This window comes from Brucella sp. NBRC 12953 (assembly GCF_040369775.1).
GTDB lineage: Bacteria > Pseudomonadota > Alphaproteobacteria > Rhizobiales > Rhizobiaceae > Brucella > Brucella pseudogrignonensis.
Map to the genome: position 1 here is coordinate 575928 of NZ_BAABSV010000002.1, position 190438 is coordinate 766365.

A 190438-nucleotide genomic window follows, 5' to 3' on the forward strand; every position below is an offset into this window, starting at 1 on the left:
GTGAGATCGGTGTTCTGGCAACGCTGGGTCTTGTCATCCTGAGTGCTATGCTCGGCTTTTTTCTGCTGCGCGTGCAGGGCTTCGGGCTTTTGCAGCGCATCCGCATGGAAAGTGCCGCAGGACGCGTACCAGATCGCGAAATGATGCATGGCGCGATGATCGTGGTCGCAGCCATCATGCTGATCGTGCCCGGCTTTGTCACAAGCGCGATCGGCCTTCTGCTTTTTGTGCCCTTCATCCGTGATCTTGTCTGGAACCGCTTTGTGCGCAATCGCCTGGTGGTAGCCACAGCATCGACACGCTATTCGGAAGCCTATCGTCCATATGAGCGGAAAGAAAATAATGTGATTGATCTGGACCCGGAAGATTACTCGACAAAGCCGGATGAAAACTCGCCGTGGAATCCGGACCGCAAAGATCACTAATCGCTCAAATGCTAACGTAAAAACGGTTTCTTGCCTCATCTACGCACACATGCTAGCCAAGCATCACTGCTTTTTGGGCAACAAGATAAATCATTAAAGAGAAGGCATACCGATAATGAGCGATAAGGCCGCTGCGGGCGAAGTAAAGAACGGCAATGGCGCAACCGCCCAGCCGTCCCTCAACATTCTGGCCCAGTACATCAAGGATCTTTCCTTTGAAAGCCCAGGCGCGCCTCTGTCGCTGCGCCCGCGCGAAAAGGCTCCTTCGATCAACATCAATGTCAACGTAAACGCCAATCCGCTTTCCGAAACGGATTTCGACGTTGTTCTGACGCTCGAAGCCAAGGCTGTCGACGGCAAGGACGTTCTGTTCAATACGGAACTGGTCTATGGCGGCGTATTCCGCATTCAGGGTATCGCGCAGGAGCATATGCTTCCGCTGCTGTTCGTCGAATGCCCACGTCTTCTGTTCCCATTTGCCCGTCAGATCATCGCTGACGCAACGCGCAATGGTGGCTACCCACCTCTGATGATCGATCCAATCGATTTCGCGCAGATGTTCCAGAGCCGTATGGCCGAAGAACAGGCAAAGAGCGCTGTAAAGAGCTAATCTCTACAACGACCTAAAAAGAAAACCCCGCTCTCGCGGGGTTTTTTATTTCGACGTCAGCTAACGTATTTTTTCCAGATTGCCTTGTCGCCCATTTTTGCAACAAGGGCATCATGGGCTGCGCGCTCCTTATCGCTGATACGCGGCGCCAAAGGTGCCGGGCGCTGGCGCAAGACAATATTGCCGCCATTCCCCGAGCGATCATCATTACCGGAACTACCGGATGAGCTAAGGCCGAGTGCGGTCTGCTTGCCGCCAATCAGCTCAATATAGACTTCGGCCAGAATTTCAGAATCGAGCAATGCGCCGTGCAACGTACGGTGCGAATTATCGATGCCATAGCGCTTGCAGAGCGCGTCGAGCGAATTCGGCCCCATTGGATGTTTTCGGCGCGCCAGAGCGAGCGTATCGACGATACGTTCAACGGCGATTTCCGGCTTCCCCAGACGGTCCAGCTCGGCATTGATGAAGCCAAGATCGAACATGGCATTGTGCGCCACGAGCTTCGCACCATCGAAAAATTCCATGAACTCATCGACGATATCAGCAAAGGTCGGCTCTTTAAGCAGCTGTTCGTCGGTGATGCCGTGCACCGCGAGCGCTTCGACATGAACCTTTCGCCCTTGCGGGTTGATGAATTTATGGAAGGTTCGGCCGGTGGGAAAGCGGTTGATCATTTCCACGCCGCCGATTTCGATGACGCGATCCTCCAGCCGTTCAAGGCCAGTGGTTTCCGTATCGAAAACGATCTCACGCATGGCAACCTCTTAAATGATTTGATGCTTTATAGCACGGCCAAGCCGAAGCTCAGGATGGATTGACAAGCTTTCCACGCAATTCAGCGATGATGGCTTTGATCTGTGCTCGCGTTTCCTCAAAGTCGCCTGAAGAATCGATGACGAAATCAGCACGCGCACGCTTATCAACATCCGGCATCTGCCGGGCCAGAATGGCCTCGAACTTCGCTTCCGTCATGCCTGCGCGGGAAAGAACACGCTCACGCTGAATGTCGGCAGGAGCGGAAACAACAGCCACTTTGTCCACACGGTTTTGGCCACCCGTTTCAAACAGCAGCGGAATATCAATCAGCGCGATATCGGCGCCATCCGCACGCGCGCGTGCAAGAAAAGCGGCTTCCTCTTCGTGCACGAGTGGATGAATGATGGATTCGAGCTTTTTAAGCGCTTCTGGTTTGCCGAGGACAGCGCTCGAAAGCTTTGTCCGGTCAACAGTTCCATCCACAACCGTTCCGGGGAAGGCGGCTTCGATCAGGGGGGCCGCCCGACCCGAATAAAGCTGATGCACGGCATCGTCAGCGCTATAGACCGGCACACCATTGTCGGCAAACATGTTTGCCGCAGTGGTTTTTCCCATGCCTATAGAGCCGGTCAGTCCGAGGATGATCATAAAGCACCAGCCTTTTTCATATCATCCAGAATATAATTACGAAGTGCTTCTGTCACTTCTGGTCTTTTGCCAAACCAGCGTTCAAAACCCGGAACCGCCTGATGCAGCAACATGCCAAGCCCATCGACGGTTTTAAGACCCGCTGCTTCAGCGCTGGCCAAAAACGGCGTCTTGAGCGGAATATAAACAATATCGGTCGCAACAGCTGATTTCTGCGCCTCGCTCAGATCAAGCGGAAACTCTGTCGGCTCACCATGTCCGCTCATGCCCAGCGATGTCGTGTTGACGATCAGACCTGCATCTTTGACCAAAGCCTGCGCCGCATCCCATCCATGAGCAGAAACCCCTTCGCCGAAATGGCTTGCCAGTTCTTCAGCGCGGCTTAACGTGCGGTTGACGATGGCAATGCGCGAAAACCCGCGTGTCTGCAAAGCGTGTACAATCGCGCGTCCCGCACCACCTGCGCCAAGCACCAGAGCGGTATCGGCATTGTCCCATCCTGGAGCCAGCGCATCGAGATTGGCAGCAAAGCCATAGGCATCAGTGTTGCCGCCGCAAAGCCTGCCATCTTCGAACCAGAGCGTGTTCACCGCGCCAATTGCCGCCGCTGCCGCATCATGGCTGTCAACGGCTGCGAAAGCCACTTCCTTATGCGGGATCGTGACATTGCCGCCGGCAAAGCCGTTTTTTGCGAGCGAAGCAGCAAATTCGGCAAAATTTTCAGGAAGCACTTCAATGGCTTCATAAGAGCCTTCGATGCCGTGCTCTTTCAGCCAGAAGCCGTGAATGAGCGGCGACCGCGAATGCTTTATCGGAAAGCCCGTGACAAATGCCTTATTAGCCATCGATCAGATTTTCCTTCCTCAGTTCATCAAGCAGGGGCAGAAGCGGCAGTCCGACGATGGTGAAATAATCGCCGTCGATTTTTTCGAAAAGCTGAATGCCCGGACCTTCGACCTGATAAGCGCCAACACTGGAAAGAGCAACGTCGCCAACCCGACCGAGATAACGACCGACAAAACCCGGATCGAGATCGCGCATCGTCATTCGTGCCACTGAAACATGACGCCACAGCGTCTCGCCGTTTTTAACCAGAACCACGCCGCTGTTGAGCTGGTGTGTCTTGCCCGAAAACTGCAGCAACTGGCGCCGCGCTGCTTCCATATCCACAGGCTTGTGGAAAATCTCATCCCCCAGCGAAAGCGTCTGATCGCAACCGATCACCACCGCATCGGGATTGTTTTCGCTGACCGACAAAGCTTTTGCTTCAGCCAGAACCTGTGCGACTTCTTCCGGCGTAGCGCCCGACTTATAAAGCGGCGCTTCAACCGAGCGCTCATCTATATCGGCGCTTTCGGCGACAAATTCGATGCCGGCATTTTTCAGCAGTGCCGACCGAAACGGACTTTTGGATGCGAGAATAAGCTTTGTCGTCATGTCAGGTCTTCCTTCCTGCCTTCGCGCAGCAGAGATTGAATAGCAGCCGCCGTTTCTTCAATTGACCGGCGCGACACATCAATGATCGGCCAGCCGTGCCGGTTACAGAGATTGCGGGCATAAGCCAGTTCTTCGGAAATTGAAACGCGGTCTGTATAAAGTCCGGTATCAAGCGACGGCACATTGCCGAGTGGACGGTTTTGTCTGATCTGCGAAATGCGCTCAGCCGTAGCAACAAGCCCCACGATCATCGGACGCTTTGCAGTAAAAAGCTGATCGGGGAGGGGGATGCCAAGCACAATCGGCACATTGGTCGCCTTGATACCGCGATTGGCGAGATAAATGCTTGTGGGCGTTTTCGAGGTTCGCGAAATGCCGACAAGAATGACGTCCGCTTCCTCTATATCCGGCGGCAATTGCCCATCATCATGTTCCATCGTGAAATTGAGCGCATCGATCCGGCGGAAATAATCTGCATTAAGCACATGCTGCGCACTGGCGCGGCGGTGCGCTGGCGCGCCCAGATAAGATTGAAACGTATTGAGCACCGGTTCGAGCACCGAAACGCTCGGTACGCCCATTTCGGCGCAGGTTTCATCAATGATGGCCGCGAGCTTCTGATCGACAATTGTATAGAGAACAATGCCCGGTTCAGCGTCGATATTCTCCAGAACTTTGCGCAGCTGCTTCTCTGTTCGGATGAGCGGATAGATATGCTCAATCGCGCGCGCATTGGCATATTGAGCCGCCGCAGCACGCCCTGCAGCGAGGAGAGTCTCTCCTGTCGCATCAGAAATCAGATGAAGATGAAAGTAAGAAAGCGGTCTGGTCACAGTTTTCTCCCCTCCCTGTTGACGACTGTGCGTAAATTGGAGGCTCCATCCACAAGCCATGGCAGGCGGTGGGAAACTTGGCAAGTCATCCACAGCGAGCCAACATGTGTGAAGCTTTCAAAAGCGATTGTGGACAAGACTCGTAACATTTGGAAAACCTTGCGATATACCCAGCCTATCCACAAATTGTGCAAAGCTGCGGCAATTGGTAACTCCTTATATTCAATGAAAGATTTGAGTTTTCATTGCTTTTGTTCAGACTATCGGTGAATGTTCGCACAGGCATAGATGGCCCGAGAGGAACTGTGGGGAAAAGACGGACAAACCTTAATCCCCGATTCCAACAGACTCTAAGAATCAAAAGATTCCTGAATCATCCTTTCTTTATGAAAGCCAGACGGGAAAACTTTCAGACGAGATAACGAAAACCGATCGAACAGGGTGGAATGCAATGAAGCGCAAGGTCTTGAAAGTGATGGATGGTGAGGCAGTCTTTCCACCACCGATCTGGATGATGCGTCAGGCCGGACGCTACCTTCCTGAATATCGCGAAGTGCGCAAACAAGCCGGAAGCTTTCTCGACCTTTGCTATTCGCCCGATCTGGCTGTCGAAGTGACGCTTCAGCCTATCCGCCGTTTTGGCTTTGATGCAGCCATTCTGTTTTCAGATATTCTGGTTGTCCCTCACGCCCTTGGACGAGACCTTCGCTTTGAAGAAGGAAGAGGGCCTTTGATGACACCGATTGATGCGGATGAAATCTTCTGGCTTGAGACAGAAGGTGTCGCAAAACGCCTTGAGCCGGTCTATGAGACGGTTCGGCTGCTCCGCGAGCAGTTACCCGAGGAAACAACGCTGTTGGGCTTCTGTGGCGCTCCCTGGACCGTTGCGACCTATATGATCGCCGGTCATGGCACTCCAGATCAGGCTCCCGCCCGCCTGTTTGCCTATCGCTTCCCGGAAGCCTTTGAAAAGCTTTTGAATGATCTGGCAGATGTTTCAGCCGAATATCTCATTGAACAGCTCGATGCAGGTGCGGATGCCGTGCAGATTTTCGATTCCTGGTCCGGCGTTCTGGATGAAGATTGCTTTGAACGCTTCTGTGTTCGTCCGGTGGCCCGCATTGTGCAAAAGGTGAGGGCGGTTTATCCCGAAGCCCGCATCATCGGTTTCCCGAAAGGTGCCGGAATGCTTTACGCGGGCTATCGTGAAAAAACCGGCGTTGACGTTCTGGGCCTCGACTGGTCTGTGCCGAATTCCTTTGCGCGTGAACTTCAGACCGAAGGCGCTATCCAGGGAAATCTTGATCCCTTGCGCGTTGTGGCCGGTGGCGAAGCTTTGGACGAAGGCGTTGATGCGATCCTCAAAAATCTCGGGCAGGGTCCACTGATCTTCAATCTGGGCCATGGAATTACGCCACAGGCACCGATTGAGAATGTTCAGCGCATGATTGATCGAGTTCGTGGAGGCTACTGATGGTGGCTTCTGACAAAACAAACAGCGGTAAGGCCGCTCTGATCCGAACCATCGTCGCTCTGGTGGTTGTGATACTCGGTTTATGGGGATTGTTTCACGTGAATCCAGCTGATGCTTATCTTTGGGTCAAGGCGATCCACGTCATTGCCGTTATCGCCTGGATGGCGGGAATGCTCTATCTGCCGCGGCTCTTCGTCTATCATTGCGCCGCAGCACCCGGCTCTGAAACGTCCGAAACCTTCAAGATTATGGAGCGCAGGTTGCTGCGTTTCATCATAAATCCCGCTATGATTGTAACGTGGATTGCCGGTCTCTGGATGGCCTGGGAAATTTTCGGTTTTCAGGGTGGCTGGCTGCACGCAAAGCTTCTGCTCGTGGTGCTGCTGTCGGGCCTGCATGGCTATCTTTCCAAAGCCACGCGCCTTTTTGCGCAGGATAAGAACACAAAATCGGCCAAACATTGGCGAATCATCAATGAAGTACCGACAATCCTGATGATACTCATCGTCATTCTAGTGATCGTGAAACCATTCTGATTTCCAATTTTCCTGCTTTAAAGAATGAAAGCCCGGAGAAAAACCGGGCTTTTTTATTTGACCTAGACAAGTTCTGGTCGACATGATTATTGCCTCGGGCAGATAACAGGCTGATCATGGGGGTATCTTGGATTCAGTATCAAAGCCACAACCGGCAACATGGCGTATAGTTTTAGCGGCTATATTTGATTTTTTATCGATTTTTTTTGTTGGCGGCTATGTTATTGGGGCATTGCTCGGTGGTTTGACCGAGAATGGATTCCAGCTCTCTGGGGGTCCGGCGGTTCTGTTGATTGTCGTGATCGTCGCTTACTTTATTCTATTCAATAAGTTTCTTGGCGGAACTGTTTGGAAACACATTCTTCGCGCGAGGCGATAGGAAAGCTATATCTTTGAGCCTCGCTTCGGCGAGGTTTTTTGACTAGTTTAAACTTTAGACAGTGGTATTTTTATTTGGCTCCGGGTATTTTCGGCAAAGCCACTTTCCATTTTCTGAGACTCGCACTAGCTTTTACCTATTGAACAAAAGACCGACACACCTTATGTGACACTTGCTCTTCATGCTGCAAACCGGTATGGATGAGTCCTCTTCCCACCATGACAGCAGGCCTTCGATGCCGGTCACAACTCAAGTGACCCACCTTTCCGAACAACTGCATTTTCTCCTTAAATTTCAAAAGAGTTCCTCACACATGCAGGAAATGAAACTACAAGAACTTAAAAATAAGACCCCGGTTGAGCTGCTGGCATTTGCCGAAACGCTTGAGGTCGAAAATGCGAGCGCGATGCGCAAGCAGGAACTGATGTTCGCGATCCTCAAAAGCCTTGCTGCTCAAGACGTCGAAATTATCGGCGAGGGCGTTGTTGAAGTGCTGCAGGACGGATTTGGCTTCCTGCGCTCTGCCGACGCCAATTATCTCCCGGGTCCTGACGATATTTATATTTCTCCTTCCCAGCTTCGCCGCTTCTCGCTGAAGACCGGCGATACGGTAGAAGGTCCGATCCGTGGCCCCAAGGAAGGCGAACGTTATTTCGCGCTTCTCAAGGTCAACACAATCAACTTTGAAGATCCTGAAAAGATCCGTCATAAGGTCCATTTCGACAACTTGACGCCGCTCTACCCAAATGAGCGCTTCAAGATGGAACTTGAAGTTCCGACCAACAAAGATCTGTCTTCTCGCGTTATCGATCTCGTGGCACCACTCGGCAAGGGCCAGCGCGGTCTGATCGTCGCTCCGCCACGTACCGGTAAAACGGTCCTGTTGCAGAACATCGCTCATTCGATCACTGCAAATCATCCTGAATGTTATCTGATCGTTCTTCTCATCGACGAACGTCCGGAAGAAGTGACCGACATGCAGCGTTCGGTGAAGGGTGAAGTTGTTTCTTCGACCTTCGATGAACCGGCATCGCGCCACGTCCAGGTTGCTGAAATGGTTATCGAAAAGGCCAAGCGTCTGGTCGAACATGGCCGTGACGTTGTGATCCTTCTCGACTCCATCACCCGTCTGGGACGCGCCTACAATACCGTTGTGCCGTCATCGGGTAAGGTTCTGACCGGTGGTGTGGATGCAAATGCATTGCAGCGTCCGAAGCGCTTCTTCGGTGCAGCCCGTAACATCGAAGAAGGTGGCTCGCTCACCATCATCGCAACGGCGCTGATCGACACCGGCTCGCGCATGGACGAAGTGATCTTTGAAGAATTCAAAGGCACGGGTAACTCGGAAATCGTTCTCGACCGCAAGGTTGCAGACAAGCGTATCTTCCCGGCCATGGATATTCTCAAGTCCGGTACGCGTAAGGAAGACCTGCTCGTCCCACGCGCCGATCTTCAGAAGATTTTCGTTCTGCGCCGTATCCTTGCACCGATGGGAACAACCGACGCGATCGAATTCCTCATCGACAAGCTCAAGCAGACAAAGAGCAATGGCGATTTCTTCGATTCAATGAACACGTAAACCAAAGATTGCAATTAATAGAAAACGCCGCGTTGATAAATCAGCGCGGCGTTTTTGTTTAATCAATACAGCGGTTCCAGTTAGGATTGAATCGTTGGAACCGCTGCAACTATCTGTTTTTACGCATTATCCGACGCAAAACCGCTTCGCACTTTTGCTGGAAATGCTATAATACCTCAAGAATGGCCTCTGAGGAGGATTTCGAGTGCAGCCTGGGTCTCTACCGGTGCAAGGCACACTTGCCCCTTACAGAGCCACGCTGAAGGTTTATCAGCATGTGCGGTGCCGCCTGTTGGAAGTTCAATCGCTTTACCGGCTTCAAACGGAACGAACTTATCGACCCGCCGCGGATCAGGATTGTGTTGAGCGATCAAGCTTAGTTCGCCCTCACTGCTTTCCTCGGCAATGACCAAAGATAATGGTTCGGCTGCAAAGCGGGCAGCGTTCAAAATACCGATCTGACCATATTGCTGTACCAGAGCGCGGCCCATGGCTTGTTCAACCAGACGCTCATTCTGATTATAAAGATGCAGATCACCCGTCACGAGAAACAGGCGCGTGAAAGCTTCAATGATCTGGCTTGTAGCACTGGGGATTGCTTCGTCATAATCGCCATAGGCATGGAGAATGACATCTTCCGCATCAAGCGCAGAAAGCCGATAGTTGCCTGATGCATCGCGATTGGCCGCATCAAGTGCATCTTTAAGTGCCACAGCATCAACGATGAATGTTCGATCTCCTGTCGCTTCAAAAAGTGACAGGGCAGCATTGATCATCGCTGCGTAATCGGTGGAGAGGGCAGGGTAGAGTAACACGTCATCCATCCGGCAATGCGCCATGCGACCATCCTGAAAAGATGACCCTATCGAACGATAAGCGTTGACGGCATATTCGATCCAGTCCTGCCTTTGAAAACTGCGCCCCGCTTCAGCCAGTGCGCGAATTGCCAGTGCGTTCCAGTCTGTCAGTGCCTTTTCGTCACGTCCGGGGCGGATGCGTTGGCTGCGATAAGCCAACAACTTCTGTCTCGAAGCTTCTATATCCGGCGGGAGCATTGCCGGTTCGCCGACAGCGTGAAGACGATTGAGAATGTTGCTGCCTTCGAAATTGCCTGCGGGCTTCACGCCATACCAGGATTTGAAGCTTTCAGCCTGATCACCGAGGACGGCATCAATCTCGCTACCGGTGAAGATATAAAATTTGCCTTCCTCACCCTCACTATCAGCATCGAGACTGGATGCAAAACTTCCGTCGGGCAGGCGCATTTCAAGCATCAGCCAATCGATAACCTCTTCGATTCGGATGCGGAACAAATCATCTTGCGTTTCCGCATAGGCGTAGGTCGCATGGCGAATGACCTGCGCATTGTCATACAGCATCTTTTCGAAATGCGGCACCAGCCAATCGGCATCGACGCTATAGCGGCAAAGCCCGCCGCCCAGATGATCGTAAATGCCACCTTGCAACATTGTTCTGAGAGAAAGCAGAAACGCGTCGCGATGTGAAACCTCGCGATTATAGAGCCAGGACAGCCATAAGGCATCCATGAAGGGTGCATTGGGGAACTTGGGCGCATTATCTATGCCGCCACGTACCGGATCAAACATGGCATAGATACGGTCTGCGACTTCGTTAAAGCGTGTCACTTCATTGGCGCGCGCTTCGCTTTGAGCAGCCAACTGGGTTTCCAGATGGTTGAATACAGCCTCGGCATTATGGTTAATTTTTTCTTTATTTCCCTGCCAGAGATTGTTGACGGCGTTGAGCACATCAACGAAGCCGGGCATGTTATGCCGGGCCTTCGGCGGGAAATAAGTTCCACCCCAGAAAGGCTTACCGTCGGGGCGCAGGAACATGGTGAGCGGCCAGCCACCCTGCTGCCCCATGGCGCTTAAAGCGGCCATATAAATTTGGTCGATATCCGGTCGTTCTTCGCGGTCGACTTTTACATTTACGAAAAGCGCGTTCATGACTTCCGCGATTTCCGGGTTCTCGAAAGACTCATGCGCCATTACATGGCACCAGTGACATGCCGCATAACCGACGGAAAGCAGGATAGGGCGGTTCAGTTCGCGTGCAGCATCCAGCGCTTGCTTGCCCCATGGCTGCCAGTGAACCGGATTATCGGCATGTTGACGAAGATAAGCGCTTGGCTCCCTGCCGAGCCTGTTGCTGCTGATATCAGTCATAAGCCTTTTCTTTCCTGACACGAATGAATATCACGTAGTCATCTATATAGAACGGGAAATCAAATGAGCGAGCCGCAACATCTTCAGGACACGATTTTCGCCTTGTCGAGTGGACGCCTGCCTTCCGGTGTGGCGGTGGTACGCATATCCGGCCCAGAAGTTCGATTCGTTATCGAAACGATTCTTGGAAAGGCCATTGAACCGAGATACGCTGCGTATAAGACTTTTCTAACGCGTAATGGCGACGCGATCGATAAGGGCTTGGCACTTTTCTTTCCGGGCCCGAACAGCTTTACCGGCGAGGATTGCGCGGAGTTTCATCTGCATGGCGGCATTGCAGTGGTCGAAAAGCTCTTGGAAGAACTCAGCACTTTCCCGAATTCCCGAATTGCGGAAGCGGGTGAATTTACCCGTCGCGCATTCACTAATGGCAAGATGGATCTGACGATTGCTGAAGGTTTGGCCGATCTGATTGCGGCGGAGACGGAAGGCCAGCGTCGCCTTGCATTGCAAGTCGCGTCTGGAGCGCAGCGTCAGCTTTATACAGAGTGGCGTCAGAAGCTTATTCGCTCCCGCGCATTGATTGAGGCTGAACTCGACTTCTCAGATGAAAGTGATGTGCCTGGTTCTGTTTCGGGGCAAGTATGGGAACAACTCAAGTCTCTGCAAAGTGAAATTACCCGCCACATTGAAAGCGGCAAACGAGCTGCGATGTTGCGGGATGGTTTGCATGTCGTCATAGCTGGCGCACCCAACGCTGGCAAGTCGAGCCTGCTCAACTTCCTTGCCGGTAGGGAGATAGCAATTATCTCGGAAGAGGCGGGTACAACACGCGATCTGCTTGAAGTTAAACTCAATCTCGGTGGCATCCCGGTCTATGTGACGGACACAGCCGGATTGCGCGAGACGACCAGTCAGGTTGAGCGTATCGGGATTGAACGAACCCGCGAACGCGCGGCCGAGGCTGATCTGGTTCTGCTGCTTGAGGATATGCAGAATCCGATTGCAGTAACTTTGGAAGAGGGCAGTGCGGATATCTGGACCGTAGGAACCAAGGCTGATCTTGGCAATGCTGCTGGTTCTGCGGACTGGCAGTTTGAAATTTCCACCAAGACGGCTGATGGCCTCGATCAATTACTGAACGCCCTGCAATACTTTGCCGAGGAACGGATAGGCTTGATCAATGACGCAGTACCAACGCGCCAGAGACACATCAATCTGCTGCAATCAACAATCTCTGAAATCTCAATAGCGGCAGAGCGAGATGATCTACCGCTGGAACTGCGCGCTGAAAACATGCGCCGCGCATCGCAATATCTCGGACGCATTACAGGCGATGTCGACGTTGAGGAAATATTGGATGTTATTTTCTCGCAATTCTGCATCGGAAAATGAGTGATTCACGTGAAACAGTGAGAGCTGCGTTTGCGACCCAAAGAAATGTTTCACGTGAAACATCTGTGGAATCTGCATAGGCTTATTGACTCCCGTTCGCATCCGTGAGTCGAGTTTCGTATCAAATTTATCAAAGAGTTGATCGCACCTCGGTCGGGTTACCCCTTCCGTTGAAAGCATAATCATGTCAAAGAGACTGCTTTCCAGAGCGATTCCGATTGGCGACATTTTCTGATACGCTCTCCCTCTTTGCCTTACGCATTATCCAACGCAAAGCTGCATGGCACTTTTGCTGGGAATGCCTAGATTGGATTCGGAAGCATCAGTATGAACAACATAGGTTCTGCCGAAGCGACAGCTTTTGATGTTATCGTCATTGGTGGTGGACATGCAGGCTGCGAAGCTGCGGCAGCTTCCGCTCGCGCTGGCGCGCGCACTGCACTCGTCACGCATCGCTTCGATACGATTGGCGTGATGTCCTGCAATCCTGCGATTGGGGGTCTGGGCAAAGGCCATCTTGTTCGCGAGATCGACGCGCTTGATGGCTTGATGGGTCGTGTTGCAGATAAGGCAGGCATCCAGTTCCGTTTGCTCAATCGTCGTAAAGGTCCAGCCGTTCGTGGTCCGCGCACACAGGCTGACCGCAAGCTTTATCGGCTTGCGATGCAGGAGCTTATTTCGGCGCAGGATAATCTGACGGTTGTTGAGGGCGGCGCTTCAGATATTCGCGTAACAGACGGAGCTATCACCGGGGTTATTCTCGGTGACGGTCGCGCGCTGACTTGTGCGGCTGTGGTCCTGACAACCGGGACATTCCTGAACGGCCTTATTCATATTGGTGAGAAGAAAATCCCGGCCGGTCGTATGGGTGAGAACCCGGCGCTTGGATTGTCGGATACTTTGCGCGGTTTAGGTTTTGCTGTCGGTCGCCTGAAGACGGGGACGCCACCGCGTCTCGATGGTCGAACGATTGACTGGCAGAGCCTTGATATGCAATCGGCAGATGAAGACCCGGTTCCATTCTCATTGATGACTGACAAGATCACCACCCCACAGATTGATTGCGGTATCACACGCACGACACCTGAAACGCATGCAATTATTCGTGCCAATCTTCATCGGTCTGCAATGTATTCAGGTTCTATCGAAGGGGTCGGTCCGCGCTATTGCCCATCCGTTGAGGACAAGATCGTCAAATTTGGTGATCGCGATGGGCACCAGATATTTCTGGAGCCGGAAGGGCTGGACGATCATACCGTCTATCCAAATGGCATTTCGACCTCTCTGCCGGAGGAAGTACAGCTTGCTTATCTCAAGACTATTCCCGGTCTTGAGAAGGCAATTATGTTGCAGCCTGGCTACGCAATTGAATATGACTTCATCGATCCGCGCGAATTGAAGCGCAGTCTGGAAACGCGCCGCGTGACTGGTCTGTTCCTTGCAGGCCAGATTAATGGCACGACCGGTTATGAAGAAGCAGGCGCACAAGGTCTCCTTGCTGGTCTTAATGCTGCAAAGCGGGCAGAGGGCAGCGAGCCAGTTATCATTCAGCGCACCGAAGCCTATATTGGTGTTATGGTCGACGATCTGACATCGCGTGGTGTAAGCGAGCCTTATCGCATGTTCACCTCACGCGCCGAATTCCGCCTGTCTTTGCGTGCTGACAATGCTGATCAAAGGCTCACACCTCTGGCCGATCAGCTCGGCATTCTTGGGTCGGAGCGCCGCGAGAAGTTTGCAGCACGGCAAGACGCATTGTCGGCAGCGCGCGATTTGACGAAGGAACTCACGATTACCCCGAACCAGGCAAGTCGTTATGAGCTCCATCTTAATCAGGATGGTGTGCGTCGCTCGGCTTATGATCTTCTGTCCTATCCGGATATTGATCTACAGAAGCTGCAGGCTATCTGGCCAGAGCTGAACACGATTGATTCGATCACGCGGGAAGCGCTGGAAATCGAAGCTCAATACTCGGTCTATATGGATCGCCAGCAAAGCGATATTGCTGTGATGGAGCGGGAAGAGCGTCTCTTCATACCTGCGTCGTTGGACTTTGATGCGATTTCCGGTCTTTCTAACGAGCTCAAGTTTAAGCTCAAACAGCGTATGCCGGAGACAATTGCAGAAGCGCAGCGCGTTGAAGGTATTACACCTGCAGCCCTTGCTCTGCTTATCACGCATATTAAGAAGCATAGCGCGCGTGAGCGTGCTGCTGCTGAACTAAACGCCGGGAAAAGCGTAGCATGACTGTGGATAGCCGTTATTCAAGCTTGAAAACTATTGTTCCCGGTGTTTCACGTGAAACAAATGAGCGGCTGATTGCCTTTGAAGAGCTGTTTCGCAAGTGGTCTTCGGCCATTAATCTGGCGTCACCTTCTACCCTTGCGGACCTGTGGAGCCGCCATATTCTCGACAGTTCGCAGATATTTCCGCTCGCTCCCGACGCTAAGCGATGGCTTGATCTCGGATCTGGCGGCGGCTTTCCCGGTATCGTAACCGCCTGCTTTCTGAAGGAAGTTCAGGGTGCTTCGATTGATCTGGTCGAAAGCGCGGGAAAAAAAGCTGCATTTCTTCGTACAGCTGCAGGCCATCTGGCTGTGCCAGCACGTATTCACTCTGCCCGCATTGAAGCAATGTGGGATAAAATCGACGTGCCGGATGTCGTAACCGCCCGCGCACTCGCCTCGTTGAACGATCTTTTCAAGCTGGCTGAACCTTGGCTTACCAAGGGTTCAAAGGCTCTTTTTCAAAAAGGTCGGGATTACCAGAGAGAAATCGATGAAAGCCGTGTCGGCTGGCGTTTCGATCTGGTACAACATGAAAGTGCTATCGATAAAGCTTCGGTGATACTCGAAATCAGCAATCTTCGACGCATTGCAGACTAATTCGTTATCTCAGAGCAGAAAGCAGCAGGGCGACGGTATGAACAAGAGATCCAGGATCATAACCATTGCGAACCAGAAGGGCGGCGTTGGCAAGACAACGACGGCCATTAATCTGGCTACCGCATTGGCCGCCATTGGCGAAACTGTGCTGATTGTCGATCTCGATCCGCAGGGTAACGCGAGTACCGGGCTTGGCATTGATCGCCAGAACCGCCCATTATCGTCGTATGATGTACTGACGCAGGAAGCTTCCGTGAATGAAGCCGCCATGCAGAGCGATGTTCCAAATCTATATATCGTTCCGTCAACACTCGATTTGCTCGGTATCGAAATGGAAATCGCGCAGGCGCCGGATCGTACGCGCCGCTTGCGTGATGCGCTGCGTTTTGATTCAGCTGTTGCAGAAAAGTTTTCTTATGTGCTGGTGGATTGCCCGCCATCGCTCAATCTTCTTACGCTCAATGCGATGGCAGCAGCAGATTCTGTCATGGTTCCGCTGCAGTGTGAGTTCTTCGCGCTCGAAGGTCTCAGCCAGTTGCTCCAGACGGTCAATCAGGTTCGGTCGACGATTAATCCTGAACTGACTATTCAGGGCATCGTGCTCACCATGTTCGATAGCCGCAACAACCTCGCTTCGCAGGTTGTCGAAGACGTTCGCGCTTTCATGGGTGAGAAGGTCTATCGTACTGTTATTCCACGCAATGTGCGTGTTTCGGAAGCGCCATCGCATGGCAAGCCAGCTATTCTGTATGATCTGAAATGTGCAGGCAGCCAGGCCTATCTACAGCTTGCTTCCGAAGTTATTCAGCGTGAGCGGCAGCTTCAGGCCGCATAATAATAAGCGAGTATCGGTTAACGGTACTTTATAGATTCGACTACGTAACAATTGCAGGAACTGCCGACGATGAACGACGATCCTTCAAAAAAGCGCCTTGGCCGCGGCTTGGCCGCCCTGATCGGTGAAATCGACCGCCCGGCGGAAGAACGCAAGGTGCCGATTTCAAGCGAGCGTAATGTTCCGATTGAGTTCGTAACACGCAATCCGCGCAATCCGCGTCGCATGTTTTCGGAAGTCGAACTCGAAGATCTGGCGCAGTCGATCAAGGAACACGGTGTCGTTCAGCCAATCGTGGTTCGTCCGGCACCGGGCGAGCCGGATCGCTTTGAGCTGATTGCTGGTGAACGTCGCTGGCGCGCATCGCAGCGCGCGGGCGTCGACAGCATCCCGGTGATCATCCGCGATGTTGATGATCGCGTGGCGCTTGAGATTGCAATCGTTGAAAACGTACAGCGTGCTGACCTCAACGCGGTCGAAGAAGCTATGGGATATCAACAGCTTATCGACAATCACGATTATACGCAGAACGATCTGGCCCAGGTTATCGGCAAAAGCCGCAGCCATGTGGCCAATACGCTGCGTCTTTTAAAACTGCCACAACGCGTACAGGATTTTATCTCTGATGGCGCTTTGTCGGCTGGTCATGCCCGTAGCCTGATCACGATGGAAGATCCGACCGCTCTGGCTGAGCGGGTTGTGAAAGAGGGCCTGTCTGTGCGTCAGGTTGAGGCCTTGTCTCAGGCACGCAACGGTACCGAGCCAAAGCCGGGCAAGAGTGTGCCCATCGAGAAAGATGCTGACACTAAAGCGCTTGAAAAGCTGCTGTCCGATGTCACTGGAATGAAGGTTGAGATCAATCATCGCGAACGTGGTGGCGATGTCAAAATTCGCTACAGCTCGCTCGAGCAGCTGGACGAGATTTGCCGTCGTCTGCAGAGCTGATCCTATTTCGTCAGACAATTGGTATTTGAGACCGTGGAACATCATCTGTTTCACGGTTTTTTTCGTTAAAGCGTGTCGCGATTAATTGTGTCCACACAGCTCGTTCCATCTCTTTGTTTTTGGCACTTCGTTGTCGGATCGTAGCGAGTACAAAAAACCGCCGAGTGTATAGAAATCCCGGCGAAGACGGCCTCAACTTTTCCAGCACATGCTTCAGCGACCTCGGGCTTTGATGAGCGAAAAGACAATGATAATCATCAGGACGATGCCGATGATCACGCCGATTGAGCTTCCCCAGACCGCACCATAATTGCCGCCGATCAGCCAGCCAAGCATGGCGCCGAGCATGAGCAGAAGAATCGGGGGAATGCAGCCAATCATTGTTTTATTCCAATAGGTTATAACTATATGTAGGGACCGGAATCTTGCGATTTCGTTTCTTCGAATAAAGCTAATATTGTTGAGCAGTGTGATGAACTCAAGATTGGGTGAGGGTACTCACAGGCTGTTGATTATAGAATTTCCAGCAAAAGTGCGAAGCGGTTTTGCGTCGGATAATGCGTAAAAACAAATAGTTACAGTGGTTCAACGATTCATTTCTAACTGGAACCGCTGTAAGTCCCGAAATGTCATCAATGGGTCCGTGTACCCGGTTTCTATCGAAGCGCTTGTAAGTCGTGTAGTATTAAGACGCTGCTTGTTTATTGCCGGGCTTGGGAGATACTGCATCTATGGAAATGTTGACGCAAATTATCATTCACACGCCTGTCTATGTTTGGGGCCTGCTTGCTTATCTCATCATAACGGGGATCAAAGGGCGTGAAACACGAACGGTGACCGTTTGGCGAATGCTGTTTGTGCCGGTGATTTTCATCGCTGTTGGCTTTTTGCATTTCGACAGCAATTCAGATCAGTTCAGCACGTTTCTGATGGCCTGGTTTGTGGGCCTGTTTGTGCTGGCACCTGTCGGATATTTCACGGGACCGCGCATTCTGGCGGTTGATCGTGAGAACAAAACTATCGAGCGTGCAGGCACGATTTTGCCGCTGATCAGAAATCTGATTTTCTTCTGCTCTCAATATGTGCTGGCAGTGCTGAACGCGTTTTATCCGGGAGAGCACGCATCCCTTACATTGATTACAGCCGTCGTATCTGGCGCGTCAGCGGGTTATTTTGGCGGCTGGTTGGTCTCGCTGTGGCGCAAGTATCAGGAAAGCCCGCAGCTTACAGCGGTTCCAGTTAAGAAAGAATCGTTGGAACCGCTGTAACTGTTTGTTTTTACGCATTATCCGACGCAAAACCGCTTCGCACTTTTGCTGGAAATGCTATAAGCTTGGTTAGAATTCTATCGGCGCGAGAGTTTCACGGCTTCTACCGAAATCGCCAGCAAGCATTGGCGGATGATCGGCACAGCCAATGCCGCATTCTGACGGCTTTCCAAAACCGCGCGTTGCAGACGCTCCATCACACGGGAAAGACTGTCGGCATTCCAGCGACCGACGGCGTTTTCAATCAGCTTTTTGCGGTTGAAGAAGATCGGAGGCCGTGCCGATGCAACAACAACTGAGGCACTTTTGCGCTCAGTGTCTGCTATATGGCGCAGGGTCTGTATCTGTTGGAACTGACGAGCCGCTGTGTTGAGCACCAAAAAGGGTGCTGTGCCTGATTTTACGACGCGGTCAAATGTCATCTCAAAACGTGACAGATCGCCGTTTAGGACAGCATCCACCACTTCGTCGGTCGAAAGCCCGGCCACATCGCCAACGGCTTCCCGCACATCATCTATGTCAATGCGTTCCTTGCCGCGCGCATAAAGGCAAAGCTTTTCCAGCTCGCCACGCGTGGCAAGACGATCGCCGCCAAGGCTCGCCCGCAACAGCTGGCGCCCGTCCATGGTGATCTGCATTTTCCATTCGGCTAGAACGTCGTCAATCACCCCATCTATGCCGCGCGCATCGTCTGAATAGCAGGGCAACGCCATACCAGCAGAACCGTTCTCTACAGCACTGCGAAGGCCTGCGCCTTTCTTGAGATCGCCTGCTTCAACCAGAATATAGGTTTCACGCGGCGGCTCGCTCACCAGAAGTTTCACGGCATCCGCGAGCTTCTTTTGCCCGGCTGCATTCTTGATCCAGATGAGCCGCTCGCCGCCGAACATCGAAATTGTCCGCGCTTCGTCTGCAAGCTTTGAAGGATCGGCATCGATTTCATCGGCTTCCATGCGGATGACGGCAAAGGGATCATCGAGCGGAAACTTGGTCGCCTGCGCGTATCGACGCGCACGTTCGCTCACCAGCCCCTTATCAGGGCCGTAGAGCAGCACAACCGGAAACGAGCTGCTCGGCTTTCCAATAAACTGATCGACTTCGTGTGCTTTCTTTTGCGCCATTAGGATTAAGTAGCGCAATTCGTTTTCAAACGAAACAGCCGCCGGTCAAACTGAACGGCGGCTGTGAAACAAAGCTGTTTGTAATATTATTCGATCAGCAAAGCATCGTCATCGAGTGTCTGTCCGCGCACTTTGCGGAACATTTCGATGAGGTCTTCAACGCCGAGCGTCTTGCGTTTGTCACCGGTTACGTCGAGCAGAATCTTGCCGCCATGCAGCATGATGGTGCGGTCGCCATAATCGAGCGCCTGACGCATGGAATGCGTGACCATCAGTGCTGTCAGCTTGTTTTCAGCAATCAGCGTGCGGGTCAGTTCCATGACGAATTCAGCCATGCCGGGATCAAGTGCTGCCGTATGCTCATCAAGCAGCAACACTTCTGAACCCGCCAATGTTGCCATGATTAACGAGAGCGCCTGACGCTGACCGCCGGAGAGAAGCTCCATGCGATCCTGCATGCGGTTTTCGAGGCCGAGATTGAGGCTTGCCACGCGTTCGCGAAACCATTCACGGCGCTTGGAATTGAGCGCGTGGGTGAGGCCACGGCGTGTTCCACGCGATGCAGCCAGTGCCAGGTTTTCTTCAATCGTCAGCGTGCCGCAGCTGCCCGCAAGCGGGTCCTGAAACACGCGTGCCACAAGACCAGCACGCTCGGCAGTGGACTTGCGGGTCACATCCTGTCCGCTGATCACAACCTTGCCAGCGGTCGGGATGACATCGCCTGCAAGCACGCCCAGCATTGTCGATTTGCCAGCGCCGTTGGAACCGATCACGGTGACGAACGAGCCTTGCTCCATCGTCAGATTGATCTTGTTGAGCACCTGCTTTTCCAGCGGTGTTCCACGACCGAAGATGACCTCAAGGTTGGATACTTCGATCATGATGATGCTCCTCCGCGGCGCAGGCGCGGCAATATCAGCGCGAAGGTAACAAGAAGTGCCGTCGCAATGTTGAGGTCAGAAGCCTGAAGCCCGACAATGCTGCCATTGGAAAGCGCGAGCTGGATAGCGATGCGGTAGATGATCGAACCGGCAACACAGCCAATGAGAATGACGAGGATGAGACGTGAGCGCAGCAATGTTTCGCCGATGATCACAGCAGCAAGGCCGACAACGATTGTACCCACGCCGGAGGTCACGTCTGCAAAGCCGTTTGTCTGGGCGAAAAGCGAGCCACCAAGCGCTACGAGAGCATTGGAGAGTGCCATACCAAGGTAAATCTGGCGATCAGTGCGTACGCCCTGTGCGCGGGCCATTTTCGGATTGGCGCCAGTTGCACGCATCGCAAGGCCCATGTCGCTTTCGAGGAAGCGCCAGACCAGGAATACCGTGATGGCAACCAGCACAAACAGGAAGGCCGGACGCACATAATATTCAGGAATGCCGTGACCGAAGAACGGAGACAGCATCGTATCCTGATTAATCAGTGCGATATTCGGACGACCCATGACGCGCAGATTGACCGAGAACAGTGCAATCATCGTCAGAATGGAAGCCAGCAGGTTGAGGATCTTGAAGCGCACGTTGAGTGTCGCTGTCACCAGACCGGCAATCGAGCCTGCAATCATCGCAACACCGGCGGAAAGCCATGGATTCCAGCCAGCAAGGATCAGAACGCCTGTTACGGCCGCACCAAGCGGAAACGAGCCATCCACGGTCAGATCGGGGAAATCGAGCACGCGGAAAGCCAGATAGACGCCGATGGCGACAAAAGAGAAGACGAGGCCCAATTCGACCGCACCCCAGAAGGCGATCTGACTCACATTGAGATTCCTTGTTCTTTGCCGTCATTGAAAATGAAAACGCACCATTCAAGGCACATAGATTCACTGGCTTTCGCACATTCAGGCATTTGCCTTCTTATGTCCGAAAGACCTGTTTCAATCACGACCGGTTTTGATTTGAGTTTGTTCCAAACACATTTGCCTTTGGAACCATTCCCCGGTTTTTCATGCGCAATTTTATTGCTTGCGATTGTTCTGGCTCTGTCTTTTTCCCGATACAACCCAAAAGCTCCAATAAGCAAGCATTATCGCTGCAAATGCGCCAAAAAGCACCAGTCTGTGCGCCTGTTACAACATTCAGCTCACTCGGTTTCGCTCATACTTCGCCGCGTGCCCGCCATAGCTCCCAGGCAAATCGTGCGCGGACGCCAATGTCGAGGAATGGTCGTGGTGGCAGTTCGGTCGGGCTGCCGAGCTTCAGCATGTCGTCGATCAGTGGATTGTCGATATCGCAGGCCATGTCGGCTGCAAGAATGCCGCCAATCGTGCCTTTGGTGATGCCGACGCCGTTCTGGCAAAGCGAGGTGTAAACATTCTTGGCGATCTGCCCAAAACCAGGAGCGCCATTGCGTGACAGGCAGATGAAGCCGGTCCATGTGTGTTCCATATCGACGTTTGAAAGCATCGGGAAACGCTCGTCGAACAGCCGTTTGTGCTCACGCTTGATTGTTTGGCGCCGTGCATCCGACTGGCGCAGCGACGGGCAGAAATGCACATTCTGCCGTACCAGTATGCGCCGATCAGAGGTGAGGCGCATGGTGATGCCAGCAAAGGAATTGGCAGGTGTCAGTCCCCAAGGAGCGACTTCGCCGATGGCTTTGTATTCCTGATCGTCAAGCTTGCGGCTGAGGCTCGCATGGGCTGCGAAATTCAGAAGCTTGCGCCTGAAAAAGCCGAACTGCTCACCAAAGCCGTTGACAGTCAGGATCATGGCGGGTGCCTGAACCTGACCCTTTGCCGTGCTTATGAGGATATGGTCGCCATAATCGATTTTGGTTACGGCAGAGTTTTCATAAAGCGTGACATTTGCGGGCAGATTGTCGGCAAGGCCACGCACCAGAGCAGCAGGGTTCAGCAGTGATGTGCCATAGGTGAAGATCGCTGCTTTGAAATGGCTGGTACCGAGTCGCTTGGTAAGAGCATCGCCTTCAAGCCAGTCGAAGGGTTCTTTAAGGCGCTCCAGCTCTTTGACGGTTGGCTCAAGAACCTCACGCATCCCCTGATCGGAAACAGCTGCGTGAAACTTTCCATCCTGCCGCCAGTCGCAGTCGATGCCATGCTGGTCAATCTGCTGTTTCAGATGGTCGATGGCTGCACGCGCCAGCGCACGGTAGCTGTGCGACTTGGCCAGCTCCTCCATCGATGAGCTGACATTGTGCGGCAGATCAATGACAAAGCCTGCAGCGCGTCCGGATGTGCCTTTTCCGACTTCCTGCGCATCGATGAGTGCAATCTGGTCATTGGGCCGGTTTTCGGCCAGCCTCCGGGCGGCGGCTAAGCCTGCATATCCAGCGCCCAGCACAATCCAGTCGGCTTTGATATCGCCTTTAAGTGCAGCTCGTGGCGCACGGGCAGGTAATATCCTGCTCCAGCCATTGGTGTTGTCATCAGCAGGAAGGATACGAATGGCAGGCATTTTGGAAACTCGACAGTTTTAAAAGAAAAGGGCGGGAAATCGTCCCGCCCTTTTCTTTAGGATATAAATCGCAATTATTCGACTTTGCTGGTTGCGCGGTCGATAACGGCCTGAGGGAACTCGACGCCCATCTTCTTTGCAGCAGCAAGATTGATGACGAGGTCGGTGCCCTTGGCGATGTCGACAGCGATATCGCCTGGCTTTTCACCGTTAAGGATTTTCACAACGACAGCGCCGGTCTGCTTGCCAACGTCGTAATAGTTGAAGCCGAGAGCGGCAAGCGCACCACGCTTGACGGAATCCGTATCAGCGGTGAAGAGCGGCAGCTTGCTTTCTTCGGCAACACCGACGGCGCTTTCAAGCGCTGAAACGATGGTGTTGTCGGTCGGCACATACATCGCATCTGCACGGCCAACGAGGGCACGGGCGGCGCCCTGAACTTCTGCCGATTTGGTTGCAGCCGATTCAACGATCTCGATGCCTTCAGCAGAAGCGGCTTCCTTCAGTGCTGCCAGAAGCGACACGGAGTTGGTTTCGCCGGAATTGTAGAGATAGCCGAGCTTCTTGATGTTCGGCATCACTTCCTTGATGAGCTTGATGTGCTCAGCCACTGGCGACATGTCGGAGAGGCCGGTTACATTGCCGCCCGGCTTTGCCATGTCCTTGACGAGCTGTGCGCCAACTGGATCGGAAACAGCGGTGAAGACAATCGGAATATCACGCGTTGCGGAAACAACGGCCTGTGCCGATGGCGTGGAAATCGGAACGATCACGTCTGGAGCTTCGCCAACGAACTGGCGTGCGATCTGCGCAGCGGTTGCTGGATTGCCCTGAGCGGACTGGTAAACGAACTTCAAGTTTTCGCCTTCCTTGAAGCCAGCAGCAGCCAGCGCGTCTTTCACGCCGTCGCGCGCAGCATCAAGTGCCGGATGTTCAACGATAGCAGTAACGGCAACCGTTACATCCTTGGCCTGAGCCGTCGTTACAAGTGCTGTTGCGGCCAGCAAGGCCAGAAGCATAGAACGCATGAAAATCTCCCCTGTTTTGGTGCGTTGCCCATTTGGGCATTTTGTCGGCATACACCTTATATCCAATACCATTTTTTCCAGAATGGGATTGAAGATCTATCCGCCTGAGATTGAGGCTTAATCGGGTCCGTTTGGGCTGTCAACGTGTCGTCATCGCAGGCGCTTTCCAGCCCGCTATATTCTGTTTCATGAACACAGTGTTCAGTGCCCTTTCAATGGCTATCGCCCACCGCCATATTCTGACAAAACAGATGAAAAGTGCCCCTGCACAAAGTTTGAAGCATTGTTCTGCCGCGTCCTGTTTCACGCTGGCCGGATCATGCTCTGAGGAACATAGTCATGAAAAATATCGGCTTTCTCTCATTCGGCCATTGGTCGCCTTCGCCACAGTCGGGCACGCGTTCTGCAAGCGATGCGCTTTTGCAGTCGATAGACCTTGCTGTCGCTGCTGAAGAGCTTGGTGCGGATGGTGCATATTTCCGTGTGCATCATTTTGCCCGCCAGCTTGCTTCGCCATTTCCGCTGCTTGCAGCTGTGGGTGCCCGGACCAGCAAGATCGAGATCGGTACTGCCGTTATCGATATGCGCTATGAAAACCCGCTTTACATGGTCGAAGATGCAGGCGCTGCTGATCTGATCTCCAAAGGCCGCCTGCAACTCGGGATCAGCCGTGGTTCGCCCGAACAGGTGATCGATGGCTGGCGTTATTTCGGCTATGAGCCGGAAGAAGGCATGACCGATGCCGATATGGGCCGCAAGCATGGCGAGGTGTTCTTTGAGGCGCTGAAAGGTGAAGGCTTTGCACAGCCAAATCCTCGGCCAATGTTCCCAAACCCTCCGGGGCTTCTGAAGATCGAACCACATTCGGAAGGTCTCAGAGATCGTATCTGGTGGGGGGCTGCTTCTGACGCAACCGCAATCTGGGCCGCAAAGCTTGGTATGAACCTGCAAAGCTCGACCTTGAAGAAGGACGAAAGCGGCGAGCCTCTGCATATTCAGCAGGCCAAGCAGATTCGCGCTTATCGCGAAGCCTGGAAAGAAGCCGGACATACGCGCACGCCGCGCGTTTCAGTCAGCCGCAGCATTTTTGCGCTGGTGAATGATCGTGACCGTGCCTATTTCGGCAATGGTGGCAAAGAGCAGGATCAGATCGGCTATATCGAGGAAAATCTGCGTGCGGTCTTTGGCCGGTCCTATGCAGCTGAACCAGATCAGCTGATCAAGGAACTTGCCAAGGATGAGGCGGTTGCTGAAGCTGATACGCTGCTTCTGACCGTGCCAAACCAGCTTGGTGTCGAGTACAACGCGCATGTGATCGAGTCGATCCTCAAGCATGTTGCACCGGGACTTGGCTGGCGCTGAGATCATTTCACTTCAAAAAAAAGCCCTGCAGCATTCACTTGCTGCGGGGCTTTTTTTTTGGTCAGAATTTCCCTGAAAGCCGGACCATGGCACCAAACGCATTGTCCCGCAATGCGGTGCGGGTCACATAGGGCGTCAGTGAAAGTTCAACTGCGTCGCTGACGGCATAACTCACACTTGTCCAGGCGGAGCCTCGGGTATGTGAGAAGTCGGAATCGAGCGTCAATACGCCGATATAATCAGCTCTGGCGTCAAATTCGGGATCCTTGTGCGCTACATCCTGCTCGATTTCGAGATTGATCGACCATCGGATTCTGTCGGTCAGCGGCATAGTGAAATTTGCACCCGCATAAGCCGTTGTCAGCTCATATTTCATGTCGCCATAGGTGAACGGAAACAGCGCATTGCTTTCCGTATAGCCATCCATGGACAGATTGCTGTAGCGCAGACCGCCATAATAGCCGAGACGGGCATTATGGAAATCGAGATTGTCCGTCCGCCCCAGTTCCAGCGCCGTGCTCCAGCCTTGCAGCCTGCTTTCGCCGGTTCCAGCTTCTGTATAGGCGAGCTTTGGCCGCGTGATGTCGGTATCATAGCGATTGGTTGCCAGGCTCGCCCGCATGTACCAGTCGCCTATAGCCGTCTTGTCTTTCCATTGCGCAAAGATGCCACCGCCAAAATTATCGCTTCCTGTATCAACGCCGTCCGGCTGATCACGCCAGAAAGAATGGGCGAGGGTGACACCTGCCGAAAAATTGTCGGTGAAGCCGTGACCAAGCGTGAAACCTGTCAGCAAATCCTTCTGACCGCCAAAGCCGCTGATATCGGTAAAAAGCGAATAGCAGGTTTGACCGGCTCTTTCGATGTCGCAGAAGTTTTGCAGCTTGTTCAATGTAAGGCGCTGGGCTTCCATGGCCGAAAAGCTGTTATTTGCCTGTGTGAAGACCGTCGTAACCGTATGATCAAGGTCAATGATTGTTGGAGACGTGACAGGTTTTTCAGCAGAAGGGTTTTCCGTTGGACCGGAGCCCGGATTTGTCGGCGTGGTACCCGGGTTGCCTTCAGGATCAGTTGGAGTGGTTCCCGGATTGGTTTCGGGATCAGTTGGTATCGTTCCCGGATCGGGCTTTGGAAATTTCCACAGCGTGGCGTGAAGCGCTCCTTCAGCTGTTTCAGCTGTTCCGGCGATCACGCTGCCATCCCCTGATACATCCCAGGCAATCGCGTTGTTGCCGCCAATTGTTCCCAAATCGATTATGCCGTCACTGGCTGTCCAGCGAAATGCACGGAGCGCCATCGTATCGGTATAGCTATAGCCGACGATCGCTGTGCCATCGTCGCTGAGGCTGAGAGCGTGAGACAGGCCGCCGCCTAGCGAGCCCAGACTGATCATGCCAGCTTCCTGGGTCCAGCGAAAAGCCTGGTTGAACCCATTGTCAAATGAGGCTGTCCCCACCACAACTTTGCCATCGTTTGAAACCAGATCGGCAATACTATACAGCGCATTTCCGTGAATATTGATATCGACCATGCCGGTCGCAGCAGTCCAGCGGAATGCGTGCTGGGAACTATCGGCGGTGTCGCTGGTGCCAACAACGACACTCCCATCAGCGGAAACGGCACGCGCTGTCGACGTGTTCCCACCCAAAGTTTGAAGACTTACAATGCCACTGGCTTCGGTCCATCGGAAGGCGTGGACATCGGACGATGCCGTCAAACTGTAACCTACGATCGTACTGCCATCAGCCGAGATCGCATGGGTAAATGACGATGACCCGCCAAGTGTACCGATGCTGGTAATGCCATCCTGAAGTGTCCAGCGAAATGCATTGGTTATGGTGTCGCCTGCGAGGTAGCTATCTCCAGTAACAACAGTTCCGTTGGCCGAAACTCCTCTGGAATATGAATTCGTTCCGCCCAGTGTTCCGATATCTCTTATTCCGGTTTCGCGTGACCACCAGAAAGCATGTGATTCATTTTGATTGACAAATGCGCTGCCTATTGCGGCAAGACCATTGGATGAAACTGCCAGAAGTGCTGTTCGTTCTGAACCGCTTAACGAGCCGATATCGGTTATACCGGCCGGCGTCACGATAAAGGATTTATCGTAAGCACCGCCCGCAGATGATCGGCGTATGCCAATTGTTTTGCCATCCGCTGATATGCCAGCCGCATCAGCACGTTCACCGCCAAATGAACCATGAACCTCGAAAGTGGGTACATCAGCCCATGCTTGAGAAGTGAAAAAACTAAGTATTATAGACTTTATAAATATCTTATATTTTTTCATTAAAGTAATAACTCTCTATTAGAGTCTTATAAATTTATTATATTTAATAGGTAGTCAATATATATTGATTCTACTTAAACGTGTATTTAAATTTTACAACTATGATAATTTGGTGATGTTGAGCTACTCGATTGATGAGTGATAAAGCAGAGCCGTGTAATATTACTCCGCACCCGAAAGGGGCGTAGCTTGCTTAGGGTTAAGAGCTGCCATTTTTCTTTTTCGGCGGTCAGTTTAAGCCGTAAACCGCCAGAAGAGTTTTCATGCGGGTAAGGGCAATTTCCCGATGATCGAGAACATTTGCCTGATCCGCGAGGCGGAAGATATCGGCGTAATGCAGGATACTGCGTGCCGATTGCATTCCGGCGGGCATGGTGAAATGGCTTTGATGTCCATTGAGCCAGGCCAGAAACACGACGCCTGCTTTGTAATACTGCGTCGGTGCTTCAAAGATTTTGCGCGATAGTGGCACGGTTGGCTCGATGATCGCGCGGAAGCGGGCATTGTCACCGTCGGCAAGGGCGGCGAGCGCGCTTGAAGCCTGTGGTGCCACTGCATCGAAAATGCCCAGCAGCGCATGGCTATGCTTGTCGCCGTCGCCTTCGATGAGTGGTGCATAGTTGAAATCATCGCCCGTGAAACAGAGAACGCCGTCCGGCAGGCGATTGCGCAGCGCGATCTCGTAGCGCTCTTCGAGCAGCGAAATCTTGATGCCTTCAACCTTGTCGCGATTGGCCTCTATAATGCCGATGACCGTATCAAGCGCGTCTTCAAACTTGTCTGAACCCCAATAGCCTTTTAGTTGTGGGTCGAACATGTCGCCCAGCCAGTGCAGCACGACCTTGTCGCGGGCATGGGTGAGAATATGGCCATAAACCCTGGCATAATCCTCTGGCGAGTGGGCGATGCGGGCGAGTGCGCGGCTGGCCATCAGAATGAAACGACCGCCGTGTTTTTCGATGAATTCAGCCTGGGTTTCATAGGCCTTAATCACGTCGTCAAGGCTTTTTGCTTCCGACGGATCGAGATGGTCGGTGCCAGCGCCAGAGGCCAGATCAGCACCTGCTACGGTGTTGCTTTCTGCCAGCGAGCGGCGGATCAGCTCCTGCGCTCCCGCCCAGTTGAGACCCATGCCGCGTTGCGAGGTGTCCATCGCTTCCGCGATCTGAAAGCCGAGGCTCCAGAGGTGGTGGCGGAAAGCCATTGTCGCATCCCAATCAATCGCCGGATTGTTCCACGGATTGCTGTCTCTCAGCGGGTCTGAAACAACATGCGCTGCGGCATAGGCAATGCGGTTGAATTTCGGAGGAAAGGCGGGGCGCGGTGTCGGGGTGCCGATCAGTCGATATGGTTTTACACTGCCGTCAGCGAATGGCAGGGTCAGCACGTTTTCTGATGATGCGCTCATGTCAGTCCTCCAACTCCACGACGACATGAATAATTTAGATCGTTCCAAATTTCAATATGGTGCTTAAAAAATGCGATTTCAGGCTCTGATTTTGCATTTAGCGTTGCGAAATGCTTCAAAAATTAAGGAAAACCGATGTCAAGAATATGGCAATTCCGTGTTTATTAAAAAAGTTGACAAATTTGGATCGTTCCAATTAACTTAAGGGAACAGGAGACGGATATGAGCAAGAGCAGCATCACGGTCATCGATATCGCACGCGAAGCAGGCGTGTCGAAGTCGACTGTATCGCTTGTTCTGCGTGATAGTCCTCTGGTTCATGCCGAGACCCGGGCTAAGGTTCAGGAAGCGATTGAGAAGCTCGGCTATGTCTATAATCGCTCGGCCGCCAATCTCCGGCAGTCGAAATCGAAGATTATCGGGCTTGTGGTCAATGATCTGACCAACAGCTTCTTTGCTGAGCTTGCCGTTGGTGTTGATCGTGTCATGCAATCGGCAGGTTATGTGCAGTTTCTCGCCAATACAGCGGAAAGCATTGATCGCCAGCGTGAGGTGATTGCTTCGATGCGTGAGCATGGCATTGCCGGGCTGATCGTTTCGCCCGCGCGTGGCACGGAGGCTAGTGATCTGAAACCGTTGGCAAAAAGCGGCCTGCCGGTTGTGCAGATGGTGCGCGATGTGCCGGGATCGGGTGTGTCGTCGATTGTTTCGGACAATCGCGGCGGCGTGGCAAAGGCAGTCGAGCATTTGGTGTCGCTGGGGCATCGCGTAATCGCTTTCATGGGCGGCTATGCGGATACCGCTGTGTTTGCTGAAAGAGTTGCGGGCTATCGTGCGGGGCTTGAGCAGGCGGACATCGTGTTTGATGATGCGCTGGTCTTCACCTCTGCGCCGTCGCGTGCTGGCGGTGTTGAAGCAGTTGAGCGCATGTTGCGGCACGGCATGAAGCCGACGGCAGCGGTGTGCTTCAATGATGCTGTGGCTTTTGGGGTCTGCGATGGTTTGCGCGCTGCAAATCTGGAGCCGGGCCGGGATTTCGGAGTGGTTGGTTTTGATGATGTGATCGAAGCAAAGACCGCTGTTCCGGCACTGACAACTGTAGCTGTTGATCCGCAAGGTTTGGGAGAACGTGCGGCGCAGCTTTTGCTGAAGCAGATCAATTCGGAACGGGTGGAGGCGGAGGCGCAGCGTTTGGCGGTGCGTCTTGCGGTGCGTGCAAGTTGCGGTACGCAATCTAAAAAGGAGGAGAAATTCGCATGGCAAAGTGGGGCCTTATAGGCGCAAGCACCATTGCAAAGGAATGGGTCATCGGTGCCATTCGCGCGACCGGTGGCGAAGTTGCGTCCGTTTACAGCACCAATGCTGAACGTGGCGAAATCTATGCCCGCGAGAACGGGATTGCCCGCTCGGTGACAAGTCTTGATGCGCTGTTGTCCGACCCGGAAATCGATGCTGTCTATATCTCCACCACCAATGAACTGCATCGCGATCAGGCGATTGCCGCCGCCAAAGCAGGCAAGCATATTCTGTGCGAAAAGCCGCTGGCGCTGACGATTGGCGATGCCCACGAAATGCTGAAAGCCGTGCGTGAAGCGGGCGTTGTGGCTGGCACCAACCATCATTTGCGCAATGCTGCAAGCCACCGCGCCATGCGTGATGCGATCGCTCAAGGCAAGATCGGCAAGGTGCTGGGCGCGCGGGTTTTTCATGCAGTTTATCTGCCGCCGCATTTGCAAGGATGGCGCATTGAGCGCCCCGATGCTGGCGGCGGTGTGATCCTCGATATTACCGTGCATGATGCCGATACATTGCGCTTTGTGCTGGGTGAAGACCCGGTCGAAGCTGTGGCATTCAGCCAGCAGGGTGGCTTAAGCGGCGCAGGGCTGGAAGACGGTGTGATGGGTGTGCTGCGCTTCTCCTCCGGCGCGATTGCCCAATTCCACGATGCGTTCACCACCAAATATGCGGAAACCGGCTTTGAAGTGCATGGCAGCGAAGGCTCGCTCATTGCACGCAATGTCATGACGCAGAAGCCGGTGGGGACCGTCATTCTGCGTGACAAGGATGGCGAGCACGAATTGCAGCTCGACCAGAAGAATCTCTACGAAACCGCCTTGCAGGCTTTCCATAATGCCATCGCAGGTAAAGGCCAGCCTTCCGCAACTCTGGAGGATGGGGTCTGGTCGCTTGCGACCGGGCTTGCCGTGCTTGAGGCTGCAAAGACCGGTAAGGCAACCGCTGTTCATTCAGGACTTTGAAAATTATGAGCAAACATATTTCATTTGCGGAAGCAGCATCACTTATTCCCGACAACGCTGTCGTTTCGGTTTCTTCATCGAGCGGCCTCGGCTGCCCGGATATGATGCTGAAAGCGATTGGCGAGCGGTTTGATGAAACCGGCCATCCCCAGAATATCACCACGCTGCACCCGATCGCTGCTGGCGATATGAGTGGCATCAAGGGTGTCGATTACATCGCCAAAAAGGGGCTTCTTAAAAAGATCATCGGTGGTTCTTATCCGTCAGGGCCGTCAAGTTCTGAGCCGCCGCTGATCTGGCAGATGATCACCAGTAACGAGATTCCGGCCTATAATATCCCGTCGGGCATTCTGTTCGATATGCATCGTGAGGCAGCTGCCAAGCGTCCCGGTGTACTGACCAAAGTGGGGCTTGATACGTTTGTTGATCCCAAGCGTCAGGGCACGGCAATGAACGACAAGGCGCGTGAGGAGCCGGTCGTCAGGCAGGTCAGTTTTGAAGGTGAGGACTGGCTCTATTTCCCTAATATCGTGCCGCATGTGACGATCATCCGCGCCACCACTGCCGATGAACGCGGCAATCTCACCTATGAACATGAGGGCGCATATCTTGGTGGGCTGGATCAGGCGCTGGCTGCGCGCAACAATGGCGGCATCGTCATTGCGCAGGTGAAGCGCATTGCCAAGGAAGGCACGCTGAAACCACATGATGTGCGCGTGCCGGGCGTTCTGGTCGATTATATCGTCGTTGATCCCGACCAGAAGCAGACAACGCAGACACTTTACGATCCGGCAATTTCCGGCGAGATTTTCCGTCCGCTCGATACATTCCGCTTGCCTGAATTCAACATTCAGAAGGCGATTGCGCGGCGTGTCGCACAGGAGTTGCAGGCAGGAAGTGCGGTTAATCTTGGCTTCGGCATTTCCGCCAATGTGCCGCGCATTCTGCTGGAAGAGGGCCTGCATGGCGCAGTCACCTGGGTGATTGAGCAGGGGGCTGTTGGGGGCGTGCCGCTCCTCGATTTTGCCTTTGGCTGTGCGTCCAATGCAGACGCCTATATGCCGTCACCCTATCAGTTCACTTATTTTCAGGGCGCAGGCTTCGACGCCTCGCTTCTGTCCTTCCTTGAGATCGGACGCGACGGCTCCGTCAATGTGTCGAAGCTGTCATTCCGTCCGCATGTGACTGCTGGTGCTGGCGGTTTTGTCGATATTACTGCAAGGGCCAAGAAGATTGTCTTCTCCGGCATGTTCAATGCAGGGGCGAAATTGTCGGTCGCTGACGGCAAGCTGGTGATTGAGAAGGAAGGTAAGCTCAAAAAGCTCGTTAATGAGGTTGAGCATGTTACTTTCTCAGGTCCGCGTGGTGTCGAGCAGGGGCAGGACATTACCTATGTCACCGAACGCGCGGTTTTGAAGCTCACGCCGGAAGGGATTGTGCTCACCGAGATTGCGCCGGGTGTGGATTTGCAGACGCATATTCTGGACCAAGCTGAGTTTCCGCTGATTGTTTCGGATCAGCTTAAACTCATGGATGAGGCACTGTTCCGTGACGAGCCGATAGGCCTTGAATTGCCGCAAAAGCCTGCGCGGAAGCTGGAGGCTTAAATGGCTCAACGGATAGACATCTCGATTGAGAACCACATCGCCGTCATGACCATCAAGCGGCCCGAAAAGCTCAATGCGTTTGATATCGAGCTTCTGCAGGAATTGTCTGCGGCCTGTGATCGGGTGGAAGCGGAGTGCACCGTGCGCGTTGCGATCCTGACGGGCGAAGGCAAGGCCTTTTCCGCAGGTGGTGACATCAAGGCTTGGGGCGGCATGGAACCGGCGGAATTCGGCCATGCCTGGGTGCGCTACGGTCATCGTGTGTTCGAGCGGCTTGCGACTTTGCGTGTGCCGCTGATCGCAGCAATGAATGGTCATGCTTTGGGTGGTGGTCTGGAACTGGCAGGTGCTGCCGATATCCGCATTGTCGAGCGGCAGGCAAAAATCGGCCTGCCGGAAACATCGCTTGGTATGATCCCCGGCTGGTCGGGCACGCAGCGTCTTGTGCGCCGTTTCGGTGCGCAGATCGTGCGCCGCATGGTGCTGGGGGGCGAAATGTTCACGGCCGAGGAAGCGCTGTCGCATGGTCTGGTCGATCATGTGGTGGAGACGGGTGCAGCTCTGCAGGCAGCACAAGACTATGCGACGCGGGTGGCCAAGCGCGGACCGGCTGCGTTGGAAATTTCCAAACTGATGCTGTCGATCGCCAATGGCGAGGATAATGGCACGGCAGTTGAGGCGCTGGGTTCCATTCTGGTTGCCAAGACCGGCGATCTGAAAGAAGGCGTGCGCTCGTTTACCGAAAAGCGCGAAGCAAATTTTGAAGGAAAATGGTGATGAGCGTAGTCGTAAAACCGCAGCCGCTAAACGGGCTTGAAGTTCGTGAATTCTCGATGCTGATCGATGGTAAATGGGTTGGCAGTCAAAGCGGCGAGACTATTGAACGCGTAGCGCCCGGCCATGGCGTCACGGTAAGCCGCTATCCTGCTGGCAACAAGGCCGATGTGGAACGCGCGGTTGCGAGCGCGCGTAAGGCTTTCGACGACGGGCGCTGGTCGTCTAAAACCGCATCGCAGCGTTCGCTGATTTTGCTGAAAGCCGCCGATCTGATTGAAGCGCGGGCCGAAGAGCTTGCTTATCTTGATGCAATTGAAGCCGGCAAACCAATTTCTCAGGTGCGCGGTGAAATTGCCGGTTCCGTGGATATCTGGCGCTATGCGGCAGCGCTTGCGCGTGATCTGCATGGTGAAAGCTATAATACGCTGGGCGATGGCACTTTGGGCGTCGTGTTGCGCGAGGCAATTGGCGTTGTTTCTATCATTACGCCGTGGAATTTCCCGTTCCTGATCGTCGGCCAGAAGCTGCCATTTGCTTTGGCCGCGGGCTGCACGGCAGTCGTAAAGCCTTCGGAGCTGACTTCCGGATCAACATTGTTACTCGGCGAAATTCTGACTGAGGCAGGCGTCCCTGACGGTGTCGTCAACATCATCACCGGAACGGGCGCTGATGTCGGCCAGCATATGAGCACGCATCCGGATGTGGACATGGTGTCGTTCACCGGTTCCACAGGTGTGGGCAAGCTGACAATGGCCAATGCGGCGCAGACGCTGAAAAAAGTATCGCTGGAGCTTGGTGGCAAGAATCCGCAAATCCTGTTCCCGGATGCGGATATGAATGCCTTTATCGATGCGGCCGTGTTCGGCGCATGGTTCAATGCAGGCGAGTGCTGCAATGCCGGTTCGCGGCTGATCGTGCATCGCTCGATTGTCGATGAGATTGTTGGGCGCGTTGCTGATCTGTCGAAGAAAGTGATCGTCGGCGATCCGCTCGATGTCAGCACGCAAGTGGGCGCGATCATCACGCCACAACATCTGAGCAAGGTTGGCACCTATGTCGATCAGGCCAAAAAGCAGGGTGCTACAATTGCCCATGGCGGCGATGTGCTGGATCTCGGCCTTGGCCAATATATGGGACCGACCATTATTGCAGGTGTGAAAGCAGACATGGCTGTTGCGCGTGAAGAAGTATTCGGGCCGGTTCTGTCGGTGCTGTCTTTTGATACGGTGGATGAGGCAATTTCAATTGCTAATGCGGTTGATTATGGCTTGTCAGCTGGCGTGTGGAGCCGCGATTTCGATACTTGCATGAACATTGGCCGCAAGGTGCGGGCTGGTACGGTCTGGATGAACACCTTCATGGACGGCACGCCGGAGCTGCCTTTTGGCGGTTATCGCCAGTCGGGTCTGGGTCGCGAGCTGGGCCGTCATGCGGTGGAGGATTATACCGAAACGAAGACGCTCAACATGCATATCGGTGCGCGCACCGGCTGGTGGATGCCGCAGGCTAAGTAAGGAGTGACGGCTTTGGGAGGACAGCCGGATATCGTCATTATCGGATCGGGTATCGGCGGCGCGACGATGGCCGCCGGCTTGAGCGCATCGGGTGCAGACATTCTCATTCTGGAGGCAGGGGAGCATTTGCCGGACAGACCGGAAAACCGCGACCCACGCGCCATTTTCCAGCGTGGTTTCTTTCGCCCGAAAGAGTTCTGGTATGAGACGGATGGTACACCGTTCAATCCCGGAAATTATTACAATGTCGGCGGCAATTCCAAATTCTATGGCGCCGTGCTGGTGCGTTATCGGCGCGAGGATTTTGAGGAGCTTGCGCATCTTGAAGGCGTGTCTCCGGCGTGGCCTTTTGGCTATGATGAGCTTGAGCCCTGGTATTGCAAGGCGGAAGAGCTTTTTCAGGTGCGCGGTGAATTGGGCGATGACCCGACCGAACCCTATCATTCAAAGCCCTATTCCTATCCGGCCATCCGTGATGAAAGCCCGATTGCCGATCTGCGTGCACGGCTGAAGAAAGCAGGGTTGCATCCGGCTTCCTTGCCATTGGGTGTTGATATTGAGCGCTGGCTGGCGAAGGCCAAAACGCCGTGGGACGCGCATCCCAACAGCAATGACGGCAAGATGGATGCTGAGACTTGTCCGTTAGCACTTGCGCTCAAACATCCAAATGTCGGGCTTGAAACCTCCGCGCGGGTAACGAAGCTGGAAACCGGCCCCGATGGTAAAACCATTACAGCCGTTCATTATGTGAAGAACGGCGAAGCGCTGGTCCTTCGGCCCAAACTGGTCATTCTTTCAGCGGGAGCGGTGCAGTCGGCAGCACTTTTGCTGCGTTCGGGACTGGCGAACCGTTCCGATCAGGTCGGTCGCAATTTTATGAACCACAATGCCAGTGCGGTGATCGGATTTGATCCGCGCTATCGCAATGACAGCGTTTACCAGAAGACCTTTGGCTTTAACGATTACTATCTCAGCGATGGGGCTGGCGGGCCGCCGCTTGGCAATGTGCAATTGCTGGGGCGTGTGTCGGGCGCGATCCTGAAATCCAATATGCGTAAGGTGCCGGAATGGTTATTAAACCGCATTGCCGGACATACAATCGATTTCTACGCGATGAGCGAAGATCTGCCATCGCCGGAAAGTCGCGTGAGCGTGGATGGTGATCGCATCATTCTGCATTGGGTGCGTTCCAACTGGAAGGCGCATCTGATGCTGGTTGATAAGCTCAAATCTGCGCTGCGAGCAGCAGGATTTCCAATCGTGCTGTCGCGGGCGTTCGACAGGCGAACACCATCGCATCAATGCGGCACGGTACGTATCGGCGATAATCCAGCAACAGCGCCGCTTGATCCTTATTGCCGTGCTTATGACCACCCCAATCTCTATGTGGTCGATGCGTCGTTTCTGCCGACATCGGCTGCGGTCAATCCCGCGCTGACCATCGCCGCGCAGGCTCTGCGCGTTGCCGACCAGATTAAAACGGAGGTGCTCGCATGAACCGTCAAAGATCTGTGGCATTGGTGACTGGCGGGCGGCGTGGTATCGGGCTTGGCATAGCGCGTGCTTTGGCCGCCAAAGGGTTTGATCTGGCGATTACCGACCGTGAACGTGATGAGGCGGTCATCCATGAATTGCGCGGGCTTGGGGGAAGGGTGGCTTTCTTTGAAAGCGATTTGGCATCCATCGAAACGCACGAAGCGACGGTTGCAGCCGTTGTGAATGAGCTTGGAGGCATCGATTGTCTGGTCAACAATGCAGGTATGGGCTCGGTTGAGCGCGGTGATTTTCTCGGGCTGAAACCTGAGAATTTCGACACGATTATTGATGTGAACCTTCGCGGCACGGTGTTTTTTACGCAAGCGGTGGTGAAATCCATGCTGGCGGTGACGGATGTGCGTTTTCCGCGCAGTATTGTGACGATCAGTTCGGTTTCGTCAGTGATGACTTCGCCCGAAAGGCTTGATTACTGCATCAGCAAAGCAGGTCTGACGGCCTTCGTGCAGGGGCTTGCGCTTCGGCTGGCCGAAGCACGGATCGGCGTGTTCGAAGTGCGCCCCGGTATCATCCGCACCGATATGACAGCGCGTGTTGCCGAGCGTTATGACGGACTGATCAAAGGTGGTCTGGTGCCGATGAAACGCTGGGGCGAGGCAGGCGATGTCGGCGCTATTGTGGCTGGGCTTGCAGGCGGCGATTTCATTTTTGCGACGGGCTCGGCGATCAATGCCGATGGTGGCCTGTCGATTGCGAAGCTTTAGTTTCTCGGGAGGAGAAACGCATGAAGTATGACTATATCATTGTTGGCGGCGGTCCTGCCGGTTGCGTTCTCGCCAATCGTCTGAGCGAAGATGCAGCGATAAAAGTGCTGCTGCTGGAAGCAGGCGGAAGCGACTGGAATCCGCTGTTTCACATGCCTGCCGGTTTTGCAAAGATGACCAAGGGTGTGGCGAGCTGGGGCTGGGAAACTGTTCCGCAGAAGCACCTCAAAAACCGTGTGTTGCGCTATACGCAGGCAAAAGTCATTGGCGGCGGCTCCAGCATTAATGCGCAGATTTATACACGCGGCAATGCAGCCGATTATGATCTATGGGCTAATGAGGACGGCTGTACCGGCTGGGACTATCGCCATGTGCTGCCCTATTTCAAACGCGCTGAAGACAATCAGCGTTTCAACGATGATTTTCACTCCTATGGCGGGCCGCTTGGCGTTTCGATGCCGTCTGCACCATTGCCGATTTGCGACGCCTATATCCGCGCGGGTCAAGAACTCGGCATTCCGTATAACCCGGATTTCAATGGTCGTGAGCAGGCAGGTGTCGGCTTTTATCAGCTCACCCAGCGCAATCGCCGCCGCTCGTCAGCATCCCTTGCCTATCTCGCGACGATCAGGGATCGCAAGAACCTTACCGTGCGGATGAATGCGCCGGTGCGCAGTATCGATCTGGAAAAGACCCTAGTCACCGGCGTAACACTGATGAACGGCGAGGTTTTGCGCGCAAACCGTGAGGTGATTGTCTCGTCCGGCGCTATCGGCTCACCGAAGCTTCTGCTGCAATCGGGCATCGGCCCTGCTGACCATCTTAAAAAGGCTGGCGTTAATGTGAAGCATGATCTGCCGGGTGTGGGTGAGAACATGCAGGATCACCTCGATCTGTTTGTCATTGCCGAATGTACGGGCGATCACACCTATGATGGCGTGGCAAAGCTGCATCGGACGCTGGGCGCGGGCCTGCAATATATCTTTCTGCGCTCTGGCCCGGTGGCGTCCAGCCTCTTTGAGACCGGCGGCTTCTGGTATGCTGATCCGGATGCCCGCTCACCGGATATTCAGTTTCATCTGGGGCTTGGTTCGGGCATTGAAGCTGGCGTTGAGAAGCTCAAGAATGCAGGCGTGACGCTTAATTCTGCTTATCTGCATCCGCGTTCGCGTGGAACCGTGCGGCTGGCTTCCAATGATCCGGCTGCAGCACCCCTGATCGATCCGAATTACTGGAGTGATCCGCATGATCGGAAGATGTCGCTTGAAGGTCTGAAGATCGCGCGCGAAATTTTGCAGCAAGACGCACTAAAGCCCTATGTCATGGCCGAACGTCTGCCGGGGCCAAAGGTCGTCAGTGACGATGATCTGTTCGATTATGCCTGCGCCAATGCCAAGACCGATCATCATCCGGTCGGCACCTGCAGGATGGGGACAGATGCGATGGCCGTTGTCGATCTGGAACTTAAAGTGCGCGGTCTTGAAGGTCTGCGGGTTTGCGACAGCTCGATCATGCCGCGCGTTCCCTCGTGCAACACCAATGCGCCGACCATTATGGTCGGCGAAAAGGGTGCGGATATTATTCGCGGTCTCGACCCGCTGCCGCCTGTTGTGTTTTCATGGGAGAAAAACGAACACAAGCGGCGCGCGCGGGGTTAGTCTTCGTTCACCTCAAAACGCAGATAACCCGCGATGCCGGAGCCTTTGTAGTTCGGATTGTCGGACGGGTGGTTCACGCCGTCATTGACCGGAATGACCTTGAAGTCGAAAGGTGAGACGCCTTCGAGACAGGCGGCATTGACACCGAATTGTTGAGGGTTGGATCGGCGCTGGTGGAAGGTGTAGATCCCGCATTTCGAGCAGAAATAATGCTTGGCCGCGCCCGTATTGAATGTGTAGAGCGTCAGCGCATCTTCGCCTTCCAGAACTTCAACGCCATTCAGATCTGCGGAAACGGCGACAGCTCCACGCATTCGGCAATAGGAACAGGTGCAGCGGCGCGCCGTGTTAAGGCCATCTGATAGTTTGACACGAAAGCGAACGGTTCCGCAGTGGCAGGCACCATTGGCAACTTCAATATTGGGGTTCATTCGGATCTCCTCTTTCGCCAGAATTTTATTTCAGTCTTTCCGGCTTTACCATTGGAAAAACTCAACTAAAGTCTCACTCACAAGATTTCGGGAGGGAATTTTATGAGTGGATTTGCGGTCGTCACCGGTGGCAGCACAGGCATTGGCAGGCATCTGGTCTCGGCATTTGCCGAAGCAGGTTACACTGTGGCTTTCAGCTATCTTGGCGATGAAGACACTGCAGAGACACTCATGGAAGAGATTGAGCTTTCAGGCGGTCAGGCGCTGGGTGTCGCTTGTGATGTCGGCGTTGGAAGTGACGTTGACGCATTTTTCGATGAAGTCTGCAGCTGGTATGGCGATGCGCCTGACGTGCTCGTCAATAATGCCGGTATTCAGACCTGGGGGCCGTTGCTGGAGCTTTCGGAAGACGATTGGGACGATGTCATTCGCACCAATATGAAGGGCTGCTTTCTCAACACACAGGCTGCAGCCCGGCGCATGGTCGAGGTCGGCAAAGGCGGTGCGATTATCAATATAGGCTCGGGCTGCAACAAGCTCGCTTTTCCCAGCCTCGTTTCTTATACGGCATCAAAAGGCGGTATCGAGCAGTTTACCAAAGTCTCTGCCGTTGAGCTTGGGCCGAATGGTATCAGGGTCAATTGTGTTGCGCCGGGCGCCATTCTCAACGAACGGACGATGCAGGAACAGCCCGACTATGCAGACACCTGGAGCCGGATCACGCCGCTGCGTCGCGTTGGTTCTGCAGAGGATATATCAGGGCCGGTGCTGTTTCTGGCGTCCGACGCTGCGCGCTTTGTGACAGGGCAGACGCTCTGGGTTGATGGTGGTGTATTCTCGCAGGCCAACTGGCCTTATGGGGGGTAAGCCCCCATTCCTCATCTTCCGCGCATCTGTTCGCCTGCGTGTTTTGCAAAGCGCAGGTTCCAGAAAGTTGCTGTCAGCGATATGCCGGTGACGATAAAGAAGGCGATCGAGAAATCCGAGGTCAGTGGCACGTCTCGGTCGTGCCAGGCCATGGATGAATGAAGGGCCAGCGCGCCGATACACACACCAAAGGACAGCATGAGCTGCTGGAAGGTTGAGTAAAAGCTGTTGGCCGAACTCATCCGCTTTTCATCAACCTTGTCATAGGCCACCGTATTATAGGCGGTGAACTGGAACGACATTGAAAAGCCGGACATGAACAGCACGGCAAAAATCAGCCAGTGTGGCCATTCAGGGCCGAAGAAGCCACAAATCGCATAGCTGCATGATGAGAATATGCCGTTCACCACCAGTGACGAGCGGAAACCGAACCGGCGGATGATCTTGGGCGCGAAGGCTTTCATGGCCATGGAACCGAGCGCTGTGGCCAGTACCATATTGCCAGCAGAAACCGCTGAAATGCCAAAGGCGACCTGCAGCATCAAGGGCAACAGGAAGGGATGCGCCCCTTGCGTGATGCGGGTGATCGATCCGGCAATCATCGAGGTGCCGAAGCTCTCAATCCGCATCAGCGAAAAATCGAGAAGCGGGGCGGGATGGCGGCGCGAGTGGATGACGGTGGCAATTGCAAACACGATGCCGACCACAAAGAACTTGGCTGCCAGACCGCTGGTCGCGCTTGCACTTTCAAGGCCGAAAAGCAGCGCGCCAAGTGCTATACCGGACAGGATCAAGCCGACGAAATCAAACGGCTCTCTGGTGTCGCTTTTATATTCGCCAATATAGAGCGAGACGAAAATCATGCCCAGAATGCCAATCGGCACATTGATGTAGAAAATCCAGCGCCAATCGAGCCAGGTCACGAACAGACCACCGATGGGAGGGCCGAGGATTGGGCCCATCAGGGCAGGGACCAGCATCCATGACATTGCCGAGATGAGATCCTTGCGCTCGACCGAGCGGATCAGAACCAGACGTCCGACAGGCAGCATCATGGCTCCGCCGGCACCTTGCAACAGACGGGCAAAGACCAGAAAGGGCAGATTTGGTGCCTGTGCGCAAAGGATCGAGCCGAGTATGAAAATGCCGATGGCAAAGCGGAACACAGTTCGGGTGCCAAAGCGATCGGCGATTTTGCCGCTTGCGGGAATGAAAATCGCAAGGCTGAGCAGATAGGAGGTGAGCGCCACGCTCATCGAAGGGGCGGCGACATCGAAATCCCGGGCCATTGTCGGCAGTGCAGTCGCAAGGATGGTAGCGTCGAGCTGTTCCATCAGCATCGCGCTTGCAACGATCAGGGCAATAATCCGGAAATTGCTTTTCGCTTCCAGTGACGCGGTTGGTTCACTGGTCGAAGTCTGGGCTTCCGGCATAACACTCATGGTAGTTTCAGCTTTGCGAAGGCGCGGGTCTGCCCGTCAAAGCAGCCAGCATTACGGTCGATCGTCTCGGACGATCCTGGGGGATGTGTTCACGGTCAGGCTTTTGGTTCCAGGAACAGTTCTGCGCCTTGTCGCAAGACGAGCGCACGGCAAAAAAACATGCCAACCAGTTAGAGGGACTAAGAAGCCCACCGCAAGACCGTGAGCGGGTATAGCACAGGTTACGGAAAATCACAGGACTTCAAGATAATTTGAGCGCGAAGGGATTTGCCTGCCCGGACGATGAATGGTGATCCCGACTGGATTCGAACCAGTGGCCTCAAGATTAGGAATCTTGCGCTCTATCCTACTGAGCTACGGGACCAGTCATCAAAAACGCTCGTATTTGCCATTGATTCCAATGGTTCGAGCATTTTTCGACACATACTGTTTTTCATGGCTTTCGCCAACCCCGCAAAAAGCGGGGCAGGCGCATTTCTTTTGAACTCTGGATCAGGCAGCGAGTGCTGTTTCGATCACCGACACGAAATAGCTCACGCCATATGGAATTGCTTCATCGTTGAAGTCATAGGCCGGATGATGCAGGCCGGGCGTGTCGCCATTGCCCAGGAAGATATAGGCGCCCGGGCGCGATTCCAGCATGTAGGAGAAATCTTCCGCGGCCATCATCGGAGCCACATCGGTTTTCACCTTGCCTTCGCCTGCTACATTTTTTGCAACGCGGGCTGCAAAATCGGTCTGGTCATCGTGGTTGTAGGTCACAGGATAGTTGTTCTTGTAGCGAACGGTAATTTCTGCACCGCTCACAGATGCAATGCCTGCTGCTGCTTCACGAATACGCTTTTCGGCATAGGCGCGGGTTTCCTTGCTGAGCGTGCGCACTGTGCCTGAAAGCTTGGCCGTTTCAGGAATGACGTTATAAGCCTCGCCTGCGTGAAACTTTGTGATCGAGATCACGAGGGAATCGAGCGGATCGATATTGCGCGCCACAATGCCCTGAATGGCGAGATGCAGCTGTGAACCAGCAAGGATCGGATCAATCGTGCGGTGCGGCTGGGCAGCATGGCCACCGCGTCCCTTGATCGAAAGGTCGAATTCATCGGTCGCAGCCATGATCGGGCCTTTGCACATGGCAAACTGGCCGACGGGAAGGCTTGGCAGATTGTGAACGCCATAGACTTCCGAAATGCCGAAGCGATCCATGACACCGTCCTGAACCATGGCAAGCGCGCCAGCGCCGCCTTCTTCAGCCGGCTGAAACAGCAAAACGGCAGAGCCGCGGAAGTTGCGGGTCTCAGCGAGATATTGAGCGGCACCCAGCAGCATTGCCGTGTGACCGTCATGGCCGCAGGAATGTGCCTTGCCCGGATTTTTCGATGCCCATTCAACGCCGCTGGTTTCAGTGATTGGCAGCGCATCCATATCGGCGCGCAGGCCAATGGCCGGACCATCACCGTGACGACCCTTGATGACCGCAACGACGCCGCTGCGTCCGACACCGGTTTCGACCAAATCGCAGCCGAAAGATTTCAGCTTTTCTTCGACAAAGCGTGCCGTTTCGTGAACGTCATAAAGCAGTTCAGGGTTCTGATGCAGATGGCGGCGCCATGCGGCGATCTCGCTTGCAGTTTCGACGACACGATTAAGCACTGGCATTTCGGAAATATCCTGAGATTCTCAATAAGCAGAAGTAGTGAGGATATGACGTTTCAGTGAAAGCGGGCAATCCCTATTTGCCTTTTGATTGCCATATGGCTTAGATAGAAGCAGTGTAAATCTTCCTTTTTGAATGACGTATTCGCACGCCGTTGTCACTTTAGCAGGTTGATACAACAGGAAGCGGAATCGATCGCCCGCAGACATTGCGGCTCTTGCTGATTGGAACTACGAATGATCTCGAAGTCGTTGAAAATCCTGTGCACAGCAGCGGCTCTTTCGGTCCTGACCTTGCCTGCCGCTCTGGCTAATCCATCGATTGCTGTCGATGTTGCAACCGGTAAGGTTTATTCCGCGCAGGACCCTTTCCAGCGCTGGTATCCGGCTTCGCTGACCAAGATGATGACCGCTTATGTCACGTTCCGCGCACTTCAGTCCGGTCAGATGACGCTTGAATCGCCAGTGAAAATGACCGTCAATGCCTCGAAAGAGCCGCCGAGCAAGATGGGCTATCGTCCGGGCTCCGTGATGACGCTCGATACTGCGCTCAAGATCATGCTGGTAAAGTCCGCTAATGACGTGGCGGTTGCTGTTGCTGAATCCGTTGGCGGTTCGGAATCGGCTTTCGTGCAGCGCATGAATGCAGAAGCGCAGCGCATCGGTATGAGCGGTTCGCATTTTGCCAACCCGAATGGCCTGCATGATCCGAACAATTATTCGACCGCGCATGATTTGGCCGTTCTGGGCGTGCAGCTGCGTCGTGAGTTCCCGCAATATGCCCATTACTTTGGAACCGAAGCCATCGATACGGGTGACGGCAAGAAGCCTCAGGCCAACTACAATATTCTGCTTGGCCGTTTCGATGGTGCTGATGGCATGAAGACCGGCTTCGTTTGTGCTTCCGGCTTCAATCTGGCCAGCTCTGCAACCCGTCAGGGCCGCACCATTCTGGCTGTGGTTCTGGGTGCTGATCGTCAGGAAACGCGTGCGGTTCAGGCAGCACAGCTGATGACCGATGCTTTCCGCAACAATGGTGCCGGAGTGCCAACGCTTGGCAGCATGGTGCCGCCAGCAAACAGCGCCGCCTATCAGGCTGTTGATATGCGCAAGGCCATCTGCAGCCAGCAGGCCATGGCCGATCGCTGGGACGGTCGCGATGTCGAGGGCCGTTTGCAGCTCAACTCGCCCTATATTCATGCGATGACCCGCGAGCCGGTTCCCGTTGAAGTCGGCCTTGTTTCGGCTCCACCTGCAAAGGTGACGAAAGTCGGTCAGCTTGATATTTCGCAGGTTCCTGTGCCGATGCCACGCCCGCAGCGCGCAGCTGCCGGTGTGAATGCAGCCACAATCAACTAAGTCTGAGATCATGCCACAACCAATTCCTGTTTCTGTACTGACCGGCTTTCTCGGCTCGGGCAAGACGACACTGCTTAACCGGCTGCTGAAAGATCCAGAGCTGACCGATACGGCAGTCATCATCAATGAATTTGGTGAAGTGAGCATCGATCACCTGCTGGTGGAAAAGGCCAGTGAAGGTGTGATCGAGCTTGCCGACGGCTGTCTGTGCTGCACCGTGCGTGGTGAACTGGTCGATACGCTGGCTGACCTGATCGACCGCCTCCAGACCGGGCGCATCAAGGCATTGAAGCGGATTATCATTGAGACGACAGGCCTTGCAGATCCGGCACCTGTGCTGCACTCAATCATGGGCCATCCGGTTCTCATGCAGGTTCTGCGCCTTGATGGCGTGCTGACAACGGTTGACGCCGTCAACGGTATGGCAACCCTCAACAATCATGAGGAAGCTGTTCGTCAGGCAGCGATGGCTGATCGCATCATCATTACCAAAGCTGATCTGCCGGAGGCGCAGGCCGGACTTGCAGAGCTCAAGGCACGGCTCGAACAGCTTAATCCGGGTGCCGATATTCTTGAAGCATCCGATGGCCGCACCGGCTATGCGGCGTTGTTTGAATGTGGGCTTTATAATCCGGAAACAAAGACGGCGGATGTTCAGCGCTGGCTTCGTGCAGAAGCCTATGAGGATGATGATCATCACCATCATCATGATGACCACGATCATTCGCACCATCATCACGATATGCATTCCGGGCATGGCCATGTCTGCGGACCGGATTGTGATCACGATCATGACCACGGCCATCACCACCATCATCATCATCATCATGATGATGCCATTCGTTCCTTCTCTCTGCGTCACAAGGAACCGATCCCGTTCTCGACATTCGAGATGTTTCTCGATCTGCTGCGCTCGACCCATGGCGAAAAGCTTTTGCGCGTGAAGGGCATTGTTCAGATCGCCGAAGATCCGGATCGCCCGCTGGTCATACATGGTGTGCAGAAAATCTTTCATCCGCCAGCACGCCTGCCGAAATGGCCGAAGGATGAGCATGAAACGCTGCTGGTGATGATTGTGAAGGATTTGCCAGAAACCTACGTGCGCGAGCTTTTCGACGCGTTTCTCGGCAAGGCAGGCATTGATCGTCCCGACCGCGCTGCGATGATGGACAATCCGCTGGCTATTCCGGGCTATTCAACACGCTAGAGCTTTTCGCGGTTAGTGTATCCGCTGCGCTCGCTCTATCTCTTTGTTTTTTATGCGCATCTTGTTCCGAAAACCGCTTCGCACTTTTCTGCGATATGCTTTAGAGCGCGTTTCGATCTGATTGTATCAGATCGGCGCTCTAAGCCTTTTATTTGAAGCATAATCTTATCGACCCTCGTTTCACTTCGATAGGACTTATGCCTCAGACATTATTTCTTCTGAATAAGAAAACGGTGAAGGTTTTCGTCGCGCTCCTGCTTGAGCAGGGCGTGGCCTTCCTGCGTGCAGAAATGCGGAAGGTCGATACCGGATAAAGGATCGGTTGCTTCGACCCAGAGAAGCGCGCCGCTCGGCAAATCCTGCAGGCGATTGCGCGTCTTTAAAACGGGAAGAGGGCACTTAAGCCCTCTCAGATCATAGACGGGAGCGTCTTTATCCATCTGGTATTAGTTACCACCCAGCTTCCACCAGGCCTTCTTCTTTTCCGGTGCAGGTGCTGCAACAGCATCTGGGACCGTGCTTGCGGTGGTCATCGGTGAAACCGCTGCCGGATTTTCCTGCGGAACAGGGACTGCCGCAGTCTGAGCCGGAGTAGCAACTGCTGGCGTTGCCGCAATGGCTGTCGCAGGCTGTGCCGAGATCGGCGTTGCCGCAGGCTGGATATCCGGTGCATTTGGCGTTTCAGCCGATGCTGGCGAAAGCGACGGCGGTTCGCGCGTTACCTTCTCGCCGCGTGCACGCGCTGCACTCCATGCGGAGACCAGCTTGGCTTCTGCGATGCCCTGAATGGACGGCGAAGGCTTCTTCTGTGCTGCGCTGAATGCGGACTGGAACGTCTTTTCATAAGAAGACGTGTAAGCCATGGATTCCGAGCCGACCGAAGGTGGGCAGGCATCGGTCGCTGAAAGCGGCTGACCATCTGGCGTTGGCACGTTGAAGACATAACGCTTTTCGCAGACATCAACCTTTGGCGGAACCTTGGTTGTTTCAAAAGCGTCATAGCCCTGCTTGAGCATCTTCCAGAATGCGTAGTTCTGGTCGCTCTTGTAACGTGCCATGTTGGCTGCGGTCATGCGGAACGGGAAAGCCTGAATCTGGAAGTCGCGCTGACCGCCCTTGAAGGCATCGCGGCCAAAGGCATAAATCTCGCTGACGCTTTCGTCGGTCATCGAATAGCAACCCGATGACGAGCAAGCGCCATGCACCATCAGATTCTGTCCGGTACGGTTGTGCGCGCGGTCATAGGCGTTCGGGAAGCCAATGTTGAAGGCAAGGTGATATTGCGAATTCGGGTTCATCTGTGCCGGGCGAACATTATAGAAGCCCTCTGGCGCCTGGCGATCACCCTCTACGAATTTCGGACCAAGCTTGCCTGACCATTTGCAGATCTCATAAGAGGCAATCTGGTCGTATTTGCCGTTGTTCTTCTGTTTCCAGACTTCGAGGACGCCTTCTTCCTTGAAAATACGAACCATCACCGGCGAAGTGCGCGTCATGCCCTTCGATTTCATCTTGGCGACGATTTTCTCGGAAAGAGGTTTTTCAGCGCGTAAGCTGAGATCGGAAACGGACGAGCCCTGACAACCGGCAAGCAGAGCGGATGCCAAGAGTGTTCCAAGAAGTGCGGTTCTGATCTTCATATCGCATCGAGCCTGTTAGAGCATTTCCAGCAAAGTGCGAAGCGGTTTTGCATAGGATAATGCGTAAAAACAAATAGGTAGAACAACCAGTATTCAACTTTCATCAGAATCTGATCGAAGCTGCGTCACTGACGCATTTAAGCAAATCTGACTTTTCGGTGCCCGGATATTAACAACTAAACCTTTCGGTATCGTTGATAAACCGTTGCTCAAATACCTAAAAAACAGAATGTCCGCAATATGGCGGAAATAATGGCACGATGCAAATCCGGCGCACCAAGGGCGCGCCGGAGCCAGTTTTTGCAATTGTTGGTAAATTAAAGGTTACGACCGATGTCGAGGAACTTCTGACGACGCTCCTGCTTGAGCGTTTCGCCATAGACATCCTTCATCGAACGCAGCGAGGCGGTGATGATGTCGCCCGCAGCCGCAATAACGGCATCCTTGCCGCGATGTGCGCCGCCAAGCGGTTCCGGGATGATGCCGTCGATGACCTTGAGATCGAACAGATCCTGCGCAGTGATGCGCATGTTGGAAGCTGCATCCTTTGCACGCGTGGAATCGTGCCAGAGGATCGAAGCTGCACCTTCAGGTGAAATCACCGAATAGATCGAATGTTCGAGCATATAGACGCGGTTTGCGACAGCAATCGCGATCGCGCCGCCCGAACCGCCTTCACCGATGATGATCGAGATGACAGGCACGCGCAGCTTGAGGCATTCGGCAGTGGAGCGCGCAATGGCTTCCGCCTGACCGCGTTCTTCAGCGCTCACGCCTGGATAGGCACCGGCAGTGTCGACGAAGGTGATCAGCGGCAGCTGGAAACGGTCAGCCATTTCCATGATGCGGACAGCCTTGCGGTAGCCTTCCGGACGGGCCGAGCCGAAATTGTGCTTGAGGCGCGTCTTGGTATCCGAGCCTTTTTCCTGGCCCAGAATGGCAACGGCCTGACCATTGAAGCGGGCAAAGCCGCCTTGAATGGCTTCGTCATTGGCAAACTGACGGTCGCCTGCCAGTGGCGTGAATTCCGTGAACAGCTTGTCGATATATTCCAGGCAATGCGGACGATCCGGATGGCGGGCGATCTGCGCCTTCTGCCATGGGGTCAGTTTGCGGTAGATATCTTTAAGCGCATCGGCCGAGCGTTTCTCGAGACGGCTGATCTCGTCGCTCATCTCGACACTGCCCTGTTCCTGAGCGAGTTTCTTCAGCTCAAGGATCTGGCCTTCGAGGTCGGCGACGGGTTTTTCAAAATCGAGATAGTTATACATCGGGCCTGACTATTGTGCGTTTCCAGAGATGTTGGCCATAAAACACGCTAGAAAACGGCTGTTTTACGACGCCTTACATATTTACTTCATGCGCATCTTGCAAATTTTTCTGAAATTCTCTTACCCGCAGAGCGCTTAATCGGCAAGCGGGTGATGCTCACTTACCAGCTTATGCAGTCTTTCTTCCAGAACATGTGTATAGATTTGGGTGGTAGAAATATCCGAATGGCCGAGCAATTGCTGCACGGTTCTCAGATCAGCGCCGTTTTGCAAAAGATGGCTGGCAAAAGCGTGGCGCAGCACATGCGGAGAGATCGAGGCGCTGGACAGGCCGGTTCGTGCTGCAAGCCCTTTCAATTCGCGCGCAAAGACCTGTCGCGCCAGATGACCGCTTTCGGAGAAAGCCGGAAACAGCCAGGGATTGTCGTCATAGCCGGGCAATGAATCGCGCAGAGAGAGAAAGTTCTGCAGTGCTTCACGCGCTTTTTGCGACAGTGGGACCATGCGTTCTTTCGAGCCTTTGCCGCGAACGATCAGAAAACGATGATCGGTGCGTGCCACACTGACTGGCAGCGTGACCAGCTCCGAGACACGCAGGCCCGTTGCATAAAGTGTTTCAAGTAGTACGTGCAAACGCAGCGCCTTGATACGTTCAGCCGGTTCCGGCGCTTCCCTTGCCTCAAGATCGGCGCGATCAAGAAGACGGCCGACATTTTCGACGCTCATGATCTTTGGCAGCGGTTTCTGCTTTTTAGGGGCATCGATAACGCCGGTCGGATCGTCCTGCCGGAAGCCTTCGGAATAGAGAAAACGGAAGAATTGCCTAAGTGCCGAAAGACGCCGTGCCTGCGAGGTGGCGGCAAAGCCTTCGTTAGACATGCCATCGAGAACATGGCGGACATCTTCGGTCTTTGCTTCTGCCAGATTGACGCCACGCGTCTGCATCACATCGGCCGCAGCTTCAAGATCGCGGCGATAGGATTCAAGCGTGTTGCCAGCAGCTCCACGTTCAGCGCTCATCATTTCAAGAAAGTTTTCGATGGCCAGTGAAGCGCGCATATTACTCCTGTCCCGTTTCGCTTGTTACCGGTTCATTGTCCGATACGGCGGGCGGCGGCGGTGCCACGACGGTCTGCTTCAGTTTTGATGAGGGAATCTCGACCGTAATTTCGTGGGTCGTCGGTTTCACAAAGTTGGCAAGTGAGAACATTGCGCCATAGACTATGGCGGCAATAACAGCGAGCAAGGCAATGATGCGCGTCAGCGTGGGCATGAAGCGTTTATGCTGTGCTATTGAGACGAAAGCAAGGACGGGCAGTTCTGGCGCATAAAAACCCATGCCCGGTTCACTTTAGCCGATGAAAGCGATTGACGCCGCACGGTTTTTCATGTGGAACCGGAGGAAATGGATGAGGTCAATGAGCAGCACAACAAAACAGACAAATCTTAACGAGCAAGCGGATGCCGTCCGTCAGCTTCTTGGTGCGAAAGTCGTTGTTCTTGTTGGGCTGATGGGCGCAGGAAAATCGACCGTCGGCCGCAAGGTCGCGACCATGCTCGGACTGCCGTTTAAAGATGCGGATAATGAGATTGAATCTGCAGCCCGTATGACCGTGCCTGAACTTTTCGATGCCTATGGCGAAGCCGAGTTTCGGGATCTGGAGCGCCGGGTTATCCTGCGGCTGCTTGAAGATGGTCCGATGGTGCTTGCCACCGGTGGCGGTGCCTATATGAATGCCGAAACTCGTGAGGCGATTGCTGCCAATGGCGTGTCCATCTGGCTGAATGCCGAGCTTGATGTGCTGATGGATCGTGTTTCGCGCCGTCAGAACCGCCCACTTCTCAAGAATGACGATCCGCGCGGCGTGATGCAGCGGTTGATGGACGTGCGCTATCCGGTTTATGCGCTCGCTGATCTGCATGTGATGACGCGGGACGACAAGAAGGAAGTGATTGCCGGTGAACTGATCGACGTTCTCACCGCGCATCTCACCAAGGGCGAAGCCTGATAATAGAGCGTGTCGCGCTTAAATTTAAACGCCACGCTCGCTCTATTTTGTTGTTTTTACGCATGTCGTTATCGGAAAGCCGCTTCTAAATTTTCCGCAACATGCATCAGGAGACTATCTGCATGAATACCCCTTTGAGCGCCGACAGTGTGACAGTTCCGGTTTCGCTGGGGGACCGATCCTATGAAATTCTGATCGGAAAAGGCCTGATCGCGCGCGCTGGCGAAGAAGTCGCAAAGCGTCTGCCGGGGATTCGTGTGGCAATCGTCACCGACGAAAATGTTGCCAAGGCTCACCTCGAAGCTCTGACGGCCAGTTTTGCCCGTGCAGGTATCGAATCCACGCCGGTTATTGTGGCGCCCGGTGAGAAGTCAAAGTCCTTCTCGACACTGGAAACTGTGACCAATGCCGTGCTGGCTGCTCGTCTTGAACGTGGTGATGCGGTTGTGGCTTTTGGCGGCGGTGTCGTGGGTGATCTGTCCGGCTTTGTTGCCGGTATCGTGCGTCGCGGCATGAATTTCGTTCAGATGCCAACCTCGTTGCTTGCACAGGTGGATTCGTCCGTTGGCGGCAAGACCGGCATCAACACCCAGTTTGGCAAGAACCTTGTCGGCGTGTTTTATCAGCCGCAGCTTGTGCTGGCCGATACGGAGGTGCTTGATACACTGAGTGAGCGTGAATTCCGGGCAGGCTATGCAGAAGTGGCCAAATACGGCCTGATTGACCGTCCGGATTTCTTCGCCTGGCTTGAAAAGAACTGGGGTGAAGTCTTTGCAGGTGGTGCTGCACGCACACAAGCAATTGCCGAATCCTGCCGTTCGAAGGCCGCGGTTGTGGCGCGCGATGAGCGTGAGAATGGCGACCGTGCTTTGCTCAATCTCGGACACACATTCGGTCATGCGCTTGAAACCGCGACCGGCTATGATTCAAGCCGTCTGGTGCATGGCGAAGGCGTTGCCATCGGCATGGCCTTAGCGCATCGCTTTTCGGTCAAGATGAACCTTTGTGGCGTCGAGGCTGCCGAACGCGTTGAAGCGCATCTGAAAGCTGTCGGGCTGCCGACATCGTTGCATGAAGTGCCGGGTGGCCTGCCGGATGCAGAAAAGCTGATGGATTATATTGCACAGGACAAGAAAGTGGCGCGTGGTGCGCTGACATTCATTCTGACGCACGGCATCGGTCAATCCTTCATTGCCAAGGACGTACCGCCTGCAGCAGTATTGGAATTTTTGAAGGAACGCCTCTCCGTCTGACCCCGAAAGGAATACGAGAATGATTTTCGAGCTATGGATCATGTGTGGCATCATCCTGCTCTGCATCATTCTGTCGGGCTTTTTTTCGGGCGCGGAGACGGCACTGACCGCCGCATCCCGCGCCCGAATGCTCACTTACGCGCATAATGGCGATGAACGCGCAACAGTGGTTCAATATCTCATTGGAAGGCGCGACCGGCTGATCGGTGTGCTTCTGATTGGCAACAACCTCGCCAATATTCTTGCCTCGTCGATTGCTGCCAATATCTTCCTGCACCTGTTTGGTGATGCAGGGGTGGCTTATTCGACGCTGGCGATGACAATCATTCTGGTCATTTTTGCTGAAGTGCTGCCCAAATCCTGGGCCATTTCCAGCCCTGACCGCTTTTCGTTGAATGTTGCACGCCCTGTTTCAGCAGTTGTAACTTTTCTCGGCCCGGTTTCGGGGCTGGTGAACTGGATTGTTCGCAAAATTCTCCGATTGTTCGGTGTTAATCTCGCATCCGGCCGTTCGATGCTTTCCGCACAGGAAGAATTGCGCGGTGCGGTCGAAGTGCTGCATCGCGATAAATCGCTGATTAAGGAAGATCGTGATCAGCTCGGCGGTCTATTGGATCTTAAAGAACTGGAAGTCAGCGATGTCATGGTGCATCGCACATCCATGGGCACGATCAATGCTGATGCGCCTGCTGATCAGATTGTCGGTGATATTCTTGCAAGCCCGCACACGCGTATGCCGGTCTGGCGGGATGAGATCGATAATATCGTCGGCATCATCCATACCAAGGATCTGCTGCGCGCACTTTACGATGTCGATAATGATTTTTCCCGCATCGACATCATGAAAGTGGCGCGCAAACCGTGGTTTGTGCCTGATACAACCACACTTCAGGACCAGCTTGACGCGTTTCTTCGCCGCAAGGCGCATATTGCCGTCGTTGTTGACGAATATGGTGATGTGCAGGGATTGGTAACGCTGGAAGACATTCTCGAAGAGATCGTCGGCGACATTTCCGATGAACACGATATCGACATGCAGGGTCTGCGGTTGCAGCCGGATGGTTCCATTCTGGTCGATGGCTCTTTGCCGATCCGTGATCTCAATCGCGCGCTCGGCTGGAAGCTCCCAGATGAGGAAGCGACCACCGTTGCCGGTCTGGTGATTCATGAAACGCAGACCATACCGGAAGTGAAGCAGGCATTTACCTTCCACGGAAAGCGCTTTTCGGTGCTGAAAAAGGAAAAGAACCGCCTCACGCGTTTGCGCATCGTGCCGCTGGATGCCGATGGCAAACCGCTTTCTGGTGTCGTTGTTGCGAAGGTTTCATCCTGATGGCTGTGCCATCCAGCAAACAGGAACTGCTTGAGGCAATTGAAACAACTTATGCACGGCTCGTGCTTGATCTGTCACGCGTTAAGCCGGAGCAGGCCAAATCCAGAACGATGGAAGGTCATGCAAAGGGCACGCTGATGAGCGTGCATGATCTCGTCGCCTATCTGACCGGATGGAACGAGCTGGTGCTCAAATGGTGCGAACGGCGCGATCAGGGGCTTACAGTCGATTTTCCGGAAACAGGTTTCAAATGGAATGAACTTGGTGCTTTAGCGGCCAAGTTTTACCGGGATTACGAAACGCTATCCTTTGAAGCGCTTTTATCGCGATTTGAAACGGCAAAGAATGCGCTGCTGACCTTAATCGAGGCGCGCGCGGACACTGAGCTTTACGGCGTCCTCTGGTATGAAAAATATACGCTGGGCCGCATGATCCAGTTCAACACGTCATCGCCCTATGCCAATGCGCGTGGTCGTCTGCGCAAATGGCTTAAGGCGTCAGCATAAAACATCAGCGGCGCGTCGCTTCACCGGGTGCGGTAGGTTCCAGTGCGAGTGCGTGAACGCCGGTTTCCAGCTCTTCTTTGAGAAGATCGTTGATGGCGCGATGGCGAGCGATACGACTCATACCCTCAAACTTGGCAGATACGATGCGCACGCGAAAATGTGTTTCGCCGGTACCATCATAGACCTCATGATGGCCACGATCTTCGTGATGATGGCCTGCATGGAGGTGGCTTTCATTTATGATTTCAAGCCGTTCCGGAGAGAAAGCTGCATTAAGCTTGGCTTCCATTGAAGATTGTTTGCTATTGTGAATGGACATTTTGGCCAGTTCTCCCCATATAGACGTTGTGCCTCATATAGACGTCGCCTCGGCGGCAACCCGTGGGGCAAATCCGCACAGGAATTGCAATCTGCATCAAAATTTCGCCCTGAATTCATGGCCAAAACCATTCAGGATGAAATGTCAATTCTTGTTTAGTCACTCTTAATTCGCATAATCCGATTCGATGACAACGCACTCAAAACTTTTCGACAGCATCCGCATCCGTCCCAAGAAGGAAGCGGAAAAGAAGTCCAGCGGTCCCTGCTGCCAGTGGGACGGTTGCGATAAGCCGGGCACGCATCGTGCGCCGGTCGGGCGCATGCGCGAGGGTGAATACCTTCATTTCTGCGTGGATCATGTCCGGGAATATAATAAGAATTTCAATTATTTCTCCGGTTTGTCCGACGGCGAAATCTCGAAATTCCAGAAGGATGCGATCACTGGCAATCGCCCGACTTGGTCGACGGCATCCAACTCCACCGCTTCCGCACGCACGTCGCCGGATATGGCGACCCGTCGTTCGGGTTCGGCTGCCTATCACAATCGTCTGCGCGATCCGTTCAATTTCGTCAAAGATGCGAAAAGCAATCCCGGCACTGCCAAAGCTGTGCAGCGCAAACCGCGCACTTTGGAAGTAAAGGCGCTTGCGACGCTCGGTCTTGATGCAAATTCGACTAGCGATATGATCAAGTCGCGCTATAAAGAACTTGTGAAGCAACACCATCCCGATGCAAATGGTGGTGACCGCGGGTCTGAAGAAAGATTTCGCGAGGTCATTCAGGCTTATCAATTGCTCAAGACAGCAGGTTTTTGCTAAAGCCTCTGTGGGCTTTATGAGGCCGAGTATCAGGGCATGTTCAATGCCCTGACGGACATTCATCTACTGCGCTTGCGCGCAGATGCGATTACGGATGCCCGCAACTGAACAGAAGGGCGTCATCCGGTTCACCGAAAGGCTCCCTGATCGAATTTGAATGTCGCGGCCGGACAGTCCTGCCGCTCTGGAGGCATGATGAACAAGGTTGAGCGGGATATAGCCAATTTGCCGGATACAACGGTTTCGGTGCGCGAAGTGTTCGGAATTGATTCCGACATGCGGGTGCCGGCCTATGCGGCAGGCGATTCCTATGTGCCGGAACGCGATCCGGATTATCTTTTCGACCGTCAGACGACGCTCGCGATCCTCGCAGGTTTTGCATTTAACCGCCGCGTGATGGTTTCAGGCTATCACGGCACCGGTAAGTCGACCCATATCGAACAGGTCGCTGCACGCCTCAACTGGCCTTGCGTTCGCGTCAACCTCGACAGCCATGTCAGCCGTATCGATCTCGTCGGTAAGGATGCAATCGTCGTAAAAGACGGTATGCAGGTTACTGAATTCAAGGACGGCATTCTGCCTTGGGCCTATCAGCACAATGTTGCGCTGGTTTTCGACGAGTATGATGCGGGTCGCCCGGACGTCATGTTCGTGATCCAGCGCGTTCTGGAAACTTCGGGCCGTCTGACCTTGCTCGACCAGAGCCGCGTTATCCACCCGCACCCGGCTTTCCGTCTGTTTGCGACCGCCAACACCGTTGGTTTGGGCGACACGACCGGCCTTTATCACGGCACGCAGCAGATCAACCAGGCCCAAATGGACCGCTGGTCGATCGTCACCACGCTCAACTATCTGCCACACGACAACGAAGTGAACATCGTTCTCGCCAAGGCCAAGCATTACCAGAATGCGGAAGGCCGTGAGATCGTGAACAAGATGGTTCGCGTTGCCGACATGACCCGTCAGGCTTTCATCAACGGCGATCTTTCGACCGTGATGAGCCCGCGTACCGTCATTACATGGTCTGAAAATGCCGCGATCTTCAATGATGTCGGCTTTGCATTCCGCCTGACCTTCCTCAACAAGTGCGATGAGCTTGAGCGCCAGACGGTGGCTGAGTTCTATCAGCGTGCTTTCGGTGAGGAACTTCCAGAATCTGCTGCCAATATCGTATTGGCATAAGGCTGGATGAAACCTGCCGCCCATAACGGGCGGCGGTGCTTTGTATAAAGTCAGGATAGGCAGATGTCGGGCCAGAAGTCAGCAATAGGCGATAATTCGCGCGAGCGTAAAAACGGGCCGGTTGATTCCGAACCGTTCAAGCGGGCAATGACCGCGACCATGCGCGCTATTTCCGGCGAGAATGAGCTGGAAGTGGCTTTCAGCAATGATCGTCCGGCGCTGACCGCCAATCGTGCCCGCCTGCCTGATCTGCCAAAACGTCCGACGGCGCATGATGTTGCCGTTACGCGCGGTCTGGGTGATTCCATGGCGCTGCGACAGGCGCGCCATAATGCCCGTATTCACGCAAGCCTAGCGCCGGAAGGCAAACAGGCGCGCGCAATCTATGATGCGGTCGAGCAAGCGCGTGTGGAATCCATTGGTGCCCGCGCAATGGCCGGTGTTGCCGATAATCTTGCGACTATGCTCGCAGATAAATATGCCCGCGCCAATTTCTCCGATGTGACCGACAAGGAAGATGCGCCGCTTGAAGAAGCGATCTCGCTTCTGTTGCGCGAAAAACTGACAGGTCGCAAAGCTCCTGTCGAAGCTGGCCCTGTGCTAGATCTCTGGCGCGAGTGGATCGAACAAAAGGCCGGTGCAGAGCTTGCCCGTCTTGGCGAAAATCTGGAAGATCAGCAGGCTTTTGCACGCACCGTGCGCGATATGCTCGCTTCCATGGATATGGCCGAGGAGCTTTCTCAGGAAGAGCAAAGCGACGAGCAGGACGAAGATAACGAACAGACGCCCGACTCAGACGAAAATGAGGAAGGCGGCGAAGAAAGCCAGGAAGGCTCTGATTCGGCTGAAAGCGAAGAATCGGATAGTTCCAGCGAAGAAGGTGAGCAGGGCGAAATGGATGCCGCCGATGCGGCTTCCGACGATATGGACGACAGCGAAGATGTCGATGCGGAAACGCCGGGCGACACGCGCCGTCAGAACCAGCCTTTTGCCAATTTCGCAGAGCATGTCGATTACAATGTTTTCACGCGCGAATTCGATGAGGAAGTAGAAGCCACCGATCTGTGTGATGAGGCTGAGCTTGATCGTCTGCGCGGCTTCCTCGACAAGCAGCTGGCCAATCTGCAGGGCGTTGTTGGACGTCTCGCAAATCGTCTGCAGCGCCGTCTGATGGCGCAGCAGAGCCGTTCCTGGGATTTTGATCTGGAAGAGGGCTATCTCGATAGTGCACGTCTCGTGCGTATCGTTATCGACCCAACACAGCCGCTTTCCTACAAGATGGAACGCGATACGGATTTCCGTGATACGGTCGTAACGCTGGTTATCGATAATTCCGGTTCGATGCGTGGTCGTCCGATCACGGTTGCAGCGACCTGCGCCGATATTCTTGCCCGCACGCTGGAGCGTTGCGGCGTGAAGGTCGAAATTCTCGGCTTCACCACCAAGGCTTGGAAGGGCGGTCAGTCGCGCGAAGCATGGCTGGGTCGTGGCAAGCCGTCCAATCCGGGCCGCCTCAACGATTTGCGCCATATCATCTATAAGAGGGCAGACGCGCCATGGCGCCGCGCACGACGCAATCTCGGCCTGATGATGCGCGAAGGCCTGCTCAAGGAAAATATCGACGGTGAAGCGCTGATCTGGGCGCATCAGCGCCTGTTGGCTCGTCCTGAACAGCGCAAGATCCTGATGATGATTTCCGACGGTGCGCCGGTGGATGATTCAACGCTTTCGGTCAATCCGGGCAATTATCTTGAGCGCCACTTACGCGCGGTCATCGAAGAGATCGAAACCCGTTCGCCGGTTGAGCTGATCGCTATTGGTATCGGTCATGACGTCACCCGCTATTATCAGCGTGCCGTGACCATCGTGGACGCGGAAGAGCTAGCCGGTGCAATGACCGAGCAGCTTGCATCCCTGTTCGAAGAACGGGGCGCAGAAGGCAAAGGCCGCGGACGCCGTCGCGCAGGCGGACGATAATACCAAGGCGCCGAGACGCTGGCGCATCGCGCCTTGAAAAAGACCACTGCCCACTCGAGCTTAACCAAAACTCCATGAATCATACTCATGGAGTTTTGGCATAAGATAGAGGGGCATTTTGAGCGCGCATTTTATCCGAAAAACGGTTTATCCTTTTTGGACCAAGCTTTAGGGTCTCTTTTAAGCCTGCTGGCGGGTTGCCGCGAGCACGATTTCGCGAATGCAGACGCCCTGTGGCTGGTCATAGGCGTAGACAATGGCACGGGCAACGTCGTCCGCTGAAAGCACAGGCGCGCCCATATCCTTCTTCCACGCTTCATAGCCTGCCTTGATGCCTGCGTCGTTAGTGTGGCTGAGAAGTTCGGTCTCGACGGCACCTGGAGCTATCGTCACAACGCGAACGTCATACGGCGAGAGTTCCTCACGCAGATTCTCAGAAAGCCCGTGTACGGCGAATTTCGTGGCCGTATAGGCCACATGATTAGCGAATGTCTTGCGACCTGCCACCGAGCTGATGTTGATGATGGTGCCATGTTTGCGTGCCACCATGCCTGCCGAGACGGCATGGATGCCATTGAGAAGGCCTTTGACATTGACCTCAAGCATCCGGTCCCATTCATCCGGGTTCTGCTTCGTTGCATCGCCCAGCAACATGACACCGGCATTGTTGACGATGACATCCGCAGGGCCGAACTTGGCTTCGGCTTCCTGAACTGCCGTTACAAGCGCCTTTCGGTCGGTTACGTCGACCGACTTGCAGAGCGTGTTTGGCAGATTGAGCTTTTCCATGACGTCCAGTCGACGTGCAAGAAGCAGCAACGGATGGCCACGATCAGCGAACATCTTCGCAGCAGCCAGGCCAATGCCAGAACTTGCGCCGGTAATAATGACGAGTGGAAGTTCTTCCTTATTAAAGGACATCTAATTCATCCTTATCTAAATATAAATATCTCAACGAAGAAGCATTAAGACCGCTAAAGAAATAAATCTTTGCGGATCATGCTTCTTGTGAACAATATAGAAAATGGCTCCGATAAAGAAAGACGGAAGGTCATCCGTCTTTTTATCGAAGCGCGGTTCTTATAGGCTTTACTCGCTGAGAAAAACCAATTTCTTTTCAGATAAACGGATCGTGACTTCTAAAGATTAGTGTTTTTCGCGGCGTTGGCTCGGTCTGGCGCATAGAGTGCCGGTGCGAAAATCGCCAGAATGGCACCATAAGGCACCAGCATCAGCGTTCCCATCACGACCTTTACGAAGAAGTCACCGAAAGCCAGCGAAGCCCAGAGGGGTACGCCAAGGCCAAGGAACGAGGCGGGTTCTGCCAGCGACGAATCGGGCATTCCGGTCATCGCGTCGATCCACGCAAAGCTTGCAGCAAAGGCGATGGAGAAGAACAGGATCGTATCAACGACCGAGCCGAACATTGCAGCTGCGAAGGGCGCCTTCCACCAGGTCTTCTGACGAAGGCTGTTGAAGACTGTAATGTCCATGAGCTGTGCGATCAGGAATGCCGAGCCGGATGCAATGGCAATACGCGGGGTTGCAAGCCAGATCGACATGAGGACGCCCAGCACAAACCCGGCATAGACGACCTTGCGCGCGGCTGAAGGACCGAAGCGGCGATTCGTCAGATCATTGACGAGGAATGCGACCGGATAGGTGAAAGCACCATAGGTGAGCAGTTCACCAAGGCCAAAATGCTGGAAAGGATATTGGACAAGGATGTTCGATGCAGCCACAGCTGCACACATCGCTATCACCGCCGGCAATAGCCGGGCAAAAGAAGGACCTGTCATAGGCATTTTTTTATCCTGGGTGATGGAACCAGCAAAAAAGGCTGACGCGAGTCAGCCTTTTTTGTCAAACTTTAAAAAGCTGATTGCTTATGCAGCAGCTTCAGCCTGCTTCTTAGCGATCTGACGCTTCAGCAGGCGAGCGCGCTGCGAAAGTTCCTTGTCGTCAGACTTGACGAGGAATGCATCAAGACCACCGCGATGCTCAACCGAACGCAGAGCAGAAGCGGAGATGCGCAGACGATAGCTCTGGCCGAGAACTTCGGACATCAGCGTAACGTTGCAGAGGTTCGGCAGAAAGCGACGACGCGTACGGTTGTTCGCGTGGCTTACATTGTTGCCGTACTGGACCGAGGTGCCGGTCAATTCACAAGCGCGGGACATTTTGGTCTCACCTTCAAATTTTTGTTTCTCAGGCCCCGACTCGAATGTCCGAATTCAACGCAATCATAGCAGTATTTCTGCTGCTGGCGCGCGATCTCGGACAGGCGGCCTATTGGGAAAGTCGCGTTTCTATAGTGAGAGTAGCGATTACAGTCAAGATAGATTCCGTCATGATGGCCCAAAGGCGCGCATTTACGGCCTTTTGCGGTATCGGAAGACCCTCCCGATCATAACTTCGCCGATTTTTGCTGTTCGACAGTTAATGCTGAAAGAGAATTCTACGCAGATTTGGAGCCATTTATAGTCAAAAGCGCAAAGACAAACTACAGCATGGGTCGGAAAAACAGAATCGGTTTTGCTGACGCGATGCGTGGATTTGGATTGCTGGGGCACTGTTCGTGCGGGTGCACGGTGCTTCACGGGGCGAATATCGTGAAAGGAAAATCTGGCATGATCGAGCAATCGCATTTCTTCAAGCCGGTGAAAAGCGAGTGGATGCAGAATGGGGCAGCGCGGCGGGGTGTTGCATTGCTAACCGGATTGGCGATTGCGAGTGTGGCTGCAATAAGCAGCGCTCAGGCAGACGCTCTCTACCGAACAGAGTATGAAATCTCGATGTTCGGCCTCTCGATCGCGCGTTCCGCGATTGAAACCACCGTCAAAGGTTCAAGTTACGGTGTGAATGGCCGCTTCAAGACATCAGGCATCGCGCGCGTTTTCGATGATACGGACGGCACCGTCTATGTTGGCGGCAACTCGGTTCAGGGTAAAGTTATTCCATCCGCTTTCGATCTTGCTTACAAGCATGGGCGAAAGAACAAGAGTACCAAGATACGTTTTTCGAGTGGCAATGTGACCGAATCGGAAAATCTGCCGCCGGTTAAAAAGCGCGATCCTTGGGTGGAAACAGCCCCCAATGATCTGGTCAATGTGAGTGACCCGCTCAGTGCGCTGATGATTCCCACCAAAGATCCAAAAGCCGTGTGCAATCGCACGCTTCAAGTTTTCGATGGTCAGACCCGTGCCGATATTCGATTGGCGTTCAACGGCACAGAATCTTTCACGACGGAAGGTTTTACGGGCGAATCGGTGATCTGCTCGGCCAAGTTCGTGCCGATCTCAGGCTACCAGAAGGGCAAGAAGGCCATCGACTATCTGAGCACGCGCAGCAAGATGACGATCTCTTTCGCTTCATTAGGCAATTCCGGCATCTATGCGCCGGTTGTTGCCCGCATAGGCACGCAGCTCGGGACGCTGAAAATCGAGGCGACCCGATTCGAGAAGATTCAGTAAGGCTATGGCTGCGTATTGATGGTTGCGTCTGAAGTTTAGTGCTTCGGATGCACGCATTCATCGTGATTGCCCAGGATTTCGATAACGCGGCACTGGTCGATACGGCCATGTGCCGTGCAATCCAGCATCCGCAAAAGCTCAGTTTTCAAAGACAATAGTTTGGTGATGCGATGCTCGACATCGATCAGGCGCGCGCGTGCAATAGAATCAGCTGCAGCACATGATTGGTCGGGATTGTCCTGAAGGTCTAAAAGCGTGCGGATCGCATCCACTTCAAAGCCCAGATCACGCGCATGACGGATGAATAACAGCCGCTGAATATCGGCATTGTCATAAAGGCGGCGATTTCCTTCCGTGCGCGGAGGCACCGGGAGAAGCCCGATTTGCTCGTAATAACGGATAGTTGGCACTTTCACACCGCTGGCTTTCGATGCTTCGCCAATCGGAACATTGGTAATCATTTTTTCTCTTGCTCCTCTAGTCACTAGAGGATGTAGACCTTGTTTCAGACAATTCAAGAGTGGTCTCGATAGGGGCAGGTCATGAACGAGATTTTGAAACAAAACCACTTTCGCGTTGAAGGCATGGATTGCGCATCCTGCGCGACGAAAATCGATACGGCTGTGCGCCGAGTTTCGGGCGTGGAAGATGTTTCCGTGTCCGTGACGACGGGCATGATGACGGTGCGCCATGATGGCAGCAGCGATCTGGAAAGTGTTGCCAGAAAGGTTCGCAGCCTTGGCTATGGCATCGAACCATTGGCTGACGAAAAAGCGCCTGCCAAGCATGAGCATCACGACCATGACCATGACCATGCAGGCTGTAGCGGCCATGATCATGACCACAAGCACGACCACGCTCATCATGATCACGCTCATGACGAACCCGAAGCAAAGCAGATTACAGCGGGCGCCGACAGTTTACGCTTCAGCGTGGAGGGTATGGATTGTGCTTCCTGTGCCGCCAAGATCGACACGGCTGTTCGTCGTGTCGGCGGGGTGCAGGATGTGTCTGTTTCCGTCACAAATGGCACCATGACCGTCAATCATGACGGCTCGGCCAGTGTTGACGAGATTGCCGCGAAGGTTACGGCACTTGGCTACAAAGCCAGCGCGCAATCGACAGGGGCGCTCAAAATCCAGCCAAAGGTGCCTGCAAAACCGAAGCGCTGGTGGCAGAGCGGCAAGGGCCAGATGATGCTCGCCTGTGGCGGTGGTCTGGTGGTTGCCTATATTGTTGGCCATCTTTATCCGCCGATTGAATTATGGGCCTTTACGGCTGCAATGCTGATCGGCCTCATACCGATTGCAAAGCGTGCTTATTCCGCAGCCATCAATGGCACGCCGTTTTCGATTGAAATGCTGATGACTATTGCGGCCATTGGCGCTGTCATCATCGGTGCGACCGAAGAAGCTGCCGCTGTCGTCTTCCTGTTTCTGGTTGGTGAATTGCTGGAAGGTGTGGCCGCAGGCAAGGCGCGCGCAAGCATTCAGTCGCTGACGGCATTGGTGCCGAAGACCGCCTTTTTGGAAAGCAATGGCTCCACAAAAGAAGTACCAGCGGAAGAGCTGAGCGTGGGCGATGTGATTGCGGTGCGTCCCGGTGATCGTATGCCTGCTGATGGCGAGATCATTTCGGGTGAAAGTGCAATCGATGAAGCACCAGTCACGGGTGAAAGCACGCCTGTCGGCAAGGCAGTCGGCGATAGCGTCTTTGCAGGCACCATCAATGGCGACGGGCTGTTGCGGGTCAAAGTGACAGCCGCAGCGCAGGACAACACGATTGCGCGTGTTGTGCGGCTGGTTGAGGAAGCACAGGAAGCCAAAGCACCCACAGAGCGTTTCATCAATCGCTTCTCGACTTACTATACGCCGGGCGTAGTTGTCGTGGCGGCTCTGGTTGCCATTCTGCTGCCGCTGGTCGCGGGTGCTGAATGGGGTGAGTGGATTTATAAAGGTCTGGCCATTCTGCTGATCGGTTGCCCCTGTGCGCTGGTTATTTCGACGCCTGCAGCCATTGCCGCCTCGCTTTCGGCCGGTGCGAGGCGTGGGCTGTTGCTGAAGGGGGGCGCAGTTCTTGAAACGATAGGCAAGATTACGACCGCCTGTTTCGACAAAACCGGCACGCTGACTGAAGGCAAGCCGCAGGTAACGGATGTTCTGTCTGGTGCTCTTTCGGAAGAAGAAGTCTTGCGTCTGGCTGCATCACTTGATGCAGGTTCAAGCCATCCGTTAGCGTTAGCGATTGTCGGTGCATCAGATACGCGTGGCCTGAAACTCTCAGCCGTTTCGGCAGGTAAGGCACATGGCGGCAAGGGTGTGTCAGGTAAAGCTGATGGCATTGAGCTGTTCTTGGGTTCGCGCAAGGCTGCCAATGAAATCTCTGCCATTCCGGACGATCTGGCGGCGCGGATCGCTGCCTGCAATGATGAAGGTAAGACGGTTTCTGTTCTGGTTGCAGACGGAAAAATTGCAGGTGCCATAGCCATGCGTGATGAGCCGCGCGCGGATGCGATTGCTGGGCTTAAGACGCTGAAGGATGCCGGTATTCGGACCGTTATGCTGACCGGCGATAATCGTCGCACGGCAGAAGCTATCGGCAAGGATCTGGGCATCGAAGTGCGCGCCGAACTCCTGCCGGAAGACAAGCAGCGGATAGTTGGCGAGTTTCGCAATGCGGGTCAGGTTGTTGCGAAGGTTGGCGATGGTATCAATGACGCGCCAGCGCTTGCTGCAGCCGATGTTGGCATCGCCATGGGTGGCGGTACGGATGTGGCGCTGGAAACGGCAGATGCAGCGGTGCTGCATGGTCGCGTGGGTGATGTGGCTGCAATGGTCGATCTGTCGAAGCGGACCATGCGTAATATTCATCAGAACATTACAATCGCACTTGGTCTTAAAGCGGTATTCCTTGTGACCACGGTGCTGGGGATCACTGGCCTCTGGCCAGCAATTCTGGCCGATACCGGCGCGACCGTTCTGGTGACAATCAACGCACTACGGCTGCTAAGGCAATCATCTTGAAAGAAAAACCGGCGAAGGAAACTTCGCCGGTTTTTCATTGATGCTCTATTCGCCGATCAGTTCGCGAATGCGGTCGCCATATTGTTTGCCAAAGGCGAGGTGCTCGGGATTGATCTGCTTCACTTCATCGACAAGCTGATCTTCTTCTTCGGCATCGGCTGCTGCAAGCGCGCTCATCATGGCGAAATAGGCGAGAAGATAATCGCGTGGCTCGATATTTTCCGCCTTCATCACCTCAACCACTTGTGGGCGCGATTCGATGCTCTTGACCATGGAATCCATCGACGGCTGCGCGTCCTGACCTTCTTCGGCAGTCGGTGAAAGCTGCATATCCTCAAGCTGCTTATGGATTTTTTCCATACGCGTCAGGAGGTCTTCGGTCAGCTTGAAATTGTTGATGTCAGCTGGTGTCTGCGGTGGCGTTGCAATTGCCAGAATGTCTTCGGCAAAGGCCATGTTCGCTGACTGCGGAAGGATCGCAAGAGAAAGGCCGAGCAGAGCTGCTGCATGAAACTGTTTGAAGCGAGAAATCGTCATCATGGTAATGTCCTAGAATAAATCCTTACGCTTACGGATTTCCGCGAAAACCGCTTCATCAGTTGCGCCCTGCATTCCAAGCCGCGTGCGAATGCGGCCATCGTGCCAGCGAAGAAATGGATTGGTTGCCATTTCAAGCGCTATGCTTGTGGGCAGGGTCATCTTATCAGCTGTACGGAGCCGCGCAATCTCGGCTGCACGTTCCTTCAATGCCGAATTGTCGGGATCGATGGTGAGGGCAAAGCGTGCATTGCTCTGCGTATATTCGTGGCCGCAATAAACAGCAGTATCGCCCGGCAGCGCCACAAGCTTTTGCAGCGACTGGAACATGATATCCGGTGTTCCTTCAAACAGTCGACCGCAGCCCAGTGCAAAAAGCGTGTCGCCTGTAAACACGACTTTTGCTTCCGGCAGATAAAAGGAAATCTCGCCAGCCGTGTGACCGGGCGTGGAAATCACTTTGACCTTGAAAAGTCCGAAGGTGAACTCGTCGCCGTCCTGAACGGTACGGTCAAGTGTCGGGATTTTGCTTTGCTCAGCCTTTGGTCCGATGATGCTGACGCCGAATTTGGCTTTCAGCGCCTCGTTGCCTTCGACGTGATCAAGGTGATGATGCGTCGTGAAAATGAAGTCGAGCGTCCAGCCACGGCGCTTGAGCGCCGCTTCGATTGCGTGCGCATCCGGCGCGTCGATTGCCGCGGTCAGCTCACTTTCAGGATCATGGATGAGAACGCCATAATTATCGCTGCGGCAGATGAACTGTTCGATATCGAGTCTTTTGTCGATCTGGGGCATGGCGTCCTCCATTTTCATGCGTTTGTTATTCGGCTTTCGCCGAACTCTTATTCATTCGGCTTTCGCCACGTTCTTATTCATTCGGCTTTCGCCGCCTTCTTATTTATTCGGCTTTCGCCTCTGGCAAAGTGTGCTTCTGGATAAGCGGCATTTGTGAAAGCGTGAAGACAATGGTGATCGGCATGATGCCCCAGACCTTGAAGGAAACCCAGGCATCGGTCGAAAAATTGCGCCACACCACTTCATTGGCAATTGCCAGGAAGATGAAGAACAGGCCCCAGCGGAAGGTCAGCTTGCGCCAGCCCTCTGCATCCAGCTTGAAAGCCGAATCAAACACATAACCAAGCAGGGATTTGCCGAACAAAAGCCCGCCGAGCAGGATCGCGCCAAACAGCGTGTTTACGATGGTCGGCTTCATCTTGATGAAGGTGTCGTTGTGCAGCCAGAGCGTCAGCGCACCAAACACCAGAACCACGATGCCGGAAATGAGCGGCATCATCGGCAGGGTGCGTGTCATCGACCATGAAATGGCAAGCGCAATCACGGTTGCAACCATGAAGAGTGCGGTTGCCAGAAAGATCGGTTCGCCAATCTGGCCAAGCACTGGAAAGCGCTCGATCAGGCTTTCACCACGCGCATTGGCAAAAAAGAACACCAGCAGCGGTCCAAGTTCCAGCGCAAGCTTGAGCAGCGGCGGGACTTCCTTGCGTTCTGCTTCGGTCTTTTGCGACGGATCGCGTTCGAAAACGGGATGCTCCATCAGGCAACTCCTGCGATGGCGCGGGCAAAATCCTTGGCCGCAAATGGTTCAAGATCGTCGACGCCTTCGCCGACGCCGATGAAATAGATCGGAAGCTTATGCTTGGCCGAAATGGCCACCAGAATGCCGCCGCGTGCCGTGCCGTCAAGCTTGGTCATGACGAGGCCGTTGACGCCAGCGATATTCTTGAAAATCTCGACCTGATTGAGCGCATTCTGGCCGGTGGTGGCATCCAAGGTCTGGAGAACCGTGTGCGGGGCTTCCGGATCGTGTTTGCCAAGAACGCGAACGATCTTGGCGAGTTCGTCCATCAGTTCGGCCTTGTTCTGCAAACGGCCTGCAGTGTCGATGATAAGAACATCGCTGCCCGCATCTTTTGCCTGTTTCCATGCGTCATAGGCAAGGCCTGCTGCATCGGCGCCAAGCTTGCTTGAGACAACGGGGGAACCGGTGCGCTCGCCCCAGATATGGAGCTGTTCGATGGCGGCGGCGCGGAAAGTATCACCTGCCGCAAGCATGACCTTGAGGCCGCCAGCGGTGAGCTTTGCAGCAAGCTTGCCGATGGTCGTGGTCTTGCCGGTGCCATTGACGCCGACAACCAGAATGACATGCGGCTTATGCGAGAGATCAAGCTCCAAAGGCTTTGCGACGGGCCCAAGCACCTTTTCGATTTCCGCGCCCATGATGTTGCGCACTTCTTCGCCAGTCACGTCCTTGCCATAACGGCCGGACGACAGCGCATCGGTCACACGCATGGCCGTTTCAAGGCCGAGATCGGCCTGAATGAGCACGTCTTCAAGATCCTGCAACGTGTCTTCATCGAGCTTGCGCTTGGTGAAGATACCGCTGATGGAGTCGCTCAATGAATTCGATGAACGCAGCAGGCCGCGACGCAGGCGCTCAAACCAGGAAAGCTTTGGCTCCGGCGCTGCCTCGACCGGCGCTTCTTCCTGATGTTCTTCAACGGCCTTTGCGACCTTGACCTTTTTGGGCTTCGCTGCCTCTGGCTGAGTTGCGGGCTCGACTATTTCCTCAACAACGGGTGCCTCTGAAACTTCAGGAGCTTTCGCGATTTCAACCTGTTCGGGTTCAGCAACAGGCTCTGGCTCGACGACGGGCGCAACAATGGGCTCTGGCACAGGTGCTTCAACCACGATCGGTTCCATCACCGGTGGCTGTTCAATCGGGATTTCGATCTCGGCAACCGGATGCTCCGGTTCTGCCTTTTCTTCCTCAACCGGTTCAGCGGCAGGCTCTTCAATCTGTTCAGGCTCAGGCTCACTGGCGATCACTGGTGCTTCCGGTTCGGAAATAACCACTTCAACGACGGTGTTTTCGGTTTCGCTAGGCGCTTCGACGGTTTCAGGAAGCTGTGTTTCTAAAGCCGCTTCCACGGCATCAGGAGCGGGCTGTTCGACCGGCTTTTCTTCAACCTCCTTCTTGCCGAAGGAGAACATTTTCTTGATGAAACCCATTGCCATGAAATCTGATGCCCTTAAGCTTTAAGCCGCTTGCGGCTCTGTCTGACGGGTGAGGAGTTTTTCACCGTCATGCCCCGTCACAATTCGTTCGATAATTTCGCCAGCGTTACCCTGATCAACAGCGGCCAGCGTAAAGCCTTCCGTGCGGGCAATGCCTTCCTTCTCGATCAACAGGCGCTGCACAGTGCCATTGAGAGAAGCGAGGTGTTTTTCATAAGCCCGGTCGCCAACGGCACGTAAACGCGCTGCACGTTCCTTGACGATTTCGCGCCTGACCTGCGGCATACGCGCAGCCGGTGTGCCTTCGCGTGCGCTGTATGGGAAGACGTGCAGATGCGTCAGCCCGCATTCCTCGACGATCTTCATCGAGTTTGCAAACATCTCTTCGGTCTCGGTCGGGAAACCTGCAATGATGTCGGCACCGAACACGATGTCAGGGCGAAGTGCGCGTACATCTGCGCAGAATCGGATGGAATCATCACGCAGATGGCGACGCTTCATGCGTTTTAAAATCATGTCGTCGCCTGCCTGAAGCGACAGATGCAGATGGGGCATCAGGCGCTTTTCGTTGGCGATTGCTTCCATCAGGTCTTCGTCGGCCTCGATGGAATCAATGGATGACAGGCGCAGGCGCTGCAAATCCGGCACCTGACTGAGGACGGTCTTCACCAGCTTGCCGAGACGCAGGCTTCCTGGCAGATCGGGACCGTAAGAGGTCATGTCCACGCCGGTCAGAACCACTTCGCGATAACCGTTATCGACGAGGCGCTTGACCTGATCGACCACGCCGCCCATCGGCACCGAGCGTGAATTGCCGCGACCATAAGGGATAATGCAGAAGGTGCAGCGATGATCGCAGCCATTCTGCACCTGCACAAATGCGCGCGCGCGGCCTTCAATCGCATCGACCATATGGCTCGCGGTTTCGCGTACTTCCATAATGTCGTTGACGCGCACCTTTTCGAACTGGTTCACGCCGAAGTCGGGCAACATACGATAGGAGTTGGCCTTGAGCTTTTCCTCATTACCCAGAATGAGGTCGACTTCATCCATGGCCTCGAATTTGGCCGATTCCGTCTGCGCAGCACAACCGGTGACGATAATGCGGGCTTCCGGGTTGTCGCGGCGTGCCTTGCGGATGGCCTGACGTGCCTGACGCACGGCTTCTGCCGTAACGGCGCAGGTGTTGAAGATGATCGCGCCATCTTTGAGTTCGCCAAGGCCGGCGCTGTCTGCCTCGCGCTTCATCACCTCGGATTCATAGGTGTTGAGGCGGCATCCGAAAGTTACGACTTCAACGGCCATCAGGCAGCACCTCTGCTCTGATTAGGGGCGTACTCCCATTCGCCGGTTGCGGGATCGAATGTGCCATCAAATTCCCATTCAGCGGGACCGGTCATCATGACGTGATCGTCTTCGCGCCATTCAATCTTGAGCGGGCCGCCTGGGACATTGACGGTGACATTGCGTTCGGTACGGCCAGTACGTGCGCCTGAGACGGCGGCAGCGCAGGCGGCAGAACCACATGCGAGGGTAAGGCCCGCACCACGTTCCCATGTGCGCAGGTTCATGCTGTCGCGCGATGTGACCTGAGCGATGGAAATATTGGCGCGTTCCGGGAAAATCGGATCATGTTCCAGCCCGGGCCCATATTGATCGAGCGCATAGGACCAGACATCGTTTTCGACCCAGAAGATCGCGTGCGGATTGCCCATGGATGCAATCGACGGCGCTTGCAGAACAGGCGCATCTGCAGGGCCAGCAGACAGATCAATGGCGCGGGTGTCGTCCACTTCATGGGCGAGGGGGATTTCCTTCCAGTCGAAATGCGGCTTGCCCATATCGACCGTAATCAGCCCGTCTTCGTGCTCATTGGCGGTCAGGATGCCAGCCAGTGTCTGGAAAGTGTAATCCTGTTTTCCGCTTTCATTGGAAAGCCACTGCACCACGCAGCGTGTGCCGTTGCCACAGGCTTGCGCCTGTGTGCCGTCACAATTGATGATCTCAATATAATGATCGGTGCCGGGTGTTTTTGGATCATGGATCGCCATGATCTGGTCAAAGGAGGTTGCCTCTTCTCCGGCCAGACGGATGGCAGCAGTCGGAGCGATACGATCGCTGCGTCCGCGCATATCGGCAACAATGATCTTGTTGCCCAGTCCGTTCATCTTGGCGAAGATGGCCTTACTCATTGCTGGTTCCGGGTCCTGTCTATATCGGAAAGGCTCTGGAGCGTGTTTCGTTCTGACTGGATCAGATCGGCGTTCCGAGCATTTGTTTTAATGCGCATCTTGTCCGAAAACCGTTTCACACTTTTCGGGATGCGCTCTATATGGCGGAAAAGCCTACAAATTGCCAGTACCGGCGCGTTATTGGCTCAAGCCCGGTCTGATTACTGAATTTGTGGATCGGTGTTTACCTAAAAACTGTGTCCTTCCTGCGCCATTTTGAAAATTTCTAAGCTATTTCAAGCCTTCTATGGATGCTTTTGCATAAATTCACGGTAGCTTGCTGTTGATTTTTTAACCATATCGCCATTTTATCGGTGCAATATTGTTTTTAGGTCGAGCTTTCAAACTCGACGGTGCGAGGGGCACTCCCCCGAATAGTCAGCCCCACGAACATGCCAGGACTTTTGGCGAAATTGGAGAACCAGATGGGAATTTCAAAAGCAAGTTTGCTCAGCATTGCTGCGGCGGGCGTCATTTTGGCCGGTTGCCAAAGCTCCCGAGTCGGAGGTTTTGACAACAATGCATCGCCACCGCCACCAGCACCGCTGCGTTCTGCTCCCGTCAGTTCCGTACAGTCTGGTAATCTGAACGCTCCTAACTCGTTTCCGACGGCGCCGACGACCGACATGTCGCAGCCAGCGGCCGGAACGCAGGTTGCAAGCCTGCCGCCCGAATCGGCACCTGATCTGACGCCGGGCACAGTCGCAGGCGTATGGAATGCATCGCTTGCCGGTCAGAATTGTAAGATCGCAACGCCACAGACCAAGTATGGTCAGGGCTATCGCGCTGGTCCGCTGCGCTGCCCGGGTGAACTCGGAAGCCTCGCTTCCTGGTCGGTCAATGGCAAGCAGCTTTCGCTCTATGATGCGAATGGCGGCACGGTCGCTACGCTTTATTCTTCCGGTCAGGGCCGATTCGACGGCCAGACCACAAGCGGTCAGGCAGTTTCGCTGTCGCGTTGATAAGCCTATTGAGTTAAAGACAGGCGGGGCAGTCGTGAGACGCTCCGCCTTTTTCGTAATTGAGCGGTGGGACAGGCAATCATGTCTTTCGACGGTAATTTGAAGGCGTTCCCCTCGGTTCGCGAGCATTATGACGCGCTGGTCAAGGCAGGGGAGGTCGAAGCCGATCCCGCACAGCTTGAACTGACTGCACGCTATGACCGGCTGATCGAGGAAGTTTGCACCAAACGTCTTTCGCGCAAATCGAGTGCGCTTGGCTGGTTGTTTGGCAAGCGCAAGGAAGTTGCCACCGTCAAAGGACTTTATGTTCATGGCGAAGTTGGTCGCGGCAAGACCATGCTGATGGATATGTTCTTCCAGCTTTTGCCGGTCGAACGCAAACGCCGTGCGCATTTCAATGATTTTATGGCTGATGCGCATGAGCGCATCAATGCGCATCGTCAGGCATTGAAGCGAGGCGAAACCAAGCAGGAAGATCCGATCCCGCCGGTAGCTGAAGCTTTGGCCGAACAGGCGTGGGTGCTTTGCTTCGACGAATTTACTGTGACCGACATTGCCGACGCGATGATCCTGTCGCGCCTGTTCAATGCATTGTTTGCGCGCGGCGTGGTGCTGATCGCGACATCCAACGTGGCACCTGACAATCTTTATCGCGACGGACTGAACCGTCAGCTGTTTTTGCCCTTTGTCGATATCCTCAAGCAGCATGTTGATGTGATCAATCTCGATTCACGCACCGATTACCGACTGGAAAAGCTCGACCGTCAGCCGGTTTATCTGACGCCGCTTGGTTCCGAGACGACCAAGCGCATGGATGCCGCCTGGACCGCGCATAAGGATGGTCAGCAAGAAAAGCCAGACGTGGTGCATATCAAGGGACGCGATATTCCCGTACGTCATGCAGTGCCGGGGGCCGCACGCTTCACCTTCGATGAACTGTGCGCGCAGCCGCTTGCAGCCAACGATTATATCGCCATCGTCACACGCTATCAGACGCTGTTTGTTGATGATGTACCGGTGCTTGATTATTCGCGTCGCAATGAGGCCAAGCGCTTCATTCTGCTGATCGACGTGCTTTACGATCATCACGCGCGGCTTTTCATCTCTGCCGAAGCACAGCCTGAAAAGCTTTATCAAGCAAGCAAAGGCGTAGAAGCTTTTGAGTTTGACCGCACGGCTTCCCGCCTGTTTGAAATGCAGAGCGCGGAATATCTGGAAGCATTTGCAGAAAAATCAGCAGGCTGAGACGGTTCGCATTCCTCTGCTTTTGGGATGCGCTCCATCATCGAACTGCCACAGACTCGACTTATAGCATTCGAGGGCTATGTTGCTTTGGCAAGAGCTTGGGTTGAATGCGGTTGTTTGCTGATCGTGTTTCCTCCTGTAGACGTGAATGGCCTTTAAAAATGAATGACGGCCCGGCTGGCGTGTTCTGAGCAATGCGTAACAGCCGGACGATAAGACTCAGTTGCCTCCATCTTGCCAAATTATCTTACGTTTACGTAAGAACATATAAATCTAACCGATTGAAAACATTGGTCGCAAAATAATGAGTTGAGTTTTTTTGCAAAGAGTCCTATCGAACCCTCGCAGCGCAGACGCGTTTTCCGGGAGGAAACCGGATAGCTTCATGCGTTTCTGGATCAAACTTGAGGAAAGAAACAATCATGGCACGCAACAAGATTGCCCTCATCGGCTCCGGCATGATCGGCGGCACGCTCGCTCATCTTGCTGGTCTGAAGGAACTCGGCGACGTCGTCCTTTTCGACATTGCGGAAGGTACTCCGCAGGGTAAGGGACTGGATATTGCAGAATCTTCACCGGTTGACGGTTTTGATGCGAAGTTCACCGGTGCAAACGACTATGCCGCAATCGAAGGCGCAGACGTTGTCATCGTAACCGCAGGCGTGCCGCGTAAGCCAGGCATGAGCCGCGACGATCTTCTGGGTATCAACCTGAAGGTCGTGGAACAGGTCGGCGCAGGCATCAAGAAATATGCGCCTGAAGCTTTCGTCATCTGCATCACCAACCCGCTTGATGCGATGGTCTGGGCTTTGCAGAAGTTCTCCGGTCTGCCAGCACACAAGGTTGTCGGCATGGCTGGCGTTTTGGACAGCGCCCGTTTCCGCTACTTCCTGTCGGAAGAATTCAACGTGTCGGTCGAAGACGTCACTGCATTCGTACTTGGTGGCCACGGCGACAGCATGGTTCCGCTCGCTCGTTACTCGACCGTTGCCGGTATCCCGCTTCCAGACCTCGTCAAGATGGGCTGGACCAGCCAGGAAAAGCTCGACAAGATCATTCAGCGCACCCGTGATGGCGGCGCAGAAATCGTCGGCCTGCTCAAGACCGGTTCTGCTTTCTATGCACCGGCTGCTTCTGCAATCCAGATGGCTGAATCCTACCTCAAGGACAAGAAGCGCGTTCTGCCAGTCGCAGCACAGCTTTCCGGTCAGTATGGCGTCAAGGACATGTATGTCGGCGTTCCAACTGTGATCGGTGCCAACGGCGTTGAACGTATTATCGAGATCGATCTCGATAAGGACGAAAAGGCCGAGTTCGAAAAGTCGGTCGCATCTGTTGCCGGTCTTTGTGAAGCTTGCGTCGGTATCGCTCCGTCACTGAAATAAGTTCCAGACAAGGCCGGATCGCTCTTGAGAGCAGCCCGGCCTTTTCCGGCTGTTAATCCGCAGAGGACAACCAGATGAATATTCACGAATATCAGGCCAAGCGCCTGCTTCACACTTTCGGCGCCCCAATCGCCAATGGTGTGGCTGTTTATTCCGTCGAACAGGCGGAAGAATGGGCAAAGACGCTTCCAGGCCCGCTTTATGTCGTCAAGAGCCAGATCCATGCTGGTGGACGCGGCAAGGGCAAATTCAAGGAACTCGGTCCTGATGCAAAGGGCGGCGTTCGCCTTGCAAAGTCGATCGAAGAAGTTGTTTCCCATGCAAAGGAAATGCTCGGCAACACGCTCGTGACCAAGCAGACCGGTGAAGCTGGTAAGCAGGTCAACCGTCTTTACATCGAAGATGGCGCAGACATCGAGCGCGAGCTTTATCTCTCGATCCTCATCGACCGCACCGTTGGCCGTCCTGCTTTCGTCGTTTCGACCGAAGGCGGCATGGACATTGAAGCTGTTGCTGAAGAAACGCCAGAAAAGATCATCACCGTTGCTATCGATCCTGCCAAGGGCGTGACCGATGAAGACGCCAACAAGCTCGCCGATGCGTTAGAGCTTAAGGATGCAGCGCGTGAAGACGGCCTCAAGCTGTTCCCGATCCTCTACAAGGCATTCTCCGAAAAGGACATGAGCCTTCTGGAAATCAACCCGCTGATCGTCATGACCGATGGCCGCGTGCGCGTTCTCGATGCCAAGGTATCGTTCGACGGCAATGCACTGTTCCGTCATCCTGACATTCAGGAACTGCGCGATCTGTCGGAAGAAGACGAAAAGGAAATCGAAGCTTCCAAGCACGATCTCGCTTACGTCGCTCTTGATGGCAACATCGGCTGCATGGTCAACGGCGCAGGCCTTGCCATGGCAACCATGGACATCATCAAGCTCTACGGTGCTGAGCCAGCTAACTTCCTCGACGTTGGTGGCGGCGCTACCAAGGAGAAAGTCACGTCTGCGTTCAAGATCATCACCGCTGATCCGGCTGTTCAGGGCATTCTGGTCAACATCTTCGGCGGCATCATGAAGTGCGACGTTATCGCTGAAGGCGTTATCGCTGCGGTCAAGGAAGTCGGTCTCAAGGTTCCTTTGGTTGTCCGTCTTGAAGGCACCAATGTTGAGCTTGGCAAGAAGATCATCAACGAGAGCGGCCTGAATGTTATTTCGGCTGACGATCTCGACGATGCGGCGCAGAAAATCGTCGCTGCAGTGAAGGGAAACTAAGGCATGTCCATTCTCGTTAACAAGGACACCAAGGTTCTCGTACAGGGCCTGACCGGCAAGACCGGTACTTTCCACACCGAACAGGCGCTTGCTTATTACGGCACGCAGATGGTCGGTGGTATCCACCCGAAAAAGGGTGGCGAAACCTGGGAAGGCTCGAGGGGCGAAAAGCTTCCGATCTTCGCAACTGTTGCAGAAGCCAAGGAACGCACAGGTGCAGACGCATCGGTGATCTACGTTCCGCCAGCAGGTGCAGCAGATGCAATCATCGAAGCGATCGAAGCTGAAGTCGGCTTCATCGTCTGCATCACCGAAGGCATTCCAGTCATGGACATGGTTCGCGTCAAGGAGCGTCTGGAACGCTCGAAGTCGCGCCTGCTCGGACCAAACTGCCCAGGCATCCTGACCCCTGAAGAATGCAAGATCGGCATCATGCCGGGCAATATCTTCAAGAAGGGTTCGGTGGGTGTTGTTTCCCGCTCTGGCACACTTACTTATGAGGCAGTGTTCCAGACTTCGAACGAAGGTCTCGGCCAGACCACTGCTGTCGGTATCGGCGGCGATCCGGTCAAGGGCACCGAATTCATCGACGTGCTGGAAATGTTCCTAGCCGACGATGAAACCAAGTCGATCGTCATGATCGGTGAAATCGGCGGTTCGGCTGAAGAAGATGCGGCTCAGTTCCTCAAGGACGAAGCCAAGCGCGGTCGCAAGAAGCCAATGGTTGGCTTCATCGCTGGCCGTACGGCTCCTGCCGGACGCACCATGGGCCATGCCGGCGCCGTGATTTCGGGCGGCAAGGGCGGCGCAGAAGACAAGATTGCAGCCATGGAATCGGCTGGCATTCGCGTGTCTCCTTCGCCAGCACAGCTCGGCAAGACGCTGGTTGAAGTCCTCAAGGGCTGAGACTACGTAGCTGATTGAAATGAACCGGCAGTGGCGAAAGCTGCTGCCGGGGCAAGCGCATCCCGAAAAGTGTGAAGCGGTTTTCGGACAAGATGCGCGCAAAAATACCGGGGCGGCCGGTTTAAGAGAATGTCAGGCTTTGGCCATCATTCTTCCGCAAGAATTGAATTTGCGATCGAGTTATGCCGGGGTCTGTTGTGGTTCCTCCCCGGCGGCGTGAGGGATGAAGGTCAAAAGCTTCCGGCCCGCGCATGATGAGCTACTACAAGGAGACGGAGCGGAGGCTCCGGATTAGGTTATGGCAAGGCAAGAACAAGCCAACGACGTTTTCGCCCTTACCTCTTTCCTCTATGGCGGCAATGCCGACTATATCGAGGAGCTGTATGCCAAGTACGAGGATGATCCCACTTCGGTTGATCAGGAATGGCGCGATTTCTTCGCACAGCTGAAAGACAATGCCGACGATGTGCGTAAGAACGCACAGGGCGCAAGCTGGACTCGCAAGAACTGGCCAATTCAGGCCAATGGCGAGTTAATCTCGGCACTCGACGGCAATTGGGCCGAAGTCGAAAAGCATGTGACCGACAAGCTCAAGGGCAAGTCTGCAAAAGGTGATGCCAAGTCCGCTTCTGCTGCCGCACTGACTTCGGAAGAGATTGCACAGGCTGCACGCGACAGCGTTCGCGCCATCATGATGATCCGCGCATTCCGTATGCGTGGCCATCTTCATGCCAATCTCGATCCGCTTGGCCTTGCTGAAAAGCCAAACGATTTTAGCGAACTTGATCCGGCAACCTATGGCTTCACGCCTGCCGATTACGATCGCAAGATCTTCATCGATAACGTTCTCGGTCTTGAATACGCGACTGTTCCGCAGATGCTTGAAATTCTCAAGCGCACCTATTGCGGCAATATCGGCGTAGAATTCATGCACATCTCTGATCCGGTCGAAAAGGCCTGGATTCAGGAACGCATCGAAGGTCCGGACAAAGGCTATGCTTTCACTGCTGAAGGCAAGAAGGCCATTCTGTCGAAGCTGATCGAAGCTGAAGGTTTCGAACAGTTCATCGACGTGAAGTACAAGGGCACCAAGCGTTTCGGTCTTGATGGCGGTGAATCGCTGATCCCGGCGCTGGAGCAGATCGTCAAGCGTGGCGGTCAGATGGGCCTCAAGGAAGTCGTGCTCGGCATGGCACACCGCGGTCGTCTGAACGTGCTTTCCCAGGTTATGGGCAAGCCGCATCGCGCAATCTTCCACGAGTTCAAGGGCGGTTCCTATGCGCCTGACGATGTGGAAGGTTCGGGCGACGTGAAGTACCATCTTGGTGCATCGTCGGACCGCGAGTTCGATGGCAACAAGGTTCACCTTTCGCTAACTGCAAACCCGTCACATCTTGAAATCGTCAACCCGGTTGTCATGGGCAAGGCACGCGCCAAGCAGGACCTGCTTGTTGGCCGTACCCGCGACGACATGGTGCCGCTGACGGAACGCGCCAAGGTTCTGCCGCTGCTTCTGCACGGCGATGCCGCTTTCGCAGGTCAGGGTGTTGTTGCCGAGTGTCTCGGTCTTTCGGGTCTGAAAGGCCACCGCGTTGGCGGTACTCTGCACTTCATCATCAACAACCAGATCGGCTTCACCACCAATCCGGCCTTCTCGCGTTCTTCGCCTTATCCATCGGATGTGGCAAAGATGGTTGAAGCGCCTGTTTTCCACGTCAATGGTGACGATCCGGAAGCTGTTGTCTTCGCAGCCAAGGTTGCGATGGAATTCCGCATGACCTTCCATAAGCCGGTGGTCATCGACATGTTCTGCTACCGCCGCTTCGGCCACAATGAAGGTGATGAGCCTTCATTCACCCAGCCGTTGATGTATAAGGAAATCCGCGCGCACAAGACAACTGTTCAGCTTTACAGCGACAAGCTGATTGCTGAAGGTCTTCTCGCTCAGGCTGACATCGACAAGATGAAGGCTGAATGGCGCGAAAAGCTTGAACAGGAATTTGAAGCCGGTCAGAGCTACAAGCCGAACAAGGCTGACTGGCTGGACGGTGCCTGGGCTGGCCTGCGCACGGCAGACAATGCCGACGAACAGCGCCGTGGCAAAACCGGTGTTCCGATCAAGACGCTGAAAGAAATCGGCAAGAAGCTCGTTGAAGTGCCAAAGGACTTCAATGTTCATCGCACCATTCAGCGCTTCCTCGACAACCGCGCCAAGATGATCGAAACCGGTGAAGGCCTCGATTGGGCAACGGCTGAATCGCTGGCATTCGGTTCGCTGGTTTCCGAAGGCAGCCCGATCCGTCTGTCCGGTCAGGACGTGGAGCGCGGCACCTTCTCGCAGCGTCATACGGTTCTCTATGATCAGGAAACCCAGAACCGCTATATCCCTCTGAACAACATTCAGAAGGGTCAGGCGATCTACGAAGCCATCAACTCGATGCTTTCGGAAGAAGCGGTACTTGGCTACGAATACGGTTATTCGCTGTCCGATCCGCGTGCTCTGGTTCTCTGGGAAGCCCAGTTCGGTGACTTCGCCAACGGTGCTCAGGTCGTCTTCGATCAGTTCATCTCATCTGGTGAACGCAAGTGGCTGCGTATGTCGGGTCTTGTCTGCCTTCTGCCGCATGGCTTTGAAGGTCAGGGTCCTGAACATTCCTCGGCTCGTCTGGAACGCTGGTTGCAGATGTGTGCGGAAGACAACATGCAGGTCGCAAACGTCACGACGCCGGCTAACTACTTCCACATTCTGCGCCGTCAGATGAAGCGTGACTTCCGTAAGCCGCTCATCATGATGACGCCGAAGTCGCTGCTGCGCCACAAGCGTGCTGTTTCGAGCCTCAACGAACTGTCGGGCGATTCATCGTTCCACCGTCTGCTTTGGGATGACGCACAGTACAACAAGGGCGATGGTATCAAGCTTCAGAAGGATGCCAAGATCCGCCGCGTCGTTCTGTGCTCGGGTAAGGTCTATTACGATCTTTACGAAGAGCGCGAAAAGCGTGGCATCGACGATGTCTACCTGCTGCGCGTGGAACAGCTTTATCCGTTCCCTGCCAAGGCGCTCATCAACGAGCTCTCGCGCTTCCGTCATGCGGAAATCGTCTGGTGTCAGGAAGAGCCGAAGAACATGGGTGCGTGGTCGTTCATCGATCCGTATCTCGAATGGGTTCTCGCTCATATCGACGCCAAGCATCAGCGCGTTCGCTACACCGGTCGTCCGGCTGCGGCATCGCCTGCAACCGGCCTGATGTCGAAGCACCTTGCACAGCTCGAGGCTTTCCTCGAGGATGCGCTGGGAAACTAATTTAATTTTCGGCGGGGAGCGGTTTGGAAAAGCTGCTTCCAGCTTGAATTGAAATCAAATCTAAAGATCGAAGATCAACGGAAGAAGAAACCATGGCTACCGAAATTCGCGTTCCCACGCTTGGGGAGTCCGTTACTGAGGCAACCATCGGAAAGTGGTTCAAGAAGGTCGGCGATGCTATCGCTGTCGATGAACCTCTGGTGGAACTGGAAACCGACAAGGTAACAGTGGAAGTTCCAGCTGCGGCTGCGGGCGTACTGGCCGAAATCGTGGCACAGGAAGGCGACACGGTTGAAGTGAACGCACTGCTTGGCCAGATTTCTGGCGCAGGTGCTGCACCTGCTCCCAAGAAGGAAGAAGCCAAGCCAGCAGCAGCTGCTGCTCCGGCTGCGGCAGCTCCTGTTGCGTCGACATCGTCGGGTCCGGCAATGCAGCCTGCGCCTGCTGCCTCCAAGCTTCTTTCTGAAAACGGCCTTTCCGCTGATCAGGTTGAAGGTTCGGGCAAGCGCGGTCAGGTTCTCAAGGGTGACGTTCTTGACGCTATCGCAAAAGGCGTTTCGGCAACACCTGCAGCAGCTGCTCCTGTTGCTGCACGTCCTGCTTCGTCGGCTGACGATGCACCACGCGAAGAACGCGTGAAGATGACCCGTCTGCGCCAGACCATTGCCAAGCGCCTCAAGGACGCTCAGAACACTGCTGCGATGCTGACGACTTACAACGAAGTCGACATGTCTGCGGTGATGGAACTGCGTTCGCGTTACAAGGACATTTTTGAGAAGAAGCATGGCGTCAAGCTCGGCTTCATGGGCTTCTTCACGAAGGCCGTGACCCATGCGCTGAAGGAAATCCCGGCTGTTAACGCCGAGATCGACGGCACTGACATCATCTACAAGAACTTTGCTCACGTCGGCATGGCTGTCGGCACCGACAAGGGCCTTGTTGTTCCTGTCATCCGCGATGCCGATCAGCGTTCGATCGCTGGCGTTGAAAAGGAACTGGGTCGTCTTGCCAAGGCTGCACGCGACGGTTCGCTCTCGATGGCTGATATGCAAGGCGGCACCTTCACCATCACCAATGGTGGTGTGTACGGCTCGCTGATGTCTTCGCCGATCCTCAACTCGCCGCAGTCGGGTATTCTCGGCATGCACAAGATCCAGGATCGTCCGGTTGTCGTCGGCGGTCAGATCGTCATCCGTCCGATGATGTATCTGGCTCTCAGCTATGATCACCGCATTGTTGACGGCAAGGAAGCAGTGACCTTCCTCGTTCGCGTCAAGGAAAGCCTGGAAGATCCAGAGCGTCTGGTTCTTGACCTGTAAGGAATAGAGCTATGGAGCCGGGTATCTTTTCCGCGTCGCCTTTTCTCCCGCTGATCGGCTGGAGTGTGGTTCTGCTGGTGGTTCATATCCTCCTGCAGGGCTGGACGGCGACGAAGGAACTCGGCTCCCAATGGAATGCGGGTCCGCGTGATGAAGGGCGTAAGCCCTCCGGCCATCTGGCTGGTCGCGCGGAACGTGCTTCCGCCAATTTCCGCGAGACCTACCCTGCATTTATAGCACTTGCGCTTGCACTTGTGTTCAAGGGCGATACAGCAGGTTTCGGACTTTATGGTGCTTGGGTCTGGTTTGCCTGCCGCATCATCTATGTGCCGCTTTATCTGGCGGGTATTCCATATATCCGCTCGCTCGTCTGGATCGGTTCGCTGGCTGGGCTTGCACTCATGTTTTTCAATCTGGTTTTTTGACGGTTGCCTGCATCCCTGAGATGCGGGGCGAGGAAAAGTGATGCATCCCTATCTGTTTGAACTTGCATCCCTGATGGCGATCTTCGTCTTTGCCATTGTTTCGCCGGGCGCTGATCTCGCCATGGTTATCCGCCAGTCGTTGATGCAGGGGCGTCGCGAGGCAATCATTACCAGCTTTGGTATTGGTGCAGCCTTCATGATGCATGTCACCTATACGGTGCTTGGTCTCGGGCTGATTATTTCCCAGTCGATCTATCTCTTCAATATCGTGAAATGGTGCGGTGTGGCCTATCTGGTCTATATCGGCATCGAGGCACTGCGTGCTGGTACGACGAAGATCGATATCGATATGAGCGCACAGGACCAGCAGCGCAAGCAGAGCGCTCTCAAGGCTTTCAGTCTGGGCTTTGCCGCCAATGCGCTTAACCCCAAGGCCGTATTCTTCTTCCTTTCGATTTTCTCGACGGTTGTGAGCCTTCATACTCCGACTGAAGTGAAGCTTGGCTATGGCGTGGTAATGGCCACGGCATTGATTTCATGGTTTATCGGTGTCAGCCTTTTTATGACGACGCCAAAGATGCGCGCGGTTTTCTCGCGCGCCTCCAAATGGATCGACAGAACAAGTGGTGTGGTTTTCATTGCACTGGGTCTGAAACTTGCCATTGCAAAAGCACAGTAACAGAGCGAAAGCGCAGTAATCACTGCCGGGAATACGAGGAGAACCGACAGATGCATGACGTTAAGAAGCTCTTCAAAGTGGTGGCGGCATCAGCTCTTGCCGTGACGGTTTTCTCAAGCGCCGTTCAGGCCGCCTGTACGCAGAACCGTGCAGTCTATCGCGATCAGGGCGATGCATACACGCTGACTTTCCATGCCGTGCAGTCCAATGCGCTCAAGATGACACCGGCACCGACCAATGAGTTCACGATTACCGCTGATGACAAGCCGGAGTTCAAACTTTCAGGTCTCGTCATTTGGCCGGAAGAAGGGGTTGCACGCCCCTATGCGCTCATTACCTATAACTGCAAGAATGGTGGCACCGAACCGGAAGACCTCGATGATTGCAGCCTCTGGCAGAGCGTTGTCTATGCGCTGAAGGAAGGCGCGGAAGCAGATGTGCTGCCAAAGGCCGATGAGCCGGCCGCGCAGGCAATCCTGTTTCCCGATCTGGCAACAGCGCTTGACGGATATGATTTTGGCGCAGCGAAACCAGAAAAGGCGCTTCAGTTTGAAAGCTTCCGTTTCAAGTCGTGCTCGCCTGAAGAAGAATGATCGGATCGCCGATCTTATGAAAGTTTAATGGCCATTGCTGGTCATTCTGGATCAGACTGAAGAAGGATAGTTCAATGTCTTATGATGTGGTTGTCATTGGTACCGGCCCCGGCGGTTATGTAGCCGCAATCAAGGCCGCACAGCTTGGCCTTTCAGTGGCCGTAGTCGAAAAGCGCAAGACCTTTGGCGGCACCTGTCTCAATGTTGGCTGCATTCCTTCCAAGGCGCTGCTTCATGCGTCTGAAGTGTTTGCCGAAGCCGGTCACTCTTTCGATACGCTGGGCGTTGAAATCAGCAAGCCAAAGCTCAATCTCGAAAAGATGCTGGCTCACAAGGACGCGACCGTTAAGTCGAACACGTCTGGCGTTGAGTTCCTGTTCAAGAAGAACAAGATCACGCCTTACATCGGCACCGGCAAGATCGTCGCCAAGGGCAAGGTTTCCGTGACTGCCGAAGACGGTAGCGTTCAGGAAATCGAAGGTAAGAACATCATCATCGCAACTGGTTCTGATGTTGCCGGCATTCCAGGTGTTAAGGTCGACATCGACGAGAAGGTCATCGTGTCGTCAACCGGTGCGATTGCTTTCGACAAGGTGCCGGGTCATCTGGTTGTTGTTGGCGGTGGTGTGATTGGTCTGGAGCTTGGTTCCGTCTGGGCACGTCTTGGCGCGAAAGTGACCGTTGTTGAGTATCTCGACAAGGTTCTGGGTGCGATGGACGGCGAAGTATCCAAGCAGTTCCAGCGTCTTCTCGAAAAGCAGGGCATTGCCTTCAAGCTGAGCGCAAAGGTTACTGGTGTTGAAAAGGCTGGAAAGGGCGCGAAAGTGACTTTTGAGCCGGTCAAGGGTGGCGATGCTGAAACCATTGATGCCGATGCGGTTTTGATTTCGACGGGTCGTCGTCCTTACACGGATGGTCTTGGTCTGCAGGAAGCTGGCGTGAATGTCGATGACCGCGGTCGCGTTGCAATCGATGGTCACTGGCGCACCAATGTCGAAGGCATCTATGCCATCGGTGACGTGGTTCAGGGCCCGATGCTCGCACACAAGGCCGAAGATGAAGGCATTGCCGTTGCTGAAATCATCGCTGGTCAGGCAGGACATGTAAACTTCGACGTCATTCCAAGCGTTGTTTACACGCAGCCGGAAGTAGCCTCCGTCGGCAAGACCGAAGAAGAGCTGAAAGCCGCTGGCGTTGAATACAAGATCGGCAAGTTCCCGTTCACTGCAAACGGTCGCGCACGCGCCATGCAGCACACGGACGGCTTTGTGAAGATCCTCGCCGACAAGGCAACGGATCGCGTTCTGGGCGCTCATATCCTCGGCTACAATGCCGGTGAAATGATCCATGAGCTGGCCGTACTGATGGAGTTTGGTGGTTCGTCCGAAGATCTCGCACGCACCTGCCACGCGCATCCAACCATGTCGGAAGCGGTTCGCGAATCTGCCTTGGCAACCTTTGCCAAGCCAATTCACATGTAATCGTGGTCACACGTAATTTCCGGGTTTATCCGGATGCAGAAAGGCCCGCGAAAGCGGGCCTTTTTCATAGGGTTAGTTCTGTGCCGGTGGTGTTGCAGGCGGTGCTGCTGGTGGCGTTGTTGTTTCGCCCTGTGCCGCGGGTGGTGGTGGCGGTGCAGCCGTATCTGTGGAGCCGCCGCCTCGATAGAAGAAATAGCCCAGGATCAGAATTGCAGCGATCAGGATGACCGCAAGCAAAATACCGCTGCTGCCTCTGGGTTGTGGCGGTCTGGCAACCGGGTCGGCCATTGGATCAGCGTGACGCGGATTGTTTAGTGGATCGTTGCGTGGATCGAGTGGGTCAACCATTTGCTCTCCTCCAGTTGGTTGCAACCATTGGAAAGTCTAACGCGAGCAGGCCGGGATGGTTCCACTTCTGGACATGCGCTTACATTGCTGTGAGCCTATAGCCCTGCGCACGCAGCAGTTCTACCAGTCCTTCCTTGCCGGGCAGATGCAGGGCGCCGACGGCGATAAAGGCGTCACCAGTGGCAAGGACGGGGGCCACGCGTTGCGCCATGATGTGGTTGCGGTCTGTGAGCAAGACTTTCTGGAAAAGGTCGTAGTCTTCCTTGGACAGACTGTCGGGCACGATTTTCCGCAATGCGGGCATGATCATGCCGATTTCACCCTGAAGATAGAGCGCAATCGTGGTTTCCATGGCGTCTTCGATGTTGTCGCCATATTGGGCGGCGGAAATCAGGTTGCGAATATGGAAATCAAGCGGAAGCCGGTTCATCGCCTCAAGCTGTTCAACTGCACTTTCAAGACCGATGACGGTTCGGCCTTGATCCTGCGCTTCGGTAATCAGATAGCCGTCGAGGAAGTCTGCCCCTTCCAGCTTTCTTTGCCGTTCGCATTTGGGCAGGGCCAACAGGCTGGTGATGATCCACGGCTTCATCTTGCCGACGGCACCCAGAATGATGCCGCGCGCTTCGAGCTTCTTGTCGATCTCCTCCAGCCGATCCTGTGGCAGATGCGATTGCAACGTTGAGCCATCGGTGAACTGGATCAGCTCAGGCTGTTCAACTTTAACCCGCAGAAAGGCTTTCTGATCGACAATGTCGGTTGCTTCGACCACGATCTTGTCGGCGTCGTCATAGGCTTTGGTCACAGCGCCGGGCAGGGCCATTACGCGCGGATCACTCAGGTGGATGGTTCCGAACAGATAGGACGGTTCGAGGCCGTCTTTCTCGATTTTCCAGAAGATACCCTTATGATTAGGCATTTCTTCCGCTTCGGCCTGAAGCTCGGACCAGAGCTTGGGGTCCTTTTTGTCCAGACCATCAATCAGATTGACCCCATGCGGGGAGCAGGCGGCGTCAGTGCTTTGCGCACGCGCATTGGCTGAACTGACGATGAGGGCACAGGCAAAAAGGAAGAACAGCTTTTTCATGAAGTGAATATAGGATGGTTAGGGTTGGATGACACCCCCGATTAAGCGCGAGGATGCGCTTTGTCATAAACATCAAGCAGCCGAGCCGTATCGACGCCGGTATAGACCTGTGTGGTCGAGAGGCTCGCATGGCCAAGCAGTTCCTGAATGGTGCGCAGATCACCGCCGCGGCCAAGCAGATGCGTTGCAAAGGAATGGCGAAGCGCGTGCGGGGTGGCAGTGTCGGGAAGGCCGAGACCGGCGCGCAATTTCTGCATTTCGCGCTGGATGATGGCAGCGTGAAGTTCTCCGCCCTTGGCACCTCTGAACAATGTTTTGTCGGCAGAGAGATCAAATGGGCACAACGCGCGATACTGGGCGACAGCGCGATGCACAGCTGGCAGCAGCGGGACCATGCGGGATTTGCCGCCCTTACCGGTGATTGTGATCGAAAGCACAGATGCGTCGTTTAACGCATCGCCTGCAAGGCCGAGTGCTTCTGAAATGCGAAGGCCGCAACCATAAAGTAGTGTGAGAACGGCAGCATTGCGCGCTGCGATCCATGGCTCCTCCGCCATCTGGCCATCGGCAGCGACGACGCGACGGGCATCTTCTGCCGTTAACGGCTTTGGCAGCGATTTTGGCTGACGCGGCGCACGCATGGCACTCGCGCCTGCGGCATTGACCAGTCCGAGCTTTTCCAGATGCCGCAGCAGTGAGCGAATGCCAGCAAGTCCGCGTCCGAGTGTGCGAGCACCGGCACCGTCATTCCGGCGGTTGGCCAGATACGAACGCAAATCAGCGACGCGCAGGTTGCCGATGTCGTTGATCGAAGGCGGTTCGCCGAGATGACCGGTCAAAAATTGCAGAAACTGGCGGGTATCGCGCTCATAGGCTTCAACAGTGTTTTCCGACAGACGGCGCATGTCTTTGAGCGATTTCAGCCATTCCTCGCGCGCTGCCGCAAGATCGGCGCGGGCAGGGATAAGGAATTCGGCTTTGCTCGTCATGGTCGGGATTCGCTGTTTGAGTTGCGGTTGTTACAGTCTGACAGTGATAGGTTGCCGGGCAGTAAAGAAGCCGCTTTTCGTTTTTCTTGGCGTTTTTACAGGAAATTGGGTAAGCGATTAGAAATTGTATCTAATCACGGAATTATTCATGCCGCGTCCAGAAAACCCAATCCAGCTTGCCGTTATCGGAGCCGCCCATGGCATACGTGGCGAAGTCAGGGTCAAGACATTTACCGACGATCCGCTAGCAGTTGCTGATTACGGCCAGCTCTATGATGCGCAGGGTAAGGCTTACGAAGTGCTGGAAGCCCGCTCTGCGAAGAATGTGATCGTTGTACGCTTCAAGGGCATCAATGATCGCAACGCTGCCGAAGCACTGAACGGTACCGAGCTTTTCATCGACCGTTCGCAGCTGCCTGATGACGAGCTTGATGAAGACGAATTCTTTCAAACCGATCTGATTGGCCTTGAAGCGCTTGATGCTGACGGCAAATCTTACGGGGTTGTGAGTGCCGTTTTCGATTTCGGCGGTGGCGATCTGATCGAGCTGAGTCTCAAGGGCAAGCGTCCGATGCTGATCCCGTTCACCGAAGCTGCAGTTCCTGAGATCGATTTCGAGGCAGGCACAATTCGGGTTGAGCCTTATGCGGCCGGACTTATCGCGGATGATGACGACAATCCGTTAAATGAGCGCGGCAAGCCACAGAACGATAAGAAGAATGAACAGAAGCGACCAAAGAAGCCATGAGTGAACAGTCTGATACGGATAAGGTTGTGCCGGGTTTTCATGCCTCGGTGCTGACGCTTTATCCCGAGATGTTTCCTGGCCCTTTGGGCGTCTCGCTTGCGGGCAAGGCACTCGCAGAAAACACATGGTCTCTCGATACCGTGCAGATTCGTGACTTTGCCGAAGGCAAGCATCGCATGGTGGATGACACGCCATCGGGCGGCGGCGCAGGCATGGTGATGAAGCCGGATGTGGTGGCACGGGCGCTCGATTCGGTGGCTGATGATCGCCCGATGCTACTGATGAGCCCACGCGGCGCGCCGCTCACCCAAAAGCGTGTGCGCGAGCTTGCTGACGGTCCGGGTGCGATTATTCTGTGTGGCCGTTTTGAAGGCGTCGATGAACGGGTGATCGAAGGACGTGCGCTCGAAGAGATTTCCATCGGCGATTATATCTTATCGGGTGGTGAGACTGCGGCTATCGTTCTGCTGGATGCGATTGTGCGGCTTCTGCCAGGCGTGATGGGTAATCGGGATTCCGGCGAAACAGAAAGCTTCGAAACCGGGCTTCTTGAACATCCGCATTATACCCGACCGCAGGTATGGGAAGATCGCTCGATCCCTGAAATTCTCACCTCCGGCAATCATGGTGCGATTGATAAGTGGCGTCACGCTGAGGCGGAACGCATCACAAAGCAACGGCGCCCTGATCTTTGGGAAGCCTATCGCGAGGGAAAACGCAAATGAACCTGATCCAGCGGCTCGAAAGTCTTTCCCTCGCGCTGCTGGCGCTGGGTGCATATTGGGTGAGCGGTGCAAGCTGGTGGCTTTTTGCGATTCTTATCCTTGCGCCTGACCTGTCGTTCTTTGCCTATCTCAAAGGTCCGCGCACCGGCGCTGTTGTCTATAACATCGCGCATAGCTGGATTGGTGTCGTGCTTGTGGCGGTGCTTGGCTGGGCCATGAGCTGGCCGCTTTGCTTTGCGGTTGCGCTCATCTGGGCGGTTCATATCGGCGTTGATCGTGCGCTTGGCTTTGGTTTGAAGTATGGAACCGGTTTTCAGGATACGCATCTTGGGCGGATTGGCGGGAAATAGCGATTTCGCAGCGCTGATATTGATTCATTTGCAGCAATGGTGTATTGCCGCGCCAGTTCGGGAAAACCCGACATCTTTAAACCAATAGATGGTGTACCGCTCCTGCCTGATTTTTCGGGCATACCCACAAGGCCTTAAGTGCTTGGTGGCAAGTGCAGAGCGCTCTGACTGTTTGAGAAGAATTCGTAAAGGAGTCAGATGATGACCGACATTATTCGTCAGCTTGAAGCCGAACAGGCAGCAAAGATCGAAGAAAAGCGCAAGCTTCCAGATTTCCAGCCAGGTGACACCGTTCGCGTTCAGGTTCGCGTTACCGAAGGTACGCGTACCCGCGTGCAGGCCTATGAAGGCGTCTGCATCGCCCGCTCCGGCGCTGGCATCAACGAAAACTTCACCGTTCGCAAGATTTCTTACGGCGAAGGCGTAGAGCGCGTATTCCCAGTTTACTCGCCAATCGTTGAAGGCGTTGAACTCGTTCGCCGCGGTAAGGTCCGTCGCGCGAAGCTTTACTACCTTCGTGGCCTCACCGGTAAGGCTGCTCGTATTGCTGAGAAGAAAGACAACCGCACCAAGGCAGAACGCGAAGCCGATAAGGTCGCTGCTGCTAAGGCAGAAGCTGCAAAGACTGCTGCTGAATAAGCACCTCTCTGCAAGAATCTGAAAAAGGCGGTCTTTAGACCGCCTTTTTTATTTGCAAAAGCCAAAAGGCTGCGTAACATATCGCATAATTTCGCCAACATTGCGCAAGATTGTTACTGCGACACCCTGTTGCGGTTTGTGTTTCTTGACGAAATGAAGCGGCGGGTGCATATGACAGCCTAATTAAGAACCGTTCAAAGGAACCTCGCAATGAGCGCGCCGCGTACACTTTATGACAAGATCTGGGACGACCATGTAGTGGATCAGCAGGACGATGGTACCTGCCTCCTTTATATTGATCGCCATCTTGTGCACGAAGTGACAAGCCCGCAGGCTTTTGAAGGTCTGCGTATGGCAGGTCGTCAGGTGCGTCATCCTGAAAAGACGCTGGCTGTTGTCGATCACAACGTTCCAACGTCGAAAGACCGCGTGAACGGCATCAAGAACGAAGAAAGCCGCATTCAGGTTGAGGCTCTGGCCAAAAACGCTGCTGACTTCAACGTTGAATATTACTCCGAGCGTGACCGCCGTCAGGGCGTTGTGCACATTGTTGGTCCGGAACAGGGCTTCACGCTACCGGGCATGACGATTGTTTGCGGCGACAGCCACACGTCGACTCACGGTGCTTTCGGCTCGCTGGCGCATGGTATTGGTACGTCGGAAGTCGAGCATGTGCTTGCGACTCAGACGCTGATCCAGAAGAAAGCCAAGAACATGCTGGTGCGTGTTGAAGGTGAACTGGCCTCGGGCGTCACCGCCAAGGACATCACGCTCGCCATTATCGGTGAAATCGGCACCGCAGGTGGTACCGGCTATGTAATCGAATATGCAGGCAGCGCCATTCGCTCGCTGTCGATGGAAGGTCGCATGACCGTCTGCAATATGTCGATTGAAGGCGGCGCACGCGCTGGTCTGATCGCGCCGGACGAAACAACCTTCGCTTATGTGCAGGATAAGCCGCGCGCACCGAAGGGCGAAGCGCTGGAACAGGCTATCGGCTACTGGAAGACGCTGCATTCTGACGAAGGCGCGCATTTCGACAAGATCGTTGAGCTGGACGCTGCCAAGATTTCACCGGTTGTATCCTGGGGCTCGTCGCCTGAAGACGTCGTCTTCGTTACCGACATCGTTCCTAATCCGGATGAGATCAAGGACGAAACCAAGCGTGCATCCAAGTGGCGTGCGCTCGATTATATGGGCCTGAAGCCAGGCACCAAGATGACCGACATCAAGATTGATCGCGTGTTCATCGGGTCATGCACCAACGGTCGTATCGAAGATCTTCGTGACGCTGCCCGTATGGCCGCTGGCAAGAAGGTTGCTAATGGCGTTAACGCGATGATCGTTCCGGGTTCGGGTCTTGTGAAGGAGCAGGCGGAAGCTGAAGGCCTCGACAAGATTTTCATCGAAGCAGGTTTTGACTGGCGCGAGCCGGGCTGCTCGATGTGCCTTGCTATGAACGATGACCGCCTGAAGCCGGGTGAACGTTGCGCTTCGACCTCGAACCGCAACTTCGAAGGCCGTCAGGGCTTCAAGGGCCGCACGCATCTGGTATCGCCTGCCATGGCAGCGGCTGCAGCCATCGCCGGTCACTTCGTCGATATTCGCGACTGGAACTAAGCTCTTTCGTGAGCAAGTTTTAAAAAGCCGCCGGAGTGATCCGGCGGCTTTTGTCATATGTGCGAGAGGCTCATCGCAGACCGGTTTGTTTACTAAATTAGCTGCTTTTTCATGCTTTGGATGTATAAGGGCTATAAGGTGAAAATCATTCTTCTGTTTCGCTGAAAACGGCGGAATTTGCGGGGCTTAGAATTGGGGAATGCGGGCCGCATTGGCTTCGCAGGCAGGGGCCGGAAAGCACGGATGGACGGAGCAGAGTTTATACTGCTGATCAATATGACCGTTTCCGGTCTGTTTGCGTTTACCTTTCTGGGTATCGCGGCTTTTGCACGCGATAACACAGCGGCGCCGATTTTCGCATTGGGCTTCGTTTTCGCGATGCTCTACTTTTTGACAGAACTGCTGATCCCCTCGATACCAAGTGCCAAGCTTGGTTACATGCTGGGTTTTGCCACCTATTTCATGACGCTTGCCTGTCTGGTAATCGGCCTTGCGCGGATGTATTCGTCACCCGTTCCATGGTTTCCATTGGGGTTGCTGCTCGTCGGTTCGCTGTCGCTGGTCTATGGCATTTACGACATTGCGCGCAGCGAAATGCTGGGTCGCATTCTTTATCAGTCGCCTTACTTCCTCACATTGATGCTGGCTGTCTGGGTCATCATGCGAGGGCGATTGAGTGCTCGCGCTAAAAGCCGTCCATTCGGTCGGTCGTGGGGTACGCTTGATGGGCTGATGGCAGGTTTGTTTACGATCAGTGCCATTCATTTTCTTATCAAGCCCGTACTGGCTTCGCTGGTTGGCGGCGTGGGTGTTGATCCTGACGACTATGTCAGAACAGATTATGCGTTGCTGGTTCAGTCGATTGGTGCCGGTCTTTCGGTAGCGGCAGGACTTCTCTTGCTGCTCTGCCTGATGGGTGAGCTGATTTCCGATGTGACGCTTCGCTCGGAAACGGATCAGCTTTCCGGTCTCCTCAATCGCCGTGGTTTTGAATTCAGAGCCGAGGCTGCAATCGAAAAATCCAAGCGGATGCGGCAGGCTCTTTCGCTGATCGTCTGCGATATTGATTATTTCAAATTGATCAACGACACGCACGGTCATGCTCTCGGTGATCGCGTGATTGCAGCTTTTGCTGATGAACTTCGCAGGTCGGCGGCGTCCAAGGGCGGTATTGCTGCGCGAATGGGTGGTGAGGAGTTTGCCGTGCTGCTTCCCGGACACACGATCCAGTCGGCATGGCGCTTTGCAGAGCGGGCGCGATTGGCCTGTGCCGATATCACGCTGCCCGGCGCTTCAGGGGATGTGGCATTTGCGGTCAGCTTCGGGGTCACGGAAATGGAGTTCGACGACTTCTTTTCCGATGTCTACAAGCGGGCAGACGGAGCGCTTTACGAGGCCAAGAAGAATGGTCGAAACTGCGTTCGCACGGCGTTGCCGATGATGCTGGACGACAATGTCGTGGAGTTCCGGGGAACCGGCAATGGTCGCAAGCTGATCTGATTTCGCAAGCAATGCGCTTTACCATTGGGCGGGCTCTTGTCTACACCCAGCTCTCGTCTACAATTGAGATGTTTCCGATTTCTGGAAATATGTTTGAGGGAAAGATTGCTCATGACCACAGATCATGCCGTCGATATTGCGCTTCTTCACCTGCGAGATGCCCATGAGTTCTCGGCACTGCTCGCAAGCTACGCGCAGGCATTGAAGCGTGGCGCGCCGCGTCGTCCGGATGAATTCTATGCCGAGCATCTCCTGCAGGATCGCGCTACCGAGATTCTGGGTGCGCGGGTTGATGGCAATCTGGTCGGCTTCGTGATCTTCTACGATCTTCCGGAGCCGGTCTCAGGTCTGCGCGCCGGTCAGGTTGACCATATTTATGTACACCACGATCATCGCGGCAAAGGCATCGCAAAGGCGTTGATTGATCTGCTTGCTGACAAGGCAGAAGAACGCAGCTGGTCCAAGCTTGTCCTTAATGCGCCCCGTGTACCGGAGGATGGTCGCAAGCTCTACGAACAGATTGCAGCTGCTGCCGATTGGTCCAGTTACGTGATTCGCTTCGGGAACTAGGCTTATCCGCAAAAGTGGATGAAATTACACATGTTTTTCGAGATTTCGGACTTCAATCGTTTAAAATCCGAAATCACGCGAAAGTGTCGTCGAGGTGCGACCAATTGTTAGTCTTTTCGTGAAAAAGCTTCTTTGACGTGGTGGTAAAAGCGCAGTAGAAAGCGCCACATAGGGTCGTGTAGCACGATCCAGCCACATTTTCTGGGTCGTGCCGGCGCAGGATCGAAAATTCTGTTTCCTGCGTTGTGCGCGACATCGAACTCGGTTTTACAGCATCGGCCCAAAAATCGTTTCTGATTTTTGGAAAGCACGATGCGTAGATTCAAGAAGTTGGAGCGTCCTTTGTACGTCTATCCGGACGCACGACGATCCAAATGAACCGGCCATTCATTTCATTGTGCCAGCAAGAGCTGGGCAAGATGAAATGGGTAGAAACGTCAGGGAAGCCCACGAGAGCCATGACACAACCGACCGCTACGCGTCAGCGTCCTTTGTCGCCGCATTTGTCGATCTATCGACCAAAGATCACGATGACGATGTCCATCATCCATCGTATTACCGGCGGCGCACTTTATTTCGGAACCCTTCTTCTCGCCGCATGGCTGATTGCCGCTGCAATCGGCGAAGATGCGTTCAACATGGTGAGCTGGGTCTATAGTTCATGGATCGGCTATCTGGTTCTGTTCGGCTATACCTGGGCGCTTCTGCACCATCTGGCCGGCGGCGTACGCCATTTCATCTGGGACATGGGTGCCGGACTTGAAAAGCACACGGCCAGCAAAATTGCCTGGCTGACGCTGGCCTTCTCGCTGCCCGCAACGATCCTTGTCTGGGTTGTTGCTTTCGCAGTGCGCTGAAAGGAGTTCTGACATGAACGATATGCGTACACCTCTCGGCAAGGTTCGCGGTCTGGGCTCGGCCAAAGAAGGCACCGGCCATTTCTGGTTTCAGCGTATGAGTGCTGTGGCACTTGTCCCGCTGGTTCTGTTTTTCATCGGTCTGGTTATTTCGCTCCATGGCGCAAGCTATGCGGAAGTGAAATCCGTTCTGGCGCATCCGTTCACCGCTCTGGTGATGGCGCTGTTCGTGCTGACCGGCGTTTACCACATGCGTCTTGGCATGCAGGTTATTATTGAAGATTACATTCACGGCGAAGGCCTGAAGGTCCTGCTTGTCATGCTCAACACCTTCTTCACGGTTGTTGTTGGCGTGGCTTGCGTCTATGCGATCCTCAAGCTGAGCTTCGGAGGTTGATAGCCCGATGGCTAGTGCAGAAAAAAACGCGGCCAGTGCTGCGGGCGAAAAGAACTACAAGTTTGTAGATCACAAGTTCGACGTTGTTGTCGTTGGTGCCGGTGGCGCAGGTCTGCGTGCAACGCTCGGCATGGCTGAGCAGGGCTTCAAGACCGCTTGCATCACCAAGGTTTTCCCAACCCGTTCGCATACGGTTGCAGCACAGGGCGGCATCGCCGCTTCGCTCAAGAACATGGGCCCGGATAGCTGGCAGTGGCATATGTACGATACCGTCAAGGGATCGGACTGGCTGGGCGACACGGACGCCATGGAATATCTGGCGCGTGAAGCGCCTGCTGCGGTTTACGAACTGGAGCATTACGGTGTGCCTTTCTCGCGTACCGAAGAAGGCAAAATCTATCAGCGCCCGTTCGGTGGCCACATGCAGAACTTCGGCGACGGCCCTCCGGTTCAGCGCACCTGTGCTGCTGCTGACCGTACTGGCCACGCGATCCTGCATACGCTTTACGGCCAGTCGCTGAGAAACAACGCGCAGTTCTTCATCGAATATTTCGCGCTTGATCTCATCATGACTGATGGCGTCTGCACGGGCGTTGTCGCCTGGAACCTCGATGACGGTACAATCCATCGCTTTGCCGCCAAGATGGTGGTTTTGGCGACGGGCGGTTATGGCCGTTCCTATTTCTCGGCAACCTCGGCCCATACCTGCACCGGCGACGGCGGCGGCATGGCGGCACGTGCCGGTCTTCCGCTTCAGGACATGGAATTCGTACAGTTCCACCCAACCGGCATTTACGGCGCAGGCTGCCTGATTACCGAAGGCGCACGCGGTGAAGGCGGCTATCTGGTCAATTCCGAAGGCGAACGCTTCATGGAGCGTTACGCGCCTTCTGCCAAGGATCTTGCTTCGCGTGACGTTGTCTCGCGCTGCATGACCATGGAAATCCGCGCTGGTCGCGGCGTTGGCAAGAACAAGGACCACATCTACCTGCATCTCGACCATCTTGATCCGGCTGTTCTGCATGAACGTCTGCCGGGCATTTCCGAGTCGGCCAAGATTTTCGCAGGCGTCGATGTGACCAAGGAACCGATCCCGGTTCTGCCAACTGTTCACTACAATATGGGCGGCATTCCAACCAACTATTGGGGCGAAGTGCTTAACCCGACGCAAGAAGATCCTGACCGCGTTCAGCCGGGCCTGATGGCCGTGGGTGAAGCAGGTTGCGCTTCCGTGCACGGTGCAAACCGTCTCGGCTCCAACTCGCTGATCGACCTTGTGGTGTTTGGCCGTGCGGCTGCAATCCGCGCTGGCGAAGTCATCGACCGCGCTGCAAAGATTCCAGACATCAACGAAGCAGCGGTCGAAACGATCATGGATCGCTTCCATCGTCTTCGTTATGCCAACGGTTCGACGCCAACCGCAGAACTGCGTGAAAAGATGCAGCGCACCATGCAGGAAGACGCTGCCGTGTTCCGTACGGACGAGTCGCTCAAACAGGGCGTCGCACGTATGGCGGAGATCTGGAAAGAACTGCCGGACATCAAGGTCTCTGACCGTTCGATGATCTGGAATTCTGATCTGGTTGAGACGCTGGAACTGGAAAACCTGATGGCTAACGCGATGGTGACAGTCGTTTCGGCTGAAGCCCGTCACGAAAGCCGCGGCGCACATGCGCATGAGGATTTCCCGGACCGTAACGACGCCGAATGGCGTAAACACACCCTTTCCTGGCTGTCGCCAAATGGCGACGTGAAGCTTGATTACCGCCCTGTTCATCTCGATCCGCTGACGACCGAGGAAGAAGGCGGCATCAGCCTGGCCAAGATCGCGCCTAAGAAGCGCGTTTACTGATCGAGGGAATGAGCAATGGTTGAACTCGCACTTCCCAAGAACTCCCGTATGCAGGAAGGCAAAACCTGGCCGCGTCCAGATGGTGCCAAGAATGTAACGGAGTTCCGTATTTATCGCTGGTCACCGGATGACGACGCAAATCCAAGCATCGATACCTATTATATCGATCGCGATGATTGCGGCCCGATGGTGCTCGACGGTCTTCTCTACATCAAGAACAAGATCGATCCGACGTTGACGCTGCGCCGTTCGTGCCGTGAGGGCATTTGTGGCTCCTGCGCAATGAACATCGATGGCGCCAACACGCTCGCCTGCACCAAGGGCATGGACGAGATCAAGGGTTCCATCAAGGTCTACCCGCTGCCGCATATGCCGGTGGTGAAGGATCTGGTGCCTGATCTCAGCAACTTCTATGCTCAGCACCGTTCGATTGAGCCTTGGCTCAAGACGGTTTCGCCAGAGCCGCAGAAGGAATGGCTGCAGAGCCACGAAGATCGTCAGAAACTCGATGGTCTTTACGAGTGCATTCTCTGCGCCTGCTGTTCGACCTCGTGCCCAAGCTACTGGTGGAATGGCGACCGTTACCTCGGACCAGCTGTTCTGCTTCAGGCCTATCGCTGGTTGATCGACAGCCGCGACGAAGCCAAGGGCGAACGTCTCGATAATCTCGAAGATCCGTTCCGCCTGTATCGCTGCCATACGATCATGAACTGCGCGCAAACCTGCCCGAAGGGTCTCAACCCTGCCAAGGCGATTGCCGAAATCAAGAAGATGATGGTCGAGCGCCGCGTGTAAAACGTGTTTTTATAATCGACGGAAAGGGAGGCTCATGCCTCCCTTTTCTTTTATATGTAGCGCAACCGATCCTTGATCTTTGCTGTTTCGCCGATATCTGATCTAATCAATGCAGTGTTTCGGCTTTAAAGGTCTTTCATGCTTGATCATATCGGTTTCAACATTTCCAGTATGCCAAAATCCCGTGCTTTCTATGATGCGGCTTTAGCGCCGCTGGGTATCACGCGAGCGATGGAATTCGGAGATTGGGTCGGCTATGGCCGCAACGGAAAGCCGGAATTCTGGATCGGCAAGCAGAAAGGTTCAAAGCTGGAAGGCGTTCTTCATGTCGCTTTCTCGGCAGGAACCCGCTCTGAGGTAGATCGCTTTTATGAAGCGGCACTCGCTGCAGGGGGGAGTGACAACGGCAAGCCCGGTTTGCGGGAACATTATCATCCCGATTATTATGCAGCCTTTGTAACCGATCCTGACGGCCATAATATCGAAGCCGTCTGCCATCTTCCGGAATAAAAAAGCGGGCTAGGCCCGCTTTTGTTGATCAAACCAGCTTGGCGTCCAGTGTTACTTCGATTGCACCCAGTGCTTTCGAAAGCGGGCAGGATTCTTTTGCTTTCTTGGCAAGGCTTGCAAAATCTTCCTCAGATATGCCGGGAATGCTTGCACTGAGCGTCAATGCACTGCGGGAGATTGCAAAGCCACCACCTGATGCGGGACCAACTGTGACGGCTGCTGTCGCGTCGAGTTTTTCTGGTGGCGTGCCGTGTTCGGTAAGCAGGGCTGACAGCTGCATGGCGAAGCAACCTGCGTGGGCGGCGCCGAGAAGCTCTTCAGGGTTGGTGCCTGCGCGGCCGCTTTCATCTTCAAAGCGCGCCTTGAAATCATAGGGCAGGTCTTTCAGCGCACCGCTCTGGGTATTGAGCGTGCCTTTGCCGTCTTTGAGTGTACCTTTCCAGACTGCGGTTGCTTTTCTGTCCATGGGGAAGCTCCTCTCGATTGGTTTCTTCCAACCAGATAGGGCGGCTTCCCATGGCTTCCAGTGTCAGTTTTGGGCAAACTTACGGTTTGTATCGACTGCCCATGCCAGTGACAGCATCAGAATGATGATGATGATCATGTTGAAGAAAAAGCGATCATAGGGCATCGGAAAGTAAACAAACTTGCCGAGAATTCCGATGACCATGGCAAAGACGATACCATTCAATCGAGGAATATCGGCTTTAATGCCGGCTTTCGCCATCGCTGCCCAAGCGACCAGTGCCAGCAACAGCATGGAAGGCCAGCTTTCGAGATAAAGCGCCAGAATGATCCCCCGAATATAGGCTTTGACGAGCAGAACGACCGAAAAATCTGGCTTAAATCCAGTCATGGAACTCTGCATCTCGATGCAGGTGAAATAAAGATGCGCCCACCAGCCGGGATGTCCGGCGGCTTTTTCCATCATCAGGCCTGCCGCGATGCAGGCCGCAAAGGCGATCAGCAGCGGAAGTTTACGCCAGCCGAACAGAACTGCTGTGATCAGCAGAGCAAAGATCATGATGATGTTGTCTGGGCGGATTGTGAAAGATAGCACGAGCAGCAAGGCACCCAGCCAGTCACGCTCGCGCAGAATGGCGAAAATGGCGGCGAAGGAAAGCGCTGCCATGGCGATGTCCGGAAAGACCGCTGATGTTATTGGGCCATAACTGGCCAGCAAAAGCGCAGGTCCAACCAGGAGTCCAGCCTGAAGCGCATTATAGCTGCCGAGCAGCCAAAGTATCAGCAGTCCGGTAGCGAACGCTGCTGAGATGCTGATGAGGTGGCCGCCACGGACCAGCCCTGTATAGGGTTCCAGCCAGCGCAGAAGCTGAATATAGCCCGCTTTGACGCGGTACATGACGAGCTGCGATTTGAAATTATCGGGGCTTGCCCACTGGGCGCTTCGATAGTCTCCACCATATTTCAGCGCTTGCAACTCGCCTTCTGATGTTACTTCTGCGATTTGCCGCCATGTTTCCGTATGCAGTTGGGTCGCATCGGGATAGCGGTTTTCGAGCGCTGTTGCGATATAAGGGATCATGTCCCAGTTATGGTCGGGTTTTACGACTGAGTAGATGATGGCAGCTGCCATAGCAGCGATAATGGCTAGGACGCCTGCAATTTTGGATAGTTTGTGAACGTCTTCAGTTGACCAAAAACCTGCCTGCAACTGCAGGAGCCTGTCGATCAATCGCTCATTGGTATGCATGCCCCGAGGCCCCCACGCCTATGCTCAGTCTTGCTTTTTTAGCAGACGTGGAAGCTTTTTCCAGTGCGCGTGTGAAGCTGAGAGCGGTTCTAGTTAAGGCTGAATCGTTGGAACCGCTGTAACTATTTTTTTTACGCATTATCCGACGCAAAACCGGTTCCCACTTTTGCTGGAAATGCTTTAAATCGCTTCGCCCTGTAAAAGACGTGGTGTATCCCCCGAAAGACCCGCTGCCTGCTTGATGAAGAAGGACTTGAGGCTTGGAACGCGGTCAACAAGACCCAGTCCAATGTCGCGAATGGTGCGGACTGCCGGATTGTCGTTGGAGAACAGTTTTGTCAGTACGTCGGTTGTGACACCCATCTGCACCGTGTCGAAGCGGCGCCATGCCTGATAGCGCTCGAGCGCTGCGAACGATCCTATATCAAGGCCTAGGCGATCGGTCTCGACGATAACTTCGGCAATGGCTGCCGCATCACGGAAACCGAGATTGAGGCCCTGACCGGCAATCGGGTGGATGCGGTGGGCTGCATCACCCACAAGTGCAAAGCGTGGCTTGACGAATTCGCGGGCCAGTGTGAGGCCAAGCGGAAAGGCGCGGCGCGGACCCTCAACCGTCAGCGCGCCAAGACGATGACCGAAACGCTGCTCAAGTTCGGTCTCAAAGATGAAATCATCTTCGCGGATCAGGCGTTCGGCATCGGCTGTGCGTTCCGTCCAGACGAGCGAGCTGCGATTGCCCTTGAGTGGCAGGATGGCAAATGGACCTGCGGGCAGGAAGTGCTCATCGGCACGACCACCATGCGGGCGCTCATGGGCGACGTTGCAGACGATGCCCGACTGGTCGTAATCCCAGTTGACCGTCTTGATGCCAGCAATGTCGCGCAGGCGCGATTTTGCGCCGTCTGCGGCAATCAGCAGGCGGGTGATGAGTGTTTCACCATTGGCCAGCTTCACGGCAACAGATTCAGGATTGGTTTCAAAATTCTCGACGCTCATGCCTTCGATGAAGGTGATGCCGAGTGCATCTGCTTGTCTGTGAAGGGCGGTGTTGAGCACACGGTTTTCAACCATATGGGCAAAAGGCTCGCCCGGGTTCACGTCGCCAGAGAAGGTTAGGAAGACAGGTCGTACCGGATCGGAGGTGCGGGAATCGGTGACGACCATTTCTGTGATGGGCTGTGCGTCGGTGACGATTTCCTGCCAGCAGCCGAGCTTGTCGAGCATACGCGAAGCAGCTGCTGCAATGGAGGATGCACGCGGGTCGTTCTTCCATGCGCCTGCCGGTGCGCCGTCGATGACGGTAACTGAAAGATGCGGAGCTGCCGATTTGACCGCAACGGCAGTAACGAGGCCGACATAGCCGCCGCCTGCGATTACCAGATCGTTCTTGCCCGTGGTTCCCTGCTTGCTTGCGGCAGACATCGCTTCTTCCTTTCGGATATTCAGATCACCCTTCGGTGAAGCATGTGAGGCTTCGACTTGACAGTTTCTGTCGTGCAGGCACAAACAGTTCACCGAGAATATAGTTCCTATATAGGATTGCAGGAGACAGGCTGTCCATGTCCGATGATAAAAAGACCAGTGCATTTGAAGGTAAGCAGACCGCTGCTATGCAGCAGCTTCTGACGACACTTGATCTTGAAACGCTCGAAATGGATCTTTTCCGCGGCAATAGTCCGCAGGTGGGCTGGCAGCGCGTTTTTGGCGGGCAGGTGATCGGACAGGCGCTGATTGCGGCCCAGCGCACGGTTGATGCGGATCGGCATGTTCATTCGCTGCATGGCTATTTTGTACGTCCGGGTGATCCGGCCATTCCGATCATCTATGAAGTCGATCGTATCAGGGATGGTTCGAGTTTCAACACGCGCCGCGTTTTGGCAAAGCAGCACGGCAAGGCGATCTTTACGCTGTCAGCGTCGTTCCAGATCGATGAAACGGGGCTTGATCATCAGATCGATATGCCTGAAGGCCTGCCGATGCCCGAGCAGCTTGTCGGCGATCATGATCTCAAGGAAGAATATCTGCATCTGGCACCGGCGGGCGTGCGCAAATACTGGGAGCAGGAGCGCCCCATCGAGATCAAGCCGGTATCTCTCAAACATTATTTCTCGCGCGAGAAACTGGCTCCAAGTCAGCATGTCTGGGTGCGGGCGCGCGGTATTGTGCCGGATGATCGCGCACTTCAGGCGGCCATTCTCGCCTATCTGTCGGATATGACCTTGCTCGATACATCTCTGCATCCGCATGGGCGCACGATTTTTGACCGAGATCTGCAGGTGGCAAGTCTTGATCATGCGATATGGTTCCATCGCCCTTGCAGGCTTGATGATTGGCTCCTTTACACCCAGGATACGCCAAGCGCGTCCAGTGCGCGCGGGTTTAACCGCGGTGCGCTCTACACGCGTGAAGGGCTTCTGATTGCCTCGGTTGTGCAGGAAGGGCTTATCCGTGTGCATGAAAAAGACAAGTGATGATATTTTAATCATCATAAAAGCATGCGATTAAATTTTATGCATATGTCGATTGCGTAAAATGGGCTTCAAGCGCAAAAGCTGAATCCGATGAATCACTTAAAGCGGTTTTTCCCTTTCCGGGAAAAGCCGTTTATTATTTTTTACGGCAAGATTTTTCTCGAGCTGGACTGCCCATTCCGTTTGTTAGAAAGCCCGGATTTTGGGCGGAAATGCCGTTTCTATCCTTTGATTTCACTTTACGCGTGAATGCCAAATATCAGAAAAATTGCATCCTCTCCGTTCCATCGCGCGCAACTGGCACGATTTTTGTTTCTGTAGCTTTGAACCGGTCTTTTCAGCGCAGACGCGTTTGAAGCCGCCATTCGACGGAGATACTCGATGCTCATAACTGGAAGATTCAAGCAAACGGCTCTCGCCACTCTGCCTGCATTGCTCGCTCTGGCTGGAACAGCTTTTGCACAGGATGCAGCTGCACCAACCCCGACCCTTGATACCGGCGATACCGCCTGGATGCTGACTTCAACCGCACTTGTGTTGATGATGACCATTCCGGGGCTTGCGCTGTTCTATGGTGGCATGGTGCGCAAGAAGAACGTGCTTTCCACCGTCATGCAGAGCTTCGCAATTACCTGCCTGATGTCGGTATTGTGGATGTTCTTCGGCTACTCGCTTGCTTTTACCGATGGCGGTTCGATGAACGCCTTTATCGGTGGTTTCGATAAGGCATTCCTTGCTGGCGTAACGATGGATTCGCTCACCGGCACCATCCCTGAATACCTCTTCATCGTGTTCCAGATGACCTTTGCGGTTATCACGCCTGCGCTGATTGCGGGTTCGTTTGCAGAACGCATGAAGTTCTCCTCCATGCTGGTCTTCATGGTTCTGTGGCTCTTCATCGTCTATGTGCCGGTTGCACATTGGGTATGGGGCGGCGGCTTCCTCGGCTCTGACGGCGTTCTCGACTTCGCTGGCGGTACGGTTGTTCACATCAATGCTGGTGTCGCAGGTCTTGTTGCAGCACTGATTATTGGTAAGCGTGACGGTTATGGCCAGACCAACATGGCGCCGCACAACCTTGTTCTCTCGGTTATCGGCGCAGCCCTTCTGTGGGTGGGCTGGTTCGGCTTCAACGCAGGTTCTGCTGCCGGTGCAAATTCGCTCGCCGCTGTCGCCATGCTCAACACGCAGGTTGCGACCGCTGGTGCAGCTCTTGCCTGGATGTTTGCTGAGTGGGCAATCGCGGGTAAGCCAAGCGTTCTCGGCATTATTTCGGGCGCGGTAGCTGGTCTGGTTGCTGTTACCCCTGCGGCAGGCTTCGTCAATCCGACGGGCGCGCTGATCATCGGTATCGTCGCAGGCCTTATCTGCTACGTGGCAGCGGTTAAGCTCAAGCACGCACTTGGTTATGACGACTCGCTCGATGCGTTCGGCGTACACGGCGTTGGCGGCTTTGTTGGCGCGATCCTGACGGGCTTTTTTGCCGATGTTGCGATCAACGCTGCGGGCGAAGGTGCAACCATGGGCAAGCAGTTCTTCGGTGCGGCCGTTACCATTGTCTACACAGCAGTCGCGACCGCGATTATTCTCTACGTAATCAAGGCCATCATGGGTCTGCGTCCAAGCAAACAGGCCGAAATGGAAGGCCTCGATATCGCTTTGCACGGCGAGTCTGTTCAGTAGAACAGGGTTGTCTCAACAAGGGGAAAGGCGCGGGAAACCGCGCCTTTTTCATTTCTCCACATAAGAAGTCGCATGGTTAATGAGGAATTAACCATCGCAAGGCTAGGATCACCCCGATTCATTGCGCCCGAGGCTTCACAAGCCGCAGGGCACCAAAACATGGTTCGGGACAGGCTTTATGCGGCAAGGATATTCGCCCTCATACCCGCTGCGTGACGAGCGGATTTCGGAAGACAGGCTGAGATTGGCCAATATCTTCCGCAGGCAATTTTATATCCTGTTTGGTCTGGGATTGCTTGCGCTTACGGGTGCTGCGGTGGGGGCTCTGGCGACATGGAATGTTGCAGACCCAAGCCTCAGCCATGCAACAGACAACCCTGTTACCAATGCGCTTGGCTATCCGGGCGCGGTATTCTCCGACATCGCCATGCAGTTCTTTGGCCTTGCAAGCGTTCCAGTTCTGCTTCCGCTGGTCATCTGGTCACTGCTGCTGATGACGCGTGGCGGTATCAGTCGCATTGCCAAGCGCAGTTTTGCCTGGCTTGGCGCAGCGCTGCTGTTCGCAGCCATTGCAAGCTGCTTTGCGGTGCCGGAAAGCTGGCCAATGCCAATTGGCCTTGGCGGTGTCTTCGGTGACATGATGCTGCGCATCCCAGGCATTTTCATCGGTACATTCCCACAAGGTGCGATAGCATCCGGCATTGCGCTGGTGCTCGCCTTCCCAGCCCTTTGGCTCTGCCTTTTTGCAAGTGGCATTATTGGTCGCCGCGAAGTATTGGCCGACACGCCTGCCGCGCGCGGTGCTGCGGAAGACGACTTCGAAGACGACGATAATGACGACGAAACGGCATCGGGCGGCATTTCGCAATTCGTCGGTGCTATGACGCATACAATGCTCAGTGCAACCGCCACTTTCAGGCGCCTTACAGGCATGAAGCGTCGTAAGCCGCGTGAGGACGAATTCGGCGATATGCGCAGCGTGCGTCGTAGTGCTGAAACGCGCAACGGTCCTCGCCATGATCCGGGATTTGGTTCTGCTCCGTCACAAGAGCCGCCGTTTGAAATGGATGACGGTTTCGATAATGACGGCGATGGTGCGCCGCTGGCAGGCCAGGAATGGCATGATGCACCGCCACAGCGCGCCAAAGCACGCGTTGGCGAACGTGCGCCTTCACCTAAGAGTGGCGCGCGCATCCAGCGTGAAGCACAGGCGTCGTTCCTCAAGGAAGGCGGCGCATTTGAAATGCCGTCGCTGCATTATCTGGCTGAGCCCAAGCTCGTACAGCGCGATGCGTCGCTGTCCAAGGATGCGCTTGAACAGAATGCGCGTCTGCTTGAAGGCGTGCTGGAAGATTTCGGTGTGCGCGGCGAGATCATCAATGTGAAGCCGGGTCCGGTTGTCACTCTGTACGAACTTGAACCGGCTCCGGGTATCAAATCATCTCGCGTAATTGGTCTGGCGGATGATATCGCCCGCTCGATGAGCGCGATAGCAGCCCGTGTTGCCGTTGTTCCGGGTCGCAATGTCATCGGTATCGAATTGCCGAACCAGAAGCGCGAAATGGTTTATCTGCGCGAGATGCTGGCAAGCCGTGACTTTGAACAGTCAAAGGCAAAGCTTGCGCTGGCGCTGGGTAAGACAATCAACGGTGAACCGGTGATTGCCGATATTGCGAAGATGCCGCATGTGTTGGTGGCTGGTACAACCGGCTCGGGTAAGTCGGTGGCGATCAACACCATGATCCTGTCGCTGGTCTATCGTATGACGCCGCAGGAATGCCGTCTGATTATGATCGATCCAAAGATGCTGGAACTCTCCATCTATGACGGTATTCCGCATCTTCTGACGCCGGTTGTGACCGACCCGAAAAAGGCTGTCGTTGCGCTCAAGTGGACCGTGCGCGAAATGGAAGACCGCTATCGCAAGATGTCCAAGGTTGGTGTCCGCAATATTGACGGCTTCAACCAGCGTGTTGGTCAGGCCCAGAAAAAGGGTGAGCAGATCGCCCGTACCGTTCAGACCGGCTTCGATCGTAATACAGGTGAAGCGATCTACGAAACCGAGCAGCTTGATCTCGAACCAATGCCATATATCGTCGTGATCATCGACGAAATGGCCGATTTGATGATGGTGGCTGGTAAAGACATTGAAGGCACGGTGCAGCGTCTGGCGCAGATGGCGCGTGCCGCAGGTATCCACGTTATCATGGCAACACAGCGCCCATCTGTCGATGTTATCACGGGTACGATCAAGGCAAACTTCCCGACCCGCATTTCCTTCCAGGTTACGTCGAAGATCGACAGCCGCACTATCCTTGGCGAGCAGGGCGCCGAGCAGCTGCTTGGTCAGGGTGATATGCTGTTTATGGCCGGTGGCGGTCGCATTCAGCGCGTACATGGTCCATTCGTGGGTGATGACGAAGTAGAGCGTATTGTTCAGCACCTGAAGCTTCAGGGCGTGCCGGAATATCTCGATGCGATCACTGAAGACGAGGAAGAGGATGAAGGCGGCGGTCCGGCTGGAACGTCTAACCTTGAAAATTCTGACGATCCTTATGATCAGGCCGTGGCTGTGGTGCTGCGCGACAAGAAGGCTTCGACTTCCTATATCCAGCGTCGTTTGGGCATTGGCTATAACCGTGCTGCTTCGATCATCGAACGCATGGAAGACGAAGGTATCGTTGGACCTGCCAATCATGCCGGCAAGCGCGAAATACTGGTGCCAACAGGCGACGACGATTTCTAGCCGAGAATTTGTGAGCTTGAGTTGCCACACTTTGAGTTGCCACACTGGCGCCCAACTGCCGATCTACCTTTAGAGAATGATGAAAAGAGAGAGTTTGCCGATGATGTTCTCCCGCATTTCCGCATTTGCGAAAGCCAGCCGTTTCGCGGCCTTCCTCGGATTGGGAGCATTGATTCTTGGTTCTGTTGCGCCGGTGTTCACTCCGGTTGCGGCTCAGGCGCAGGGCGCGGGAAATGCCGCGGCCGCTCAGCAGATTGCTGATCATTTCTCTTCTGTTCGCACCATGACCGGTGAGTTCGTTCAGTTTGGCCCGAAGGGCGACCAGACAGGCGGCACTTTCTATATCGAGCGTCCGGGCAAAATCCGTTTCAATTACAACAACTCGCCGGTACGCGTGATTTCGGATGGCAATCAGGTTGTCATCAACAATCGTAAGCTCGATACCTGGGATATGTATGCGCTGGGCACCACGCCGCTGAAGCTGCTTCTTTCCGATAAGATTGACCTTGGCGGTGGCCGTCTTCAGAGCGTCAAACAGGACCCGGATATGACCACACTGGTCATTGGTGACAAAAAAGTGTTCGGCAGCTCCAAGATTACGCTGATGTTCGAGCCAAAGACCTATGAACTGAAGCAGTGGACGATCACCGATGCGCAAGGCCTTGATACAACGGTGATGATCTTCAATTTGCGAACCGGTGTGCGCTTTACCGACGATATGTTCAAGATCGACTATCAGCGCATCGCGATGAAGCGTAAGGGCCAGTAATTCTCTGTTTTATTGCTGCCCTACATTTGCATTTGCCGGATAAATCGTTAGGTTCGCGGCCATCTTTTGGTGACCGCGAGTCTTATTCCCATGACCTTTTCTGTTGCTACCTGGAACATCAATTCTGTTCGTCTGCGCATGCCGCTGGTCGAGCAGTTTTTAAGCGACTATCAGCCGGATGTTCTCTGTCTTCAGGAAACCAAATGTCCCGACGATCAGTTCCCTTCCAAGGGCTTTCGCGCACTTGGCTATGAGCATATCGCGATCAGTGGTCAAAAGGGCTATCACGGCGTTGCGACCATCTCGAAACGTCCGCTGAGCGATGTGGAGAAGATCGGCTTTTGTGAGATGGGTGATTGCCGTCACTTAAGTGCAGTCGTCGCAGCGGGTGGCAAAAAGCTCCGTATCCATAATTTCTATGTGCCTGCCGGTGGTGATGAGCCCGATCCTGCAATCAATCCGAAATTCGCACATAAGCTTGGCTTTCTTGAGGAAATGCGGGCTATTGTGGCTGACAGGCAGGATGGTAATTCATCCATCCTCGTGGGTGATCTCAACATCGCGCCGCTTGAGAACGATGTCTGGTCGCATAAGCAATTGTTGAAAATCGTCAGCCACACGCCGATTGAAACTACCACGCTTGAAGACTTGCGCGTGAAAGGTGGGTGGAGCGATCTGATGCGTCAGGTCATTCCGGCTGACCAGAAAATCTATACATGGTGGAGCTATCGCGCCAAGGATTGGGATGCAGCGGATCGTGGTCGCCGCCTCGATCACATCTGGGGTTCGGCTGATCTGGAAGCGCATATGCAGGGACTACAGATCCTGCGTGAAGCACGCGGTTGGGATCGCCCATCCGATCACGTACCAGTGATTGCGACATTCGATCTGGATTAATCGAACGCTCAAGCCTATATAGAGCGAAGTTCAGAAGAGGAGAAAAGAGCAATGGATCGTACAGCACTGTTTCAGATGACCAGTGTTTTCAACGTTTCCGGGGCTCTTCATGTCTTCTCTTCTCACTCTTCAGGATATTTCCTGCGTCACGGCTGATGGCCGTACTCTCTTTTCAGGCATCAATTTCAGCGTAACCGAAGGTCGCATCGGCCTTGTCGGGCGTAATGGTATTGGCAAATCCACGCTTTTGAAAATCATGAGCGGTGATTTGTTACCATCCAGTGGAACCGTCACGCGCAGCAGCCGGATTGGTATGCTTGCGCAGAATGTCGGTGGTGACGCTCAGCAGACACTCGCCGATTTGTTCGACGCGCGTGATGCCTTTGAAATGCTTGAGCGGATCGAAGCGGGTGCGGGCACTGACGTTGATTTCGAACAGGCGGATTGGCTGTTGCCTCAGCGTTTCGATGAAGCTTTGCTGTCGTTCGGGCTTTCGCTTTCGCCACAAACCCGGCTATCCGAGTTGAGTGGCGGGCAGCAGACGCGAGCAGCGCTTGCAGCACTGCTGTTTCAGAAGCCCGATCTTATTTTGCTGGATGAACCGACCAATAATCTTGATCGCGATGGCCGTCAGGCTGTTGCCGATATGCTTGCGAATTGGCAGGGGGCTGCTGTTGTCGTCAGCCATGATCGCGAATTGTTGCGGTCAATGGATGCGATAGCCGAGCTCTCGCAAGGCGCGTTGGCGCTCTATGGCGGCAATTGGGATTTCTACCATGAGCGGAAAGAACTAGAGCGGGAAGGGGCAGCGCGCGATCTCGAAGTGGCTCAGCGCGATGTGAAGCGGGTTAGGCTCAAGGCGCAGGAAGCTGCCGAACGGCAAGCAAAAAGTGATGCGCGCGGGCGCAAATCCCGTGCAGATGCGGGTATGAGCAAGTTGTTGCTCGATGCGCGTGCCGACAAGGCGCAGAAGACCGGTGGTCGCGGAGAGCTACTTGCTGAGCGCAATGCTGAACGCGCACAAAGCCAGTTGCAGGAAGCAGAAGCAAAAGTCGAACGTATCAAGAAAATGCGTTTCCACGTTGATGCATCGCTTTCGCCTTCTGGACGTGTGGTGCTTGAAATGTTCGATGTTTTTGGTGGGCCGGTGCCAGAAAACCCAGTCATCCGCGACTTCTCACTCAGAATCGTCGGGCCAGAGCGTATCGTCATTCGCGGCGCAAACGGAGCTGGAAAAACCTCACTGTTACGGTTGATTGCTGGCGATTTGCAGCCAGTTTCAGGCGAGATCAGACGATTTGTGCCGGTTGCCGTGTTCGATCAGCAGACGAGCTTGATGGACCGCGGTGCAACGCTTTACGAGAACTTCCGCAGACTGAACAAAGGGGCGAGCGATAACGATGCCCATGCAGCACTTGCGCGTTTTTCATTTCGCGGCGAGGGCGCCTCGCGTCTTGCAGGGAGCTTGAGTGGTGGCGAATTGCTGCGCGCTGCACTCGCCTGCATTCTTGGCGGAACGCTGAAGCCTGAATTGCTGATCCTTGATGAGCCGACCAACCATCTCGACATCGATTCAATCGAAGCTTTGGAAACAGCCCTGAATGACTATGAAGGTGGTCTGCTGCTGGTCAGCCACGATCAGGCGTTTCTGGATGCCATCGGTATCGAGCGGGTCATTGAATTATAGGTTTTAGTCGTTGCCATTAAGCTGTGGCGCGACTTTTTCGATGTCGGCAATCAGCTGCAGCAGGTTTTTGCTGATATGGGCATGCAGCGATGCTGCGGCTTCCGGATATTCTTCCAGAATGCGCCGGAAGATTGCACGGCTGATGCGGATGACTTCGGTCTCTTCTTCGGCCAGGGCACCTGTCAGGCGGGTGGTCTGCGCAATCAGCGCCATTTCGCCCAGCATCGCGCCGGGGCCGACGGGGCGGATCGCAATCCGCCCTTCGTCTGCATCATGAAACAAGGTGATGTTGCCAGATACGACGATATAGCCGCAATCGGCACTCTGGCCCTCGCGGAACAGTTCACGACCGGCACGCAGAACAAGGCGTTCTGCGCCAAAGGCGAGCAGACGCAACTGTTCGGGTGTGAAAGACTCGAACAGGCCTACTGAGCCGAGAATGCGAATATCGTCATCGAGCGCCATAGCTTGTCATTACACCCGCATCAGGCGCTGTCCATCATGGGACAAGTTTGTATCCCCCGCTTTCTGTAACCAGAAGCGATGCGTTGGACGGATCCTTCTCAATTTTCTGGCGCAGACGGTAGACATGGGTTTCCAGCGTGTGTGTGGTGACGCCGGAATTATAGCCCCAGACTTCCTCAAGCAGCACATCGCGGCCAATGACCTTGTCGCCGGCGCGATAGAGATACTTGATGATGGCTGCTTCCTTTTCGGTCAGGCGAATCTTGCTGCCCTTCTCATCGAGAAGCAGCTTCTGGCCTGGTTTGAAGGTGTAAGGACCAACGATGAATGTCGCGTCTTCACTCTGCTCATGCTGGCGCAGCTGCGCGCGGATGCGGGCAAGCAGAACCGCGAACTTGAACGGCTTGGTGACGTAATCATTCGCACCCGATTCGAGACCGAGAATCGTGTCCGATTCGGTGTCGTGACCGGTAAGCATGATGATCGGAGCCTTGAAGCCGCCCTTGCGCAGAAGCTTTACCGCTTCGCGACCGTCCATGTCCGGCAGGCCAACATCCATAATCAGCAGATCGACAATGCCATTTCGGGCCGTCTGGATGCCCTTGGTAGCGTTGTCTTCCTGAAGAATCTGGAATTCTTCGCACAGCTCCAGCTGTTCGACGAGGATGGAGCGGAGATCTTCGTCATCGTCCACAATCAGTATTGTACGACCTGTCATGCCTGTCCTCGTTACTCTTTGATTCAAATAGTGGTTCGTGTTTTATGACATTTAATGGCGATAAGTTGAAGCCGTGAAAAAAGAGAGCAAATTTTCAGGCGATCACCCAAACTTTATCAGCAGGCGGAAAACGGAGGCAGGGCTTGACCAGAAATCAAAAAAGCCGCGGCATTGGCATTATCGATGTACGGGCAAAGCCCGGCCATAAAACGCGCGGCCTGCTTGCTGCTGGCAATTTGGTATTGGAATGTGCGCTTGGCAAGGGGGGAATCAGCGCTTTCAAGCGCGAAGGCGACGGTGCCACGCCGCTTTCTTCCATGCGACTGCTCTATGGCTATCGTCGTGGCGATGGCGGACAATGGCCGGTATCGCCCTTGCCGCTGCGCCGGGTGCGTAAGCTGGATGGCTGGTGCGATGCGCCAAAAGACGCCAATTACAATCGTCCGGTCAATCTGCCGTTTAAGCCAAGTCACGAGAAGATGTGGCGCAATGACGATGTTTATGATGCCTGTATCGTCATGGACTGGAACATTAGCCCGCGCAAACGAGGTTGCGGCAGTGCGATCTTCTTCCATCTTGCCCGTCCGGGTTATACGCCGACCGAGGGCTGTATAGCATTGAAGCGCGCCGATATGGCGCGCCTCCTGCCTCATTTGACGAATAGGACCGTGATCCGCGTATTGCGGTAATTAGAGCGCTACGCGCTCTAATTTTTTTGATACGCACTGCTTACGCAAAACCGCTTCACACTTTTGCTGGAGGTGCTTTTAATGAGCACCTGCCGGGACGATTTTCACTTCATTGCCCTCCGCATCGTAGAGTTTGCCGTTCTGGACATAATCGCCATCATGCAGTTCTGCGATCTGATGGTGGCGAATGATGCGTTCCGTACCCTCAGCAAACACCGACATCTGGTTTGAGTTACCAGCTTTGAACTCGTTGAACATGAGGTTGAGCACGATTGCCATCAAAGCAGCAGAGCTGATGCCTGAATGAAAGATCGTCTCAAACCATGCCGGGAAGTGGTGATAGAATTCCGGTGCGGCAATCGGGATCATGCCGAAACCGATGGAAGTCGCCACGATGATCAGATTGATATTGTTCTGATAGTCGACCTTTGACAGCGTGCGGATACCGCTTGCGGCAACCGTTCCAAACAAAACGATGCCAGCGCCGCCAAGTACGGCTGGCGGAACGCAGGCAATCACGCGCCCCATCACCGGCAGCAGGCCGAGCGTGATGAGAATAAGCCCGCCAGTCGCAACCACATAACGGCTTTTCACACCCGTCACCGCCACAAGGCCCACATTCTGTGCAAAGGCGCTCTGTGTGAACGAGCCGACGACGGGTGCGAGAATGCTCGATGCCATATCGGCACGTAAGCCATCGCCCAGACGGCGGGAATTGACCTTGGTTTCCAGAATTTCACCAACCGCCAGAATATCGGCGGAGGTTTCCACCAGCGTGACGACAATCACGATGAACATCGAAAGTGTTGCTGCAATACTGAAAATCGGCCAGCCGAAATGGAAGACTTCGGGCAGTGCCATAACTGGACCTTCTGCAACACGCGAGAAGTCCGTCATGCCGAGAAGCCATGCGATCCCCGTTCCGATCACCATTGCAAGCAGGATGGACAGACGCGAGATGGTGGCATTGCCAATCTTGCTCAACAGCAGAACGATCGCCAGCGTCAGCCCGGCCAGACCGATATTGGACATGCTACCGAAATCAGGTGCATTGCTGTTGCCGCCCATGGCCCAGCGTGCTGCAACAGGCATCAAAGTGAGACCGATGGTGGTAATCACGATACCGGTCACAAGGGGCGGAAAAAAACGCGTCACGCGCGAAAAGATCGGTGTGATGATAAAGCCTATCAGGGCTGCCGCCATCACCGCTCCGAGTACGACCTGAATGCCCGCCTCGCCGGTTTCTGCTGATGTTACAATGGCAACCATCGTGGCCACACCGGCGAATGATACGCCCTGCACCAGTGGAAGCTGGCAGCCGAAAAAAGGAACACCGATTGTTTGCAGTACAGTTGCTACGCCGCCTGCAAAAAGCGAGGCGGTAATCAACAGGCCGATTTCGCTCGGGCTGAGGCCTGCCGCCTGACCGATGATAAGTGGGACGGCTACAATGCCGCCATACATGGTCAGAACATGCTGAAATCCATAAGCCAGATTGGCTGTAACGGATAGTCTTTCGTCTTCGGGACGTGGACTAGCCACGATCCCGGTTGGGTGTGTATTCACGTTTATCCCTCCCGATGTCTCTCCTCAAAGACAGGGGGCGAGTATATCCGTCATGCGCAGACTGACTGCATTGCTTTTGCTTGAAGTTGTTTTCGATGCGAGCGGGTTAATGGATTTAGCGCATCGATCCGATTGAAACCGATCCACGCTCTAAACATTTGTTCCGCACGCATCGCGAAAATCGTTTCAGACTTTTCGGGATGCGCTTATGCCAATCCTTCGCGCATCGCATCGCTGAGAACAGTAAAAATATAGGGTTCTGTCGATTGCGCAACGTTGAAACGCAGATAACGGGTCGCGCTATGCGATGGGCTGAAAACATCGCCCGGCGCAAGCACAACACCCTTTTCAAGCGCATAACGGGCAATCTGGCTTGAATCCATGCCTTCAGGCAAGCGCGCCCAGAGAAAGATGCCGCCCTGCGGTTCTGTCCAGAGTTCCAGCCCGATTGCTTTGAGCCGGTTTGCCGTCATGGTCATGGCGTCAGCGAGTTTAGCGCGCAGGCTGTCGATATGGCGGCGATAGGTGCCATCGGTGAGCAGGGCGTGTACAATCTGGGCGGACAAAACGTTGCTGCTGAATGAGGTCGCAAGTTTCAGATCGGTAATTCCGTCGATCCAGTCACGACGACCGGCAATATAGCCGACACGCGCTGCGGCCGAGAGTGTCTTGGAGAAACTGCCAATATGGAGCACCCGGTCAAAGCCATCGAGCTCGGCAAGCAGCGGTGCTGGCGAAGGGTGAAAATCGCCAAAGATATTGTCTTCTACTAGCTTTATGTCGTGGGTTTCGGCAAGCTTCAGCAACCGGTGTGCTGTGGCGGGCGTCATGATGCCGCCCGTCGGATTGTGCAGCCCAGCATTGGAAATATACAGCTTTGGCGCTTGTTCTTCAGCGGCCTTGGCGAAGGCTTCGAGATCGGGGCCTGTATGCGTGTAGGGGATGCCGATGAGTTTGACGCGGTGTGAAAGAAGCGAGGCCTGAAAGTTGAAATAGCAGGGGTCGTCAACCAGCACTGTGTCGCCGGGCTGCAGCAGAAAGCGGCAGATGAGATCGATGGCATGTGTGCCTGAATCGGTCAGCAGAATATCGCCGCCTGAAAGGTTGATGCCCTGTTCGGTGAGTTTGCGCGCCAGATGATTGCGCAGAGGACGAAAGCCGAGCGGCTCTCCATATGCGACGAGATTGCTGTCTTCATCGCGTGCGATTGTGCGCATGGCGCGGCGGATACCCTCAAGCGGCAACCATTCATCGGGCAGCCAGCCACAGCCGGGCTTATAGGTCTTATTGTCTGCTTCAAGCGACTGGCGCATTACCCAGAAAGGATCGATCTGCCGGTCCTTGTGCGGTGTCACTGCGGCAAGCGTAAAAGGCTGACGTGCCCGCTCTGAAACGTAGAAACCGGCACCGCGGCGCGACTGGATAACCCCCTCTGCCACCAGACGGTCATAGGCTTCTACGACCGTTGATTTCGAAACATTCATCGTCTCGGCCAAACGCCGGATTGAAGGAAGGCGAGCGCCGGGCGCAAGGCTCATGGCGGCGATACGGTCGCGAATGATGGTCATGACCTTTTCGACGAGCGGCATCTTATCGGGCGCTGCCTTGTCCTCGCTGCGACTGCCAAGATAGGCAGCTTCCACGGCTTCAAGACTGCGCAAAAGGCCCGTCGATATCATCTGTACCATCCTTTGTATCAGTACAGTTTAGCAGAATTGTCCGTGAACTGTCTCTGATTATTTGGCGGAATTCGCGGCACTGTACTAAAGCGGTTTCAGGCAGATTGGAATCACCCAAGCCGCTCTATCCCTTTGTTTCTCGCATTCCATGCCAAATCCGCTTCACGTTGCTGATGGGAATGCCGAAACACATGCAAGTTGGAAGAAGGCCAAAAACAGAGAATGAACAAGACTGCGGGTTGGATTAACGGATTTCTGGGGGTTCTGATTTTTAGCGGGTCGTTGCCCGCAACACGTCTGGCGGTGATCGACATCGACCCGACCTTCCTGACCATGGCGCGAGCGTCGATTGCGGGGCTGCTGGGCCTTGCGCTGCTGCTCGCCTTCCGTGAACCATTTCCGCGTCGCAATGACGTTATTTCACTGATTGTCGTGGCGCTTGGCGTGGTGGTTGGCTTTCCATTGCTGACGGGCATTGCGCTACAGCATATGACGTCGGCACATGCGATTGTCTTTATCGGTTTGCTGCCGCTGTCGACGGCTTTGTTTGCCGTGTTGCGTGGTGGCGAAAACCCGCGCCCACTGTTCTGGTTGTTCTCAGTTGTCGGCGGTTTGATTGTGGCGTCCTATGCCTATGGGCAAGGCAGTCAGTCAACGTTGCTAGGTGACGTGCTGATGCTGGGCGCTATCATTGTCTGCGGTCTTGGATATGCTGAAGGTGCCAGCCTGTCGCGCAGGCTGGGCGGCTGGCAGGTGATCTGCTGGGCGCTGGTCTTTTCGCTGCCGGTCATGTTGCCACTCAGCTTCATGACGCGGCCTGAAACCTGGGGCAATATCGGCGTCATGGCATGGGGCGGGCTTGCTTATGTTACGCTGTTTTCGATGCTGATCGGCTTTTTCTTTTGGTATCGCGGACTGGCACAGGGCGGTGCAGCGGCTGTCGGGCAGCTGCAATTGTTGCAGCCATTCTTCGGCCTGATGCTGGCTGCATCCATTGCCGGTGAACCGGTGAGCATGGGCATGGTGCTGACCGCTGGCGTGGTGGTGCTGTGCGTGGCTGGTGCGAAAAGGTTTGGTTAAACAAGCTTGTCGCCCAAAAGTGGGAACCGGTTTTGGGATAACGACAAGCGTTATAAAAATGCCCAGACAGTCGTGCGCTTGACTTCTGCATCCTCAAGCGCACGCGTGACGGGCACTGTGTAAACGGCAAGCTGTTCAAGTCGGTCTTTGGGCAGATAGGAACGGCCCGGATCACCAACGATGATGCTGGCACCGCGAGCGGCAAGGTTTGCAAACCACGGTATCAGACGATCTGCGAGCGGCTTTTCATAGAACACGTCGCCCGCAAGCACGACTTCCCATCCATGATCCTGATCGATCAGATCGGTGAGTGTCGGGGTGATGGCAACGTTGTTTGCAGCCGCGTTGATTTCGATCGCAGGCAGCGCAAAGGGGTCGATGTCTGACGCCAGAACGCCTGCTGCTCCCGACTTCATTGCTGCAATGGCGACAAGACCTGAACCTGATGCGAAGTCGAGTACGGTTTTGCCCGAGACTGCCTTTGGATGATCGAGAATATAACGAGCAACGCCCTGACCGCCTGCCCAGGCAAAGGCCCAGAACGGCGGCGGCAGGCCGATGGTTGCCAGTTCTTCCTCGGTTTTATGCCAGAGGTCGTGGGCTTCATCGGCCAGATGAAGGCTGATTTCCGGCACATGCGGCGGCGTTTGCAGGCCAGTATTGGCCAATATGAAATCACGCGTGCCCTTTTGTGCCGGATCAAGCATCAAATATCCTTGGCGTCTAACCCGCCCATGCGGCAGACCTCGATCCATTCATCTTCCGTTACCGGCTGTACCGAAAGACGCATAGACGTGACGAGCGCCATTTTTTCAAGCTTCGGATTGGCCTTCACATCTTTTAGCGTAACCGGCTTTGGCACATCGCGCACAGCCTTGATGTCGACGCAATCCCAGCGCGGATCGTCTGTCGTGCTGTCAGGATGCGAAAGGGCGCAAATCTCGACAATGCCCACCACTTCCAGACCCTCGTTGGAATGGTAGAAAAAGCCTTTGTCGCCGAGCTTCATGGCGCGCATGTTGTTGCGTGCGAGATAATTGCGCACGCCGTCCCATTGCTCGCCTTTTTCGCCACGGGCTTTCTGCATTTCCCATGACCATTTGAAGGGTTCAGACTTGAACAGCCAGTAAGCCATGACCAGTCCTTATGCGTTTGCTGGATTGTTGATTGCCCAATTCCATGGGCGCACAGTCACATCAGCAAAAAGACCAGCCAGCGCGTAAGGGTCATTGGCACCGATCTTTTCGGCCTCTGCCTTGTCGGCTGCTTCAACCACGACGAGGCTGCCATTTGGCTTGCCATCTTCACCAAGGAAAGGGCCTGCAAATTTCAGCACGTCACCCAGCGACTTGAGATAGTCGAGATGGGCTGGGCGCGTATCAAGGCGTACCTGCAGATGATCGGGCTTGTCGTTGCACAGAAGAGCAAAAAGCATGTTATTCTAACCTTTTTGTTTATGCATGATCTTATCTGAAAACCGCTACGCACTTTTCAGGATCATGCATTTTGTTTACCCATGATCTTATCCGAAAACCGGTCCCCACTTTTCAGGATCATGCTCTAATCCTCGGTCTTGAGTGGTCGGTTAAGAAGCGCCGTTACGGCTTCATCAATCGTGATATGTCCTGCAAGAAGCGCTGCAACCGCCGTGATAATCGGTGCAGGCACTTCATATTGTCTGCAAAGTTCAGCTGCGATGGGGGCGGTTGCCACACCTTCGGCCAGCGGGCGGTTGGTGAGGTCTTCGCCACGACCGATTGCCAGCCCATAGGAATAGTTACGTGATTGCGATGATGAGCAAGTCAGCATCAGATCGCCAAGTCCAGAAAGCCCCATGATGGTTTCCGGCTTTGCACCCATGGCCTGCGCTACGCGGCGCAGTTCGGCAAAGCCGCGCGTGACAAGGGCTGCTTGTGCGCTGGCACCATAGCCGCGTCCGATGGCAGCACCTGCCGCAAGAGCCAGCACGTTTTTCAGCGCGCCACCGATTTCCACGCCTTTAAGATCAGTGGTTGAATAGCAGCGGAATGCGGGGCCGGAGAGCGTTGCTGCAAGCTGATCGGCAATGGCTGCATCTTCGCAGGCAATCGTCACCGCTGTTGGCAGGCCACGCGCCACGTCGGTTGCAAAGCTTGGGCCGGACAGTGCGCCGATCGTATGGTGGGGCAAAACTTCCGCCACCACTTCCGACATCAGTCCTCCGGTGTCGCGCTCAATGCCCTTGGCGCAGAGAATAACAGGAGCTGATTGTGGAATAAGTGCGCTTAATTCCAATAGCCCTTTGCGCATTGCCTGTGCGGGAACAACAACGAGAACCGCATCAGCATTTTCGAGTACAGCCTTGGCATCCGTGCTGGCACGAATGCCTTCAGGAAGTTCAATTTCGCCAAGGTAAGCAGGGTTGCGGCGCTGGTCGTTCACATGGGCAACAGTTTCAGCATCGCGAGCATAAAGCCATGTGTCGTGCTGGCCGATGGCGCTCATGGCTGCCAGAGCCGTTCCCCATGCGCCGCCGCCAAGCACGGCAATTTTTGCCCGCTCACTCATGCTTTTGCTCCACGGCGTCCGGTGCCGAACATGGGTGCTGATTTCTCATCAAGCGGCCAGCGTGAGCGCGGAGCAAGATTGAGCGAATCAGGGCCCTTGGTTGCAGCCCGCTCAGCACCCGCCCAGGCGATCATTGCCGCATTGTCGGTGCAGAGATTGAGCGGTGGTGCGATGAAGCTGAAACCATGCTTTGCACACAGTGCTTCAAGCGATGCGCGCAATGTCTTGTTGGCAGCAACACCGCCGGCAACGATCAGCGACGGCGTTGCGCAGTCTGGGAACTCATCTTTAAAACGCTCAAGCGACCGTTTCACGCGATCCGACAAAGTGTCGGCAACCGCATCCTGAAAAGATGCGCAAATGTCCGCAACGTCCTGATCGGAAAGTGGCGCAAGCTCTGTTGCGGTCTGCCGCACAGCGGTCTTGAGACCGGAGAATGAGAAGTCGAGCCGCGCTTCGCCCTTGAGTGGCCGAGGCAGCGGGAAACGCTTCGGATCGCCCTGTAATGCCATGCGTTCAACAGCTGGACCACCCGGATAAGGCAGCCCGAGCAGCTTTGCAGTCTTGTCGAAAGCTTCGCCAAGCGCGTCGTCGATTGTCGTGCCAAGGCGTTCATAATCGCCAAGGCCGCGTACAAGAACCATCTGCGTGTGACCGCCGGATACCAGCAGCAGCAGATAAGGAAATGGTAGGTTGTCGGTCAGTCGTGCGGTTAGCGCATGGCCTTCCAGATGATTGACCGCATAAAACGGCTTGTTTGCAGCCATGGCCATCGCCTTGGCGGTCATCAGGCCGACAATCAATCCGCCGATAAGGCCGGGACCGGCGGTTGCAGCAATCGCGTCCACATCATCGAGCTTCACATTGGCGTCTTTCAGCGCACGTTCCACCAGCCGGTCAAGCGCTTCAACATGGGCGCGTGCGGCGATTTCAGGCACCACACCACCATAAGGTTCGTGTTCGGCGATCTGGCTGAGCACCACATTGGACAAAATATGCCCTTTGCCGCTATCGTCGCGTTCAACGATGGCGGCGGCTGTTTCGTCGCAACTGGTCTCTATTCCAAGAATGCGCATTTGCGGTTAGACCCTGCCTGTCTTGTAATTTGACGTAAAATATTTGAGAAACCCGGTATCATGGACAGCGCGATATGCAAACAGCATCCTTGAAGATTGGCACTAGAGGCAGCAAGCTTGCTCTCGCGCAAGCCTATGAAACGCGCTCCCGTCTGATTGAAGCACATGGTTTCACCGAAGACGCCATAGAAATCGTGCCGATGTCCACTGCCGGTGATCGTATTCAGGATCGTCCGCTGTCGCAGGTCGGCGGCAAGGGGCTTTTTACCGAAGAGATTGAAGCAGCTCTCAAAGATGGCCGCATCGATCTGGCTGTGCATTCCACCAAGGATATGCCGACTGTTCTGCCGGAAGGTCTTCATCTTTCTACGTTTCTTGAGCGCGAAGATCCGCGTGATGCATTTGTTGGCCGGACCTCGAAGCTCTTTCTCGATCTGCCTCAGGGCGCCGTCGTCGGCTCGTCGTCGTTGCGCCGTCAGGCAATGATCAAGCGTCTGCGTCCTGACCTTCAGGTGGTGATGTTCCGTGGCAATGTCCAGACACGTCTGCGTAAACTCGAAGAAGGCGAAGTGGATGGCACATTCCTCGCCTGTGCCGGTTTGAAGCGTCTTGATCTGGGTGACGTGATCACTGATTTGCTTGATCCAGCGGTCTTTTTGCCAGCGCCGGGACAGGGTGCAATCGGCATTGAAAGCCGCATTGGCGATGAAAAAATCGATGCGCTGCTCAAGCCATTGGCGCATCGCGAAACGCATGTAGCACTTGCCTGTGAACGCGCATTTCTGGCGACGCTTGATGGCTCATGCCGCACACCGATTGCCGGGCTCGCAATTGTTGCAGGTGACAAGGTTTCGTTCCGTGGCATGATCCTGACGCCGGATGGCCGTGATGCGCATGAAGTAACCGCGGAAGGCTCGGCTCTCGATGCAGCCGAACTTGGTGCTGATGCGGCCAAGCGCGTGCGGGCAGAGGCGGGTGCTGATTTCTTTGAGGGCTGGGAGTAGCATTGGCGGAGGAGCGGAATGCACCAATCGGTGGCCCTGTCCTGATTACAAGGCCGGAACCGTCAGCATCAATGACGGCGGCAAAGCTTGTTGCTCTCGGCTTTTCGCCCATTTCCTTGCCTGTAAGCCGCACTGTCACGGTTCCATTCCAAATCGGCGATCAAGCATTTGACGCTTTGGCTGTCACCAGCGCCAATGCATTTCGACATGTACCCAGCGAAAATCTTGAATCGTTGAAGGCATTGCCGCTTTTTGCTGTTGGCGAAGGCACAGCAAGGGCTGCACAAGAAGCAGGCTTTCAGACTGTGATTGAAGGCGGCGGTGATGCAGTGCGTCTGGCTGCAACAATTGCCAAACATCTGCCGGAAAACGCGAGGCTCCTTTATCTAGCTGGTCGCGTGCGCCAGTCGATATTTGAGGACAAGGTGTCAGAGGCCGGGCTTAACATGGAAGTCCATGACGTCTACGACGTCGAGGCGATCAACTATTCAGCCAATGAAATCAAAGCCATTCTCGACCAAGGGCCTTTTGTCGCGGTGCTGCTCTATTCCGCAGTCGCAGCGCAGGCTTTTGTTGAGGCGATACAGAAGTTTCGCGCGCAATTTGATGCCGGAACCCGGTTTTTCTGCATTTCCGAGCGTGTTTGTCGTGAGTTGCCAGAGGAATGGTGGGCGAGAGCGCTTGTAGCTGATCATCCGGATGAGAGTGGCATTTTTCGTTTGTTTTCCAAACTTTGACTCTTTTCCTGGCAACCTTCCTTCATCTGATGATTTTATCTGGTAAGCTTCGAACCACCTGATAAGCGAATACGAGAGGACCCATGGCGAAATCCGGCACTCCGCGACATTCCAAACCGGCCCGCGCGCCCGTGACGATCAATCTCGATCCGTCTGATGTAAAACGTGTAGATGAAGGTGCTGCACCTCAATCGACACCGAAGGCCGAACCTGTCGGGGATTTCGCTCAGAAAGCCGCTCCAAAACCAGAAACTCCAAAAACTGAGCCAAAAGTGGAAAAGCCGCCCTTTACTGCGGGTGTTAAGCCCGAAACAACAAGGGAAATGCCTCGTTCCACCGCATCTGTGCCGCCGGTAATTGAAAAGAAATCTGGTTCAACCGGCGCTTATCTTCTGGCGGGCGTTGCAGGTGGTGTAATCGCGCTGGGCGGTCTGCTTGCTTTGCAATGGGGCAATGTGGTGCCGTCACCGGGATCGCGTGTGACAGCAGAACAGCTTGCACATATCGAACAGCAGATTGCCGATCTGCGCAGCAATCCTGCCCCTGCGCCGCTTGATGATGCGAGCAAGGCGCAGTTTGCCGATTTGCAGAAGAATGTCGAAGCCGCTGAAATCAAGGCAGAGGCTGTTGCCGGCACTCTGACCGAAGTTCAGCAGCAGATTGCGGCACTGCCAAAGCCAAGCGAGGGCGATGCTGCTCCTGCGGATGTGTCGGCTTTGACCGAGCGTTTAGCATCGCTTGAGCAGCAGTTGAGTGATGCAAAGAATCAGGCTGATCAGGCCGCAGCCGGAGTTTCCGGCAATAGCGGCACGATTTCGAACCTTGAACAGAAGCTGGTTTCGCTTCAGGACAAGGTGAGCGAAAGCGCACGCCAGCCTGATGCATCCGCACTGATCGCTGCCAATGCGTTGAAGACAGCGATTGATCGCGGTGGTTCGTTCAAGGCTGAACTCGACACCTATGCATCGGTTGCACCACAGGATACGTCAATTGAAGGGCTGAAGACCTTTGCCGACAAGGGCGTACCGACCATTGCCGATCTCAATGCATGGTTTGGGCCTGTCGCCAACAAGATCATTGCCACGGAAAACAAGCTTCCAGCAGATGCAGGCGTTTGGGATCAGCTCGTCGCGAGTGCCAAGGGGCTTGTCAGCGTGCGTCCTGTTGCAGGCAATGTCAGTGGAACAGGTGTTGGCCCGACCACGGCGCGCATGGAAGCAGCCCTTCATGCTGGCGATCTTGAGCGTGCGGTTTCCGAATGGGAACAGTTACCAGCCGATGCCAAGGCTGTTTCGGAAGAGTTTTCAGGACAGATGAAGGCGCGGCGCGATGCCGATGCGCTCATCCAGCGTCTCGTGACCGAAAGCCTCAAGCCAAAGACTGCAACAGACGCCACGGCGCCAAATTAAGGAGGCGTCCATGCTGCGTGTGATTTTTTACTTCGCTATCGTCGTTGCTCTGGGATTTGGCTTCTCGTGGCTCGCTGATCGTCCCGGCGAGCTTGATGTTACCTTTGGCGGTAATCATTACAACGTGCCGCTGATTACGGCTGCTGCCGGTGTTGTGGCAATTGTTGCGGCGATCCTGATTATCTGGTGGCTGATCAAGAGCATCATCCAGTCGCCCTACACACTTCGCCGTCATTTCCGTGCGCGCAAACGCGACCGGGGTTATCAGTCACTCTCGACAGGCTTGATTGCGGCCGGTGCCGGCGATGCGGAGGCCGCTCGCCGTATGACGAAGCAGGCAGGCAAGCTGCTTAACTCCGATCAGGAGCCGCTCATCAAGCTTCTTGAAGCGCAGACAGCAATGCTTGAAGGTCGCTCAGACGATGCCCGCAAGGGCTTTGAAGCGATGATCGAAGATCCAGAAACCAAGCTGCTTGGCTTGCGCGGGCTTTATATAGAAGCACAACGCGTTGGTGCGCGCGAGGCTGCCCGCCATTATGCGGCGGAAGCAGCCAAGGAAGCGCCGCAGCTTGAATGGGCGTCGTCTGCTGTCATGGGGCAGCTTTGCTCGGAAGGCGACTGGGATGGCGCTTTGAAGCTCGTTGAAGCGCGCAAACAGGCGCTCGCGCACAGCAAGGATGTGGTGAAGAAGGAGCGCGCAGCGCTTCTGACTGCCAAAGCCATGGCGACAGTAGATGTCGATCATGCACATGCAAAAGCGATTGCGCTTGAAGCCAACAAGCTCGCGCCTGATCTGGTGCCTGCATCTGTTGTTGCGGCCCGTGCATTGTTTGCTGATGGCGAAGTCCGCAAAGGCTCCAAAATCCTTGAAGCTGCATGGAAGCGTTCGCCGCATCCAGATATTGCTTCGACCTATGTATATGGTCGCGCTGGCGATACTGTGCAGGACCGCCTGAAACGGGCAAAGCATCTGGTCACGCTCAGGTCCAACAATGCGGAAGGCAGTCTGGCCGTAGCGCGTGCTGCTTATGAAGCAGGTGATTATCGTCTGGCGCGTGATAATGCCGAACAGGTGTTGAGAGGCTCGCCGCGTGAAAGCGCTTATCTGTTACTTGCCGATATTGAAGAGGCCGAAACTGGTGATCAGGGCAAGGTCAGGCAGTGGCTTGCACAGGCAGTCAAAGCTCCGCGCGATCCGGCATGGACAGCAGATGGTTATGTGTCCGAGCAATGGTCGCCAGTGTCTCCGGTCACAGGTCGTCTCAACAGTTTTGAATGGAAAGTGCCGGTTGAGCAGCTTTCGCCTGTAATCGAGGTTGAAAAGCCGGAAGTGGCTGAAGCAGTTCCTGATCGTATTCCAGAAAACAAGGCAATCGTTCCGGTCGAAAAACATGAACTAAAGCCGAAATTTCACGATGTTGTTGAGGCGGAAGTTGTTGTGCCGGAGGCGGAGCCTGTCAAGGTAAAGCCAGAGCCCGTTAAGCCTGAAATCAAGCAGGTAGAGAAGCCTGCTGTTCTGGATGTGGCAGAACCAGACGTCGAAGGTGACAACGAGAAACGCCCTGGGCATGTGATCGTTGACGATCCCGGTGTTGATGAACGCAAGGCCTCGCAGAAGAGCCAAAACAGCGGTTTGCGCCTTTTCTGACCCCATAATTGTTGCCTAAAGACCACGCAGGAACCGTCTTGAGCTGTTGAAACGCGGCCAAGGCGGTTTGTCGTCTTGTGCCGTGCGGTCATCTCGTTACTTTCAATTCTTCTAAAGAACGGCATTTGCCGAAAGTGTTTCTGTGGCGAGGGTGAATGTTCGAGCGTTTGCTGGATTTTCTGAAAGAGTTGCCGGGTAACGGTTTACGCGAACGGGGCGAAAAATTTGCCGACGATGATCCAAGACTGGCTGCTGCTGCCCTGATGTTTCACATTATGGATGCAGATGGGGACGCGCGCGAAGTAGAACGTGCCAAGCTTTCCACCATGCTTTCGCAGAAATATGGCCTGAAGGGTGATGCGCTAAAACAGCTTATCCGCGCTGCTGAAGAAGCCGATCAGGAATCAATCAGCCTGTCGGATTTCACCACTGTTCTCAAGCGCCATCTGGATTATCACGCACGTCTCGATTTCATCGCCCTGATGTGGGACATCGTTTATGCCGATGGCATCGCCAGCGAAGTTGAGGTCGATGTGATGTGGCGTGTGGCCGAGCTTATAGGCATCAAGGCTGAAGACCGCGATCAGATTGAAGCGCGTGTCCATGCCGGAAATACCACCGCGCCAGAAGCCTGACGCGGCGGTAAAAGTTTTAAGTGCGTCCCTGCAAATTGCGTGCCTTGCGCAATTGCGGGAACATGGCAGCCCAGGCTGCTGCAACCGCAATTGAACCTATCCCGCCAATGACCACCGCAGGCACAGCACCGATAGCTGCCGCCATAAGGCCTGCGCGGAACTCTCCAAGTTCGTTTGATGCACCAACGAAGACCATGTTGACAGCGTTCACGCGGCCACGAACATGGTCGGGCGTCCAGAGCTGCATCAATGTTTCGCGAATATAGACGCTGATCATGTCGGCGGCGCCAGCCAGAGCCAGAGCGATAATCGATAGCCACGTCAGCGTTGAAACACCAAAGATGATGTTGAAGAAGCCGAACAGTGCCACAAACACGAACATTACGCGGCCTGCATGATCGCGAATTGGATGGCCCGCGAGCCAGATTGCTGTGAGAACAGCGCCGATACCTGGTGCCGATCGCAGAAGGCCCAGACCCCATGGACCAAGATCGAGAATATCGCGTGCATAGATAGGCAAAAGCGCAACTGTACCGCCCAGCAGAACGGCAAAAAGATCGAGCGAAATTGCACCCAGAACGATCTTTTCCTTCCAGATATAGCGGAAGCCTGCAAGCATGGTTGAGAGCGAGCGCTCTTCGGTCATTGTATGTTGCTTAGGCTTTGGAATTGAGAAAACCAGGATAGAACCTGCAACCAGAAACACAGTTGCTACGCCATAAGCAGCGATATGCGAGATGCCGTAGAGCAGGCCGCCAGCTACAGGGCCGACGATGGTTGCTACCTGCCAGGCCGATGAGTTCCACGAAACGGCATTGGCGAAGTCTTCCGTCGGAACGAGGTTGACTACCAGCGAAGCGGAAGACGGTCCGAGAAAAGCGCGAGCGATGCCGAAGACCAGCAATGCCCCAAAGACGACAATAGGCTCGAAGTCGCCAAACAAGGTGAGGAGCAAAAGGAAGGCTGTGACGCCTGCTTCCAATACCAGTGACAGCCCCATGACAAGGCGTCGGCCAAAACGGTCAGCAGCGGCACCCGTAAACAGAACCAGCACGAGTGCCGGGAGAAACTGGACAAGGCCAACCATGCCAAGATTGAATGCATCACGGGTCTGGTCATAAATCTGCCAGCCAACCGCTACGCTGACGATCTGAACGGCAAAAGCGCTCAGAAAACGCGCGGCCCAATATTTTTTAAAGGAAGCATGGCGGAATGCGGCGTAACGATCCGCATTGGAAGCATCGGTGCTGGGGGACATTGCTCAAGACATCTGTAAAAGGGAGTTCCTTCTTACAGCAATTTTTAGTCGGCAAGTATCACATTTCTTGGAGAATCTAACGGTTATGCAACAAAGCGGGAGCGTGTCTCTGTAAAGCCAAAGTAGGAGACGGTCGGCGGATAGCAAAAAGGCCGGTCGAAACCGGCCTTCCGTTAAATATCTTCCAGGATTGCTGATCAATCCTTGCCAAGAAGGCCTTTCCAGATGATTGCGCCAATTGCGGCGCCCACCAGCGGAGCGACCCAGAACAGCCAGAGCTGGCCGAGCGCGCTGGTTTCTGCAAACAAGGCTGCCGCTGCCGAACGTGCCGGATTGACCGAGGTGTTTGTTACCGGGATCGAGATCAGGTGGATCAGCGTCAGTGCCAGACCAATTGCGATTGGTGCAAAGCCAGCTGGTGCCGAGGATGATGTCGAACCCAAAATGACGATCAAGAAGAAGGCCGTCAGCACGATTTCAACGAGCAGTGCCGATGTCAGGCTATATCCACCTGGTGAGAGTTCACCATAGCCGTTGGATGCGAAGCCAGCTGCTGTAAAGCCGCTTTTGCCGGTTGCGATGAGGTAAAGAATTGCTGCTGCAGCAATGCCGCCCAATACCTGTGCAATCCAGTAAGGGATGAGGTCTTTAGCCGGGAAGCGTCCCGCAACGAGAAGACCCAGCGATACGGCTGGATTGAAATGACCGCCGGAAATGCCGCCAACAGCATAGGCCATTGTAAGGACGGTCAGACCGAAGGCGAGAGCAACACCCGCAAAGCCGATGCCCAATTCAGGATAAGCGGCTGCGAAGATCGCGCTGCCGCAACCGCCGAAAACAAGCCAGAATGTTCCGAAAAATTCCGCAGACAGTTTGTTCAACATGGAAGTCCCCAGTGTTGGTGTAGTGATAAGTGCCATTGCGAATCAGATCACCAAATATATAGCCGACTTTTTCTTACATCAATCATGTTTAATTGGAGGATATTTTTGTAATTTCTGGATGCTATTGAATGAATATCAGTAAATTTTTAATCGATCCCTATTTGTATTAGAATGTTCTTTTAAATAGTTCTAAAAGCTCAAAAAGACCAGGAAAACCCATGAATTAGCCGCTTTTCCGCCTTAATTTAAATCATTCTTGTTTTTGTCTTGTATATTGCGGGAGTGGTTGTGCCCGCGCTATAAGAAGCTTGTTCATGCAGATGGTTATGATGGAAACTATCTCGGCAAACGGGTATCGCGTGGGGCATTATAGGGAGTTGCCAGCCTTGAATATTCAATTGGAGGCACGAACTGGCGGATCGGTCTTGCGCGCTGTATCGGCTATGACCATGATCGCTCTTCTTTCCGGCTGTACCGCGACTGCATGGAGCGAGACGGTACGTATCGATAGCAAGCCGCCGATGCCGACAGAATGTGCTGGTTGGCAGAGAATTGATCTCAAGCAGCGCACAACAATGGTTCTTCTGCGTGAAGATGCGCGCCTCGTAACCGATATCGATGCGCATAATCTTAAGGGCCGCAATCTGGGTTGCTGGGAGTAGCCTTTTCTTTCTTATCCGTTTTCGATGTTTTTTTGTGACTGATCCGGCGAATGTCAGGTCAGCAAGACCGTTATTGCGTCTGTTCCAATAATTGCCTGAATGTTTTGCGTTATAAAAACACAATGCTCGCGCAATTTTTATAGCTGATTCTGACTGTATTAACCTCACATTAACCATGGAGGTTAAAGGTCATTTTGATATCGATTTCATCCGCGCTCCATGTGGGACTGCGGGCAATTTAGAGAAGCACACCGGTGATACGTTTCGAGAATGTCGGCCTGCGATATGGAATGGGGCCAGAGATCCTGAAGGATGTCAGCTTCCATATTCCGCCACGTTCATTTCAATTTCTGACCGGACCGTCCGGTGCCGGGAAAACCTCTTTGTTGCGCCTGTTGTTTATGGCGCTGAAACCAACGCGCGGACTGATCAATATTTTTGGCAAGGATGTCGCGCGGCTCGATCATAAGGAAGTGCCGCTTCTGCGTCGGCGCATCGGGATTGTATTTCAGGATTTCCGTCTGCTCGATCACATGACAACCTATGAAAATGTTGCTCTTCCGCTGCGCGTACGCGGCAAGGAAGAGGCGACATACCGTCATGAAGTAGAAGAACTTCTGCATTGGGTCGGCCTCGGTGACCGCATGAACGTGCTGCCGCCCGTGCTTTCCGGTGGTGAAAAGCAACGTGCTGCAATTGCGCGTGCGCTGATCGACCAGCCAGAATTGCTGCTGGCGGATGAGCCTACCGGTAACGTCGATCCACCGCTCGCCAAGCGCCTGTTGCGGCTTTTTACCGAGCTTAATCGTTCCGGCACTGCAGTCATCATCGCGACGCACGATCTATCGCTGATGGATCAAGTGAATGCGCGTCGCATGATCCTCGAACATGGGCGGCTCGATATCTATGATTGAAGCTGACAAAGACTGGCAGAGAGCTTTTCGGAAGGTCCTAGACGACCTGCGCATCCGCTTTGAAGACCTCAAAGATATGCTGATGGTTCGCATCGGCAAGCGCAGGAAACGTCAGGGGCCAAGCCCGATTGTGCCGGACGGCAGTGTGACAGGCACAGCGCTTGTGATCGTGATTGCGATCATGACATTTCTCGCCTGCCTTACCCTGGGTGGCGTTACGCTGGTGCGCGCTTCTGCTGCTCAATGGCAAAGTCAGATTGCACGCGAAGCAACCATTCAGATCCGACCTGCCGATGGGCTGGACATGGAAAAGGCGCTTCAGGACGCAAGCGGGATCGCGCGGGGCTTTGCAGGCGTGAAAGATACCAGCATCATCGACAAGGATGCCACCGCGCGTTTGCTTGAGCCCTGGCTTGGTACGGGTCTCAATATCGATGAATTGCCCGTTCCACGTCTGGTTGTCGTGACGATTGATGAGAATTCGCCGCCGGATTTTGAAACAATGCGGGCGGAAATTACCCGCTCTATCCCGAGCGCGAGTTTTGACGATCACCGCACATGGGTCGACCGGCTTGTTTCAATGGCCAATACAACCGTGCTGATCGGAACGGGTGTCTTGTCACTTGTCATTGCCGCGACTGTTCTGACGGTTATCTTCGCAACGCGCGGCGCTATGTCGGGCAATGGCCATATTATTGAAGTTCTGCACTTCATCGGTGCAGAATCAAAATTCGTTGCGCGCGAGTTCGAATGGCACTTTTTCCGCACAGCCCTTAAAGGTGCGCTGTTCGGCGGAGGGGCCGCAATGCTGGTTTTCTTTGTCTTTTCGTGGTGGGCATCACGGCATATGGCGACGCCTGCCGGTGATCAGGCTGCCGCAATGTTCGGTAATTTTGCCATTGGTCGCGATGGTTACATTGGCGCTGCGGCAATCATCATTCTAGTGAGTGTGCTGACGATGTTGACGAGCCGCCTGACGGTCGTTCGACAGCTTGCGACGATGGATGGTCCGGGAGTACGGGCCGAATGACCGCTTTTTTTACCAATACCGGCCGGAAGTCACGAATTTCCGGCAACTTTCCGAGTTATCGCCGCAATGATGGCTATGATAGCAAGAAAGGTGAACGCAAGGTTCAGCAAACGGTATCGGTTGGGCATTCGGGAAGCGTTGATGCAGCAGCAGATAGAGAGATGGGGGCGGATACGGGTGCTGTGGTATGGCGCCGCAGTCGTACAATTGGTGCGACGTCCACGCTTGCGTCTACAGTCGGTAAATTCTTATGGTCTGTCCTAATGCGTGTATTTCGACGACTTCAGCCTATTTCCATCGTTCTCTTTCTGGCCATTGTCGCTTTCCTGATTGGCTTTGTTGCCTTCAGTGAAAAAGTCACCAGCATGCAGTCGCCTGTTCTGGATGAACCGGCTGACGCTATTGTTGTTCTGACTGGTGGACAGTCTCGCATTCAGGCCGCTCTCGATCTCTTAAAGGGTAAGCAGGGAAAGCGTTTGTTGATTAGCGGCGTTCATCCGTCAACCACGGAAAAATCGCTGCAGCGTGCGACCCATTCAGAGCAAAGTCTGTTTGATTGCTGTGTCGATCTCGACCGATCTGCGCTTAACACTGTGGGTAATGCGACTGAAAGCGAACGCTGGATACGCGCCAACAACTATCATCGTGTGATTGTCGTCACCAATAATTACCACATCCCGCGTAGCATTCTGGAAATGTCCTATCGGATGCAGGACGTTGAATTTGTGCCTTATCCTGTGGTCAATGGCGAAAAGCGTTCGCATAGCTGGGTGGCAGAGAGCGATACGCTCAGAGTGCTGTTTATCGAATATGTCAAATATCTGGGTGCTGCCATTCGCGTAGGCGGAGCCAGAATTTTCGGTGATACGGCTTAAGCCCCAATAAGTGCATCCCACGATTTGATGATCGCGTGCAGAGATTTCCTTATGGAAAAAGCTCAGCTTCCTGATATATCGGGTGCCGCAGCTTTCATGAGAAAGCACCGAAATTCTGTCATCTGATGCGGTTGCGTCAGGTCCACTTAAGGTCTTCGCCGATACGATGCTTCTCTATCTGCGCTCAATCCTGTTCAATTTGGCTTTTTACATCGGCACTCTGGTGCAGATGATCCTTTATACGCCGTTCTATTTTCTGCTTCCCCGCAAGAAGGCATGGATCGTTCCCAAGACCTGGGCGCGGGTTAACCTGTGGCTGCAGAAATATATCGCTGGCACTGATTATGTGATCGAAGGCCTCGAGAATATTCCCGAAGGCGCTTATATCGTTGCGCCCAAGCATCAGTCTGCATGGGACACTTACGCGTTCCTGCCGCAGCTTGACGATCCTGTTCTGATCCTCAAGCGTGAATTGATGCGAATACCGCTCTTTGGCTGGTATGTTGCCAAGATGGAAATGATCCCGGTTGATCGTGGATCGCGCGTCAAAGCGCTTCATTCTATCACCAAGGGAGCGGAGAAGGCGATTGCAGAAGGTCGCCAGATTCTTATCTATCCGGAAGGCACGCGCCGTTCACCGGGAGCGCCGCCGCAGTATAAATACGGCATTGTGCATCTTTACGAAGCGCTGAACCTGCCTGTATTGCCGATTGCTCACAATGCGGGGCTTTACTGGCCACGCCGAAAGTTCCTGCGCTTTCCGGGCACCATTCGCTGCCGTGTGCTGCCGCCCATTCCGGCGGGCCTTGAGAAAGAAGAATTCCTGCGTCGTTTGATAGAAACGACGGAGACGGCTTGTGATGAACTGCTGGTTGCAGCAAGTCGCGACACCAATGCTCCGCCCATGCCGCCTACAGCTATCGAAAGGCTGAAGGAATTGGGCGAAACAACTTCCTCCTAACTCTTATTAGCCAATCACGCTCAGTTGCATTGCAACAATGACAATTCGCCGCGTTTTGTTGAACTTTCGTTTTTCTTGCACGGAAACATGAAACCCGTTATCAGAGCGCGACACGAAAGGACCCATCATGAATATTGATGCTATCTCCATCGGCAACAATCCGCCAGAAGACGTCAACGTGATCATCGAAGTGCCGGTCGGCGGACAGCCGATCAAGTACGAGATGGACAAGAAGGCTGGCGCCCTGATTGTGGACCGCTTCCTCTACACGCCAATGACCTATCCGGGCAATTACGGCTTCGTGCCGCACACGCTTTCGGAAGATGGCGACCCAATCGACGTTCTGGTCTGCAACACCCGTCCGCTGGTTCCTGGCTGCGTGATCAATGTTCGCCCAATCGGCGTTCTGGTCATGGAAGACAATTCCGGCAAGGACGAGAAGATCATTGCAGTTCCTTCGCCAAACCTGACGCAGCGTTATGCAAAGGTGCATGATTATTCCGATCTTCCGGAAATCACGCTCAAGCAGATCGCGCACTTCTTCGAACACTACAAGGATCTGGAACCAGGCAAGTGGGTCAAGATCGGTGATTGGGGCGATGAAGATTACGCTCGCAAGTTCATCGTTGAAGCGATTGAACGCGCCAAGGGCAAGTAATCTGTCTTATATGTTTAATCAAAAACGCCCGGATGAAAGTCCGGGCGTTTTTGTTTGTCTGGTTATGTATGGGCTTCTTACAGAAGTGCAGGAAGCAGCGTCGTCCACATGAACTGACGGATGAAGAAGATAATCAGCAGGACGACGATAGGCGAAATATCGATGCCGCCGAGATTGGGCAGGATATTGCGGAGTGGACGCAGGACCGGTTCAGTTACTTTGTAAAGAAACTCACCAATCGATGCGACAAAGCGATTGGAAGAATTGACGACGTTGAACGCATAGAGCCATGAGAAAACGGCGCTAGCGATAATGATCCAAGTATAGATATCGAGCGCCAGATCAATGGTGCGGAACAATGCGATCATAAAGGTCTCCTTGGCAATCGGAGCGGCACAGGTCATAAACTGACCCAGGAAGACCGCTCCAACCCTTTGAACTTTGCATCGTACTGTCCCAATCCAGTCAGGCTCCGGAGCGATGCTTTAGCCGAGATGTAGCGGTTGCTTTGGGCAAGAACAAGGGCAAGCCGTACAAGCAATGCAACTTTAATATCTCCTGTATGCTTGCAGGAGAAATCAGGGGCAGTTTGCTGCAATTGCCGCTAGAGCTTGTCGCTATGTCCGTTCAGGCACCGATTTGTCTGCGATATTAGTCGGGGGTGATACCCATCAATTTGCGGAACATGGCGATGAAAGCTGATGCGCTGGCATAGCCAAGGTCAAGCGCCACATGTTCGACTTTTGCCCCCTTCTCGAGCAGCGGCATGGCTTTCAACGTTCTTAGACGCTGTTTCCATTCAGGGAAGCTCATGCCCAGCTCCTGTTTGCAACGACGCATCAGTGTTCTTTCGGACGTATTGGCGATCTTCGCAAGAGCGTGAAGGGTGCGATTGTCACTTGGATCATCTTCAAGGATCGACAATATCTTTTGGAGGGCAGGGTCCGTGCTGGAAGGCAGATAGGAACCCGCACATGGAGCAATAGCCAGCTGATCAAGCAGCGTATGCAGCATCCGTGTTTCTTGCGGTTGCTGTGGTTGCGATGGCTTCTTCATCCGCAGATGTTCAAGCAAAGTGCGGATCAGTGGATTGAGGTTGAGCGCGCAGGCCTTGGCTGGAAGATCAGTACAAAGCTCTTCTGTCACATAGAGCGAGCAGTAGCACACTTCCTGACGATTGAGACCTTGATGCTCGATATGCGGAGGTAGCCATATCCCATATTGCGGCGGGGCAAGCAGATGGCTGTCGCCGATACGCACCTCCATTACACCAGTGAAGGAATAGACAAACTCTCCCCAATCGTGGCGATGCATGGGATAGCGCGCAGCCGGTGGCATGCAGGCTGTTCGAAAGAACAGCGGCTCCGGCAAGGCTTCTGTAAAGGGAGGTTGATGCGTAGGTTCGAGAGCTATTCCCGCCATTATGGCAATCCTGCGATAAGGTTTGTCAGTTTTAAGCTATATGCCCTATACCTGACAGGCGTACACCCATTGTTCGGATTAATCACGAGGTTTCGGACAATGGAGCGTAAGCCCGTCAACACGCATGCATTTGGAATGATGCTTCTTGTTTGCATCAGCCTCGGCTTGCAGCAGGTGCTGTTGAAATTGACGGCTTCGGATATTTCGCCATTGTTCCAAATTGCGCTGCGGTCGGGCGTGGGGGCTGCATTAATCGCTGCTATTATGATCGCGCGGCGTGAAACACTGACTATTGCCAATGGAATCTGGAAACCGGGCCTGCTGGTCGGTTTGCTGTTTGCGCTTGAATATCTGTTTCTGGGGGAGGGGTTGCGACTAACCTCAGCCGCTCATGCTGTGGTTTTGCTTTATACAGCACCACTCTTTGCGGCACTTGGCTTGCATCTTCTGGTGCCATCAGAGCGCCTGACCACCATACAATGGGGCGGCATCGGTATTGCCTTTATGGGCATAGCGATAGCTTTCCTTGTTCGCGGTGAGGCTGTCCATGGTGATTTCCAAGCCATGGTTATTGGCGATGGGCTTTGCCTGCTCGCGGGGGTGGCATGGGGAGCAACGACCGTTGTGGTCCGTGGTTCACGTCTTGCGGCACTGCCAGCGAAGCAGACCTTGCTCTACCAGCTTCTAACCGCCTTCGTGACCTTGTCGGTTGCCGCATCCCTGATGGGGCAAGTGGAGATCAACTGGACCACTATGCTGGTGGGCAGCTTCGCGTTTCAGTCCGTCATTGTATCTTTTGCGGTATTTCTGATCTGGTTTCAGCTTTTGCGGATTTATCGGGCATCCCAATTGGGTTCACTCTCTTTCATGACGCCAATTTTCGGGGTGATTTTTGGTGCGATCATTTTGGGCGAGCCGATTGAAACCAGTTTCGTGGTGGGCACGGTATTTGTGATAACGGGCATAATGATCGTGAACGGCAAAGAGGCGCTGGCCGATCATTTTCGTCGTTACGGACAGAGTTGATCAGGCTGTGTCGTGCTTTTGCCGATTCACTTTGGTGCATATCAGATCGTTGACATGTTCAAGCGCATGATCCCGCACACGCATATTGCGCAGATGCTCAAGCGTGTTGGCAACATAGTCAAGATTGGCACCGGAATCTCCCTGTGCTGAGATAACGATTGCTGCGGCATCTTCGGCTTTGAGCGAACCGGCATATTGGATATGCCGTCGGTCGGCGACATAGGTTACAGCCTGCACATCGCGCCCGTCCGCTAGGCGAAGGCGGAGCCATTTTTCGTGATAGACCTGATTGGACATTTCGCGTTCGCGCAAATAGACCATGACTTCGTCTGTCATATCGCCGGGTACACGGAAGGCGATGCCGAGGCATGATCCGCCAGCATCAAGCCCCAAAACAAGGCCGGGATGATCCGGTGTTCCGCGATGAACGTGTGAATAGATGCAGAGGCTGCGGCGATAGCCATGCAGGCGCGCACGCATTGTTTCGACATGTGCGAAGCCAGGCCGCCACATCAGCGAACCGTAACCAAATACCCAGAAATCATTCTTTCGCATGTCGCTCGTACGCATTGTCATGATATCAAATCTATATATGGAAAATTATGGCTGGTTTTTATTGATAATCTCAAGATATCCCGCGTTTTTTAATCGGGCGAACTTCACAAGACTCAATCCTGCCATAATATAGCCACCTGTTGGGAACAGCAGAACAGATGATGATTGTTCGGGTTGTAAATGCCCTTCGCTTTGTCACCTCAAACAAGTATCTGATTGAAAGAGGCTTTTTCAATGGCGCATGCTGGTATTGAAACCAAAAAATCCAGGAAGCGCCCTGTTACGATTGCCGTCATCGTCCTCGTGCTGATCGCCGCCTATACAGCAGGCTGGTTTTATCTGGCAGGTAAGATTGAAACGCGTGCCAAGGCCGATATGGCAAAGCTTGCATCGCAAGGTGTAGGCGTGCAGTGCGAGAATCTTCACATGGGCGGATATCCGCTCCGTGTGAATGTGGTTTGTGCCAGTATTTCGTGGCAGAAGCCCTCTGAAGGCATGGCTTTGCGTGCGGGACGTTTCACGTCAGGATCTCCGGTTTATGCGCCGCGTTCACTCAGCAATGAACTTGGTGGACCGGCTTTTGTCGAGTTTCCCGGCTTTCAGCCACTTGAGGTCAATTGGAGCAAATTTACCTCCAACACGCGTCTTGCGCGTCCGTTCCCTACCGAGATCGAGCTTGACGCGCGCGATGTAACGGTCGGCGTGCGTACAGAAACGACGACCACCCAGCCTCTTAGCAAGCTAGAGCAGATGAATCTCCGCATGAGCAGCGAAGATGATCATCTTAAGATCAATGGGCGCTTTGCGGCCCTCAAGCTGGAACCATCCGTTATTGGCAGTGCCAAGAGCCCGGAAATCGATGGTCTGGCCGATATCGTAATTGCCAATGCGTCAACGTTTCTGGCACCGAGTCCTGCACCGTTTAACGAACGGATGCGCGGCCATAGTGGTGTGATCAATCAGGCATTTCTATCCATGCCCAATGGTGCGGTGCTTTCGGTAGCTGGCCCCTTTTCAGTCGATCTGGAAGGTGAGATCGATGCTGACCTGAAGGTCACGATGGTCAACCCGCAATCCTTTGCGCAGGCCGGTCAAACCGTGTTTCCGGAACAGGGCGGCAATATCGCTACTGTTCTTTTTGCTCTTTCCGCCATGCCGAAAGACGAAAACGGCAACCCCGTTATCGAGATTGCCGTTCGTAAGGGAAGAGCCAGCGCTGGTTTTATTCCATTAGGACATTTGCCGACTTTGTAAGGCGGTTTGGAATAGGGCAGAGCGTTCTTCTGCCCTAATTTATCATTTCTTTTCGCTGATCTCAGCGGCCGCCTGACGTCCGAAGTTCGGTGCGTCGACTTCCTGACCAGCATCGATAATGCTACGGCGCACCGCACGGGTGCGGGTGAAGAGATCAAACAGAGCCTCACCATCGCCCCAGCGGATCGAGCGCTGCAACGAAGCGAGATCTTCCGAGAAACGCGCCAGCATCTCAAGGATTGCGTCCTTGTTATGAAGGCAGACGTCGCGCCACATGGTTGGATCGGACGCGGCCAGACGCGTAAAATCACGGAAACCCGAAGCCGAATATTTGATGACTTCCGATTTTGTCACCTGCTCCAGATCGCTGGCTGTACCAACAATGTTATAGGCGATGATATGCGGAAGATGCGAGACGATTGCCAATACCAGATCATGGTGCTGTGGGTCCATCTGATCGAGGCGCGAACCGCAAGCCGTCCAGAACGCGGAAAGCTTGTCTATGGCCGTCTGATCGGTGTCCGGCAGAGGCGTGAGAATGCACCAGCGATTGGTGAAGAGCTCTGCAAAACCAGCGTCAGGACCGGAATATTCCGTACCCGCGAGAGGGTGGCCGGGAATGAAATGCACATTGGCCGGCAGTTCCGGCTGCATCTGCGCGATAACGGACGCCTTGGTCGATCCGACATCGGTTACGATAGCGCCTGGCTTCAGATGTGCAGCAATCTGCTTGGCAACAGTGCCAGACGAACCGACCGGCACCGATACGATGACGAGATCAGCATCTTGAACGGCTTGCGCACTATCGGTCGAGTAGCTGTCGCCGAGGTTTAATTCCTCGGCGCGCTTTAATGTTTCGGCACTGCGTGTTGCAATGGCGATGTGATTGGCAAGGCCTTCGCGGCGAATGACACGCGCCAGCGATGAGCCGATAAGGCCGATACCGATAAGCGCGATTTTTTCGAAATGGATCGTGGACATCGTCTTACTTCAGAAACTCGGTCAGAGCTGCCACAACACCACGATTGGCTTCTTCCGTACCGACCGTCATGCGCAATGCATTCGGGAAGCCGTAGCCGCCTACACGACGCAGGATATAGCCGCGCTTTGAAAGCCACTCATCCGCCTTATCTGCAGAATGTGCGGAATCTTTCGGGAAATGGAACAACAGGAAGTTTGTAACCGATGGAGTGACGCGAAGCCCTAGCTTGGTGAATTCGTCGGTGAGCCACGTCAGCCATTTTTCATTGTATTCGACAGACTTCACCACGTGAGCGCGGTCGCGGATCGCGGCGGCACCGGCAGCGATTGCTGCCGAGTTCATGTTGAAGGGGCCGCGAATACGGTTGACCGCATCAATGATGTGCAATGGGGCATACATCCAGCCGATACGCAGGCCCGGCAGACCGTGAATCTTCGAGAATGTACGGGTCATGACGACATTTTCGTTCGACGATACCAGTTCAAGACCGGACTCGTAATCGTTGCGACGAACATATTCTGCATAGGCTGCATCCAGCACCAGCAGAACGTTCTTCGGCAGGCCTGCATGAAGACGACGGACTTCCTCAAAAGGCAGATAGGTGCCGGTCGGATTTGCTGGATTTGCAATGAAGACGATCTTCGTGCGTGGCGTTACGCCAGCAAGAATTGCATCGACATCAATACGTTCGTCCTTTTCCTTCACCGTCACAGGTGTTGCACCTGCGCCAAGCGTCTGGATTTTGTAAACCGCAAAACCATGCTCAGTGATGATGGCTTCATCGCCCGGAGCCAGATAGGTCTGGCAGATGAGGCCGAGCAATTCATCCGAGCCATTGCCGCAAATGATATTGCCGATGTTAAGCCCCTGCGATTCAGCGATTGCCTCGCGCAATGCCTGCGCCTGACCATCTGGATAGATCGCGAGCGTATCGGCCAGGTGTCGATAGGCTTCGATCGCATGAGGGCTTGGGCCGATTGGGGTCTCATTGGAGGAGAGCTTATAGACCATTGCAACGCCTTCTACGTGTTCCTTGCCTGGTACATAGGCTGCGATATCGAGCAGGCCGGTCTTAGGCTGGGGACGGGAAAGGTCTTGCGTATTGGTCATGATTTTGGCTCCGCCAAAAGGACTGATGTTAAGGTTGCGTAGCGGGCATAAACCTCTGCCGCGTTCAAGTCGAGAAAAACCTTACTGTGAAAGGCTGCAGCGCTATTTTTTGGTTTCTTTCGATGCGGTTTTTCTCAAACCGCTGACCGGCGTTCCTTGCGGCGCCAGAACAGGCACGAAGACACGGCGAGACGAGCGTTGTGCGACTGGCAGGCCTTGATAAAGGCGTTTCTGCGCTTCGACGACCAGAACACCGGAAAATAGCGGCCAGAGCTTGCGGCCAATACCTTCAATGGCCATGCATGGACGCATCATCCATCGGCGTTTCACGGGTGGGAAATGCAGCGCATTGCTGATTGTGTTGACGCTGAAATTGGCCTCGCGCAGCAGGGCGGTCAACTGTGTGCGGCTATAAGGGCGACCACTGCCGAATGGTGTGCGGTCGAGACGCGCCCAGACGCCGCGCCGGTTGGGAACCACGATAACGAGCCGTCCGTTGGGGGCGAGTACACGCCACATTTCTTTCAGCGTTTCCGAAGCGTTTTCGGCATATTCCAGAGCATGAACCATCAGCACCCGGTCGATGGAAGAATCAGGCAAAGGCAGTTCTTCGTCGAAGACGAGTGCGGTGCTTGATTTGCCTGATGAAGGCCATGCAACAGCACCCTGTCCCGCAGGCATAAAAGCAAAGCTTCGCTCGGTATCTGCACTGAAGCGGTCGAGATAGGGGAGGCTATAGCCAAGCCCCACCAAGCGCTCGCCTGGTACACGCGCCCAAAGACCCGAAAGCGCCATGCGAATGGATCGCTCGGCGAGATGGCCAAGGGTGGTTTCGTAAAAGGAACGCAGTTCGATAATGTCCGGATGCATGGCAGGCACGCTATATCAAATCAATGAAATGGCAAATGATTATGCTTCGTCCAATTGTTCGCGAAGTCGCGCAATGCAAAAGGGTGCATTTTTCTGAAAGCATGATATAGAGCGTGCCTTTCAAAGCTTAGTTACGCTTATAAATCAGGAGACGCAGCAGATGCCTCAGGTCGGCGGCAAAACCATTGACGTGCTTTTCAGCCCGGAGGAAATCGCTGCGCGTAATCTCGCGCTGGCAAAAGAGATTGCCGGACGCGATTTTCATAATCTGTTGACGATATCCATCCTCAAAGGCTCGTTCATTTTCGCAGCCGATCTTATTCGTGCAATGCATGATGCAGGTGTTGAGCCCGATGTCGAATTCATCACCGTTTCCAGCTATGGCAAGGGTACGACCAGTACGGAAGTTCGTCTGCTGCGCGATATCGACAGCGATGTAAAAGACCGCGACGTTCTTCTGATCGATGACATTCTCGAATCAGGCAAGACGCTCAAATTTGTGCGTGAGCTGATGATTGAACGTGGCGCACGAAGCGTCAGCATTGCTGTGCTTCTCGACAAGAGCGTGCGTCGCAAGGTTGATCTGGATGCCGATTTCGTCGCTTTCGAATGCCCCGACTATTTCGTCGTCGGTTACGGCATGGATGTCGGCCATTCGTTCCGGCAGTTGCCTTTTGTTGGGCATGTGAAAGAGTAGAAACTGGTTTTTAGCGGCTGTTTGTATCAATCGAACTGCAACAGCCGCTGGAGATATTCCTTCTCCATCTGCGGGGTCAGCGCATCGCCAAGCTTACGGCGGATTTCATCGAGAATCTCGCGGGCGCGCTGAATATCGATCTCTCCCGGTATCTTGACACCATCGCCGTCAGACGGACCGTTGTTGCCTTGCTGGCGACCGAGCGGATCACGGCCATTTTGACCATTTCGTCCACTCTGCCCCTGACCATCCTGTCCCATGGCCTGCTGCATCTTCTGCATCATATCGCGGCCACCGCGGCGAAGGGCTTCCAAAGCACTGCCTTGCTGATCGCCTGCTTCCGAGCCTTCATTGCGACCAAGTGCATCGGCTGCATTGCCCATTGATTTTCCTGCGTCGGAGAAATCCTGATTGGGATCAATGCCCATGCCCTTGAGGTCTTCATTGAACTTCTTCAGTTCGTCTTGAAGCGCCTGCTGCTGCTGTTGCAGCTTGCGCATGGCCTCCGCCAGATCTGAAGGCGTATCGCCGGACTGGCCACCCTGACCTCGCCCCTGTTGCGATTCGCCCTGTCCCATAGGGCCGTTATCGCCTGGAAGCTGGTCGTCTCCATATTCGCCTTCGCCGCTGCCATATTGCTGTTGCTGCATCTGCTGATCGAGTTTGAAGGTCTCGTTCATCATCTGTTGCTGGCGGCGCATCAGATCGCCCAGCTTGTTCATCTGCTGCTGCATTTGGTTGGCCTGGCCCTGACCTTGTCCCTGCTGGCCGGGCTGCGCCTGTTGCCCCATCTGCAGATTGTTCATCAGGTCTTGTAGCTGCGACAGAAGCTGTTCGGCCTGATCACGCGAACCCTGACGGGCCAGATTTTCAATCTGATCCATCATGCGCTGCAAATCCTTGTCGGTCAGCATGCGTGCATTCGGGTCCATCGGCTGATTACGGGCATTCGGGTTCTGCTGCTGACGCTGGGCAAATTCACGCAGGAACTGCTGCATCGCTTCGCGCAATTCCGCTGTCAGCTTTTCGATTTCTTCCTGAGAAGCACCATTCTGCAAGGCGTTACGCAGGGCTTCCTGCGCCTGACGCAAACGCCGTTCTGCTGCAGACAGATTGCCGTCTTCAATACCGAGCGCCACCTGCCACATATAATCGGCAGTATCTCGCAAGGAGTCGTCGCTGGTCGCGAGTTTGAGCCGCGTACGGATCGTCACAAGGCCCAGATAGTGGGCGTTGTTCTTAATCGTTTCCTCTGGCCGCAACATCAAAGCAGACAGCATGTCGCGCACATGGTCGCGTTGCGTGGCATCAAGCGCCAGAATACGGCGCTGCTCGGCAACAGCCTTGGCCAGTGGATTGGAGAACGGGCGTTCGGGCAGAGTGATGATTTTTGTTTCGCTGCGTCCGAACTTACCTGCTGCGTCTGTTGCAACAAGTGTCAAGGCCACTTTCTGACCGGCCCATGGATGCTGGGTCAGATCTTTCGACGTCGTTGCCTCTTTCGATCCACGGCGGGGAAGGGCAAGCGGTAATTCAGGCGCATCATAAAGAGGAGCGGTTTCCTCTTCCTCATGATCAATATCAAGCGGCACGACTTCACCATAGGCCTTGGTGGCACCGTAATCGTCGCTGATCTCATAGCTAAGCTGCAAAGTGCCATTGAGGGCGCGGCCCGGTTCTTTGGTGAAGCGGATTGTCGGCGCATTGTCTGGTGTGACAGCAAATGTCCAGCTGAGATCATTGCCTGAAAGGTTCAGGGTTTCGTCCTGCTGAAGATCGTAGCGGAAGTTACGGCTGCCATCGACATTGGTCTGCTGTTCAGCCGTTGCATCTTCGCCTTCTTTGGGCGCGATAGGCTGTACTTCACGACGATGTCCGGTCGCATCGGTTGCTGTCAATCTTTCAGAACCGCCGCCGATTACGCGAATATTGACGATGCTGCCCTGCGGTACGGTTATAGGCTTTTCGACATTGCCTTCATCAGCATTGGTGCTGAGGAATACCGGCGCGCGGCCCGTATATTGTGGTGGCGTTACCCAGGCATCGACGCGGGCAACAGCGGTGGCACCACCGGCGCGAATATGAAAAGCATCGGCGATGCGCCCGCTGTTCGGGCTAAGGCTATAGGCGGAGGCGGTCACGAACAGCAGAGCCACGATTGCACGCAATGCAAAAGGGTCACGTTCAGGAATGTGTGGACGCGGTACGCCTGACTGCAGGTTTTTCAGGCGCTCGGCCATGCGGCGCTTGTGTTCCTGCCAGAGAGCGACTGCAAAAGGATCATTACTGCCGGTCGCCATTTGTCCGGTTTGCACGGCCAATGGTTCATGAATCAGGCCGTTTACATCTTCAATGCGTGCGGTGATGGCATCTTCATCAGGCAGGCGGAAACGGAACGGCAGATAGAGCGCGACAATTGCCGCCAAAGCAAAAAGACCAAGCACACCTAAATGCAGCCAGCGCGGCATCAGCGCAAAAAGCCCAAGCCAGCTTAAGCTTGCAAAAAGCGCAATCAATAGAATCAGCGGCAGCACGAGAGGCCAGAGTCGCTCAAAACCAATCGTCAGAAAGCTTTGCAGGTGAAGGCGGCGCAGGGCTGCACCTTCGCCGGAAAACAGGCGGAAAAACGCATCGCGCTTGCGGTTTGGCAAGTCTTTGCTGTCTTTTCTCTGTTGTGTCATCGGGTCTTTCTGATGCGTGTAACGCCTATGGTTGTTTCATAGAATAACACGCATCATGGCAAAGGCGAGGCTTTGGTCCCAATTAGAGCGCGTTTCGATCTGATTAAATCAGATCGGCGCTCTAATCATTGTTCTCAACGCGCATCTTTTCCGAAAACCGCTTCACACTTTTCGGGATGCGCTTATAGCCAGTCCGGCACAGAATCGAGCGCCAGAAGCTCTTCATAGGTCCGGCGTGGACGAATGACGTGGTAGCGATCACCATCCACCAGCACTTCGGGGATCAAGAGACGGCTGTTGTAGGTGCTAGACAGAACTGCGCCATAGGCGCCCGTCGTGCAGACAGCGATCAGATCTCCCGGAGCGGGCTTTGCCACTTCACGGTCAAGGCCGAGATAGTCGCCGGTTTCACAAACCGGGCCGACAAAATCGGCGCGAATGCGTGGAGCATTATCTTTGGTTTCCAAAACTGGCTTGATGTCGTGGAAAGCTTCGTAAAGGGTCGGACGGATGAGATCGTTCATCGCCGCATCAACGATGATGAAGTTCTTGGCGTCGCCTTCCTTTACGAAAATAACTTCCGTCACCAGGAGACCGGCATTGCCGACGATCAGCCGACCCGGCTCGAACACGGTTTTGAGGCCAAGCGGCTTGATATGCTTCGCGACGATTTCCGCATAAGCAACCGGCAGCGGCGGTGGGTTGTTATCGGTACGATAAGGAATGCCTAAGCCTCCGCCAACATCGACGTGGCGGATATTGTGGCCGTCAGCCCGCAATTCCTCAACCAGCTGCGCCATCAGTGCAAACGCATTGTCGAAAGGCTCAAGATCAATGATCTGGCTACCGATATGCATATCAATGCCAACGACGTCGATACCGGGCAGGCTTGCAGCGCGCGCATAGGCCTGCCGGGCTTTTACGCGCGGAATGCCGAACTTGTTTTCGGACTTACCGGTCGAAATCTTGGCATGGGTCTTGGCATCGACATCCGGATTGATGCGCAAGGATACAGATGCAACCTTGCCCGCCTTGACTGCGCGGGCGGAAAGAATTTCCAGCTCCGGTTCGGATTCGACGTTAAAGCAGTAGATGCCTGCTTCCAGCGCAAAATCCATTTCATGCGGTGTTTTGCCAACACCGGAAAACACGATCTTGTTGGCAGGAATACCGGCAGCTAAGGCACGGCGGATTTCGCCTTCCGAAACCGTGTCAGCGCCTGCGCCGAGCTTGGCGAGAGTCTTGAGAACAGCCAGGTTCGAATTGGCCTTCAACGCGTAAGTTACCAGCGTTTCCATATCCGCAAAGGCTTCGCTGAAGACGCGGAAATGGCGCTCGATCGTGGCGCGCGAATAGACGTAAAAAGGCGTGCCGACTTCTTTTGCGATTTCGGGCAGGCTTACATTTTCGGCGTGGAGAACGCCGTCGCGATATTCAAAATGATTCACGGGAAACAGTCCCTGCTTGATAAGCTATTACAGAATCTTGTCGAGGATGAAGGGCTTGTCTTCCTTCGGTTTCTCGACCGTGCGACCCTGTTCATTGGTGATGAGCTGTGCTGGCGGTGGCTCAAGCGGGCCTTTTCGTCCGCAAGCGGCAAGAGTGGCTGCAAGAGCGGCGATCAGAAGCACGGAGGAAATGGCGGAGCGGCCTGTCATCAGCTTTGGTTCCCGGAATTTGTCCTATGGGTCAGGTCTAACCCAAAATATCTGAAAGTGAAATCACTCCTTCACGAGCGATCTCACTAACATGCTCAGCTTACGCCTTTGTAATGCGCTTTTTCCAATAACGGATCTGGCGGCGCACTTCCTGTGGCGCTGTTCCGCCAAAAGACTGGCGGCTCTTGACCGACTTCTCAACCGTCAGATAGCCGAAGATCGCATCGGTAATACCCGGATTGATTGACTGAAGGTCTTCTAGCGAAAGCTTGGAAAGATCGACCTTCTTGCTTTCGGCCAGAGCCACAGCGCGGCCCGTCACATGGTGGGCGTCACGGAAAGGAAGGCCAAGCTCACGCACCAGCCAGTCGGCAAGATCGGTTGCGGTCGAATAACCCGAACCTGCAGCCTTCTTCATGCTTGCAACATTGATGGTCAGGTCACGCACCATGCCGGACATGGCGGCAATTGCGAGTTCCAGATTTTCGGCAGCGTCGAAAACCTGTTCCTTGTCTTCCTGCATATCCTTGGAATAGGCGAGTGGCAGACCCTTCATGATGGTGAGAAGGGCAACAAGCGAACCGTTGATACGGCCGGTCTTGGCGCGGACCAGTTCGGCAGCGTCCGGGTTCTTCTTCTGCGGCATTATCGACGAGCCTGTCGAGAAAGCGTCGGACAGGCGCACGAAATTGAACTGTGGCGTCGACCAGATGACGATTTCTTCGGCAAGGCGTGACAGATGACCCGCGCAGATGGCTGCGAGCGATAGGAATTCCAGCGCGTAGTCACGGTCGGAAACGCTGTCGAGCGAGTTGCGGGTTGGTTCGCGGAAACCAAGCGCCTGAGCCGTCATGTGGCGATCAATCGGGAAACCGGTTCCAGCAAGCGCTGCCGCACCCAAAGGCGATTCGTCCATGCGTTCAATCGCATCGCGTACGCGCGACAGATCGCGACCAAACATTTCGACATAGGCCATGCAATGATGACCAAAGGTGACAGGCTGCGCGGTCTGTAGATGCGTGAAACCCGGCATGACAGTGGCGGCATGTTCTTCTGCGCGCTCAAGGAAAGCCTCGATCAAGCCTTTAAGAGCCACGGCAGTCTTCTGCATTTCCTGCTTGACCCAAAGGCGGAAATCAACGGCCACCTGATCATTACGCGAACGGGCCGTGTGCAGACGTCCAGCAGAGGCGCCAATCAGATCGGCGAGGCGCGCTTCGATATTCATGTGAATGTCTTCAAGCTTGCGCGAGAAGGTGAATTTGCCGTCCTCGATTTCCTTGAGGATGGTTTTCAGGCCGTCTTCGATTTTTTTGTGATCGTCTGCCGCAATGATGCCTGTCTTTGCAAGCATGGCAGCATGGGCGAGCGAGCCCTGAATATCCTGCGCATAGAGCTTGCGGTCGAAGCCGATGGACGCATTGATCTCTTCCATGATCGCATCGGGCCCTGAGGCAAAACGGCCGCCCCACATCTGATTGCTTGATTTTTGTTCGCTCATGCTCGTATGCCTCGGATGCAAGACTGCCGCACCGGCTCAAAATCGGAATCGATTTTGGAAAGCACGATGCGTAGATTAAACAAGTGAGAGCGTCCTTTGTGCATCCAATTGGATGCACGGCGCTCTAACGGAAAGTGACGCGCTATGGCTGAAGACAACGTTAAGGCAAAGTCAGGCAATCGGAAGATTGTCCTTCTTGCTGCACTTGCCGGTGTCGTCGCCGGTATAGGCGCGGTATACGTGATGGAACGGCCTTCTGGCAATGCACCCACTAGCAATGTTTCTGCGCAAAGTGATGAAGCTTCTGCACAATGTGCGCTAAAGGCCGATAGTCTCAAGAGCCTTGATGCTGCGGCAACCGGAAGCGTTGCCGCTATGCGGGCTGCTGAAAAGCCGATTTCTGTTGCCCATATCGCTTTCACTGGCCCCGACGGCAAGCAGATGACGCTGGGCGATTATAAGGGCAAGACGCTTCTCGTGAACCTCTGGGCGACCTGGTGTGCGCCGTGCCGCGAAGAGATGCCCGAGCTTGATAATCTTCAGGCTGAGAAGGGCGGAAGCGATTTTGATGTCGTCGCGATCAATATCGATACGGGATCGGACGAGAAGCCTAAAAAGTTTCTCGAAGAGATCGGCATCAAGAGTCTGAGCCTCAACCGCGATGCCACCATGTCGAGCTTCAATGAATTAAAGCGCAAGAATCTGGCTTTCGGCCTGCCTGTGACATTGCTGGTCGACAAGGAAGGTTGCCAGATTGCGTCAATGAACGGCCCGGCTCCATGGGATAGTCCGGATGCGATCAAGCTGATTGAAGCTGCGCAAAAACTTTAGATAGACAATTATACCGTTCGGTGGCTTCCTCTTGTTAAGAGAGGAAGTTACTCATGAGCATTGAAGTCTGGCTGGCATTTTCTGCCGCATCCATTGTGCTTCTGATTATTCCGGGACCAACGGTTTTGCTGGTGGTATCCTATGCGCTAGGGCAGGGCTGGAAAGCTGCTCTCCCCATGGCAATTGGCGTGGCACTTGGTGATTTTACCGCCATGACGCTTTCCATGCTGGGTGTCGGTGCGCTTCTCGCCGCGTCAGCGACGGTATTCACTGCGGTTAAGTGGCTTGGTGCCGCCTATCTCATCTGGTTGGGTATCAAGTTGTTTCGTGCCGGTGGCACAATGGACGCCAAGGCGCGGCACGATGAGGTTAAGCCAGTGCGGATGCTGCTTCATGCTTGGCTGGTGACAGCGCTAAACCCCAAAAGCATTACGTTTTTCGTCGCTTTCCTGCCGCAGTTCTTGAGTCCGCATCGTGATTTCATGACGCAGATGCTGGTCTTTGAAACCACGTTCCTTGTGCTGGCATTTCTCAATGCCTTTGCTTATGCGCTGATTGCCACGCGCGCCCGTCGCTTTTTTGCCAATGAGCGCGCCCTTCGCATCTTCAATAGGGCAGGCGGAACGATGTTGATCGGTGCGGGTATTGCGACAGCCTCGATCCGATCAAGCTGATTTAAAGCCGGAGCGTTTCAACTGGACGATCGCCAGTTCAAGGGCGGACAGAAATGCTGAGCGGTCTTTTGGCGAAAAGGGTGCTGGTCCACGCGTTGTTTCGCCTGCCGAACGCAGCGAATCCATCAGATTGCGTGTCGCGAGTGTGTTGCCGATCGTGCTGGGCGTGTGAACTTTGCCATTGGGTGCGATGACCGATGCGCCCATTTCAATCGAGCGGCTTGCCAGCGGGATATCAGCGGTGATGACGACAATGCCGGGGCGGGAATTTTCAGCGATCCAATCGTCAGCCGCATCAAGTTTGTCGGACACAATGACACGTTCGACGCGTTCTGCATCGCGTGGGATGGCAATATAGCTGTTGGCCACGAGCACAACGGCCAAGCCGTGCCGTTCGGCAACGCGGTAGACTTCCGCCTTTACCGGACAGGCGTCGGCATCAACAAAAATGCGGATTGTGTCGTTCTGAATTTCCATGCCGTTTCATAGGCAGAAGCGAGGCATTTGGCAAATTGATCGCAGCAATCAGATTTATGCGATAGCGCAATTCTCAGAACCGGATTAGAGCAGGCGCCAAAGAAAAGAGTTTCTGATCATGGCTACCCGCTTTTTCCCCCTCATGTTTGTTCTGCTCTGGGCCACCGGCTTCATCGGGGCTGGGCTTTCTATGCCCTATGCAGAACCATTCAGCTTTATGGCGGTGCGGTTCTCCATTGCAGCTCTCATCATGATTATCTGGGCTTTGGCCAGCCATAGTGTCTGGCCGAGGGGCAAAGTGCTGATGCACGCAGCCATCGCAGGCTGCCTGATCCATGGTGTTTATCTCTCTGCACTTTTCTGGGCCGTGCATCATGGCTTGCCAGCAGGCATGTCGGGGCTTGTCGCTGGTCTTCAGCCGATGTTGACCACGTTGATTGCAGCGCTTCTTTTAGGTGAGCGGGCCAGCGGGCGGCAATGGCTGGGGCTGCTTATCGGCTTTCTTGGTGTTGCTATGGTGGTGTGGCCGAAATTTTCAGGCCATAGCGGTGTCGATCCGCAAAGCCTGGCAGCAGCACTTGTGGCGGTTCTTGCGATCAGCACGGGTACGGTGTGGCAGAAGCGTTTTGGTACCGCAGCGGATCTTAAAACCGGGACGGCGGTGCAATATATCGCAGCAGCCGCGCTTACCGCGATCTGTGCTTTCACTTTTGAAACCCGCGTTATGATCTGGTCGCCTCAGCTCATCTTTGCGCTGGTCTGGCTGACACTGGCGATTTCCATCGGTGCTATTCTGGCACTGCTGGTGATGATCCGCGAAGGAGCGATGTCGAAAGTTGCATCGCTTTTCTATCTAGTGCCCGGGACGGCTGCGATCATGGCCTATCTGATTTTCGGTGAAACGCTTGGCCCGATTCAGATCGCGGGCATGGTTGTGACAACGCTCGGTGTCGCACTCACAACCCTCCGCAAATAGCTATTCTATATTGAGTTCGGGCTGCTGCTCGCGCTTGCGGAAGTTCATGATCGCCGCGTTGATTTCCGCTCCGATGATGAAGATTGCCGAAAGCATATAGAGAAATACGATTGCCACCATGATCGAAGCAAGGCCTGCATAAGTGGTGACGTAATTTGCAAAAGTTTCGAGATATTTTGCAAAGGCTGTTGCAGCGGCCAGCCACGCAACCAGCGTGATGCCGATGCCGGGGAGAATATCGCTCAAGCGGCGTTTTCCTGCAGGCAGCCAGATATGCACGATGAAAAGCGCAAGCACCAGAACGATCACTGCAATCGTATAGCGCCAGATGGCGATTGTGCCTGTAAATGGTGCGATGTCAGGAAACCATTGCTCTGCCAAACGCACGGCAAGCGGTGCAAGAACCAGCAGAAAGCTGATTGCCATCAGGCTGATTGTGCCAATAAGCACGAAGCCCAAGCTTTGCAGACGGCAGAAAATGATCGAACGCTGGTCGATCACGCGATAGGCGCGGTTGAGCGACATGCGTAGTGCTTCCACGCCATTGGAGGCAAAATAGGCAGCAGCGATCACACTCAACGTCAGGAGTCCGCTACGCTGAACCGTCAGAACGTTCATCACTTCATTGGCGATGGGGCCTGCAATATTCGACGGCCACATATCGAAAATGACATGCACCGCATTATTGGCAAATTCCTTGGTGCCGAGAAAGCTGGCGAGTGACGTTGCAAAGATCAGAAACGGGAACAGCGCCATCAGCCCGGACAGAGCAATGTGCGAGGCAAATGCCCAGCCATCGTCACTACTGAAATGCCCATAAACATCGAAGCTGATCTGACGGAGAAAACGCCTTACTTTTCGCATCCGCAGATTTGTCCCTCTCTGTTCAGTTATTTGAATTCAAGGCCTTAAATCTAGTATCGAATTCGGAAATGCAAGGGGTGGGCTGTTTTAAACCTTTTGCGAATCAAGCACTCTGGTCAAAATCCTGCCTTAGGAAACAAGCCATGGTCTCACAAAATGCAAAGCGCAGCATCCTGATAACGGGGTGTTCTTCCGGCATCGGGGCCTATTGCGCGAGCGCCTTGCATCAGGCTGGCTGGCGTGTGTTTGCCACCGCGCGGAAAGATGAGGATATCGCAGCACTCAAAGCCAAAGGCATTGAGGCTTTTTATCTCGATTATACCGAACCGCAGTCAATCGAAACGCTGGTCGACGAAGTCTTGCGTGCAACGGATGGCAGGCTGGACGCGCTTTTCAACAATGGCGCCTACGCACAGCCCGGCGCCATTGAGGATCTTCCTGTTGAAGCACTGCGTGCGCAGTTCGAGGCCAACTTCTTCGGCTGGCATGATCTGACACGCCGCATCATTCCGGTAATGCGTGCTCAGGGGCAGGGTCGGATTGTGCATTGTTCATCAATCCTCGGGCTTGTGCCGATGAAATGGCGCGGTGCATATGTTGCCTCGAAATTCGCGCTGGAAGGGTTGATGATGGCTCAACGCATGGAGCTGGAAGGCTCCGGCATTGAGGTGTCCATGATAGAGCCGGGACCGATTGCCTCGCAGTTCACCTATAATGCGGCCATGCATGCGCGCGCCAATATCGATCTCGAGCATTCCGTTCATCGCGAGTTATATCAGCGACAGATGGCAAAGCTTGAAAGCGGTGGTACAAAATCAAAAAACAAGCTTGGCCCCGAAGCGGTTTACGCTGTACTTGTGCATGCATTGGAGGCGCCTAAGCCGCGTCCGCATTATGCGGTTACGCGACCGGCTAAACTGGGTATTCTTGCACGACGCCTAATGCCGTCACGCTGGCTTTACCGAATGCTGTCCGACCAGTCTTGAATTAAAAAAGTACGGCGGATTATGGGAGAGAACTAAATGGACTTTCTGTTCAAAGCTGCGGCCATGGTGGCCATGTTCGCCGTGGCGATTGTGCTGATTATCGGCCTGCGCAATATGATGCGCGGTGGTGACGGCAACTTCTCCAACAAGATGATGCAGCTGCGTGTCTTTCTGCAGTTTATCGCTGTGGTTTTGATCGTGGCTGCCATTTATTTCGCGCGTCAGACGAGTGGACAGTAACCATGGTCAAGCTCAACAAGATTTATACTCGTACCGGTGATGATGGAACCACTGGCCTGACCTCGGGTCCGCGCAGGCTGAAATCTGATTTGCGTGTGGAAGCTTACGGTACGGTCGACGAAACCAATGCCTGTATTGGTCTGGTTCGACTGCATACGGAAGCTGCTGATTATATGCATATCGATGTTATGCTCATGCGCATCCAGAATGATCTGTTCGATCTTGGTGCCGATCTTTCAACACCCGATGACGGTGAACCGCTTTCCTATGAGCCGCTGCGTATTGTTGCCTCGCAGGTTACACGGCTTGAATCCGACATTGACTATCTGAACGCGGATATTCCGCCGCTGCGCTCGTTCATTCTGCCGGGCGGTTCTGCTGCTTCTGCTGCGCTGCATCTGGCACGCACCGTGTCGCGTCGTGCTGAACGGTTGATGGTACAGCTTGCAAAGACTGAAGGCGAAGTGGTTTCAAAGGAAGCGCTGCAATATATCAACCGCCTCTCCGATTTCCTGTTCGTCGCTGCCCGCGCCGTCAATGATAACGGCGCGAGAGATGTTCTTTGGGTGCCGGGCCAAAATAGATAGGCATTGCCGTGATGCCGGTCTGCAAATGGCGTTCTGGTTGCGCTTCGGTGCTCACTTACTTCAAGTAAGCTCCGCTTCGATGCTCAACAGATCACCATTTTCGCCACGGCCTGACGACAATGCGTGTCGCTGATGGTTTCAGACACCACGCTTATTGCCCCAGATCAGCACATGAAGCTGGGGCAGAACGTGGGCCTCAAACCAGCGATCTGCCATCACCTTGTCGATCAGCCATTCCATGCGGCTCATGATGCCGTCTATGTCAATGCGGGCATCGTCATCTTCGGGCGGTGGCGGTGTGTGATTGCCGGGCTGGAGGTAGACGGCCAAATGCGGATGACGTGCTGACGCTGCCTTTGCAAAGGCATAATCCGCATCATCGAAAACCACGAATTTCAGCACTGTCTTTGGTGCCGGTCCCGCAGCATCAATGGATGCGGCGAGTGCGTTCCAGTCCGTATCCATGCCGCTTGAAGGCGGTTTTGGGCTCAGAACAAGCGTATCGAGCCTGGAAAACCAGTCCTTTGCCACCGATCCCTGTGTTTCCAGTGCAAAGCGATAACCTTGCGTGTGACCATGATCGATCAGTGGTCCCAAAGGCTGAATAGCTGGATTTCCGCCAGAAAGTGACACTGTTATTGGCTTTTTTCCAGAAAGTATCGTCACTTCATGCCAGATGGCATCAACGCTCATCGGTTTCCAGTCATGGCGAAAGCGGCTTTCAACAGCATGCAGACTGTCACACCATGCGCAGCGGTAGTCGCAGCCGCCCGTGCGCACGAAAACAGTCGGCTCACCGCTCAACACACCTTCGCCTTGAATGGTAGGACCGAAAATCTCGCTGATGCGGATTTCGGAGCTTGTTTTCATGACCGGCTCTCGGGACGATACTCCGCCCATGTCTTTGGCGTTTCGCTGACGCTTACCGCTGTGACTTCCTGCCAGCGTGCCTGGCACCACTCATAAAGATGGCGCGCCAAAAACTCTGCCGTCACGCAATTATGCCCGAGCACATCATTGAGATGGCGGTGATCGAGCTCATCATCGATATAGCGCTTGAGTGGCGCCAGCTCGTGATAATCACGCACGAAGCCATGCTCATTGAGATCGGCTGAAGACAGTTCAACTTCAACGATGTAATTGTGCCCGTGCAGCCGCGCACATTGATGATCGGCGGGTAATTCTGTCAGCTGATGAGAAGCGGAGAAATGGAATTCCTTGGTGATACGAAACATCAGGCGCTCCTTTTCTCGATTGCGGCACGCCAGAAATCTGCATCCTCATAGCGGGTAGGATCTGTGACGCCCGCCAGATGGAAAGCCTCGCGACGTTCGACACAGGTGCCGCATCGCCCGCAATGATGTTCGCCACCCTTGTAGCAGGACCATGTTGCTTCAAACGGTGCCTTGTATTTTACACCATCTGAAACGATGTCGCTTTTTGACTTGTGCACATAGGGCGCAAGCACCTGAATATCGGCATATCCTTCCAGCGCATGGTTCTGCATGGTCTGGAAAGCGTCGATAAAGCCGGGACGACAATCGGGGTAGATGAAGTGGTCGCCACCGTGAACGGCAAGCGCCACGGCATCTGCCTTCTGGGCTGTTGCCACGCCAAAGGCGATGGCCAGCATGATGGCGTTACGGTTGGGAACGACGGTGATTTTCATCGTTTCCTCGGCATAGTGACCATCGGGAACATCGACATCATCTGTCAGAGCCGAGCCGGTCAGACTGGCGCCAATGGGGCGGATATCGATGATCTGATGTGGGACATTGAGCCGCTTTGCACAGGCTTCCGCGAAGCTCAATTCCTTTTTGTGCCTTTGGCCGTAATCAAAAGAGATCAGGCCAGTGAGCTGTTGTTCCGCCGCGATTTTATGCGCGAGCGAAACGGAGTCCAATCCGCCGGAGCAGATGACAAGCGTCTTCATAGTTTGAGTCCTTGTTTTGACCGGGTAGGCTGCGACCGGATGTTTACGCGGCTCTCCTACCGCATGAGACCGGGCTTGTAAACGCCACGAAAATGCGAGGAGCCATGCATGAAGGAAAGGCATCAAAGCGCATTGGGTGGATGAGATAGGGCTTGATGCGTGTTAGTGCAAAATTGGAATGACTATCTGTCAGAATATATTCATTTAAATCGATATTGCCGGCCATCCGCGATTGACGCGCACGTCAACCGTCTTTAGGTTTCGTGCCGGTTCCTGATGTTGCGGGGAAGTGCCGGTTTTAACGGCGTTTCTGTCAGCAACGTTTTCATGTCGGATTCTGACATGCGGGCAAAGATTCACGGCGGCATAGTCGTGTCGCAAAAGTCATTGAAGAGGTAATCGCGGATGAAAGTCCTTGTCGCAGTAAAGCGGGTTGTAGATTACAACGTAAAGATCCGTGTTAAGGGAGATGGTTCGGGCGTTGAGCTTGCAAACGTCAAGATGTCGATGAACCCTTTTGACGAGATCGCGGTTGAAGAAGCGATCCGTTTGAAGGAAGCAGGCAAGGTCACGGAAATCGTCGTGGTTTCGGTCGGTCCGGCACAGGCGCAGGAAACATTGCGCACCGCACTTGCCATGGGTGCTGACCGTGCAATCCTCGTGAAGACTGACGAAACGGTTGAGCCGCTTGGTGTTGCGAAGGTTCTGAAGGGCGTGGTTGATGCTGAACAGCCAGACCTCGTTTTCCTCGGCAAGCAGGCGATTGACGACGACAGCAATCAGACTGGTCAGATGCTTTCGGCACTGCTCAACTGGAGCCAGGCAACTTTTGCCTCGAAGGTGGAGCTTGCTGACGGTTCGGCCAAGGTAACGCGCGAAGTCGATGGCGGTCTTCAGACCATTGATGTGAAGCTTCCAGCCATTGTGACCGTTGATCTTCGTTTGAACCAGCCGCGTTATGCATCGCTGCCAAACATCATGAAGGCCAAGAAGAAGCCGCTTGATGAGAAGTCGCCTGCCGATTTCGGCGCTGACATTGCGCCGCGTCTCAAGGTTCTGAAAACTGAAGAACCGGGTGGCCGCAAGGCTGGCGTGAAGGTTGGTTCGGTTTCCGAGCTGGTCGAGAAGCTTAAAGCCGACGGCGTATTGTAAGAGATCGGAAGGGACAAACACATGGCTATTCTTCTTATTGCCGAACACGACAATGCAAGCCTTTCCGATCAGACTGCAAAGGCTCTGACTGCTGCTGCCCAGATCGGTGGCGATGTTGATATTCTGGTTGCAGGCAAGGGCGCGAAAGCAGCCGCTGATGCAGCTGCCAAGCTTTCTGGCGTTCGCAAGGTTCTGTTGGCTGAAAGCGATGCGCTGGAAAACCGTCTGGCCGAGCCACTGGCTGCAGCCATCGTTGAACTCGCAGGAAACTACGACACGATCATTGCACCAGCCACCACTTCGGCCAAGAACGTGCTGCCGCGCGTTGCAGCACTTCTTGATGTGATGCAGCTGTCGGAAATCATGGAAGTCGTGTCTGCTGACACCTTCAAGCGTCCGATCTATGCAGGCAATGCGATCCAGACCGTGCAGTCGACTGATGCCAAGAAGGTCATCACGGTTCGTACGGCTTCTTTCTCGGCAACAGCTGACGGCGGTTCGGCTTCGGTTGAAAGCATCAATGCGGCTGCTGATCCGGCACTGTCGAGCTTCGTTGAAAACAAGCTTTCGGATTCTGATCGTCCGGAACTGACTTCTGCCAAGATTATCATCTCGGGCGGTCGTGCGCTTGGTTCTTCGGAGAAGTTTGAGGAAGTGATCCTTCCTGTTGCCGACAAGCTTGGTGCAGCCGTTGGTGCCAGCCGTGCGGCGGTTGATGCGGGCTACGCTCCAAACGACTGGCAGGTTGGCCAGACCGGTAAGGTGGTTGCACCGGAACTTTACATCGCAGTCGGCATTTCCGGCGCGATCCAGCATCTGGCTGGCATGAAAGACAGCCGCGTGATTGTTGCGATCAACAAGGATGAAGAAGCGCCGATCTTCCAGGTGGCTGATTATGGCCTCGTTGGTGATCTCTTCACGATCCTGCCAGAGCTGCAGAAAGCGCTCTGATAAATTGAAAAGGCGGCAGGAAAACCTGCCGCCTTTTTCACACCCGTCCTGCGTTGACTTTAGTTGGCGCTCGGGCGGGTTATTCATATGGTGGTCTTGCATTTTTCGGCTGTAACTGTCTTGTTAGGCAGGCTTTCGGAAAAGCGCGAAAGCGGCGGTAGACCTCGCCATCGGCGAGAGCATGAAGGAGTTGGAACTGTGGCAATCAAGACGGTAGGTATTGTTGGCGCGGGTCAGATGGGCAGCGGAATTGCTCATGTGTGCGCATTGGCAGGTTACGACGTGCTTCTGCACGACGCGGCTGCGGACCGGCTGGAAAAGGGCATTGCCACAATCAACGGCAATATGGCGCGCCAGGTATCTTCCGGTAAGCTGGAAGAACAGCAGCGTGCCGATGCAATGAAGCTGATCCGTCCTGCTGTTTCGATGGAAGACCTCGCAGGTGTTGATCTGGCAATTGAAGCCGCTACCGAAGACGAAACCGTCAAGCGCAAGATTTTTGCCCAGCTTTGCCCGGTGCTAAACCCTGAAGCCATTGTTGCGACTAATACGTCGTCGATCTCCATCACGCGTCTCGCCTCGACCACTGACCGTCCAGAACGCTTCATCGGTATTCACTTCATGAATCCCGTGCCAATCATGAAACTGGTTGAGCTGGTGCGCGGTATCGCGACTGAGGAAGACACATTCCGCAAGTCGAAGGATTTTGTCACCGCACTTGGCAAGACTGTAACGGTTGCCGAAGATTTCCCGGCTTTCATCGTCAACCGTATTCTGCTGCCTATGATCAACGAAGCGATCTACACGCTCTATGAAGGTGTGGGCAGCGTTGAGGCCATCGACACAGCCATGAAGCTTGGTGCAAACCATCCGATGGGACCTTTGCAGCTCGCGGATTTCATTGGCCTTGATACGTGCCTCTCAATTATGCAGGTGCTGCATGACGGCCTGTCGGACTCGAAGTATCGCCCATGCCCGCTGCTGGTCAAATATGTCGAAGCTGGCTGGCTTGGTCGTAAGACTGGCCGTGGTTTCTATGATTATCGTGGTGAAAACCCGGTTCCAACGCGTTAAGCGAACCTTTGATTTTTGCAAAGCCGGTGTTCAACACCGGCTTTTTTGTTTTGGGCAAGGGCCTGGTGGAGATCACTGGCGCTAGCCATTTAAACGGGCCGCAAGCAGTATAGTGACCAATTCCCCACGGCTGTGGAAAACTTGTTTATCCTTACCGTTAACTTAACCTTAACCAAGGCGATTCAGAAGTTGTTCATCTTTAATTGTTAAAGTTTTCATTAAGATGTTCGGAAACATTAATTGTTTCACCAACCCTAACAGGCTGTGACGGGCATCATCTTCGAAAAGCAATTTGGTGGAAAGGTGAAGACGATGAACATTATAGTTCAGCTGCGTGACAGCGTTAATGTTATTCGTGAATTCGTCGCACCAAGCTACAGGCCCGAGCGCCATTACATGCGCGGACCGGGCCCGGCTTGCGCGGCACGCACGGCTAGCTGATTTTCGGGACAATCCCGAAAGAATAGATACAAAAAAGCCAGAGTGGACGACCACTCTGGCTTTCGTTTTGCCGAACCTTAGCTCTCGCTTATTCCAGACCTTCAAACAGCGCCGTCGAAAGATAGCGTTCTGCGAATGATGGAATGATGATGACAATGTTCTTGCCCTTGTTTTCAGGGCGCTTGCCGACTTCGATCGCAGCAGTGAGCGCTGCACCTGAAGAAATGCCGACAGGGATGCCTTCAATGCGCGCAATCAGGCGGGAATTGGCAAAGGAATCCTCGTTGGAAACGGTCACGACTTCATCATAAACGCTGGTGTCGAGCGTCTTTGGCGCAAAGCCCGCGCCGATGCCCTGGATCTTATGCGGGCCGGGTGTGCCGCCGGAAAGAATTGGCGAATCCTTAGGCTCGACAGCAATCACCTTGAAGGATGGCTTACGTGCCTTGATGACCTGACCAACGCCGGTAATGGTGCCGCCGGTGCCAATGCCGGAAATCAGGATGTCTGCTTCACCATTGGTGTCGTTCCAGATTTCCTCAGCCGTGGTAAGGCGGTGAATTTCAGGATTGGCCGGGTTTTCAAACTGCTGTGGAATGATGGCATTCGGGTTGCCTTCGGCGATTTCTTCCGCCTTGGCGATGGCGCCTTTCATGCCTTTTGCGCCTTCCGTCAGAACCAGTTCTGCGCCGAGCAGCTTGAGCAGCTTGCGGCGTTCAACAGACATGGTTTCAGGCATGGTCAGAACGAGGCGATAGCCCTTGGCGGCTGCCGCAAAAGCCAGCGCAATACCGGTGTTGCCGGAAGTAGGTTCCACAAATACTGTCTTGCCCGGAACAGCTTTGCCCTGTGCTTCAAGCGCTTCGATCAGCGCAAGACCGATACGGTCCTTGACGCTCGCCAATGGATTGAAGAATTCGAGCTTGACCAGAAGGTTGGCTTCAACGCCATTTTCCTTGGCAAACTTGTCGATGCGCACGAGCGGTGTATTGCCGATCGTATCGAGAATGGAATTATAGATGCGACCGCGTCCTGCGGTCTCGCCGTCTTTTCCGCCAAGGGGCTTGCTCATGGAATAATCTCCTTCTGTTTGAAGCGAAGTTTATGAGGAAATGGCGCAAAAGCATAGCTGGGTCCATGCTTCGGATTGCATTAATTTGGAATTATATTCTTTAAAGCCAATATCCTTAGAAGATAATTCCAAGCAATTGGGTGCTGATAAAGCGCACGATCATTTGTTTGAAAATCGCCCGATCCTTGAGCGAAAACAGATCACTCACCCTTCCGATAAGCTTTTCATGTCTATAAGCTTTTGCTGTCTGATTGATCCGCATCAATGCTCTTGTCAAAAGGAGCGCGCATGGTTGGATCGTGATCGCAAACTGGAGGCTTGGGCCGTGTATAAGACTATTCTGATTGCAACCGATGGATCTGAACTTGCCGACAAGGGCGTCGAACAGGGCGTGGCTCTGGCCAAGCAGTTTGGCTCGAAGGTGCTGCTGGTTTCTGTGACCGAGCTTCTGCCATCCTATGGCATCGTCGTTGCTGCGGAATGGGCATCCAGCCCTGCCGCCTTCCAGGAATATCGCGAGGCAATCACCAAAGCGGCAGCCGATTTGCTCGCCAAAGCAAAAGCCAAGGCGGAAGCTGCTGGCGTTGATGTTGAAACTCTGCACATTGAGAACCAGTCACCAGCACAGGGCATTATTGAAGCCGCCAAGCAGACAGGCAGTGATCTGATCGTGATCGCATCGCATGGCCGTCGCGGCGTCAACAAGCTGCTGCTCGGCAGTCAGGCTGCTGAAGTGCTTTCATTGAGCTCTGTGCCTGTGCTCGTGGTTAAGTAAGCCACGTAATCTGCAATATGCAGAACACGCGGTAGTGTTCGCTCTCAATCGCTTAAGCGTTTAACAACGCAAGAAGATTGCCGCGCATCTCTGTTAGACTTCTTTAGCCCTTATAGGGCTGGAGGAGTTTTTCAGGAGATTATTATGACCGCGCCGCGTCCATCCAAGACCAGCATTGGTAATCATCTGCTTCATCCCGAAACGCAGATGCTTAATTACGGTTACGATCCCGAACTATCCGAGGGAGCCGTCAAGCCGCCTGTTTTTCTGACATCGACCTTTGTTTTCAAAAGCGCCGAAGACGGGCGCGATTTCTTTGATTTTGTATCTGGACGCAAGGAGCCACCAGCCGGTGTCGGGGCTGGTCTCGTTTATTCGCGTTTCAATCATCCTAACAGCGAGATCGTGGAAGATCGTCTGGCCGTTTATGAAGGCACGGAAAGCTGCGCACTGTTTTCCTCCGGAATGTCGGCGATTGCTACGACGCTCTTTGCATTTGCGCGACCGGGCGACGTGATCCTGCATTCTCAGCCGCTTTATGGTGGCACAGAAACGCTGCTAGCCAAGACATTTCATAATTTCAATGTGGAAGCTGTGGCATTTGCCGATGGCGTGCATGAGGCTTCCATTGAGAAAGCTTCAGATGAAGCACTACAGAAGGGACGCGTCTCGGTCGTTCTGATCGAAACACCGGCCAATCCGACCAATAGCCTTGTTGATATTGCCGCGATCCGGCGTGTCGCTGACAAGATTGCAGAAAAGCAGAACGGGCATCGTCCTGTTATCGTTTGCGATAATACTCTGCTTGGCCCGGTTTTCCAGAAGCCACTCGATCATGGCGCAGATCTGTCGCTTTACTCGCTGACGAAATATGTGGGAGGCCATTCCGATCTGATTGCCGGTGCCGTCCTTGGCGCAAAGGCGGTCGTTAAACAGGTAAAGGCGCTGCGCGGTGCCATTGGCACACAGCTGGACCCGCATTCCTGCTGGATGCTTGGCCGTTCGCTGGAAACGCTTGGCATTCGCATGGATCGCGCTGACAAGAACGCCTTAGCGATAGCCGAATTCCTGCGTGACCATCCCAAGGTCGGGAAGCTGCATTATCTGCCTTTTGAAGATGCAGCATCCGATGTTGGTCAATTGTTCAAACGCCAATGCACAGGAGCAGGGTCAACCTTTTCATTTGATATCAAAGGTGGTCAGGCAGCGGCATTCCGCTTTCTCAATGCATTGCAGATTTTGAAACTGGCAGTCAGCCTTGGTGGAACGGAATCGCTTGCAAGCCATCCGGCAGCGATGACACATTCAGGCGTTCCGATTGAAGTGCGTGAACGCATCGGCGTGCTGGAATCAACTATTCGCCTGTCGATTGGTATCGAGCATCCCGATGATCTGATTGCTGATCTGACTCAGGCACTGGAAGCTGCGTGAATAGAGGCTGGTGAGATGATGGTGCGGGTGGTCGGAATCGAACCGACACTCCTTTCGGAACCGGATTTTGAGTCCGGCGCGTCTACCAGTTCCACCACACCCGCACATGACTGCCGAAGCAGTTTGATATGGTCCAAAAACGGACAGCGGGGAGGGATATACCGGCTAAACGAAACGAGGTCAATTACCCTCAAGCCGCTTGACTGATTATACTTACAGCCAAGCGCAAATATAAACAGGACAGGCGACCGAGCTTGCATCAAGCGGCTATCAGTTGCCTGTTCTTACAGAGGTTTCAGTTAAGACTGAATCGTTGGAACCGCTGTAACGGTTTGGTTTTACGCATTATCCGACGCAAAACCGCTACGCACTCTTCGAAATGCGCTCTAATACCAGGGCAGCTCAAGATGCTGACGCATCACGCCTCGAAAAAGCTCAATCGTCACTCGGGCTTAACCAAACTCCATGAGTTATACTCATGGAGTTTCGGTATAATCTCAGCGGCGAAGATTATACTCGACGATATTCCAGCAGACGAGAAAGGCAATGAAGCCCAAGACGATGAGGTCAATTGTCTTCAGATAAGAGAGATATTCCAACATAGCGCATCTCCTTCCCAAGGGAGGCGCTTTGGAATTTTTGAAGCGGCGAATGAGGGCCGTGCTAATTCATATACTTGATTGCTTTGGAGTAAAAACCTCAAAGCGACCAACTCAAACCCTCATTATTCGCCTGCCATGCTTGATTTCAGGCGCTCTCCCACAAACAAGGATAGCACAGTGTGCTGTTTTCTCAAGTATTTGTTCTATTTTTCTTTTTGCTGAAGCCGGCTTTATTTCCGTTCCGTAAAATTTCGGATGCGATTTCGGATGATACGGGTCAGATTTCGTGTACGCTGATAAAGATGGATTTGCGATGCCGCCTGACGAACCTGCTTGTCTACTCCCGGTGTCAAACCAATCACCAGAGTTTCGATGGTTTCTCGCTCCTGAAACAAGCGTGACATGACAGGATGATCCGGCACGGCGCATGAATCAGTCCGCGTGATATTGGTGTCTTCCAGATGGTTTTTCACCACCTCGATCATCAACAACATGCCGGGCGAGTAGGCTTGCAGGGTTTCGTCATAGGCGGTTTTCCACGTCCATGCTTCGCCAGAAACCGTGAAGACAATCAGGATCGCGATCACGCGGCCATCAAGCTCAAGTGTGTGGATGCGTACGCAATCGCGCTCTGCAAGATTGTTAACTGCTTCGCGTGCAAAGGCTGCACGGAAACGGTCGACTGCCATGGCTGTACCGCGGCGTCCTTTCCATCCGCTCGCTTCAAGCGTCAGGAAATGCTCGAATGCAAAACGCACTTCGTCGGGTGTGCGCGCGATGCGATGTGCGAGTTCACCTTGTTCGGCGAGACGGCGCCATAGGCGGCTATATTCGCGGCGATGGTGCGGACCAATCGCTTGTTTGACATAGGTTTCCCCATCAAGCTCGCTCTGAAGAAATGGACGCGATTTTTGCTCTATGGAAACGATTGGTAGCTGACGTCCAACTGCCACGGATCGAATGAGCTTCGCGACGGCACCGTCGGCGCGCATTTCAGGAAGAACAAGCACGTCCGGCATTTTAATATGATCACGCGCCAGAATATCGAATAGATCTTCGACAACGCCGACAGGATCGTCGTGATCGATTAGCGGTGTGCCCTGTGGGCCGAAAGGTGTTGCCCATGCACGAATAACAGGAGATGAGAGTGGTAGGCCGGGGCGTTCAATCGTGTAAGGCATGACGAAACGCAGCCGGCTACGGATTTCGTTTTCGTCGCGCATGACCATGAAGCGCACTTCACGATCTTCCAGACGCGGCATCGCTGGTGCGAGGAAGCGCGCATTGAAAAAGATGTTGGGTTCGATTGTCCGGCTGCTTAAGTGATCCAGTTCGTCGCGCAGCTCAAAACCGGCCGATGCACCATAGATCGCAAGCTTGCGCGGAATATCGCGACTGCTGTGCAGACTTTCCTCCAGACGCTTAGTGGCATCCATTGCGGCAACGCTGTCGGAAAGTTGTGAGATGATGCGAGCCGTATGTCCGCCTGCGGATTCCTCAAGCAAAGGTTTTGCGGCCATTAGAAAATCTCCTCCGAGCTATTGCTGCGGGCGTCAGAAGCGCGATTTCGGGGAATGAGAATAAACATAGTGATATGCATCGTTTTATGCACGGCGGTTGAGAGCAGAATGGCTTCAAGAAGCATCGAGAAAGCGGTCGAGAAAGCCGCGCCCATCAGACCGAAACGCGGGATGAGAACCAGATTGAGGCCAACGTTGACTGCAAGTGTAACCGCATAAAGCAGAGCGCAGATATTCTGTTTGCCTGACATGTTCAGCAGGCTTTCGGCAGGTCCAACACTTGCGCGCGCAATCACGCCGATGATGAGAATGAAAAGTAGCGGATAGCCTTCGGTGAAGGCACTGCCGAACAGCATGAGCAGCGGATAGCCTAGCGCCAGAATGAACAGGCCTAGAAACAGTGTCGGCCAGAATGTCCAGCGTGTTGAGGCTTCTGCAAAGCTTGCAAATTCAGCATGATCGCCACTGTGAAGAAGATCGGAATAGCGCTGCGCCACGCTAGCTTTGACTGCAAAATAGACGAAGTGTGCAAGCGCCATGATTTTGGTAGCAGCGAAATAGATCGCCACATGCTGGGGGTCCATAGCATGGCCGACCATCAGCACGTCGATATTGATGAGCAGGAAGAAAAAGCCTTCAACGAGGAAGATCGGTAAGGCGACCTTCATCCATTGGGCGAACAGTATTTCTCTTTTTCCTGATGGGATGTCTCTCTTCAAGGAGCGATCAAGCATCAGCCATTGCCCAACCGTAGTCGCCCATGTAGCGGCGATAGAAACTCCAAGAGCTGTGGTGGCTGTGGAAGGCAAGCTGGCTGCGTGAGCTGCGATCATGAAGATCAGTACAAGCAGAGGGCGGATGATATAGCTTGGTGTGAGCGCCATCATGATCCATGTGCGCGAACGAGCGATGCCATCAAGCATATTGCCAAGTGCGATCATTGGCAGGCAGATAAAGCCGAGAATGAACGGGATAAGATAATAGGTCTCGATCCGATCTTTCAGAAGCAATAGCAGTACCGCGCCAAACAAGGCGATTGCAGTCGCTGAGCCAAGAGCAAAAAGACGGCCAGCATACAGAATACCACGAAGTGGATTAAACAGATTGCGCTGAACATATTCAGGCACATAACGGATGATGGTGGTGTGCAAACCAAAGCAGGCGAGATCACCGATGATGATCATGGAAAGCCACACCAGAACGAAAATCCCGTATTGGAATTCACCCATCCAGCGCGCCAGAATAACCTGAGAAATAAGCGCAATCGCTGCACTTGCAACACGCACGGAAAAGGCAAGAAGCGAAGCGCGCTGCGCATCGGCCTGCGGACCAGAGCCAAGCAGAATAGCATCGACCCGCTCCGTTACGGGACGAAGCCTAGCTGCGATCCTGCCAGGTAGAACCCGGCTCGCTGCTTTTGCTGCCGAAAAGCGCACTCTTTGCCAACCCTGTTTATCGCGGCCCCTGTTAGGTATCCGCTACTTCTGCTGATCTTCTGAAGGACCATCGTGTATCTGCATTCCGCACTGTGCCGGACCGCAGTAGCCGAACATTAGATGGCAGTTCTTTAAAAAGGTAAAAAGAAACGGCCCCTCCTGTCAAAGCGAAGCCAAATTGAAAGAGATGGTAATTACTTTCTGAACGTATCAGTTTTCGCGCAACTACTGAAATAGTGTCGACAAACAGAAAGGGCCCCGGAAAGCTGTGCTGGATTTTATTCAAGTTAGGTTGCCAATTGTGGAGCGAAAAGAAAAAACCCGGCGATTGTGCGCCGGGTTTTTTGTTTGATAGCTTGCTTTGAGGCGCTTATTCAAACGCGCCGTGACAATGCTTGTATTTCTTTCCTGAGCCGCAAGGGCAGGCTTCGTTGCGGCTGACCTTGCCCCATGTGGTCGGGTCTGCCGGATCACGATCGCCAGCCGGGATGACGCGTTCATCCTGCTGATGTTCAGCCCATGCATTTTCATCAAAGTCGTTCTCGCCGGTGGTGCTGTCGATATGACGGCCGGTCATCGGCGGAAGTTCAGGCTCTGGCGGAGCTTCGCGAACGATTTCAACGCGCATCAGCTGCGTGATGACCACTTCGCGCAGATTGGCAAGCAGAGCCTGGAACAGCTCGAAGCCTTCAGTCTTGTACTCGTTCAACGGATCGCGCTGAGCATAACCACGGAAACCGACGACCGAACGCAAGTGGTCGAGATTTACCAGATGCTCACGCCAGAGGTTATCAAGCGACTGCATGATCACCGATTTCTCGATGTAGGTCATGATCTGAGCACCGAAACGCTCTGCCTTCTCGGCTGCGGCCTTGTCAGCTGCTTCCTTGATACGGGATTCAAACTCTTCTTCGGCGATACCCTCTTCCTTGGCCCAGTCTTCCACCGGTAGGACGAGGTTAAGTTTGGTAAGAATATCGTCCTTAAGACCGGCAATATCCCACTTTTCTGCGTAAGCATCCTTGGGGATACGAAGAGCAACCATGTCTTCAATAACTTCGTGACGCATTTCGCTCACGGTCTCGGTCAGGTCTTCTTCGTCCATGATTTCAAGGCGCTGCTCGAAGATCACCTTACGCTGATCGTTCATCACGTCGTCGTATTTGAGCAGGTTCTTACGGATTTCGAAGTTACGGGCCTCAACCTTGGTCTGCGCCTTTTCAAGCGCCTTATTGATCCACGGGTGAACGATGGCTTCGTCTTCCTTGAGGCCGAGCTTCTGCAGCATTCCGTCCATACGGTCGGAGCCGAAGATGCGCATCAGATCGTCCTGCAGCGACAGGAAGAACTTTGAGCGGCCCGGATCGCCCTGACGGCCCGAACGACCGCGCAGCTGGTTGTCGATACGACGGCTTTCGTGACGCTCGGTGGCAAGAACATAAAGACCGCCAGCAGCGAGAGCCTTTTCTTTCAGCTTCGCAATATCAGCCTTGATCTCGGCAATTTTTGCAGTGCGCTCTGCGCCTTCAGGCATATCCGAAAGCTCTTCGTGAATGCGCATTTCAAGATTGCCGCCGAGCTGAATATCCGTACCGCGGCCTGCCATGTTGGTGGCGATGGTCACTGCACCCGGAACACCAGCCTGCGCGATAATAAAGGCTTCCTGCTCGTGATAACGGGCATTCAGAACCTGGAAGCCCTTGATGCCTTCTTTGCGCAGTCGCTCTGCCAGAAGTTCCGACTTTTCAATCGACGTTGTGCCGACGAGAACCGGTTGGCCCTTTGCGTGCGAAGCCTGAATGTCGCGAACGATAGCTTTGTATTTTTCTTCAACCGTACGATAAACTTCGTCGTCTTCATCGAGACGCTTGACTGGCAGGTTGGTCGGAATTTCCAGAACTTCCAGACCGTAGATGTTGCCGAATTCTTCCGCTTCCGTCGCAGCTGTACCGGTCATGCCGGAGAGCTTGGTGTACATACGGAAATAGTTCTGGAAGGTGATCGAAGCCAGCGTCTGGTTTTCAGGCTGGATTGTGACGTGTTCCTTGGCTTCCAGTGCCTGATGCAGACCTTCCGAGAAACGGCGGCCCGGCATCATACGGCCGGTGAATTCGTCGATGATGACGATTTCGTCGTTGCGGACGATGTAGTCCTTGTCACGCTGGAACAGTTTGTGAGCGCGCAACGCGTTGTTCAGATGGTGAACGACAGCAACGTTTTCGATGTCGTAAAGGCTTTCACCCTTGAGGTGTCCTGCAGCTTCAAGAAGCTGTTCAACCTTTTCGGTGCCGACTTCTGTAAAGATCGCGGTTTTCTGTTTTTCATCGATTTCAAAATCTTCCGGCTCAAGAGCAGGAATGAAAGTGTCGATGAGGTTGTAGAAATCCGAACGGTCTTCGAGTGGACCGGAAATGATCAGCGGCGTACGCGCTTCGTCGATGAGGATCGAATCCACTTCGTCGACGATGGCGTAGTTGTGACCGCGCTGGACCATCTGGGCACGTTCGTACTTCATGTTATCGCGTAGATAATCGAAGCCGAGCTCGTTGTTGGTGCCGTAGGTGATGTCGCAGCCGTAAGCAGCCTGACGCTCATTGTCGTCGAGACCATGCTTGATAACGCCCACGGTCAGACCGAGGAAGTTATAAAGCTTGCCCATGGTTTCGGCATCGCGGGTAGCGAGGTAATCGTTGACCGTCACCACATGCACGCCCTTGCCTTCAAGAGCGTTGAGGTAAACAGGCAGCGTCGCCATCAGCGTCTTGCCTTCACCGGTGCGCATTTCGGCGATGCCGCGTTCATGCAGCACCATGCCGCCGATCAACTGCACGTCGAATGGGCGCATACCGAGAACGCGCTTGGCGGCTTCGCGAGCCGTCGCAAAAGCGTCGGGAAGCAATGCATCCAGTTTCTTGCCCTGAGCGAGTTCAGCGCGGAATTCCGCAGTCTTCGCCTGAAGCTGTTCATCGGTGAGTGCTTCGTAATTCTTCTCAAGCGCAGTAATCTGTTCTGCACGAACCCGCAGTGATTTCACTTGGCGGTCGTTGGATGAACCGAATATCTTGCGGGCGAGGCCGCCAAAGCTGACCATTCCTGGTCCTTTCCTGTCCGTTCGGCCGGAAGCGCTTCCGGCAATGTCGAATGCTTTATTCACGCGTATTGAAACAAATGCAAGAAAACTACGTTGTAAAAGCTGCCAAATACGGCGCATTTTTCACGCAATTCCCCCGTGGCTTACTGGACGCCAAGCCGAAGGACAGATAAGAGGGGCTTGAAGCGATGTCAATGTTGCTCGACAGGCCGGAAAACCTGTCTTTTCTCGCGGATAATAGTGTTTTCGGGCCAAATTCCGCCGCATTCATGGGGCCGGTAGACGGTCTCGAAGGAGAGAATCTCATATGAAAGCCATTCTCAAAGCCCCTTATCGCAAGGCTCTTGCTGTCCTCGCAACTTCGGTTGCGCTTGCTGGTTTCAGCAGTTCGGCTGTCTTTGCGCAGGATGCAGCTAAACCCGCTGAAGCAGCAACTTCTGCCGCAGCGTCCGAAGATCCGGCAAAGGTTCTTGCCACCGTCAATGGCAAGGATATCACCGTAGGTGAAGTCGATCAGGCCGCTGGCGACCTCGATCCGCAGTTTGCGCGCCTTCCTGCCGAGCAGCGCCGTCTGGCAGCTCTCGCAGCACTCATCGACATCAAGGCGATGGCTGGCGAAGCAACAAAAGAAAAGCTTGATCAGAGCGACGATTTCAAGAAGCGCATGGAATTCCTGCGTGAACGCGCACTGCACAATGAATATTTCAAGGATGCGGTTGTCGACAAGATTTCGGACGCCGACGTTCGCGCCCGCTATGACAAGGAAATCGCAGCGATCCCTCCACAGAATGAAGTGCGTGCGCGTCACATTCTCGTGAAGACCAAGGAAGAAGCTGAAGCCATCATCAAGAAGCTTGAAGGCGGTGCGAAGTTTGAAGATCTCGCCAAAGAAAGCTCGACCGATGGCACCGCTGCCAATGGTGGTGATCTTGGCTACTTCTCCGAAGGCCAGATGGTCCCTGAATTTGAAAAGGCTGCCTTTGCATTGAAGCCAGGTGAATACACCAAGGAACCGGTGCAGTCTCAGTTTGGCTTCCACGTCATTCAGCTTGAAGATCGTCGCACCAAGCAGCCACCGGCATTCGATCAGGTTTCCGAGCAGATCCGTTCGATCATCATGCGTGAGCGTTATGTCGAAATGGTCAAGAAGCTGCGTGATGGCATGAAGATCGAATACAAGGATCCTGCTGTCGATAAAGCCATGAAGGAAGCCGCAGCGGCACAGGAACAGGGTGATGACGGCGATGCGCCGGATGCAGCCCAGCCGCAGCAGTAAGCTTTGAGTTCATGAAAACGCCCCGGAAATCCGGGGCGTTTTTTATTTGGATATCGGGCGGTTTGCAGCAAGATGAAATTATGAAACCGCTCGATCTTTTTATTTAGTCGCATTGTCCTGCGCAAAACCGCTTCGCACTTTTGCTGGAAATGCTTTAGTTATCGCTTGATTTTGTGCTGCAAACCTTTCCAATGCAGCAGAATCAAATCGCATCTCTTGAGGCAATCATGTCTGCGTCCGTATCACCGCTTGCTCCAAAACATTATCCATCAATGCCGGTCATTCACGGCGTCCGCATCGCAACAGCTGCAGCCGGTATCAAATATAAGGGCCGCACGGATGTCATGCTGATGGTGTTCGACAAGCTTGCCGAAGCAGCAGGTGTTTTCACTCGCTCACTATGCCCTTCCGCACCTGTGGATTTCTGCCGTCAGAACCTCGTGCATGGCAAGGCACGCGCTGTTGTAGTGAATTCGGGCAATGCCAATGCCTTCACCGGCCTGAAAGGCCGTGAGGCAACGGAAGCAACCGCTCGAGCCGCAGCCAAGGCTGTTGGATGCAACACTACGGATGTGTTTCTTGCGTCCACCGGCGTTATCGGCGAGCCGCTTGATGCGTCCAAGTTTTCCGGTCTTCTGGACGACATGGCAAAATCTGCCAGCGACAATTTCTGGACTGAAGCTGCCAAAGCAATCATGACGACCGATACCTATCCGAAAGTTGCGACCGAAACGGTTCTGCTCGGACAGGTTCCGGTAACGATCAATGGCATCTCTAAGGGTGCAGGCATGATCGCGCCTGACATGGCGACGATGCTTTCATTCGTTGTTACAGATGCTCCGATCAAGGCTGACGTTCTGCAGAGCCTGCTTTCCAAGGGCGTCGGTTCGACGTTCAATGCAGTGACGGTTGATAGCGATACATCCACCTCTGATACGCTTATGCTGTTTGCAACAGGATCGGCGGCAGAACGCGGCGCGCCTGAAATTACGGACGCTTCCGACAAGCGTTTGGGTGATTTCAAAAAGGCTCTGGCTCGCGTGTTGAAGTCGCTGGCACTTCAGGTCGTGCGCGATGGCGAAGGTGCGCGCAAAATGGTCGAAGTCGAAGTGACCGGCGCGAAGTCGGCTGCTTCCGCCAAAAAGATTGCACTTTCAATTGCCAATTCGCCATTGGTAAAAACCGCTGTTGCCGGTGAAGATGCCAACTGGGGCCGTGTTGTCATGGCTGTCGGCAAGGCTGGTGAACCGGCTGATCGCGATCTGCTGGCTATCTGGTTTGGCGATATTCGCGTGGCGCATCAGGGCGAGCGTGACCCGGCTTATTCCGAAGAAGCGACCTCTGCTTATATGCAGGGCGAGGACATTCTCATTCGCGTTGATCTGGGGATCGGAAAGGGCAAGGCAACTGTCTGGACCTGCGATCTGACCAAGGAATATGTGGCGATTAACGGCGACTACAGAAGCTAATGTTTCGGGTTACAGTGGCCTGCAAATTGCGTTCTTCTTCGCTTCCGGTGCGCATGTGGCTTTAAGTACACTCCGCTCCGGTTCTCGAAGATCAACATTTTCGGCACACTGGAACTCTGAAACGGAGGAGAGAATTTGAACATGTCAAATCTTGCTATCGTTCGCCAGTTGGAGGCCGTTGGCTTCCGTGCCTGGCCTGCCACGTCCGTTCATTATGACGGGACATGGGCGATACGCATGACGTCAGCACATCCTTCGAAGCGGCTCAATTCGGTCAATCCGCTTGATCCGGGCGATACGCGCGATATTCCGGCGCGTATCGAACAGGCAGCGCAGCGGTTTCGCGTTTATGGCCGGGTTCCTTGTTTCAGGCTTTCGCCGCTGGCTCCTGTCGAGCTTGAAAATTATCTCGAAGGTCTCGGCTGGCAGCGCAAGGATGAAACCATTGTTATGACCGCCAATCTTGGCGAGCTTGATCTTACAGCCGAGCGCGATGAAACGCCCTTGAAAGACATTGGTCGTTTTGTCGATGCTTCGATCGCTATTCATGGTCGCCCGACAGAACTTCGTCCAGGTTTCTCGGAATTGCTGGATGGCATTCGTCCTAACAAGGGGATGTTCGTTCTGGAAGAAGCAGGTCGCGCAGTTTCCAATGTGCTTTGCGTGCAGGATGGTGCGATGGCGGGTCTGTTTGACGTTGGAACCTTGCCTGAAGCGCGCCGTAAGGGACATGGCCGTGTATTGATTGGTGCGACGCTGAAATGGGCCAAGTCGCTTGGCGCAAAAACTGCCTGGCTGCAGATAGAAGCGGGTAATGTTGCGGGGCTGGCGCTTTACGAACGCTTCGGCTTTCAGGAAGCCTATCGCTACGCCTATCGGGAGAGCAATGAGAAATGAGCGAGATTAAATCCCGCCGTATAATACTGGTTGCAGCCTGTGCGCTGGTTGATGCTGATGGTCGCGTGCTTCTTGCACAGCGTCCGGAGGGCAAATCACTTGCAGGTCTATGGGAGTTTCCGGGCGGCAAGGTAGAAGTTGGTGAAACGCCTGAAGAAACGCTGATCCGAGAGCTTCAGGAAGAAATCGGCGTGACGACAAAGGTTGCCTGTCTCGCCCCGCTCACTTTTGCCAGCCACACCTATGATGACTTTCATCTTTTGATGCCGCTCTATGTCTGTCGCCGCTTTGAAGGCGTGGCACAGGGGCTGGAAGGACAGGCACTGAAATGGGTGCGCCCAAAGGATATGCGCGACTATCCGATGCCGCCAGCTGATGAGCCGTTGATCCCGTTTCTGATTGATTTGTTGTGAGCTGTGGAAAGACTCAAAATAGCTGACAATTCCTTACGATTTACAGCGCGCGTTAATCGATGATTCACTCCGCTGCGGCATTCTCCGAATTAAGTGCCTCGGAGTTAAGCCCATGAGTTTCGATAATAATTATTTTAGTGCAGATCATAATGAATATACGCCGGGCCCACTCTCGAAAGCCGGTCGCGGCATTTTGCGCGTTGTGCTTCTTTTCGGCTCAGCAGCTGTTGCTCTTGCACTGATTATTGTGCCGGTCTTAAACGATCAGGCGAATAAGGTTGCGGCCCAATCGGTGTTGCCAGAGGGCATTGATCGGACCATGACAGGTTCGATCAAGCGTGACCCCGTTGTGATACGCAAAGCGCCGGTTCGCCCGATCTGTGTTATTGATGCAGATGGCAGTCATACGGGCGATTGCTGATAAGTTTTGAGTTTCGTATTTCCGAACACAAAACTGCATCATACTTTTGCTGAAACCACTCTATTCGACGTTTTTAAGTGCGTCAGCCAGTGAGGCCTTGGCAGAGCCAGGCTTCAGTGGCTTTTGTTGTGATTCATGTGGTGCCCAGCCCGACAGCCAGATTGTCGAGAAAGTTGCGCGGATGCGGCCATCCGGATCGCTGAACCGTTCGGCATAGATTTCCGCTGTCCGCAGGAAAAGCTTCTTTGAAACCGGTTTGCGCGAACGATCACGCAACACATTCTGCATACCCATGGCGCGCAGATCGGCCATCAGATTGAAAATGCTATCATAGCGCACCGTAACGTTATCAACGTCCGTCACCGGAAGTGCAAAACCTGCTCGTTGCAGAAGACCGCCGACATCGCGAACATCCGCGAAAGGGAAAATGCGCGGCGAAGCACCACCCGTCAGCTCGATTTCAGCCTGTAAAAGACTTTCGCGCAGCTCGCCCAAGGTCCCGTTGCCGCTGAGCGCCGCGAGAAACAGCCCGTCAGGCTTCAGCGCACGGGCAATCTGTATCATTGCGCCCGGGGTATCATTGGTCGAATGCAGTGACAGCAGCGAAACGATGAGATCGGTGCTCTGAGGTTTGAGCGGCAAGGCTTCTTCATCGGCGACAATTGCCGGGAAGGGGCCGTCGAGAAAAGCTGCGTCGCGTTCGATGCGCAAAACCATGTCCGCTTTGCCTGACCGGGCAATGGCAGCTGCTGCAAGACCATTATGGCCTGCGAGGTCAATCGCCACGGAGAAGTGGCGCTCGACAGCATCAAGCCTGTCTTCCAGATCATCCGCTACTCTGCGCAGCAAAAAGTCCGCACCGGACACCGCACGTCTGAAGGCACGGCGGCGGAACGCCAGCTGGAGGTCGCGATCAAAAATCGCATTTTCAGACGATTGGGCAGCCATTGCGATTCCGTCTTCTCTTTCGGATATGCGTCAGTAATATAGATAGGAGCGTAGATGCATTCGAACGGGGGCGAATGCAATGGTTGATGACGACAGGTCGCATCAAAGCTTGTTGTTCAGGCTTAAATCGGGGGTGCTTGGTGCTGTTCGCAGCGGCTTGCGCATGTCTGCCGATATTCTGTTTCCAGCGAGCTGTATCGGTTGCCGCATACAGGTTTCCGAACCCGGGACGCTTTGTCCGCATTGCTGGTCGCAGCTGCGCTTTATCGAAAAGCCTTATTGTCCGGTGCTTGGCATTCCGTTCAATCATGATTTTGGCGAGAATTTCATGAGCGCTGAAGCAATCGCCGATCCACCGCCATTTCGCCGCCTGCGCTCAGCTGTGTTGCATAGGGGCGCTGCACAGCGCATGGCTGTAGCACTCAAGTTTCATGATCGAACCGATCTTGCGCCGTGGATGGCGCGCTGGATGCAACGCGCCGGACGCGAGTTGCTGGATGAGTGCGATGTTATTTTGCCCGTACCCTTGCACAAATGGCGCTTCTGGTCGCGTCGGTTTAACCAGTCGGCAGAGCTGGCGCGTGCTTTGGCACAATTAAGCAGCAAGCCTTTTGCACCACAGGCGGTTAAGCGTATTCGGCGTACCAACCAGCAGATCGGGCTTGGTTTGAAAGAGCGCAAGCGGAATGTCGATGGCGCTTTCCGGGTGCCAAAGGAGCATGACATTCATGTGCGCGGGCGGCGTGTGCTGCTGATCGATGATGTTTATACAACGGGATCAACGGTGAAGGCTGCCACACGAGCGCTGCTGCGCGGTGGTGCAAAAAGCGTGGATGTGCTGACATTCAGCCGGGTTCTGCCGGATTAGTGAACACATGAGGGGCTTCCAGATCGTTGTTTTGCCACTTATATAGAGGCCAACGAATGGAGTTTTATATGACTGACGTCACCATCTATACCCGCCCTGGCTGCCCTTACTGCACGCGCGCAGTTGGCCTTTTGAAGAATAAGGGCGTTGAGTTCAACGAAATCAATGCAGGCGCTACACCTGAACTGCGTGCGGAAATGCAGGCACGTTCAGGCCGCAATACTTTCCCGCAGATTTTTGTCGGTTCTGTTCATGTTGGCGGTTGCGACGATCTCTTTGCTCTCGACAATGCTGGCAAGCTTGATGGCCTGCTTGCGACCGGCGAACTGAACTAACATCATGATGGGGGAGACACCTATGAGCACTTTTCGCGCCGCTGCCGTTCAGATGCGTTCGGGCACCGATGTGGCCCGCAATGTTGAAGCGATGGAAAAACTGGTTTCCGATGCTGTGGCAAAGGGTGCTCAATATGTGCAAACCCCTGAAATGACCGGAGCGCTGATGCGCGATCGTGCGGCACTTTTTGCAAGTCTGCGCGATGAAAATGAAGACCTTGTCTTCAAAGCTGCATCGGCACTTGCAAAAAAGCACGGCATATTTCTGCATATTGGTTCAACGGCTATTGCAGCCAGTGACGGTAAGATTGCCAATCGCGGTGGTATCTTTGCGCCTTCTGGTGAGAAGATTGCGACCTATGACAAGGTTCATATGTTTGATGTAGATCTCGACAATGGCGAAAGCTGGCGCGAATCGGCAACCTATGAGCCGGGCAAGGAAACGGTGATTGCCGAATTGCCTTTTGCCAAAGTTGGCATGGCGGTCTGCTACGATATTCGTTTCCCGCAACTGTTTCGCGCACAGGCGCTGGCGGGCGCCAATGTAATTACCGGACCAGCTGCTTTCACACGCCAGACGGGTGAAGCGCACTGGCATGTTTTGCAGCGTGCGCGTGCGATTGAAAATGGTGCATTCCTGATTTCTGCAGCTCAGGGCGGTGTGCATGAAGATGGTCGCGAGACTTATGGTCATTCGCTGATCGTTTCGCCATGGGGCAAGGTTCTGGCAGAAGCTGCTCATGATGAGCCGGGGGTGATTGTCGCGGATATTGACGTCAGCGAAAGCATTGCTGCGCGTGCGAAAGTGCCGAACCTCAAGAATGCGCGTGAGTTTTCAGTGAAGATCGCCCAAGAGAAACAGGACGCATAATCTATGATCCGCTTTTCGCTTCATTGCGATCACGGCCATGAATTTGAAGGCTGGTTTCGCGACAATGCCGATTTTGATCGGCAGTCGGAGCGGAAACTCGTCTCTTGTCCTGTCTGCAACTCGCCGGAAATCCAGAAGTCGCTGATGGCACCTGCAGTCTCCACCAGTCGCTCGAAAGAGCAGGTGGCGATTGCCATGGGCGAAGCACAGAAGCAGATGCTTGAACAAATGCGGGAGCTGAGTCGCAAGGTCCGTGAAAACGCGGATTATGTTGGCGATCAGTTTGCCGAAGAAGCGCGCAAGATCCACTTTGGTGAGACTGAAGCGCGGGGCATTTACGGCGAAGCGTCCAAGGAAGATGTTCACTCACTTATCGAAGACGGCGTTGATGTGATGCCTTTGCCTGTCTTCCCAGAAGACAAGAACTGACATTAAACGATTTTTGATTGCGTGAGGGGTCACGGCGCATGAAACTGATGGATTCCGCGCCTTTCCTGCTAATAGCGACGGGCATACTGCTGGGGCTCATTCTGCCGCTGGGGAAGATCGCTGCCGAAGCAGGTGTTCCGCCTGCAATGTGGACATTCCTGTTTTCAGCCAGTGCGGGGATTATTCTGCTTCTGGTTTTGCTTGTGAGCAAAAAGCGGGTTGGATTTTCGGGTGGCAGGCTGCGTTATTATATTTGCACTGCCGCGATTTCCTATGCGCTGCCCAATCTCCTGATCCTTTCTGCCATCCCGCGGCTCGGTGCGGGTTTCACTGGTATCATGTACACGCTGTCGCCTGTCATGACGCTGCTCATTTCGATGGGGTTTGGTCTTCGTCGACCGAATGGTTTGGGTATCGCGGGCATTATCGTAGGCTTCATCGGCGCAATTATGGTTGCAATGACGCGTGGCGAGGTTGGCAAGCCTGCCGATCCGCTATGGATCGGGCTTGCACTTCTCATTCCGGTTTTTCTTGCGATGGGGAATGTCTATCGCACTCTCGACTGGCCGAAAAATGCTGATCCGACCGAGCTTGCGGCGGGAAGTCACTTGGCTGCAGCCGTGATGCTGTTGATCGGGATTGTTGTATTTAATGGCAACTTCCCGATTGAGACACTGGCGCTTGCGCCGATAACGGCAGTTGCTCAGGCCATTGCGTCAGCTGGCATGTTTGCCTTGTTTTTCCGTCTGCAGGCCGTTGGTGGTCCGGTCTACCTTAGCCAAATCGGTTATGTGGCGGCAGCGCTGGGGCTGATTTCCGGCACGTTATTCTTGGGTGAAAACTATCCGCCGCTCACATGGATCGGCGCAGTCGTCATCGCCATCGGTGTGGCGCTGACGACAAAAGCGCAGAAACGCTGATAGTTGCTGTATTAAGCAGGTCGCTCAGCGAGAACCATGTAGTTCACATCGGTATCGCGTGAACGGCTCCAGCTATCAGCGAGTGGATTGTAGGTTACGCCCAATTTGTCGATGAGATTGAGACCGGCTTTGGAAAGCGCTGTTTCGAGCTCTTCCGGGCGCACCAGCTTTTCATATTGATGTGTGCCGCGCGGCAGCCAGCGCAGCACATATTCCGCTCCGATGATCGCGAAGCCATAAGCTTTGAGCGTGCGGTTGATGGTGGCGACAAACATCAGGCCACCCGGCTTCACCATTTCGCTGGTCGCAGACATGAACAGATCGACGTCAGAGACGTGCTCAACCACCTCCATGTTGAGTACGACATCGAATTTCTCGCCAGCTTCGGCGAGAGCCTCGGCAGTCGTTGCGCGATAATCGACTTCGACACCGCTTTGGGCTGCATGGATTTTTGCGACTTCGATATTGGTCTCAGAAGCATCTGCGCCGATCACCGTCGCACCCAGACGCGACATCGGCTCGCACAACAGGCCGCCGCCGCAACCGATATCGAGAAAGCGCAGACCTTCAAACGGGCGCGGGCTGTTCGGGTCGCGGTTGAGTTTTTCGCAGACCTTTTCCTTGATATAGGCAAGGCGCGTCGGATTGAATTTATGGAGCGGACGGAACTTGCCCTGCGGGTCCCACCATTGCGCAGCGATGCGCGAAAAATGCTCGATTTCGGAAGCATCGATCGTGGTGCGGGCAGTCTCGGTCATATCATTCTCCTGCGGAAGCGCGTGCAATCCTGCTCTCAAGGTAGCGCTCTAAAGTCAAGGATCAAATCAAATTCCAGAATCCGAAGCGTTGATTATTGTTTCACGGGAATCACACCCTTGCGGAAGCGCGACATTTTAGCTATGTGACCCCGGGTTTGTCTGTCGCAAGAAAATAATGTTTCGGCAGGCGTTAGTGTAATTTTTCAAAAGACGGGACGTATCCTTAAATGGCGCGCATCGTGATGAAATTCGGCGGCACTTCTGTGGCCGATCTGGAACGCATCTCTAATGTGGCGCGCCACGTCAAACGTGAAGTCGATGCGGGCAATCAGGTTGCCGTTGTCGTCTCCGCAATGTCGGGCAAGACGAACGAACTGGTCAACTGGGTGCAGAACATGCCCAAGGTTGCCGGTGGCACGTCACCTTTTTACGATGCACGCGAATATGACGCGATTGTTGCTTCTGGCGAGCAGGTAACGAGCGGCCTTCTGGCCATCGCGCTGCAGTCCATTGGCGTTGACGCGCGTTCGTGGCAGGGCTGGCAGATACCGATCAAGACCGACAATGCGCATGGCGCAGCGCGCATTCAGGAAATCGACGGATCAGAAATCATCCGCCGCATGGAAATGGGGCAGGTTGCTGTTGTTGCCGGTTTCCAGGGCATCGGTCCTGATAATCGCATCGCAACGCTTGGCCGTGGTGGTTCGGATACATCGGCTGTTGCCATTGCAGCAGGCGTTAAGGCTGACCGTTGCGACATCTATACCGATGTCGATGGCGTTTACACGACCGATCCGCGCATTGAACCCAAGGCAAAGCGCCTTTCCCGCATTACATTTGAAGAAATGCTGGAAATGGCTTCGCTTGGTGCCAAGGTTCTGCAGGTGCGCTCGGTCGAGCTTGCCATGGTACACAAAGTTCGCACCTTCGTGCGCTCAAGTTTTACGGACCCCAATGCACCGGGCATGGATGATCCGATCAATCCGCCCGGAACACTCATTTGCGACGAGGATGAAATCGTGGAACAGCAGGTCGTCACTGGTATCGCTTATGCGAAGGATGAAGCTCAGATTTCGCTCCGACGCGTGGCCGACCGGCCAGGTATCTCGGCAGCAATTTTCGGCCCTCTGGCCGAAGAGCACATCAATGTCGATATGATCGTCCAGAATGTGTCGGAAGACGGTTCGAAAACCGACATGACCTTCACGATCCCGACCGGCGATATCGACAAGGCACTGCGTGTTCTCGATAAAGTGAAGGGTGAAATCGGCTCGGACAATATCCAGTCTGAAACGGGGCTTGCCAAGATTTCCGTGATCGGTATCGGCATGCGCAGCCATGCTGGTGTTGCCGCCACCGCCTTCAAGGCATTAGCTGAAAAAGGCATCAACATTCGCGCGATCACCACGTCGGAAATCAAGATTTCCATCCTGATTGACGGGCCTTATGCGGAACTCGCTGTCCGCACGCTGCACGGCGTTTACGGTCTCGATAAGTAATCGGTCGATAGATAGATTATTAGCCGGCTCTGTCCGGTCCATTTTGGAACAATGCCGCCCGCTAGAAATAGTGGGCGGCATTTGCTTATTATATAAGTTGTCAGATTTTCTGACGATTAGACTAGACGCGCGTGTCAAAAATGCTCAAAAAGGATTTGGCGTAACGCTTCGCAGGCGGGTAAAGGGAATCGGCTTTGCGACAAGGCTGAGCCTGTACCAAATGAGGAGCCTCCGACGATCATGCGTGATCTGACAACCGGTCCCCGCGTGCTGCTGAAGCGGTTGCGCGAATTGATGGCGGAACCATTGGAGCCGCAGGAACGCCTTGATCGGATCGTCCGTGAAATCGCGCAAAATATGGTCGCGGAAGTTTGCTCCTTCTACATTCTTCGTGCTGATGGCGTGCTTGAGCTTTACGCGACCGAGGGTCTTAATCCACAGTCTGTTCACCTGGCGCAGCTGCGTCTGGGGCAGGGCCTCGTCGGTACGATTGCCGCGAGCGCACGCCCTTTGAACCTGACTGATGCGCAAAGTCATCCTGCCTTCGCCTATCTGCCTGAAACGGGTGAAGAAGCCTATAATTCATTCCTCGGTGTTCCTGTTCTTCGCGCTGGCCGCACTTTGGGCGTTCTTGTTGTCCAGAATCAGACCAAGCGGGCATATCGCGAAGACGAGGTTGAAGCACTTGAGACGACAGCAATGGTTCTTGCCGAGATTATCGCCACTGGCGATGGTCTGCGTCTGGCACGTCCAGGTATCGAACTGGATCTCGGCCGTCCGATGAGTGTCACAGGCAATGCGCTCAATGACGGCATCGGCCTTGGTCATGTCGTGCTGCACGAACCGCGCATCGTTGTCACCAACCTCTTCAATGAAGACAGTCAGGCTGAACTGACCCGGCTGGAAACGGCGCTCGGATCTTTGCGCATTTCCATTGACGACATGCTTTCGCGCCGTGATGTGGCTGTGGAAGGCGAGCACCGCGAAGTGCTCGAAGCCTATCGCATGTTCGCACATGATCGTGGTTGGGTGCGTCGTCTGGAAGAAGCTATCCATAACGGTTTGACGGCGGAAGCTGCGGTTGAAAAGGTGCAGAGCGACACGCGTGCGCGCATGGTGCATCTGACCGATCCTTACATGCGTGAACGCCTGTCTGACTTCGATGATCTGGCTAACCGTCTGCTGCGTCAGCTGATGGGGCGCGATGTCAAGACAATCGCCGAATCACTGGCCAAGGATGCCATTATCGTAGCCCGCACCATGGGTGCTGCCGAACTGCTCGACTACCCGCGTGAGCGCTTGCGTGGTGTGGTTCTGGAAGATGGTGCAGCCACCAGCCATGTGGTTATCGTTGCACGCGCAATGGGTATTCCTGTGGTTGGACAGGCCAAGGGCGCGGTTTCCATGGCGGAAAACAATGATGCCGCTATTGTCGATGGTGATGAAGGCATTGTGCATCTGCGTCCACAATCGGATGTGGAAACCGCTTATGCAGAAAAAGTCCGCTTCCGGGCGCGTCGTCAGGCCCATTATCGCGAATTGCGCGATAAGCCTGCACTGACCAAGGATAGTGTTGAAATCGGCTTGCTGATGAATGCAGGGCTTCTGGTTGATCTGCCGCAGCTTGCTGCATCAGGTGCTGCAGGTATTGGTCTCTTCCGCACTGAATTGCAGTTCATGGTGGCTTCGACCTTCCCGCGTGCAGAGCAGCAGGAACGTCTTTATCGCTCTGTGATCGAGGCCGCTGGCAATAAGCCCGTAACCTTCCGCACACTCGATATTGGTGGCGACAAGGTTCTTCCTTATTTCCGCACCATGGGTCAGGAAGAAAATCCGGCTCTTGGCTGGCGCGCGATCCGTCTGACGTTGGATCGGCCTGGTTTGCTGCGTACCCAGCTGCGCGCGCTTTTGAAAGCGGCCGGTGGCCGTGAGCTTAAGCTTATGCTGCCGATGGTGACTGAAGTCAGCGAAGTGAAGGCTGCACGCGAGATCATTGATCGCGAAGTGCGCCATCTTTCGCGCTTTGCGCATACGTTGCCGCTCAATCTCAAGCTTGGCGCGATGATCGAAGTGCCTGCGCTTTTGTGGCAGCTCGACGAGCTGATGTCGCTTGTTGATTTTGTCTCCGTTGGCTCAAACGATCTGTTCCAGTTCCTGATGGCGGTTGATCGCGGAAACTCGCTGATTTCTGGCCGTTTCGATCAGTTGTCGCCAGCATTTCTGCGCACGCTGCGTCACATTGTGGATGCTGGCAATCGTCATGGAAAATCGGTGACATTGTGCGGTGAAATGGCCGGACGCCCATTGACTGCGATGGCGCTGATCGGCCTCGGCTTCCGCTCGATTTCGATGTCGGCTGCGAGCATTGGTCCGGTCAAGGCGATGCTGGCAGCACTTGATGCAGGCAAGCTCAATGCCTTGTTAAATGAGAAGCTCGACAAGCCAAATGGCGCACATTCGCTGCGCGAATTGCTGCTTCAATTTGCCGAAGACAACGATATTCCGCTATAGCGTAGAAAATTGCATGAAATGTTTGGGTGCCATGCCTTGTGCGTGGCGCTCAATACTGCTTATTCGCGCTGCTATTAAAGTTTTCAGGATATACCAATGATCGCATTGCCACAGGACCGAATGGACCAGCTTTTGAAGCGGTTCTCGATGATTGAAAGCCAGATGGCGAACAATCCGGATTCGGAAACCTATGTGAAGCTTGCTTCGGAATATTCCGAACTTCAGGACGTTGTCGGAAAAATCAGGGAACTGACCGATGCGCGTAATGAAGCGCGTGATCTGGCTGCGATACGCGATGATGCTTCAACCGACGCTGAAATGCGCGCACTTGCTGTCGAAGAATTGCCTGACGTTGAAAAGCGCATTGAAGGTCTTGAGCAGGAAGTCCAGATTCTGCTTCTGCCCAAAGATGCAGCTGATGAGAAGAATGCGATCCTTGAAATCCGTGCTGGTACGGGCGGGCTAGAAGCGGCTCTCTTTGCAGGCGATCTTTTCCGCATGTATGAGCGGTTTGCGTCGGAAAAAGGCTGGCGCGTCGAGCTGGTCTCCTCGAGTGAAGGGGACGCTGGCGGCTACAAGGAAATCATTGCGACCGTTTCGGGCAAGGGTGTTTTCTCCAAGTTGAAGTTCGAATCAGGCGTGCATCGCGTGCAGCGTGTACCGGAAACCGAAGCGGGTGGTCGTATTCATACCTCAGCGGCAACGGTTGCCGTGCTTCCCGAAGCCGAAGACATCGATATTGAAATCCGCAACGAAGATATCCGCATTGATACGATGCGTGCTTCAGGCGCGGGTGGTCAGCACGTCAACACGACTGACTCGGCAGTGCGTATCACGCATATTCCAACGGGTATCATGGTCGTGCAGGCGGAAAAATCGCAGCACCAGAACCGTGCGCGCGCCATGCAGATCCTGCGCGCGCGTCTTTATGATATGGAACGCCAGAAGGCTGAAAGCGAACGTTCTGAATCACGCCGCAGCCAGGTTGGTTCCGGTGATCGCTCAGAGCGCATCCGCACCTATAATTTTCCGCAGGGCCGCGTGACCGACCACCGTATCAACCTCACGCTTTATAAGCTTGATCGGGTGATGATGGGCGAGCTTGATGAGTTGGTCGATGCGCTGATTTCAGATCATCAGACCGCACTTCTGATGGAACTGGGCGAAAACGCGTGAGTGGCGAGCGCCTCGATCAGCTAATGGCTCAAGCCCGCACACGGTTGCGGGGAGGGGGCGTTGATACACCCGATCTTGATGCCCAATTGCTTGTTGAATGGGCGACTGGAGCAACGCGGCTTGATCTGATTTCATGGCCGGAAAAGCTTATCGATGAAGATAAGGTTACTCAGTTAAACGAAGCGCTGGAGCGCCGCATAGCGGGGGAGCCGGTGCATCGCATTATCGGAATGCGCGAGTTTTATGGTCTGCCATTCCGGCTTTCACCAGAAACGCTTGAACCGCGCCCCGATACAGAAGCACTTGTCGAACTGGTTTCGCCTTATCTCGACAAGCTGATTGAGCGGCATGGTCAGGCACTGCTGCTTGATATGGGCACCGGAACAGGTGCGATCGCGATTTCGCTGTTGCATAAGTTTGAGAAACTCAACGGTATTGGGCTTGATGTCGCTGATGGCGCACTGGCAATGGCGCGGATCAATGCGCTGGCCAATGGTGTGAGCCAAAGGTTTGCGGCGCTCAAAAGTGACTGGTTCGCAAATGTGAGCGGCAAGTTTCATCTCATTGTCTCAAACCCGCCCTATATTCCAAGCAGGGATATCGAAGATCTTTCGCGGGAAGTGCGAGAGCACGATCCGATGGCAGCCCTTGATGGCGGCAACGACGGACTTAATTTTTATCGCGCTCTTGCAAGTGAGGCTCGCGCATACCTATATAATGATGGAATGATTGCCGTCGAAATTGGCGCAGGCCAATTTGACGATGTGAGCGCCATTTTTGAAAGCGCTGATTTCCATCTGACCAATGTTGCAAGTGATCTCGGTGGCCATAGAAGGGCCATGGTTTTCATACATAAAGCTGCTGCGGGTATTTGACGGACTGAGTGCTAAAAAACGCTCGATGACCTCAAAAAAGCGCTTGGAATTTGCGGCGAAGCCGTTTAGTTTCCAGCCACCGTATAGAGCCAGAATGGTTTTGCCCGCTTGAGGGCGGTGGCGGAAATGCTCCATGACGAATTTAGGTCATGCTCCCGTGAGGGTTTTTCTCATGGGATGGTTTGTACGGAAGTGCACGACTTTCAAAAATAATTCCGAAGAGTTTGTCTTTTCGGGTAGGTCTTGCAAATGCCAATCCGAAAGGTTCGTGTTGTCTTTCTGACAGTACGGAACTCAGAACCATTCGATGTGTGGGAAGTTTTAGGGTGTGCTTCCTCCATGGCTCGATAATGCGACGCCGGTGGCTTTAGGCTACGGGAATTTGACGCCCTTTAATCTGAAAAGAGAAGACGATGAGGCCAGCACAGCAGAACAGGCGCATGCGCGGACGGGGGAATAACAATAATAACAACAATAACCGCAAGGGCCCCAATCCTCTGTCGCGTAATTATGAAAGCAATGGTCCGGACGTAAAGATCCGCGGCAATGCTCAACATATTGCAGAAAAATATACGACACTGGCTCGCGACGCGCAGGCGTCTGGCGATCGTGTCATGGCTGAAAATTATCTTCAGCACGCAGAACATTACAACCGGATCATCATGGCTGCCATGGCGCAGCAGAATATCCCGTATCAGCGCGAAGAAAGCTTCGACAGCGATGGTGGTGATGAGGATGAAAGCGGCTTCGTGCCTGCTGCTCCGGTGCATCAGCCTGTCAATGGTTCCGGTCCACAGCCGGTAATCGAAGGCACGCCTGCTGAAGTTGTTTACGGCGAAGAAAGCAATGAGGGTCGTTCAGACAATCGTTCCGACAGTCGCCAGGATAACCGTTCGCAGCCACGCGACGGCCGTGAAAACCGTGATCGTCGCCTGGGTCGCGGTCGCCGCCCACAGCGCGAACGTTTCAATGCGGATGAATCTTCCGAGCAGCCAGTTGTAGAAGCACCAGTTGCCGCTGTTGCCGACGAACAGCCGGTTCCAGCGCCAGTTGCTGAAAAGCCAGCGCGCGCTGAGAAGCCTGCAAAGGTTGCAGAAGAAACAGCACCCGTTGTTGAAAAAGCTGCTCCCGCAGCAGAAGCACCGGTTGAAGCTGCACCTGAAGAGAAGCCAGTCCGCGCTACGCGCCGCCCGGGTCGTCCGCGCCGCGTTCCGAAGGATGAAGTTGCTGAAACAGCGGATTCCGATGCATAATTGCTGAAACAGCAATATGATTGATTTCAAAAAGATGGCGCGGTTTTCCGCGCCATTTTTATTTGTGTTTTAGCTGACTTTCCGGTCTTGCCGAAACCGCTCGATGTTCCCATATGCTTCCTTGGATAAGGAGCCAGCCGAATACGGGGGCTCCGTCACCAGAAGTCTTCCGATGCCAGAATGGGTCGGAGGGAAAAGGAGACATCATGAATATTGAGAAATACACCGAACGGGTTCGGGGATTCATCCAGTCGGCCCAGACATTTGCCCTTTCTTCCAGCAATCAGCAGTTTACGCCTGAACACCTTCTCAAAGTCCTTGTCGATGATGATGAGGGGCTTGTAGCGTCGCTGATCGAGCGTGCCGGTGGCCGCATCGCCGATGTGCGCATAGGTTTGCAGGCAGCTTTGGAAAAACTGCCGAAAGTGACCGGCGGTAACGATCAGCTTTATCTTGCACAGCCATTGGCAAAGGTTTTCATCCTTGCCGAGGAGCTTGCGAGCAAGGCTGGTGACAGCTTTGTCACGGTTGAGCGCCTGCTCACGGCACTTGCAATCGAGAAATCTGCAAAGACGTCTGAAATTCTTGCTGCTGCCGGTGTGACACCGACCGCGCTCAACAAGGTCATCAATGACATGCGTAAAGGCCGCACAGCCGATTCTGCTTCCGCTGAGAGCAATTACGATGCGCTCAAGAAATATGCACGCGATCTGACGGAAGATGCGCGTGCGGGCAAGCTTGATCCGGTCATCGGTCGAGACGAAGAAATTCGTCGCACGATTCAGGTTCTATCGCGTCGAACCAAGAATAATCCGGTGCTGATTGGTGAACCGGGCGTTGGTAAGACCGCAATTGCCGAAGGCTTGGCCCTGCGCATTGTTAATGGCGATGTGCCGGAATCGCTGAAAGACAAGCAGCTGATGGCACTCGATATGGGGGCGCTGATTGCCGGAGCGAAATATCGCGGTGAGTTTGAAGAACGTCTGAAAGCTGTGCTTTCTGAAGTGCAGACGGCCGCTGGCCAGATCATCCTGTTCATCGACGAAATGCATACGCTTGTCGGTGCAGGCAAGTCTGATGGCGCAATGGATGCATCGAACCTGCTCAAGCCTGCGCTGGCGCGCGGTGAGCTGCACTGCGTTGGTGCGACCACACTTGAGGAATATCGCAAATATGTTGAGAAGGACGCTGCCCTTGCACGTCGTTTCCAGCCGGTATTTGTCGATGAGCCAACGGTGGAAGACACGATTTCTATCCTTCGCGGTTTGAAGGAAAAGTATGAGCAGCACCACAAGGTCCGGGTTTCCGACTCGGCACTTGTCGCAGCCGCAACTTTGTCTAACCGTTACATCACCGATCGGTTTTTGCCGGATAAGGCGATTGATCTTGTCGATGAGGCCGCATCGCGTCTGCGTATGCAGGTGGATTCGAAGCCCGAAGAGCTTGACGAAATCGACCGCCGCGTGATGCAGCTTAAAATCGAGCGTGAAGCACTGAAGGTCGAAACCGACACTGCTTCAATTGATCGGCTGCAGCGCCTTGAAAAGGAACTGACTGATCTTGAAGAAGAATCAGCGGAGCTGACGTCGAAATGGCAGGCTGAAAAGCAGAAGCTGGGACTTGCGGCCGACTTGAAGCGTCAGCTTGAAGAGGCACGTAACGCTTTGGCGATTGCACAGCGCGGTGGCGAATTCCAGAAGGCGGGGGAACTTGCCTATGGCACGATCCCGCAGCTCGAAAAGCAGCTTGGTGACGCTGAAAGCAATGAGAACAAAGGCTCGTTGCTTGAGGAAACCGTGACGCCTGACCATGTTGGGCAGATTGTTTCCCGCTGGACCGGTATTCCGGTTGAACGGATGCTGGAAGGCGAGCGCGAAAAACTTCTGCGCATGGAAGACGAACTTGCAAAGCGGGTTGTCGGTCAGGGTGAAGCGGTTCAGGCTGTTTCCAAGGCCGTTCGTCGTGCCCGCGCAGGTCTTCAGGATCCGAACAGGCCAATTGGCTCGTTCATCTTCCTTGGACCAACAGGCGTGGGCAAGACCGAGCTTACCAAGGCGCTGGCTTCGTTCCTGTTCCAGGACGACACGGCAATGGTTCGCATCGATATGTCGGAATTTATGGAGAAACACTCTGTAAGCCGACTGATTGGCGCACCTCCCGGCTATGTCGGCTATGAGGAAGGCGGCGTTCTGACGGAATCCGTGCGGCGCAGGCCATATCAGGTGATCCTGTTCGATGAGATCGAAAAGGCACATCCAGATGTGTTCAACGTGCTGTTGCAGGTTCTCGATGATGGTCGTCTGACCGATGGTCAGGGCCGAACGGTCGATTTCCGCAATACGGTCATCATCATGACCTCGAACCTCGGCGCTGAATATCTCGTCAATCTTGGTGAGAAAGACGATGTCGAAAGCGTTCGTGATGAGGTGATGGGCGTTGTGCGGGCTGCATTCCGTCCGGAGTTCCTGAACCGCGTTGATGAAATCATCCTGTTCCACAGGCTGCGCCGCGACGACATGGGTTCGATTGTCGATATCCAGATGAAGCGTCTGCAGGCTCTGCTGCATGATCGCAAGATCTCGCTGGAACTCGAAGACGATGCTCGCGAATGGCTGGCAAACAAAGGTTATGATCCGGCTTATGGTGCGCGTCCATTGAAGCGCGTCATCCAGAAGGAAGTTCAGGACCCGCTGGCCGAACGCATCCTGCTTGGTGATATTCTTGACGGTTCAATCGTCAAGATCTTGCCCGGTTCGGACCGGCTTAACTTTCGCCCTATCCGTGTAATGGGTGAAGGGGAACCGGTGAAGGAAGACGAAAAGGCCTAAGCCTTAAACTCTGTTGTAAAAAGCGCCGCACTCATCCGATTGCGGCGCTTTTTTTCTTTTTGTGCAGAGGCGGCCACTTTCATGGCCATCTTCATGTCCAGTTCATCTGGCATTTGCTGTTATTGAGTAATCAATTGTTAACCATATAGTTGCATCCCTTATCCTAAGGTAATTCAGGGTTTCTTGTATGTCGCATCTCTTACGCATGCTTCGCTTCGGATTGTTTGGTTCTGCAATCATTCTTGCAGCAGGCGGTTCTGCCTTTGCGCAAACGCGCGATGCGACGACCAGTATTTCGCAGCCTATGCAACTGGCACAGCTATTCGATTGGGGCCATGAGCGTGGTCGCGACCGGGGAGTGCGCGTTTACACGGATGAATATGGCCGACAGATAACAGTCGATCGTCGCGGACGGGTCCTGCATGTTGAAGACCCTCGCGATACCGGTCGCTATGCGAGTGGTGGTCAGCAGGATGGCGGCTGGTCTGACGGACCAGTGGGCGGCGGCGCCCCTTATGATGGTTTCGGCAATGTGCCAGAAGATCCAAACTATTATCCGGATGCCCCTTCGGCTCCGGGCTACGACAATAACCGTGACGGACAGGTGCAGCGTTCGGAGCTACCTCCGGCAGGCACCGAATATCCCGATACAGAATCACCGACTGCCAGCATCAATCGCGATCCCGGTTATGAACAGCCGTCGACGCAGCCTCATGCCGTGCCAAATACGGACGATATGACACCAGCTATCGAAATGCCGAAAGGGCAGGGCGCAAAGCAGAAAATTGCAGCCTATCAGATATTGCTTGATCGGGCAGGTGCATCTCCTGGCGTAATCGATGGCCGTTCGGGCAGCAATGTGGATAAGGCCGCTGCAGCTTATGGCGAGATGACGGGCAAGTTCCTCAATCCAACCGATGAAGCTGGGATCAATGCTGAGCTTGAAGCAACCGGCGGCGCTGCTTTCACCGAATATACGATCACGAACGAAGATGTCGGTCGCCAATATGTGGCTTCGATTCCTGACGATTACGCGCATAAAGCGCAGCTTCCCGCCATGGCCTATACGTCTGTGACCGAAATGCTAGGTGAGAAGTTTCACATCGATGAAGCCTATCTCAAAGAGATCAATCCGGGTGTGAACTTCAATCAGCCGGGCTCGGTTGTGAAGGTGCCTAATCTTGGCAAGCCTGTCCGCTCCAAAGTTGCACGTATCATTGCCGATAAGGGCCGCAAGCAGGTTCGTGGCTATGATGAAACCGGCAAACTTGTCGTTGCCTATCCATCGACGATCGGTTCATCCGATACGCCTTCGCCATCTGGTATTGTTCAGGTTCAGCGCATCGCGATCAATCCGAACTATACCTACAATCCGAAGATCAACTTTAAGCAGGGCAGCAATGATAAAGTGCTGACCATTCCACCTGGTCCAAACGGTCCGGTTGGTACGGTTTGGATCGCACTGTCAAAGCCGACCTATGGTATTCACGGAACGCCTGAGCCTTCGCGGATTGGTAAGACCTCCAGCCATGGCTGTGTGCGCCTGACCAATTGGGATGCGGAAGAGCTGGCAAAGCTGGTGAAAGCGGGCGTAACGGTCGAGTTCACGGAATAACTCTTCGAACACGCAAACCTCCTGATACAAAAAAGCGCGGCGCAAGTTTTAAATTGCGTCGCGCTTTTCCGTTGATTTGCGAAAAGTAGCTCAATTTGTAGACGAAGAAAGTGCCTTAGCTCTTCGTCGATCCGCTCGATGCAACCTTTGTATCTGCATCATCATTATTCAGCAGCGTATCGATGCGATCGCGTTCCTGCTTGAAAGCTTCAAGTTCTTTGCCTTGCAGGGCTTTATTATCGGGCAGGCGGATACGAAGCGGGTCAACCTTGGTTCCGTTGACGATCAGCTCATAGTGAAGGTGAGGACCGGTCGAAAGTCCGGTCGATCCGACAAAACCGATGACCTGGCCCTGACGAACACGCTGACCGGCGCTCACGCCGCGGGCGATGGCATTCTGGTGGCTGTAGCTGCTGACATAGCCATTGGCATGACGAATCAAAGTCTGATTGCCATAGCCGTTTGTCCATCCGGCCTTCTCAACAACGCCATTACCTGACGCAATAATGGGGGTTCCACGCGGTGCTGCCCAATCGACGCCCGTATGCATACGGCTATAACCGAGAATCGGATGGCGCCGCATGCCGAACGGAGAACGGAACACGCCATTAGGAACTGGATTGCGAAGCAGGAACTGCTTTGCGCTCTTACCGTCTTCATTAAAGTAATCAACAGCACCGTCCGGAGCCTGATACCTATAGAACTTGCGCGTTGTCCCGCTGAAGTTTGCAGCCACATAAAGAAGCTGCGACTCACCATCTGGCTTCTCTGGGTCGTCTGGCAACGAGAAGAAGGCGTCGATCTTATCGCTCTGTGAGAGTCGCGCTTGCAGATCGACATCGGTTGCCAACATTTTTACCAGCTGCTCACGCATGGTTTCGGTCATGCCATAAGCGAGCGCTGCACGACTTATGCCGTCATAAACACTCGGCAGATTGCCGCGAATCGCAGCTGGCGGTGCATCGCCGTCAAAAGCGGATGCAAGAAGCGGTGTTTCTTCCGGTTGATCCGACGGCACATATTGCTGTCGATCATTCAATGCGATGGTCACAAGATGCGTGGTGCGATGATAAACGCTAGCACGTACGATACGATCTTCATCATCTCGCGTTTCTGTTCCAATTCGCAGAACGCTGCCTTCTTTTAGGCGGGGCGAATTGAGCAGTTTTGTGAGTGCGCTCGCCATGTTGGTGGCGTCTTCACCTGAATAGCCAGCGCTTTCCAATGCCTGATCAATTTCCATCGTCTGATGGAAAGGAATCAGTTCTTCGGAAAAGCCGCTGCCGGTTTCTTCGTCGTCGGCACGTTGTGCGACGCTCACATTTTCCTGAGTGATCTTCACGCCAAGAGCAGGGCTCAGTGCAAAAGAAGAATCCGTGCCACCAAAGCGGGCCGGATCCACATAATGCAGTGAGGCAACCTGAACATCGCCATCAGTCAACAGAACGCCTGTGTCGCGTACGACTTTTTCGACTTCATCTACGGTCAAGTCGTTCGATGCATCAAATGCTACGCTGTTTAATGGGAAATCCTCTACGCGTAGGCTGACTTCGCTTTCAACCTTCGCTCCATATATCTGCCCGGTATCGGCTGGTAGCGCTGCTGCCGGGCCTTCCGAGAAGATAGCCATAGCATCAAACGCAGGGTATTTCCGGCTTGTCGGATGGTCTACGGCCAACGTCATACTGACCAGCTCGAAAGGCCGCGTGCGAATGACTTCCCGCTCACCGACTTTTTGCATGGTCGAGAGATCGAAACGGCGACGATCATTGGCCTTCTGCTTTGATATCGTGCTTACAAGTCGAGCGCCCTTTGTGACGCTCGTATCATTGGCGATACCCGGCATGTCATTGCGTGCGAGAATTTCGGGTGGGGTCGCCAATTGTTCGCGACCATCAAGTGCCGCGAACAGCGCGACACCGATAAGCATACAAGATGTAACGCCGGTAAGAAACGTACCAGCAAGCCAGCGGGCAGAAACTTCACGCCTATCCGGTGGTCGCCGCCTGCCGCCTACTGTGAGCGGGGGCTCGTCACCCGGATCGAGATTATTCGGCCCCATTTCTTTCATGCTGCTCTTGTAGGCCCTTCTGCAAATCTGGCTGCACTCTATAAAAGGTGCGTGAACATCATTTTTCAGAGAGCAGCAAAGCTGCCGTCCGACGTATGGTGTCTTCCCTTATTATGGAAGTCCCTCAAGCGGGTAACTGAGTTTTGCCTGCCACGACAACGTAAGTCAACGATAAGCGGATCGTCTTTCGTTATTCACAGCGGTTTGCGGGCCAATTTTCAGTTCGCGGGACGCTATTCCAATAATGAGGCCGGTTTGTGGCTCGCCCCTATCTATAAGGAGCGGCGCCAGAGTTCTGTATATAAGCGTATACCGTGGAAAACCTGACAACTGTGGAAGTCTGTCAAAAAAAATTCAAATTAGACGCAAAAGCCCGTTGACAGTTTTGCTTTGTGGGGTCTATATGGCGCTCACCGAGGGCGGCGATCGTCGCAAGCGACAGAATGGTTCGTCCTTGGAGTTGAGTTAGGCGATTGAGATTTCAGTTTTAATTGTTTGGTTTGGCGGCGTTGACGGGGTGAAAGCTTTGTTGATGTATTGAGGAAGGAACGGTTGATAAGGCTGTGAATTTCTTGAAAAAAATGGGTTGACACGGTTTGCACTGTGGATTAGATACCCGGCACCGCTAAGACGGAGCGAGACGAGATT

At 54.2% G+C, this 190438-nt stretch carries 179 protein-coding genes and 2 tRNA genes (1 of these 181 running past the window's edge); 106 read left to right on the top strand and 75 right to left on the bottom strand.

Translation table 11 applies throughout. The features are described 5' to 3' along the window. Both ABWV94_RS06630 and secB read left to right on the top strand, forming a co-directional pair. On the top strand, positions 1-425 hold the 3' portion of the coding sequence (locus ABWV94_RS06630) for an FxsA family protein (RefSeq protein ID WP_007872434.1). It extends 76 nt beyond the left edge of the window; 425 of the gene's 501 nt are visible here — the last part of the coding sequence; its start codon lies beyond the left edge, outside the window; its stop codon occupies positions 423-425. Positions 426-540: 115 nt separating this feature from the next. Further along, on the top strand, positions 541-1035 hold the full coding sequence (gene secB, locus ABWV94_RS06635; protein WP_113496169.1) for a protein-export chaperone SecB: 495 nt from the start codon (positions 541-543) through the stop codon (positions 1033-1035). Between the two features lie 56 nt (positions 1036-1091). Here secB and dnaQ read toward each other — a convergent pair whose 3' ends face one another. From dnaQ to ABWV94_RS06660, 5 genes are read right to left on the bottom strand one after another with little or no spacing between them, the layout of a single operon-like run. Next, the gene (gene dnaQ, locus ABWV94_RS06640; RefSeq protein WP_079212465.1) at positions 1092-1793 is read right to left on the bottom strand and encodes a DNA polymerase III subunit epsilon; all 702 of its coding nucleotides are present in this window, start codon (positions 1791-1793) and stop codon (positions 1092-1094) included. Positions 1794-1842: 49 nt separating this feature from the next. Continuing rightward, complete coding sequence (coaE, locus tag ABWV94_RS06645; protein ID WP_105519057.1) at positions 1843-2442, bottom strand: dephospho-CoA kinase; 600 nt, start codon at positions 2440-2442, stop codon at positions 1843-1845. Then, positions 2439-3287, bottom strand: coding sequence for a shikimate dehydrogenase (locus tag ABWV94_RS06650; RefSeq protein ID WP_113496170.1), 849 nt, complete (start codon positions 3285-3287; stop codon positions 2439-2441). The genes coaE and ABWV94_RS06650 overlap by 4 nt, the downstream gene beginning before the upstream one ends. Continuing rightward, complete coding sequence (locus ABWV94_RS06655) at positions 3280-3879, bottom strand: Maf-like protein (protein ID WP_113496171.1); 600 nt, start codon at positions 3877-3879, stop codon at positions 3280-3282. The genes ABWV94_RS06650 and ABWV94_RS06655 overlap by 8 nt, the downstream gene beginning before the upstream one ends. Next, on the bottom strand, positions 3876-4712 hold the full coding sequence (locus tag ABWV94_RS06660) for a pyruvate, water dikinase regulatory protein (protein ID WP_113496172.1): 837 nt from the start codon (positions 4710-4712) through the stop codon (positions 3876-3878). The genes ABWV94_RS06655 and ABWV94_RS06660 overlap by 4 nt, the downstream gene beginning before the upstream one ends. Positions 4713-5163: 451 nt before the next feature. Between ABWV94_RS06660 and hemE the strand changes: the two genes are divergently transcribed. The 3 genes from hemE (at position 5164) to rho (ending at position 8680) form a co-directional block, all read left to right on the top strand. After that, the gene (gene hemE / locus ABWV94_RS06665; protein ID WP_079212460.1) at positions 5164-6186 is read left to right on the top strand and encodes a uroporphyrinogen decarboxylase; all 1023 of its coding nucleotides are present in this window, start codon (positions 5164-5166) and stop codon (positions 6184-6186) included. Continuing rightward, the gene (gene hemJ, locus ABWV94_RS06670) at positions 6186-6722 is read left to right on the top strand and encodes a protoporphyrinogen oxidase HemJ (protein ID WP_113496173.1); all 537 of its coding nucleotides are present in this window, start codon (positions 6186-6188) and stop codon (positions 6720-6722) included. Before hemE ends, hemJ begins: the two co-directional genes overlap by 1 nt. 692 nt (positions 6723-7414) lie before the next feature. Beyond that, positions 7415-8680 carry a transcription termination factor Rho gene (rho, locus tag ABWV94_RS06675; RefSeq protein ID WP_105519054.1) on the top strand — a complete coding sequence of 422 codons (1266 nt, stop codon included), beginning with the start codon at positions 7415-7417 and terminating at the stop codon, positions 8678-8680. 176 nt (positions 8681-8856) lie between these two features. On the opposite strand, the gene ABWV94_RS06680 is transcribed toward rho, so the two are convergent. Continuing rightward, on the bottom strand, positions 8857-10869 hold the full coding sequence (locus tag ABWV94_RS06680; RefSeq protein WP_113500150.1) for a thioredoxin domain-containing protein: 2013 nt from the start codon (positions 10867-10869) through the stop codon (positions 8857-8859). A 63-nt stretch (positions 10870-10932) separates the two neighbouring features. Here ABWV94_RS06680 and mnmE point away from each other — a divergent pair, with 63 nt between their 5' ends. From mnmE to ABWV94_RS06705, 5 genes are all read left to right on the top strand, one after another. Beyond that, complete coding sequence (mnmE, locus tag ABWV94_RS06685) at positions 10933-12264, top strand: tRNA uridine-5-carboxymethylaminomethyl(34) synthesis GTPase MnmE (protein ID WP_353412865.1); 1332 nt, start codon at positions 10933-10935, stop codon at positions 12262-12264. A gap of 336 nt (positions 12265-12600) precedes the next feature. Further along, entirely contained in the window at positions 12601-14511 is a 1911-nt protein-coding gene (gene mnmG, locus ABWV94_RS06690) for a tRNA uridine-5-carboxymethylaminomethyl(34) synthesis enzyme MnmG (RefSeq protein ID WP_353412942.1), read from the top strand. Continuing rightward, entirely contained in the window at positions 14508-15149 is a 642-nt protein-coding gene (gene rsmG / locus ABWV94_RS06695) for a 16S rRNA (guanine(527)-N(7))-methyltransferase RsmG (protein ID WP_113485565.1), read from the top strand. The genes mnmG and rsmG overlap by 4 nt, the downstream gene beginning before the upstream one ends. Positions 15150-15186: 37 nt before the next feature. After that, positions 15187-15984, top strand: a complete 798-nt coding sequence (locus tag ABWV94_RS06700) for a ParA family protein (protein ID WP_007872399.1) — start codon at positions 15187-15189, stop codon at positions 15982-15984. Between the two features lie 69 nt (positions 15985-16053). Beyond that, positions 16054-16929: a ParB/RepB/Spo0J family partition protein gene (locus ABWV94_RS06705; RefSeq protein WP_064322222.1), complete on the top strand. Its 876-nt coding sequence runs from the start codon at positions 16054-16056 to the stop codon at positions 16927-16929. 213 nt (positions 16930-17142) lie between these two features. Here ABWV94_RS06705 and ABWV94_RS06710 read toward each other — a convergent pair whose 3' ends face one another. Continuing rightward, entirely contained in the window at positions 17143-17310 is a 168-nt protein-coding gene (locus ABWV94_RS06710) for a hypothetical protein (protein WP_153223073.1), read from the bottom strand. A gap of 350 nt (positions 17311-17660) precedes the next feature. Here ABWV94_RS06710 and ABWV94_RS06715 point away from each other — a divergent pair, with 350 nt between their 5' ends. After that, a complete protein-coding gene (locus tag ABWV94_RS06715; RefSeq protein ID WP_181152474.1) occupies positions 17661-18197 on the top strand; it encodes a DUF6622 family protein in 537 nt (178 codons plus the stop codon). Between the two features lie 77 nt (positions 18198-18274). Here ABWV94_RS06715 and holA read toward each other — a convergent pair whose 3' ends face one another. The 5 genes from holA to ABWV94_RS06740 all read right to left on the bottom strand — a co-directional run bounded on the left by holA (position 18275) and on the right by ABWV94_RS06740 (position 23765). Further along, on the bottom strand, positions 18275-19318 hold the full coding sequence (holA, locus tag ABWV94_RS06720) for a DNA polymerase III subunit delta (protein ID WP_113499551.1): 1044 nt from the start codon (positions 19316-19318) through the stop codon (positions 18275-18277). Between the two features lie 86 nt (positions 19319-19404). Continuing rightward, positions 19405-20199, bottom strand: a complete 795-nt coding sequence (locus ABWV94_RS06725) for an ABC transporter ATP-binding protein (protein WP_007872386.1) — start codon at positions 20197-20199, stop codon at positions 19405-19407. Then, complete coding sequence (locus ABWV94_RS06730; protein ID WP_024898468.1) at positions 20196-21080, bottom strand: ABC transporter permease; 885 nt, start codon at positions 21078-21080, stop codon at positions 20196-20198. Before ABWV94_RS06730 ends, ABWV94_RS06725 begins: the two co-directional genes overlap by 4 nt. Before the next feature lie 337 nt (positions 21081-21417). Next, positions 21418-22737: an NAD(P)/FAD-dependent oxidoreductase gene (locus tag ABWV94_RS06735; RefSeq protein WP_113499549.1), complete on the bottom strand. Its 1320-nt coding sequence runs from the start codon at positions 22735-22737 to the stop codon at positions 21418-21420. Positions 22738-22811: 74 nt separating this feature from the next. Next, complete coding sequence (locus tag ABWV94_RS06740) at positions 22812-23765, bottom strand: ABC transporter substrate-binding protein (RefSeq protein ID WP_007872370.1); 954 nt, start codon at positions 23763-23765, stop codon at positions 22812-22814. Between the two features lie 339 nt (positions 23766-24104). Here ABWV94_RS06740 and ABWV94_RS06745 point away from each other — a divergent pair, with 339 nt between their 5' ends. Beyond that, the gene (locus ABWV94_RS06745) at positions 24105-25127 is read left to right on the top strand and encodes an LLM class flavin-dependent oxidoreductase (RefSeq protein ID WP_007872368.1); all 1023 of its coding nucleotides are present in this window, start codon (positions 24105-24107) and stop codon (positions 25125-25127) included. 61 nt (positions 25128-25188) lie between these two features. On the opposite strand, the gene ABWV94_RS06750 is transcribed toward ABWV94_RS06745, so the two are convergent. Together ABWV94_RS06750 and ABWV94_RS06755 are read right to left on the bottom strand one after the other, a co-directional pair. Then, positions 25189-27219, bottom strand: coding sequence for an autotransporter domain-containing protein (locus tag ABWV94_RS06750; RefSeq protein ID WP_162761761.1), 2031 nt, complete (start codon positions 27217-27219; stop codon positions 25189-25191). 427 nt (positions 27220-27646) lie between these two features. Next, positions 27647-28825, bottom strand: coding sequence for a dihydrodipicolinate synthase family protein (locus ABWV94_RS06755; RefSeq protein ID WP_113499545.1), 1179 nt, complete (start codon positions 28823-28825; stop codon positions 27647-27649). Between the two features lie 222 nt (positions 28826-29047). On the opposite strand from ABWV94_RS06755, the gene ABWV94_RS06760 reads away from it, so the two are divergent. From ABWV94_RS06760 to ABWV94_RS06795, 8 genes are read left to right on the top strand one after another with little or no spacing between them, the layout of a single operon-like run. Further along, complete coding sequence (locus ABWV94_RS06760) at positions 29048-30103, top strand: LacI family DNA-binding transcriptional regulator (RefSeq protein ID WP_113499543.1); 1056 nt, start codon at positions 29048-29050, stop codon at positions 30101-30103. Continuing rightward, the gene (locus ABWV94_RS06765) at positions 30082-31083 is read left to right on the top strand and encodes a Gfo/Idh/MocA family protein (protein ID WP_113499540.1); all 1002 of its coding nucleotides are present in this window, start codon (positions 30082-30084) and stop codon (positions 31081-31083) included. Before ABWV94_RS06760 ends, ABWV94_RS06765 begins: the two co-directional genes overlap by 22 nt. 5 nt (positions 31084-31088) lie before the next feature. Then, positions 31089-32690 carry an acyl CoA:acetate/3-ketoacid CoA transferase gene (locus ABWV94_RS06770; RefSeq protein WP_113499538.1) on the top strand — a complete coding sequence of 534 codons (1602 nt, stop codon included), beginning with the start codon at positions 31089-31091 and terminating at the stop codon, positions 32688-32690. Then, positions 32691-33467 carry an enoyl-CoA hydratase/isomerase family protein gene (locus tag ABWV94_RS06775; protein WP_113499536.1) on the top strand — a complete coding sequence of 259 codons (777 nt, stop codon included), beginning with the start codon at positions 32691-32693 and terminating at the stop codon, positions 33465-33467. It begins immediately after the preceding gene. Then, positions 33461-34981, top strand: coding sequence for an aldehyde dehydrogenase family protein (locus tag ABWV94_RS06780; RefSeq protein WP_113499533.1), 1521 nt, complete (start codon positions 33461-33463; stop codon positions 34979-34981). Before ABWV94_RS06775 ends, ABWV94_RS06780 begins: the two co-directional genes overlap by 7 nt. 12 nt (positions 34982-34993) lie before the next feature. Next, the gene (locus ABWV94_RS06785; RefSeq protein ID WP_113499531.1) at positions 34994-36478 is read left to right on the top strand and encodes a GMC oxidoreductase; all 1485 of its coding nucleotides are present in this window, start codon (positions 34994-34996) and stop codon (positions 36476-36478) included. Beyond that, entirely contained in the window at positions 36475-37239 is a 765-nt protein-coding gene (locus ABWV94_RS06790; RefSeq protein ID WP_113499529.1) for a 3-ketoacyl-ACP reductase, read from the top strand. Before ABWV94_RS06785 ends, ABWV94_RS06790 begins: the two co-directional genes overlap by 4 nt. A 20-nt stretch (positions 37240-37259) precedes the next feature. Further along, positions 37260-38897: a GMC family oxidoreductase gene (locus ABWV94_RS06795; RefSeq protein ID WP_113499527.1), complete on the top strand. Its 1638-nt coding sequence runs from the start codon at positions 37260-37262 to the stop codon at positions 38895-38897. On the opposite strand, the gene ABWV94_RS06800 is transcribed toward ABWV94_RS06795, so the two are convergent. Further along, a complete protein-coding gene (locus tag ABWV94_RS06800; protein ID WP_007872320.1) occupies positions 38894-39328 on the bottom strand; it encodes a GFA family protein in 435 nt (144 codons plus the stop codon). The two genes, ABWV94_RS06795 and ABWV94_RS06800, sit on opposite strands and share 4 nt — an antisense overlap. 102 nt (positions 39329-39430) lie before the next feature. On the opposite strand from ABWV94_RS06800, the gene ABWV94_RS06805 reads away from it, so the two are divergent. Further along, positions 39431-40195, top strand: coding sequence for an SDR family NAD(P)-dependent oxidoreductase (locus tag ABWV94_RS06805; RefSeq protein WP_007872318.1), 765 nt, complete (start codon positions 39431-39433; stop codon positions 40193-40195). An 11-nt stretch (positions 40196-40206) separates the two neighbouring features. On the opposite strand, the gene ABWV94_RS06810 is transcribed toward ABWV94_RS06805, so the two are convergent. From ABWV94_RS06810 to ABWV94_RS06820, 3 genes are all read right to left on the bottom strand, one after another. Then, a complete protein-coding gene (locus ABWV94_RS06810; protein ID WP_113499525.1) occupies positions 40207-41637 on the bottom strand; it encodes a DHA2 family efflux MFS transporter permease subunit in 1431 nt (476 codons plus the stop codon). A 287-nt stretch (positions 41638-41924) separates the two neighbouring features. Further along, positions 41925-42001: transfer RNA gene (locus ABWV94_RS06815), tRNA-Arg, on the bottom strand. A gap of 128 nt (positions 42002-42129) precedes the next feature. Continuing rightward, positions 42130-43293 carry a M20 aminoacylase family protein gene (locus tag ABWV94_RS06820; RefSeq protein WP_113499522.1) on the bottom strand — a complete coding sequence of 388 codons (1164 nt, stop codon included), beginning with the start codon at positions 43291-43293 and terminating at the stop codon, positions 42130-42132. 234 nt (positions 43294-43527) lie between these two features. On the opposite strand from ABWV94_RS06820, the gene ABWV94_RS06825 reads away from it, so the two are divergent. Beyond that, positions 43528-44649: a D-alanyl-D-alanine carboxypeptidase family protein gene (locus ABWV94_RS06825; protein ID WP_113499520.1), complete on the top strand. Its 1122-nt coding sequence runs from the start codon at positions 43528-43530 to the stop codon at positions 44647-44649. A 10-nt stretch (positions 44650-44659) separates the two neighbouring features. Further along, positions 44660-45856: a CobW family GTP-binding protein gene (locus ABWV94_RS06830; protein WP_113499517.1), complete on the top strand. Its 1197-nt coding sequence runs from the start codon at positions 44660-44662 to the stop codon at positions 45854-45856. A gap of 209 nt (positions 45857-46065) precedes the next feature. Here ABWV94_RS06830 and ABWV94_RS06835 read toward each other — a convergent pair whose 3' ends face one another. From ABWV94_RS06835 to ABWV94_RS06855, 5 genes are all read right to left on the bottom strand, one after another. Then, entirely contained in the window at positions 46066-46296 is a 231-nt protein-coding gene (locus ABWV94_RS06835) for a sulfurtransferase TusA family protein (protein WP_007872303.1), read from the bottom strand. 6 nt (positions 46297-46302) lie between these two features. Further along, on the bottom strand, positions 46303-47496 hold the full coding sequence (locus tag ABWV94_RS06840; RefSeq protein ID WP_064322203.1) for a murein L,D-transpeptidase family protein: 1194 nt from the start codon (positions 47494-47496) through the stop codon (positions 46303-46305). A gap of 317 nt (positions 47497-47813) precedes the next feature. Further along, positions 47814-48767 carry an acetyl-CoA carboxylase carboxyltransferase subunit alpha gene (locus tag ABWV94_RS06845; protein WP_113499515.1) on the bottom strand — a complete coding sequence of 318 codons (954 nt, stop codon included), beginning with the start codon at positions 48765-48767 and terminating at the stop codon, positions 47814-47816. 135 nt (positions 48768-48902) lie between these two features. Continuing rightward, on the bottom strand, positions 48903-49826 hold the full coding sequence (gene xerD / locus ABWV94_RS06850; protein ID WP_353412874.1) for a site-specific tyrosine recombinase XerD: 924 nt from the start codon (positions 49824-49826) through the stop codon (positions 48903-48905). 1 nt (position 49827) lies between these two features. Further along, the gene (locus ABWV94_RS06855; protein WP_051063898.1) at positions 49828-50040 is read right to left on the bottom strand and encodes a hypothetical protein; all 213 of its coding nucleotides are present in this window, start codon (positions 50038-50040) and stop codon (positions 49828-49830) included. 145 nt (positions 50041-50185) lie between these two features. Here ABWV94_RS06855 and ABWV94_RS06860 point away from each other — a divergent pair, with 145 nt between their 5' ends. From ABWV94_RS06860 to ABWV94_RS06875, 4 genes are all read left to right on the top strand, one after another. Next, a complete protein-coding gene (locus tag ABWV94_RS06860; protein WP_007872292.1) occupies positions 50186-50776 on the top strand; it encodes a shikimate kinase in 591 nt (196 codons plus the stop codon). A 122-nt stretch (positions 50777-50898) separates the two neighbouring features. After that, complete coding sequence (gene aroB / locus ABWV94_RS06865; RefSeq protein WP_113499513.1) at positions 50899-52029, top strand: 3-dehydroquinate synthase; 1131 nt, start codon at positions 50899-50901, stop codon at positions 52027-52029. Between the two features lie 19 nt (positions 52030-52048). After that, entirely contained in the window at positions 52049-53362 is a 1314-nt protein-coding gene (locus tag ABWV94_RS06870) for an HlyC/CorC family transporter (RefSeq protein WP_007872290.1), read from the top strand. Then, positions 53362-53868 (top strand): ClbS/DfsB family four-helix bundle protein, encoded by a 507-nt coding sequence (locus ABWV94_RS06875; RefSeq protein ID WP_105519030.1) that lies wholly within the window; start codon positions 53362-53364, stop codon positions 53866-53868. Before ABWV94_RS06870 ends, ABWV94_RS06875 begins: the two co-directional genes overlap by 1 nt. 4 nt (positions 53869-53872) lie before the next feature. On the opposite strand, the gene ABWV94_RS06880 is transcribed toward ABWV94_RS06875, so the two are convergent. Next, the gene (locus ABWV94_RS06880) at positions 53873-54187 is read right to left on the bottom strand and encodes a BolA family protein (protein WP_064322198.1); all 315 of its coding nucleotides are present in this window, start codon (positions 54185-54187) and stop codon (positions 53873-53875) included. 187 nt (positions 54188-54374) lie between these two features. Between ABWV94_RS06880 and ABWV94_RS06885 the strand changes: the two genes are divergently transcribed. The 3 genes from ABWV94_RS06885 (at position 54375) to cobT (ending at position 58166) form a co-directional block, all read left to right on the top strand. Next, positions 54375-55007 (top strand): J domain-containing protein, encoded by a 633-nt coding sequence (locus tag ABWV94_RS06885; protein WP_007872284.1) that lies wholly within the window; start codon positions 54375-54377, stop codon positions 55005-55007. A gap of 195 nt (positions 55008-55202) precedes the next feature. Further along, entirely contained in the window at positions 55203-56189 is a 987-nt protein-coding gene (cobS, locus tag ABWV94_RS06890) for a cobaltochelatase subunit CobS (RefSeq protein ID WP_007872282.1), read from the top strand. A 63-nt stretch (positions 56190-56252) separates the two neighbouring features. Beyond that, the gene (gene cobT, locus ABWV94_RS06895) at positions 56253-58166 is read left to right on the top strand and encodes a cobaltochelatase subunit CobT (RefSeq protein WP_007872281.1); all 1914 of its coding nucleotides are present in this window, start codon (positions 56253-56255) and stop codon (positions 58164-58166) included. A 180-nt stretch (positions 58167-58346) separates the two neighbouring features. Here the strand turns inward: cobT and ABWV94_RS06900 are convergent, their stop codons facing one another. The 3 genes from ABWV94_RS06900 to rpmB form a co-directional block, all read right to left on the bottom strand. Next, positions 58347-59087 (bottom strand): SDR family oxidoreductase, encoded by a 741-nt coding sequence (locus tag ABWV94_RS06900; RefSeq protein WP_113499509.1) that lies wholly within the window; start codon positions 59085-59087, stop codon positions 58347-58349. Between the two features lie 218 nt (positions 59088-59305). After that, positions 59306-59971 (bottom strand): queuosine precursor transporter, encoded by a 666-nt coding sequence (locus ABWV94_RS06905; RefSeq protein ID WP_105519028.1) that lies wholly within the window; start codon positions 59969-59971, stop codon positions 59306-59308. A gap of 81 nt (positions 59972-60052) precedes the next feature. Beyond that, positions 60053-60346, bottom strand: a complete 294-nt coding sequence (gene rpmB, locus ABWV94_RS06910) for a 50S ribosomal protein L28 (RefSeq protein WP_007872272.1) — start codon at positions 60344-60346, stop codon at positions 60053-60055. 495 nt (positions 60347-60841) lie between these two features. On the opposite strand from rpmB, the gene ABWV94_RS06915 reads away from it, so the two are divergent. Then, the gene (locus tag ABWV94_RS06915) at positions 60842-61639 is read left to right on the top strand and encodes a DUF3108 domain-containing protein (protein WP_235819019.1); all 798 of its coding nucleotides are present in this window, start codon (positions 60842-60844) and stop codon (positions 61637-61639) included. A gap of 35 nt (positions 61640-61674) precedes the next feature. Here ABWV94_RS06915 and ABWV94_RS06920 read toward each other — a convergent pair whose 3' ends face one another. Further along, on the bottom strand, positions 61675-62097 hold the full coding sequence (locus tag ABWV94_RS06920) for a MerR family transcriptional regulator (RefSeq protein WP_181152471.1): 423 nt from the start codon (positions 62095-62097) through the stop codon (positions 61675-61677). Positions 62098-62181: 84 nt separating this feature from the next. Between ABWV94_RS06920 and ABWV94_RS06925 the strand changes: the two genes are divergently transcribed. Then, complete coding sequence (locus tag ABWV94_RS06925) at positions 62182-64662, top strand: heavy metal translocating P-type ATPase (protein ID WP_353412878.1); 2481 nt, start codon at positions 62182-62184, stop codon at positions 64660-64662. Positions 64663-64707: 45 nt separating this feature from the next. On the opposite strand, the gene ABWV94_RS06930 is transcribed toward ABWV94_RS06925, so the two are convergent. The 6 genes from ABWV94_RS06930 to dapF all read right to left on the bottom strand — a co-directional run bounded on the left by ABWV94_RS06930 (position 64708) and on the right by dapF (position 70427). Beyond that, positions 64708-65202 (bottom strand): hypothetical protein, encoded by a 495-nt coding sequence (locus ABWV94_RS06930; protein WP_113499505.1) that lies wholly within the window; start codon positions 65200-65202, stop codon positions 64708-64710. Positions 65203-65211: 9 nt separating this feature from the next. Then, complete coding sequence (gene gloB, locus ABWV94_RS06935) at positions 65212-65994, bottom strand: hydroxyacylglutathione hydrolase (RefSeq protein WP_113499503.1); 783 nt, start codon at positions 65992-65994, stop codon at positions 65212-65214. Between the two features lie 103 nt (positions 65995-66097). Then, on the bottom strand, positions 66098-66754 hold the full coding sequence (locus tag ABWV94_RS06940) for a septation protein A (protein ID WP_007872257.1): 657 nt from the start codon (positions 66752-66754) through the stop codon (positions 66098-66100). Continuing rightward, positions 66754-68235, bottom strand: a complete 1482-nt coding sequence (ftsY, locus tag ABWV94_RS06945; RefSeq protein WP_105519026.1) for a signal recognition particle-docking protein FtsY — start codon at positions 68233-68235, stop codon at positions 66754-66756. The genes ABWV94_RS06940 and ftsY overlap by 1 nt, the downstream gene beginning before the upstream one ends. Positions 68236-68256: 21 nt before the next feature. Continuing rightward, complete coding sequence (mtaB, locus tag ABWV94_RS06950) at positions 68257-69540, bottom strand: tRNA (N(6)-L-threonylcarbamoyladenosine(37)-C(2))-methylthiotransferase MtaB (protein ID WP_064322191.1); 1284 nt, start codon at positions 69538-69540, stop codon at positions 68257-68259. Further along, positions 69540-70427, bottom strand: a complete 888-nt coding sequence (gene dapF, locus ABWV94_RS06955; RefSeq protein ID WP_007872235.1) for a diaminopimelate epimerase — start codon at positions 70425-70427, stop codon at positions 69540-69542. The genes mtaB and dapF overlap by 1 nt, the downstream gene beginning before the upstream one ends. A 464-nt stretch (positions 70428-70891) precedes the next feature. Between dapF and ABWV94_RS06960 the strand changes: the two genes are divergently transcribed. The 11 genes from ABWV94_RS06960 (at position 70892) to lpdA (ending at position 84036) form a co-directional block, all read left to right on the top strand. After that, positions 70892-71428, top strand: coding sequence for a protease inhibitor Inh/omp19 family protein (locus tag ABWV94_RS06960; RefSeq protein ID WP_064322189.1), 537 nt, complete (start codon positions 70892-70894; stop codon positions 71426-71428). A gap of 81 nt (positions 71429-71509) precedes the next feature. Beyond that, positions 71510-72673 carry a cell division protein ZapE gene (gene zapE / locus ABWV94_RS06965; protein ID WP_113499501.1) on the top strand — a complete coding sequence of 388 codons (1164 nt, stop codon included), beginning with the start codon at positions 71510-71512 and terminating at the stop codon, positions 72671-72673. A gap of 422 nt (positions 72674-73095) precedes the next feature. After that, entirely contained in the window at positions 73096-74058 is a 963-nt protein-coding gene (gene mdh / locus ABWV94_RS06970; protein ID WP_113499499.1) for a malate dehydrogenase, read from the top strand. A gap of 74 nt (positions 74059-74132) precedes the next feature. Continuing rightward, positions 74133-75329, top strand: coding sequence for an ADP-forming succinate--CoA ligase subunit beta (sucC, locus tag ABWV94_RS06975; protein WP_007872231.1), 1197 nt, complete (start codon positions 74133-74135; stop codon positions 75327-75329). A gap of 3 nt (positions 75330-75332) precedes the next feature. Beyond that, a complete protein-coding gene (gene sucD, locus ABWV94_RS06980) occupies positions 75333-76235 on the top strand; it encodes a succinate--CoA ligase subunit alpha (protein ID WP_007872220.1) in 903 nt (300 codons plus the stop codon). Positions 76236-76533: 298 nt separating this feature from the next. Beyond that, the gene (locus ABWV94_RS06985) at positions 76534-79539 is read left to right on the top strand and encodes a 2-oxoglutarate dehydrogenase E1 component (protein ID WP_007872218.1); all 3006 of its coding nucleotides are present in this window, start codon (positions 76534-76536) and stop codon (positions 79537-79539) included. A gap of 92 nt (positions 79540-79631) precedes the next feature. Further along, positions 79632-80858, top strand: a complete 1227-nt coding sequence (gene odhB, locus ABWV94_RS06990; protein WP_113499497.1) for a 2-oxoglutarate dehydrogenase complex dihydrolipoyllysine-residue succinyltransferase — start codon at positions 79632-79634, stop codon at positions 80856-80858. A gap of 11 nt (positions 80859-80869) precedes the next feature. Then, a complete protein-coding gene (locus tag ABWV94_RS06995; protein WP_113499495.1) occupies positions 80870-81283 on the top strand; it encodes an MAPEG family protein in 414 nt (137 codons plus the stop codon). A 40-nt stretch (positions 81284-81323) separates the two neighbouring features. Next, a complete protein-coding gene (locus ABWV94_RS07000) occupies positions 81324-81962 on the top strand; it encodes a LysE family translocator (protein WP_113499493.1) in 639 nt (212 codons plus the stop codon). Between the two features lie 50 nt (positions 81963-82012). Beyond that, positions 82013-82555, top strand: a complete 543-nt coding sequence (locus ABWV94_RS07005; protein WP_007872210.1) for a hypothetical protein — start codon at positions 82013-82015, stop codon at positions 82553-82555. Between the two features lie 74 nt (positions 82556-82629). Then, positions 82630-84036, top strand: a complete 1407-nt coding sequence (gene lpdA / locus ABWV94_RS07010) for a dihydrolipoyl dehydrogenase (protein WP_007872208.1) — start codon at positions 82630-82632, stop codon at positions 84034-84036. A 72-nt stretch (positions 84037-84108) separates the two neighbouring features. Here lpdA and ABWV94_RS07015 read toward each other — a convergent pair whose 3' ends face one another. The 3 genes from ABWV94_RS07015 to ABWV94_RS07025 form a co-directional block, all read right to left on the bottom strand. Further along, the gene (locus ABWV94_RS07015) at positions 84109-84384 is read right to left on the bottom strand and encodes a hypothetical protein (RefSeq protein ID WP_007872205.1); all 276 of its coding nucleotides are present in this window, start codon (positions 84382-84384) and stop codon (positions 84109-84111) included. Positions 84385-84463: 79 nt separating this feature from the next. Continuing rightward, positions 84464-85471: a TraB/GumN family protein gene (locus tag ABWV94_RS07020; protein WP_113499491.1), complete on the bottom strand. Its 1008-nt coding sequence runs from the start codon at positions 85469-85471 to the stop codon at positions 84464-84466. A gap of 41 nt (positions 85472-85512) precedes the next feature. Then, on the bottom strand, positions 85513-86460 hold the full coding sequence (locus ABWV94_RS07025; protein WP_113499488.1) for a tyrosine recombinase XerC: 948 nt from the start codon (positions 86458-86460) through the stop codon (positions 85513-85515). 148 nt (positions 86461-86608) lie between these two features. Between ABWV94_RS07025 and rimM the strand changes: the two genes are divergently transcribed. From rimM to ABWV94_RS07085, 12 genes are all read left to right on the top strand, one after another. Continuing rightward, entirely contained in the window at positions 86609-87208 is a 600-nt protein-coding gene (rimM, locus tag ABWV94_RS07030) for a ribosome maturation factor RimM (protein ID WP_079212422.1), read from the top strand. Further along, positions 87205-87933 (top strand): tRNA (guanosine(37)-N1)-methyltransferase TrmD, encoded by a 729-nt coding sequence (gene trmD / locus ABWV94_RS07035; protein ID WP_113499486.1) that lies wholly within the window; start codon positions 87205-87207, stop codon positions 87931-87933. Before rimM ends, trmD begins: the two co-directional genes overlap by 4 nt. Then, positions 87930-88283, top strand: a complete 354-nt coding sequence (locus ABWV94_RS07040) for a DUF4260 domain-containing protein (protein WP_007872192.1) — start codon at positions 87930-87932, stop codon at positions 88281-88283. The genes trmD and ABWV94_RS07040 overlap by 4 nt, the downstream gene beginning before the upstream one ends. A 201-nt stretch (positions 88284-88484) precedes the next feature. Beyond that, positions 88485-88922 carry a 50S ribosomal protein L19 gene (gene rplS, locus ABWV94_RS07045; RefSeq protein WP_113499561.1) on the top strand — a complete coding sequence of 146 codons (438 nt, stop codon included), beginning with the start codon at positions 88485-88487 and terminating at the stop codon, positions 88920-88922. 210 nt (positions 88923-89132) lie between these two features. Further along, entirely contained in the window at positions 89133-90542 is a 1410-nt protein-coding gene (gene leuC / locus ABWV94_RS07050) for a 3-isopropylmalate dehydratase large subunit (protein WP_079212421.1), read from the top strand. Positions 90543-90785: 243 nt separating this feature from the next. Then, complete coding sequence (locus ABWV94_RS07055; RefSeq protein WP_112807153.1) at positions 90786-92042, top strand: GGDEF domain-containing protein; 1257 nt, start codon at positions 90786-90788, stop codon at positions 92040-92042. 111 nt (positions 92043-92153) lie between these two features. Next, entirely contained in the window at positions 92154-92612 is a 459-nt protein-coding gene (locus ABWV94_RS07060; protein ID WP_007872181.1) for a GNAT family N-acetyltransferase, read from the top strand. Positions 92613-93070: 458 nt separating this feature from the next. After that, a complete protein-coding gene (sdhC, locus tag ABWV94_RS07065; RefSeq protein ID WP_079212418.1) occupies positions 93071-93469 on the top strand; it encodes a succinate dehydrogenase, cytochrome b556 subunit in 399 nt (132 codons plus the stop codon). A 13-nt stretch (positions 93470-93482) separates the two neighbouring features. Next, positions 93483-93866: a succinate dehydrogenase, hydrophobic membrane anchor protein gene (gene sdhD, locus ABWV94_RS07070; protein WP_064322173.1), complete on the top strand. Its 384-nt coding sequence runs from the start codon at positions 93483-93485 to the stop codon at positions 93864-93866. Between the two features lie 7 nt (positions 93867-93873). Further along, complete coding sequence (sdhA, locus tag ABWV94_RS07075; protein WP_007872176.1) at positions 93874-95718, top strand: succinate dehydrogenase flavoprotein subunit; 1845 nt, start codon at positions 93874-93876, stop codon at positions 95716-95718. A gap of 15 nt (positions 95719-95733) precedes the next feature. Beyond that, positions 95734-96513, top strand: a complete 780-nt coding sequence (locus tag ABWV94_RS07080; protein ID WP_007872174.1) for a succinate dehydrogenase iron-sulfur subunit — start codon at positions 95734-95736, stop codon at positions 96511-96513. A gap of 138 nt (positions 96514-96651) precedes the next feature. After that, positions 96652-97023 carry a VOC family protein gene (locus ABWV94_RS07085; RefSeq protein WP_007872173.1) on the top strand — a complete coding sequence of 124 codons (372 nt, stop codon included), beginning with the start codon at positions 96652-96654 and terminating at the stop codon, positions 97021-97023. Positions 97024-97051: 28 nt separating this feature from the next. On the opposite strand, the gene ABWV94_RS07090 is transcribed toward ABWV94_RS07085, so the two are convergent. From ABWV94_RS07090 to ABWV94_RS07100, 3 genes are all read right to left on the bottom strand, one after another. Next, complete coding sequence (locus ABWV94_RS07090) at positions 97052-97489, bottom strand: OsmC family protein (protein WP_064322171.1); 438 nt, start codon at positions 97487-97489, stop codon at positions 97052-97054. A gap of 63 nt (positions 97490-97552) precedes the next feature. Next, positions 97553-98737 (bottom strand): hypothetical protein, encoded by a 1185-nt coding sequence (locus ABWV94_RS07095; protein WP_113499482.1) that lies wholly within the window; start codon positions 98735-98737, stop codon positions 97553-97555. Positions 98738-98917: 180 nt separating this feature from the next. Then, positions 98918-100162, bottom strand: a complete 1245-nt coding sequence (locus ABWV94_RS07100) for a ubiquinone biosynthesis hydroxylase (protein ID WP_007872170.1) — start codon at positions 100160-100162, stop codon at positions 98918-98920. A gap of 137 nt (positions 100163-100299) precedes the next feature. Here ABWV94_RS07100 and tesB point away from each other — a divergent pair, with 137 nt between their 5' ends. The 6 genes from tesB (at position 100300) to ABWV94_RS07130 (ending at position 108993) form a co-directional block, all read left to right on the top strand. Beyond that, complete coding sequence (gene tesB / locus ABWV94_RS07105) at positions 100300-101211, top strand: acyl-CoA thioesterase II (protein ID WP_353412889.1); 912 nt, start codon at positions 100300-100302, stop codon at positions 101209-101211. Between the two features lie 381 nt (positions 101212-101592). After that, positions 101593-102894, top strand: a complete 1302-nt coding sequence (locus tag ABWV94_RS07110) for an ammonium transporter (protein ID WP_007872167.1) — start codon at positions 101593-101595, stop codon at positions 102892-102894. A 178-nt stretch (positions 102895-103072) separates the two neighbouring features. Then, complete coding sequence (locus ABWV94_RS07115) at positions 103073-105640, top strand: DNA translocase FtsK (RefSeq protein ID WP_079212413.1); 2568 nt, start codon at positions 103073-103075, stop codon at positions 105638-105640. Positions 105641-105740: 100 nt separating this feature from the next. Continuing rightward, entirely contained in the window at positions 105741-106409 is a 669-nt protein-coding gene (locus tag ABWV94_RS07120) for an outer membrane lipoprotein carrier protein LolA (RefSeq protein ID WP_181152460.1), read from the top strand. 90 nt (positions 106410-106499) lie between these two features. Then, positions 106500-107306 (top strand): exodeoxyribonuclease III, encoded by an 807-nt coding sequence (locus ABWV94_RS07125; protein ID WP_113499559.1) that lies wholly within the window; start codon positions 106500-106502, stop codon positions 107304-107306. Positions 107307-107415: 109 nt separating this feature from the next. After that, positions 107416-108993 carry an ABC-F family ATP-binding cassette domain-containing protein gene (locus tag ABWV94_RS07130; RefSeq protein WP_353412892.1) on the top strand — a complete coding sequence of 526 codons (1578 nt, stop codon included), beginning with the start codon at positions 107416-107418 and terminating at the stop codon, positions 108991-108993. 3 nt (positions 108994-108996) lie between these two features. On the opposite strand, the gene ABWV94_RS07135 is transcribed toward ABWV94_RS07130, so the two are convergent. Then, positions 108997-109458 (bottom strand): cyclic nucleotide-binding domain-containing protein, encoded by a 462-nt coding sequence (locus ABWV94_RS07135; protein ID WP_007872156.1) that lies wholly within the window; start codon positions 109456-109458, stop codon positions 108997-108999. 34 nt (positions 109459-109492) lie between these two features. Then, positions 109493-110176, bottom strand: a complete 684-nt coding sequence (gene optR / locus ABWV94_RS07140; protein WP_007872155.1) for a response regulator OptR — start codon at positions 110174-110176, stop codon at positions 109493-109495. Positions 110177-110319: 143 nt separating this feature from the next. Between optR and ABWV94_RS07145 the strand changes: the two genes are divergently transcribed. After that, complete coding sequence (locus ABWV94_RS07145) at positions 110320-110865, top strand: L,D-transpeptidase family protein (protein ID WP_079212410.1); 546 nt, start codon at positions 110320-110322, stop codon at positions 110863-110865. 78 nt (positions 110866-110943) lie between these two features. On the opposite strand, the gene ABWV94_RS07150 is transcribed toward ABWV94_RS07145, so the two are convergent. Both ABWV94_RS07150 and ABWV94_RS07155 read right to left on the bottom strand, forming a co-directional pair. Beyond that, positions 110944-112431, bottom strand: coding sequence for a nucleobase:cation symporter-2 family protein (locus ABWV94_RS07150; protein ID WP_353412895.1), 1488 nt, complete (start codon positions 112429-112431; stop codon positions 110944-110946). Positions 112432-112637: 206 nt separating this feature from the next. Continuing rightward, the gene (locus tag ABWV94_RS07155) at positions 112638-114110 is read right to left on the bottom strand and encodes an aminotransferase-like domain-containing protein (protein ID WP_113499477.1); all 1473 of its coding nucleotides are present in this window, start codon (positions 114108-114110) and stop codon (positions 112638-112640) included. Between the two features lie 222 nt (positions 114111-114332). Here ABWV94_RS07155 and ABWV94_RS07160 point away from each other — a divergent pair, with 222 nt between their 5' ends. Beyond that, on the top strand, positions 114333-115190 hold the full coding sequence (locus tag ABWV94_RS07160; protein ID WP_113499475.1) for a DMT family transporter: 858 nt from the start codon (positions 114333-114335) through the stop codon (positions 115188-115190). Positions 115191-115240: 50 nt separating this feature from the next. Here the strand turns inward: ABWV94_RS07160 and ABWV94_RS07165 are convergent, their stop codons facing one another. From ABWV94_RS07165 to tsaD, 5 genes are all read right to left on the bottom strand, one after another. Further along, the gene (locus tag ABWV94_RS07165) at positions 115241-115897 is read right to left on the bottom strand and encodes a class I SAM-dependent methyltransferase (protein WP_112807173.1); all 657 of its coding nucleotides are present in this window, start codon (positions 115895-115897) and stop codon (positions 115241-115243) included. Further along, positions 115897-116325, bottom strand: a complete 429-nt coding sequence (locus ABWV94_RS07170) for an EVE domain-containing protein (protein ID WP_007872139.1) — start codon at positions 116323-116325, stop codon at positions 115897-115899. Before ABWV94_RS07170 ends, ABWV94_RS07165 begins: the two co-directional genes overlap by 1 nt. Before the next feature lie 9 nt (positions 116326-116334). Continuing rightward, a complete protein-coding gene (locus ABWV94_RS07175) occupies positions 116335-116625 on the bottom strand; it encodes a YciI-like protein (RefSeq protein ID WP_064322159.1) in 291 nt (96 codons plus the stop codon). A 125-nt stretch (positions 116626-116750) separates the two neighbouring features. Next, positions 116751-117737, bottom strand: a complete 987-nt coding sequence (locus ABWV94_RS07180; RefSeq protein WP_353412898.1) for an NAD(P)H-dependent glycerol-3-phosphate dehydrogenase — start codon at positions 117735-117737, stop codon at positions 116751-116753. Beyond that, the gene (gene tsaD, locus ABWV94_RS07185) at positions 117734-118813 is read right to left on the bottom strand and encodes a tRNA (adenosine(37)-N6)-threonylcarbamoyltransferase complex transferase subunit TsaD (RefSeq protein WP_112814525.1); all 1080 of its coding nucleotides are present in this window, start codon (positions 118811-118813) and stop codon (positions 117734-117736) included. The genes ABWV94_RS07180 and tsaD overlap by 4 nt, the downstream gene beginning before the upstream one ends. Before the next feature lie 74 nt (positions 118814-118887). Between tsaD and hemC the strand changes: the two genes are divergently transcribed. From hemC to ABWV94_RS07210, 5 genes are all read left to right on the top strand, one after another. Beyond that, a complete protein-coding gene (gene hemC / locus ABWV94_RS07190) occupies positions 118888-119817 on the top strand; it encodes a hydroxymethylbilane synthase (RefSeq protein WP_113499471.1) in 930 nt (309 codons plus the stop codon). A gap of 2 nt (positions 119818-119819) precedes the next feature. After that, complete coding sequence (locus ABWV94_RS07195; RefSeq protein ID WP_007872130.1) at positions 119820-120554, top strand: uroporphyrinogen-III synthase; 735 nt, start codon at positions 119820-119822, stop codon at positions 120552-120554. An 83-nt stretch (positions 120555-120637) separates the two neighbouring features. Beyond that, positions 120638-121963 (top strand): COG4223 family protein, encoded by a 1326-nt coding sequence (locus tag ABWV94_RS07200; protein WP_113499469.1) that lies wholly within the window; start codon positions 120638-120640, stop codon positions 121961-121963. 10 nt (positions 121964-121973) lie between these two features. Beyond that, positions 121974-123611, top strand: a complete 1638-nt coding sequence (locus ABWV94_RS07205; RefSeq protein ID WP_113499467.1) for a heme biosynthesis protein HemY — start codon at positions 121974-121976, stop codon at positions 123609-123611. A 155-nt stretch (positions 123612-123766) separates the two neighbouring features. Beyond that, the gene (locus tag ABWV94_RS07210; protein WP_064322153.1) at positions 123767-124246 is read left to right on the top strand and encodes a tellurite resistance TerB family protein; all 480 of its coding nucleotides are present in this window, start codon (positions 123767-123769) and stop codon (positions 124244-124246) included. A 16-nt stretch (positions 124247-124262) separates the two neighbouring features. Here the strand turns inward: ABWV94_RS07210 and ABWV94_RS07215 are convergent, their stop codons facing one another. Together ABWV94_RS07215 and aqpZ are read right to left on the bottom strand one after the other, a co-directional pair. Then, complete coding sequence (locus tag ABWV94_RS07215) at positions 124263-125504, bottom strand: MFS transporter (protein ID WP_353412903.1); 1242 nt, start codon at positions 125502-125504, stop codon at positions 124263-124265. A gap of 197 nt (positions 125505-125701) precedes the next feature. After that, a complete protein-coding gene (aqpZ, locus tag ABWV94_RS07220) occupies positions 125702-126388 on the bottom strand; it encodes an aquaporin Z (protein WP_007872124.1) in 687 nt (228 codons plus the stop codon). Between the two features lie 386 nt (positions 126389-126774). On the opposite strand from aqpZ, the gene ABWV94_RS07225 reads away from it, so the two are divergent. The 6 genes from ABWV94_RS07225 to ppa all read left to right on the top strand — a co-directional run bounded on the left by ABWV94_RS07225 (position 126775) and on the right by ppa (position 131488). Beyond that, positions 126775-127050 (top strand): hypothetical protein, encoded by a 276-nt coding sequence (locus ABWV94_RS07225; RefSeq protein ID WP_007872122.1) that lies wholly within the window; start codon positions 126775-126777, stop codon positions 127048-127050. Positions 127051-127340: 290 nt separating this feature from the next. Further along, positions 127341-127964, top strand: coding sequence for a cell division ATP-binding protein FtsE (ftsE, locus tag ABWV94_RS07230; protein ID WP_153223108.1), 624 nt, complete (start codon positions 127341-127343; stop codon positions 127962-127964). Beyond that, positions 127957-128994, top strand: a complete 1038-nt coding sequence (locus tag ABWV94_RS07235; protein WP_007872117.1) for a cell division protein FtsX — start codon at positions 127957-127959, stop codon at positions 128992-128994. The genes ftsE and ABWV94_RS07235 overlap by 8 nt, the downstream gene beginning before the upstream one ends. Further along, the gene (locus tag ABWV94_RS07240) at positions 128991-129869 is read left to right on the top strand and encodes a YdcF family protein (protein WP_007872114.1); all 879 of its coding nucleotides are present in this window, start codon (positions 128991-128993) and stop codon (positions 129867-129869) included. The genes ABWV94_RS07235 and ABWV94_RS07240 overlap by 4 nt, the downstream gene beginning before the upstream one ends. Positions 129870-130035: 166 nt before the next feature. Continuing rightward, positions 130036-130830, top strand: a complete 795-nt coding sequence (locus ABWV94_RS07245; protein ID WP_007872111.1) for a lysophospholipid acyltransferase family protein — start codon at positions 130036-130038, stop codon at positions 130828-130830. Between the two features lie 127 nt (positions 130831-130957). Beyond that, on the top strand, positions 130958-131488 hold the full coding sequence (gene ppa, locus ABWV94_RS07250) for an inorganic diphosphatase (protein ID WP_007872105.1): 531 nt from the start codon (positions 130958-130960) through the stop codon (positions 131486-131488). A 77-nt stretch (positions 131489-131565) separates the two neighbouring features. Here ppa and ABWV94_RS07255 read toward each other — a convergent pair whose 3' ends face one another. Together ABWV94_RS07255 and ABWV94_RS07260 are read right to left on the bottom strand one after the other, a co-directional pair. Continuing rightward, positions 131566-131856 carry a YggT family protein gene (locus ABWV94_RS07255; protein ID WP_007872091.1) on the bottom strand — a complete coding sequence of 97 codons (291 nt, stop codon included), beginning with the start codon at positions 131854-131856 and terminating at the stop codon, positions 131566-131568. Between the two features lie 283 nt (positions 131857-132139). Continuing rightward, positions 132140-132910 (bottom strand): AraC family transcriptional regulator, encoded by a 771-nt coding sequence (locus tag ABWV94_RS07260; RefSeq protein ID WP_113499465.1) that lies wholly within the window; start codon positions 132908-132910, stop codon positions 132140-132142. Between the two features lie 99 nt (positions 132911-133009). Here ABWV94_RS07260 and ABWV94_RS07265 point away from each other — a divergent pair, with 99 nt between their 5' ends. After that, the gene (locus ABWV94_RS07265; protein WP_007872087.1) at positions 133010-133936 is read left to right on the top strand and encodes a DMT family transporter; all 927 of its coding nucleotides are present in this window, start codon (positions 133010-133012) and stop codon (positions 133934-133936) included. Here the strand turns inward: ABWV94_RS07265 and ABWV94_RS07270 are convergent, their stop codons facing one another. Further along, positions 133937-134506, bottom strand: coding sequence for a gamma-glutamylcyclotransferase (locus tag ABWV94_RS07270; protein WP_007872084.1), 570 nt, complete (start codon positions 134504-134506; stop codon positions 133937-133939). Between the two features lie 219 nt (positions 134507-134725). On the opposite strand from ABWV94_RS07270, the gene ABWV94_RS07275 reads away from it, so the two are divergent. Further along, the gene (locus tag ABWV94_RS07275) at positions 134726-135745 is read left to right on the top strand and encodes a DUF2125 domain-containing protein (protein ID WP_113499463.1); all 1020 of its coding nucleotides are present in this window, start codon (positions 134726-134728) and stop codon (positions 135743-135745) included. A gap of 42 nt (positions 135746-135787) precedes the next feature. Here the strand turns inward: ABWV94_RS07275 and ABWV94_RS07280 are convergent, their stop codons facing one another. From ABWV94_RS07280 to ABWV94_RS07290, 3 genes are all read right to left on the bottom strand, one after another. Continuing rightward, complete coding sequence (locus tag ABWV94_RS07280) at positions 135788-136726, bottom strand: prephenate/arogenate dehydrogenase family protein (protein ID WP_064322146.1); 939 nt, start codon at positions 136724-136726, stop codon at positions 135788-135790. A 4-nt stretch (positions 136727-136730) separates the two neighbouring features. Further along, the gene (gene hisC, locus ABWV94_RS07285) at positions 136731-137837 is read right to left on the bottom strand and encodes a histidinol-phosphate transaminase (protein ID WP_113499461.1); all 1107 of its coding nucleotides are present in this window, start codon (positions 137835-137837) and stop codon (positions 136731-136733) included. Between the two features lie 102 nt (positions 137838-137939). Beyond that, entirely contained in the window at positions 137940-138707 is a 768-nt protein-coding gene (locus ABWV94_RS07290) for a class I SAM-dependent methyltransferase (RefSeq protein ID WP_079212392.1), read from the bottom strand. A gap of 160 nt (positions 138708-138867) precedes the next feature. Between ABWV94_RS07290 and hpt the strand changes: the two genes are divergently transcribed. Then, positions 138868-139404 (top strand): hypoxanthine phosphoribosyltransferase, encoded by a 537-nt coding sequence (hpt, locus tag ABWV94_RS07295; protein ID WP_007872070.1) that lies wholly within the window; start codon positions 138868-138870, stop codon positions 139402-139404. A 26-nt stretch (positions 139405-139430) separates the two neighbouring features. On the opposite strand, the gene ABWV94_RS07300 is transcribed toward hpt, so the two are convergent. The 4 genes from ABWV94_RS07300 to argH form a co-directional block, all read right to left on the bottom strand. Further along, positions 139431-142085, bottom strand: coding sequence for a TIGR02302 family protein (locus ABWV94_RS07300; RefSeq protein ID WP_353412907.1), 2655 nt, complete (start codon positions 142083-142085; stop codon positions 139431-139433). Positions 142086-142267: 182 nt separating this feature from the next. After that, positions 142268-143533 carry a diaminopimelate decarboxylase gene (gene lysA / locus ABWV94_RS07305; protein WP_113499457.1) on the bottom strand — a complete coding sequence of 422 codons (1266 nt, stop codon included), beginning with the start codon at positions 143531-143533 and terminating at the stop codon, positions 142268-142270. Between the two features lie 27 nt (positions 143534-143560). Next, positions 143561-143743: an LPS translocon maturation chaperone LptM gene (gene lptM / locus ABWV94_RS07310; RefSeq protein ID WP_007872064.1), complete on the bottom strand. Its 183-nt coding sequence runs from the start codon at positions 143741-143743 to the stop codon at positions 143561-143563. Positions 143744-143843: 100 nt separating this feature from the next. Beyond that, positions 143844-145244: an argininosuccinate lyase gene (gene argH / locus ABWV94_RS07315; protein ID WP_113499455.1), complete on the bottom strand. Its 1401-nt coding sequence runs from the start codon at positions 145242-145244 to the stop codon at positions 143844-143846. Between the two features lie 144 nt (positions 145245-145388). On the opposite strand from argH, the gene tlpA reads away from it, so the two are divergent. Next, positions 145389-146075 (top strand): thiol:disulfide interchange protein TlpA, encoded by a 687-nt coding sequence (gene tlpA / locus ABWV94_RS07320; RefSeq protein WP_113499453.1) that lies wholly within the window; start codon positions 145389-145391, stop codon positions 146073-146075. 53 nt (positions 146076-146128) lie between these two features. Further along, complete coding sequence (locus tag ABWV94_RS07325; RefSeq protein WP_064322140.1) at positions 146129-146749, top strand: LysE family translocator; 621 nt, start codon at positions 146129-146131, stop codon at positions 146747-146749. Here ABWV94_RS07325 and ABWV94_RS07330 read toward each other — a convergent pair. Continuing rightward, positions 146741-147226, bottom strand: coding sequence for a YaiI/YqxD family protein (locus tag ABWV94_RS07330; RefSeq protein ID WP_113499451.1), 486 nt, complete (start codon positions 147224-147226; stop codon positions 146741-146743). The genes ABWV94_RS07325 and ABWV94_RS07330 overlap by 9 nt on opposite strands. 118 nt (positions 147227-147344) lie before the next feature. Here ABWV94_RS07330 and ABWV94_RS07335 point away from each other — a divergent pair, with 118 nt between their 5' ends. Beyond that, positions 147345-148202 carry a DMT family transporter gene (locus ABWV94_RS07335; protein ID WP_079212387.1) on the top strand — a complete coding sequence of 286 codons (858 nt, stop codon included), beginning with the start codon at positions 147345-147347 and terminating at the stop codon, positions 148200-148202. Here ABWV94_RS07335 and ABWV94_RS07340 read toward each other — a convergent pair whose 3' ends face one another. After that, positions 148203-149066 (bottom strand): YihY/virulence factor BrkB family protein, encoded by an 864-nt coding sequence (locus ABWV94_RS07340; protein ID WP_113499449.1) that lies wholly within the window; start codon positions 149064-149066, stop codon positions 148203-148205. A 143-nt stretch (positions 149067-149209) separates the two neighbouring features. Between ABWV94_RS07340 and ABWV94_RS07345 the strand changes: the two genes are divergently transcribed. From ABWV94_RS07345 to ABWV94_RS07355, 3 genes are read left to right on the top strand one after another with little or no spacing between them, the layout of a single operon-like run. Beyond that, entirely contained in the window at positions 149210-150052 is an 843-nt protein-coding gene (locus ABWV94_RS07345) for an SDR family oxidoreductase (protein WP_113499447.1), read from the top strand. Between the two features lie 36 nt (positions 150053-150088). After that, on the top strand, positions 150089-150292 hold the full coding sequence (locus tag ABWV94_RS07350) for a twin transmembrane helix small protein (protein WP_007872047.1): 204 nt from the start codon (positions 150089-150091) through the stop codon (positions 150290-150292). A 2-nt stretch (positions 150293-150294) separates the two neighbouring features. After that, positions 150295-150879, top strand: coding sequence for a cob(I)yrinic acid a,c-diamide adenosyltransferase (locus ABWV94_RS07355; protein WP_079212386.1), 585 nt, complete (start codon positions 150295-150297; stop codon positions 150877-150879). A gap of 138 nt (positions 150880-151017) precedes the next feature. Here the strand turns inward: ABWV94_RS07355 and queE are convergent, their stop codons facing one another. From queE to queC, 3 genes are read right to left on the bottom strand one after another with little or no spacing between them, the layout of a single operon-like run. After that, entirely contained in the window at positions 151018-151779 is a 762-nt protein-coding gene (gene queE / locus ABWV94_RS07360; RefSeq protein ID WP_105518986.1) for a 7-carboxy-7-deazaguanine synthase QueE, read from the bottom strand. Next, positions 151746-152114, bottom strand: a complete 369-nt coding sequence (queD, locus tag ABWV94_RS07365) for a 6-carboxytetrahydropterin synthase QueD (protein WP_113499445.1) — start codon at positions 152112-152114, stop codon at positions 151746-151748. Before queD ends, queE begins: the two co-directional genes overlap by 34 nt. Beyond that, positions 152114-152812 (bottom strand): 7-cyano-7-deazaguanine synthase QueC, encoded by a 699-nt coding sequence (gene queC / locus ABWV94_RS07370; RefSeq protein ID WP_007872041.1) that lies wholly within the window; start codon positions 152810-152812, stop codon positions 152114-152116. The genes queD and queC overlap by 1 nt, the downstream gene beginning before the upstream one ends. Before the next feature lie 405 nt (positions 152813-153217). Between queC and ABWV94_RS07375 the strand changes: the two genes are divergently transcribed. The 4 genes from ABWV94_RS07375 (at position 153218) to ABWV94_RS07390 (ending at position 156430) form a co-directional block, all read left to right on the top strand. Beyond that, on the top strand, positions 153218-153964 hold the full coding sequence (locus ABWV94_RS07375; protein ID WP_113499443.1) for an electron transfer flavoprotein subunit beta/FixA family protein: 747 nt from the start codon (positions 153218-153220) through the stop codon (positions 153962-153964). A 21-nt stretch (positions 153965-153985) separates the two neighbouring features. Next, positions 153986-154915, top strand: coding sequence for an electron transfer flavoprotein subunit alpha/FixB family protein (locus ABWV94_RS07380; RefSeq protein WP_113499441.1), 930 nt, complete (start codon positions 153986-153988; stop codon positions 154913-154915). Positions 154916-155113: 198 nt separating this feature from the next. Further along, positions 155114-155989, top strand: coding sequence for a 3-hydroxybutyryl-CoA dehydrogenase (locus ABWV94_RS07385; RefSeq protein WP_007872032.1), 876 nt, complete (start codon positions 155114-155116; stop codon positions 155987-155989). 312 nt (positions 155990-156301) lie between these two features. Next, a complete protein-coding gene (locus ABWV94_RS07390) occupies positions 156302-156430 on the top strand; it encodes a hypothetical protein (RefSeq protein WP_256443819.1) in 129 nt (42 codons plus the stop codon). Positions 156431-156518: 88 nt separating this feature from the next. Here ABWV94_RS07390 and cysK read toward each other — a convergent pair whose 3' ends face one another. Further along, positions 156519-157502 carry a cysteine synthase A gene (gene cysK / locus ABWV94_RS07395; RefSeq protein ID WP_007872027.1) on the bottom strand — a complete coding sequence of 328 codons (984 nt, stop codon included), beginning with the start codon at positions 157500-157502 and terminating at the stop codon, positions 156519-156521. A 325-nt stretch (positions 157503-157827) separates the two neighbouring features. Here cysK and ABWV94_RS07400 point away from each other — a divergent pair, with 325 nt between their 5' ends. Continuing rightward, a complete protein-coding gene (locus ABWV94_RS07400) occupies positions 157828-158277 on the top strand; it encodes a universal stress protein (RefSeq protein ID WP_079212618.1) in 450 nt (149 codons plus the stop codon). Between the two features lie 144 nt (positions 158278-158421). Next, a complete protein-coding gene (locus ABWV94_RS07405; protein ID WP_113499439.1) occupies positions 158422-159708 on the top strand; it encodes a cystathionine gamma-synthase family protein in 1287 nt (428 codons plus the stop codon). A gap of 19 nt (positions 159709-159727) precedes the next feature. Here the strand turns inward: ABWV94_RS07405 and ABWV94_RS07410 are convergent. The 4 genes from ABWV94_RS07410 to secA form a co-directional block, all read right to left on the bottom strand. Next, positions 159728-159812, bottom strand: a tRNA-Leu gene (locus ABWV94_RS07410). Between the two features lie 728 nt (positions 159813-160540). Next, the gene (gene bspF, locus ABWV94_RS07415; RefSeq protein ID WP_112804453.1) at positions 160541-161830 is read right to left on the bottom strand and encodes a type IV secretion system effector crotonyl transferase BspF; all 1290 of its coding nucleotides are present in this window, start codon (positions 161828-161830) and stop codon (positions 160541-160543) included. After that, the gene (locus ABWV94_RS07420) at positions 161830-163266 is read right to left on the bottom strand and encodes a lipopolysaccharide biosynthesis protein (protein ID WP_112804454.1); all 1437 of its coding nucleotides are present in this window, start codon (positions 163264-163266) and stop codon (positions 161830-161832) included. Before ABWV94_RS07420 ends, bspF begins: the two co-directional genes overlap by 1 nt. 370 nt (positions 163267-163636) lie before the next feature. Continuing rightward, entirely contained in the window at positions 163637-166357 is a 2721-nt protein-coding gene (secA, locus tag ABWV94_RS07425) for a preprotein translocase subunit SecA (RefSeq protein WP_113499437.1), read from the bottom strand. Positions 166358-166664: 307 nt separating this feature from the next. On the opposite strand from secA, the gene ABWV94_RS07430 reads away from it, so the two are divergent. The 5 genes from ABWV94_RS07430 to ABWV94_RS07450 all read left to right on the top strand — a co-directional run bounded on the left by ABWV94_RS07430 (position 166665) and on the right by ABWV94_RS07450 (position 170833). Continuing rightward, positions 166665-167633, top strand: a complete 969-nt coding sequence (locus ABWV94_RS07430; RefSeq protein WP_007872015.1) for a peptidylprolyl isomerase — start codon at positions 166665-166667, stop codon at positions 167631-167633. 227 nt (positions 167634-167860) lie between these two features. Further along, complete coding sequence (argJ, locus tag ABWV94_RS07435) at positions 167861-169102, top strand: bifunctional glutamate N-acetyltransferase/amino-acid acetyltransferase ArgJ (protein ID WP_353412916.1); 1242 nt, start codon at positions 167861-167863, stop codon at positions 169100-169102. A gap of 141 nt (positions 169103-169243) precedes the next feature. Then, the gene (locus tag ABWV94_RS07440) at positions 169244-169999 is read left to right on the top strand and encodes a GNAT family N-acetyltransferase (RefSeq protein ID WP_353412919.1); all 756 of its coding nucleotides are present in this window, start codon (positions 169244-169246) and stop codon (positions 169997-169999) included. Beyond that, positions 169996-170412 (top strand): 8-oxo-dGTP diphosphatase MutT, encoded by a 417-nt coding sequence (gene mutT / locus ABWV94_RS07445; protein WP_064322123.1) that lies wholly within the window; start codon positions 169996-169998, stop codon positions 170410-170412. The genes ABWV94_RS07440 and mutT overlap by 4 nt, the downstream gene beginning before the upstream one ends. A gap of 112 nt (positions 170413-170524) precedes the next feature. Then, positions 170525-170833: a hypothetical protein gene (locus tag ABWV94_RS07450; protein WP_007872004.1), complete on the top strand. Its 309-nt coding sequence runs from the start codon at positions 170525-170527 to the stop codon at positions 170831-170833. Positions 170834-170893: 60 nt separating this feature from the next. Here the strand turns inward: ABWV94_RS07450 and ABWV94_RS07455 are convergent, their stop codons facing one another. Next, the gene (locus ABWV94_RS07455; RefSeq protein WP_113499433.1) at positions 170894-171781 is read right to left on the bottom strand and encodes a methyltransferase domain-containing protein; all 888 of its coding nucleotides are present in this window, start codon (positions 171779-171781) and stop codon (positions 170894-170896) included. Positions 171782-171860: 79 nt separating this feature from the next. Here ABWV94_RS07455 and ABWV94_RS07460 point away from each other — a divergent pair, with 79 nt between their 5' ends. From ABWV94_RS07460 to ABWV94_RS07480, 5 genes are all read left to right on the top strand, one after another. Next, entirely contained in the window at positions 171861-172649 is a 789-nt protein-coding gene (locus ABWV94_RS07460) for a ComF family protein (RefSeq protein ID WP_112814509.1), read from the top strand. 68 nt (positions 172650-172717) lie between these two features. Further along, positions 172718-172984 carry a glutaredoxin 3 gene (gene grxC, locus ABWV94_RS07465; RefSeq protein WP_007871996.1) on the top strand — a complete coding sequence of 89 codons (267 nt, stop codon included), beginning with the start codon at positions 172718-172720 and terminating at the stop codon, positions 172982-172984. Positions 172985-173006: 22 nt separating this feature from the next. Beyond that, positions 173007-173855 carry a carbon-nitrogen hydrolase family protein gene (locus ABWV94_RS07470; RefSeq protein ID WP_113499431.1) on the top strand — a complete coding sequence of 283 codons (849 nt, stop codon included), beginning with the start codon at positions 173007-173009 and terminating at the stop codon, positions 173853-173855. Positions 173856-173858: 3 nt separating this feature from the next. Next, positions 173859-174284, top strand: a complete 426-nt coding sequence (locus ABWV94_RS07475) for a DUF1178 family protein (protein ID WP_064322119.1) — start codon at positions 173859-173861, stop codon at positions 174282-174284. A gap of 38 nt (positions 174285-174322) precedes the next feature. Then, a complete protein-coding gene (locus ABWV94_RS07480; protein ID WP_007871986.1) occupies positions 174323-175204 on the top strand; it encodes a DMT family transporter in 882 nt (293 codons plus the stop codon). A gap of 11 nt (positions 175205-175215) precedes the next feature. Here the strand turns inward: ABWV94_RS07480 and ubiG are convergent, their stop codons facing one another. Then, complete coding sequence (gene ubiG, locus ABWV94_RS07485; RefSeq protein ID WP_353412923.1) at positions 175216-175962, bottom strand: bifunctional 2-polyprenyl-6-hydroxyphenol methylase/3-demethylubiquinol 3-O-methyltransferase UbiG; 747 nt, start codon at positions 175960-175962, stop codon at positions 175216-175218. Between the two features lie 227 nt (positions 175963-176189). On the opposite strand from ubiG, the gene ABWV94_RS07490 reads away from it, so the two are divergent. The 7 genes from ABWV94_RS07490 (at position 176190) to ABWV94_RS07520 (ending at position 187719) form a co-directional block, all read left to right on the top strand. Continuing rightward, positions 176190-177461, top strand: coding sequence for an aspartate kinase (locus ABWV94_RS07490; protein ID WP_007871981.1), 1272 nt, complete (start codon positions 176190-176192; stop codon positions 177459-177461). A 240-nt stretch (positions 177462-177701) separates the two neighbouring features. Then, a complete protein-coding gene (ptsP, locus tag ABWV94_RS07495) occupies positions 177702-179972 on the top strand; it encodes a phosphoenolpyruvate--protein phosphotransferase (RefSeq protein ID WP_079212354.1) in 2271 nt (756 codons plus the stop codon). A 96-nt stretch (positions 179973-180068) separates the two neighbouring features. Further along, complete coding sequence (gene prfA, locus ABWV94_RS07500; protein ID WP_113500213.1) at positions 180069-181148, top strand: peptide chain release factor 1; 1080 nt, start codon at positions 180069-180071, stop codon at positions 181146-181148. A 23-nt stretch (positions 181149-181171) separates the two neighbouring features. Further along, complete coding sequence (prmC, locus tag ABWV94_RS07505) at positions 181172-182023, top strand: peptide chain release factor N(5)-glutamine methyltransferase (RefSeq protein ID WP_353412945.1); 852 nt, start codon at positions 181172-181174, stop codon at positions 182021-182023. Between the two features lie 413 nt (positions 182024-182436). Then, positions 182437-183276, top strand: coding sequence for a DUF4167 domain-containing protein (locus tag ABWV94_RS07510; RefSeq protein ID WP_113500212.1), 840 nt, complete (start codon positions 182437-182439; stop codon positions 183274-183276). 206 nt (positions 183277-183482) lie between these two features. Further along, a complete protein-coding gene (clpB, locus tag ABWV94_RS07515; protein WP_353412927.1) occupies positions 183483-186104 on the top strand; it encodes an ATP-dependent chaperone ClpB in 2622 nt (873 codons plus the stop codon). Positions 186105-186309: 205 nt separating this feature from the next. Further along, entirely contained in the window at positions 186310-187719 is a 1410-nt protein-coding gene (locus ABWV94_RS07520) for a L,D-transpeptidase (protein WP_407932771.1), read from the top strand. A gap of 115 nt (positions 187720-187834) precedes the next feature. Here the strand turns inward: ABWV94_RS07520 and ABWV94_RS07525 are convergent, their stop codons facing one another. Both ABWV94_RS07525 and ABWV94_RS07530 read right to left on the bottom strand, forming a co-directional pair. Next, positions 187835-189790 (bottom strand): M23 family metallopeptidase, encoded by a 1956-nt coding sequence (locus ABWV94_RS07525; protein WP_007871964.1) that lies wholly within the window; start codon positions 189788-189790, stop codon positions 187835-187837. Between the two features lie 465 nt (positions 189791-190255). Beyond that, a partial coding sequence (locus tag ABWV94_RS07530; protein ID WP_353412929.1) for a hypothetical protein occupies positions 190256-190438 on the bottom strand: 183 nt, incomplete at its 5' end.

Excerpts from the sequence above, each read along its gene's own strand:
- ABWV94_RS06775 (WP_113499536.1), top strand. The coding sequence starts at position 32,691 with ATGGCTCAACGGATAGACATCTCGATTGAGAACCACATCGCCGTCATG.
- ABWV94_RS07255 (WP_007872091.1), bottom strand. The coding sequence starts at position 131,856 with ATGATCGCATTGTTCCGCACCATTGATCTGGCGCTCGATATCTATACT.
- ABWV94_RS07130 (WP_353412892.1), top strand. The coding sequence starts at position 107,416 with ATGTCTTCTCTTCTCACTCTTCAGGATATTTCCTGCGTCACGGCTGAT.
- ABWV94_RS06825 (WP_113499520.1), top strand. The coding sequence starts at position 43,528 with ATGATCTCGAAGTCGTTGAAAATCCTGTGCACAGCAGCGGCTCTTTCG.
- prfA (WP_113500213.1), top strand. The coding sequence starts at position 180,069 with ATGATCGCATTGCCACAGGACCGAATGGACCAGCTTTTGAAGCGGTTC.
- ABWV94_RS06705 (WP_064322222.1), top strand. The coding sequence starts at position 16,054 with ATGAACGACGATCCTTCAAAAAAGCGCCTTGGCCGCGGCTTGGCCGCC.
- ABWV94_RS07405 (WP_113499439.1), top strand. The coding sequence starts at position 158,422 with ATGACCGCGCCGCGTCCATCCAAGACCAGCATTGGTAATCATCTGCTT.
- odhB (WP_113499497.1), top strand. The coding sequence starts at position 79,632 with ATGGCTACCGAAATTCGCGTTCCCACGCTTGGGGAGTCCGTTACTGAG.
- ABWV94_RS07350 (WP_007872047.1), top strand. The coding sequence starts at position 150,089 with ATGGACTTTCTGTTCAAAGCTGCGGCCATGGTGGCCATGTTCGCCGTG.
- ABWV94_RS07335 (WP_079212387.1), top strand. The coding sequence starts at position 147,345 with ATGGCTACCCGCTTTTTCCCCCTCATGTTTGTTCTGCTCTGGGCCACC.
- dnaQ (WP_079212465.1), bottom strand. The coding sequence starts at position 1,793 with ATGCGTGAGATCGTTTTCGATACGGAAACCACTGGCCTTGAACGGCTG.
- ABWV94_RS06680 (WP_113500150.1), bottom strand. The coding sequence starts at position 10,869 with ATGACTGATATCAGCAGCAACAGGCTCGGCAGGGAGCCAAGCGCTTAT.
- ABWV94_RS07095 (WP_113499482.1), bottom strand. The coding sequence starts at position 98,737 with ATGCATACCAATGAGCGATTGATCGACAGGCTCCTGCAGTTGCAGGCA.
- ABWV94_RS06840 (WP_064322203.1), bottom strand. The coding sequence starts at position 47,496 with ATGAAGATCAGAACCGCACTTCTTGGAACACTCTTGGCATCCGCTCTG.
- ABWV94_RS06760 (WP_113499543.1), top strand. The coding sequence starts at position 29,048 with ATGAGCAAGAGCAGCATCACGGTCATCGATATCGCACGCGAAGCAGGC.
- ABWV94_RS07345 (WP_113499447.1), top strand. The coding sequence starts at position 149,210 with ATGGTCTCACAAAATGCAAAGCGCAGCATCCTGATAACGGGGTGTTCT.
- ABWV94_RS07430 (WP_007872015.1), top strand. The coding sequence starts at position 166,665 with ATGAAAGCCATTCTCAAAGCCCCTTATCGCAAGGCTCTTGCTGTCCTC.
- zapE (WP_113499501.1), top strand. The coding sequence starts at position 71,510 with ATGTCTTTCGACGGTAATTTGAAGGCGTTCCCCTCGGTTCGCGAGCAT.
- ABWV94_RS07025 (WP_113499488.1), bottom strand. The coding sequence starts at position 86,460 with ATGACGAGCAAAGCCGAATTCCTTATCCCTGCCCGCGCCGATCTTGCG.
- ABWV94_RS07175 (WP_064322159.1), bottom strand. The coding sequence starts at position 116,625 with ATGCTTTTTGCTCTTCTGTGCAACGACAAGCCCGATCATCTGCAGGTA.
- argH (WP_113499455.1), bottom strand. The coding sequence starts at position 145,244 with ATGAGCGAACAAAAATCAAGCAATCAGATGTGGGGCGGCCGTTTTGCC.
- rsmG (WP_113485565.1), top strand. The coding sequence starts at position 14,508 with ATGACTGTGGATAGCCGTTATTCAAGCTTGAAAACTATTGTTCCCGGT.
- ABWV94_RS06650 (WP_113496170.1), bottom strand. The coding sequence starts at position 3,287 with ATGGCTAATAAGGCATTTGTCACGGGCTTTCCGATAAAGCATTCGCGG.
- ABWV94_RS06930 (WP_113499505.1), bottom strand. The coding sequence starts at position 65,202 with ATGATGACGATTTCTCGCTTCAAACAGTTTCATGCAGCAGCTCTGCTC.
- ABWV94_RS06940 (WP_007872257.1), bottom strand. The coding sequence starts at position 66,754 with ATGGAGCATCCCGTTTTCGAACGCGATCCGTCGCAAAAGACCGAAGCA.
- ABWV94_RS07510 (WP_113500212.1), top strand. The coding sequence starts at position 182,437 with ATGAGGCCAGCACAGCAGAACAGGCGCATGCGCGGACGGGGGAATAAC.
- ABWV94_RS06655 (WP_113496171.1), bottom strand. The coding sequence starts at position 3,879 with ATGACGACAAAGCTTATTCTCGCATCCAAAAGTCCGTTTCGGTCGGCA.
- ABWV94_RS07060 (WP_007872181.1), top strand. The coding sequence starts at position 92,154 with ATGACCACAGATCATGCCGTCGATATTGCGCTTCTTCACCTGCGAGAT.
- ABWV94_RS07375 (WP_113499443.1), top strand. The coding sequence starts at position 153,218 with ATGAAAGTCCTTGTCGCAGTAAAGCGGGTTGTAGATTACAACGTAAAG.
- ABWV94_RS07100 (WP_007872170.1), bottom strand. The coding sequence starts at position 100,162 with ATGTCTGCCGCAAGCAAGCAGGGAACCACGGGCAAGAACGATCTGGTA.
- ABWV94_RS07440 (WP_353412919.1), top strand. The coding sequence starts at position 169,244 with ATGTCAAATCTTGCTATCGTTCGCCAGTTGGAGGCCGTTGGCTTCCGT.
- ABWV94_RS07520 (WP_407932771.1), top strand. The coding sequence starts at position 186,310 with ATGCTTCGCTTCGGATTGTTTGGTTCTGCAATCATTCTTGCAGCAGGC.
- tesB (WP_353412889.1), top strand. The coding sequence starts at position 100,300 with ATGTCCGATGATAAAAAGACCAGTGCATTTGAAGGTAAGCAGACCGCT.
- ABWV94_RS07020 (WP_113499491.1), bottom strand. The coding sequence starts at position 85,471 with ATGAAAAAGCTGTTCTTCCTTTTTGCCTGTGCCCTCATCGTCAGTTCA.
- ABWV94_RS07210 (WP_064322153.1), top strand. The coding sequence starts at position 123,767 with ATGTTCGAGCGTTTGCTGGATTTTCTGAAAGAGTTGCCGGGTAACGGT.
- clpB (WP_353412927.1), top strand. The coding sequence starts at position 183,483 with ATGAATATTGAGAAATACACCGAACGGGTTCGGGGATTCATCCAGTCG.
- ABWV94_RS06860 (WP_007872292.1), top strand. The coding sequence starts at position 50,186 with ATGAGCAGCACAACAAAACAGACAAATCTTAACGAGCAAGCGGATGCC.
- ABWV94_RS07180 (WP_353412898.1), bottom strand. The coding sequence starts at position 117,737 with ATGAGTGAGCGGGCAAAAATTGCCGTGCTTGGCGGCGGCGCATGGGGA.
- sdhA (WP_007872176.1), top strand. The coding sequence starts at position 93,874 with ATGGCTAGTGCAGAAAAAAACGCGGCCAGTGCTGCGGGCGAAAAGAAC.
- mtaB (WP_064322191.1), bottom strand. The coding sequence starts at position 69,540 with ATGGCCGTTGAAGTCGTAACTTTCGGATGCCGCCTCAACACCTATGAA.
- ABWV94_RS07055 (WP_112807153.1), top strand. The coding sequence starts at position 90,786 with ATGGACGGAGCAGAGTTTATACTGCTGATCAATATGACCGTTTCCGGT.
- ABWV94_RS07085 (WP_007872173.1), top strand. The coding sequence starts at position 96,652 with ATGCTTGATCATATCGGTTTCAACATTTCCAGTATGCCAAAATCCCGT.
- ABWV94_RS07015 (WP_007872205.1), bottom strand. The coding sequence starts at position 84,384 with ATGGTTGACCCACTCGATCCACGCAACGATCCACTAAACAATCCGCGT.
- ABWV94_RS07355 (WP_079212386.1), top strand. The coding sequence starts at position 150,295 with ATGGTCAAGCTCAACAAGATTTATACTCGTACCGGTGATGATGGAACC.
- queD (WP_113499445.1), bottom strand. The coding sequence starts at position 152,114 with ATGTTTCGTATCACCAAGGAATTCCATTTCTCCGCTTCTCATCAGCTG.
- ABWV94_RS06740 (WP_007872370.1), bottom strand. The coding sequence starts at position 23,765 with ATGCGTTCTATGCTTCTGGCCTTGCTGGCCGCAACAGCACTTGTAACG.
- lpdA (WP_007872208.1), top strand. The coding sequence starts at position 82,630 with ATGTCTTATGATGTGGTTGTCATTGGTACCGGCCCCGGCGGTTATGTA.
- ABWV94_RS07330 (WP_113499451.1), bottom strand. The coding sequence starts at position 147,226 with ATGGAAATTCAGAACGACACAATCCGCATTTTTGTTGATGCCGACGCC.
- queE (WP_105518986.1), bottom strand. The coding sequence starts at position 151,779 with ATGGGCGGAGTATCGTCCCGAGAGCCGGTCATGAAAACAAGCTCCGAA.
- ABWV94_RS06765 (WP_113499540.1), top strand. The coding sequence starts at position 30,082 with ATGGCAAAGTGGGGCCTTATAGGCGCAAGCACCATTGCAAAGGAATGG.
- ABWV94_RS07205 (WP_113499467.1), top strand. The coding sequence starts at position 121,974 with ATGCTGCGTGTGATTTTTTACTTCGCTATCGTCGTTGCTCTGGGATTT.
- tlpA (WP_113499453.1), top strand. The coding sequence starts at position 145,389 with ATGGCTGAAGACAACGTTAAGGCAAAGTCAGGCAATCGGAAGATTGTC.
- mutT (WP_064322123.1), top strand. The coding sequence starts at position 169,996 with ATGAGCGAGATTAAATCCCGCCGTATAATACTGGTTGCAGCCTGTGCG.
- ABWV94_RS06770 (WP_113499538.1), top strand. The coding sequence starts at position 31,089 with ATGAGCAAACATATTTCATTTGCGGAAGCAGCATCACTTATTCCCGAC.
- ABWV94_RS07125 (WP_113499559.1), top strand. The coding sequence starts at position 106,500 with ATGACCTTTTCTGTTGCTACCTGGAACATCAATTCTGTTCGTCTGCGC.
- holA (WP_113499551.1), bottom strand. The coding sequence starts at position 19,318 with ATGGCGCAAAAGAAAGCACACGAAGTCGATCAGTTTATTGGAAAGCCG.
- ABWV94_RS06985 (WP_007872218.1), top strand. The coding sequence starts at position 76,534 with ATGGCAAGGCAAGAACAAGCCAACGACGTTTTCGCCCTTACCTCTTTC.
- ABWV94_RS07115 (WP_079212413.1), top strand. The coding sequence starts at position 103,073 with ATGCGGCAAGGATATTCGCCCTCATACCCGCTGCGTGACGAGCGGATT.
- ABWV94_RS07110 (WP_007872167.1), top strand. The coding sequence starts at position 101,593 with ATGCTCATAACTGGAAGATTCAAGCAAACGGCTCTCGCCACTCTGCCT.
- ABWV94_RS07215 (WP_353412903.1), bottom strand. The coding sequence starts at position 125,504 with ATGTCCCCCAGCACCGATGCTTCCAATGCGGATCGTTACGCCGCATTC.
- xerD (WP_353412874.1), bottom strand. The coding sequence starts at position 49,826 with ATGCGCGCTTCACTGGCCATCGAAAACTTTCTTGAAATGATGAGCGCT.
- ABWV94_RS06870 (WP_007872290.1), top strand. The coding sequence starts at position 52,049 with ATGATTTTCGAGCTATGGATCATGTGTGGCATCATCCTGCTCTGCATC.
- trmD (WP_113499486.1), top strand. The coding sequence starts at position 87,205 with ATGAGTGAACAGTCTGATACGGATAAGGTTGTGCCGGGTTTTCATGCC.
- ABWV94_RS07090 (WP_064322171.1), bottom strand. The coding sequence starts at position 97,489 with ATGGACAGAAAAGCAACCGCAGTCTGGAAAGGTACACTCAAAGACGGC.
- rplS (WP_113499561.1), top strand. The coding sequence starts at position 88,485 with ATGACCGACATTATTCGTCAGCTTGAAGCCGAACAGGCAGCAAAGATC.
- ABWV94_RS06780 (WP_113499533.1), top strand. The coding sequence starts at position 33,461 with ATGGTGATGAGCGTAGTCGTAAAACCGCAGCCGCTAAACGGGCTTGAA.
- cobT (WP_007872281.1), top strand. The coding sequence starts at position 56,253 with ATGTCGGGCCAGAAGTCAGCAATAGGCGATAATTCGCGCGAGCGTAAA.
- mdh (WP_113499499.1), top strand. The coding sequence starts at position 73,096 with ATGGCACGCAACAAGATTGCCCTCATCGGCTCCGGCATGATCGGCGGC.
- aroB (WP_113499513.1), top strand. The coding sequence starts at position 50,899 with ATGAATACCCCTTTGAGCGCCGACAGTGTGACAGTTCCGGTTTCGCTG.
- ABWV94_RS06855 (WP_051063898.1), bottom strand. The coding sequence starts at position 50,040 with ATGCCCACGCTGACGCGCATCATTGCCTTGCTCGCTGTTATTGCCGCC.
- ABWV94_RS07260 (WP_113499465.1), bottom strand. The coding sequence starts at position 132,910 with ATGGCGGGAATAGCTCTCGAACCTACGCATCAACCTCCCTTTACAGAA.
- ubiG (WP_353412923.1), bottom strand. The coding sequence starts at position 175,962 with ATGACCGAGACTGCCCGCACCACGATCGATGCTTCCGAAATCGAGCAT.
- ppa (WP_007872105.1), top strand. The coding sequence starts at position 130,958 with ATGAATATTGATGCTATCTCCATCGGCAACAATCCGCCAGAAGACGTC.
- ABWV94_RS06835 (WP_007872303.1), bottom strand. The coding sequence starts at position 46,296 with ATGGATAAAGACGCTCCCGTCTATGATCTGAGAGGGCTTAAGTGCCCT.
- ABWV94_RS06995 (WP_113499495.1), top strand. The coding sequence starts at position 80,870 with ATGGAGCCGGGTATCTTTTCCGCGTCGCCTTTTCTCCCGCTGATCGGC.
- ABWV94_RS07455 (WP_113499433.1), bottom strand. The coding sequence starts at position 171,781 with ATGGCTGCCCAATCGTCTGAAAATGCGATTTTTGATCGCGACCTCCAG.
- ABWV94_RS06845 (WP_113499515.1), bottom strand. The coding sequence starts at position 48,767 with ATGTATAACTATCTCGATTTTGAAAAACCCGTCGCCGACCTCGAAGGC.
- mnmE (WP_353412865.1), top strand. The coding sequence starts at position 10,933 with ATGAGCGAGCCGCAACATCTTCAGGACACGATTTTCGCCTTGTCGAGT.
- ABWV94_RS06710 (WP_153223073.1), bottom strand. The coding sequence starts at position 17,310 with ATGATTGGCTGCATTCCCCCGATTCTTCTGCTCATGCTCGGCGCCATG.
- ABWV94_RS06745 (WP_007872368.1), top strand. The coding sequence starts at position 24,105 with ATGAAAAATATCGGCTTTCTCTCATTCGGCCATTGGTCGCCTTCGCCA.
- ABWV94_RS07080 (WP_007872174.1), top strand. The coding sequence starts at position 95,734 with ATGGTTGAACTCGCACTTCCCAAGAACTCCCGTATGCAGGAAGGCAAA.
- ABWV94_RS07380 (WP_113499441.1), top strand. The coding sequence starts at position 153,986 with ATGGCTATTCTTCTTATTGCCGAACACGACAATGCAAGCCTTTCCGAT.
- ABWV94_RS07235 (WP_007872117.1), top strand. The coding sequence starts at position 127,957 with ATGATTGAAGCTGACAAAGACTGGCAGAGAGCTTTTCGGAAGGTCCTA.
- ABWV94_RS07300 (WP_353412907.1), bottom strand. The coding sequence starts at position 142,085 with ATGACACAACAGAGAAAAGACAGCAAAGACTTGCCAAACCGCAAGCGC.
- ABWV94_RS06915 (WP_235819019.1), top strand. The coding sequence starts at position 60,842 with ATGCAGAATGGGGCAGCGCGGCGGGGTGTTGCATTGCTAACCGGATTG.
- ptsP (WP_079212354.1), top strand. The coding sequence starts at position 177,702 with ATGCGTGATCTGACAACCGGTCCCCGCGTGCTGCTGAAGCGGTTGCGC.
- leuC (WP_079212421.1), top strand. The coding sequence starts at position 89,133 with ATGAGCGCGCCGCGTACACTTTATGACAAGATCTGGGACGACCATGTA.
- rimM (WP_079212422.1), top strand. The coding sequence starts at position 86,609 with ATGCCGCGTCCAGAAAACCCAATCCAGCTTGCCGTTATCGGAGCCGCC.
- ABWV94_RS06805 (WP_007872318.1), top strand. The coding sequence starts at position 39,431 with ATGAGTGGATTTGCGGTCGTCACCGGTGGCAGCACAGGCATTGGCAGG.
- ABWV94_RS06830 (WP_113499517.1), top strand. The coding sequence starts at position 44,660 with ATGCCACAACCAATTCCTGTTTCTGTACTGACCGGCTTTCTCGGCTCG.
- queC (WP_007872041.1), bottom strand. The coding sequence starts at position 152,812 with ATGAAGACGCTTGTCATCTGCTCCGGCGGATTGGACTCCGTTTCGCTC.
- sucD (WP_007872220.1), top strand. The coding sequence starts at position 75,333 with ATGTCCATTCTCGTTAACAAGGACACCAAGGTTCTCGTACAGGGCCTG.
- dapF (WP_007872235.1), bottom strand. The coding sequence starts at position 70,427 with ATGAGTAAGGCCATCTTCGCCAAGATGAACGGACTGGGCAACAAGATC.
- ABWV94_RS06905 (WP_105519028.1), bottom strand. The coding sequence starts at position 59,971 with ATGCCTATGACAGGTCCTTCTTTTGCCCGGCTATTGCCGGCGGTGATA.
- rpmB (WP_007872272.1), bottom strand. The coding sequence starts at position 60,346 with ATGTCCCGCGCTTGTGAATTGACCGGCACCTCGGTCCAGTACGGCAAC.
- secB (WP_113496169.1), top strand. The coding sequence starts at position 541 with ATGAGCGATAAGGCCGCTGCGGGCGAAGTAAAGAACGGCAATGGCGCA.
- ABWV94_RS07155 (WP_113499477.1), bottom strand. The coding sequence starts at position 114,110 with ATGATATCGACGGGCCTTTTGCGCAGTCTTGAAGCCGTGGAAGCTGCC.
- sucC (WP_007872231.1), top strand. The coding sequence starts at position 74,133 with ATGAATATTCACGAATATCAGGCCAAGCGCCTGCTTCACACTTTCGGC.
- hpt (WP_007872070.1), top strand. The coding sequence starts at position 138,868 with ATGCCTCAGGTCGGCGGCAAAACCATTGACGTGCTTTTCAGCCCGGAG.
- ABWV94_RS07120 (WP_181152460.1), top strand. The coding sequence starts at position 105,741 with ATGATGTTCTCCCGCATTTCCGCATTTGCGAAAGCCAGCCGTTTCGCG.
- ftsE (WP_153223108.1), top strand. The coding sequence starts at position 127,341 with ATGGGGCCAGAGATCCTGAAGGATGTCAGCTTCCATATTCCGCCACGT.
- ABWV94_RS07525 (WP_007871964.1), bottom strand. The coding sequence starts at position 189,790 with ATGAAAGAAATGGGGCCGAATAATCTCGATCCGGGTGACGAGCCCCCG.
- ABWV94_RS06735 (WP_113499549.1), bottom strand. The coding sequence starts at position 22,737 with ATGCCTGCCATTCGTATCCTTCCTGCTGATGACAACACCAATGGCTGG.
- ABWV94_RS07005 (WP_007872210.1), top strand. The coding sequence starts at position 82,013 with ATGCATGACGTTAAGAAGCTCTTCAAAGTGGTGGCGGCATCAGCTCTT.
- ABWV94_RS07160 (WP_113499475.1), top strand. The coding sequence starts at position 114,333 with ATGAACAAGACTGCGGGTTGGATTAACGGATTTCTGGGGGTTCTGATT.
- hemJ (WP_113496173.1), top strand. The coding sequence starts at position 6,186 with ATGGTGGCTTCTGACAAAACAAACAGCGGTAAGGCCGCTCTGATCCGA.
- hisC (WP_113499461.1), bottom strand. The coding sequence starts at position 137,837 with ATGACCAATACGCAAGACCTTTCCCGTCCCCAGCCTAAGACCGGCCTG.
- ABWV94_RS06885 (WP_007872284.1), top strand. The coding sequence starts at position 54,375 with ATGACAACGCACTCAAAACTTTTCGACAGCATCCGCATCCGTCCCAAG.
- ABWV94_RS07450 (WP_007872004.1), top strand. The coding sequence starts at position 170,525 with ATGAGTTTCGATAATAATTATTTTAGTGCAGATCATAATGAATATACG.
- ABWV94_RS06820 (WP_113499522.1), bottom strand. The coding sequence starts at position 43,293 with ATGCCAGTGCTTAATCGTGTCGTCGAAACTGCAAGCGAGATCGCCGCA.
- ABWV94_RS07135 (WP_007872156.1), bottom strand. The coding sequence starts at position 109,458 with ATGGCGCTCGATGACGATATTCGCATTCTCGGCTCAGTAGGCCTGTTC.
- ABWV94_RS06810 (WP_113499525.1), bottom strand. The coding sequence starts at position 41,637 with ATGAGTGTTATGCCGGAAGCCCAGACTTCGACCAGTGAACCAACCGCG.
- ABWV94_RS07165 (WP_112807173.1), bottom strand. The coding sequence starts at position 115,897 with ATGCTTGATCCGGCACAAAAGGGCACGCGTGATTTCATATTGGCCAAT.
- ABWV94_RS07040 (WP_007872192.1), top strand. The coding sequence starts at position 87,930 with ATGAACCTGATCCAGCGGCTCGAAAGTCTTTCCCTCGCGCTGCTGGCG.
- ABWV94_RS07000 (WP_113499493.1), top strand. The coding sequence starts at position 81,324 with ATGCATCCCTATCTGTTTGAACTTGCATCCCTGATGGCGATCTTCGTC.
- ABWV94_RS07275 (WP_113499463.1), top strand. The coding sequence starts at position 134,726 with ATGGCGCATGCTGGTATTGAAACCAAAAAATCCAGGAAGCGCCCTGTT.
- ABWV94_RS06715 (WP_181152474.1), top strand. The coding sequence starts at position 17,661 with ATGGAAATGTTGACGCAAATTATCATTCACACGCCTGTCTATGTTTGG.
- ABWV94_RS07170 (WP_007872139.1), bottom strand. The coding sequence starts at position 116,325 with ATGGCTTACTGGCTGTTCAAGTCTGAACCCTTCAAATGGTCATGGGAA.
- ABWV94_RS06755 (WP_113499545.1), bottom strand. The coding sequence starts at position 28,825 with ATGAGCGCATCATCAGAAAACGTGCTGACCCTGCCATTCGCTGACGGC.
- tsaD (WP_112814525.1), bottom strand. The coding sequence starts at position 118,813 with ATGCGCATTCTTGGAATAGAGACCAGTTGCGACGAAACAGCCGCCGCC.
- coaE (WP_105519057.1), bottom strand. The coding sequence starts at position 2,442 with ATGATCATCCTCGGACTGACCGGCTCTATAGGCATGGGAAAAACCACT.
- ABWV94_RS07325 (WP_064322140.1), top strand. The coding sequence starts at position 146,129 with ATGAGCATTGAAGTCTGGCTGGCATTTTCTGCCGCATCCATTGTGCTT.
- ABWV94_RS07240 (WP_007872114.1), top strand. The coding sequence starts at position 128,991 with ATGACCGCTTTTTTTACCAATACCGGCCGGAAGTCACGAATTTCCGGC.
- cysK (WP_007872027.1), bottom strand. The coding sequence starts at position 157,502 with ATGAGCAAGCCCCTTGGCGGAAAAGACGGCGAGACCGCAGGACGCGGT.
- lptM (WP_007872064.1), bottom strand. The coding sequence starts at position 143,743 with ATGACAGGCCGCTCCGCCATTTCCTCCGTGCTTCTGATCGCCGCTCTT.
- sdhD (WP_064322173.1), top strand. The coding sequence starts at position 93,483 with ATGAACGATATGCGTACACCTCTCGGCAAGGTTCGCGGTCTGGGCTCG.
- ftsY (WP_105519026.1), bottom strand. The coding sequence starts at position 68,235 with ATGGCAATGGGTTTCATCAAGAAAATGTTCTCCTTCGGCAAGAAGGAG.
- ABWV94_RS06795 (WP_113499527.1), top strand. The coding sequence starts at position 37,260 with ATGAAGTATGACTATATCATTGTTGGCGGCGGTCCTGCCGGTTGCGTT.
- aqpZ (WP_007872124.1), bottom strand. The coding sequence starts at position 126,388 with ATGTTGAACAAACTGTCTGCGGAATTTTTCGGAACATTCTGGCTTGTT.
- ABWV94_RS07265 (WP_007872087.1), top strand. The coding sequence starts at position 133,010 with ATGGAGCGTAAGCCCGTCAACACGCATGCATTTGGAATGATGCTTCTT.
- ABWV94_RS07475 (WP_064322119.1), top strand. The coding sequence starts at position 173,859 with ATGATCCGCTTTTCGCTTCATTGCGATCACGGCCATGAATTTGAAGGC.
- ABWV94_RS06700 (WP_007872399.1), top strand. The coding sequence starts at position 15,187 with ATGAACAAGAGATCCAGGATCATAACCATTGCGAACCAGAAGGGCGGC.
- ABWV94_RS06725 (WP_007872386.1), bottom strand. The coding sequence starts at position 20,199 with ATGATCGAAGTATCCAACCTTGAGGTCATCTTCGGTCGTGGAACACCG.
- ABWV94_RS07460 (WP_112814509.1), top strand. The coding sequence starts at position 171,861 with ATGGTTGATGACGACAGGTCGCATCAAAGCTTGTTGTTCAGGCTTAAA.
- ABWV94_RS06960 (WP_064322189.1), top strand. The coding sequence starts at position 70,892 with ATGGGAATTTCAAAAGCAAGTTTGCTCAGCATTGCTGCGGCGGGCGTC.
- hemC (WP_113499471.1), top strand. The coding sequence starts at position 118,888 with ATGCAAACAGCATCCTTGAAGATTGGCACTAGAGGCAGCAAGCTTGCT.
- ABWV94_RS07270 (WP_007872084.1), bottom strand. The coding sequence starts at position 134,506 with ATGCGTACGAGCGACATGCGAAAGAATGATTTCTGGGTATTTGGTTAC.
- prmC (WP_353412945.1), top strand. The coding sequence starts at position 181,172 with ATGGCTCAAGCCCGCACACGGTTGCGGGGAGGGGGCGTTGATACACCC.
- hemE (WP_079212460.1), top strand. The coding sequence starts at position 5,164 with ATGAAGCGCAAGGTCTTGAAAGTGATGGATGGTGAGGCAGTCTTTCCA.
- cobS (WP_007872282.1), top strand. The coding sequence starts at position 55,203 with ATGAACAAGGTTGAGCGGGATATAGCCAATTTGCCGGATACAACGGTT.
- sdhC (WP_079212418.1), top strand. The coding sequence starts at position 93,071 with ATGACACAACCGACCGCTACGCGTCAGCGTCCTTTGTCGCCGCATTTG.
- ABWV94_RS07470 (WP_113499431.1), top strand. The coding sequence starts at position 173,007 with ATGAGCACTTTTCGCGCCGCTGCCGTTCAGATGCGTTCGGGCACCGAT.
- ABWV94_RS07340 (WP_113499449.1), bottom strand. The coding sequence starts at position 149,066 with ATGCGAAAAGTAAGGCGTTTTCTCCGTCAGATCAGCTTCGATGTTTAT.
- ABWV94_RS06880 (WP_064322198.1), bottom strand. The coding sequence starts at position 54,187 with ATGTCCATTCACAATAGCAAACAATCTTCAATGGAAGCCAAGCTTAAT.
- grxC (WP_007871996.1), top strand. The coding sequence starts at position 172,718 with ATGACTGACGTCACCATCTATACCCGCCCTGGCTGCCCTTACTGCACG.
- ABWV94_RS07245 (WP_007872111.1), top strand. The coding sequence starts at position 130,036 with ATGCTTCTCTATCTGCGCTCAATCCTGTTCAATTTGGCTTTTTACATC.
- secA (WP_113499437.1), bottom strand. The coding sequence starts at position 166,357 with ATGGTCAGCTTTGGCGGCCTCGCCCGCAAGATATTCGGTTCATCCAAC.
- gloB (WP_113499503.1), bottom strand. The coding sequence starts at position 65,994 with ATGCCCCAGATCGACAAAAGACTCGATATCGAACAGTTCATCTGCCGC.
- ABWV94_RS07200 (WP_113499469.1), top strand. The coding sequence starts at position 120,638 with ATGGCGAAATCCGGCACTCCGCGACATTCCAAACCGGCCCGCGCGCCC.
- ABWV94_RS07280 (WP_064322146.1), bottom strand. The coding sequence starts at position 136,726 with ATGTCCACGATCCATTTCGAAAAAATCGCGCTTATCGGTATCGGCCTT.
- argJ (WP_353412916.1), top strand. The coding sequence starts at position 167,861 with ATGTCTGCGTCCGTATCACCGCTTGCTCCAAAACATTATCCATCAATG.
- ABWV94_RS07490 (WP_007871981.1), top strand. The coding sequence starts at position 176,190 with ATGGCGCGCATCGTGATGAAATTCGGCGGCACTTCTGTGGCCGATCTG.
- rho (WP_105519054.1), top strand. The coding sequence starts at position 7,415 with ATGCAGGAAATGAAACTACAAGAACTTAAAAATAAGACCCCGGTTGAG.
- ABWV94_RS06925 (WP_353412878.1), top strand. The coding sequence starts at position 62,182 with ATGAACGAGATTTTGAAACAAAACCACTTTCGCGTTGAAGGCATGGAT.
- ABWV94_RS06790 (WP_113499529.1), top strand. The coding sequence starts at position 36,475 with ATGAACCGTCAAAGATCTGTGGCATTGGTGACTGGCGGGCGGCGTGGT.
- bspF (WP_112804453.1), bottom strand. The coding sequence starts at position 161,830 with ATGGCCGCAAAACCTTTGCTTGAGGAATCCGCAGGCGGACATACGGCT.
- ABWV94_RS07480 (WP_007871986.1), top strand. The coding sequence starts at position 174,323 with ATGAAACTGATGGATTCCGCGCCTTTCCTGCTAATAGCGACGGGCATA.
- ABWV94_RS06875 (WP_105519030.1), top strand. The coding sequence starts at position 53,362 with ATGGCTGTGCCATCCAGCAAACAGGAACTGCTTGAGGCAATTGAAACA.
- ABWV94_RS07290 (WP_079212392.1), bottom strand. The coding sequence starts at position 138,707 with ATGCATCCGGACATTATCGAACTGCGTTCCTTTTACGAAACCACCCTT.
- optR (WP_007872155.1), bottom strand. The coding sequence starts at position 110,176 with ATGACAGGTCGTACAATACTGATTGTGGACGATGACGAAGATCTCCGC.
- ABWV94_RS06800 (WP_007872320.1), bottom strand. The coding sequence starts at position 39,328 with ATGAACCCCAATATTGAAGTTGCCAATGGTGCCTGCCACTGCGGAACC.
- ABWV94_RS06900 (WP_113499509.1), bottom strand. The coding sequence starts at position 59,087 with ATGTCCTTTAATAAGGAAGAACTTCCACTCGTCATTATTACCGGCGCA.
- ABWV94_RS07390 (WP_256443819.1), top strand. The coding sequence starts at position 156,302 with ATGAACATTATAGTTCAGCTGCGTGACAGCGTTAATGTTATTCGTGAA.